Annotated in this window: 197 protein-coding genes, 4 tRNA genes and 3 rRNA genes (2 of these 204 cut by a window edge); 115 read left to right on the forward strand and 89 right to left on the reverse strand. The window is 63.3% G+C overall.

Going from position 1 to position 228350, the window contains the following annotated elements; all coding sequences use genetic code 11:
• From AC3RCJ_RS04330 to AC3RCJ_RS04360, 7 genes are all read left to right on the forward strand, one after another.
• Positions 1-69: the 3' end of a DUF3108 domain-containing protein gene (locus AC3RCJ_RS04330; protein ID WP_492964754.1), read on the forward strand. The gene continues 699 nt to the left of window position 1, outside the view; only the last 69 of its 768 coding nucleotides appear in the window; its start codon lies beyond the left edge, outside the window; it ends in the stop codon at positions 67-69.
• A gap of 224 nt (positions 70-293) precedes the next feature.
• Positions 294-1664, forward strand: a complete 1371-nt coding sequence (locus tag AC3RCJ_RS04335; RefSeq protein ID WP_492964755.1) for a hypothetical protein — start codon at positions 294-296, stop codon at positions 1662-1664.
• Complete coding sequence (locus AC3RCJ_RS04340; RefSeq protein WP_492964756.1) at positions 1657-2391, forward strand: hypothetical protein; 735 nt, start codon at positions 1657-1659, stop codon at positions 2389-2391. The genes AC3RCJ_RS04335 and AC3RCJ_RS04340 overlap by 8 nt, the downstream gene beginning before the upstream one ends.
• An 8-nt stretch (positions 2392-2399) precedes the next feature.
• Positions 2400-5231 (forward strand): ATP-binding protein, encoded by a 2832-nt coding sequence (locus AC3RCJ_RS04345; protein ID WP_492964757.1) that lies wholly within the window; start codon positions 2400-2402, stop codon positions 5229-5231.
• On the forward strand, positions 5231-6241 hold the full coding sequence (locus AC3RCJ_RS04350) for a DUF4424 family protein (protein WP_492964758.1): 1011 nt from the start codon (positions 5231-5233) through the stop codon (positions 6239-6241). Before AC3RCJ_RS04345 ends, AC3RCJ_RS04350 begins: the two co-directional genes overlap by 1 nt.
• Before the next feature lie 2 nt (positions 6242-6243).
• Complete coding sequence (locus tag AC3RCJ_RS04355; protein ID WP_492964759.1) at positions 6244-6837, forward strand: nucleotidyltransferase family protein; 594 nt, start codon at positions 6244-6246, stop codon at positions 6835-6837.
• A 72-nt stretch (positions 6838-6909) separates the two neighbouring features.
• A complete protein-coding gene (locus AC3RCJ_RS04360; RefSeq protein WP_492964760.1) occupies positions 6910-7719 on the forward strand; it encodes a hypothetical protein in 810 nt (269 codons plus the stop codon).
• A 10-nt stretch (positions 7720-7729) separates the two neighbouring features.
• On the opposite strand, the gene AC3RCJ_RS04365 is transcribed toward AC3RCJ_RS04360, so the two are convergent.
• Complete coding sequence (locus AC3RCJ_RS04365; protein ID WP_492964761.1) at positions 7730-8248, reverse strand: CcdC protein domain-containing protein; 519 nt, start codon at positions 8246-8248, stop codon at positions 7730-7732.
• A gap of 189 nt (positions 8249-8437) precedes the next feature.
• On the opposite strand from AC3RCJ_RS04365, the gene AC3RCJ_RS04370 reads away from it, so the two are divergent.
• Genes AC3RCJ_RS04370 through AC3RCJ_RS04380 form a run of 3 tightly spaced genes read left to right on the forward strand, consistent with a single transcriptional unit; the run spans position 8438 to position 11412 of the window.
• On the forward strand, positions 8438-10933 hold the full coding sequence (locus AC3RCJ_RS04370) for an alpha/beta hydrolase family protein (protein ID WP_492964762.1): 2496 nt from the start codon (positions 8438-8440) through the stop codon (positions 10931-10933).
• 56 nt (positions 10934-10989) lie between these two features.
• Positions 10990-11148, forward strand: coding sequence for a hypothetical protein (locus AC3RCJ_RS04375; RefSeq protein WP_492964764.1), 159 nt, complete (start codon positions 10990-10992; stop codon positions 11146-11148).
• A 24-nt stretch (positions 11149-11172) separates the two neighbouring features.
• Positions 11173-11412 (forward strand): hypothetical protein, encoded by a 240-nt coding sequence (locus AC3RCJ_RS04380; protein WP_099378551.1) that lies wholly within the window; start codon positions 11173-11175, stop codon positions 11410-11412.
• A gap of 173 nt (positions 11413-11585) precedes the next feature.
• Here the strand turns inward: AC3RCJ_RS04380 and AC3RCJ_RS04385 are convergent, their stop codons facing one another.
• Both AC3RCJ_RS04385 and AC3RCJ_RS04390 read right to left on the reverse strand, forming a co-directional pair.
• Positions 11586-16013: a translocation/assembly module TamB domain-containing protein gene (locus AC3RCJ_RS04385; protein ID WP_492964766.1), complete on the reverse strand. Its 4428-nt coding sequence runs from the start codon at positions 16011-16013 to the stop codon at positions 11586-11588.
• The gene (locus tag AC3RCJ_RS04390) at positions 16013-17920 is read right to left on the reverse strand and encodes an autotransporter assembly complex protein TamA (RefSeq protein ID WP_492964768.1); all 1908 of its coding nucleotides are present in this window, start codon (positions 17918-17920) and stop codon (positions 16013-16015) included. Before AC3RCJ_RS04390 ends, AC3RCJ_RS04385 begins: the two co-directional genes overlap by 1 nt.
• 223 nt (positions 17921-18143) lie before the next feature.
• Between AC3RCJ_RS04390 and queC the strand changes: the two genes are divergently transcribed.
• Both queC and AC3RCJ_RS04400 read left to right on the forward strand, forming a co-directional pair.
• Complete coding sequence (queC, locus tag AC3RCJ_RS04395; protein ID WP_492964770.1) at positions 18144-18857, forward strand: 7-cyano-7-deazaguanine synthase QueC; 714 nt, start codon at positions 18144-18146, stop codon at positions 18855-18857.
• Positions 18858-18936: 79 nt separating this feature from the next.
• Positions 18937-19833, forward strand: coding sequence for a sterol desaturase family protein (locus tag AC3RCJ_RS04400; protein WP_492964772.1), 897 nt, complete (start codon positions 18937-18939; stop codon positions 19831-19833).
• Between the two features lie 4 nt (positions 19834-19837).
• Here AC3RCJ_RS04400 and AC3RCJ_RS04405 read toward each other — a convergent pair whose 3' ends face one another.
• The 5 genes from AC3RCJ_RS04405 to AC3RCJ_RS04425 all read right to left on the reverse strand — a co-directional run bounded on the left by AC3RCJ_RS04405 (position 19838) and on the right by AC3RCJ_RS04425 (position 25286).
• Complete coding sequence (locus tag AC3RCJ_RS04405) at positions 19838-20521, reverse strand: helix-turn-helix domain-containing protein (protein ID WP_492964774.1); 684 nt, start codon at positions 20519-20521, stop codon at positions 19838-19840.
• Positions 20522-20567: 46 nt separating this feature from the next.
• Entirely contained in the window at positions 20568-21788 is a 1221-nt protein-coding gene (locus tag AC3RCJ_RS04410) for a RhtX/FptX family siderophore transporter (protein WP_492964776.1), read from the reverse strand.
• Entirely contained in the window at positions 21785-22183 is a 399-nt protein-coding gene (locus AC3RCJ_RS04415) for a cupin domain-containing protein (protein ID WP_492964778.1), read from the reverse strand. Before AC3RCJ_RS04415 ends, AC3RCJ_RS04410 begins: the two co-directional genes overlap by 4 nt.
• A gap of 8 nt (positions 22184-22191) precedes the next feature.
• Complete coding sequence (locus AC3RCJ_RS04420) at positions 22192-24252, reverse strand: TonB-dependent siderophore receptor (RefSeq protein WP_492964780.1); 2061 nt, start codon at positions 24250-24252, stop codon at positions 22192-22194.
• Between the two features lie 167 nt (positions 24253-24419).
• Positions 24420-25286 (reverse strand): helix-turn-helix transcriptional regulator, encoded by an 867-nt coding sequence (locus AC3RCJ_RS04425; protein WP_492964782.1) that lies wholly within the window; start codon positions 25284-25286, stop codon positions 24420-24422.
• A gap of 260 nt (positions 25287-25546) precedes the next feature.
• Between AC3RCJ_RS04425 and AC3RCJ_RS04430 the strand changes: the two genes are divergently transcribed.
• Complete coding sequence (locus AC3RCJ_RS04430; RefSeq protein ID WP_492965273.1) at positions 25547-28597, forward strand: sensor domain-containing diguanylate cyclase; 3051 nt, start codon at positions 25547-25549, stop codon at positions 28595-28597.
• Here AC3RCJ_RS04430 and AC3RCJ_RS04435 read toward each other — a convergent pair whose 3' ends face one another.
• Positions 28598-29062 (reverse strand): hypothetical protein, encoded by a 465-nt coding sequence (locus AC3RCJ_RS04435; protein WP_492965274.1) that lies wholly within the window; start codon positions 29060-29062, stop codon positions 28598-28600.
• 522 nt (positions 29063-29584) lie between these two features.
• On the opposite strand from AC3RCJ_RS04435, the gene AC3RCJ_RS04440 reads away from it, so the two are divergent.
• Positions 29585-30094 (forward strand): hypothetical protein, encoded by a 510-nt coding sequence (locus tag AC3RCJ_RS04440; protein ID WP_492961860.1) that lies wholly within the window; start codon positions 29585-29587, stop codon positions 30092-30094.
• A gap of 200 nt (positions 30095-30294) precedes the next feature.
• On the opposite strand, the gene AC3RCJ_RS04445 is transcribed toward AC3RCJ_RS04440, so the two are convergent.
• From AC3RCJ_RS04445 to AC3RCJ_RS04465, 5 genes are all read right to left on the reverse strand, one after another.
• Complete coding sequence (locus AC3RCJ_RS04445; RefSeq protein WP_492961862.1) at positions 30295-33435, reverse strand: efflux RND transporter permease subunit; 3141 nt, start codon at positions 33433-33435, stop codon at positions 30295-30297.
• A gap of 25 nt (positions 33436-33460) precedes the next feature.
• Positions 33461-34666: an efflux RND transporter periplasmic adaptor subunit gene (locus AC3RCJ_RS04450; RefSeq protein ID WP_492961864.1), complete on the reverse strand. Its 1206-nt coding sequence runs from the start codon at positions 34664-34666 to the stop codon at positions 33461-33463.
• 13 nt (positions 34667-34679) lie between these two features.
• Positions 34680-35912: a TolC family protein gene (locus AC3RCJ_RS04455; RefSeq protein ID WP_492961866.1), complete on the reverse strand. Its 1233-nt coding sequence runs from the start codon at positions 35910-35912 to the stop codon at positions 34680-34682.
• Between the two features lie 105 nt (positions 35913-36017).
• Positions 36018-36380, reverse strand: coding sequence for a cation efflux protein, CzcI family (czcI, locus tag AC3RCJ_RS04460; RefSeq protein WP_492961868.1), 363 nt, complete (start codon positions 36378-36380; stop codon positions 36018-36020).
• Between the two features lie 42 nt (positions 36381-36422).
• Positions 36423-37973 (reverse strand): C13 family peptidase, encoded by a 1551-nt coding sequence (locus AC3RCJ_RS04465; RefSeq protein ID WP_492961870.1) that lies wholly within the window; start codon positions 37971-37973, stop codon positions 36423-36425.
• 186 nt (positions 37974-38159) lie between these two features.
• Between AC3RCJ_RS04465 and AC3RCJ_RS04470 the strand changes: the two genes are divergently transcribed.
• Positions 38160-40106 carry a GAF domain-containing sensor histidine kinase gene (locus AC3RCJ_RS04470; RefSeq protein WP_492961872.1) on the forward strand — a complete coding sequence of 649 codons (1947 nt, stop codon included), beginning with the start codon at positions 38160-38162 and terminating at the stop codon, positions 40104-40106.
• Between the two features lie 462 nt (positions 40107-40568).
• Here the strand turns inward: AC3RCJ_RS04470 and AC3RCJ_RS04475 are convergent, their stop codons facing one another.
• Positions 40569-42080, reverse strand: a complete 1512-nt coding sequence (locus AC3RCJ_RS04475; protein ID WP_492961874.1) for a DUF3369 domain-containing protein — start codon at positions 42078-42080, stop codon at positions 40569-40571.
• A 436-nt stretch (positions 42081-42516) separates the two neighbouring features.
• Here AC3RCJ_RS04475 and AC3RCJ_RS04480 point away from each other — a divergent pair, with 436 nt between their 5' ends.
• Both AC3RCJ_RS04480 and AC3RCJ_RS04485 read left to right on the forward strand, forming a co-directional pair.
• Positions 42517-43020: a DUF3016 domain-containing protein gene (locus tag AC3RCJ_RS04480; RefSeq protein WP_492961875.1), complete on the forward strand. Its 504-nt coding sequence runs from the start codon at positions 42517-42519 to the stop codon at positions 43018-43020.
• Positions 43021-43165: 145 nt separating this feature from the next.
• Complete coding sequence (locus AC3RCJ_RS04485; protein ID WP_492961877.1) at positions 43166-43705, forward strand: DUF3016 domain-containing protein; 540 nt, start codon at positions 43166-43168, stop codon at positions 43703-43705.
• Positions 43706-43738: 33 nt separating this feature from the next.
• On the opposite strand, the gene AC3RCJ_RS04490 is transcribed toward AC3RCJ_RS04485, so the two are convergent.
• The 3 genes from AC3RCJ_RS04490 to AC3RCJ_RS04500 all read right to left on the reverse strand — a co-directional run bounded on the left by AC3RCJ_RS04490 (position 43739) and on the right by AC3RCJ_RS04500 (position 46600).
• Positions 43739-44551, reverse strand: a complete 813-nt coding sequence (locus tag AC3RCJ_RS04490) for a substrate-binding periplasmic protein (RefSeq protein WP_492961879.1) — start codon at positions 44549-44551, stop codon at positions 43739-43741.
• A 41-nt stretch (positions 44552-44592) separates the two neighbouring features.
• Positions 44593-45036 (reverse strand): thioesterase family protein, encoded by a 444-nt coding sequence (locus AC3RCJ_RS04495; RefSeq protein WP_492961881.1) that lies wholly within the window; start codon positions 45034-45036, stop codon positions 44593-44595.
• A 112-nt stretch (positions 45037-45148) separates the two neighbouring features.
• Positions 45149-46600, reverse strand: a complete 1452-nt coding sequence (locus AC3RCJ_RS04500) for a PQQ-dependent sugar dehydrogenase (RefSeq protein ID WP_492961883.1) — start codon at positions 46598-46600, stop codon at positions 45149-45151.
• A gap of 17 nt (positions 46601-46617) precedes the next feature.
• On the opposite strand from AC3RCJ_RS04500, the gene AC3RCJ_RS04505 reads away from it, so the two are divergent.
• The 3 genes from AC3RCJ_RS04505 to AC3RCJ_RS04515 all read left to right on the forward strand — a co-directional run bounded on the left by AC3RCJ_RS04505 (position 46618) and on the right by AC3RCJ_RS04515 (position 48325).
• On the forward strand, positions 46618-46881 hold the full coding sequence (locus AC3RCJ_RS04505) for a hypothetical protein (protein WP_492961885.1): 264 nt from the start codon (positions 46618-46620) through the stop codon (positions 46879-46881).
• On the forward strand, positions 46878-47984 hold the full coding sequence (locus tag AC3RCJ_RS04510) for an S-(hydroxymethyl)glutathione dehydrogenase/class III alcohol dehydrogenase (RefSeq protein WP_492961887.1): 1107 nt from the start codon (positions 46878-46880) through the stop codon (positions 47982-47984). The genes AC3RCJ_RS04505 and AC3RCJ_RS04510 overlap by 4 nt, the downstream gene beginning before the upstream one ends.
• Before the next feature lie 107 nt (positions 47985-48091).
• Positions 48092-48325, forward strand: a complete 234-nt coding sequence (locus AC3RCJ_RS04515) for a hypothetical protein (RefSeq protein WP_492961889.1) — start codon at positions 48092-48094, stop codon at positions 48323-48325.
• Between the two features lie 10 nt (positions 48326-48335).
• Here AC3RCJ_RS04515 and AC3RCJ_RS04520 read toward each other — a convergent pair whose 3' ends face one another.
• Complete coding sequence (locus AC3RCJ_RS04520) at positions 48336-49340, reverse strand: GlxA family transcriptional regulator (protein WP_492961891.1); 1005 nt, start codon at positions 49338-49340, stop codon at positions 48336-48338.
• Positions 49341-49455: 115 nt separating this feature from the next.
• Here AC3RCJ_RS04520 and AC3RCJ_RS04525 point away from each other — a divergent pair, with 115 nt between their 5' ends.
• The 3 genes from AC3RCJ_RS04525 (at position 49456) to AC3RCJ_RS04535 (ending at position 53973) form a co-directional block, all read left to right on the forward strand.
• Complete coding sequence (locus AC3RCJ_RS04525; RefSeq protein WP_492961893.1) at positions 49456-52611, forward strand: DUF6701 domain-containing protein; 3156 nt, start codon at positions 49456-49458, stop codon at positions 52609-52611.
• Positions 52612-52717: 106 nt separating this feature from the next.
• The gene (locus AC3RCJ_RS04530; RefSeq protein ID WP_492961895.1) at positions 52718-53416 is read left to right on the forward strand and encodes a dienelactone hydrolase family protein; all 699 of its coding nucleotides are present in this window, start codon (positions 52718-52720) and stop codon (positions 53414-53416) included.
• Positions 53417-53556: 140 nt separating this feature from the next.
• Entirely contained in the window at positions 53557-53973 is a 417-nt protein-coding gene (locus AC3RCJ_RS04535; RefSeq protein ID WP_492961897.1) for an SRPBCC family protein, read from the forward strand.
• Positions 53974-54091: 118 nt separating this feature from the next.
• Here the strand turns inward: AC3RCJ_RS04535 and AC3RCJ_RS04540 are convergent, their stop codons facing one another.
• Positions 54092-55708 carry a M28 family peptidase gene (locus AC3RCJ_RS04540; protein ID WP_492961899.1) on the reverse strand — a complete coding sequence of 539 codons (1617 nt, stop codon included), beginning with the start codon at positions 55706-55708 and terminating at the stop codon, positions 54092-54094.
• A 134-nt stretch (positions 55709-55842) separates the two neighbouring features.
• Between AC3RCJ_RS04540 and AC3RCJ_RS04545 the strand changes: the two genes are divergently transcribed.
• The 3 genes from AC3RCJ_RS04545 to AC3RCJ_RS04555 all read left to right on the forward strand — a co-directional run bounded on the left by AC3RCJ_RS04545 (position 55843) and on the right by AC3RCJ_RS04555 (position 61176).
• Positions 55843-56724: an alpha/beta fold hydrolase gene (locus AC3RCJ_RS04545; RefSeq protein ID WP_492961901.1), complete on the forward strand. Its 882-nt coding sequence runs from the start codon at positions 55843-55845 to the stop codon at positions 56722-56724.
• A gap of 200 nt (positions 56725-56924) precedes the next feature.
• The gene (locus AC3RCJ_RS04550) at positions 56925-59078 is read left to right on the forward strand and encodes a DEAD/DEAH box helicase (RefSeq protein ID WP_492961903.1); all 2154 of its coding nucleotides are present in this window, start codon (positions 56925-56927) and stop codon (positions 59076-59078) included.
• A 442-nt stretch (positions 59079-59520) separates the two neighbouring features.
• Complete coding sequence (locus tag AC3RCJ_RS04555; RefSeq protein ID WP_492961905.1) at positions 59521-61176, forward strand: methyl-accepting chemotaxis protein; 1656 nt, start codon at positions 59521-59523, stop codon at positions 61174-61176.
• A 34-nt stretch (positions 61177-61210) separates the two neighbouring features.
• On the opposite strand, the gene bamE is transcribed toward AC3RCJ_RS04555, so the two are convergent.
• The 5 genes from bamE to AC3RCJ_RS04580 form a co-directional block, all read right to left on the reverse strand.
• A complete protein-coding gene (gene bamE / locus AC3RCJ_RS04560) occupies positions 61211-61519 on the reverse strand; it encodes an outer membrane protein assembly factor BamE domain-containing protein (protein ID WP_492961907.1) in 309 nt (102 codons plus the stop codon).
• A complete protein-coding gene (locus AC3RCJ_RS04565) occupies positions 61516-62232 on the reverse strand; it encodes a hypothetical protein (protein WP_492961909.1) in 717 nt (238 codons plus the stop codon). The genes bamE and AC3RCJ_RS04565 overlap by 4 nt, the downstream gene beginning before the upstream one ends.
• A 143-nt stretch (positions 62233-62375) precedes the next feature.
• Positions 62376-62735, reverse strand: coding sequence for a nucleotide pyrophosphohydrolase (locus AC3RCJ_RS04570; RefSeq protein ID WP_492961911.1), 360 nt, complete (start codon positions 62733-62735; stop codon positions 62376-62378).
• Positions 62732-63226 (reverse strand): GNAT family N-acetyltransferase, encoded by a 495-nt coding sequence (locus AC3RCJ_RS04575; protein ID WP_492961913.1) that lies wholly within the window; start codon positions 63224-63226, stop codon positions 62732-62734. The genes AC3RCJ_RS04570 and AC3RCJ_RS04575 overlap by 4 nt, the downstream gene beginning before the upstream one ends.
• A 4-nt stretch (positions 63227-63230) precedes the next feature.
• Positions 63231-64673 carry a cytochrome P450 gene (locus tag AC3RCJ_RS04580; RefSeq protein ID WP_492961915.1) on the reverse strand — a complete coding sequence of 481 codons (1443 nt, stop codon included), beginning with the start codon at positions 64671-64673 and terminating at the stop codon, positions 63231-63233.
• Positions 64674-64801: 128 nt separating this feature from the next.
• Between AC3RCJ_RS04580 and AC3RCJ_RS04585 the strand changes: the two genes are divergently transcribed.
• On the forward strand, positions 64802-65644 hold the full coding sequence (locus AC3RCJ_RS04585; RefSeq protein WP_492961917.1) for a helix-turn-helix domain-containing protein: 843 nt from the start codon (positions 64802-64804) through the stop codon (positions 65642-65644).
• 86 nt (positions 65645-65730) lie between these two features.
• On the opposite strand, the gene ilvB is transcribed toward AC3RCJ_RS04585, so the two are convergent.
• A complete protein-coding gene (gene ilvB, locus AC3RCJ_RS04590; protein WP_492961919.1) occupies positions 65731-67491 on the reverse strand; it encodes a biosynthetic-type acetolactate synthase large subunit in 1761 nt (586 codons plus the stop codon).
• Between the two features lie 99 nt (positions 67492-67590).
• Between ilvB and AC3RCJ_RS04595 the strand changes: the two genes are divergently transcribed.
• Together AC3RCJ_RS04595 and AC3RCJ_RS04600 are read left to right on the forward strand one after the other, a co-directional pair.
• Positions 67591-68052 (forward strand): Lrp/AsnC family transcriptional regulator, encoded by a 462-nt coding sequence (locus AC3RCJ_RS04595; protein WP_070217690.1) that lies wholly within the window; start codon positions 67591-67593, stop codon positions 68050-68052.
• Positions 68053-68139: 87 nt separating this feature from the next.
• Complete coding sequence (locus tag AC3RCJ_RS04600) at positions 68140-70629, forward strand: TonB-dependent receptor (RefSeq protein ID WP_492961922.1); 2490 nt, start codon at positions 68140-68142, stop codon at positions 70627-70629.
• A gap of 4 nt (positions 70630-70633) precedes the next feature.
• Here AC3RCJ_RS04600 and AC3RCJ_RS04605 read toward each other — a convergent pair whose 3' ends face one another.
• Together AC3RCJ_RS04605 and AC3RCJ_RS04610 are read right to left on the reverse strand one after the other, a co-directional pair.
• The gene (locus AC3RCJ_RS04605; protein ID WP_492961924.1) at positions 70634-71293 is read right to left on the reverse strand and encodes a response regulator; all 660 of its coding nucleotides are present in this window, start codon (positions 71291-71293) and stop codon (positions 70634-70636) included.
• The gene (locus AC3RCJ_RS04610; RefSeq protein WP_492961926.1) at positions 71290-72213 is read right to left on the reverse strand and encodes a histidine kinase; all 924 of its coding nucleotides are present in this window, start codon (positions 72211-72213) and stop codon (positions 71290-71292) included. Before AC3RCJ_RS04610 ends, AC3RCJ_RS04605 begins: the two co-directional genes overlap by 4 nt.
• Positions 72214-72654: 441 nt before the next feature.
• On the opposite strand from AC3RCJ_RS04610, the gene AC3RCJ_RS04615 reads away from it, so the two are divergent.
• The 5 genes from AC3RCJ_RS04615 to AC3RCJ_RS04635 all read left to right on the forward strand — a co-directional run bounded on the left by AC3RCJ_RS04615 (position 72655) and on the right by AC3RCJ_RS04635 (position 78809).
• On the forward strand, positions 72655-73467 hold the full coding sequence (locus AC3RCJ_RS04615) for an NF038120 family PEP-CTERM protein (RefSeq protein ID WP_492961928.1): 813 nt from the start codon (positions 72655-72657) through the stop codon (positions 73465-73467).
• Position 73468: 1 nt separating this feature from the next.
• Positions 73469-76633 (forward strand): S8 family peptidase, encoded by a 3165-nt coding sequence (locus AC3RCJ_RS04620; protein WP_492961930.1) that lies wholly within the window; start codon positions 73469-73471, stop codon positions 76631-76633.
• Between the two features lie 158 nt (positions 76634-76791).
• Positions 76792-77409: an AIM24 family protein gene (locus AC3RCJ_RS04625; protein ID WP_212592260.1), complete on the forward strand. Its 618-nt coding sequence runs from the start codon at positions 76792-76794 to the stop codon at positions 77407-77409.
• A gap of 17 nt (positions 77410-77426) precedes the next feature.
• Entirely contained in the window at positions 77427-78068 is a 642-nt protein-coding gene (locus AC3RCJ_RS04630; protein ID WP_492961932.1) for an AIM24 family protein, read from the forward strand.
• A gap of 3 nt (positions 78069-78071) precedes the next feature.
• Positions 78072-78809 (forward strand): AIM24 family protein, encoded by a 738-nt coding sequence (locus AC3RCJ_RS04635; protein WP_492961934.1) that lies wholly within the window; start codon positions 78072-78074, stop codon positions 78807-78809.
• 135 nt (positions 78810-78944) lie between these two features.
• Here AC3RCJ_RS04635 and AC3RCJ_RS04640 read toward each other — a convergent pair whose 3' ends face one another.
• Both AC3RCJ_RS04640 and AC3RCJ_RS04645 read right to left on the reverse strand, forming a co-directional pair.
• Positions 78945-79742 carry an enoyl-CoA hydratase gene (locus tag AC3RCJ_RS04640; protein ID WP_492961936.1) on the reverse strand — a complete coding sequence of 266 codons (798 nt, stop codon included), beginning with the start codon at positions 79740-79742 and terminating at the stop codon, positions 78945-78947.
• Positions 79743-79783: 41 nt separating this feature from the next.
• Entirely contained in the window at positions 79784-80404 is a 621-nt protein-coding gene (locus tag AC3RCJ_RS04645) for a GIN domain-containing protein (RefSeq protein WP_492961938.1), read from the reverse strand.
• A 178-nt stretch (positions 80405-80582) separates the two neighbouring features.
• Here AC3RCJ_RS04645 and AC3RCJ_RS04650 point away from each other — a divergent pair, with 178 nt between their 5' ends.
• On the forward strand, positions 80583-81140 hold the full coding sequence (locus AC3RCJ_RS04650; RefSeq protein ID WP_492961940.1) for a flavin reductase family protein: 558 nt from the start codon (positions 80583-80585) through the stop codon (positions 81138-81140).
• A gap of 60 nt (positions 81141-81200) precedes the next feature.
• Here AC3RCJ_RS04650 and gdhA read toward each other — a convergent pair whose 3' ends face one another.
• Positions 81201-82544 (reverse strand): NADP-specific glutamate dehydrogenase, encoded by a 1344-nt coding sequence (gdhA, locus tag AC3RCJ_RS04655; protein WP_492961942.1) that lies wholly within the window; start codon positions 82542-82544, stop codon positions 81201-81203.
• Positions 82545-83099: 555 nt separating this feature from the next.
• On the opposite strand from gdhA, the gene AC3RCJ_RS04660 reads away from it, so the two are divergent.
• Entirely contained in the window at positions 83100-83546 is a 447-nt protein-coding gene (locus AC3RCJ_RS04660) for a hypothetical protein (RefSeq protein ID WP_492961944.1), read from the forward strand.
• 82 nt (positions 83547-83628) lie between these two features.
• Here AC3RCJ_RS04660 and AC3RCJ_RS04665 read toward each other — a convergent pair whose 3' ends face one another.
• The 3 genes from AC3RCJ_RS04665 to AC3RCJ_RS04675 all read right to left on the reverse strand — a co-directional run bounded on the left by AC3RCJ_RS04665 (position 83629) and on the right by AC3RCJ_RS04675 (position 87149).
• Entirely contained in the window at positions 83629-84876 is a 1248-nt protein-coding gene (locus AC3RCJ_RS04665; protein ID WP_492961946.1) for a DUF819 family protein, read from the reverse strand.
• 183 nt (positions 84877-85059) lie between these two features.
• Positions 85060-86421, reverse strand: a complete 1362-nt coding sequence (gene trhP, locus AC3RCJ_RS04670; protein ID WP_492961948.1) for a prephenate-dependent tRNA uridine(34) hydroxylase TrhP — start codon at positions 86419-86421, stop codon at positions 85060-85062.
• 89 nt (positions 86422-86510) lie between these two features.
• Complete coding sequence (locus AC3RCJ_RS04675; RefSeq protein ID WP_492961950.1) at positions 86511-87149, reverse strand: TetR/AcrR family transcriptional regulator; 639 nt, start codon at positions 87147-87149, stop codon at positions 86511-86513.
• A 105-nt stretch (positions 87150-87254) separates the two neighbouring features.
• On the opposite strand from AC3RCJ_RS04675, the gene AC3RCJ_RS04680 reads away from it, so the two are divergent.
• The gene (locus AC3RCJ_RS04680) at positions 87255-88463 is read left to right on the forward strand and encodes a TCR/Tet family MFS transporter (RefSeq protein ID WP_492961952.1); all 1209 of its coding nucleotides are present in this window, start codon (positions 87255-87257) and stop codon (positions 88461-88463) included.
• A gap of 107 nt (positions 88464-88570) precedes the next feature.
• On the opposite strand, the gene AC3RCJ_RS04685 is transcribed toward AC3RCJ_RS04680, so the two are convergent.
• From AC3RCJ_RS04685 to AC3RCJ_RS04695, 3 genes are all read right to left on the reverse strand, one after another.
• Positions 88571-89293 carry a choice-of-anchor J domain-containing protein gene (locus AC3RCJ_RS04685; RefSeq protein ID WP_492961954.1) on the reverse strand — a complete coding sequence of 241 codons (723 nt, stop codon included), beginning with the start codon at positions 89291-89293 and terminating at the stop codon, positions 88571-88573.
• A gap of 280 nt (positions 89294-89573) precedes the next feature.
• Positions 89574-91943 (reverse strand): acyl-CoA dehydrogenase, encoded by a 2370-nt coding sequence (locus tag AC3RCJ_RS04690; RefSeq protein WP_492961956.1) that lies wholly within the window; start codon positions 91941-91943, stop codon positions 89574-89576.
• Between the two features lie 123 nt (positions 91944-92066).
• Positions 92067-92408, reverse strand: a complete 342-nt coding sequence (locus AC3RCJ_RS04695) for a collagen-like protein (protein ID WP_492961958.1) — start codon at positions 92406-92408, stop codon at positions 92067-92069.
• Between the two features lie 533 nt (positions 92409-92941).
• Here AC3RCJ_RS04695 and AC3RCJ_RS04700 point away from each other — a divergent pair.
• The gene (locus AC3RCJ_RS04700; protein ID WP_492961960.1) at positions 92942-94132 is read left to right on the forward strand and encodes an SEL1-like repeat protein; all 1191 of its coding nucleotides are present in this window, start codon (positions 92942-92944) and stop codon (positions 94130-94132) included.
• Between the two features lie 188 nt (positions 94133-94320).
• Here the strand turns inward: AC3RCJ_RS04700 and AC3RCJ_RS04705 are convergent.
• Positions 94321-94396 (reverse strand) — tRNA-Phe (locus AC3RCJ_RS04705).
• Between the two features lie 119 nt (positions 94397-94515).
• Here AC3RCJ_RS04705 and AC3RCJ_RS04710 point away from each other — a divergent pair.
• Entirely contained in the window at positions 94516-95286 is a 771-nt protein-coding gene (locus tag AC3RCJ_RS04710) for a hypothetical protein (protein WP_492961962.1), read from the forward strand.
• A 42-nt stretch (positions 95287-95328) separates the two neighbouring features.
• Here the strand turns inward: AC3RCJ_RS04710 and AC3RCJ_RS04715 are convergent, their stop codons facing one another.
• Positions 95329-95766 (reverse strand): hypothetical protein, encoded by a 438-nt coding sequence (locus AC3RCJ_RS04715; RefSeq protein ID WP_492961964.1) that lies wholly within the window; start codon positions 95764-95766, stop codon positions 95329-95331.
• Between the two features lie 208 nt (positions 95767-95974).
• Between AC3RCJ_RS04715 and AC3RCJ_RS04720 the strand changes: the two genes are divergently transcribed.
• On the forward strand, positions 95975-96970 hold the full coding sequence (locus AC3RCJ_RS04720) for a cytochrome-c peroxidase (protein WP_492961966.1): 996 nt from the start codon (positions 95975-95977) through the stop codon (positions 96968-96970).
• 136 nt (positions 96971-97106) lie between these two features.
• Here AC3RCJ_RS04720 and AC3RCJ_RS04725 read toward each other — a convergent pair whose 3' ends face one another.
• The 3 genes from AC3RCJ_RS04725 to AC3RCJ_RS04735 all read right to left on the reverse strand — a co-directional run bounded on the left by AC3RCJ_RS04725 (position 97107) and on the right by AC3RCJ_RS04735 (position 102556).
• Positions 97107-99509 carry a S9 family peptidase gene (locus AC3RCJ_RS04725; RefSeq protein WP_492961968.1) on the reverse strand — a complete coding sequence of 801 codons (2403 nt, stop codon included), beginning with the start codon at positions 99507-99509 and terminating at the stop codon, positions 97107-97109.
• A 100-nt stretch (positions 99510-99609) separates the two neighbouring features.
• Positions 99610-101898 carry a putative bifunctional diguanylate cyclase/phosphodiesterase gene (locus AC3RCJ_RS04730; RefSeq protein ID WP_492961970.1) on the reverse strand — a complete coding sequence of 763 codons (2289 nt, stop codon included), beginning with the start codon at positions 101896-101898 and terminating at the stop codon, positions 99610-99612.
• 352 nt (positions 101899-102250) lie between these two features.
• On the reverse strand, positions 102251-102556 hold the full coding sequence (locus tag AC3RCJ_RS04735; RefSeq protein WP_492961972.1) for a PsiF family protein: 306 nt from the start codon (positions 102554-102556) through the stop codon (positions 102251-102253).
• Positions 102557-102820: 264 nt separating this feature from the next.
• On the opposite strand from AC3RCJ_RS04735, the gene AC3RCJ_RS04740 reads away from it, so the two are divergent.
• Complete coding sequence (locus tag AC3RCJ_RS04740; protein ID WP_492961974.1) at positions 102821-103360, forward strand: DUF2058 domain-containing protein; 540 nt, start codon at positions 102821-102823, stop codon at positions 103358-103360.
• A 29-nt stretch (positions 103361-103389) separates the two neighbouring features.
• On the opposite strand, the gene AC3RCJ_RS04745 is transcribed toward AC3RCJ_RS04740, so the two are convergent.
• Positions 103390-103860 carry a hypothetical protein gene (locus AC3RCJ_RS04745; RefSeq protein WP_492961976.1) on the reverse strand — a complete coding sequence of 157 codons (471 nt, stop codon included), beginning with the start codon at positions 103858-103860 and terminating at the stop codon, positions 103390-103392.
• 290 nt (positions 103861-104150) lie between these two features.
• Here AC3RCJ_RS04745 and AC3RCJ_RS04750 point away from each other — a divergent pair, with 290 nt between their 5' ends.
• The gene (locus AC3RCJ_RS04750; RefSeq protein WP_492961978.1) at positions 104151-106850 is read left to right on the forward strand and encodes a protein kinase domain-containing protein; all 2700 of its coding nucleotides are present in this window, start codon (positions 104151-104153) and stop codon (positions 106848-106850) included.
• Positions 106851-106940: 90 nt separating this feature from the next.
• On the opposite strand, the gene AC3RCJ_RS04755 is transcribed toward AC3RCJ_RS04750, so the two are convergent.
• Positions 106941-107016, reverse strand: a tRNA-Phe gene (locus AC3RCJ_RS04755).
• Between the two features lie 275 nt (positions 107017-107291).
• Here AC3RCJ_RS04755 and AC3RCJ_RS04760 point away from each other — a divergent pair.
• The 7 genes from AC3RCJ_RS04760 to AC3RCJ_RS04790 all read left to right on the forward strand — a co-directional run bounded on the left by AC3RCJ_RS04760 (position 107292) and on the right by AC3RCJ_RS04790 (position 116199).
• A complete protein-coding gene (locus AC3RCJ_RS04760) occupies positions 107292-108524 on the forward strand; it encodes an FAD-dependent monooxygenase (RefSeq protein ID WP_492961979.1) in 1233 nt (410 codons plus the stop codon).
• A gap of 160 nt (positions 108525-108684) precedes the next feature.
• Positions 108685-109401: a DsbC family protein gene (locus AC3RCJ_RS04765; RefSeq protein ID WP_492961981.1), complete on the forward strand. Its 717-nt coding sequence runs from the start codon at positions 108685-108687 to the stop codon at positions 109399-109401.
• Between the two features lie 132 nt (positions 109402-109533).
• The gene (locus AC3RCJ_RS04770) at positions 109534-109992 is read left to right on the forward strand and encodes a (2Fe-2S)-binding protein (protein ID WP_492961983.1); all 459 of its coding nucleotides are present in this window, start codon (positions 109534-109536) and stop codon (positions 109990-109992) included.
• 10 nt (positions 109993-110002) lie between these two features.
• Positions 110003-112267, forward strand: coding sequence for a xanthine dehydrogenase family protein molybdopterin-binding subunit (locus AC3RCJ_RS04775; protein WP_492961985.1), 2265 nt, complete (start codon positions 110003-110005; stop codon positions 112265-112267).
• A 13-nt stretch (positions 112268-112280) separates the two neighbouring features.
• A complete protein-coding gene (locus AC3RCJ_RS04780; RefSeq protein ID WP_492961987.1) occupies positions 112281-112889 on the forward strand; it encodes a nucleotidyltransferase family protein in 609 nt (202 codons plus the stop codon).
• 117 nt (positions 112890-113006) lie between these two features.
• A complete protein-coding gene (locus AC3RCJ_RS04785) occupies positions 113007-114809 on the forward strand; it encodes a M61 family metallopeptidase (RefSeq protein ID WP_492961989.1) in 1803 nt (600 codons plus the stop codon).
• A gap of 214 nt (positions 114810-115023) precedes the next feature.
• On the forward strand, positions 115024-116199 hold the full coding sequence (locus tag AC3RCJ_RS04790) for a GGDEF domain-containing protein (protein WP_492961991.1): 1176 nt from the start codon (positions 115024-115026) through the stop codon (positions 116197-116199).
• On the opposite strand, the gene AC3RCJ_RS04795 is transcribed toward AC3RCJ_RS04790, so the two are convergent.
• The 7 genes from AC3RCJ_RS04795 to rpe all read right to left on the reverse strand — a co-directional run bounded on the left by AC3RCJ_RS04795 (position 116150) and on the right by rpe (position 122262).
• Positions 116150-116602 (reverse strand): hypothetical protein, encoded by a 453-nt coding sequence (locus AC3RCJ_RS04795; protein ID WP_492961992.1) that lies wholly within the window; start codon positions 116600-116602, stop codon positions 116150-116152. The genes AC3RCJ_RS04790 and AC3RCJ_RS04795 overlap by 50 nt on opposite strands.
• Positions 116603-116622: 20 nt before the next feature.
• Positions 116623-117423, reverse strand: a complete 801-nt coding sequence (gene trpC / locus AC3RCJ_RS04800) for an indole-3-glycerol phosphate synthase TrpC (protein ID WP_492961994.1) — start codon at positions 117421-117423, stop codon at positions 116623-116625.
• Between the two features lie 34 nt (positions 117424-117457).
• Positions 117458-118501 carry an anthranilate phosphoribosyltransferase gene (trpD, locus tag AC3RCJ_RS04805; RefSeq protein WP_492961996.1) on the reverse strand — a complete coding sequence of 348 codons (1044 nt, stop codon included), beginning with the start codon at positions 118499-118501 and terminating at the stop codon, positions 117458-117460.
• A 65-nt stretch (positions 118502-118566) separates the two neighbouring features.
• On the reverse strand, positions 118567-119130 hold the full coding sequence (locus AC3RCJ_RS04810; RefSeq protein WP_492961998.1) for an aminodeoxychorismate/anthranilate synthase component II: 564 nt from the start codon (positions 119128-119130) through the stop codon (positions 118567-118569).
• Between the two features lies 1 nt (position 119131).
• Positions 119132-120628, reverse strand: a complete 1497-nt coding sequence (gene trpE, locus AC3RCJ_RS04815) for an anthranilate synthase component I (protein WP_492962000.1) — start codon at positions 120626-120628, stop codon at positions 119132-119134.
• 243 nt (positions 120629-120871) lie between these two features.
• A complete protein-coding gene (locus AC3RCJ_RS04820) occupies positions 120872-121588 on the reverse strand; it encodes a phosphoglycolate phosphatase (protein WP_492962002.1) in 717 nt (238 codons plus the stop codon).
• The gene (gene rpe / locus AC3RCJ_RS04825) at positions 121588-122262 is read right to left on the reverse strand and encodes a ribulose-phosphate 3-epimerase (RefSeq protein ID WP_034753544.1); all 675 of its coding nucleotides are present in this window, start codon (positions 122260-122262) and stop codon (positions 121588-121590) included. Before rpe ends, AC3RCJ_RS04820 begins: the two co-directional genes overlap by 1 nt.
• A 157-nt stretch (positions 122263-122419) precedes the next feature.
• Between rpe and apaG the strand changes: the two genes are divergently transcribed.
• Positions 122420-122794, forward strand: coding sequence for a Co2+/Mg2+ efflux protein ApaG (gene apaG / locus AC3RCJ_RS04830; protein WP_492962004.1), 375 nt, complete (start codon positions 122420-122422; stop codon positions 122792-122794).
• 45 nt (positions 122795-122839) lie between these two features.
• Here apaG and AC3RCJ_RS04835 read toward each other — a convergent pair whose 3' ends face one another.
• Positions 122840-123115 carry a hypothetical protein gene (locus AC3RCJ_RS04835; protein ID WP_492962013.1) on the reverse strand — a complete coding sequence of 92 codons (276 nt, stop codon included), beginning with the start codon at positions 123113-123115 and terminating at the stop codon, positions 122840-122842.
• Here AC3RCJ_RS04835 and mltA point away from each other — a divergent pair.
• On the forward strand, positions 122997-124253 hold the full coding sequence (gene mltA / locus AC3RCJ_RS04840; protein WP_492962006.1) for a murein transglycosylase A: 1257 nt from the start codon (positions 122997-122999) through the stop codon (positions 124251-124253). The genes AC3RCJ_RS04835 and mltA overlap by 119 nt on opposite strands.
• Before the next feature lie 48 nt (positions 124254-124301).
• Here the strand turns inward: mltA and AC3RCJ_RS04845 are convergent, their stop codons facing one another.
• Both AC3RCJ_RS04845 and AC3RCJ_RS04850 read right to left on the reverse strand, forming a co-directional pair.
• The gene (locus tag AC3RCJ_RS04845) at positions 124302-124739 is read right to left on the reverse strand and encodes a universal stress protein (RefSeq protein ID WP_492962008.1); all 438 of its coding nucleotides are present in this window, start codon (positions 124737-124739) and stop codon (positions 124302-124304) included.
• Between the two features lie 137 nt (positions 124740-124876).
• Positions 124877-126178 (reverse strand): MFS transporter, encoded by a 1302-nt coding sequence (locus AC3RCJ_RS04850; RefSeq protein ID WP_492962010.1) that lies wholly within the window; start codon positions 126176-126178, stop codon positions 124877-124879.
• A 79-nt stretch (positions 126179-126257) separates the two neighbouring features.
• Between AC3RCJ_RS04850 and AC3RCJ_RS04855 the strand changes: the two genes are divergently transcribed.
• The 6 genes from AC3RCJ_RS04855 (at position 126258) to rrf (ending at position 132621) form a co-directional block, all read left to right on the forward strand.
• Entirely contained in the window at positions 126258-127034 is a 777-nt protein-coding gene (locus AC3RCJ_RS04855) for an enoyl-CoA hydratase (RefSeq protein WP_492962011.1), read from the forward strand.
• A 406-nt stretch (positions 127035-127440) separates the two neighbouring features.
• Positions 127441-128971, forward strand: a 16S ribosomal RNA gene (locus AC3RCJ_RS04860).
• A gap of 100 nt (positions 128972-129071) precedes the next feature.
• Positions 129072-129148: transfer RNA gene (locus tag AC3RCJ_RS04865), tRNA-Ile, on the forward strand.
• A 19-nt stretch (positions 129149-129167) separates the two neighbouring features.
• A tRNA-Ala gene (locus AC3RCJ_RS04870) sits at positions 129168-129243 on the forward strand.
• Between the two features lie 249 nt (positions 129244-129492).
• A 23S ribosomal RNA gene (locus AC3RCJ_RS04875) occupies positions 129493-132368 on the forward strand.
• Between the two features lie 140 nt (positions 132369-132508).
• Positions 132509-132621 (forward strand): 5S ribosomal RNA (gene rrf, locus AC3RCJ_RS04880).
• The 16S, 23S and 5S rRNA genes sit together here with 2 tRNA genes alongside, the layout of an rRNA operon.
• A 62-nt stretch (positions 132622-132683) precedes the next feature.
• Here the strand turns inward: rrf and AC3RCJ_RS04885 are convergent.
• From AC3RCJ_RS04885 to AC3RCJ_RS04900, 4 genes are all read right to left on the reverse strand, one after another.
• Positions 132684-133028 (reverse strand): DUF1840 domain-containing protein, encoded by a 345-nt coding sequence (locus AC3RCJ_RS04885; protein WP_492959962.1) that lies wholly within the window; start codon positions 133026-133028, stop codon positions 132684-132686.
• 179 nt (positions 133029-133207) lie between these two features.
• Positions 133208-133753: a hypothetical protein gene (locus AC3RCJ_RS04890; RefSeq protein ID WP_492959960.1), complete on the reverse strand. Its 546-nt coding sequence runs from the start codon at positions 133751-133753 to the stop codon at positions 133208-133210.
• A 61-nt stretch (positions 133754-133814) separates the two neighbouring features.
• Positions 133815-135335, reverse strand: coding sequence for a YifB family Mg chelatase-like AAA ATPase (locus tag AC3RCJ_RS04895; protein ID WP_492959958.1), 1521 nt, complete (start codon positions 135333-135335; stop codon positions 133815-133817).
• Between the two features lie 166 nt (positions 135336-135501).
• Positions 135502-135750, reverse strand: coding sequence for an accessory factor UbiK family protein (locus AC3RCJ_RS04900; RefSeq protein WP_492959956.1), 249 nt, complete (start codon positions 135748-135750; stop codon positions 135502-135504).
• A 270-nt stretch (positions 135751-136020) separates the two neighbouring features.
• Here AC3RCJ_RS04900 and AC3RCJ_RS04905 point away from each other — a divergent pair, with 270 nt between their 5' ends.
• From AC3RCJ_RS04905 to AC3RCJ_RS04965, 13 genes are all read left to right on the forward strand, one after another.
• Positions 136021-136791: a TorF family putative porin gene (locus AC3RCJ_RS04905; RefSeq protein WP_492959954.1), complete on the forward strand. Its 771-nt coding sequence runs from the start codon at positions 136021-136023 to the stop codon at positions 136789-136791.
• An 11-nt stretch (positions 136792-136802) separates the two neighbouring features.
• Positions 136803-137141, forward strand: coding sequence for a P-II family nitrogen regulator (locus AC3RCJ_RS04910; protein WP_010393464.1), 339 nt, complete (start codon positions 136803-136805; stop codon positions 137139-137141).
• Positions 137142-137152: 11 nt separating this feature from the next.
• Entirely contained in the window at positions 137153-138691 is a 1539-nt protein-coding gene (locus AC3RCJ_RS04915; protein WP_492959952.1) for an ammonium transporter, read from the forward strand.
• A gap of 213 nt (positions 138692-138904) precedes the next feature.
• A complete protein-coding gene (gene gshA, locus AC3RCJ_RS04920) occupies positions 138905-140203 on the forward strand; it encodes a glutamate--cysteine ligase (protein ID WP_492959950.1) in 1299 nt (432 codons plus the stop codon).
• 97 nt (positions 140204-140300) lie between these two features.
• Positions 140301-141257: a glutathione synthase gene (gshB, locus tag AC3RCJ_RS04925; protein WP_492959948.1), complete on the forward strand. Its 957-nt coding sequence runs from the start codon at positions 140301-140303 to the stop codon at positions 141255-141257.
• 14 nt (positions 141258-141271) lie between these two features.
• Complete coding sequence (locus AC3RCJ_RS04930; protein WP_029496035.1) at positions 141272-141676, forward strand: PTS sugar transporter subunit IIA; 405 nt, start codon at positions 141272-141274, stop codon at positions 141674-141676.
• A 94-nt stretch (positions 141677-141770) separates the two neighbouring features.
• Entirely contained in the window at positions 141771-142040 is a 270-nt protein-coding gene (locus tag AC3RCJ_RS04935) for an HPr family phosphocarrier protein (protein WP_010393142.1), read from the forward strand.
• Between the two features lie 44 nt (positions 142041-142084).
• Entirely contained in the window at positions 142085-143827 is a 1743-nt protein-coding gene (gene ptsP / locus AC3RCJ_RS04940; protein ID WP_492959978.1) for a phosphoenolpyruvate--protein phosphotransferase, read from the forward strand.
• 132 nt (positions 143828-143959) lie between these two features.
• A complete protein-coding gene (gene metX, locus AC3RCJ_RS04945; RefSeq protein ID WP_492959945.1) occupies positions 143960-145159 on the forward strand; it encodes a homoserine O-succinyltransferase MetX in 1200 nt (399 codons plus the stop codon).
• Entirely contained in the window at positions 145156-145767 is a 612-nt protein-coding gene (gene metW / locus AC3RCJ_RS04950; protein ID WP_492959943.1) for a methionine biosynthesis protein MetW, read from the forward strand. The genes metX and metW overlap by 4 nt, the downstream gene beginning before the upstream one ends.
• A complete protein-coding gene (locus AC3RCJ_RS04955; protein WP_492959941.1) occupies positions 145767-147026 on the forward strand; it encodes an AmpG family muropeptide MFS transporter in 1260 nt (419 codons plus the stop codon). Before metW ends, AC3RCJ_RS04955 begins: the two co-directional genes overlap by 1 nt.
• Positions 147007-147909, forward strand: coding sequence for a M48 family metallopeptidase (locus AC3RCJ_RS04960; protein WP_492959939.1), 903 nt, complete (start codon positions 147007-147009; stop codon positions 147907-147909). The genes AC3RCJ_RS04955 and AC3RCJ_RS04960 overlap by 20 nt, the downstream gene beginning before the upstream one ends.
• 1 nt (position 147910) lies before the next feature.
• Complete coding sequence (locus AC3RCJ_RS04965; RefSeq protein ID WP_492959937.1) at positions 147911-148813, forward strand: RluA family pseudouridine synthase; 903 nt, start codon at positions 147911-147913, stop codon at positions 148811-148813.
• Positions 148814-148841: 28 nt separating this feature from the next.
• On the opposite strand, the gene AC3RCJ_RS04970 is transcribed toward AC3RCJ_RS04965, so the two are convergent.
• Positions 148842-149618 (reverse strand): exodeoxyribonuclease III, encoded by a 777-nt coding sequence (locus tag AC3RCJ_RS04970; protein WP_141171662.1) that lies wholly within the window; start codon positions 149616-149618, stop codon positions 148842-148844.
• 132 nt (positions 149619-149750) lie between these two features.
• On the opposite strand from AC3RCJ_RS04970, the gene pyrE reads away from it, so the two are divergent.
• Positions 149751-150413, forward strand: a complete 663-nt coding sequence (pyrE, locus tag AC3RCJ_RS04975) for an orotate phosphoribosyltransferase (protein WP_492959934.1) — start codon at positions 149751-149753, stop codon at positions 150411-150413.
• Here the strand turns inward: pyrE and AC3RCJ_RS04980 are convergent.
• Both AC3RCJ_RS04980 and AC3RCJ_RS04985 read right to left on the reverse strand, forming a co-directional pair.
• Positions 150410-150664 carry a GNAT family N-acetyltransferase gene (locus tag AC3RCJ_RS04980; RefSeq protein WP_492959932.1) on the reverse strand — a complete coding sequence of 85 codons (255 nt, stop codon included), beginning with the start codon at positions 150662-150664 and terminating at the stop codon, positions 150410-150412. The two genes, pyrE and AC3RCJ_RS04980, sit on opposite strands and share 4 nt — an antisense overlap.
• Positions 150652-151395, reverse strand: a complete 744-nt coding sequence (locus AC3RCJ_RS04985) for a sulfite exporter TauE/SafE family protein (RefSeq protein ID WP_492959930.1) — start codon at positions 151393-151395, stop codon at positions 150652-150654. Before AC3RCJ_RS04985 ends, AC3RCJ_RS04980 begins: the two co-directional genes overlap by 13 nt.
• 125 nt (positions 151396-151520) lie before the next feature.
• On the opposite strand from AC3RCJ_RS04985, the gene AC3RCJ_RS04990 reads away from it, so the two are divergent.
• The 5 genes from AC3RCJ_RS04990 to AC3RCJ_RS05010 all read left to right on the forward strand — a co-directional run bounded on the left by AC3RCJ_RS04990 (position 151521) and on the right by AC3RCJ_RS05010 (position 154437).
• Positions 151521-152414, forward strand: a complete 894-nt coding sequence (locus AC3RCJ_RS04990) for a LysR family transcriptional regulator (protein WP_492959928.1) — start codon at positions 151521-151523, stop codon at positions 152412-152414.
• A 21-nt stretch (positions 152415-152435) separates the two neighbouring features.
• Positions 152436-153302, forward strand: a complete 867-nt coding sequence (locus AC3RCJ_RS04995; RefSeq protein ID WP_492959926.1) for an alpha/beta fold hydrolase — start codon at positions 152436-152438, stop codon at positions 153300-153302.
• A gap of 102 nt (positions 153303-153404) precedes the next feature.
• Complete coding sequence (locus tag AC3RCJ_RS05000; RefSeq protein WP_492959924.1) at positions 153405-153596, forward strand: YqaE/Pmp3 family membrane protein; 192 nt, start codon at positions 153405-153407, stop codon at positions 153594-153596.
• A 59-nt stretch (positions 153597-153655) separates the two neighbouring features.
• Complete coding sequence (locus AC3RCJ_RS05005) at positions 153656-154123, forward strand: carboxypeptidase regulatory-like domain-containing protein (RefSeq protein ID WP_492959922.1); 468 nt, start codon at positions 153656-153658, stop codon at positions 154121-154123.
• Positions 154123-154437: a hypothetical protein gene (locus AC3RCJ_RS05010; protein ID WP_492959920.1), complete on the forward strand. Its 315-nt coding sequence runs from the start codon at positions 154123-154125 to the stop codon at positions 154435-154437. Before AC3RCJ_RS05005 ends, AC3RCJ_RS05010 begins: the two co-directional genes overlap by 1 nt.
• Here the strand turns inward: AC3RCJ_RS05010 and AC3RCJ_RS05015 are convergent.
• The 4 genes from AC3RCJ_RS05015 to gatC form a co-directional block, all read right to left on the reverse strand.
• Complete coding sequence (locus AC3RCJ_RS05015) at positions 154430-155467, reverse strand: oxidoreductase (protein ID WP_492959918.1); 1038 nt, start codon at positions 155465-155467, stop codon at positions 154430-154432. The two genes, AC3RCJ_RS05010 and AC3RCJ_RS05015, sit on opposite strands and share 8 nt — an antisense overlap.
• Positions 155468-155584: 117 nt before the next feature.
• Positions 155585-157060, reverse strand: a complete 1476-nt coding sequence (gene gatB, locus AC3RCJ_RS05020; protein WP_492959976.1) for an Asp-tRNA(Asn)/Glu-tRNA(Gln) amidotransferase subunit GatB — start codon at positions 157058-157060, stop codon at positions 155585-155587.
• A 37-nt stretch (positions 157061-157097) separates the two neighbouring features.
• On the reverse strand, positions 157098-158594 hold the full coding sequence (gene gatA, locus AC3RCJ_RS05025; RefSeq protein ID WP_492959916.1) for an Asp-tRNA(Asn)/Glu-tRNA(Gln) amidotransferase subunit GatA: 1497 nt from the start codon (positions 158592-158594) through the stop codon (positions 157098-157100).
• A 53-nt stretch (positions 158595-158647) separates the two neighbouring features.
• The gene (gene gatC / locus AC3RCJ_RS05030) at positions 158648-158950 is read right to left on the reverse strand and encodes an Asp-tRNA(Asn)/Glu-tRNA(Gln) amidotransferase subunit GatC (RefSeq protein WP_492959915.1); all 303 of its coding nucleotides are present in this window, start codon (positions 158948-158950) and stop codon (positions 158648-158650) included.
• Between the two features lie 352 nt (positions 158951-159302).
• Here gatC and AC3RCJ_RS05035 point away from each other — a divergent pair, with 352 nt between their 5' ends.
• The 6 genes from AC3RCJ_RS05035 (at position 159303) to AC3RCJ_RS05060 (ending at position 166151) form a co-directional block, all read left to right on the forward strand.
• Positions 159303-160346, forward strand: a complete 1044-nt coding sequence (locus tag AC3RCJ_RS05035) for a rod shape-determining protein (protein ID WP_010393186.1) — start codon at positions 159303-159305, stop codon at positions 160344-160346.
• A gap of 105 nt (positions 160347-160451) precedes the next feature.
• The gene (gene mreC / locus AC3RCJ_RS05040; RefSeq protein ID WP_492959912.1) at positions 160452-161486 is read left to right on the forward strand and encodes a rod shape-determining protein MreC; all 1035 of its coding nucleotides are present in this window, start codon (positions 160452-160454) and stop codon (positions 161484-161486) included.
• On the forward strand, positions 161483-161995 hold the full coding sequence (gene mreD / locus AC3RCJ_RS05045) for a rod shape-determining protein MreD (RefSeq protein WP_492959910.1): 513 nt from the start codon (positions 161483-161485) through the stop codon (positions 161993-161995). The genes mreC and mreD overlap by 4 nt, the downstream gene beginning before the upstream one ends.
• 12 nt (positions 161996-162007) lie before the next feature.
• The gene (gene mrdA / locus AC3RCJ_RS05050; RefSeq protein WP_492959908.1) at positions 162008-163975 is read left to right on the forward strand and encodes a penicillin-binding protein 2; all 1968 of its coding nucleotides are present in this window, start codon (positions 162008-162010) and stop codon (positions 163973-163975) included.
• Positions 163976-163983: 8 nt separating this feature from the next.
• Complete coding sequence (gene rodA / locus AC3RCJ_RS05055) at positions 163984-165099, forward strand: rod shape-determining protein RodA (RefSeq protein WP_492959906.1); 1116 nt, start codon at positions 163984-163986, stop codon at positions 165097-165099.
• Entirely contained in the window at positions 165099-166151 is a 1053-nt protein-coding gene (locus tag AC3RCJ_RS05060; RefSeq protein WP_492959904.1) for a septal ring lytic transglycosylase RlpA family protein, read from the forward strand. Before rodA ends, AC3RCJ_RS05060 begins: the two co-directional genes overlap by 1 nt.
• A 99-nt stretch (positions 166152-166250) precedes the next feature.
• On the opposite strand, the gene AC3RCJ_RS05065 is transcribed toward AC3RCJ_RS05060, so the two are convergent.
• Genes AC3RCJ_RS05065 through argS form a run of 7 tightly spaced genes read right to left on the reverse strand, consistent with a single transcriptional unit; the run spans position 166251 to position 172443 of the window.
• Complete coding sequence (locus AC3RCJ_RS05065) at positions 166251-166940, reverse strand: SPOR domain-containing protein (protein WP_492959902.1); 690 nt, start codon at positions 166938-166940, stop codon at positions 166251-166253.
• The gene (locus tag AC3RCJ_RS05070; protein ID WP_492959900.1) at positions 166934-167701 is read right to left on the reverse strand and encodes a type III pantothenate kinase; all 768 of its coding nucleotides are present in this window, start codon (positions 167699-167701) and stop codon (positions 166934-166936) included. Before AC3RCJ_RS05070 ends, AC3RCJ_RS05065 begins: the two co-directional genes overlap by 7 nt.
• A gap of 4 nt (positions 167702-167705) precedes the next feature.
• The gene (locus AC3RCJ_RS05075) at positions 167706-168497 is read right to left on the reverse strand and encodes a biotin--[acetyl-CoA-carboxylase] ligase (RefSeq protein ID WP_492959898.1); all 792 of its coding nucleotides are present in this window, start codon (positions 168495-168497) and stop codon (positions 167706-167708) included.
• A 10-nt stretch (positions 168498-168507) separates the two neighbouring features.
• Positions 168508-169287 carry an SDR family oxidoreductase gene (locus AC3RCJ_RS05080; RefSeq protein ID WP_492959896.1) on the reverse strand — a complete coding sequence of 260 codons (780 nt, stop codon included), beginning with the start codon at positions 169285-169287 and terminating at the stop codon, positions 168508-168510.
• A gap of 46 nt (positions 169288-169333) precedes the next feature.
• Positions 169334-170005 (reverse strand): thiol:disulfide interchange protein DsbA/DsbL, encoded by a 672-nt coding sequence (locus tag AC3RCJ_RS05085; RefSeq protein ID WP_492959894.1) that lies wholly within the window; start codon positions 170003-170005, stop codon positions 169334-169336.
• A 9-nt stretch (positions 170006-170014) separates the two neighbouring features.
• Positions 170015-170713, reverse strand: a complete 699-nt coding sequence (locus AC3RCJ_RS05090) for an SPOR domain-containing protein (RefSeq protein ID WP_492959892.1) — start codon at positions 170711-170713, stop codon at positions 170015-170017.
• A 20-nt stretch (positions 170714-170733) separates the two neighbouring features.
• Positions 170734-172443: an arginine--tRNA ligase gene (gene argS / locus AC3RCJ_RS05095; RefSeq protein ID WP_492959890.1), complete on the reverse strand. Its 1710-nt coding sequence runs from the start codon at positions 172441-172443 to the stop codon at positions 170734-170736.
• 389 nt (positions 172444-172832) lie between these two features.
• Here argS and rsmB point away from each other — a divergent pair, with 389 nt between their 5' ends.
• The 8 genes from rsmB (at position 172833) to AC3RCJ_RS05135 (ending at position 181024) form a co-directional block, all read left to right on the forward strand.
• Positions 172833-174251, forward strand: coding sequence for a 16S rRNA (cytosine(967)-C(5))-methyltransferase RsmB (rsmB, locus tag AC3RCJ_RS05100; RefSeq protein ID WP_492959888.1), 1419 nt, complete (start codon positions 172833-172835; stop codon positions 174249-174251).
• Positions 174252-174294: 43 nt separating this feature from the next.
• Positions 174295-174855 carry a DUF4390 domain-containing protein gene (locus AC3RCJ_RS05105; protein ID WP_492959886.1) on the forward strand — a complete coding sequence of 187 codons (561 nt, stop codon included), beginning with the start codon at positions 174295-174297 and terminating at the stop codon, positions 174853-174855.
• Positions 174855-177131 (forward strand): sensor histidine kinase, encoded by a 2277-nt coding sequence (locus tag AC3RCJ_RS05110; RefSeq protein WP_492959884.1) that lies wholly within the window; start codon positions 174855-174857, stop codon positions 177129-177131. Before AC3RCJ_RS05105 ends, AC3RCJ_RS05110 begins: the two co-directional genes overlap by 1 nt.
• 113 nt (positions 177132-177244) lie before the next feature.
• On the forward strand, positions 177245-177964 hold the full coding sequence (locus AC3RCJ_RS05115; RefSeq protein ID WP_492959882.1) for a response regulator: 720 nt from the start codon (positions 177245-177247) through the stop codon (positions 177962-177964).
• Positions 177961-178362 (forward strand): GTPase, encoded by a 402-nt coding sequence (locus AC3RCJ_RS05120; RefSeq protein ID WP_492959880.1) that lies wholly within the window; start codon positions 177961-177963, stop codon positions 178360-178362. Before AC3RCJ_RS05115 ends, AC3RCJ_RS05120 begins: the two co-directional genes overlap by 4 nt.
• Positions 178363-178491: 129 nt before the next feature.
• Complete coding sequence (locus AC3RCJ_RS05125; RefSeq protein WP_492959878.1) at positions 178492-178749, forward strand: BTH_I0359 family protein; 258 nt, start codon at positions 178492-178494, stop codon at positions 178747-178749.
• Positions 178750-178826: 77 nt separating this feature from the next.
• A complete protein-coding gene (locus AC3RCJ_RS05130; protein WP_492959876.1) occupies positions 178827-179606 on the forward strand; it encodes a class II glutamine amidotransferase in 780 nt (259 codons plus the stop codon).
• Between the two features lie 137 nt (positions 179607-179743).
• A complete protein-coding gene (locus AC3RCJ_RS05135; RefSeq protein ID WP_492959875.1) occupies positions 179744-181024 on the forward strand; it encodes an EAL and HDOD domain-containing protein in 1281 nt (426 codons plus the stop codon).
• A 104-nt stretch (positions 181025-181128) separates the two neighbouring features.
• Here the strand turns inward: AC3RCJ_RS05135 and AC3RCJ_RS05140 are convergent, their stop codons facing one another.
• Entirely contained in the window at positions 181129-181500 is a 372-nt protein-coding gene (locus AC3RCJ_RS05140) for an SPW repeat protein (RefSeq protein WP_492959874.1), read from the reverse strand.
• 112 nt (positions 181501-181612) lie between these two features.
• Positions 181613-185383 carry a methionine synthase gene (metH, locus tag AC3RCJ_RS05145; RefSeq protein WP_492959974.1) on the reverse strand — a complete coding sequence of 1257 codons (3771 nt, stop codon included), beginning with the start codon at positions 185381-185383 and terminating at the stop codon, positions 181613-181615.
• Positions 185384-185672: 289 nt separating this feature from the next.
• Here metH and AC3RCJ_RS05150 point away from each other — a divergent pair, with 289 nt between their 5' ends.
• Together AC3RCJ_RS05150 and AC3RCJ_RS05155 are read left to right on the forward strand one after the other, a co-directional pair.
• Entirely contained in the window at positions 185673-185798 is a 126-nt protein-coding gene (locus AC3RCJ_RS05150; protein ID WP_492959873.1) for a hypothetical protein, read from the forward strand.
• 210 nt (positions 185799-186008) lie between these two features.
• Entirely contained in the window at positions 186009-188474 is a 2466-nt protein-coding gene (locus AC3RCJ_RS05155) for a hypothetical protein (RefSeq protein WP_492959872.1), read from the forward strand.
• A gap of 74 nt (positions 188475-188548) precedes the next feature.
• Here AC3RCJ_RS05155 and fmt read toward each other — a convergent pair whose 3' ends face one another.
• Positions 188549-189505 carry a methionyl-tRNA formyltransferase gene (fmt, locus tag AC3RCJ_RS05160; protein WP_492959871.1) on the reverse strand — a complete coding sequence of 319 codons (957 nt, stop codon included), beginning with the start codon at positions 189503-189505 and terminating at the stop codon, positions 188549-188551.
• Between the two features lie 93 nt (positions 189506-189598).
• Positions 189599-190141 (reverse strand): peptide deformylase, encoded by a 543-nt coding sequence (gene def, locus AC3RCJ_RS05165; protein ID WP_492959870.1) that lies wholly within the window; start codon positions 190139-190141, stop codon positions 189599-189601.
• Positions 190142-190451: 310 nt separating this feature from the next.
• Between def and dprA the strand changes: the two genes are divergently transcribed.
• The 3 genes from dprA (at position 190452) to AC3RCJ_RS05180 (ending at position 195081) form a co-directional block, all read left to right on the forward strand.
• On the forward strand, positions 190452-191561 hold the full coding sequence (gene dprA / locus AC3RCJ_RS05170) for a DNA-processing protein DprA (RefSeq protein WP_492959869.1): 1110 nt from the start codon (positions 190452-190454) through the stop codon (positions 191559-191561).
• 94 nt (positions 191562-191655) lie between these two features.
• A complete protein-coding gene (locus tag AC3RCJ_RS05175) occupies positions 191656-192120 on the forward strand; it encodes a Smg family protein (RefSeq protein WP_492959868.1) in 465 nt (154 codons plus the stop codon).
• Positions 192121-192414: 294 nt separating this feature from the next.
• Complete coding sequence (locus AC3RCJ_RS05180) at positions 192415-195081, forward strand: DNA topoisomerase III (RefSeq protein ID WP_492959867.1); 2667 nt, start codon at positions 192415-192417, stop codon at positions 195079-195081.
• 57 nt (positions 195082-195138) lie between these two features.
• Here the strand turns inward: AC3RCJ_RS05180 and AC3RCJ_RS05185 are convergent, their stop codons facing one another.
• The 6 genes from AC3RCJ_RS05185 to AC3RCJ_RS05210 all read right to left on the reverse strand — a co-directional run bounded on the left by AC3RCJ_RS05185 (position 195139) and on the right by AC3RCJ_RS05210 (position 202190).
• Positions 195139-196098, reverse strand: a complete 960-nt coding sequence (locus tag AC3RCJ_RS05185; protein ID WP_492959866.1) for a porin — start codon at positions 196096-196098, stop codon at positions 195139-195141.
• Positions 196095-197747, reverse strand: a complete 1653-nt coding sequence (locus tag AC3RCJ_RS05190; protein ID WP_492959865.1) for an HAL/PAL/TAL family ammonia-lyase — start codon at positions 197745-197747, stop codon at positions 196095-196097. Before AC3RCJ_RS05190 ends, AC3RCJ_RS05185 begins: the two co-directional genes overlap by 4 nt.
• A 305-nt stretch (positions 197748-198052) precedes the next feature.
• Complete coding sequence (pcaC, locus tag AC3RCJ_RS05195; protein ID WP_492959864.1) at positions 198053-198451, reverse strand: 4-carboxymuconolactone decarboxylase; 399 nt, start codon at positions 198449-198451, stop codon at positions 198053-198055.
• A gap of 84 nt (positions 198452-198535) precedes the next feature.
• Positions 198536-199264 (reverse strand): hypothetical protein, encoded by a 729-nt coding sequence (locus tag AC3RCJ_RS05200; RefSeq protein ID WP_492959863.1) that lies wholly within the window; start codon positions 199262-199264, stop codon positions 198536-198538.
• 77 nt (positions 199265-199341) lie between these two features.
• Entirely contained in the window at positions 199342-200760 is a 1419-nt protein-coding gene (locus AC3RCJ_RS05205; protein WP_492959862.1) for an alkaline phosphatase, read from the reverse strand.
• Between the two features lie 29 nt (positions 200761-200789).
• Positions 200790-202190 (reverse strand): alkaline phosphatase, encoded by a 1401-nt coding sequence (locus AC3RCJ_RS05210; RefSeq protein ID WP_492959972.1) that lies wholly within the window; start codon positions 202188-202190, stop codon positions 200790-200792.
• Positions 202191-202542: 352 nt separating this feature from the next.
• Here AC3RCJ_RS05210 and AC3RCJ_RS05215 point away from each other — a divergent pair, with 352 nt between their 5' ends.
• The 4 genes from AC3RCJ_RS05215 to AC3RCJ_RS05230 all read left to right on the forward strand — a co-directional run bounded on the left by AC3RCJ_RS05215 (position 202543) and on the right by AC3RCJ_RS05230 (position 206198).
• Positions 202543-203406 (forward strand): MBL fold metallo-hydrolase, encoded by an 864-nt coding sequence (locus tag AC3RCJ_RS05215; RefSeq protein ID WP_492959861.1) that lies wholly within the window; start codon positions 202543-202545, stop codon positions 203404-203406.
• A 20-nt stretch (positions 203407-203426) separates the two neighbouring features.
• On the forward strand, positions 203427-204083 hold the full coding sequence (locus tag AC3RCJ_RS05220) for a DsbA family protein (protein ID WP_492959860.1): 657 nt from the start codon (positions 203427-203429) through the stop codon (positions 204081-204083).
• A gap of 94 nt (positions 204084-204177) precedes the next feature.
• A complete protein-coding gene (locus AC3RCJ_RS05225) occupies positions 204178-205641 on the forward strand; it encodes a catalase (protein WP_492959858.1) in 1464 nt (487 codons plus the stop codon).
• 176 nt (positions 205642-205817) lie between these two features.
• A complete protein-coding gene (locus AC3RCJ_RS05230) occupies positions 205818-206198 on the forward strand; it encodes a hypothetical protein (RefSeq protein ID WP_492959856.1) in 381 nt (126 codons plus the stop codon).
• Between the two features lie 67 nt (positions 206199-206265).
• Here AC3RCJ_RS05230 and AC3RCJ_RS05235 read toward each other — a convergent pair whose 3' ends face one another.
• From AC3RCJ_RS05235 to AC3RCJ_RS05250, 4 genes are all read right to left on the reverse strand, one after another.
• Positions 206266-209844, reverse strand: a complete 3579-nt coding sequence (locus AC3RCJ_RS05235) for an ABC transporter permease/M1 family aminopeptidase (RefSeq protein WP_492959854.1) — start codon at positions 209842-209844, stop codon at positions 206266-206268.
• Between the two features lie 10 nt (positions 209845-209854).
• Entirely contained in the window at positions 209855-210748 is an 894-nt protein-coding gene (locus AC3RCJ_RS05240; RefSeq protein WP_492959852.1) for an ABC transporter ATP-binding protein, read from the reverse strand.
• Between the two features lie 193 nt (positions 210749-210941).
• Positions 210942-212138 (reverse strand): ABC transporter permease, encoded by a 1197-nt coding sequence (locus AC3RCJ_RS05245; protein ID WP_492959850.1) that lies wholly within the window; start codon positions 212136-212138, stop codon positions 210942-210944.
• Positions 212139-212141: 3 nt separating this feature from the next.
• Entirely contained in the window at positions 212142-212921 is a 780-nt protein-coding gene (locus AC3RCJ_RS05250) for an ATP-binding cassette domain-containing protein (protein ID WP_492959848.1), read from the reverse strand.
• A gap of 173 nt (positions 212922-213094) precedes the next feature.
• Here AC3RCJ_RS05250 and AC3RCJ_RS05255 point away from each other — a divergent pair, with 173 nt between their 5' ends.
• Positions 213095-213529, forward strand: a complete 435-nt coding sequence (locus AC3RCJ_RS05255; protein WP_492959846.1) for a hypothetical protein — start codon at positions 213095-213097, stop codon at positions 213527-213529.
• A gap of 87 nt (positions 213530-213616) precedes the next feature.
• The gene (coq7, locus tag AC3RCJ_RS05260) at positions 213617-214261 is read left to right on the forward strand and encodes a 2-polyprenyl-3-methyl-6-methoxy-1,4-benzoquinone monooxygenase (protein WP_492959844.1); all 645 of its coding nucleotides are present in this window, start codon (positions 213617-213619) and stop codon (positions 214259-214261) included.
• 95 nt (positions 214262-214356) lie between these two features.
• On the opposite strand, the gene AC3RCJ_RS05265 is transcribed toward coq7, so the two are convergent.
• A complete protein-coding gene (locus tag AC3RCJ_RS05265; RefSeq protein ID WP_071079492.1) occupies positions 214357-214779 on the reverse strand; it encodes an OsmC family protein in 423 nt (140 codons plus the stop codon).
• Between the two features lie 225 nt (positions 214780-215004).
• Between AC3RCJ_RS05265 and rplM the strand changes: the two genes are divergently transcribed.
• The 5 genes from rplM to erpA all read left to right on the forward strand — a co-directional run bounded on the left by rplM (position 215005) and on the right by erpA (position 217987).
• Positions 215005-215433, forward strand: a complete 429-nt coding sequence (rplM, locus tag AC3RCJ_RS05270) for a 50S ribosomal protein L13 (protein ID WP_010393282.1) — start codon at positions 215005-215007, stop codon at positions 215431-215433.
• A 9-nt stretch (positions 215434-215442) separates the two neighbouring features.
• Entirely contained in the window at positions 215443-215835 is a 393-nt protein-coding gene (rpsI, locus tag AC3RCJ_RS05275) for a 30S ribosomal protein S9 (RefSeq protein ID WP_010393285.1), read from the forward strand.
• Positions 215836-216012: 177 nt separating this feature from the next.
• Positions 216013-217050: an N-acetyl-gamma-glutamyl-phosphate reductase gene (gene argC, locus AC3RCJ_RS05280; protein ID WP_492959841.1), complete on the forward strand. Its 1038-nt coding sequence runs from the start codon at positions 216013-216015 to the stop codon at positions 217048-217050.
• Between the two features lie 90 nt (positions 217051-217140).
• Positions 217141-217530, forward strand: coding sequence for a bactofilin family protein (locus AC3RCJ_RS05285; RefSeq protein WP_492959839.1), 390 nt, complete (start codon positions 217141-217143; stop codon positions 217528-217530).
• Between the two features lie 94 nt (positions 217531-217624).
• Positions 217625-217987, forward strand: coding sequence for an iron-sulfur cluster insertion protein ErpA (gene erpA / locus AC3RCJ_RS05290; protein ID WP_029496047.1), 363 nt, complete (start codon positions 217625-217627; stop codon positions 217985-217987).
• A gap of 169 nt (positions 217988-218156) precedes the next feature.
• On the opposite strand, the gene AC3RCJ_RS05295 is transcribed toward erpA, so the two are convergent.
• Positions 218157-219251 carry an anhydro-N-acetylmuramic acid kinase gene (locus tag AC3RCJ_RS05295; protein WP_492959970.1) on the reverse strand — a complete coding sequence of 365 codons (1095 nt, stop codon included), beginning with the start codon at positions 219249-219251 and terminating at the stop codon, positions 218157-218159.
• 131 nt (positions 219252-219382) lie between these two features.
• Complete coding sequence (locus tag AC3RCJ_RS05300) at positions 219383-220750, reverse strand: M23 family metallopeptidase (protein WP_492959837.1); 1368 nt, start codon at positions 220748-220750, stop codon at positions 219383-219385.
• Positions 220751-220902: 152 nt separating this feature from the next.
• Between AC3RCJ_RS05300 and tyrS the strand changes: the two genes are divergently transcribed.
• The 9 genes from tyrS to ruvA form a co-directional block, all read left to right on the forward strand.
• Positions 220903-222168 (forward strand): tyrosine--tRNA ligase, encoded by a 1266-nt coding sequence (tyrS, locus tag AC3RCJ_RS05305; RefSeq protein WP_092803795.1) that lies wholly within the window; start codon positions 220903-220905, stop codon positions 222166-222168.
• On the forward strand, positions 222165-222614 hold the full coding sequence (gene dtd, locus AC3RCJ_RS05310) for a D-aminoacyl-tRNA deacylase (RefSeq protein WP_492959834.1): 450 nt from the start codon (positions 222165-222167) through the stop codon (positions 222612-222614). The genes tyrS and dtd overlap by 4 nt, the downstream gene beginning before the upstream one ends.
• A gap of 26 nt (positions 222615-222640) precedes the next feature.
• Positions 222641-223285 carry a YbhB/YbcL family Raf kinase inhibitor-like protein gene (locus AC3RCJ_RS05315; protein WP_492959832.1) on the forward strand — a complete coding sequence of 215 codons (645 nt, stop codon included), beginning with the start codon at positions 222641-222643 and terminating at the stop codon, positions 223283-223285.
• Positions 223286-223288: 3 nt separating this feature from the next.
• Positions 223289-223933 (forward strand): histidine phosphatase family protein, encoded by a 645-nt coding sequence (locus AC3RCJ_RS05320; protein WP_492959830.1) that lies wholly within the window; start codon positions 223289-223291, stop codon positions 223931-223933.
• A 108-nt stretch (positions 223934-224041) separates the two neighbouring features.
• Positions 224042-225094: a tRNA dihydrouridine synthase DusB gene (dusB, locus tag AC3RCJ_RS05325; RefSeq protein WP_492959828.1), complete on the forward strand. Its 1053-nt coding sequence runs from the start codon at positions 224042-224044 to the stop codon at positions 225092-225094.
• A gap of 167 nt (positions 225095-225261) precedes the next feature.
• Positions 225262-225495 carry a helix-turn-helix domain-containing protein gene (locus AC3RCJ_RS05330; protein WP_008445162.1) on the forward strand — a complete coding sequence of 78 codons (234 nt, stop codon included), beginning with the start codon at positions 225262-225264 and terminating at the stop codon, positions 225493-225495.
• Positions 225496-225601: 106 nt separating this feature from the next.
• Entirely contained in the window at positions 225602-227188 is a 1587-nt protein-coding gene (purH, locus tag AC3RCJ_RS05335; protein ID WP_492959826.1) for a bifunctional phosphoribosylaminoimidazolecarboxamide formyltransferase/IMP cyclohydrolase, read from the forward strand.
• Positions 227189-227371: 183 nt separating this feature from the next.
• The gene (gene ruvC / locus AC3RCJ_RS05340; RefSeq protein ID WP_492959824.1) at positions 227372-227911 is read left to right on the forward strand and encodes a crossover junction endodeoxyribonuclease RuvC; all 540 of its coding nucleotides are present in this window, start codon (positions 227372-227374) and stop codon (positions 227909-227911) included.
• Between the two features lie 42 nt (positions 227912-227953).
• On the forward strand, positions 227954-228350 hold the 5' portion of the coding sequence (gene ruvA, locus AC3RCJ_RS05345) for a Holliday junction branch migration protein RuvA (protein ID WP_034784779.1). 182 nt of this gene lie beyond the right edge of the window; the window shows 397 of its 579 coding nt (coding positions 1-397); it begins with the start codon at positions 227954-227956; its stop codon lies beyond the right edge, outside the window.

The raw sequence follows: 228350 nt of genomic DNA on the forward strand, positions 1-228350 counted from the left end.
GTGACGTTCGCCGATGCGGATGGTGGCGATTACGTCGAGCAAACCTTGCAGAAGATCGTCAAGAAGTAAGTGTTCACTAATGGTCCGGGGCCAGGCATGCCATGTTTGGCCCCCCATTTCATCATCCTGGTCCGGTACCGCGCGCCGCTCGTGTTGCGCCGTGTCCGCACCGCCCCCTCCCACGCGCTAAATTGCATGTCAGAACTGATATACTGACGCCCCCGCCCCGCAGCGCCGCTTCAGCCCGCTGCGCCGCCCGCTGAACACTCATCCGGAAAAGAATGATTGATATAATGGCAAGTGCAGCCGTGGCTACGGATGCACATCAGACAGAGCAAGAACATCAGGATTCCTTGCAGGCGCATTTCCAGCCGAATATTTCGGCTGACGAAATCGAGCAGGTTTTCCACTTGAAGCGGGCGCAGCCCTTGCTGCAAGTGTTTACGGCCCTGTTCCACGGCGGTTTCGATGGCGTGCTGGTGCGTCTGCTGGTGTTGCGCGAGCTGGCGGCCGATGCCGCCACGTCCGCCTATACGCGTGCCGACATCAATACCAAGCTCGCGTATCTGTTGCCGGAAAGCCTGGAAACGGTCTTGCTGCGCCTGCGCTCGAACCAGCTGCTGGCCTGGGATGCGCAGCAGGGCGTGTACCGCGTCACGCCCATGGCGCGCAATGTGCTGTCGGCCATCGACAGCCTGCTGGGCCTGGGCCAGACGGAAGACGAGGCGGAAATGGGCTTTTTGCTGTCGCAGGTGGCGGGTGCGCAAGCCGTCGGCGGCGTGTCTGTCGAACAACTCCAGCATTTGCTGGGCCGGCTGGTGGACTTGACGGAGGAATTCTCCGACGCCATCGCTTCCGGTTCCGAGTTCCGGCTGCGCACGGCGCAGGCGAAGTGGAACATGGCCTGCGACTGGGTCGAGAAGGGTTCCGAGATCCTCGTGGCGATCACCTCCGATGAAAACGCGGACAGCGCCACGCACAAGGCGGCGCAGGCGATCGGCCGCGCGCAAAGTAAATTGCTGAACATGCAAGGCATGTTTTCGCGCGCCCTGAACCAGATCGAGCGCCAGCGCGTGCACCTGGGCCAGTCGGGCCTGTCGACGACCGACATCAAGCGCTGGCTCTTGCTGCACGACGACCTGGCCAGCCTGGCCGAGGGCGCCATCGACCAGCCCGTCGTGCCGCTGTTCTCCACGCCGGCCGAAATGATCGACGTGGCCGAAACGGAACTGCTGTCCGAGCGGGCGGCGGGTGTCATCAACACGGGCCTGCCCAGCGGAGAGGACGCGCCCACCACCATCAGCGACGGTCCCGCCATGCAGCTTGAACTCGATGATTTGCTCGAACGCCTGTCGAATTTTGCCAGCCTGGGCAATTTCCCCAGCATCGGCGAAGAGGGACCGAAGTCCGTACCGGTGCAGGATTCGCTGCTGCCGGCCAGCTTTGCCGTGGCGTCGTATCGCGCCTCCATGCTGCCGCTGCTGGGCGACGTGTCCGAAGCGAGCTTGCAAGGCTCGACGGCCGAACTGGCCCGCTTGCCGATTACCTTTACACCGACCGACGAGATGGTCCAACTGACCGACCCCCACGTGGCGGCCATGTCGATCGCCTCGCTTTCACTGAATGTTTCACTTGATTTAGATAGCGGCACTGCCGATGAATGACGATTCCCAAATCCTGATTGCGCGCCTGCTCACGCATCAAACCCTGCGCCGCGACGACAAGCTCGTCAAGCGCGTGCTGTCCGACGAGCTGTTCCGCGCCGAAATCGATGCGCGCCTGCTGGCCTGCGGCTTGAAACTGCTCGACAACGTGTATGCCGACCACGTGACGTTGGCCCTGACGCGCACCATCGAACCGAAGATCTTCGGCGCGCGCGACGTGTGGCAAAACAATAATTTCGGCCTGGCGCGCGATGGCGTCGCCTTGCTGGTGGTGCTGTGGGCGCAGATCATCCTGCCCAAGCGTGAACGCCAGGAAACGCACCAGCACGCCGATGATGATCAAAATGATATGTTTGGCACGGAAAAGCCGCTGCCGCGCGCGGAAGACGCGTCGATCGGCATCGCCTACAAGGCGCTGCTGTCGGACTTCGGCGACAAGCTGGGCAAGAAGACGCGCATGGACATGAATCTGGGCACCCTGGCCAAGCTGGGCTTTATCGAACGGCGCGGCGACTTCATCCTGGAAGGCCCGCTGCTGGACCTGATGATGGACACGGACGTGCTCAAGGAACGCATCATCAACGGCGCCCTGGCCGACGTGTTCAAGCGGGCGCCGGCGCGCCTGGTGGCCGTCGATCCGGATGCCGACCTGGCAGACGACCTGTCCGCCGACATCGGCGACCTGCCTGACGCGGGCGACGAGCCCGCGTCCGACCTCCCTCACTGAAAGCGCCCATGTTTCATATCAAATCACTTGAACTGGTGCACTGGGATTACTGGCAGCGCATCAAGAATATTCCGCTCGACGCGAAGATCATCACCATCGCGGGGCAGAACGGCTCGGGCAAGACCACCTTGCTCGATGCCTTGCGCACGCTGTTCGGCCTCGATTGCTCGATGGGCCGCACCTATAAACACTATGCGCGCCATTCGGGCCAGCAGACGGCCTGGCTGCGCGCCGTGGTCGACAACAAGAACGTGGGCAAGCAGCTGTCGAACCGGCCGTTTCGCAGCTCGGGCTTCTTCAGCGACGATGAAGTGACCCTGTTTTGCCAGATCCAGAAGAATGGCGGCGACTGGAAGCGCCAGTATCTGATGCGTCCGGGCAATGTGCAGATCGAGGACATCACGGACGCCAACGACTGGCTCGGCGTGGAAAACTACCGCAAGCGCCTGGCCAATGCGGGCCTGTCGCCGGCCATGTCGAAAGTGCTGGCGCTGGAGCAGGGCGAGACGGACAAACTGTGCGAATACGCGCCGCGCCAGCTGCTCGACCTGGTGTTCCAGGTCTTCGGCGACAAGGAAGTGCTCGATGCCTACGACGAAGCCAAGCGCCACCAGCGCGATACGGAAGTGGAGCTGAAACGCTTCGAAACGGAACTCGAAGCGTCGAAGACCAATCTGGAAGGCTTGCGCCTGCGCGTGGCCAATTACCACCAGTGGGAAGGTTTACATAAGGAACGCCGCAACCTGCTCGAAGAAGTGCTGCCCAGCCTGCAATACCACGAGGCGCGCGAAAAGGCTGCCATTGCAAGCCGGCAATTGCGCGATGCGCGCAAACCGATGGCGCAGGCGGACCAGCAGCTGACCGATAAACGCAATGCGCTGGCCGCGCAAGCGAAGGCCCTGTCCGACGCGCAGATGAACGAAACCCTGCTGGAACAGGAATCGATCGGCTTGCAGAGCCGTTTGTCCTTGATCAATGCCAAGCTGAAACCGCTGGACAGCCTGCTGGAACAGAAGGACCGTTTGCACAAGCTGGCGGCCGATTCCGGCAGCGACATCGCCGAAGTGGCGGCCCAGCTGGAACAGAAGGAAGCGCAATTGCTGCAGCAGCGCCAGCAGCGCGACGCCTTGTCGGCGCGCATCGCTGGCGAACAGGCAACGATTGCCGCGCTGCAAGGCAAGACGGCCATGCCGGAGCCGGACAATGTGCGCGGCATGCGCCGCGCGCTGCGCGACGCGGGCATTGCGCACGCCATGCTGTCGGACATCGTCGAAGTGACGGACAGCCGCTGGCAGGGCGCCGTCGAAGGCGTACTGGGCGGCTACGCTTCGGTGGTGCTGCTGGACAAGGCCAAGGATGCGGCTGCCGCCTATCGCCTGGCCGAGAAGGAGCGCTACCGCCACTTCATCGTGCCAGAGCTGGTCACGGCGCCCGTCGCCAAGGACGAGAGCCTGCTGGCCGTGGTGAAATTTTCCGCGCCCGTGCCCAGCTGGCTGATCGAGCAGCTGTCGCGCATTGCCCGCGTCGATTCCGTCGAAGCGGGTTTTAAACTGGGCAACCACGAGGAATGGATCACGCCCGAGGCCTACCACCGCGAACGCCGGGGCGGGCGCTCGCTGTTCGTGGAAGCGTCGCGCTACCGCTTCGGCCAGGCTGGCCGCAGCGGCCGCCTGGAAGCGCTGCTGCGCTCGCTGCCGGGCCTGGAAGGCCAGGAAGACACCTTGACCCTGGCGATTTCGAAGCTGGCGGCGGAAGTGGGTGCGTTAAAAGCGCGCATCGCCGGCGTCGACGCGGCCAAGGAACTCAGTGCGCGCCAAGAGGAATTCGCCGAAGCGCTGCGCAACTCGAAGCCGCTGAAGGAAGAGCGCCTGGAAGTGGGCGGCCGCCTGGGCGAGTTGCAGAATCTCACCAAGAACGCCACCGTGGCGCGCACGCGCGCCGATACCGTGTGGCAAAACGCGCGCCTGGCCCTGTCCGAGGCGGAAGCCGGTTCGCGCCTCGGCTACAAGAAACAGATTGAACAGCGCGCCGAGCATGCGCGCGCCTTGCTGGCCCTGCGCCATGCGTGGCGCCATTTGCCGAAAAGCTGGCGCCGTCCCGCACGCCGCGCGGCCCTGGTGGCCGAACACCAGAATGCGCACCAGGTCGATTTGCGCGTGGCCAGCCTGCAAAACAGCCTGGCGCGCGACGACTGGGAACTCGACGCCACCGTCATCGACCAGCACCACCGCCTGTCGGAGCAGCTGCATGGCCGCCAGTCGGAAACGGACGAGCGCCGCTACCAGAACAACCGCGCCATCGAAGCGACGGGCAATGCGCGTGGCGCCTACATGGAACGCTTGCGCTACACCATCAAGACCTACAGCAAGAATATCAAGGAACTGGGCGAACTGGCCGGCATCGAAGTGCACGCCGACCCCGTGCGCCTGGAAAACGACGATGTGCAGCTGTCGCAGGCGGGCTTGCACGTGCGCTTCAAGTTCGACGGCAAGGGCGTGATCGGCATGAACGATGGCGAGGCGTCGGGCGGCCAGCAGGTCATGAAGTCGCTGGTGCTCTTGATCGGCTTGCTGAAATCGGAAGACGGTTCCGGCGGCTTCGTCTTCATCGACGAACCGTTTGCCCACCTCGACATCCGCAACATTCAGCTGGTCGGCGAATTCCTGAAAAATACGGAAGCGCAATACCTGATGACGACGCCGTTGACGCACAACACGGATGTCTACGATCCCTCGGAACTCACTTTGATCACCAGCAAGAAAAAGAAGGATACGCAATGGGCGCAACCGATTTTCGTGCTGCAGCGCAGGGTCGATCCCGTATCGGGCAAGGTGGCGTGATGCTTGTACGCACCTTGCTGGCCTCTGCCGCTACTGTACTTGCGCTGGCGTGTTCGGTGCCGGCCGTGGCCAACGACGGCATCGGTTCCGTCAGCGCGGGCGGCATTTTGTTCGGCAAGACGGATGCCGTGGCCATGAAAAAGGAAGTGCTCAGCGTGAGCACGGACTTGATCAAGGTCGAGTACGAATTCCTCAATGAATCGGCGAAGGACGTGGAAGAGACGATCTTCTTCCCGCTGCCCGAATACGCGGCCGGCTACCACGGCTCGCCCACGTATTACGGCCAGCCGCAGCAGTTTACCGTCGACGTGGACGGCAAGCGCAAGGAGTATAAAACCACGTTTGTCGCCAAGCTCGCCAGCGCCGACGTGACGGCCCGCTTGCGCCAGCTGGGCTTGTCCGACGCGCAGATTGCGTATTTCCCGTCGCACACGCCGTTCGACAAGAAGGTGGCGCCGCTGACGGCCGCGCAGAGCAAGATCATGATCCACGAAGGCTTGCTGGCCCAGCTGTACGACGAGGAATGGGTGCCGGCCTGGACCGTCAAGGTCATCTACCTGTGGCAGCAGAAGTTCCCGGCTGGCAAAGTCGTGCGCGTGCGCCATCAATATGCGCCCTTCGTCGCTGCCGGCCCCGGCGCTTCCTACCTGGGCGATGGCAACGAGTTCGAAAAGAAATACTGCGGCGACAAGGCCTTCTACAAGACGTGGAACCGCCTGGCGGCGAAACAGGGCGAAAGCGGCTTCGTTAACGCCGTCTGGGTCTCGTACATTTTGACGACGGGCAACACCTGGAAGAATGGCATCGAGGATTTCACCTTGAACTTGATCAAGGGTAAACCGGATGAGTTGATCAGCCTGTGCTTCCCCGGCACGTTCACCAAGATCAACCCCACCACCTTGCAAGTCAAGCTGCGCAACTTCCATCCGAAGCAGGATTTGGACGTGTATTTCGGCAATGTCGAAGGCACGGTCAGCCACGACGGCGTGGCGCCGCAGATACGGCCATAGGAATGCGCACGCAGGAAGCGCTGGCCGCGCGCCTGCGCGCCATCGCCCGCGCCACGCCGTGGTGCATGCAGGCCCTGCAGGCCGTGGCGCAGCTGGGCTTGCCCCACTGCTGCATCGGCGCCGGCGCCGTGCGCAAGCTCGTGTGGGACGCCTTGCACGGCTACGCGCAGCCGTCGGCGCTGGGCGATATCGACGTGGCGTATTTCGATGCGCACGATGTGCGTGCGGAAACCGAGGTGCGGCTGCGCCAGCGCCTGGAAACCGTGCTGCCCGGCGTGCCGTGGGACGTATGCAACCAGGCCAGGGTGCACCTGTGGTTCGAAGACCATTTCGGCTATGCCGTGCCGCCCTTGCTGTCGCTCGATGACGCCATCGCTTCCTGGCCCGAGTTTGCCACCGCCGTCGGCATCTGGCTGCAGCCCGATGGCGAGATCGGCATCGTCGCGCCGCACGGCCTCGATGACTTGTTCAATATGGTGATCCGGCGCAACCCTGCGCGCATCAGCGAAGACGGCTATGCGCAGCGCCTGGCCAGCAAGGACTATGCGGCGCGCTGGCCGCGCGTCACCATCATCGCCTGGGAAAATGTGGTGTAAAACGCAATTAAATGCACTGTGGATACAAATTGCCTATAATTGCCAATTTTCCAATAGTGTTTTCCTGATCCTATGTCCTTCTTGATTTCCATGCCGCTGCGCCGCCTCGGCCGTTTGTTCTGCCTTTCCTCCGCCCTCGTGGCGCCCGCCGCCTGGGCCGACGGCTATACCGATTTCCAACAAGCCAGCGGCCAGCTGGAAGCGCTGATGGCCAAGGCGACGCCGCAGGGCGGCTTGCCGCGCCTGGGCGATCCTGGCGTGGCAGCGTTGTTTGAGCGGATTACCGATGCGCCGCGCCTGTTCCAGGCGCCCGTCGCCGCGCTGCAGGATCTGAACCAGAGCGTGGCCCTGTGCGAGCGGGCAACCAACATCGGCAAGGCGTATTACACGTTTGGCAGCGAGCGGCCGTTGCCGCTGTCCGGAGCCGAATTGCAGCAGGCGCGCACGGACCAGGTAACGCAGAATCTGGCCAATTATGGCGATGAAATGAGTACCTTCTTTGCCTTTGGCATGCATTGCCATGCGCACTTGATCGGCTTGATGGAGCAGGAATTCAGTGCCCAGCCGGCGGATGCGGTGAGCGGACCCGAGCGCCTGCGCGCGCGCGCCTTCAGCAAGGGGTCGACCACCATGTATGTTGGCGTGGTGCAGTTCGTACAAGTGCCGTTCTGGAGCGTGGCGCAAAAGCAGCGGATGCTGGACGCGGCGGCGCAGCACGCCACAGCGAATGTGGCGCTGATGGCGCCGCCCTTGCGCGAGCGTTTGCTGGGCAGTCTTGCCGAGGCGGACAAGGATCTCGATCCGGCCCTGGCACCGGCGCTGGCGACGATACGCCAGGCGCTGTCGGTGACGACGTGTACCGGCCTGTGCCAGTATTACTGATGCCCCCGTCTTACTCGGCGGCTTGCAGGGGCTTGTTGCGCTGGCGCCAGCGCACGAGGCCCCACGCATACACGGCGTAGTAGCCGATGACGAGGCCGTAGGCGGCCATCGTCAGCGCGCTCTGGCCGAACGGCGGCGGCGGCACGGGCACGTCCAGGCGCGTGTTCAGGTAGATTTCCATGCCGCGGTACAGCAGGCGGGCGATGAACAGCATCGTGATGGCCAGGCCCAGGTAGCGGTGCTGGGTAAAGAAGAAATCCTTGCCGACCTGCTCGAAGCGCGTCAGCTTCAAGCCCAGCACGCCCAGCCAGCCGCCGGCCAGCGCGCCTGCGCCCAGGCTGGACAGGGGCAGCATCTCGAATTTCGTCGTCGTCGCCAGGAACAGCAGCAGCGCGGGAAAGCCGATGGCCACGCTCCAGTGCCGCCACAGCTGCGACTTTTGGCGCGCCACCAGCTTCTTCAGGCGCGAATAGATGCGCCAGACGAGCAGCGGGACCAGGAACAGCAGGGCGAGGGTGGTGGTTTCCATGTATGCATTCGGGTACGGGTAAAACAGCGATTGTAAGCCAGATGGCGGCGGGCGGCGATGCTTGTCAAACGGGAAAAGTTGCTTATTGACATTTACATGGCGTGAAAGCACTATGCCCTGTCTCACCATGCCGCCATGGGCGGCGCGGTGCCATCGGTCACTGTTTTTCATTCACCTCTCTGGAGTGCCATGTCTGCTCGTTTTCCCCTGCTGCCCATTACTGTCGGCCTGATGGCCTCGTCTTCGCTGGCCATGGCGCAAGACGTCGGCTATCAGCTGCCACCGGCGCCGCTGCAAGCCATCGTCGATGCGCCGCGCGCGCCGACCCTGAGCCTGAGCCCGAAGCGCAACCTGGCCGCCGTGCTGCCCACGCCATCCTTGCCCGGCATCGGCGAAGTGGCGCAACCGGAGCTGAAGCTGGCGGGCCTGCGCATCAATCCGCGCACGTATTCGGCCAGCCGCTTCAGCTTCCATACGGGCCTGGGCTTGCTCGACATCGACACGCAAAAGGAGATCAAGGTCAGCGGCTTGCCGGCCGCGCCCCGCATCGCCGACCTGGCCTGGTCGCCCGACCAGCGCTACCTGGCGTTTACGCATGTCGCTTATGCCGATCCCGCCAGGGGCGTGAAGGAGTCGGGCGTGGAACTGTGGCTGCTCGACGTGCAGGCGAAGGCGGCGCGCAAGCTGGCCAGCACGCCTTTATCGACCGTCTACGGCCGTGGCTTTTCCTGGATGCCAGACAGCAAGACCTTGCTGGTGCAGCTGAAACCGGCCAAGCTGGGCGCGGCGCCTGTGGCGACGGGCATCCCGACAGGGCCGTCCATCCAGGACAGCCTGCCGGGCGGCGCCGTCAAGCAATTGCGCACCTATCCCGACCTGCTGAAAAACGAACAGGATGCGCAGCTGTTCGAACACTATACGACCGTGCAGCTGGCCTTGCTGGATGTGGCGGGCAAGCAGCGCCTGCTGGGCCAGCCGGGCCAGTTTTCGCGCGCCTCCGCCGCACCGGGCGGCAAATACGTGCTGACGACCAGCATCGTGCGTCCGTATTCCTACATCGTGCCGGCGCATGACTTCGGCCACACGATCGAGGTGCGCGACCTCAATGGCAAGGTGGTGCACACGCTGGCGACCCTGCCGCTGGAAGAGGGCTTGCCGCCGGGTAATGATGCCGTGTCCGCCGGCGTGCGCTCCGTCAGCTGGCGCGTCGATGCGCCAGCCACCCTGGTGTGGGCCGAAGCGCAGGACGGCGGCGACCCGGCCAGGGCGGCCGAGATCCGCGACATCGTCTACATGCAGGCGGCGCCGTTTACCAACAAGCCGGCCGTGCTGGCCAGGCTCGCTTCGCGCTACGCGGGCGTGGCCTGGGGCCGCGGCGACCTGGCCCTGCTCGGCGAGGCCTGGTACAAGACGCGCGCCGTCAAGCAGTGGCGCATTGCGCCAGATCAACCCGCCGCCCCGGCCGACCTCGTGTACGCGGGATCGTTCGAGGACCGCTACAACGATCCGGGCACGCCCGTCATGCGCGCGGACGCGGCCGGCTTGCCGCGCCTGCTCATCGCTGCCGATGGGTCCATCCTGCTCGACGGCCAGGGCGCATCGAAGGATGGCGACCGCCCCTTCATCGACCGCCTGAACCTGGCGACGAAACAGAAGGAGCGCCTGTTCCAGAGCGCCGCGCCCTACTATGAAAACGTGGTGGCCGTGCTGGATGAGGAAGGCAGCCGCTTGCTGTCCACGCGCGAATCGCCGACCGAACAGCCGAATTATTATGTGCGCAACCTGAAACAGCCGGGCGCGGCGCAATTGACGGCCCTCACGCATTTCCCCCATCCGCTACCGCAACTGAAGGACGTGCAGAAAGAGCTGATACGCTACAAGCGCGCCGACGGCGTGGACTTGACGGCGACATTGATGCTGCCGCCAAACTATGACGTGAAACGCGACGGTCCGCTGCCGACCCTGATGTGGGCGTATCCGCAGGAATTCAAGACGGCCAGCGCCGCCAGCCAGACCAAGGGCTCGCCCTACAAATTCAATGCCGTCAGCTACTGGGGCCCGGCCGCCTTCCTGTCCATGGGTTACGCCGTGCTCGACAATCCATCGTTCCCCATCGTCGGCAAGGGCGAGCAGGAGCCGAACGACACCTATCTGCCGCAGCTGGTGGCCGATGCCGAGGCGGCCGTCGAGGAAGTGGTGCGCCGTGGCGTGTCCGACCGCAACCGCATCGCCATCGGCGGCCACTCGTATGGCGCCTTCATGACGGGCAATTTGCTGGCGCACACGCGGCTGTTCCGTGCCGGCATCGCCCGCAGCGGCGCCTACAACCGCACCTTGACGCCGTTCGGCTTCCAGGCGGAAGAGCGCTCGTTCTGGCAGGCGCCCGCCGTCTACCAGGCCATGTCGCCGTTCAATTACGCGGACAAGATCAAGGATGCGCTCTTGATGATCCATGGCGAGCAGGACAACAACTCGGGCACCTTCCCCATCCAGAGCGAGCGCATGTTCCAGGCCGTCAAGGGACTGGGCGGCACGGCCCGGCTGGTGATGCTGCCGAACGAGAGCCACGGCTACCGCGCGCGCGAATCGATCATGCAGATGCTGTATGAAAGCAACAACTGGCTGGAGAAATATGTGAAGAATGCGGCGCCGCCGGCCGCCGATGGCAAGCCGGCAGGCAAATAAGGGCAGCGGTGCGCATCTCGTGGTATGGTCTTCCTTTGTCGTCAAGGAGGCCAGTCATGTCAACGTTTGTCATTGATGCCCACCGCGCGCCCGATCCGGCGCCTGTCGATGAGCCGGCGCCGGTGCCGGGCCCCGAGCAGTCCCCGGGCCACCACCCGGGGCCCGTGCACCCGGTGCCGCAGGAAGATCCCGTACCCGATCCGCACCCCAGTTAATCTCCTCAAGAAAGGCTGTTTTAGATGGCAATTGTCAAGGAAGTCTACACACGCAAAGTCAGCGGCGAATCGTTCGACTATGAACTCGATTACACCCAGGGCACGGACGTGGCCTGGATTGCGCGCGTGTACCACGACGGCGTGCTGAAAGGCTCGCCGCACGGCGCGCTGACGGCCAACGTGCTGTCCGGCCCCGCGCTGGAGCAGTATCTGCGCGCGTATGTCGAAGGCATGATCGAGCGGGGGCTCGACGTGGCCGAGTAAGATCGCCTTTGCGGCAGATCAAGAAAAAGGGCGCCGAGGCGCCCTTTGTTGTTTCGGTGGTGTCGGATACCGCGGCTGCGCCGCTCATCCGACCTACGTGGAGGCACATGGGCCGTAGGTCGGATTAGCGGGGCCACGCCCCGCGTAATCCGACAACATTGTTGGCCGTCATTCTAGTCAAACGCCCACGTATATAACACGTCCAGCGCATTGTTCGTGCCGGTCTGGAACTGCAAAGTGATGCGGCGGTTCAGTTTATAGCGCAGCTTGACCAGGCTCGTCGCCGTGCTCGTGCCTTGCTCGAACGTCAGGTAGGCGCGCGACGACAGCCGCTTGCCGACGGTGACGACCGTGCTTTCCAGCCCCTGCGCCTGCGACAGGCCCACTTCATCGAGGCCCAGCGAATTGGCCAGCTTGCCCTGCAAGCCGCCGCCGGAGCCGCCGAAGAGGGCGCCTGCGGCCGTCGTCAAGAGGGCCATTTCATCGCCGGCCGCCGTTTCCGCGCCGTGGCCGAGGATCAGCCAGGCCAGCTTGTCGCTGTCCGACACGCTCGGCGTGGACACCAGCTTGGCTGTCGGCGCCTGGGCCGTGCCGCGCACTTCCACGCCCGCTTCCACGTTCGTTTCCGACAGCGCTTCGCCTTCGGGACGCTTGCGCACGGCCAGGATGTTCAGCGACGGGTTGTCGTAGGCGCCCGTGAAGGCGATCAGGCCCCGTTCGATCGACAGCTTCTGTCCATACGCGGCATACTGGCCGTTGGTGACTTTGATGCTGCCCGTCACGCGCGGCGCGGCGCGGTTGATGACCCTGGCGCGCACATTGCCGGCCAAATCCGCGTCGAGCCCCATGCCGCGCAGGTGGAAGGCATTGCCCAGGTCAAACTCGAGGTCGATATTCAGGGGCAGCGAGGGCGCTTCCTTGCCACCCTTGGCCTCCTTGCCCAGCACCACCACGTCATTGCTTTGCGTCGGGGTATCCTGCGGCGCCAGTTCGATCAGCGCGCGGTTGGCCTTGAACTTGCCTTCGAAGCTGAAGCGCTTGTCGTTGCGCACCAGGGTGCTGTTGCCGGACAGCACCAGGGTGCGGTCGGGACGCGACAGCGCCTGCAGGCGGTCGGCCAGCAGTTTCAGTTCCAGGCTCGCCTCGCCATTCGCAAAACGTACCCAGCCATCGGCCTGCACCTTGCCGTCGCCGCCGTCAAAGCTCAGGCGCTGCAATTGCAATTGATCGCCGGCCAGTTTCGCCTGCAACACGCCATTGCGCAATTTCAAGCCCTGGTCAGCCCAGTTCACCAGCAGCTTGCTGCCGTTGATGTCGCCATTCAATTGCGGCGCGCCGATGCTGCCGCTGCCGGACAGGGCCACTTTGAGGGCGCCGCCCAGTTCCAGGCCCGGCTGGCCCGTCAGCGGCGCCAGCCACGCCAACGAATCGATATTCGTGGTGCCCGTCAGCGAGAGGGCGCTGTCGTTGCTGATGCGTCCGCCCAACATTTGCACGGTGGCATGGATATCGCTCTGGCCCGCGCGCGCGCCATCGAGTTTCACGGCCAGGCGCAGTTGCTGGTTGGCGACATCCACGCGGGCATCGAAGGTGCGCAAGCCCAGCGCCAGCGGCTGTTCCACGCCCACCGTCACGTCGCCTTTTTCGCGGTAGACGTGCAGCATGCCGGCCAGCGCGGGATCTTTCTGTTTCGCCGTCGGCAGCTGCATGTCGAGCGACCATTGCGCGCCCAGGGTCAGGTCGCTGCGCGCATTCGCCTGCAGCGAAGGAATGACCTGCGCCAGATAGGTCAGGGCCACGCCGGCCGCCTGGCCGGAACTGGTCCAGCGGGGGCCGTTCTTGACCAGGCTTTGCATGGTGATGCTGCCTGCCGGTAATTTGATGACGGTGTTGCCCACGCTGATCTGTTCCGGCTGGCCCAGGCCCGCCACGCCGCTGCCGGCCGGTCCCGCCACTTTCACGGGCACGGGTGCCTGCAGCACCAGCGCATAGCGGCCCTTGTTTTGCAGGCTGTCGATCGTGCCCGTCCAGGCGGCGCCGCTCTGGCTGCCCTTGACTTGCACTGTGGCATCGAAATCGTCATTGCGCGCCGTCAAACTGAGCGTATGGCTGCCGCGCGTGCCCGTCGTGCCCAGGCGGGCGCTGGCCAGCTTGAAGGTGGGCGTGCTGTAGCCCGTGATCTCCAGGCTGCTGACCATGGGGTCGAGCGCGCCCTGGCCGGCGCCCACGCTGGCGCTGCCTTTCACGGCTTTCAATTGCTGGTCGCCAAAGAAGGTCAGATCCTTGCCATCGAGCGTCAGCTGCGCGGCGGGCGCGTCCATCTTGCCCGAGACGGAACCGGCCGCATGCAGCACGCCGGCAAAGCGCGGACCCAGGGTCGACAGTTGCGGCGCGTCAAGCTTCCATGTGAGCTTGTCGGTGGCGCCGCCCAGCGCACCCTTGGCCAGCAGGCTGTTCGGCCCCAGGCGCAGTTCCGTATCCACGCTGTCGATGCGTTTCGCGTTGGCGGACAATTTGGCGTAGCCGGCCAGCGGCGCGTTTTGCAGGGTCGATTCGCGCAGAGCCAGGTTCAGGGCCATTTGCCAGTCGCTGGTGAGGCGGCCGCTGCCGTTGAAATCCGCATTCACGTTGCCGTTGGGCAGGGATGCGCCAAACGCGGCCGGGTTGATCTTTTGCAAGGAACCCGTCATTTTCAATTCCGCCTGCTGCTTCGGCCCCGTCAAGCCCGCTTCGCCGCTGGCGTGGATGGCGCTGTCCGCTGCCGGGCGCTTGCCGCTCGTTAAACCCAGTCCTTTCGCGTCGGCCACAAAGCTCGTGCGCGGCTGCTGCAGCGTGCCTTGCACCACGCCGCTGGCCTGCACGGCGCCCAGCAAGTCGCTTTTCAGGGCCGAGAGCTGGCGCGCATCGACGTTCCAGTTGAGTTTTTCGCCGGCGCCGCCAAAGTTGCCCTTGGCCGTGACATTATTCTTGCCCAGCGCCAACTGCACGTCGATGCCGCTGAAATGGGCCGCATCGGCCGTCAGCTTGCCCTTGCCGGACAAAGGCTGGTCGAGCAGCTTGCTGGGGCGCACGGTGAAGTCCGCATTCGCCAGCCATTGCGGCGCCACGTGGCCGTTGGCGCGCACGTCGAGGTTCAGGTCGGCCACGGGGAAGGCGCCGAAGTCGGCGGGATTCAAGCGGCTGGTGCTGGCCACGGCCTTGAACGGCTGCTCATCCTTCAGGCTGATCTGGCCCGTCGCATTGACGCTGCTTTTGCCTGCTTGCAAGGTGGCCTTGCGCAGTTGCACCAGCGAATCGGCCAGGGTGGCTTCCATGTCCAGGCGCAGCTTGGCTTCGCCGAGCTTGGCGCGCAGGGTTTGCGTCTTGCCGTCGCTGTCGAGCACGATGTCGCCGACGATCTTCGTGCTGTTGATGCTGCTGTAGATGTGCTGCAAGTCGATCTTGTCCGTGTGCAAGGTCAATTGCGCATTGCCGATGGGACCATCGACGGCGTCGCGGTTGAGCTTGCCGCCGCCCGTGAACTTGCCCGCGTTGCCGAAATCGATGATGGCCGATTCCAGGGTCGTGGCCGTCAGGGTGCCGCCCAGGCGCGCCTCGAACTGGCGCAGCGGCAGCTTTTGCTGGTCGATGGGCCCGGGCGTGGCGTGGTTGAGGATGGCCAGCTTGCCCGATACCGTTTGCTTGGCCGGCCGGGTGTCGATGGCGGCGTCGAGTTCCAGGCTCAGGTCCGCCTGCGGCAAGGTGGGATCGAACTTGCCCGGATTGATGTTGCGGCCCTGAATGCTGGCCGAGCGCAGGATGATGACGGGGTCGAACGGCGCCAGCGCCAGCCGGGCGTCGGCCGTGGCCGCGCCCGCGCTGCCCTTGGCCGTGACGTTGAGCACATTCAGGTCGCCGCCCAGCTGCAGCGCCAGGGCGGCCGGTTTTTCACCGGCGGCAGGGTTGAGCTGCGTCAAGCCCGCCTTGCCTGACAGTTTGAACGGCTGCGTGGCGGCGATCGTCGCGCTGGCCGTGGCCTGGCCGAACGGCGTGACGGCCGAGGCGTCTTCCAGCTGCCATTGCGACTTGTCGCCCGACAAGGTGAAATGGATTTTTTCAAATACCGTGTTGCCGCCCGCGCTGACGAGGGTCACCTTGTCCAGGCGCGCGTCGGCAATGCCGATTTTAAAGGGCGCGGCCAGGCTGGCGGGCATGGTCGACGGCTCCTCGGACGGCGCCGTGCTTTCCACGGACAGGCTGGCCACGTGCAGTTCGCTGATGGCGATGCCTTCCGAGAAGAACTGGAATGGCGACCAGTTGATGTCGATGTTGTCGGCCGTGATGTGCTGCGTCTTGCTGCGGTAGCTGACGTGGCCCAGGTGCATGCGGTTGTACAGCGAGCCGGACACGCCCGACACCGCGATGTCGCCGCCGCTGGCGCTGGCCACTTTTTGCACCAGCATCTGCAGGGTCGATTCGCGGCCCAGGAACCAGAAGGCGCCGCCCAGCAGCACGGCCAGGCTGGCGACGGCGATCAGCACATAGCGCACCCAGCGGCGCGGTTTTTTCGCCGGCGGTGGCGGCGCGGCGCCGTTGGGGGACTCGGTAGAAATATCGGACATCAGAAAGTGAATCCCAGAGAAAAGTGCAAACGGTAGGCGTGGACGGCGTGGCCATATGCCACGTCGACATTGATGGGGCCGACGGGACTCTTGTAGCGCCCGCCCAGGCCGTAGCCCGATTTCGGCGTCATGGCCGCTTTGACCGTGTCGGCCGCGTTGCCGGCGTCATAGAAGGCGGCAATCGCCCATTTCGGCTTGAACCAGTACTGGTATTCGGCGCTGCCGGTGAGCATGTAGCGCCCGCCGATGGTGGCGTCGCCTTCCTTCACGCCCAGTTCCTGGTAGCCATAGCCGCGCACTGACTGGTCGCCGCCCGCGCGGAACAGGTAGACGGCCGGCACGCCGCGTTTTTCCTTCGAACCCAGCGCGCCCATTTCGCCGCGCACGATCAGCTCGCCCTTTTCACCGAGCGGACGGTAATACACGGCCTTGCCGGCCACGCGCACGAAGCGCTCGTCCGTCAGCACGGGCAGCAGGGCGCCGCCCACCTGGGCGTTGATGACATAACCCTTGGTGGGAAACAGCAGGCTGTCGAGGCTGCGCTTGGTGATGGCATAGGTCAGCGGCAAGCTCTTGCTGCGCGTCTGTTCCAGGCCGACGACGGTCTTGTCTTCGCTGAGGAACTCGAACGTCAGGCTGCGCTCGAGGTTGGTGCCGCCCCAGTTGCGCTTGGCCGAAATGGTGGTGACGGCCGTGATTTCGTTGGAAATGTCGCTGCGCTCGAACGAGGCGCCCGCGCTGTCGTTGTAGCCGCGCTCGGTCGTCGGAAAGTAGAAATTGGCGTGCGCCGCCTGTTTCTTCGTTTCCATGGTGAGCGCGCTCTTGAAGCGCGTGCCCCACACGTTCAGGTTGTCATAGTTGAGCTGGGCACGGTTCCCCGTATTCGTACTGAAACCGAGACCGGCGCTGACGTTCTGCTGCTTGTTTTCCGTCACGCGCACGACCAGCGGCAGCAGCGGCGCGGGGCCGCGGTTGGCGGGCCTGGTTTCGGTGGCGGCCCCGGCGCTGGCACCTTCGGCCTCGGTCGCCTGGCTTTCCTGGCCCGCCTCGATCTGTTCATTGAGGATGCTGCTCATGTCGGCGCTCACTTCCACGCTGGCAAAGTAGCCCGTGTCCTGCAGGCGCGCCTGGAACGATTGCAGCGCCGATTCGCTGTAATAGTCGCCCGGGCGTATCTTGTCGAGGTTGCGGATGATGCTGGCATCGTAGCGTTTCAAGCCTTCGATGCGCAGCTCGCCGAAGCGCAGCTCGGGGCCGCTGTCGAGCACCACCAGCAAGGAAACCTTGTGCGTTTCCGGATCGACCACGGCTTGCGTATCGACCAGCTGGGCGCGCGGGTAGCGCGTCTGCACCACTTCGCGCAGCAGCGCGCGCTTGGCCGATTCCCATTCCGCCTGGCGGAACACGCTGCCCGTCTTCAGGGCCCAGCTGCGCTTCAGCGCTTCCGTGTCGTAGGGTTCGGAAGCGGCCAGCGGCGGCGTGGGGTCGAAGCCGCGCAATTCCAGCTCGACCTTGTCGACGGTCACGGGCTGGCCCGGCTCGACGTCGACGATGACGACGGGTTTGGCGCCCGTCGTATCGACGCGCACCGTGACGACGGGCGTATAGTAGCCGGCCGTGGCGATGAGGTTCCTGGCTTGCTCGGGCGTATCGCGCACGAGGCGCTGCAATTGCTCGCGGTCCATGCGCGGGTTGCCGCGGAAGCGTTCCAGGTCCAGGTTTTTTTCCAGCAACTCATCGAGGTCGCCGGGCGCGTTGACCTTGACCTCGTACTGCAGCGGGGCGGGCGCCGTGTCCGTGGCGGGGCTGTCCGCAACGGCATCTTGCGTACCCTCCTGCGCGCCGGCATGGGCGATGGGAAACAGCGAGATGACACTGCCGGCGGCCGCCAGTGTCAGTTGACCCATTGCTTTTGTCACTACTTGTGCCAAAATTCGTGGTCGTATCGCCTTGCCGGCAGCCGTATGCCGTATGGGTCGTGCAGAAAACATGGTGCTCCAGATGAGTAAATGCTGACTGCATGTTACCGGAATAGGTAAATTGATGGCGGACGAATAAGTATTTTTTGCACTGGGAATCATGTTTCCCCGCGCACAATTGGAACAGCATCACACTGAAAAGAAAGAAATTATGCTAGCAACCGACTCCGCACTGGTGCTCTTTAGCGGTGGACAAGATTCCACCACCTGCCTGGCCTGGGCCCTCAAGCACTATAGCCGCGTGGAAACCATCGGCTTTGACTATGGGCAGCGCCATGCGATCGAGCTGACCGTGCGTCCCGGCGTGCTCGAGCAGATGCGCCAGCAGTCGCCCGAATGGGACAGCCGCCTGGGCCAGGATCACATGATCGATCTGTCGCTGATTTCCGCCATTTCCGATACGGCCATGACGCAGAACGTCGAGATCGTCATGCAGGAAAACGGCTTGCCGAACACCTTTGTGCCCGGACGCAACTTGCTGTTCATGACGGTGGCCGCCACCGTGGCCTACCGCCGCGGCTTGACGGTGCTCGTCGGCGGCATGTGCGAGACGGATTTTTCCGGCTACCCGGATTGCCGCGACGATACGATGAAGGCGCTGCAAGTGGCCCTGAACCTGGGCATGAACACGCGTTTGAAGCTGGAAACGCCGCTGATGTGGCTGGACAAGGCGCAAAGCTGGGACCTGGCGGAAGACCTGGGCGGCCAGCCGCTGGTCGACCTGATCCGCAGCGGCACGCACACGTGCTACCTGGGCGAGCGCGGGCAATTGCACGACTGGGGCTATGGTTGCGGCACTTGCCCCGCCTGCGCGCTGCGCGCGAATGGCTACCGGCAGTACGCGGCGAGGAAGGCCGCAAAGTAAGGACGTTTGCGCCGTTTCTTCAAGCGGCGCGGCAGGGGGACAAGCCATGCTGTGGTTTTTGCCACAGGAGCAGTTTACCATGACATCCCTCTTTGCCGCGCTGTACGGCCCCGTGTTCTGGGCCGGCTTCATCGGCGCCGCCACCGTGCTGGTGGCGCTTCGTCAACATTCCCTCTGGGTTTTGCCGCCCTTGCTGCTGCTGGCCCTGCTCACGTCCTTTCTTGCCGAACGTTATCTGCCGTATGACGCTGCCTGGAACCACGCGCAAGGCGACGGCTGGCGCGATGTCGTGCACGCGTTCGTCAACGAAGCGTTGTACCTGCTGGGCCTGGCTGCCTTTCCCCTGCTGGCGGGGCATTTGGCGCTGGGGCCGTTCTGGCCCGGCGACTGGCCGTTCTGGGTGCAGCTGCTGCTGGCGATTGTCATTGCCGACTGCGGTATCACGCTCGTGCATTACCTGAGCCACCATTATTATTTTCTGTGGAAACTGCATGCCGTGCACCACAGCGTGCAGCGCCTGTATGGCTTCAATGGCTGGATGAAACACCCGCTGCATCTGCTGCTGGAAGCGGCGGGCGGCATGCTGCCCTTGCTGCTGCTGGGCATACCGGAGCCCGTCATGGGCGTGCTGGCGTTTGCCGTGGCGATCCAGCTATTGCTGCAGCACGCGAATGTCGACATGCGCATGGGGCCGCTACGCCATGTGTTCGCCTGGGCGCCGCTGCACCGTTTTCACCACATGAAATACGGCACGGCCGGCGACGTGAATTTCGGCCTGTTCTTTACCTGCTGGGATCGCCTGCTGGGCACCCGTTTCGACGCACCCGGTTACCGCATGCGGGGCGAGGACCTGGGCATCGGCAGCCGGCCCGACTATCCGGTCGCCTATCTGCCGCAACTGCTGGAACCGCTGCGCGCGGAAGAGGGCGTGCGCGCGCCCGAGCTGCCGGCCGGCTTGAAGCAGGCGCTGAAGTGAACCCTTAATCGAGCAGCGTGACCTTGAGCTGGCGCAAGCTGCGGTCGGCGCGCACGCCGAACAGGCTGCGCATGGTGCGCGAAAAATGCGCGGCATCGGCAAAACCGGCGCCGTGGGCCGCCTCTGTCAGCGTGCTGCCGAGCAAGATGAAACGGATGGCCAGGCGCAAGCGGCGCCATAGCACCAGCCGCCGCACGGGCAAGCCCAGCTGCGCGCTGAACAGGCGTTCCAGCTGGCTCAGCGACAGATGCGCGGCCCCGGCCACGGCCGCCGCGCTGACCTTGCCCGACAGCAGCACATCGACCTGGTCCAGCGCCCGCTGCACGCGCGCGTCGGCCAGGATCTCGCGCGGCTGTGCCAGCAGCGCGGCGGCGATGGCGTCCACGCCGGGAGCGCCTGCGCCGCCAGTTGCCGCCAGCAGGGCCGCAGCGCTCAGGCGTTGCGGTTCCGCATAGATGGTCAGCATGGGCGCCGGCGCGGCCACGATGGCGTGCGGGCGCAGGCTGTCGATCAGCAAGTGCCGCGCCGTGTGGACGATGCCGTCGAGCCGGACCGTGAAGGCTGCGCCCGTGCTCAGCATCAACTGGTGCGCGTAATGGGCGTGGCTGTCCGTGGCGCCGGCCGCGCCATACAAAATGGCAAAGTCCGGCGCCAGCCATAAGCTTCCCTGCCAGCGGTCGTCGTACAAGCGATGCTCCTGTGTCTGCAATCGCCAATACTGTACAGCAGCGTGCTCAGGCCCGCTGGCCTTGCTGCGCCAACGGGCGCGCCAGCCACATGGCCAGCAGCGCGCAGGCGATGCCTAGCATGAAACTGCCGCCATAGCCGGCGGTGGCCGTCACGCCCGTCAAGGTGGACGAAGTGAGGACTTCGCCGCCGTCGCGCATGCTTTGCACGGCCGTCATGTCCGTGCCCGCCTGGCCGTTCCGGCGCGCAAACTGCATGGCCATGGTCAGCATGGAGACCGAAGCGCAGCCGGCGCCAAAGCAGCCGAGCGCCGTCGCCAGCCAGACCAGGCCGGACGGCAGGGGCGCGGACATGGCTGCGAGCCACAGCCACAGGCCGGCAGCGCCAGCCGAGGCGCCTAGGCCGAGCAGGAAGATGCGCTGCGGGCCATGGCGGCCGATCAGCCAGGCGCCGCCGCCGCAGCCCAGCAGCACGGTGATCATGCCGCCGGCCATGCCCACCTTGCCGACCTCGTCCAGCGGCCAGCCGGCGTCGACCAGCAGCAGCTTCGACAGGCCATAGCCGGCCACGGCCGTCATCGACGACAAAAAGGCGATGCCCAGCAGCGCAGGCGCACCAGGGCGGCCGATAAAACCGCGCAAGCTGGCGCGGCGCGGCGCCGATGCGGTGGGCGTGGCCGCGAGCGGGCTCTCCTGCCACAGCACGACGAGCGCCAGGCTGCCGGCGCTGATGGCTGCCAGCGCCAGCAGCGCCACGCCTTGGCCGAACATACCCGACAGCATCAACACCCCGGAACCGCCCGTAAAGAATCCCACCATGGTGCCGCCCACCTGCAAGGCGTTGGCGCGGCCCAGCGCGGCGCCCTCGAAGCGTTCGGCCAGCAGGCCGTCGGTGGCGATATCCTGCGTGGCGCTGGCCAGCGAACCCAGCGCCGCCAGGGCGACGATCAGCGGCGCGCTGGCTGCCGACAGCCCCAGCAGGGCAGCGCCCAGCAGGCAGGCGGTGGCCAGCGCCTGCATCGGCAGCAGCCAGCTGCGGCGCCGGCCCAGGCGAGCATGCCAGCGGTTGTCGACCTGTGCCGCCCAGAGAAATTTCAGTACCCAGGGCAAGCCCACCAGCGGCAAGAAGGCCAGGACGTCGAGCGGCGCGCCGTCGCGGCGCAGCATGGCCGGCAGCGCTTCCATGGCCAGCCCCAGCGGCACGCCCTGCGTGAAGTACAGGGCCGCCACCATCAACCACAGGTGTGCCCGCCGCAGCGCCGGCCTCATGCGGCACCGCCCACTTTGCGGTGTTCGCTGCCGATGCTGGGCGTGATGAACAGCAGGCGTCCTGGAACATGCACGTGCAGCCGGTGCCAGGTGCCGCGCGCCACGATGCAGGCCTGCCCCGCCTGCAGGGCGACGCGGCGTTCCGCGCCGTCGTCGGCCTGCAGCACCAGCTCGATGCTGCCTTCGAGCAGGCTCAGTGTTTCATCGCCGCGCGGATGGCGCTCCCAATGGTCGCCATGCACGGACTGGGCGTCGCTGACGTGCCTGACGCCGATGATCCAGTCGGCGCGGCTCTTGCCGCGCGCGTGGTAGGGCATGGCCAGGGCCTGCGCACCGGCGTGCAGGGCCAGCAGGTGGCCGTCGAGCGGGAACAGGGTGAAGGTATCGTCGGTCATGGCAAGCCTCAATATTGGGCGCGCACGGACAGCATCACGCTGCGCGGCTCGCCATAGCGGTTGTTCCAGGCCGTGCCGGACAGGCTCTGGTAATAGTGTTTGTCGAACAGGTTGTTCAGGTTGAGCGCGGCCGTGAAGTGGCGGTCGATGCGCCAGGCCAGGCGGGCATTGGCCAGCGCATAGCCGCCCTGGCGCAGGGTCACGCCGCCCGATGTCACGCTGTAGTGGCTTTGCGCCTGCAGGCCGAGTCCGGCGCTCAGGCGGCGTCCGGCCCACGGCAGGGTGGCGTTGGCCCACGCGCGCAGGATGTGGGCGGGCGCGAAGCTGGCAAACGGCTGGCCCTGCGCTTCGGCGTCCTTCAGGTAGCGCGTCGTGTTGTAGCTGTAGCTGGCGGACAGGTTCAGGCCGGGCGTGAGCTGGCCGTTCGCTTCCGCTTCCAGGCCCCGGCTTTGCACCTCGCCGCCGGCGATGTAGTAGCAGACGTTGCCCGCGCAGGGGAAATTCGGGTCTTCCTGGGCCCGCTTGTTCTGGCGGATCTGGTACACGGCCAGGGAAACGTCGAGCTTGCCATTTGCCAGTGCGCCCTTGATCCCCGCCTCCAGATTGTTGCCCGTGACGGGATCGAGCGTCTTGCCGTCGAAGGTGGTCTGGCTTTGCGGCTGGAACACTTGCGTGTAGCTGCCATAGCCCGACCATTGCGGCGACAGGGCGTAGACCAGGCCGCCGTACGGCGTCAACTGGGTGTCCGGCTCCACGCGCGCCGTGCGCGTTTCCTGTTTCCAGCGGCTCAGGCGCGCGCCCGCGATGGCCGTCAGCGCGTCGCTCACCTGGAAGCGCCCCATGGCATAGGCGCCCCACTGGCTGACCTTGGCCGGGCCGCGCGAGGCATAGGCACTGGTGGCCGGCTGCGCCAGCGCGTAGGGGTTCCAGTGGAAGATGTCGACCGTCCCCGTCGGCGGCGGCAGGAAGCTGGCCGAGAACTGCTCGCTGGACGTGTGCTGGACATTGGCGCCCATTAACAATTCATGCTGGCGTCCGCCCAGGCGGAAGGGGCCGCTGGCGTAGGCGTCCACGCTGTTCTGGCCATTGTCGAAGCGGTAGGCGGCGCCCATCACGCTGGACGACGGGCGCCGGTCGCGGCGCGCGGCGCCATACGCGCCCGCGTATTTCAGGAAAGAGTCGCCGGACAGGTGATTGGCCTGCACCCTGGCTTGCCAGCCGTTGGCAAAATGCTGTTCCAGGCTGGCGAAGACGCGCTGGGTATCCCAGTCGAACTGGTCCCAGGCCGCATCGAGATAGGTGGAACGGGGCAGGCCGATATCGCCGCCATCCGCATAGCGGGGCACGCCCGCCATATTGGTGATGGAACGGATGCGCTGTTTCTGCGCACCCAGGCTGAGCGTGCTGCCCGGCGCCAGGTCCAGCTCGGCCACGGCATACAGGTTGCTGCTGTTCTGCTGCGCCACGTCATAGAAAAAGCCCCGTTCCTCGTGCGTGGCGACAACGCGCGCGCGCAGCGTGGCGGCGGCGTTCAGGGGGCCGCCGATGTCGGCTTCGCCCCGGTGCCGGTGCCAGCTGCCGGCCGACAGCGCGCCCTGCGCGGCATAGGCCTTTTGCGGCCGCTTGGCCACCAGGTTGATGGTGGCGGCCGGGTTACCGCTGCCGTGCAGCAAGCCATTCGCGCCGCGCAGGATTTCCACGCGCTCCAGCATCGCCATGTCCTGTTGCGGACTGGCCATGCTGCCCATCAGTACGGGCACGCCATCCTGTTCGAAGGAATCGATCTTGAAGCCGCGCGCATAGTAGGCCGTGGTCAGCAGCTGGAACGGCTGTACCGTGGTGCCTGGCGCTTGCTGCAGCACCTCGTCCAGCGTGCGCAGGTGTTGCTCCTGCATGCGTTCCTGGCTGATGATGCTCAGCGACTGCGGCGTTTCCTTCAGCGCCGCGCCCGTCTTGCCCATGCTGGCGCCCGCTTCGCGCGTGGCCGTGACGGCGATGACGGGCAGGCTGGCCTCGGGTGGCGGCGCATCGGCCGCCTGCGCCAGATGGCTGCAGCCGAGGGCGGCCATGAGATGCAGGGTATGCCGGGGCCAGCGGACGCCGCGTGGGGGGAGTGAAGACATTGCCATGAAAAACCGGACCTTTCGTATTGAGAATCAATCTCAATATGGTAAGGAAGGCGGGCGCCAGGGCGTTAAGGATTGCCGCTGTTTTTCTGGCGATTGCGGGTATTGCGTCAGGCGCAGCGCAGGCCGCTGGGGGAAACGCCGTAGCGCTGCCGGAACACCTTGCTGAAATGCGAATCCGTATAGCCGCAGGCGTGCGCCGCGTCGGCCACGCTGATGTTGCCGGACGCGAGCATGCGGTAGGCCAGTTCCAGCCGCTGCTGGCGCACGTAGGCGAAGACGCTGGTGCCGAACAGCTGGCGAAAGCCCAGGCTCAGGGTGCTGGCGTTGGTGCCGGCCAGGCGCGCCAGTTCCGGCAAGGTAGGCGGTGCGTGCAGCCGCTGCAGCAGGATGTCGCGCGCCTGCTGCAGGCAGCGCAGCTGGCGCGTGCCTGGCGCCGCCTCGGCCGGCGCGCACGTGCCGGCCAGGCCGTCCATCACAGCGGCCGTCAGTTCCAGCGCCTTGCCCGACAAATACAGCTGGCGCAGCGGACCGGACAACGGGCACAGCATGATTTGCCTGCCCAGCGCCTGCAGCGTCTTGCCGGCGCGCCCGTTCGCCGTCGCCATGGCGTGCCGCGTGGCCGGCGCGATGCGCCGTGCCAGCGCGTCCAGTTCGGCGCCGAAGGTGTCGTGCAGGGCCGCCATCGGCATGCGCACGCTCAGGTACTGCAGCGGTTGCCGCGCGGCATAGCGGTGGCTGACGACGAATGGCGTTTCGCTCAGGCTGATGTGGAAGGCCGGGCCTTCGACATGCACGGCGCCGCCGCTTTGCAGTTGATAGTCAAGTTGCCCGCCCAGGACCAGCACCAGTTTCAGCCCTGCCTCATTGTGCTCGACGCCGTGCGCCGGCTCGGGGAAAGACAGGGTGCCCGCACTGAGCGCCAGTCTGGGCGTGGTCAGCGGTAGGTGCCAGGAAGTGTCACGGGAGGAAGGCATGGGCGGGCGCGGAAGAGAGCTGGGGAGACAATTATAAATGAGAATCATTATCAGTTACGTACGCGTCGACTTTATGCCGGGAAAACTCCGTTGCAGCTCCGTAATGTGTGGTCTTTTTAACACAAAATACAGCATTGCAAGCCCGCCTGCTGTAACGTACTATCATTCATATCTGCTACTGATGGTAGATGCTTTAGCCCGCTGCCAGCCTGGTGCGTGACTTGCGGTGGTCAGATGCCCGATCAGCTTTTCAGCCAGCCATGAACAAACGCGCAGCTCCGTTGTTTCTTGCCAAGCCAGTGTCGGACTGGGTGGGGCCGCGCCTGTTTGCCGCGCTGGTGCTGGCGCTGTGCCTGGGGCTGACATATGGCGCCTGGCGCAATGCCAACGATGTGAGCGAGCAGCAGGTCCAGGCCGATTTTGATTTCCGCGTGCGCGAACTGGTGGGCAGCATCGTCGGCCGCATGCAGACGTATATCCAGGTGTTGCACGGCGTGCAGGGCCTGTATGCGAGTTCGCAGGATGTCACGCGCGCCGAGTTCCATGCCTACCTGGCGCAGCAGCAGGTGGACCGTCATTTTCCCGGCATCCATGGCGTCGGTTATCTGCCGCTGGTGTCGGGCGCGGCGCGCGCGCGGCACGAGGCACAGGTACGCATGGAGGGCTATCCCGGCTATGCCATCCGCCCGCCCGGCCAGCGCGCCTGGCACGCCCCCATCACTTACCTGGAACCCTTGAGCGACAGCAACCTGCTGGCCTTCGGCTACGATATCCTGTCCGAGCCGGTGCGCCGCGCGGCGCTGGAGCAGGCGCGCGACACGGGGCTCGCTGTCATGACGGGCAAGATCCACCTGGTGCAGGATCGCGGCAATGGCGATGCGCATGGCTTCCTGATCGTCCTGCCCGTGTATGACAATGGCCTGGTGCATGCCAGCGTGGAACAGCGCCGCGCCGCGCTGCGCGCCTGGGTCTTCGCGCCGTTCCGCATGGGCGACCTGATGGCTGGCGTGGGGGGCGAGGCGTCGCGCCAGCTGGACCTGGAAATCTACGATGGCGCGCAGCTGAACGAGGCCGCGCTGATGTACGACAGCATGCCGGGGACGCGCTCGGCCTTGGCCTCGGCCACGCTGGCGTCGCGGCAGGCGTTGACGATCGCCGGCCATGCCTGGACCTTGCGCGTGCGCGCCATGCCCGGTTTCGACGGCGACACGCTGGAACGGCCGCGGGCCGTGGCCTGGACGGGCGTCCTGGTCAGCCTGGCGCTGGCGCTGGCCGCCTGGCTGCTGGCCGCCAGCCGCGCGCGCGCGCAGGGGGCGCTGGCGCGCGCCAGCGAACTGGCGGGCCAGCTGGAACAGGGGCAGGCCAGCGTGCTGGCCATGGCCGAGGCGGCGCAGCGCAGCCAGGCCATGCTGCGCAACATACTCGACTCGACCATCGACGGCATCCTGGTCGACAATGTGGATGGCCGCATCTTCACGTCGAACCGGCGTTTCCGCGACTTGTGGCAGGTGCCCGATGCGCTCGACTGGCAAGCCGATGGCGACGCGCTGGTACGCCATGTGGAGAGCCAGCTGGAGCAGGCCGTGCCCTTCCTGCAGGCCCGCGCGCGCGCGCCGCAAGGCCACCGCGAGCGGCGCGATGTGCTGCACCTGCGCGACGGGCGGGTGATCGAGCAATACATCCGCAGCATGCAGCTGGGCAATGAGCAGGCGCGGCTGTGGACTTTCCGCGATATCAGCGAGCGCAGCCAGGTGGAGCGGCGCGAACATACGCGGCGGCAAGTGCTGGAAATGCTGGCCACGGGCGCGCCGCTGGAGCGGGTGCTGGAAAGCGTGGTGCTGGCCGTGCAGGCCGACCATCCGGCCATGTTATGCAGCATCCTGCTGCTCGACGAGAGCCGCAACCGGCTGGTGCTGGGGGCGGCGCCCAGCCTGCCCGCGTTCTTCAACCTGTCCAGCCATGGCCACGACCTCAGTACCTTGCAGGGCGTGCACGGCATCGCCGCGCAAGCCGTGCGGAGCGGCCAGCGCGTGATCGTGGCGGACTTGCATGCCGATGCCGGGACGCAGGGCACGATGGAACTGGCATGGCGGGCCCAGCTGCAATCGTGCTGGGCAGAGCCCGTGCGTGGCGGCTCGGGCAAGCTGCTCGGCGTGCTGATGGCCTATCACCGCGAACCGATGCTGCCCGGCGCGGGACACCTGGCGCGGCTGGGCGAGGCGGCCCACCTGGCGGGCATGGCCATCGAGCAGGCGCAGGTGGCGCTGGCGCTGCGTGCGGGCGAAGCGCGCTTCCGCAGCCTGTACGACCATGCCCCCGTGGCCCTGTGGGAACAGGACTGGTCGGCCGTGCGCGCCGCGCTCGATGCGCTCGCCGCATCGGGCACGGGCGAGCTTGACACCTATCTGCAGGAGCATCCTGGCGAGCTCAAGCGCCTGGCGGGACTGGTGCGTATCATCGACGCGAATGGCGCGGCGCTGGCGCAGGTACGCGCCAACGAAGAGGACCAGCGGCGCGGCGCGCTGGGACTGGCGCAGAATTTCGACGACAGCGCCTTGCCCCGCTTTGGCGATGCCTTGCTGGCGCTGGCCGGCGGCGCCCACCTGTACGAGTGCGAAAGCAGCTTCGTGCGGCTTGACGGCGCGGCGCGGCAGAACGAACTGAGCTTGCTGGTGATGCCGGGCCATGCGGACAGCCTGGACTTTGTCATGGTGTCATCGCTCGACATTACCGAGCGCAAGCGCATGAATGCGGAACTGCTGCAGCTGGCCACCACGGACTTCCTGACGGGCTTGCCGAACCGGCGCCAGTTCATGGCGGCGCTGGAAAATGAGCATGCGCGCCTGCAGCGCGAACTGGCCAGCTGCGCCACCGTGCTGATGCTCGATATCGATCACTTCAAGCGCGTCAACGACGAGCATGGCCACGCCGTGGGCGATGCCGTGCTGCGCCACCTGGGGGCGCTGATGTGCCAGGAACTGCGCAAGGTCGACGTGCCGGGCCGCGTGGGCGGGGAAGAGTTTGCCATCCTGCTGCCCGGTACCGACCTGGCGGCGGCCGCCGTGTTTGCCGAGCGGCTGCGCAGGCGCGTGGCGGAAAGTGCGCTGACGGTCGAGGGCGGCATCCTGGTCACGATCACGATTACGGTCAGCATCGGCATGGCGGCCATGGCCGGCACGGATGCCGATTGCGACGCCGTGCTGGCGCGCGCCGACGAGGCGCTGTACCGCGCCAAGCGGGGCGGGCGCAACCGTATCGAGCAGAATGACGGCGGCGGCGATGGCGTGCTCAGCAAGTTCATGGCACAGTGATTACAGGCTGTGCTGGCGCGCCTGCTGCTTGCGGCTGCGGCTGACCAGCAGCCAGACGATGGCGACGGGAATGAGCAGCGGCAGCAGCACGGGCGCCGTCAAGGCCAGGGCCAGCACCATGCAGGCCGCCACGGCCGCCACCAGGAACAGGCCCACGCCAGCGAGCACCACGCCCGCGACGACGGCGGCGCAGACGAGCGCCACGGCAGCCAGCAGCAGGCCGCCACTGGCAAACACCAGCGCGAACAGGGCACCGAGCGGGCCGTCGATGTCATCGCCATCGATGTGCATCACCATGTCGCTGGAACCGACCTTGTCGAGGAACAGGCAGGCCAGGACGACGATAAGGGCGAACGCGAGTATTTTTTTCATGATGGGCCTCTGTGTGGTGGTGACGGGGTGGAACATGTTCACACTGTAGGGGACGGCCAGCGCCGTGGCCAGCGGCGTGCGACAGGCGGTCATATTGGCGGCATGGACGGCGCGCGGCGGGCGAAAAGGCTGGTTTTTAACAAGATTTCTTTTCTTGTAATGCGCGCAAGCCGACCTATACTGAATACCTCAGTCGCGCAAGGAGGGCAACATGCTTTTGTTTGCAGATACCGGGGATCAATCGCTATCCCCCCCTGACCATCGCATCACGCGCCAGCGTAGCGCCACGCAGTCTTGCGCCGAACCCGTCGGTGCGCCATCGGCGATCCCGCCGATCATCATCAACCCGTTCAACTACCACGCTCCGTTGCCTGCGATCGACCCGCGCTGGGTACCGCCCGGCCCGCCATTGACCTGGCCCGGCCGGCCCACCATGTCCATGTGCTGACGGGCAGGCGGGCGCAGTTGTGCAAGCGCGCGGCGCTGGCTTGGCTGCGCCTGCCTGCTGCGTACGTGGCAGGCAGGCGGTGGACGTGCCGCCGGCCCCGTCCGGGCGGCACGGGCGGTCGATTTCGACTATCATGCTAGCCCCGACCTTCCATCACGAGCACCGCCATGAGTACCGATTTCCCCGATTTTTCCGACGAATCCACCGAGCAGGACAACGACGCCCCGATCCAGGAACCGCGCCTGTGGGTAGGCAACGGCTGGACGGCGCGCGTGATCAAGAACGAGGAAGATGAAGGCTGGGCCGTGGCCATGATCAAGGATGGCGAGCCGGAGCCGGCCCTGGTGGGCCCGTGGACCATGGGCCGCGACAAGAAAAACCCGAAGCCGCTCGACGTCAACGCGTTTAACACGCTGGTGAAGACGGCGTCCGAGGTGCTGCGCCGCCACGAGCAGCAGCTGCATGCGCAATTGCACAAGAATGTGTTCGTCGCCACCGACGAGGGGCAGATCAAGGTCATGTTCGACATCGTGCCCGACGAAGACCATCCATACGCGGAACTGAGCGCCTACGACGCCGACGGCGAACAGATCGCCAAGGTACGCACCTCGGCCGCCTTCAAGTTCAACGCCACGTCGGCGGCGAACTGGATCGAAGGCGGCTACCGCCGGCCGTAAGCTGCACAACGTGTCGGATTACGCGTGTCCTTCGGCCACGCTAATCCGACCTACATCCTCCTCTACCTTTTCTTGCCTGCGGTACGCCAGCCGGTACAGCAGCCAGGTAGGTCGGATCAGGCCTGAAAGGCCGTCATCCGACGTTGCCACCAGCGTCGACAATGCGTCGGATTACGCGCTTGCGACCTCGGCGGCCCCCGCTAATCCGGCCTGCCTCTTACGGCATACGCCAGCCGGTACAGCAATGGCAGCACCAGCAGCGTCAGGGCCGTCGACGACAAAATGCCGCCGATCACCACGGTGGCCAGCGGGCGCTGCACTTCGGCGCCCGTACCCGTGGCAATGGCCATCGGCACGAAGCCCAGCGAGGCCACCAGCGCCGTCATCAAGACGGGCCGCAAACGCGTGATCGCTCCCTCGCGTATCGCATCCTGCAAGGGCATGCCCTGTTCGCGCAGCTGGCGGATGTAGGCGATCATCACCAGGCCGTTGAGCACGGCCACGCCGGACAGGGCGATGAAGCCCACGGCCGCCGAGATCGACATGGGGATGTCGCGCAGCCACAGGGCGACGATGCCGCCCGTCAAGGCGAACGGGATGCCGCTGAAGACCAACAGCCCATCCTTCACGTTGCCGAACATGGCGAACAGCAACACAAACACGAGGGCCAGGGCCACGGGCACCACCAGTTCCAGGCGTTTCGTGGCCGACTGCAATTGCTCGAACTGGCCGCCCCAGCTGGTCCAGTAGCCGGCCGGAATGGCCACCTGCGCTTGCAGCTGCCGCGTGGCGTCGGCCACGAACGAGCCGATATCGCGCCCGCGCACGTTGGCGCTGATGACGATGCGGCGCTTGCCGTCTTCGCGGCTGATCTGGTTCGGCCCCGGCGCCACTTGCAGGCTGGCCACTTCGCCGAGCGGGATGAAGCGGGCGCGGCCTTCCGCCGCCGCGCCCAGGGGCAGGGCGATGGGCAGGCGTTTGAGTTGCTCCAGGTCGCTGCGCAGGCTGTCGGGCAGGCGCACGACGATGTCGAAGCGGCGGTCGCCCTGGAACAGCGTGCCCGCCTCTTGCCCGCCGATGGCCGTGGCGATCGCCGCTTGCACGTCGGCAATATTCAAGCCATAGCGGGCCGTCTGCTCGCGGTCGATCTGCACCGTCAGCATCGGCAACCCCGTCGTCTGTTCGACTTTCACCTCTGTTGCGCCCGGTATCTTGCCCAGCACGCCCGCGATCTTCGCTGCCGTGCTGTCGAGGACGGCCATGTCGTCGCCGAACAGTTTCACGGCCACGTCGCTGCGCACACCGGAAATCAGTTCATTGAAGCGCAGCTGGATCGGTTGCGAAAACTCGTAGTTGTTGCCCGGCAAACTGGTGGCCGTCGCTTCGATTTCCGCCAGCAATTGCTCGCGCGACTTTGTCGGTTCCGGCCACTCGCTGCGGGGTTTCAACATGATGTAGCCGTCGGAAATATTCGGCGGCATCGGGTCAGAGGCGATCTCGGCCGTTCCCGTGCGGGCGAACACGCGCGCGATTTCCTTGTGGTTTGCCATCAGCTTGCTTTCCAGCTGCTGCTGCATGGCCAGCGATTGCGTCAAGCTGGTGCCGGGGATGCGCAAGGACTGGATGGCGATGTCGCCCTCGTTCAGGCTGGGCACGAATTCGCTGCCCATGCGCGTGGCCAGCAAGCCCGACAGCACGACGGCCACCGCCGCGCCCGTCAGCACGACGGGCGTGTTGCGCATCACCTGGTCCAGCAGCGGCGCATACCAGCGCTTGGCGGCGCGCATGATGGCGTTTTCCTTTTCCGCCACCTTGTCGCCGATAAACAGCGCCACGGCGGCCGGAATGAAGGTGATCGACAGCAGCATGGCGCCCAGCAAGGCAATCACCACCGTCAGGGCCATCGGCGTAAACATGCGCCCTTCCACGCCCGTCAGCGCGAAGATGGGCAGGTAGACGACCATGATGATCAGCTGACCATACAGCAAGGGCCGGCGCGCTTCTTGCGATGCCGCAAACACTTCATGAAAACGTTCCTGCAAGGTCAGCGGCCGCCCGAGCTTTTGCTGCGCATGGGCCAGGCGGCGCACGCAGTTTTCCACGATCACCACGGCGCCATCGATGATGATGCCGAAATCGAGCGCCCCCAGACTCATCAGGTTGGCGCTCACATGGTATTGCACCATGCCCGTAAACGTGAACAGCATGGCCAGCGGTATCACCATGGCCGTGATGACGGCCGCGCGGATATTGCCGAGGAACAGGAACAGGATGGCGATCACCAATACCGCGCCTTCGAGCAGGTTTTTCTTCACCGTATTGATCGCCTTGTCGACGAGGACCGTGCGGTCATACACGGTGACGGCGTGCACGCCTTTCGGCAGGCTGCGGTTGATTTCCACCATTTTTTTATCGACGGCTTGCGACACGGCGCGGCTGTTCTGCCCGATCAGCATGAAGACGGTGCCGAGCACCACTTCGCGGCCGTTTTCCGTGGCCGCGCCCGTGCGCAGCTCGCGCCCCAGCACCACGTCGGCCACGTCGCGGATGCGGATCGCCACGCCCTGCACGTTGGCGACGACGATGTTGCCGATGTCATCCTTGGACGCCACCTGGCCCGGCGCGCGTATCAGCAACTGCTCGCCTTGCCGTTCGATGTAGCCGGCGCCCACGTTGCTGTTGTTGCGCTCGAGCGCCGTCACCACGTCTTGCAGGCTGATGCCGTAGGCGGCCAGTTTTTCCGGATACGGCGCCACCTGGTATTGCTTGGCGTAACCGCCGATGGCGTTGATTTCCGTCACACCCGTGACATTGCGCAATTGCGGCTTGATGATCCAGTCCTGGATTTCGCGCAAGTCCGTCGGCGTGTAGGGCGTGCCGTCCGGCTTTTTCGCGCCGCTTTCCGTTTCCACCGTCCACAAATAGATTTCGCCGAGGCCCGTGGAGACAGGCCCCATCTTCGGCGTGATGCCGGCCGGTAAACTTTCCTTGGCTTCCTGCAAGCGCTCGTTGATCATCTGGCGGGCAAAATAGATGTCCGTGCCATCCTTGAAGATCACGGTCACTTGCGACAGGCCATAGCGCGACAGCGAGCGCGTCTGTTCCAGGTTGGGCAAGCCGGCCATGGCCGTCTCGATGGGGAACGTCACGCGCTGCTCGGTTTCCAGCGGCGAGTAGCCGGCCGACTGGGTATTGATTTGCACCTGCACGTTGGTGATGTCGGGCACGGCGTCGATGGGCAGCTTTTGATAGCTGTAGATGCCCAGGCCGGCCATCGCGGCCACGGCCAGCATCACCAGCCAGCGCTGGTCGATGGCGAAGCGGATCAAGCGTTCAAACATGATGGTTTCCTTAGCTTTGACGTGATCAATGTTCGTGGCCGGCGGAGTCCTTGCCCAGCTCGGACTTCAGGACAAAACTGCCTTGCGCCGCGTACGGCGTGCCGGCGGCCAGGCCCTGCTTGATGTGCGTCAAGCTGCCATCGCTGCGCCCCGGCACCACGGGCGTGGCCTGGTAGCCATCCTTCACCTGCACGAAGACGACGGGCTTGTCTTCCACTGTCTGGATGGCCGTGCTCTGCACGGTGACGGGCGCGTCCGCTTCGCCGGACACCACTTCCACCGTGACGAACAGGCCCGGGCGCCAGGCCATGTCGGGATTGGCCAGGCTGATGCGGGCCTTGGCCGTGCGCGTCTGTTCACCGAGCAGCGCGCCCACATAGGTGATCGTGCCTTGCGCGCTGGCGTCGAAAGCGCTGGCTTTCACCTCCGCCTTGCCTCCCATGCGCACGGTGGCCAGGTCTTTCGCCGGCACGGCGATTTCCGCCCATACCGTCGACAGGTCGGAAATGACGAAGATGTTCGCGTCTTCCTTGACGGCTTCGCCCAGGGTGATGTGTTTTTCCAGCACCATGCCGTCGAACGGCGCGCGGATGTCGTAGCGGTTCAGCGGCCCCTTGGCTGCGCCGCTGGCGCCCAGCGCGCCGAGCTTTTGCTGCGCGTTCTGCACGGCGATTTCCGCCTCACGCCACGCTTGCTGGGCCTGCAGGTAATCTTGCTCGGCCGAAATTTTTTCGCGCCACAGCTTTTCTTCGCGCTCATACGTGGAGCGGGCCAGCGACAGCCGCCGCTGCGCCGACAGCAGCGCGCTGCGCTGTTCCGACAGTTCCGTGCTGGCGATGACGGCCAGTACCTGCCCCTTTTTCACCAGCTGGCCCAGGTCGGCGTGCACGGCTTCCACCACGCCGGCCAGGCGCGGCACGACGTGGGCCGTGCGGTCTTCGTTGAAACGGATTTCGCCGGGCAGGGCGACCGTCGTCTTGATGCGCCCGGACGCGGCCGTGGCGATGACGACGCCGGCTGCCTTGCTTTGCGCGGTGCTCAGCTCCAGCTTACCTTCCACTTCTGCGTGGCCGTGTTCGTCTTTCTTTTCAGCATGGGCTTCCACCTTGGCGGCGGTGGGCGGCGCGGTGCTGGAATTGCCCGTGCCGAGGATGAGGGTAGCGAGCACGATGCCGGCGGCCGCGATGGAGACTATGGCGATCGCCTGCTTTTTGTTGAGTGTGATGTTCATTGTCATGGATTCCTTACAGGGGGGCGGGGGCGCCCAGCAGGCGCTCGATCTCGGCAGCGGCGTGTTGCGCTTCGGTCAGCGCGCGCAGGTATTGGTTTTTGGCTTGCAGCAAGGTGCGCTGGGCATCGAGCACGTCGAGGAAGGCGAACTTGCCGAACTCAAAGCCCTTGCTGGCCGCGTCATAGGCGCTCTGGGCGCCTGGCAAGATGTCCTGGCGCAAGCTTTCCACGTCGAGCCGGGCCGTGGCCAGGCGTTCGCTGGCGGCAGCCACGGCCGTCTGCACGGCGATGCGGGCGGCGGCCAGCTCGTCGCTGGCCTTGTCGCTGCGGCGCAAGGCGTCCAGTTTGTTGCCCGCATTGCGGTCGAACAGGGGCAGCGGCAGGGCCAGGCCGATGATGGCCTGGTTGCGGCCCAGTTCTTCCGAGCGTTTCATGCCGATGCTCACCGTGACGTCGGGCGTGGCGCGCCGCTGTTCCACGTCCAGCATGGCTTGCCGCTGCGCCAGCGCGCTGCGGGCCTGGCGCACGGCCGGCGCCTGCTCCAGCCGTGCCGCCAGTTCGCTGCCTGGCGGCAGCTCGGGCAGGGTTTCCAGGCGGCCCTCGGCCACGCTAAAGCGGGGCGCGGCATTGCCCCACAAGGCGGCCAGGCGCTTGCGGGCGCCAGCCAGGGCGCTGCGGGCCAGGTTCAGTTCCAGCTTGACGCTTGCTTCGGCGACCCTGGCGCGGGTTTCCTCGACCGGGGACGCCTTGCCGGCCGTGACCCGGCGCGCCGTGATGTCGCTGGCGCGCGCGGCCAGCGCCTGCGCGCTGTCGGCCAGGCGCAAGCCTTCCTGCGCCGCCAGCACATCGACAAAGGCGGACGTGACTTGCGCGCGCGTGTCGGCTTGCTGCAGTGCAAGGCCGGCCTGCGCCACGTCTTCGCCGCGCTGGGCGACGGCGGTGCGCGCGCCCCGCTTGCCGCCCAGTTCGATCAACTGGTTGAGTTGCACGGTGGTGCTGCGCGTGGCGCGCCGCGTGTCTTCCAGCACCGTTTGCAGTTCCGGGTTGGGCAGGGCGCGCGCCTGCTGCAGGGCGCCGCCCTGGGCCGCCAGTTCATGGCGGGCGGCCGACAGGGTGGCGTTGCCGCCTTCGGCCAGCAGCAGCGCGGCGGGCAGGCTCAGCGGGCCGGCGGGTTCTTCAGGTGTTTGCGCATACGCAAAGTTGCCGGCCAGCAGGCCAGCGGAAAATACCAAGATGATTCGGTACATCGAATTCTCCAAAAGCATGGAAAAGAATTCGACGGGACGCGCAGGCTGGCGCCTGCTTTAGTCAGGCCCGCATATTGCGATCAGTGAAAGAAACGTCCCGTCGGCCTAGATGGCCGACGACCAGTCGGGGCGCTTGGGAGCGTCCGGGATGTGGGAAGCGTAAAAGAAGGGAGAGGTGTCCGCGTTGACGGACGCCATGTCGCCGACGGGCAGGCTGGAGCCGGCCGGCAGCCATGCGTGGCCGATGCCATGGCAGACGTTGCAGTCGCTGTGTGGCTGGCCTTTGGCTTGCTTGTCGGCTTTGTCGCCGGCGGGTTTTTTGTCCGCATCGGCCTTGTGCTGGTGGCTGTGGTGGCCCAGGTGCTGCGCCGCCTTGCCTTCCTCGTGCAGGCAATACGCGCTCGCCGCGGCCCAGGACATCTGGAGCGGAAGCACGAACAGCAGCAAAATGAGGAAGAATCGTCGCATGGTGACGGCTATTGTACAGAAAGGCGGGCGGGCGTGCCCGGCTTAGCGTGGCTGGGCGCGCCACGCCTTCAGCTGCGCGGCGATGGCCTTGCCCTGGAATAGCTGCGGCTCGGAATGCTCTTCCGCCTCCATGCCGCCTTCGCGGAAATCGGCCGCCTCGCGCGCCTGCACCAGCACTTTTGCCTTGTCGAACGCTTCGGCAAAGCCTGCGCTCTTGGGCAAGGCTTCCTTGAAATACGCTTCGCTGAAATAGGTAAAATCGTTCTGGTCGTCGCAGCCGAACGAGGTGCGGTCGCTGCGCGCGGCCGTGATGATGAGGGTGTTGTCATCTTTTAAGGGCGCAATGAAGCCGCCCGCATAGCAGGCCGAGATCACGATGACCTTCCAGCGGATGCCGCTGTGCTTGAGCATGGACGCCAGCTCTTGCGCGGGCAGGCTGTGCAGGTCCATGCCGTTTTGCGCCAGCGCCAGTTCGTGTTCGGGCGAGCCGTGGCTGGTGAGAAATAAAAACAGGATGTCGTTGGCCTTGTCCATCTTCGCGCCCAGGGCGTCGAGGCTGGCGGCGATGCTGGTGCGCGTGGCCATCGGCTGCTGCGCCACCGTGTTGCGGCTGTTGACGAGCATCAAGGAGCGGCCCACGGTGCCGTAATCGCGGTCGAACTGGCGCTGCACGAAGGCCGTTTCGCGGTGAAACACTTCCTGCGCGCCGTCGCCGGCCACGCCCAGCAGGTACAGATTGATCTTTTTCGTCGGGTCGCGCGGCGCGATGCGGGCCAGGGCGCCGTCGAGCAGGCTGCGCTGCTGGTACAGGGCCAGCTCGATATTGTCGCGCGTGAGCTTGTCTGCGGCCGGGTCGTCCAGCTGGCCTTCCGTCCAGTGGCCGCTGTCTTCGCGCCGGCCGTCCGCCTGCGCCACGGCGTAGCGCAGCACGCCCTTGCCGTCGAACTGGCCATTCTTGAAGCCGCCCCGGTATTCATCGCCGTCGGCCGTGCGCAGCACGCCCTCGCCGTCGAATTTCCAGTCTTTCAGCGTGCCTTCGTAATGGATGCCGTCGCTGGTGGTGACCTTCGCCTGGCCCAGCACCTGGCCCTGGACGAATTCGCCCTCGAAGACGGTGCCGTCCGTGTCGGTCAGCTTGCCGGCGCCGTGCGGGCGCCAGTGCTGGAAATGGCCTTCGAAGGTGGCGCCGTCGGCGCCCTGGAAGCGGCCTTGCCCATCGAAGCTGCCCTTGACGAAGCTGCCCGCATAGATTTCGCCCTTGGGCGAGGTGTAGCGGCCGAGGCCATCGAAGGCGCCCTGGCGGAACTCGCCCGTGTATTCGACGCCCGAGGCCTGGCGCAGCTTGCCCTGGCCGGAAAACACGCCGCGCGCGAAGCCCCCTTCATAAAACGCGCCGCTCGCGTACTCGAGCCGGCCCTGGCCGTGCATCTTGCCGTCGACGAGGGGGCCGAAATAGCGCCCGCCATCGGCCGTCTCGGCCGCCGGCACGGCGGCGGGTGGCGCGGCGCACAGCGGCGGCATGCCCAGCGCGGCAAACAGCAGCAGGCCGGCAAGCGTGTAGGGGCGTAGGGTGGCGCGTAGCGGTGCGGTCATGGGGGCGATCTGGTCTGTGGAGGGGGTCTAGTCTGCCACCGTATCGCCAGCCTGGCAAATGCCGGCACGACGCGTGTTGTGCTGCCTCACAGCAAGTTGCCCGGTATTTTGCCGTGCCAAGGGAGGGCCGAACTGATAATATTAATTTTCAAAAACATATATTTACAAAAGGCACTAAGTAAACACATGGAAAGTCGTCTCAGCCGCCTGGAAGCCGTGCAAACCGTGTTGCTGGAAATCGGGCAGCGCTCGAGCACCTGCAGCGATATCAGCGAATTCCTGCGGGCCGTGCATGCGGCGCTGGGGCGCATCATGTACGCGGCGAACTTTTACGTGGCCCTGAGCGACCGTGACGACGGCCTCGTGCGCTTTCCGTATTTTGTCGATGAATTCGACGCGGCGCCCGACCCGGACGCTGGCGTGCGCCTGGCCAGCGCGGCGCAGTCGCCCACGGCCTGGGTCATCGTCAACCGCAAGCAGCTGGTGATGACGGCCGACGACGACGCCATGCGCGCCATCGGCGGCGGTGCCTGGGGCGGCGGCACGGCGGCCGAGCACTGGATAGGCTGCCCGCTGCTGGACCAGCAGCACCAGGTGCTCGGTGCCATCGTCATCCAGAGCTATGACGCCGAGCACCGCTTCAGCCTGGAAGACCAGGCCCTGTTCGCGCTGATCGCCACGCATGTGTCGAGCGCCCTGCAGGGCATGCAAAGCATGGACCGGCTGGAAAAGGCGGTGCAGGAGCGCACGGCTCTGCTGGCGCACGAGGTGGCCGAGCGCCGGCGCGCGGAAAGCCTGCAGCACGCGCTGTATGAAATCGCCAGCCTGTCGGCGCAGGCGGCCGACGCCACCACCCTGTATGCGCGCCTGCACGCCATCATCAGCGAACTGGTGACGGCGAAGAATTTCCTCATCGCCCTGTACCACCCGGACAACAAGGACATCACGATTCCGTATTTCGTCGATGAAAAGGATGCGCAGGCGCCCGTGAAACGCTTCCACTATGGCATCGGCATGAGCTCGTATGTGCTGGCGCGCCGCCAGGCCTGTCTGCTCGATGCCGGCAGCTATGCGGCGCTGGTGGCCAGCGGCGAGATAGACGAGCCGCTGGGCAATGTCGGCATCGCCAGCTGGATGGGCGCGCCCATGCTGCTGGGCGAGAGAAAATATGGCGTGATCATCGTGCAAAGCTACGACAGCTCCGTCGTGTATGGCCAGGCTGAACTGGACGTGCTGGCCTTCATGGCCAGCCACGTGGCCGTGGCGATGGCCCGCATCCAGGCCGACAGCGCCATGCGCCGCGCCAAGGAAGCGCTGGAAGAGCAGAATGCGGCCCTGAACAGCGCCTTGAGCGCCTTGCAGGAAGCGCAATCGGAACTGGTGCGCCAGGAAAAGCTGGCCTCCCTGGGACGCCTGGTGGCGGGCGTGGCGCATGAAATCAATACGCCGCTAGGCATCTGCGTGACGGCCACCAGCCACCTGGTGCAGGAATTGAAGCTCACGCGCGAAGACCTGGACGGCGGCCAGCTCGATGAAGACGGCTTGCGGCAATTCTTCGACATCATCGACCAGACCCTGCGCATCATGACGACGAATACGCAGCGCGCCGCGGCGCTGGTGCGCAGCTTCAAGCAGGTGGCCGTGGACCAGTCCTCGGACGAATTGCGCAGCTTTAACTTGCGCAAATACCTCGATGAAATCCTGCTGTCCTTGCAACCCAAGCTCAAGGGCAAGCCCGTCAGGGTGGAAATCGATTGCGCGCCCGAAGTGCAGCTGCGCAGCTATCCGGGCGCCGTCTCGCAGATTGTCACGAACATGGTGGTCAATTCACTGGTGCACGGCTTTGCCGAAGGCGAGCCGGGCAAGATCAAGATTTCAGCCAGGACGGCCGGCGAGATGCTGGAACTCGACTACAGCGACGACGGCATGGGCATGGACAGCGCCACCCTGGGCCAGCTGTTCGACCCCTTCTTCACGACCAAGCGGGGCTCGGGCGGCAGCGGCCTCGGGGCGCACATCCTGTACAACCTCGTGACGGGGCCGCTGGGCGGGACGGTGAAGGTGGTCAGTGCGCCGGGGATGGGATTGCACTACAAGATCCGCTTCCCGCTGGAGCCACGTAGGTCGGATTAGCGGCAAGGCCGCGTAATCCGACGCCGGCGGCCAGGTTAAAAACGGCGGGCTGGAGATGCGGGCCTGAGAAAATGCCGATGGCGGCGTTGCAGCTCCTTGCCGTACGTGCGTACTGTCTGCGTCGCTGCGCCTTGCCCTCGACATTTTTCAGGCCCGCTTGGCCCGGAGAGCCTAAGTTGGGGTCTTGGGCCGACGCGTGGTTTGTTGGTGTGCGTATCGGGTAATCCGACCTCCGCCGGATTTTAATCAGGGAAACGTTGATTTAACGCATGTCCCGTAGGTCGGATTAGCGCTTGCGCGTAATCCGACAACATCGTTGGCGTGGCTGGCGGTGGTGTCGGATTACGGCCTGCGGCCTAATCCGACCTACGCCGGCTTTTAATCAGGGAAGCGTTGGTTCAAGGCATGCCAGGTAGGTCGGATTAGCGGCAAGGCCGCGTAATCCGACACCACCGCCAGCTTTTAATCAGGGAAACGTTGATTCAGCGCAAGCGCTGCATCGAGGTTTGCGATCAGCAACTCCACGTACTGCGGGTCGAGGTGGCTGCCGCTCACTTCGCGCAGGTAGCTGACCACGCGCTCCAGGGGCCAGGCGTCCTTGTAGCAGCGCTTGTGCATGAGGGCGTCGAAGACGTCGGCCACGGCGGCGATGCGCGCGTATTTGTGGATGTTGTCGCCCACCAGGCCCTGCGGGTAGCCGCTGCCGTCGTATTTTTCATGGTGCTGGTGGGCGATCACGGCCGCTGCCTTCAAGAGCGGGCGCTGCGAGCCGTCGAGGATGGACATGCCCACCGTCGGATGCTGCTTCATGATTTCCCACTCGGCAGCGTCGAGCTTGCCGGGTTTCAGCAGCACGGCGTCGGGCGTGGAAATCTTGCCGATGTCGTGCATGGGCGCCGCGTGGCGCAGCACCATGGTTTCCTCTTCCGACATGCCCGACGCCTGCGCCAGCAGCTGGCACACTTCGGCCATGCGGCGCACGTGATTGCCCCCTTCGTGCGAGCGCGATTCGACCACGTCGCCCAGGCGCAGTATCAGCTCGGCCTGGGTATCGGTGATTTCCTGCGTCAGCAGGATGTTGTCGAAGGCAATCGCCACGCCCGAGCAGAATACTTCCAGCAATTGCGCATCGAGGTCGGAAATTTCTTCCACGCCCTTTAATACCAGCAAGGAGGCCTTGCCGCTGCTGTTCGGAAAGTAGCCGACATAGGTGTCGCCGTGCAGGCGCGAGATTTTATTGCTCTTGGCATCGTCCAGCTGCGACAGCAGGGAGGGATTGAGCATGCCGCCATCGGCTTCATGGTCGCCGATCTGCGCGAGGATTTCATAGTCCTGCTCGCCCGTGATGGCGCTGGCGCCGCGCAGGCGCAGCAGCATGCTCGTTTCCAGGCGCAGCAGGGCCACGACTTGCTGCAGCAGGCCGCTGGCGAAGTCGCGCAGGTTGCGCTGCTTGAAGATGTGCGCGGAGGCGGCGATGACGCGTTCGAGGCCTTCGCGGTAGTGCAGCTGGGCCTGGCGCGCCTCTTCCACCTTCATGATGTCGCGGTAGGCGCGCAGGGCGGCAAAGGTGGTGGTGAACAGCTTGGTGCGGTCGAGCTCGGTTTTTTCCTTGTAGTCGTTGATGTCGTAGTTGACGATCACGCGTTCTTCCGGCGCCTGGCCCGGCTGCCCCGTGCGCAGCACGATGCGCGTAAACTGGTTGCCCAGGTCTTCGCGCATCCAGCGCGCCACTTCCAGGCCGCTGTCTTCGCGTTCCATCACCACGTCCAGGAACACGAGCGCGATACCGTCCTCGCGCGCCAGCACCTGCTTGGCCTCGGCGCCGCTATACGCATGCACGAAGCTCAGCGCGCGGCCCTCGAGGCGGAAACGGCTCAATGTCAGTTTGGTGATGTCGTGGATGTCGGGTTCATCGTCGACGAGCAGGACTTTCCAGGGAGGTAACTTGGGCGACGCTGAAGACAAAAATGACATAAGGGCAAGTTCCGCTAAAAGGCATAACTGACGCAATGCTGAGACGCCTGCGCCAGGCTATCCTGTGCGCCATTACCGGCGTTGCGCGTTTTTCGGGCGCATTCTGTCGATTGTAGACTGACCGCTAAGTATTAACAACAAGCAAGAATAATTGACGCAATTCATGCAACATGCATGTCAAAAAGATACTTGAAAACAGCGCTGCCGCCGCTATCTATACTTTATCGCTTAGGCAACTATATTTTCAAGACAATACTTTGTTTTAATTAATATTGCCAATGAATCTGCAAAAAAAATGCCACCGAGCACTGTCGTGGAGCCGCGAGAAAGAAAGTAACAAGGTATGACTTGGGCTTCAAAAAGCAGCCATTGCAGGTATATTGAAGACAGATAAGAAGTGGCCGCAGCGCCACCAATACGCTTGAAAGGGCACATCATGCAAACGAAAATCCCGCGCCTCTTGATCGCCGGACTAGCCTTGCTGGCCAGTAGCGCCGCCTGGGCAGGCACCGAGGTGCATTTCAACAAACCCGAGCAATTCACGGACCTGCCTTTCGACCAGCGCCAGCGTGAGGACGTCCTGAAGGAATTGACTGCGCATTTCGACAAGCTGGGCCGTGCATTGCCGGCTGGACAGACCTTGAAGATCGAGGTGAGCGATATCGACCTGGCGGGACGCGAACAGCCGCGCATGCATGGCATGAATGACTTGCGCATTCTGAATGGCGGCGTCGACTGGCCGCGCATGCGCCTGCACTACGCGCTGGAGCAGGATGGCAAGGTCATCAGCAGTGGCGATGCGGCCCTGTCCGACATGTCGTATATGAACCGCATCAATCGTTATGCCAGCAATGAAAAATTGCGCTATGAAAAACTGATGATCGATGACTGGTTTGCCCAGACCTTTGGCGTGCAGGCGAAGCGGCAGGCAAAGAGGTAGGCGGCGAGGGCGGCGCGGCTGGCCGCCCGAGGCCGACGTGTATTGCGCTCCAGAAATTTTTACTTCAGGCTATATTGAGGCCAGGCGCCGCGATGACTGGCATGGCGGCGGTGGCCTGCTGATAGGATTTTCTGAAAGGAATATTATGCGTATTTCCAAGGCGACGAGAACGTGGCTGGCGGCGCTGGCGCTGCTGGCCAGCAGCAGCGCCTGGGCAGGTGTCCAGGTCAGCTTCGAAAAACCCGATGATTTTTCCGACCTGCCATTCAGTACGCGCGAGCGCGAACAGGTGCTGGCCGGCCTGGCCGAGCATTTCCAGTGGCTGGGCAAGGGCTTGCGTCCAGGCCTGGATTTGAAGATCGAGATTACCGATGTCGACCTGGCGGGGCGCGAGGATCTGGCGCGCCGTGGCGCCTTTGACGTGCGCGTGATGACTGGCCGCACCGATTGGCCGCGCCTGCGCCTGCGCTATGAACTCGCGCAAAATGGCAAGGTCATCGCCAGCGGCAATGCGGCGCTGTCCGATATGTCCTATTTGCAGCGCATCAACCGCTATTCCAGCAACGACTCGCTGCGCTATGAAAAGCAGATGATCGACGACTGGTTCAAGGATACCTTTGGCGTCAAGCCCAGGGGCCGCAGCAATCCCGTGATGACCATGCAGCCGCAGGTGCAGCGCAGATAAGGTGGCGCCAGCAGGCACGCCGGCGCAGACACGTCAGCGCAAATAAGCCTGTTCGATGCGTGCCAGCTCGCCGTTCTGCCGCAAGGTTTGCAGGGCGGCATTCATTTTTTCGACGAAATCGGCCTTGTAGGGCGGGCTGGCCTGGGCGCTGTAGGCGATATACGTGGGTTCGGACGACAATTCCAGCACTTCGTGCAGCACAAAGCCCTGGCGTGCCAGTTCGCCGTTCAGCAGCCTGGCCGTATGGCGCGCCGCGCCGCGGTCGCTGGCATAGCAATCGATGCGCCGCAGCGCCAGCTTTTTCAGGTTGGCTTCATTGCCCTTGGCCGCCTCCAGTCGCAGCAGCCCTTGCCGGGCCGGCTGCATCAATTTTTCCGACAGCAGGAAACCGGCATTGACGCCTATCGTCAAGCCCGCAAAATCGGCGGGGAATTGCCTGCGCGGCGTGCGCATCACGCCGTCATGGCAGAACAGCACCACCGATTCCCGGTACAGCATGGCTGAATACGGCTGCACGTACGGACGCTCCGTCTTGCGTCCGGGGGGAAACAGGCCGAATACCTGGCCCTTTTCCAGCGCATCGAGTCCCCGTTTCCAGGGCCTGGCCTGCAGCTCGAGGCGATAGCCGGGCAGCTGGCGGGCCGCCGCGCGCAGGATATCGACATACATGCCTTTGAATACGCCATGTTCCACATAGCTGTACGGGGCATAATCGTCATCGCCATACAGGATGACCGTTTGCGGCGGGGCCGCCATGCTGGCGCCCGGCGCCAGCATGGCCCATGCGGCCAGCAGCAATAGCCAGGCGCCGCCACGGCGGCCGTCTGCATCGATTTCACATATCATACTGACAAGCATACAGCATGATGGCGGCGGTGTGCCTTACGCTAATCGATCCAATTGACTTGTGGAAATTTACTGCCGAAATCTTCCGGCATGGGCACGACCTGGCTGCGCTTGTAGTTGAAGAAGACAAAACCGGACTTGGCCATCGCGATCAGGGTGGTGTCGCGCGGGCGCGTGATGCGGAAGGTGATGTCGCCGCCGTATTTATTGAAATCCATGACGCCTACTTCGAACAGCAGCTGGTCGCGCGCATGCGCCTCGGCGCGGTAGGTGGTGGCCAGGTCGGTGACGATGATGCCGGTGCCGTCCGCTTCGATGTCGCGCACGCCGAATTCAAACAGGAAGCGGGCGCGCGCCTCGGAAATCATGGAGATCATGGAATCGTTGCCGAGATGATTGCCGGCATTGATGTCCGTGGTGCGTACCGTCAGTTGCGAGGAATAGCAGTACTGGTCTTCGGGAAATTCAAGTTTCAAACGGGCCATGGTGTTCTCTTGGGCTGGTGCGCGGAGCGCGGCGAAAATATCAATTCTAGCCGCTTCCCCGCGCGCCGTCGAAAAACGCCGTCGCGCACGCCAATGACGGCCTGGGCGCGCGCTATTTACGTACGATGCGGTACACCTTGCCCGTGCCGCTCAACAGGTACAGCTCATTTTGCGCATCTTGTCCGAACGACAGGATGTTGCCCACGTTTGTGATGCCCCAGTCCGTCACGGCGGAGGCCGCACCGTTGCTGTAGCTGAAACTTTTCAGCCAGCCGCTGCAATAGTCGGAGTACAGGTATTGTCCCGCCAGTTCCGGCAAGGCCGTGCCGCGGTACACATAGCCGCCCGTGATCGAGCAGCCGCCGGCCGTATCGTGGCCATACTCGATGACGGGCAGGACCAGGCCCGCCTGGTTGCAGCTGGCGCTGTTGTAGCAGTGCAATCCTTCCATGAGGTTCCAGCCATAGTTGTTGCCCGCCTGGCCTGCTGGGCGCACATCGACCTCTTCCCAATTGGCCTGGCCCACGTCGGCGATGTACAGCAGCTGGGCTGGCACGTCGAAGGCATAGCGCCAGGGATTGCGCAGGCCGTAGGCCCAGATTTCCCCGCGTCCGCCGGCCGTGCCGGCAAAGGGATTGCCTGGAGGAATGGCGTAAGGCTGGGCCACCGTGCTGGCGTTGACGTCCAGGCGCAGCAGCTTGCCTAGCAGCACGTTTGTATTCTGTGCATTGCCGGGCGGATCGCCCCCGCTGCCGCCGTCGCCCGTGCCCGCATACAGGTAGCCATCGGGGCCAAAGCTGAGCAGGCCGCCATAGTGGTTGTTGAACGTGGGATGGGCAATGGTGATGATGGTCAGCGCGGACAGGGCATCGGCCACGTTGGCATTGCCGGCCGACACTTGCCGTCGCTCGATGACGATATCGCCCGCCAGGTTGGTGTAATAGATGAAGAAATAGCCGTTGCTTGCATATTGCGGATGGAAGGCCATCGAGAGCAGGCCCCGCTCGCCGCTGGTGGTGGTGAGGGGGCTGATGTCGAGGAAGGGCGTGGCCAGCAGCTGGCCGTTCTCGAGCACGCGGATGCGTCCCGCCCGTTCGACGATGAAGAGACGGCTGTCGCCGGGCGGCGCCGTCAGGAAGATGGGCATGTCCAGGCCGCTGGCCACTTCCTGCAGCGAGAGGGCCAGCGGCGCGGCTGCGGCATATGTGACGGTGGCGCTGGCCGTGGCCCCGGCACTCACCTGGACTTGCTGCGTGGCGGGCGTGGGCGCCAGGCTGCCCGTGCCGTAGGCCACGCTGGCGGCGCCGACGGCGTAGGCGCCGGGCGCCAGGTCCGTCAGTGTGGTGCTGGCCGTCAACTGCCGGCTGTAGGATGCCGGGCCGGTGACCGTCACGGCGCCCGCCACGCCGGCCGGCAAGCCGCCGAGGGTGACCGTCAGGCTGCCCGTGGCGGCGCCGGGCGGATGGTCGTGGTGGCCGCCGCCGCAGGCGGCAAGCAGGGCCAGGCAGCATGCCAGCAGCAGGGCCGGCCAGGGGCGGGAAAAGCGGGAAAACACATGGCGCATGTCAGTCTCCTGCGGGAATGACGCAACGGCTGCTCTATCGGTGTCGGGCTTGTGCCAAGAATGCGCGTGTCTATGTTGGCAAGATTGATCTGGCGCAAACGGACAGCGTACTGGCGCCAGCATACGCGCGCGCCTGCCGCTTTTCCGTGCGCTGCTGCACCGTGCCGCGCCAGCGGACAAATGCGCCGCGTTTTCAGACAATCGCGGTGCCGCTTGCGCCGCCGCCGCTGCCGGCGCCGCATAATGGCGCATCTGAAACCGAGCAGGAAGAAAACCCATGAAAACCAAAGCCGCCATCGCATGGAAGGCCGGCGCTCCCTTGAGCGTCGAAGAAGTCGACCTGGCCGGCCCGCGTGCCGGCGAAGTGCTGGTCGAGCTGAAAGCCACCGGCATTTGCCACACCGATTACTACACCCTGTCGGGCGCCGACCCGGAAGGCATCTTTCCCGCCATCCTCGGCCATGAGGGGGCCGGCATCGTGGTCGACGTGGGACCGGGCGTGACGACGCTGAAGAAGGATGACCACGTCATCCCCCTGTACACGCCGGAATGCCGCCAGTGCAAGTTCTGCCTGTCGCAAAAGACCAATCTGTGCCAGTCCATCCGCGCCACGCAGGGCCGCGGCCTGATGCCGGACGCCACCAGCCGCTTTTCGCTGAACGGCCAGCCGCTGTTCCACTACATGGGCACCTCCACCTTTTCCAACTACATCGTGGTGCCGGAAATCGCCCTGGCGAAGATCCGTGAAGACGCACCGTTCGACAAGGTCTGCTACATCGGCTGCGGCGTCACCACCGGCGTGGGCGCCGTGCTGTTCTCGGCCAAGGTCGAGGCGGGCGCCAACGTGGCCGTGTTCGGCCTGGGCGGCATCGGCCTGAACGTGATCCAGGCGGCGAAGATGGTCGGCGCCGATAAAATCATCGGCATCGACATCAATCCGGCGCGCCAGGCCATCGCGCGCAAGTTCGGCATGACGCATTTTATTAACCCGAACGAGGTGGAGAACGTGGTCGACGCCATCGTGCAGCTGACGGACGGCGGCGCCGACTACAGTTTCGAATGCGTCGGCAACACGACGCTGATGCGCCAGGCGCTTGAGTGCACGCACAAGGGCTGGGGCAAGTCGTTCATCATCGGCGTGGCGGCGGCCGGCCAGGAGATTGCCACGCGCCCGTTCCAGCTGGTGACGGGCCGCGAATGGCGCGGCTCGGCCTTCGGCGGCGCGCGCGGACGCACGGACGTGCCGAAGATCGTCGACTGGTATATGGAAGGCAAGCTCAATATCGATGACCTGATCACGCATCGCTTGCAGCTCGAGGAGATCAATCAGGGTTTCGACTTGATGAAGAGCGGGGAATCGATCCGTTCCGTGGTCCTGTACTGAAGCGACTGTACTCATTGCGCAACACCGGGCGCGGCGCGGGCTGTACTTCGGCCGCCGCCCCTGCTAGTGTGAAGACATCGCCGCATATCCTCGAGATGGGAGCCTTCATGTTCGCCTCTGCCTATTTGCTGACCTTGCGGCGCATGCTGCCCATCTTTCTCGGGGCGGCCCTGTCGTCCCTGCTGGCCTTGTGGTGGAGTAAGGCTGCCATCCTGGCCACGCCTGCCATCTGGCTGGCGCTGCTGGCCACGTATCTGCTGTGCGCGCTGGTATTTACGCCCCTGGCCTGGCATCGCCGGCAACTGGCCACGCGCCACGTGCGCACCGGCAAGTCACGCTGAGTGCCGGGCGCTAGCGCGAGGTGCTGGAAAAGCGCTCGCGGTAGTCGCGCGGGGTAATGCCCAGCTTCTTGTGAAACAGGCGGCGCAGCCTTTCCTCGCCGTGCAGGCCTGCCTGCGCGGCCACCTGCTTGAGCGACGACACATTCTCTTCCAATAAGCGGCGCGCCACTTCGAAGCGGGCCGTTTCGATGAAATCCGTGGGGCTGCTGCCCGTTTCGCGCTGGAACACGCGCGTGAAATTGCGCTCGCTCATGGCCAGCCGGGCCGCCAGCAGCGGCACGCTGAGTGCGTCGGCCAGGTGTTCCATGATCCAGCCCTGCAGCTGGCGTATCGTCGGGTGCGTGGTCATCTGGCTCGACAGGTGCACGGAAAACTGCGACTGGCCGCCGGGCCGCTTCAGGTACACGACCAGGTCGCGCGCCACTTCCAGCGCGATGTCGCGGCTGAAGTCCTCCTCCACCAGGGCCAGTGCCAGGTCGATGCCGGCCGTCACGCCGGCCGACGTCCAGACGTTGCCTTCCCGCACGAAAATCGCATCGGCCTCGACCTTGACCAGCGGATAGCGCCGGCGCAGGCTGTCGACGGCGCTCCAGTGCGTGGCCGCGCGCTTGCCATCGAGAACCCCAGCCTCGGCCAGGAAGAAGCCGCCCGTGCACAGGGCCGCCAGCGTATCGATGCGCGGCGCCGCCGCGGCCACCCAGGCGGCGATGGACGGCAGGTCGTGCAATACCTGTTCGACGTGGTGGCAGCCGACGATGACGGCCAGGTCGGGCAGGCGGTCCGCATCGAGCGCCTTGCTGGCCTGCAATGACATCAGGGTATCCGATGCCACCGGGCCGATGGCGGTCGAGGCGATGCGCACCTCATAGCCGCCCTGCAGGTTGCGCAAGCGCAAATGGGTATTCGCGTAATCGAAGACCTTCATGGCGCCGATCGCTTCGAGTGCCTTGAAGCCCGGGTAGACGATGATGTCGACGGTGCGCAGGGGGAATTCTTTGGAGCTTTGCTTGATCATGCGATGTGCGCGAGGGGGATAAATACTGCCATAATGCAATAACAGCGATGGCGTAGATTAGCATGGAATAGTCCGCGCACCCGCTGGCCTCCCACCCACCGGATTCCTCGATATCGTGCGCTTACTCCACATTTTTGCCGCCCTGACATTGCTGCTGGGCTCATCGCCTGCCCACGCGGCCACGCTCAACTTCAACGGCGGCGCCGTCAGCGGCTGCAGCCTGCCGGCCTCAGGCACCCAATATACGTGCGCCAGCCTGAGCATGGGCAGCACCGACAACGTCGTCATCGCCAGCGGCTATGGCGTGACGGTCAACAGCGATGTGAGCATCGGCTACAACCAGGGATTGAGCATGAGCGGCACGGCCGCCCTGACGGCCAACCGGAATATAGACATCAGCAATGTCAATCCGCCCAACCTGAAGATCACTGGCGGCAGCCTGACGGCCAAAGGGGGCAATTTCAGTGTAGGGTCGCAGGGCGGCACCGTGCTCGTGGCCGACATTGCCGCAGCCACCGTGTCCCTGGGCGGCACGCCCGTGAAGGTGACGGGCAATATCACGGCCACGGGCAATATTGACATTTCCTCCGGCTCGACGCTGAACGGCGCCATCAGCGGCGGCTCGGTCAGCAGCAATTCGAATGTCACCATCAGCGGCAGCGTCAAGGCCACGGGCAGCGTGAGCATTGGTTCCAGTTCGACCATCACCGGTCCCATCAGCGGCAGCACCGTCAGTACCAGTTCCAGCGTGTCCATTACCGGCAACGTCACCGCCAGCAATTCCTTCAGCCTCGGGTCGGGCAGCAACCTGAAGGGCACGACGACGGCGCCCGTCGTCAGCATCGACGCGTCCAACAGCCAGGTGCAGGGCGATATCACGGCCAGCACCTCGCTGTCCGTCGGTTCGGGCAGCCAGGTCAAGGGCAACCTGACCTCGCCCACCATCGACCTGAAGGCCTCCGGCCTGCTCGTCACGGGCGACGTGAAGGCCCTCAATTCCTTGTCGATTGCCTCCGGCAACGGCGTCAAGGGCAATGTGGAGGGCGGCAACGTCACCCTCGATTCCTCGAATGCCTACATCACCGGCAACGCCCTGGTCGACCACATCACGCTGGGCTGGCAGGGCCGGGTGCAGCAGACCATCACCTGCAAGTCCTATACGCCATCGAATCCGTGCAGCTGCGTGACGAATAACAGCGGCTGGCCCTACACCGATCCGCTGGGACCGAAATGCGGCCCCGGCACCCAGGCCGGGCCGCATCACTTCCAGATCACGCATCCGCCCTCGGCACTCAGCTGCGCGCCCGCGCCCGTGACCGTGACGGCCTGCGCCGACGCGGCCTGCAGCACCGTCTACACGGGCGCGGCCCAGGTCACGCTGACGCCGGGCGGCGCCGTGGCGCAAATCAACGCCACCCAGCCGGCGACGGGCACGGCCGCGTCCAGCGTGGCGCAGACCACGCCGGCCAGCAACGTCCCCCTGGGCCTGAACGGCACGCCGGCGACGACGGGGGCGCTGGTCTGCAAGAGCAGCGTCGACGGCAGCGTGACCAATTGTCAGATGGCATTTGTCAGCAGCGCGCTGCAGGTCAGCGGCGTCCCCCGTTATGCCGAGGCCGAGGGGCCCATCGCCATCAGCGCGCTGCAGGCGTCGTCGTCGAACCCGCGCGCCTGCGTGCCCCTGTTTGCCAACCAGAACAAGACCTTGCAGCTGCGCTGCACCTATGCCAATCCCGGCACCGGCACCTTGCCCGCGCGCATACAGGACAAGAATGGCAGCTACATTCCCCTGGCCGCCAACACGGGCAGCGCCTGCAGCGCGGCCGGTGCCGCCGTGCAACTGGCCTTCGACACCAACGGCCTGGCCACGCCGAACATGCAGTATGCGGATGCGGGCGCGCTGGGCCTGACGGCCACGTATGCCTCGACCAGCGGCAGCGACAGCGGCCTGACGATGACGGGCAGCGGCACTGTCATCGTGGGGCCCCAGCGCTTCGTGTTCAGCGCCATCGCCACGCCGCAGCGGGCGGGCCTGGCCGCGTTGCCCGTGGCGCCGGCCACCCGCATCAGCGTCTCGGCCGTGAACGTGGCCGGCGCCGTGACGGCCAATTTTGGCAGGGAAACGACGGCGCAGACGGTGTTGCTGGATCGTATAGTTGTCGCGCCCACCTTTTCCGGCGCCGCCAACCCCGCAGTCGGGGGCAGCCTGGCTTTTAACAATGGCAACGGCATCGGCACCGCCAGCAACCTGAGCTGGGCGGAAGCGGGCACCATCCAGTTTACGGCGACGATGGCCACCTACCTGGGGGCCGCGCCGCCAGCCATCAACGGCGTCATCCCGCCCTTTACCACGGGTAACAGCATCAATGTGCAATTCATCCCGCACCACTTCCTCACGGAAATCGTCAGTGGTACTGGCCCCATGCCTTGCAAGGCGCCATTGTCCTGCGCGGCGGGCAGTTTCATCTATGCGCGCCAGCCATTCACGCTGCGCGTCACGGCGCAGAATGCGGCAAACGGGACGACGCTCAACTTCGACGGGCGCGACACGGCCTTGACGGCCCAGGTGGCCTTGCGCGCCTACGATGCCGCCACCGGACTGACGGCCTTTCCGCCGGCGACGCCGTCCGGCAGCCGGCTGAGCGATGGGACGGCGGCGCAAACGACCGTGACGGGCATCGCGCCGGCCAGCTTCACGGAGGGCGTGGCCAGCAGCCAGATCGCCTACCGCTTTCCCGGCGCGTATGCGCTGCCGGCCGGTACGGTCGCGCTGGCGCCGCCGACCGACGTGCTGTTCCGCGCCACCACCCCCTATGCGGGCGCCACCGTGACGTCGGCGCCGTCCGACGCCGGCACGGAAGCGCGGCTGACCGTGCTCACGGGCCGCATCATGGTGCCCAACAGCTATGGTTCCGAGCGCCTGCCGATCCGCCTGCCCGTGCAGGTGCAATACTGGAATGGCAGCTGGCTGGGCAATGTCTCGGACAGCGCCAGCAAGTTGACACAGGCCGACGTGACCCTGGCCAATTGCCGCCAGGGACTCGGTGCGGGCACATGCAATGGCGCGACGAAAGTGCAGAACGGCAGCTACACCTTTGCCAGCGGGGTATTGCCTTCGCCTAACGGCCAATTGCTGCTGCTGGCGCCCGGCGTGGCGGGCAGCGTCGATGTCTCCGTCAGCGGCTTGCCTTACCTGCCCAGCACCGTGGGACGCGCCGTGTTCGGCGTGTTCAAGTCCGGTCCCGTGATTTACCAGCGCGAACTGTATTAGATATTTGTCAATGTGCCGTGCCGGCGCGGGCGTGCCGGCGCAGACGGGGGAAAAAACCAGTAACATGCCTTGCTGTTTCATCCCCCAACATCAGACTGGAGTTTCTATGAGCACAACTTCGCAGTGGATCGATATCGCCGGCCCGGACGGCAGCTTCCAGGCCTACCTGGCCGTGCCGCACGTGGGCAAGGGCCCCGCCATCATCCTGTTGCAGGAAATTTTCGGCGTCAACGAGCACATCCGCGCGGTGGCCGACCAGTACGCGGCCGACGGCTACGTGGTGCTGGTGCCGGACCTGTTCTGGCGCGCCGGCGCGCATATCGAACTGGGCTATGACGCAGCGGGCTGGAAGCGCGCCGTTGAACTGATGCAGGCCACCGACAATGCGCACGCCGATGCCGATATCGCCGCCACCGTGGCCGCCTTGCGCGCGCGCCCGGAAGTCGATGGCAAGCTCGCTTCCATCGGCTACTGCTTTGGCGGGCGCCTGTCGTTTCAAACGGCCGCGGCCGGCCTGGTCGACGTGGCCATCGCCTATTACGGCGGCGGCATCCAGAACAAGCTGGACCTGGCCGACAAGATCCAGGTGCCGCTGCTCATGCATTTCGGCGGCAAGGACAGCCATATCCCGCCGGAAGCCGTGCAAAAGATCGCCGAGCGCTTCGAAGACCGCCAGGACGTGGAAATCCACATTTACCCGGGCGCCGAGCATGGCTTCAACTGCACCCACCGCGACAGCTACCAGCAGCGCGCCGCCGCCCAGGCGCATGGCAATTCCTTGATTTTCCTCTCGGAAAACATGTAAGGCGCTGGCCGACAACAGGCCGGCCGGCGCTGGCAATGCTGCAGCAAGGCCGCATGGGCGCTAAAATAGCGGCTGTGCCGGGCAACTCCGGCCGGCCGGGCGCGGCGCCCGGCAAACCTGGATGAGGAACCGAATTAAAGATGGCCCAAGTAATTGTTTCTGTAACATTGGCGGCAAGCGCCGAACGCGTGTGGGATTTTATCGGCGGCTTCCAGTCGCTGGCTGAATGGTCGAGTTCGATCAAGACCAGTTTGTCCGAACACGGCGGCCGGGTGCGCCGGCTGAAAACCACGGACGGCGCCGTCATCGCGGAACGCCTGCAAAGCTACAGCGAAGCGGACAGGAGCTACAGCTACACCATCGTCTCGGGGCCTATCCCCGTCAAGAACTACCGCTCCACCTTGCGCGTCACGGGCGAACCGGGCGCGGCCTCCTGCGTGGCCGAATGGTCGAGCGAGTTCGACGCGGCCGAAGGCGTGGAAGAGCTCATGGTGGGCGCGTTCCAGCATTTGTACGAAACGGCGTTCGTCGACCTGAAACGCATCATGGCCATTTGAATCAAGGAGCGTAGGTCGGATTAGCGGCTACGCCGCGTAATCCGACACCACCAACTCCGTTGACAATGTTGTCGGATTACGCGGGGCGATGCCCCGCTAATCCGACCTACGCTTGACGTTAGCGCTTCACTTTCCCAAACGCCTCCCCCTTGTTCCAAGTAGGCAAGTTCTTGTCGTTCGCCACTTCGTAGCCGAGGTTCAGGGTGAACTGCGCCTGCTGCACCATGCCCGACAAGTCCCACGACGGGTGGTATTCATCGCTGACCTGGTGGTAATCCTTTTTAAACGCCACCAGGCGCTCGCCGGACGCCTTCGGCTCCTTGACGAAGTCAAACGAGCCGTCGCCCGAGAACACGGCGGAACCGACGTTGAAGGCGGGCACGCCCGCCTTGGCAAACGCGAAATGGTCGGCGCGGTAAAAGGCGCCGGACAGGTCGGGAATGGACGGCGCCAGGCGCAGGCCCATGCGCTTGGCCACCTTGGCGGCGCTCGCGTACAGGCTGCTGCGCTCGGCGCCGGCCACGCCGATGTCGTGCGTCTTGCCGACGAAATTCATGCTGTCGAGGTTCAGGTCGGCGGCCGTCTTGGCCAGCGGCCACAGGGGCGCGCGCGTGTAGGCCGTGCTGCCCAGCATGCCCGTTTCCTCGCCGGCCGGCCACAGGAAGATCTGCGTGCGGCGCGCCGGCTGTTTCACGGCCACTTGCGCCATGGCCAGCAGGGCCGCCGCGCCCGAGGCATTGTCGATGGCGCCGTTGTAGATGTGGTCGCTTTGCCCTGCGCGCGCGCTGCCTTCGTCATCCTTGCCCAGGTGGTCCCAGTGGGCCGAGTAAATGACGGCTTCGCCCTTGAGCTGCGGGTCCGTGCCCGGCACGATGCCGGCCACGTTGAATTGCTCGATGCTGCGCACCTGGCTGTTCAGCACGACCTTGACCGTCGCGTCCAGGGCCACGGGGCGGAAGTCACGCGTTTCGGCCCGCGCGCGCAGGGCGTCCAGGTCTTGTCCCGCTTGCTGGAACAGGGCGCGCGCCGCATCTTCCTGCAGCCAGCCTTCCATCGCATTGCCCGCGCCGGCCAGGCTGAAGCGCTCATGGCCGAAGCCGTTGGCCGGTACCGACCATGGGTATGAGGCGGATTCGGTCGTGTGGATCAGCAAGACGCCGGCCGCGCCCTGGCGCAGCGCTTCCTCGTACTTGTAGACCCAGCGGCCGTAATACGTGAGGGACTTGCCGGCAAAGCGCTGCGGTTCGGCGCTTGTCGGCTGCGGGTCGTTGACCATCATGATGACGAGCTTGCCCTTCAGGTCGACGCCCTTGAAATCGTCCCAGTTTTCTTCCGGGGCGCGGATGCCGTAGCCGGCAAACACCACGGGCGCATCGAACGCCACTGTCTGCTGGCCATTCGCCGCGCCAAAGACGATGTCCTTGCCGAAGGCGGGAGACAAGGTCTTGCCGCCCGCGCTGAACGTTACCGTGCTCGATGGCAAGGCCTTGCTGCCGACGATGGTCAGCGCCTGGCGGTACGTGCCATCCTGCAATGGCTGCAGGCCGGCCACGGCCGCCTGGGTTTCCAGGTAGCGCACGGCCAGGTCGCCGCCGCGCTGGCCCGTGCCGCGGCCTTCGAGCAAGTCGTCGGCCAGGAAGGACAGGTGCGCGCGCAGCGGCGCTTCGGCGACGACGGGTTGGGCGAGGGCGGCAGTGCTGAGCAGGCTGGCCGCGAGGACGACGGTAGTTCGCATGAAGACTCCAAAAGTGAATACAAGAAAGCAATGCAGCGGCAATCTTACTCTACCGCAATGCTCTGGCGTAGCGCGCGGCGTGCGCGCGCCATTGCGGCCACAATGGCCGCTGGCCCACCGACGAGGAGCGTTCCATGACTGCCACCGACTTGCAATCGAGTAATACCCTGCGTACCGCCGACGGTACCTTGATCTACTACAAGGACTGGGGCAGCGGCCCGCCCGTCGTCTTCAGCCACGGCTGGCCCCTGTCGTCCGACGCCTGGGAAGACCAGATGTTTTACCTGGCCTCGCGCGGCTACCGCGTCATCGCGCACGACCGGCGCGGCCACGGCCGCTCCAGCCAGCCCTTCGAAGGCAACGACATGGATACCTATGCCGACGACCTGGCCGCCCTGATCGACGCGCTCGACCTGACGGGCGCCACCCTCGTCGGTCACTCGACGGGGGGGGGCGAGGTGGCGCGCTACATCGGCCGCCATGGCACGCAGCGCCTGGCCGGCGCCGTGCTGGTGGGCGCCGTGCCGCCGCTGATGCTGCAGACGGCCGAGAACCCGCTGGGCTTGCCCCTGTCCGCATTCGACGCCATCCGCGCCGGCGTGCGGGCCGACCGCAGCGCCTTCTTCCGCGACTTGAGCGCAGCCTTCTATGGCTACAACCGCCCCGGCGCCACACCGTCGCAGGGCGTGCGCGAGCATTTCTGGCTGCAGGGCATGCAGGCGGGCATGCCGGCATCCTGGCTGTGCATCAAGCAATTTTCCGAGACGGATTTCACCGGCGACCTGGGCAAATTCGACGTGCCGACCCTGGTGATCCACGGCGACGACGACCAGATCGTGCCGATCGCCGCCTCGGCGCGGCGCACCGCCGAGCTCATCATCGGCAGCAAGCTGCTCGTGTATGCGGGCGCGCCGCACGGCCTGGCGACGACGCACAAGGACAGGCTGAACGAAGACTTGCTGGAGTTCTTGCGCCACTCGGTCGATGCGGCAAGCAATATCGAGGCGCACTTGTAAAACGAGCATATCTATTGTAAAACACATAATATTGTTTGCTTTTTGCACCAATTGCGTGCAGATCGCCGATTTTTCTGCGTTGTAGAATGCAAAAAATGGCGTTCTGCCGTGCCGTTCCACCCGGTAAGGTCCAGTAAAGAGTAAACTAGCGGATACACTCTTTCGCATTGGGCGATTCGAGCGAACTTGTGAGTGATTTCATGTCTGATACACCAATTTCCTTATTTTCCGACCTTAACCTGAGCGAGCCGCTGATTCGCGCGCTCAAGGATGTCGGTTACGAAACACCGTCGCCTATCCAGGCGGCCACGATTCCATTATTGCTGGCGAACCGCGACGTGCTGGGCCAGGCGCAAACGGGCACGGGTAAGACCGCCGCCTTCGCCTTGCCTATCCTGTCGCGCATCGATCTGAAACAAAGCTCACCCCAAGCCCTGGTCCTGGCACCGACGCGCGAACTGGCCATCCAGGTCGCCGAAGCGTTCCAGGTGTACGCCGCCCACATTCCCGGCTTCCACGTGCTGCCGATCTACGGCGGCCAAAGCTACGGCCCGCAGCTGTCGGCCCTGCGCCGCGGCGTGCACGTCATCGTCGGCACCCCAGGCCGCGTCATCGATCACCTGGACAAGGGTTCGCTCGACCTGTCCAAGCTGAAGACGCTGGTGCTGGACGAAGCCGATGAAATGCTGCGCATGGGTTTTATCGACGACGTCGAACGTATCTTGAAAGAAACCCCGGAAGGCCATCAAACGGCCCTGTTCTCGGCCACCATGCCTTCCGTCATCAAGCGCATCGCCACCACTTACCTGAACAAGCCAGCCGAAGTGACGGTCGCCGCCAAGACGGGCACGGCCGACAACATCCGCCAGCGCTACTGGCTGGTGTCGGGCATGCACAAGCTCGACGCGCTGACCCGCATCCTGGAAGCGGAAGCGTTTGACGGCATGATCATCTTCGCCCGCACCAAGCTGGGCACGGAAGAGCTGGCCGGCAAGCTGCAGGCGCGCGGTTTCTCGGCTGCCGCCATCAATGGCGACATCCAGCAGGCGCAGCGCGAGCGCACCATCCAGCAGTTGAAAGACGGCAAGATCGATATCCTCGTGGCCACCGACGTGGCCGCCCGCGGCCTGGACGTCGAGCGCATCAGCCACGTCGTCAACTACGACGTGCCGCACGATCCGGAAAGCTACACCCACCGCATCGGCCGCACGGGCCGCGCCGGCCGCAGCGGCGAAGCGATCCTGTTCATCACCCCGCGTGAAAAGAACTTGCTCAAAGCCATCGAACGCTCGACCCGCCAGCCGATCGGCATGCTGGAACTGCCGACGATCCAGGCCGTCAACGACGTGCGCATCGCCAAGTTCAAGGAACAGATCAGCGAAACCCTGGCCTTGGGCGAACTGGAGCAGTTCCAGTCGCTGATCGAGGATTTCGAGCGCGAACAGAACATTCCCGCGATTGAAATCGCCGCCGCCCTGGCGAAAATGGCGCGTGGCAATACGCCGCTGCTGCTGGACAAGAACAAGGCGCGCGAGCAAGCCACGTGGCAGGATGACCGTCCTGTGCGCCAGGATCGCTTCGACCGTCCTGAGCGCAACGAGCGTTTCGAGCGCGGCGACCGCTTCGAGCGCAGCGAACGCCCGGCCTTCCCGAAAAAGGAACGCGTTCAGCGTCCGGCCGACGCCGGCATGCAGACCTTCCGCATTGAGGTAGGTCATCAGCACGGCGTGAAACCGGGCAATATCGTGGGCGCCATCGCCAACGAAGCGGGCATCGATTCGAAAAACATCGGCCGCATCGAAATCTATGACGATTACAGCGTCCTGGACTTGCCAGACAGCATGCCGAAAGAATTGCTGGACCAGCTGAAAACCGTGTGGGTAGCGGGCCAGCAGCTGCGCATCAGCCGTGACGGCGACGCGCCGGACCTGGCGCCGCCAGCCGCGCCGCGCAAGCCGTTCGCCGCCAAGTCCGCGCCAGCGTTCAAGGATGCGCCAGCCGATGCGGGCGAGGCAGCACCCGCGCCGCGCGCGCCGAAGAAGGAACGTCCACGCCCGGGCGTGACGGCTTACCGCATTGAAGTGGGCCGCGAGCACGCCGTGACGCCAAGCAACATCGTCGGCGCCATCGCCAACGAGGCGAACCTGGAAGCCAAGCATATCGGCCGCATCGATATCTTTGACAACTACAGCGTGCTGGACCTGCCGGAAGGCATGCCGCCGGAAATCCTCGACCACCTGAAATCGGTCGTGGTCTCGGGCCAGAAGCTGCGCATCAGCCTCGACGACGGCACGACGGAGCGCAAGCCTGCGCCACCGCGTCCGAAGTCGCCGCCGCGTAAATCATTCAAGTAAGCCATCCCTGCACAGGCGCCTCCCCGGCGCCTGTGTCGCGGATTGGAGACATATATCCCACTGGCGCGTTCGCGCCAGTTTTTATTTTCCCTCAAGAAATGAAGATTGCTGCAGCGTTATCGTTGCCGGCAGGCCTGGCCATGCGCCGGGCTTAATCGCGCCCGCTCGCTGTCTTTTTATCGGCACAAGCACCGTATTTATTGCGCGCCGCATCAATGCATAATTTTTTATTAATTATTGTGTATGCGCGCAATTTGAATTTTACATTTCAATAAAATCAATCAAGTTGAGTCAAAGTAAATCATAAAACATAAATGAATTGGTTTTTTCTAAATTGTTTGACCAGTGTCACTGTCGCCGGGGCGATATATCATGGGTGCTTGATGTGGTATATTGTTTTTATGTTTTTGTTATGCTAGTTGAAAAAAATAGAGGAGCGACGATGCGGGTCAACACGCCTATCACGCAAAATGAATACGTATTAAATGACGGCATGACGATTGTTTCCACCACGGATTTACAGGGAAACATTAATTATGCCAATCAGTATTTCATTGAAGTCAGCGGCTTTTCAGAAATGGAACTGCTGGGTGCACCACAGAATATCTTGCGCCATCCCGATATGCCGGCCGAAGCGTTTGCCGACCTGTGGGCGACGATCAAGACCGGCATGCCGTGGACGGGCATGGTCAAGAACCGCTGCAAGAACGGCGACTATTATTGGGTCTTCGCCAATATCACGCCCGTCATCGAAAATGGCCATCCGATCGGCTATATGTCCGTGCGCACCAAGCCCACGCGCGAACAGGTCAAGGAGGCGGCGGCCCTGTATAAGAGTTTCAAGGACGGCAATAGCGCGAACCTGGCGATCCGCAACGGCCGCGTCGTGCGCCAGGGCTGGAGCGCCAGGCTGGCCGAATGGCGCAAGCTGAGCCTGTCGCAGGATCTCGCCCTGCATTCGATCGTCTTTGGCGTGGTGCTGGCCATCCTCGGCTGCGCCGTGTGGAATATCGATGGCGACACGAGCACGGCCACGCGCAGCTGGCTCAGCGGCGCTGCCGCCGCGGCCGTGGCGCTGATGCTGTATTTCTGGGCGCACCTGCACAATTCCCTCGTCGTGCCCTTGGGCGACGCCATCACGATGGCGCGCAAGATGGCGGGCGGCGACTTGACGGGCGTCATCGACAAGGTGCGCGATGATGACATGGGTCAATTGATGGCCGCCTTGCGCCAGACGAATATCAACCTGCACAGCATCATCGGCGACGTGCGCGCCAATTTCGAGGATATCCGCATCACCACGGCGGAAATCGCCACGGGCAATATGGACCTGTCCAGCCGCACGGAATCGCAGGCGTCCAGCCTGGAGCAGACGGCGGCCAGCATGGAAGAACTGACGTCGACCGTGCAGAACAGCGCCGACCACGTGTCCACGGCCAACGACCTGGCGGTGCAGGCGTCCACCATCGCCGCCAAGGGCGGCACCATCGTCAGCGAAGTGGTGACCACGATGGACGAGATCAGCACCTCGTCGCGCAAGATTCTCGATATTATCGGCCTGATCGACGGCATCGCCTTCCAGACGAATATCCTGGCCTTGAACGCGGCCGTGGAAGCGGCCCGCGCGGGTGAGCACGGCCGCGGCTTTGCCGTCGTGGCGGGCGAAGTGCGCAGCCTCGCGCAGCGCTCGGCGACGGCGGCCAAGGAAGTCAAGCACCTGATCGACCATTCGATCGCCACCGTGAACGCGGGTAGCGTGCTGACCAGCAATGCGGGCGCCACCATGACGGAAGTCATCGCCTCGGTGGCCCGCGTGACGGAAATGATGGACGAGATTTCCTCGACCACGCGCGAGCAGAACCAGGGCATCGGCCAGGTCAACCAGGCCGTCATCCACATGGATGGCATCACGCAGCAGAATGCGGCCCTGGTGGAGCAGGCCGCCGCGGCCGCCACCAACCTGGCGCAGCGCACCGACAGCGTGGCCCAGTCGATCAGCATCTTCAAGCTGAAGGCCTCGCCCAAGCGCAAGTCTGCCGGCGTGGGCCGCAGCGTGGGCGCGGGCGTGGCGGCACGCGCCTTGCTGAAGGCACGCTAAGACGATCATCCCGCCAGCGCACCGTTGGCGGGATTTACTTGCGTACCTGGTACACCTCGCCGCTGCGCACCTTCTTCACCACCCCATCTGCGCCAAACAGAATCACATATTCGCCCTGCGCGCCCGAGGCGGCCGGGTAGTTGTACATCCACACTTCATCGCCGCTGTCGAAGCGGATGGCCGTGCTCTCGCCCAGCGCGGCGCGCACCTGTTCGCGCGTGCTGCTGCCGACCTGCACCGTTTGTTCCAGCGTAGCGTAAGGTACATTCTTGCTTGCCTGCAAGGCGCGCGTGCCCGAGCACCCGGCGAGCAGCGTCAGCATGGCGAAGACCAGCCATTTCATGGCGCCACCTCGTCCATATAGTCAAATTCCAGCAGGGTATCGTCGGGCCAGCTGGCATCCCACAGGGGCGCGTAATACGTGCGGTCAAGCAAGACCTGGCAATCGCAATAGGGCAGCGAGGCGGGCGTCTGCTCGCCGCCCGCGTACAGCATGGTGAAGGGCAGGGCCAGACGGCGCTCCCCATGCACGAGGGTGACGCCGAACAGGGGGCGGTCCGTGAAGAACAGGTAGTTGCCGTCCGGCTCGGAACACACCTTGTCCGTGCTGTAGAGCATGCTGGACAGCCAGGCGATGATTTGCGGGTCGTTCGAGATCAGGCCCGAATCCATGCCGGCGCGGCATTCCAGGCGCAGGTCGCCAAGGCGCCGCGTGCCGGGCGGCAAGCCGGGCGTGATCACCTGCGCGCGCCAGCTCATGGTGGTGGCCTTGCGGTTGGCGATCAGCACGGCGTCCTCGCGCAGCGCCTGCGCGTTGCGCACGGGGGCAAAGCTGTTGTCCTCTGCCAATGGTAACGGGATGCTGACGGTGTCGCCGGCGATGCGCAGCTGCACGCCCGTCATGTCCACGCCGGGCTGGCGCGGCAGCAGGCGGAAGCGCAGGCTCGCCTGCGGCGCCAGCGCATGGTCGCGCTCGAAGCGCTCCACGCCCTGCAGCATCTTGCGGTAGGATTTATCGACGGGGTCGCGCGTGGCGCCCACTTTCACCTGCGGCACGGGCGCGGTTTGCGCTAGCGCAATAGGGCCGTGGAGCAGCAGAGTCAGCACAATAGGAGGAAAGATACGCATGCGATAGGAGGAAAGATACGCATGCGATCATGCTACGCCGATTCGCCGGCGCGGCACGCACGCATCGGTTGTCAGTATTCGCTGTATTTGCGCGCGTCGCCGCGCACCTGCTGCGCCGGATACTTCTGCGCGTTCAGTTCCATCTTTTCCAGCACGGCCGCGTGCAGGTCGACGCCGCTCTTGTCGGCCAGCCGCACCAAATACATCAGCACGTCGGCCAGTTCGTGGCGGATGCCCGTGCGCTTGGCCTCGTCCAGCTCGGCATCCGCGCCCGTGGGCAGCCACTGGTAGTGCTCGGCCAGTTCCGCCACTTCCACGGACAGGGCCATGGCCAGGTTCTTCGGCGTGTGGAACTGCTCCCAGTCGCGTTCGTCGGCAAAGGCGCGCAGGCGCGCGCGGATGTCGAGCAAGCTGTCGGATGGGGCGCTCATGCGGCCGCCAGCAGCGGTTTTTCCATGAAGACGCTGAACGGATCGTCGGGGTAACCGCCATACGGCCCACGCCGCTGGTAGCCGTGGCGCGCGTACAGGGCGATGGCTGCGGGCTGGTGGATGCCCGTCTCCAGGGTCAGCAGGCGGCAGCCGCGCGCCAGCGCCTGTTCTTCCAGCACGGCCAGCAGGCGCCTGGCCAGGCCCAGGCCGCGGCTGTCCGGGTGCACGTACATGCGCTTGACCTCGCCGAAAGCGGGCGTGACGACGATGGCGCCGCAGGCGCGCGCCGTGCCTGCCGCATCGCGGGCGACGGCGAACAGCAGGGTGTCGGGCGGCAAGGAGGCCAGGTCCAGCGCGTAGACGCACTCGGCCGGATACAGGGTTTGTTGATATGCATCAAGCTCGGCGATCAGGGTTTGCACGTCGGCTTGCTGCGGCGATTCCAGGTGAATTTGCATGGGGGAAAGCACGTTGACTGAGATTGCCCCCATGGTATCACTGCGGCCGCGCCAGGCGCATGGCGAGGCCGATGGGCGACATCACAAAGCCCATCAGTTCCTGCGCCTCGCCGCCATCGGGTGTGTCGACGCCGGCGATCTCGAAACTGCCCAGCAGCATGGCCATGGCGATCTTGATTTCCAACAAGGCCAGATAGCGGCCCGGGCACGTGCGCAAGCCGGCGCCAAACGGCATCGAAGCGCGCTTGTTGTTCGCCTCGCCGCTGTCGGCCAGCCAGCGCTCGGGCTTGAACGCCTGCGCGTCGGGAAAGTGCGCCTCGGATACGGTGTCATTGCGCATCACGCACCAGACCAGGGTGCCGGCCGGCACGGCGATGTCGCCGATGACCGTATCGCGCAACGCCTCGACGGGCAGGAAGGGCGCCACGGGTTTCAAGCGCATGGCTTCGCTGGCGCAGGCGCCCAGGTAATCGAGGCTATCCATCTGCTCGATGGTGAAGTGGGCCGTGTCGGGCGCCAGGCGCCGCACTTCCTCGCGCGCCCGCGCCAGGCATGCCGGATGGCGTTGCAGCAAATATATCATCCACGACAGCGTGTTGGCCGTCGTGTCTTCGCCCGCCAGCAGCATGGTCAGCACATTGCCGGCCACGGCGCGGTCGTTCACGCCGCTGCCGGCTTCGTCGGCGGCGACAATCATGGCTTCGAGCAGGTTGGGCGGCCGCACGCGCCGGGCGGGATCGCGCTCCAGGCGCGTGCGCGCCTGCCGCACCAGGTCGGCCACGGCCACGTCCAGCGCCGCCACGTCGCGGTCCAGGCGCCTGTCGACGGGCAGCTTGACGTAGCGCCAGTACGGCACCATCGACAGGCTGCGCCGCGCCACGGCCGGCAGGATCGCATCGAGGTGGCGCTGGATCACGTCTTCGCCCGATTCGAGCGTGTTGACTTCGGTGCCGAAGGCCAGGCCGGCGATGATGTCGACCGTGTAGCGTTTCAGGTCGCCGTCCAGGCCGATCGCCTGGCCTTGCGTGGCGGCAAGATGCCAGCGCCGCTGCAGGCGCTGCGCCACCGTCACCAGCGCGGGGAAGTAGGCCTTGATGGCGCCCGGCGCCATGCCGGCCATCACCATGCGGCGCTGGTTGCGCCACTCCGTGCCCTCGGCCAGGAACAGGCCGGGGATGCCGCCCATTTCCTCGGACACGACGGAGCTGCTCAGGGGGCGGCGAAAACCGTCGGGCCGGTCGCGCAGCACGGCGCCGACGGCCTCGCTGTCGGCCACCACCAGCACCAGGGTGCGGCCGAACCAGGCGCGCAGGTAGGGGCCGTAGCGCTGTACCCACTGTTCCACGTCGCGGTGGATGCGCGTGAGCTTGAGCTGCAGGCTGTTGCCGACGATGGGCAGCGCGAACGGCCCCGGCAACTGGCGGATCTGGCGCAAGGGCGTGGCGACGGCGGGCGCGGCGGCATGGTCGAGCGGGGGCATGGCGGACTCCTGGTGGATGGCGACAATGACATCACTGTAGCGCGCTTGCCGACGAGCGTCTTGAACGAATACGACATCGCGCGGCGCCCGGCTTTGCCGGTACAATCGTCGCCATGCCTGCCGCCCCTATGCCCCTGACCCGTCTGATCGCGCCGCGCACCGCGCTCGCTTCCTGCGTGCGCGCTATCCTCGTGCGCGACACCACGGACTGCGCGCTCCTGCCGCCCGCGCAGCGCCTGAACCGCTTTCCCGCCGCGCCCATGTGCAGCATCGTCTGGACCGTCGCCGGCGACGTGGAAGCGGCCGCGCCGGGCCTGTCGCTGGCGGACGTGCGCATGCCGCCCGCGCTGTTCGGCGGCCCCCGTTCGTATCCGCTGGTCAGCTACAACCCCGGCCCCGTGCATTCGTTCGTCGTGATGTTTTATCCGGCCGCCCTGCATGCGTTGACGGGCATATCGATGGATGCCTTGCTGGACCAGTTTCGCCCCCTGGGCGCGCTGTTCGATGCCGACTGGCTGGCCCTGTCCGATGCCGTGCTGGCCGCGCCCGACGATGCCGCCCGCGTCAGGCTGGTGGAGGATTTTCTCGCGCCGCGCTGGCAGCAGGCGCGCAAGGGCGGCGACCAACCGGCCGGCGCCGTGCAAGACTGGGTACGCCGTCTGGGCGTGCAGGCCGCATCGACGGGCCTGGCCAGCAGCGCGCGCAACATCGAGCGCCGCATCAAGGCCTGGGCCGGCCAGCCCATGCGCACCCTGCGCCGCATGCGCCGCGCGGAACAGCTGTTTCTCGACGAGCGCGGCGCCATCCTGCAGGGCACGGCGTCCTGGTCCGACGTCGCCGCCAGCGGCGGTTACGCCGACCAGGCGCATTTCTGCCGCGAGACGCGCGAAATCACGGGCTTGAGCCCCACGGAGCTGGCGCGCGCCATGAAAGAAGATGAAAGCTACTGGATCTACCGGATATGGGCGTAGGTCGGATTAGCGGCGGGACGCCGCGTAATCCGACACCAGCGTCTTGCAACGATGTTGTCGGATTACGCTCTACGAGCTAATCCGACCTACCATTCCTTGTACACCTTTCCCTTGGATAAGGTCACTTCATGGTGCCCCGCGCCGGGCGCCAGCATGGGGAAGCAGTTTTCCGCGCCGTGCACGCGCACGTCGAGGAAGTACGGACCGTTTGACGCCAGGCAGGTCGTCAAAGCCGCGTCGAGCTCGTCGCGCCGGCTCACCGTGTGCGCCTGCCAGCCGAAGGCGCGCGCCAGGGCGACGAAGTCGGGCAACGCTTCCGTGTAGCTGTGGCTGTAGCGCCCGCCATGGATGAGTTCCTGCCACTGGCGCACCATGCCCATGTAGCCATTGTTCGACAGCACCACTTTCACGGGCAGGCGGTGCTGCACGGCGGTAGCCAGTTCCTGGATATTCATCAGGATAGACGCGTCGCCGCTGACGCACACCACGCAGGCATCCGGGTGGGCGATCTGCGCGCCGATGGCGGCCGGCAAGCCATAACCCATGGTGCCGGCGCCGCCCGAGGTCAGCCAGCGCCGGGGCTGCTCGAAGCGCAAATGCTGCGCCGCCCACATCTGGTGCTGGCCCACGTCGGTCGAGACGATGGCGTTGCCACTGTCCATTCTGTCGAGCGCCGCCTGCAGCCGTTGCATCAGCGCCTGCGGCGCGATCACGCCGGGCGTGTCGTCGAACGCCAGGCTGTCTTGTGCACGCCAGCCATCGATGCGCTGCCACCACGGCTGGCGGTCCGCCAGCAATCGCCCGCGCAGCTGCGCCAGCAGGGCGGTGAGCACGGGCGCGCAGTCGCCGCGCAGGGCCACGTCGGCGCGCACCACCTTGCCGATCGATGCCGGGTCGATATCGATGTGGATGACCTTTGCGCCAGGACAAAAGGCGTCCAGCCGTCCCGTGACCCGGTCGTCGAAGCGGGCGCCCACGCAAATGACCAGGTCCGCATGGTGCATGGCCAGGTTCGCCTCCAGCGTGCCGTGCATGCCCAGCATGCCGAGGAAGGCCGGGTGCGAGGCGGGAAAGGCGCCCAGGCCCAATAAGGTCAAGGTGCACGGCGCGGCCGCCTGTTTCACTAATTGTTGAAAGGCGGCGCAGGCATCCGGGCCGGAATTGACGAGGCCGCCACCGCCATAGAACACGGGCTGGCGCGCGGCGGCGATCAGGCTGGCGGCCCGTTCGAGATCGGCGGCGGCCGGCAGCGGCGCCGGGGCCGGCGTGGCAGGGGCAAGCACCGTCGTTGCCTGCACCGGCGCCAGCTGCAGATCCTTGGGAAAGTCGACCAGCACGGGGCCGGGCCGGCCCTGCGTGGCTTGCGCGTATGCCTCGCGCACGACGGCCGCCGTTTCATCGGCCGCGCGGATTTGCCGGTTCCACTTGGTGACGGGACGCGAAATGCCCAGCGCGTCGCATTCCTGGAAGGCATTGGTGCCGATGCTGGTGCTGGCCACCTGGCCGCTGATGCAGATGACGGGGATGGAATCGCACAGGGCGTCGAGCAAGCCCGTGGTGGTATTGCTCATGCCGGGGCCGGAGGTGACGAAGACCACGCCGGGCCGGCCCGTGCTGCGCGCATAGCCCTCTGCCGCGTGCACGGCCGCCTGTTCATGGCGCACCAGCACGTGGCGCAAGCGGGGCTGGTCGTGCAGCGCATCGTACAGGGGCAGCACGGCGCCGCCGGGATAGCCGAAGACGGTGTCGACGCCCAGCGCCAGCAGGGTGTCAATCAGGGTGCTGGCGCCGTTGCGCGGTGCGGTATCGGTGGCGGGAGCGAGGAGGGGAGCGGGGTCGGGTTTCATGGCCCTATTTTCTGCCTGATGCGGCAGAAAAGGCTGCTGGTTTTCTCGTATAGAATGATAACTTCAGCAAAATTTGCTGCAAAATAGTGAAAGAACAGAATGAAGCTGGATAAATTCGACCTCGCCATCCTGACGGCGCTGCAGCAGGATGCCCGTATCAGCCTGCACGACTTGAGCGCCAAGGTGGGCCTGACCTCGTCGCCGTGCTGGGCGCGCATCAAGCGCATGGAAGACGATGGCGTCATCGAGGGCTATACGGTGAACGTCAACGCGGCCAAGGTGGGGCTGGCCGATACCGTCATCGTGCAAGTGACCCTGGACGACCATTCCGACCAGGCCTTGTTCGAATTCGGCCACGCGCTGGCCATGATCCCGGAAGTGCTGGAAGCGTTTCTTGTTTCCGGCGATTACGATTACTACCTGCGCATTGCGGTGAGCGACACGCGCGACTACGAACGCCTGCTGCGCGAGCGCCTGTATAAAATTCCCGGCATCCGCCACAGCAAATCGAGCTTTGTCTTGCGCCAGCTCAAGCAGAGTTATTTGCCGCTGCAACGTTAATTCCCCGCACGGCGGGAGTTTTTCCCTGGCTCCTGGACGGTGGCTGCCCGATACTGGGCGGTAATAACGATAATACCGGGGACCACCATGAAATTGACCTTGTTTGCCGCCGCCGCCATGGCGCTGTGCCAGGCGCACGCCGCCGATCTTGCCGACCCTGCCAGCCCTGAGCCGGCATACGACTTGCCTACTGTCATCATCACGGGCAGCATGCCGCTGCCCACCGTGGAGCAGCCGCGCGACGCCATCGCCGCGCCCGTGCAGACGGCCGGCGCGCAGCAGATCGCGCGCAGCGGCGCGCTCGATATTTCCGCCTTCCTGCGCCGTAACCTGGGCAGCGTTGTCGTGAACGAGGTGCAGAACAACCCCTTTCAGCCCGACGTCAGCTACCGCGGCTACACGGCCTCGCCCCTGCTGGGCACGCCGCAAGGCCTGTCCGTGTACCTCGATGGCATGCGGCTGAACCAGCCGTTTGGCGACGTCGTCAGCTGGGACCTGATCCCGCGCATGGCGATCGCCTCGCTGACCCTGATGCCGGGCTCGAACCCGCTGTTTGGCCTGAACACCCTGGGCGGCGCGCTGGCCCTGCAGACCAAGGATGGCAAGAGCCATCCCGGCACGGCCGTCGAAGCGCGCCTGGGGTCCGATCAACGGCGCGGCGTCGAATTCGAGCATGGCGGCAGCAATGCGCAGGGCTGGCACTGGTATGTGACGGGCAACCGCTACAAGGAAGACGGCTGGCGCGACGATTCGCCGTCCGACGTGCGCCAGGTCTTCGGCAAGCTGGGCTGGAGCGATGCGCGCAGCGATATCGCCGTCACCGTGGCCCACGCGGACAATGCGCTGACGGGCAACGGCTTGCAGGAACAGCGAATGCTGGCGCGCGACTACCGCAGCGTCTACACCAAGCCCGATTTGACGCAGAACAAGTCTACGTTGTTGAATCTGGCGGGCAAGCACCAGGCCGGCGAGGCCGTCTTGTTGTCCGGCAATGTGTACTACCGCAAGATCGACACGCACACGTTTAACGGCGACCTGAACGACGAGTCGCTCGACCAATCCGTCTACCAGCCCGGCGCGGCCGAACGGGCGGCCCTGGCGGCGGCCGGCTACACGGGCTTTCCCGCCAGCGGGGCGAATGCGTCGAATACGCCATTTCCGAAATGGCGCTGCATCGCCAACGTGCTGCTGAACGACGAGCCGGCCGAAAAATGCAATGGCATGCTCAACCGCAGCCATACCGAGCAGGAAAACTATGGTTTCACTGGCCAGTTGACCGTGCTGGCCGACCTGGCGGGCGCGCGCCATGCCGTCACGGCCGGCGCCGCCTTCGATGCCAGCCATGCCACGTTCCGCCAGACCAGCCAGTTCGGCTACCTGAACCCGGATCGCAGCATCACGCCCGTCGCATTCTTCGCCGACGGCACGGAAATCGACGACGATGGCACGCCCGTCGACAACCGGGTGGACTTGAGCGGGCGCATGCGCACCTGGAGCGTGTATGCGAGCGACAGCATTGCGTTGAATCAAGCATTGACGGTTACCGTTTCCGGCCGCTACAACCGCAGCACGGTGCGCAACCGCGACGCCATCACGCCGGGCGGCGGCAGCGGCTCGCTCGACGGCGACCACCGCTTCAGCCGCTTCAATCCCGCCATCGGCCTGGCCTATGCGCCGGCCGCGGGCGTGAGCGCCTATCTCGGCTACAACGAAGGCAGCCGCACGCCGACGGCCATCGAACTCGGCTGCGCCGACCCGGAAAACCCGTGCCGCCTGCCCAACGCCATGGCCGGCGACCCGCCCCTGAAACAGGTGGTGACGAAGACGTGGGAAGCGGGCCTGCGCGGTAAGCTCGCCGACGTGGCCCGCTGGAGCGCAGGCGTGTTCCGCGCGGAAAACCACGACGATATCCTGTTCGTGGCCGACAAGCAGGCAGGTTTCGGCTATTTTAAAAATTTCGGCAAGACGCGCCACCAGGGCGTGGAGCTGGCGGCCGACGGCAAGGCCGGCGCGCTGGACTTCGGCGTCAACTACACGTGGCTGCAGGCCACGTATCAAAGCCGCGAAGTGGTCAACGGCAGCGCCAACAGCAGCAGCGACGCGCAAGCACCTGGCCTGGAAGGCAACATCGTCATCACGCCGGGCAACCGTATACCGCTGACGCCCAGCCACATCTTCAAGGCGCATGTGGATTACCAGGGCGGGCGCGACTGGACAGTGGGGCTGGCCATGACGGCCGTGTCGAGTTCCTATGCGCGCGGCAACGAAAACAACCAGCACCAGCCGGGCGGGCCAGCGTACCTGGGGTCCGGCAAGAGCGGCGGCTACGCCGTGGTCGAGCTGAACGGCAAGGTCCAGCTGACGCCCCGCCTGAGCGTATTTGCCCAGGTAAACAATCTGTTCGACCGTCAATATGCGACGGCGGCCCAGCTGGGCGCCACGGGCTTCGACGCCAACGGCAACTTCGCCGCCCGGCCGCTGCCCGCCGTGAATGGCGACTATCCGATGGTCAATGCGACCTTCTATGCGGCCGGCGCGCCGCGCAGCGTGAACGTGGGCGTGCGCTACGCGTTTTAAGTCATCACAGCTGGCGCTGTTCGATGATACCGTTGCGCAACGCCAGGTGCACGAGGGCGGCGGGGCCGGCCACGTCGAGCTTTTCCTTGATGCAAGTCTGGTGGTTGGCCACCGTCTTGCTGCTCAGGTGCAGCAGGCGGGCGCAGTCGGCGGCGCTGTGGCCGGCCGCCAGCAGGCGGAAGATTTCGAATTCGCGCTGGCTCAGGCTGCTCAAGCGGTCGGCTTCCGCGCCCGCGGCGCCCTGCAGCACGGCCGGCGCGCTGTGCGGGTCCAGGTAGCGCCGTCCCGCGTGGGCGGCGCGCACGGCATCGACCAGGTGTTCCGGGTCGGCCTGCTTGCTGACGAAGCCGCAGGCGCCGCCATCGAAGGCGCGCGCGATCAGCTGCGGCGTGTCGTGCATGGTAAACACCAGCACGCGCGCGTGGGCATCGCGGGTGATCAGCTTGCGCAGCAATTCCAGGCCGCCGATGCCGGGCATGGACAAATCCGTCACGCAGACGTCGAGCGCGTGCTCCTGGTGCAAGCCGTACGCGGTTTCGCCATTGCCCGCCTCGGCCACGACGGCGATGTCGCCCCCTTGCTCGAGCAGGCGGCGGTAGCCGGTGCGCACCACCGGGTGGTCATCGACGAGCATCACGCGGATGGCGCGCATGCCAAGGCTCACGACGGGCACCGTGCCGCCATGGCGGGAAACGGCATCGCCACTTCGATGCGCAAGCCCCGTCCCAGCGCGCTGACCCAGTGTATGCGTCCGCGCAAGCCCGCCACCCGCTCGCGCATGCCCAGCATGCCGAAACCGCCATGCTGCGCCGCGCCCTGGCGCAAGCCTTGTCCATTGTCCTCGATGGCCAGGTGCAGGGTGCCGTGCGCGTCGGCGCGCAGTTCCACCGTGGCCGCGTCCGCGTCCGCGTGGCGCGCCACGTTCGTCAAGCCTTCCTGCACCAGGCGGTAGAGGGCGATGGCCGTGCTGTCGTCGAGATCAGGGGGCAGGGCTTGCGCCGAGAAATGGCAGGCGATGCCGTGTTGCTGCGCCCAGCTGTCGCACAGCGCCTGCAGGGCCGGTGCCAGGCCCAGGCTGTCGAGCACGGGCGGGCGCAGCCGGCGCAGCATGGTGCGCACCATCGCATGCAGCGCTTCGGACGAGGTGGCGATGCTGCGCGCACAGGCTTGCACGTTGGCCTGGTCGCCCTCGCGCGCGCGCAGGATATAGCTGGCGGCGGCACGGATGGCGGTGCAATTTTGTCCCACTTCATCGTGCAGTTCGCGCGCCAGCGCGCAGCGCTCGTCTTCCTGCGCGCGCATCAGGCGCTGCGTCAGTGCGCGGTTCTGCGCCAGCAGCGCCGCCACCTGGCGCCCGCGCTGCAGGGCAAAGCCGGCCAGCGCCAGCGCCAGCAACAGCAGGCTCAGGGCCAGTTCGTCGAGTTGCCAGTGCTCCTTGCCCATCAGTAAGCGGCCCAGGCGCTCGGCCAGGTCCAGCCTGGCGGCCAGCAGGAAGAAGGCCAGCGCCAGCACGCAGGACAGGAGCGGGCCGCGGCCCGGGCGGATGCGTGGCTGGGGCTCGCTGCCAAGCCGGTAGTGTTCCATGATGCACGCTCCTTGAGCACAGTTGATGTGTACATTGTGCAATCTTCGTGCCACCGCGGCAGGCCGCAGGACAGGCATCGCCCGCGCAGCCGGGCGGCGGCGAGTGTTCCAGGATGGAACAGGTGTACCGCGATGTAGCGGTGCACAATGCCAGGGGCGACAGGCACGGTTTTCGAGCTTAGCCGAAGCGGCCTGCCTGTGCTGCCGCGCACGTTTGCGCTCAAGGAATTCGTTGTGTGGATGTAACGTTGTTATTTATCAGATCCTCATAGATAAAACAAAACAAAGTTTCGGCAAGCTAGACAAAAAATAAATATATGCCATTAAAAATATGATATTTATTTTATGCAATTTGCTATATTTATTGACACTTTTGTGAAAAAGCTGAAAGCGGGCGCCAGACCTGCCGACCTTTCCATCCACAACACTCAAGGGACAAGAATGAATCGCTCATCGCACGCAGCGCGGCCATCCCCCGCTGCCACCACCGCCCCCGCTACCCGCGGCCGTCCATGCCTGCTTGCCGCAGCCGCCACGCTTGCCATGCTGGGCTGCACGCCCGCCCTGGCGGATGTCATCAACTTCGACAGTTTCGCGCCCGATATCTACAGCAGCGGCGACACCCTGCATGCTTCCGGCTACAAGCTGCTGTTCCTGGCCGATCCGACATCGGCGGCGAATGGCTGGAGCGGCGGCGTGGGCGCCATCCTCAATGGCGGCGCGGCTTCCTCGTGCGACATCCTCGCCTGTCCCAGCGGCGCCAGCGGCAACTACCTGGCGACCCTGAACGACGGCGGCGTGAATTTTTCGCGCGGCGATGCGCAGGGTTTCAGGCTGTCCGGCTTTGACTATGCGTTCATCGCCCCCGTCAGCGGCATGCCGGAGATGAACTGGGGCCAGCTGCAGCTGAGCGGTACCTTGCGTGATGGCAGTGTCATCAATACCTCGCTGAATTTCCCGGGCCAGGACGCCAGCGGCAATTACCGTTTCCAGGCCGCCAGCCTGCTCAACGGTTTCAGCAACTATATCTTCACGGGCCTGACCATCAATGCGTGCATCTACAATGACAGCAACGATTGCGTCAATTCGCTGGACGCGCCCGCGTTCAACCAGGCCCAGTTCGCGCTCGACAACATCAATATCAGCGCCGTGCCCGAGCCGTCCACTTACCTGATGCTGCTGGCCGGCCTCGGCGCCATCGGCATGCTGTCGCGCCGCCGCGCCGCCGGCAAAGCCGCCGTGCAAGGAGCGTGAGATGAAACTGCGTCCCGTCTCCCTCGCCATCCTCGCCCTTGCCGCCAGCCTTGCCCAGTCGGCGCAGGCGCAGGAACGCCGCTCCTACATCGTGCAGCTGATCGACAAGCCCGCCGCCAGCTACACGGGCCAGGTTGCCGGCCTGGCCGCCACCAAGCCCGCGCCGGGCGCCCGCATCAACGTGGGCGCGGCCGACGTGCAGGCTTATCTCAGCTATCTCGACACCAAACAGGCGGCCGTGGCTGACACCGTCGGCGCCGCCGACATCACGCACCAGTACAACGTCGTCTTCAACGGCTTTTCCGCGCTGCTGACGGACGAGGAAGTGCGGGCCCTGAAAAAGCACAGCGGCGTGGCCAGCATCAGCGCCGACGCCATCCTGCAGCTCGACACCAGCTACACGCCCGGCTTCCTGGGCCTGGACAAGCCGGGCGGCCTGTGGGAGCAGCTGGGCGGCAAGACGCATGCGGGTGAAGATATCGTCATCGGCATCGTCGACAGCGGCATCTGGCCGGAGAACGCGGCCTTTGCCGACCGGCTCGACGAGAACGGCGTGCCCAGCCATAGCGGCGCCAACGTCGCGTACGGCGCGCCGCCGGCCAGCTGGCAGGGCAGCTGCCAGGCGGGCGAAGGTTTCAGCGCCGACAATTGCAACAACAAGCTGATCGGCGCGCGCTACTACCGCGCGTCGAGCGCGGCCCTGCACTGGACGGAATTCCGTTCGCCGCGCGATTCCGTGGCCGGCCTGACGGGCCATGGCGGGCACGGCACGCATACGGCATCCACCGCCGCGGGCAACCATGGCACCGTGGCCAGTTCCGGCGGCGCGGCGCTGGGCAAGGTGTCGGGCATGGCGCCGCGCGCGCGCATCGCCGCCTATAAAGTATGCTGGACGGCCGCGTCGACGGGACGCAACGGCTGCGCCACGGCCGACAGCGTGGCGGCCATCGACCAGGCCGTCAAGGATGGCGTCAACGTCATCAACTTCTCCATCGGCCCGAACGCGGGCGGCGGGGCGTTCGACGAGCCGACGGAACAGGCATTCCTGGGCGCCGCCAACGCGGGCGTGTTCGTGGCCACTTCGGGCGGCAATTCCGGCCCGTCCACGCCGGCGCCCGACGTGCCGGCGCCCGTCTCGCACATCAGCCCATGGCTGGCGACGGTGGCCAATTCCACCCACAACCGCCTGTACGCGGCCAATGCCATCCTCAGCAACGGCAGCAGGCTGGAAGGCGCGTCGAGCAATGCGAACACGCCGGCGCTGCCGCTGATCCATGCGCGCGACGCGGGCCTGGCGGGCATCCTGCCCACGGACCCGAACCTGCTGCGCTGCTTTGGCGCGGCCGACGCGATGGCTGCCTACCTGGACCCGGCGAAAGTGGCGGGCAAGGTGCTGGTGTGCGACCGCGGCGGCAACGTACTGGTCAACAAAAGCGGCAACGCGAAGATGGCCGGCGCGGGCGGCGTGATCATCGCCAACGTGGCCGGTGGCGCCAACACCATCGTCAACCAGGCGCATACGCTGTCGACCGTGCACCTGGCACAGGCGCAGGGCGACGCGCTGAAAGCGTTCATGGCGGCCACGCCGGCGGGCACGGCGGCGCTGGGCGAGGTGCATGCGATCGCCGACACCAGCGTGCTGGCGCCCATCGTCAGCGACCGTTCCTCGCGCGGGCCGAACGTGGCCAATGCGAACATCCTGAAGCCCGACCTGTCGGCGCCCGGCACGAATGTGCTGGCCGGCGTGACGGCCGACCTGACGCCGGCCGAGCGCGATGCGGTCGCCGCCGGCGGCGTGGCGCCGGTGGCCGACTGGGCCTTCTATTCGGGCACCTCGATGGCCAGCCCGCACGTGGCCGGCGTGGCGGCGCTGCTCAAGCAGCAGCATCCGGACTGGTCGCCGGCCGCCATCAAGTCGGCGCTGATGACTACGGCGTTCAGCACCTATCCCGACGGCTTGAACGGGTCCGTATCGTGGGACGCCACGGCGAAGAACTCGGGCCAGCTGCCCTGGGGGCAGGGCGCCGGGCATATCGCGCCGAACAGCGCGGCCGATCCCGGCCTCGTGTACGATTTGTCGGAAATCGACTATGCGCGCTTCCTGTGCGGCCTGAATATCCGCACGCAGTATTCCGCCAATTGCGCCAGCACGGGCAGCATCGCCGCCTACAACCTGAACCTGGCATCGCTGACGGCGGCCAATGTGCTGGGCGCGCAAGTGCTGACGCGCACGGTGACGAACGTGGGCAGCAGCAGCGCCGTCTACACGGCATCGGCCAGCCTGCCCGGCTACACGGTGCTGGTGACGCCTGCCAGCCTGAACCTGGCGCCGGGCGCCAGGGGCCAGTTCCAGGTCAAGCTGACGCGCACCACGGCGCCGCTCGATACCTGGGTGTATGGCGCCCTTTCCTGGAGCGATGGCAGGCATGTCGTGCGCAGCCCGCTGACGGCGCGCGGCAGCGTGCTGGCCGTCTCGCCGCTGATCAGCAGCGAAGCGGCGACGGGCAGCAAGGCGCTGACCCTGGGCACGGGCTTCACGGGCCAGCTGGTCGGCGTGAAGTCGGGCTTGCTCGAAGCGGCGCGCGAGACGCGCACCATCGGCCAGGCACCGACGGGCGCCGCCGCCTCGGCCGCCTGCAAGGCCGGTGGCGGTCCGGGCGTCAATGCGCATAATGTGGTGATACCGGCCGGCACCCTGGCGGCCCGCTTCGCCACCTACGATGCGGAAACCACGGGCGGCGCGAATACCGACCTGGACATGGAGGTGTACAACGCCGCCGGCGTGCTGGTCGGCAGTAGCGGCAATCAAAGTTCCAACGAGCAAGTGGAACTGCGCCTGCCCCCCGCCGGCAGCTACAAGGTGTGCCTGATCGGCTATGCGCCGCACAATGGCCAGGCCGATTACACGCTGTCGTCGTGGGTGCTGGCGCCGGGCTTGAGCAACGGCAACTTCAAGGCGCTGATGCCGGCCAATGCCTTCATGGGCGGCACCGCTTCCGTCTCGCTAAGCTGGTCCGGCCTGGCCGCCGGCAAGCGCCACCTGGGCGCCGTCGGCTACCAGGTGGCCGGCGTGGTGCAGGGCGTGACGGTGGTCGAGGTCAATACCAACGATCCCGTGCCGCTGTTCCAGGATGCGCGCGCCGACAAGCCGGTGCTGGCGTATTGACGATGCGTTTGTTCTAGCGCAAGGCGTGCCTTCGGGCACGCCTTTTTTATGGCCGCCAGCCTCCGTTCTAAAGGAATAGCGCTTGCATGGTGGCAATGCCCCCGGTATCTTGTCGAACAGCCACGGCTTTGTGCCCTGGCATTCTTGGGGAGTCGCGAGTGACCAGTTTCCGCACCAATACCGACCGCCTGCTGGAAGTGCGCCTGCAGGATGAAAAAGTGCTGGCGATCGCCGGCGCCATGGTCGCCTACACGGGCAGCATCAAATTTGAAAAATCCTTGCTGGGCGGCGAGGGCATCTTCGGCGCGCTCAAGCGCAAGGTGACGAACGAAGGCATGCAGCTGATGCAGGCTTCCGGCAGCGGCACCGTGTTCTTCGCGCAGAATGCGGCCGAGATCACCGTCATGGCGCTGGCCGGCGAAAAGCTGACCATCGAAAGCAGCAGCCTGCTGGCCTACGACACGGGCCTCAAGACAGGCACCAGCTTTGCCGGCCTGCGCGGCGCCAGCTCGGGCCAGGGCCTGTTTTCCACCACCGTCGAAGGCCATGGCAACCTGGCCGTCATTTCACGCGGCAACCTGATCATGCTGGAAGTGACGCCTTCCCACCCGCTGCGCGTGGACCCGGACGCCTTCGTCGGCTTCAAGGGCGATATCCGCCAGGAATTCGTTTTTGACGTCAACTGGCGCACCATGATCGGCCAGAGCTCGGGCGAATCGTACCAGCATAAATTCACCGGCCAGGGCGTGGTGTTCATCCAGCCCGCCGAACGTTAAGTCAGCGAGGACCCGCGATGCCCGTCTATCAGCAAATCAATGAAAAGATGCTTGAGGTCAAACTCGGCAATGAAGAAGTGTTCGCCCGCAAGGGTGCCTTGGTGTCTTACCAGGGCGACGTGGCGTTCAGCCGCTCCTTCCTGGCCGGCCAGGGCGTGCAAAGCCTGGCCATGCGCGCCGTCACGAACGAGGGTTATGCCCTGATGTCGGCGCGTGGCACGGGCAGCGTGTTTTACGCGCAGGGCGGCCTGTTCGTCACCATCGTCCCAGTGCGCGGCGAAACGTTTTATGTGGAAAGCGACTCCCTGCTGGCCTTCGATGCGCGCCTGACGGCCGGCACCATGTTCCTCGGCAACCAGGGCGGCGTGCAGGGCGTGGTGCGCGGCATGGCCTCGGGACAGGGCTTGTTTACCACCACCTTGCAAGGCACGGGCGAGGTGGCGATTTTGTCGGATGGCAACGCCATCGGCTTGCCCGTCACGCCGGACGTGCCCGTGTTTGTCGACCCGCAAGCGTATATCGGCCACACGGGCCAGCTGAGCTCGACCATCGTCACGGACTTGAACTGGAAAACCTTCGTCGGCCAGGCCTCCGGCGAGTCCTACCAGGTGAAATTTACGGGCCAGGGCACGGTCTACATCCAAGCGAGCGAAAGGTAAGCCATGACGATTTACAACCCCGATACCTTGCCGAAGAACGATAACCTGAACCGTTTTTCGTATGTCATCGACGTCAAGGAACAGATCTTCATTCGCAAGGGCAAGATGATCGCCTTCTATGGCGAATTGCGCTTCGAAGCCATGGGCAGCAGCGTGCTCGACCTGATCGTGCGCAATGCCTTCAATGCGCCCAAGTATGTGCACCACTTTGTCGTGGCGCAAGGACAAGGCCAGTTGATCCTGGGCGACAACGGCAACGACCTGGCGTGCTACGACCTGGACAACGCCAACATGACCATCCGCGCGAAAAACCTGCTGGGGTTTACCAAGGACGTGATTTGCCAGGAATCGACCCTGCCCGGCTTTTTGACCATGATCGGCACGGGCAAGGTGATCGCCTCGTCGAACGGCCCCGTGCATTTCCTCGAGCTGCCATGCCGCGTGGACGAGCAGGCCGTGCTGGGCTGGGCCGATTGCCCGAGCCCCTCGTATCACTACGATTACGCCCACGTGCAGGGCTGGGCCTCGGCCGCCGGCGCGCTCACGGGTTTTACTCTGTCGGGCGAGGAAAAGCAGATCGACTTCACGGGCGCCGGCACGGTGCTGGTGCAGTCGTCCGAGCTGGACGTGACGGGCAGTTCCACCCTGATGCAGTTGCTGGCGCAATTGCCGCTGCTGGGCAAGGAAGACCTGGGCAAGTTGAGTCTTTCGGTGCAGCAGCAGATGAAGGACAGTCGTTAAGACCAGGAAGTCCAAGAGTACCTGACAGAACCGTAGCGGGCGGAAGGGAGAGGTAGCCGAGAAGCGCAACCGTACTGAAGTACGGTGAGCATCGCAGGCTGACTATACCGACGCGCAGTAGGTTCGCTCAGGTACTCAAGGCCGCGCCCAGCCGGGCGGCCGCTTCTCCAGGAAGGCGCTCACACCTTCCTCCGCATCCTCTTCCATCATATTGCGTGCCATCACGTCGCCTGCGTACGCATATGCCTCGTCCAGCGGCAGCTGGCGCTGGCGGTAGAACATGGCCTTGCCGTGGCGGATGGCTGCCGGGCTTTTCGCCAAGATCTGCTGCGCCAGGCGCGCCACGGCCTCGTCGAGCGCCGCGTCGGCCACCGTTTCATTGACCAGGCCCCAGTCGGCGGCCGTGTCGGCGTCGATGAAGCGGCCCGTCACCAGCATGTCGAAGGCCCGCTTGGTCGCCACATTGCGCGACAGGGCCACCGATGGCGTGGCGCAGAACAGGCCCACGTTGATGCCGGAGACGGCAAAGCGGGCGGAGGCGCCCGCCACGGCCAGGTCGCAGCTGGCGACCAGCTGGCAGCCGGCCGCCGTGGCGATGCCGTGCACGCGTGCAATCACGGGCACGGGCAGCGCCTGGATGGCTTGCATCACGCGCGAGCATTGCGCGAACAGGGTTTGATAATAATCAAGCCGGCGCGTGGCTTGCATCTGGCGCAGGTCGTGGCCCGCGCAAAAGGCCTTGCCTTCGGCGGCCAGCACCACGCAGCGCACGTGCGGCTGCTGCGCGATGGCATCGAAGGCCTCTTGCAGCGCGGCTAGCATGGCTTCCGACAGGGCATTGAATTGCAGGGGGCGGTTCAAACGCAGGGTGACCAGGCCACCCTCGTCCTCGCGCAGCAGCAGCGGCGCATCGTTATCTTGTGAAGCGGTCATGCGGTCTCCAGTGGCCTGATGGCCTGTTTTTATGGAAAAGCTTACTTGGCGGCGTTGACGCTGCCGATGCCGGCCACCGACTTGTGCACGATCTTCGGCTTGCCATAGTAGATCAGCTCGCCCATGCCGCGCACCACGGCATTGAGCTCGCCCGAGGAATACACCTTGACGGAGCCGATGCCGTCGAAATTGACGTCGACGTTTTTCGCCAGCAAGGCTTTCGTATCGACTTCGCCCACGCCTTGCGCCTTCAGGCGCAGCCAGTCGACCCGGCCATCGGCGGCCAGGCGGCCCGCGCCCTTGTAGCTGATGTCGACCCGTGGGCCATTGAGCTTGCTCAAGATCTTCTCGCCCGCGCCTTCCGCGATCAGCTTGCGCAAGGTGGGCAGGGTGATGATGATGCGCGGGTCGCCCTCGGTCTTCTTGATATCTTTATCCTTCATCGAGATTTTCAGCTCGCCATCGACCACTTCCGTGATCACGCCGCTGAGGAATTTCTGGTCGCCGCGCAGCAGCAGGCTTTGCTCCTTGCCCGATTCGACTTCGATGCTGATGGGGCCACGGATATCGATGGCGTTGAAGGCGTCCACCGTGCGCGTCTGCTCGTCGGCGTGGGCAAGCGGTGCAAGGGACAGGGCGGCAAGCAGGAGCAGGTGACGCATGGCGGTTTCCTCGAGTAGTGGATCAGTGTATTCTATGTTGCAACCCCTCCAACTGGGAGAAATTTGCGATGAACGGCACAAATCGCGGCGTGGAAGCTACACGGCCGCCGCCGTCCAGCCGCGCGCCCGGCAAGGCGCCGTTGGTCTATGCTATGGCGTACCGCGTCCTGGAGAACAGATGAAAAATTACCACAAAGAAGATTACCCTGTCGCCGACATCCGGCGCTTCCTCGAACCGGGGCCGGTGGTGCTGGTCAGTTCGACCTGGAAGGGCGAGAGCGACATCATGACGATGGGCTGGCACATGCTGATGGAGTTCACGCCATCGTTGCTGGGTTGCTTCATTTCCGACGCGAATCACAGCTATGAAATGATCAAGCGCAGCATGGAGTGCGTGATCAACCTGCCCACGGCCGACATGGTCGACCAGGTGGTCGCCATCGGCAATTGCAGCGGCGAAGACACGGACAAATTCACGGCCTTCGGCTTGACGCCGCAGCCCGCCGAGCAGGTGGGCGCACCGCTGATCGCCGAGTGCTACGCCAACTTCGAATGCAAGCTGGCGCAGGTGGCGGGCAACCCGAAAGGCGGCTTCTTCATCCTCGAATGCGTGAAGGCCCACGTGGCCACCTCGCCCAAGCTGCCCGAAACCCTGCACTACCGGGGCAACGGCGAGTTCATGGTGTCGGGCCGCACGATCAGCCGCAAGAGCCTGATGAAGCCCGAGATGTCGTAGGTCGGCGTAGGTCGGATTAGGCGCAAGGCGCCGTAATCCGACAACACCGTTGGCCGATGATTAAATCACCCCTTGCGCCAGCATGGCATCGGCTACCTTGACGAAGCCGGCGATATTGGCGCCATCGACGTAGCTGACGGTGCCGTCAGGGCGCGTGCCGTACTGCTTGCATGCGGCATGGATGCCTTGCATGATCTGCAGCAAACGCGCATCAACTTCCTCGCGCGGCCAGGAAATGCGGGCTGCGTTCTGGCTCATTTCCAGGCCGGACGTGGCCACGCCGCCCGCATTGCTGGCCTTGCCCGGCGCATACAGCACGCCGGCCGCCTCGAACGCTTTTGCCGCCTCGATGGTGGTGGGCATGTTGGCGCCTTCGGCCACGCATTGCACGCCGTTGGCGATGAGCAGGCGCGCAGCGTCGATGTTCAGTTCGTTTTGCGTGGCGCAGGGCAGGGCGATGTCGACCGGCACATGCCATGGCGACACGCCCGCCTCGAAGCGCACGCCCGTGCGTTCGGCGTAGTCGCTGACGCGGCCGTACAGATGGTTCTTGACCTCCATCAGGATGGCCAGCTTTTCCGGCGTAAAGCCGTCCTCGTCGATGACGGTGCCGCTGGAATCGGAGACGGTGATGACTTTCGCGCCCATGGCCATGGCCTTTTCCACTGCGTACTGCGCCACGTTGCCCGAGCCGGAAACGGACACGCGCATGCCTTCGAACGAGCGGCCCCGCGTTTTCAGCATTTCTTCGGCGAAATACACGGTGCCGTAGCCCGTCGCTTCCGGACGCATCAGCGAGCCGCCGAAGCTGGCGCCCTTGCCCGTGAATACGCAGTCGGCGCGGTTGCTGAGTTTTTTCATCATGCCGGCCATATAGCCCACTTCGCGCCCGCCCACGCCGATGTCGCCGGCCGGCACGTCCGTATCCGAACCCACATGGCGGAACAGTTCGCTGACAAACGCTTGGCAGAAGCGCATCACTTCGCCCGGGCTCTTGCCCTTCGGATCGAAATCGGCGCCGCCCTTGCCGCCGCCCATCGGTAATGTCGTCAGCGCATTCTTGAACGTCTGTTCGAAGGCGAGGAATTTCAGCACGGACAGGGTGACGGAAGGGTGGAAGCGGATGCCGCCCTTGTACGGCCCGATGGCCATGCTGTGCTGGATGCGGTAGCCGCGGTTCACTTGTACTTGCCCATGGTCATCGACCCACGACACGCGGAACATCACCACGCGCTCCGGCTCGATCAAGCGTTCCAGCAAGCCTTGTTCCGCGTATTTCGGGTGCTGCTCCAGGAACGGCCACAAGCTCTCCATGACTTCGGTGACGGCTTGCAGAAACTCGGGTTGACCTGGATTGCGTGCGGCGACATGCTGGACATACTCGTGAGCAGATGCGTATTTCATCAGAATTCCATGGAGGTGATCGGTTATTTGGGCAACTATCATCGCAGATTTCGCACAAAAATGGTGCGGAAATTTGGTTTTGAGGGGTTTCTGCTACATTGTAGGGCGCATTTTTTAATTGGCTGGCATAGCAAAGCAGGTAGTGGACTGTTGCAAATATCGATTGAAAAGTGGGTACTGCGTAGTGACAATACAGTCATGAGCCGAGCGTTTTTGCGGCAAGGCCTTTTTGCTCAGCGCCGACTGGAATACAAATGCTTACTCGCGACTTTGGTCATCTGCTTTCCAGAATGTATGCTTTTAAGAATTGTTTATTGTTTGAAAGATTGATAGACCCCAATCACCTCTATGGGAAGTCAGGCAAGAATGACTTGCCGTTTGTCAACTTCGAATGGGGGAATCCTTATGCTCAAGTGTCTTGCCACTGAAAGCGCGCCAGTCGTTATCTCCTTGCTCTGCGTGCACATGCTCTCCGGATGTGTAACAAATACAGTGCCAGTGGTAGCCTCGGCCTCAAGCTATGAATGCAGGCCGACGCCAGTGGACGGCTTGCCCATGACAGGGGAGGGAGCATATGGCTGCCATTTTCAACTGCTCGATACGGAGACGAAAGCAATTCTCGTCAATACACCGTATTCGCTCGACATCTACGCGCCGGCGAAATCGGCAGCCGCAGAAGCAGTATTTTTCGCCACACTGAAAGGTGTGACAGATGCGCATGGGCGATCCGGATTCATACGGGCGCCATTCCCCATCACTCCCGAGCGCATGCGATTTGTGCGAGTGGTGGGAAGCGGGCCATATGGCCGCAGCCCTCGTTTGTTGCGCCCGACGGACGGTCTGGGCGTGGCCGGTATGCATTATCACGTGACAGGTTGCGGATACGATCAAACAGGCATCACCGATGAGCAAGGTCTTGCCCCTCTGTTTCTCAGTGCATCCGAGTGCAAACTGAAAGCGGCTTTTTATATGTGCCGTAGTGACAAGTGCCTGACCAGGTAACGCTTGCCCGCCGCCCAGCTTGCGCAGCCCATAAACGACAACGCCAGCCCGCAGGCTGGCGTTGTCGTCATTGCCGGGTGGATCACCCCGCCATGCTGCGCAGAATCAAGCCCGTGATGTAGGCGCCATAGGTGCCCAGCGCGTAGCCGAGCACGGCCAGCAGCACGCCGACGGGCGCCAGGGACGGGTGGAAGGCGCTGGCGATGACGGGGGCCGAGGCGGCGCCGCCGATGTTCGCTTGCGAGCCGACGGCCATGAAGAACAGGGGCGCGCGGATCAGCTTGGCGACGAGCAGCATCAGGCCGCCATGCACGGCGATCCAGATCAGGCCCAGCAGGAACAGGAAAGGCTTGTCGAACAGGGCTTTCAAGTCCATGTGCATGCCGATGGTGGCCACCAGCACGTACAGCATGGCCGAGCCGATGGTCGAGGCGCCCGCGCCTTCGAGGCTGCGCGCCCGGGTAAAGCTCAGCAGCAGGCCGAAGGTGGTGGCCAGCACGACGATCCAGAAGAAGTTCGACGTCAGGCTGTAATCCTGCAGGCGCCATTCTGCCGGCAGGGTGGTGATCCAGCTGATGATGGGGCCGGCCAGGAAGTGCGACAGGCCCGTCACGCCCAGGCCCACGCCGAGGATGATCATGATGTCGGTCAGGCTGGCCACGCGCGCATGCTGGGCACGGTAGCTTTCGATGCTGTCCTTGAGCGCATTGATGGCCGTCAAATCGGCGCCGGTCCAGCGGTCGAAGGCGCCCGCGCGACCGGCCAGGAACAGCAGCACGGCCGTCCAGACGTTGGCCACCAGCACGTCGACGGCGACGAACTGGCCGAACAGGGTGGCGTCCACTTCAAACACTTCCTTCATGGCCGCCTGGTTGGCGCCGCCGCCTATCCACGAGCCGGCCACCGTCGTCATGCCGCGCCAGGTGTCGCCCGCCACCGTTTCCGGGTGGATCAAACGCAGCGCCTCGAACGAGACGAGGGCGCCCAGCATGACGCCGAGTGTTCCTGTGAGAAACATGATGATGGCCTTGGGGCCCAGGCGGATGATGCCGCCGAAATCGATGGCCACGCACAGCAGCACCAGCGCGCTGGGCAGCAGATAGTCGCGCGCCACGGCATACAGGCCGGAGGCATTGCCGTCGATGATGCCAAACGTGTTGAGCAGCGCCGGGATCAGGTAGCACATCAGCAGCGACGGGATATACGTATAAAACTTTTTCCAGAAGCCGTTGGCGCGGGCGGCGGTCCAGAAGACGCCTCCCAGGGTCATGGCGAGCAGGCCGAGGACGACGGCGTCGTTGGTGATGAGGGCAGCAGTGGCAGGTGGCATCGGGGATTCCGGTGAACGTGTCAGGGACGCACCGGGTGCCGATCAGGCCCCCGGGCGCAGGGTGGCCGTATCGTATAGCAATGTTGAAGCCTAAACAAATTATTTAGGCAGTGCCGTTTGGAAATTTTCTTGTCAAATCAAACACTTGAAAACTGCTCGCCACCGCGCGCGGCAGACTGGCGGTTACAAATAACGGGCCAGCAAGGCTTTGTCCAGCGCCCCGTCGAGGGCTATGCGCACGAAGTGGCCGCTGCCGGGCGCGACCTGGATCTCGCTGCCGTCGTCGGCCAGCATGCGGGTAATGGTGAAGTCGCGGTTGCCGCCCGGATGCAGGGCTTCGATGCGGTCGCCCACGGCAAAGCGGTTTTTCACTTCTACCCTGGCCCAGCCGTCTGCCACGCCCAGCACGTCGCCCACATACTGGCTGCGGTCCGCCTCGGATGCGCCGCGCATGTAGTTCTGGTGCGTCTGCGTGTGGTGGCGTTGATAGAAACCGTCCGTGTAGCCGCGGTTGGCCAGGCCTTGCAGCTGGCCCAGCAGGCTGATGTCGAAGGGCCGGCCCGCCACGGCGTCGTCGATGGCCTGGCGGTAGACTTGCGCCGTGCGCGCCGCGTAGTACAGCGACTTGGTGCGGCCTTCCACCTTCAGCGAATCGACGCCGATCTTGACCAGGCGCTCGATATGCTCGACGGCGCGCAAGTCCTTCGAATTCATGATGTAGGTGCCGTGCTCGTCTTCGAGGATGGGCATCAGCTGGCCCGGGCGCTGGGCTTCTTCGATAAAGTAGGGCTGGTCGGCCAGCGGATGGCGCGGCTGCTGGTGCAGCGCGGAAAACGCGTTATTGTCGGCCTCGGCCAGCGCCTGGTGAAATTGCAGCGGCACCACCTGCATGGCGCCCAGGTCGCCGCTGGCGTCTTCCTCGGCATTCTTGACCTTGTAATCCCAGCGGCAGGAATTCGTGCAGGTGCCCTGGTTCGGGTCGCGGTGGTTGAAATAGCCGGACAGCAAACAGCGGCCCGAATAGGCGATGCACAGGGCGCCGTGGACGAACACTTCGAGTTCCATTTCCGGGCAGCGCTGGCGGATTTCTTCGATCTCGTCGAGCGACAGTTCGCGCGACAGGATCACGCGCGTCAATCCCATGCGGTGCCAGAACTTCACGTCGGCCCAGTTGACAGCATTCGCCTGTACCGATAAGTGCACGGGAATTTCCGGCCACTTGTCGCGCACCATCATGATCAGGCCGGGATCGGCCATGATCAGCGCGTCGGGGCGCATGGCGATCACCGGTTCCATGTCGCGCAAATACGTTTTCAGCTTGGCGTTGTGGGCGAAGATATTGCTGGCGACAAAGAACTGCTTGCCGCGCGCATGCGCGCCATCTATGCCTTCTTGCAAGGCTTGCAAGGTCGAAAAATCGTTATTGCGCACGCGCAAACTGTAGCGCGGCTGGCCCGCGTAGACGGCGTCGGCGCCATAGTCGAAGGCGGCATGCATCTTGGCCAGGGAGCCGGCAGGCAGGAGGAGTTCGGGAGCGTGGCGCATGGGCGAGGGGCAAAGCCGGCGATTGTAGGCGGGCTGGCGCCAGATTGCCTTGCCTTGGGTCAAGGGATTGGCATCCGGTGCCAAGGTGTTCAGGCGTAAGGCGTGCCCGCCATGGCGGCGTTCAAGCCAGTGTGCCCCTGGTCCACGAGGGCGAGAAAAGCGGCCTTGGCCAGCTGCGCGTCGCCATGCCGGCGGAAGGCGCGGTGCGCTTCGATGAGGGCCGTGCTCCAGGTGGCCAACAGCAGGCTGGCCGCCAGCCGGGCCAGGGGATCGTGCGCGTCGCGCCCCGTGCTGTCGATGAGCGCCGTTGCCACCACTTGCGCCAACTCGTCGCGGATCGCCCGCGCCCGCGCTTTCAGGGTGTCGCTGGCTTCGATGGTGGCAATGAAACCCTGGCCGGCGGCGGAAAACGTGACGTAGGGACTGTCTTCCCGTACCAGGCGGTGCGCCAGCAGGCGCAGCGCGTCGATGGGAGGAACGGCCGGGTCGCGCTGGCGCAGCGCTTCGCGCAGCAGTTCGCGGCCTTCTTCCTCGCGGTCGAAGAACATGTCTTCCTTGCGCGGGAAGTGGTTGAACACCGTCATGCGACCGACATTGGCGGCGGCCGCGATCTCGTCCACCGTCACCTGCTCGAAGCCGCGCACGAAAAACAGGCGCGTGGCCGCGTTCGAGATGGCTTGACGCGTGGCAAGGCGCTTGCGGGAGCGGAGGTCGGAAGGAATCGTCATGTTGCCGCGATCATACACCAAGTGTACTGAGTACAGATAAAGCTTGATGGCGCAGCAAGCTGGGGAATATTATTTATGTACTGAGTATATATTTAGATTGAGTATATGAAATTATCCGTTCCGACGACTGCGCTGCCCGTCATCTTCACCACTGTCCTGCTTGACGCCGTCGGCATCGGCCTGATCTTCCCCATCCTGCCGGCGCTGCTGCAGGACGTCACGCAGGCGGCCAACGTGGCGCCGTATATCGGCATCCTGACGGCCCTGTATGCGTTGATGCAGTTCATCTTCGCGCCCGTGCTGGGGGCGCTGAGCGACCGCCTGGGCCGGCGCCCGGTGCTGCTGCTCTCCTTGGCCGGCGCCGCCGTCAATTACCTGTTCCTGGCGTTTGCACCGAAGCTGTGGATGCTGCTGCTGGGGCGCGCCATTGCGGGGCTGACGAGCGCCAATGTTGCCGTCGCCACGGCCTATATCACCGATATTTCTCCCGAGTCGACGCGGGCGCGCCGCTTCGGCGTGCTCAACGCCATGTTCGGCGCCGGTTTCATCATCGGCCCCGTGCTCGGTGGCGTGCTCGGCGATTACGGACTGCGCCTGCCGTTCATGGCGGCGGCCATCTTGAATGCAGGCAACCTGCTGCTGGCCTTGTTTGCACTGCCCGAATCACGCATGCCCACGCGTGAAACAATCGACCTGGCGGCATTGAATCCATTGCGTCCGCTGCGCTGGGTTTTTGCTCAGAAAAGCTTGCTGCCGATCACCGTCATTTTCTTTGCCTTCAGCGCGGCCGGCGAAGTGTATGGCGTGTGCTGGGCGCTGTGGGGCCACGATGCGTTCGAGTGGAATGGCTTGTGGATCGGCCTGTCGCTGGGCGCCTTCGGCGTGTGCCAGGCGCTGGCCCAGGCTTTTCTACCTGGCCCGGCCGTGAAACTGCTGGGCGAGCGCGCCACCATCCTGGCAGGTGTCGCCTGCGCCTGTGTGGCGCTGCTTGTCATGGCCTTTGCCAGCCGCAGCTGGATGATCTTCGCCATCATGCCCGTGTTCGCCTTGGGCGGCATCGGCGCGCCGGCCCTGCAGTCGCTGGCCACGCGGCAGGTGGCCGACGACCGGCAAGGCCAGTTCCAGGGCGTGCTGGCCTCGGCCGTGAGCTTGGCTTCCGTGTTGTGCCCGCTGGTGTTTTCCAGCATTTATTTTGCTGTCAGGGCGCACTGGCCCGGCGCCGTCTGGCTGTCGGCGATCATCGTGTATGCCGCGCTGGTGCCGCTCGTGCTCGGCTTGCGCCTGGCCAGGCCGGCAGCGCCGCAGGGACTCTAGCATGCGGTTGCATAAAAACCGCCAGCCCCGGGCACCATCCCCTTCGGGCATGGGTTCCAGTGCTGGCGCTGCAAGGACTTGCCGTTGGCAAATCCTTGCTTGGTGACTCAGGCCTGGTGCTTGCGTTTGCGCATGCGCAGGAAGCCCAGCATGCCCAGGCCCATGCCCAGCATCATGTACGTACCGGGTTCCGGCACGGCCGAGGTGATGTTCACGGTGTCGATGCCGATGAAGTTCGAGTTATTGCCACTCGGACCGCCGTCGCCCACCAGGTAGCGGAAGGCCAGGGCGCCGGTGGTCGCGTTCGACAAGCCGCTCAGGGTGATGCTGTATTGCGTCCACGTTTCCGGATAGCCGAACAGGGCCTGGCTCGGGTTGACGCTCAGCAGCAGGGTCGAGAAGGTGCCCACGCTGCCGGCGCTGTTGCCGACATCGGTACCGCCAACATTGCTGAAGCGTACTTCCAGGTTATCCGCCCAGAGCGACAGTTCCGCCGTGCGGGTAAAGAAGGACAGCGTGTCGCCATTGCGGTAGGTCGAGGTGGGCAAGATCAGCCAGGTGCTGATGTCGGACACGCTACTGCCATTATTGAAGTTGGCTGCCAGATAGGAGTTGGCTGCGCCTTGATGCGCGTCGAACACCGTTGGGCTGCCCTGGAACCAGCTGGTCGAACCGGCAGGCGAACTCAGATTGTTCACGGTCCAGCCGGTGGGAAGGCCGTTATCGAAATTTTCAGTCAGGGCATCGGCTGAGGCAGTGCTGCTCAGGCTTAAGGCCAGGGTCAGGGCAAGCGTGGAAACCAACGTGGATTTGAACGTGACAGACATCATGAACCTCCATCAAGGAATAGTGGAAAAGCGTAGTAACGCGTGTGGGCGTTGCAACCAAGATAACACTATTATTGATAAAATTGCTAACAATAAATACAACTATCACTATCTGTTTTTATGCGCGCCTGCATCGGCCTGCGTGAGGCAGGCGCGGGCAAGGAAAAGCATGTTGTTAAAATGATAGTGCCAACCCGAGGGCTGGCACTGTTGAAGGTCAGGCACGGCCTGGCGGTCTTGGGCGGTATCGTCCAGGAACCTAGCCCGGTCGGGAGCGTCCCGCCTATGCCGCGAGATTGCCGCCCGCAGGGCTGTCGCCGCCGGCGCTGTATGCAAAGGCGCGGCCCGGCAGCGACGCGGCCGGTGGAAAATCGTTGACCTGGATCAGGCCATCGACCAGGCGCGCGAATTCCTGCAAGGTATTGTGTTCCTGGCAGTTGACCGAACCCGCCGCCTTCGCCGCCGCCAGCCACTGCTGCATGGCGGACAGGCTTTGCGGCAGGTGCCGCAGGGCGGCGCCCTCGGGCGTGTCTTTCAGGCGCTTGTCGATGGACAGCACTTCCGGCAGCAGGGCCAGTGCCCGCTCGGCAGCGGCCACGGGATCGGCCGCATCGTGCGCCACGAAGCCGTCGGCCAGCAGGCGTTCGCGGTCGGCGCCCGGCGTTTGCATGGCCTGCGCCACCTCGCTGCCGAGTGCGTCGGCAGGCGGGCGGTGGGGCAGGCCAAACGGGAACAGCACGGTGCGCAGCAGCGCCGCCAGCACGCGCGCGGGGAAGTTGTCGAGCACGCCCGTCAAGCCCTGCTGCGCCTTGAGCAGTGCATCCTGCAGCGACCAGTGCACATAGGGCAGGTCGGCCTCGGGCCGGCCATCGTCCTCGTAGCGCTTCAGCACGGCTGAGCACAAATACAGCTGCGCCAGCACGTCGCCGAGGCGCGCGGACAGCCGCTCGCGGCGCTTGAGTTCGCCGCCGAGCACGAACATCGACATATCGGTCATGACGGCAAACGCCGTCGACAGCCGCGTCAGGGCGCGGTAATAGATTGCCAGCGCGGGCGTGCCGGCATCGGGCACGGCGGCCAGGCGCGCGCCACCGAGGCCGTACCACAGGCCACGCGCCAGGTTGCCCAGCACAAAGCCGACGTGGCCAAAGAAGGCCGCATCGAAATCGCGCAAGGCCTTGCGGCCATCGTTTTCCTGGACGGCGGCCATTTCCCTGAGTACATACGGATGCGCGCGGATGGCGCCCTGGCCAAAGATGATCAGGCTGCGCGTGAGGATGTTGGCGCCCTCGACGGTGATGGCGATGGGGATTTGCTGGTAGGCGCTGGCGAGGAAATTGTCGGGCCCCACGCAGATGCCCTTGCCGCCGAGAATATCCATGCCGTCGTTGACGAGCGCACGGCCCCGTTCCGTGACGTGGTATTTGACGATGGCGGAAATGACGGCCGGCTTTTCGCCCAGGTCGACGGCGTGCGCGGCCAGCGTGCGCGCCGCATCCATCAGGTACAGATTGGCGCCCATGCGCGCCAGCGCTTCCTGCACCCCTTCGAACTTGCCGATCGGCATGTTGAACTGGCGCCGCACGGCCGCATACGCGCCGGTGCCGCGCACGGCCATCTTGGCCATGCCCACGCTGGACGAGGGCAGCGAGATGGCGCGTCCGGCCGCCAGGCATTCCATCAGCATGCGCCATCCTTTGCCCACCTGCGCCTGGCCGCCGATGACCCAGTCGATGGGGATGAAGACATCGTTGCCGGATGTGGGGCCGTTCTGGAACGCGGCGTTCAAGGGGTGATGGCGCCGGCCGATCACCACGCCGTCGTGGCTGGCGGGAATCAGGGCGCAGCTGATGCCCGGTGCGTCGTTGTCGGAGAGTAAATGTTCGGGGTCGCTGGTCTGGAACGCCAGCCCCAGTAACGTCGCCACGGGCGCCAGGGTGATGTAGCGCTTGTTCCAGCTGAGGCGGATGCCCAGCGTGGCGCGTCCTTCATGCGTGCCCATGCAGACCACGCCCAGGTCGGGAATGGCGGCCGCGTCGGAACCCGCATACGGGCTGGTCAGCGCGAAACACGGGATCTCGGCGCCGGCGGCCAGGCGCGGCAGGTAGTAATCCTTCTGCGCTTCGGTGCCGTAGTGCAGCAGCAACTCGGCCGGTCCCAGCGAATTGGGCACCATCACGGTGACGGCCAGCGCCGAGCAGCGGCTCGACAGTTTCATCACCACTTGCGAATGCATGTAGGCGGAGAATTGCTTGCCGCCATATTGCTTGGGAATGATCATGCCGAGGAAGCCGCGTTCCTTCATGTAGGCCCAGGCTTGCGGTGGCAAGTCGAGTTGCTGCTGCGTTTCCCAGTCGTTGACCAGTTCGCACAAATGTTCGACGTCGTGCTCGAGAAAGTGGCGCTCCTCGGCAGTGAGCGTGGCGCGGCCATACGCCAGCAATTTTGTCCAGTCGGGCCGGCCGGAAAACAGGTCCGCATCCCACCACGTGGTGCCCGCCTCGAGGGCATCGCGCTCCGTCGCGGACATGCTTGGCAGGATGCGCTTGAACAGGGCCAGCAGGTGGGGGCTGATCAGGGCGCGGCGCACGGGGCCGGGCGCGAACAGTAAAGCCAAGCCCAGCAGGGCCACCATCAGTATGAGCGTCAGCATGCGATATCTCCCTGTGTAATAAGAGCAGGGTAGGCCGATGCGGCCGATGTTACTGTGCGGTACTGCGCATACGCACAACGCCAACCGGATCGGTTGGCGTTGTGGTGTCTGGCGCGAGGCGTATTAGCGTTGCGGAACGACAATCACCGTGTCGCCTGTCTTGCCTTTTGCGCCGTCGTCGCCCTTGGCGCCATCGTTGCCTTGTGCACCGGTAGCGCCCTTGGCGCCGTCGTATCCGGCGGCACCGCTGTCGCCGGTCTGTCCTGTCTGTCCGGTCGCACCGGTGGCACCGGTCGCGCCGGCAGGGGCTTCAGCGCCCGTGGCACCGGTGGCGCCGGCAGGACCCGGCGCGCCGGCGGGGCCGGGAACGACTTGCACGACGGTGGGCGCGGGCGGCGCTTCGCGCTGGCAAGCGCTCAGGGCGAGGGTAGAGGCGAGCGCGAGCAATATCAGGGTAGGTTTCATGATGCATCCTTTGGCAGTGAGCCGTAATGTACGGAACGGCTCGACGGCGTCGGGCGCGAGTTTCGCATGGCGGTGTGGCGGGAGAGCTGACCAGCCGACCCAACAGCCGTGTCGCGCAGGGCGCTGGCGGCGGGAGGGGGGTGTGGTCTGCCTGCAGCATGGGCTCTTGGGTGGCTGCAGTCCGTTCGTTTGCGTACATAGCGGCGGGATGGAAGGTTTTTGCCATGTGCCGCTGAATTCCTGGTGCCTGGGGCGGAATCGAGCCACCGACCAAGGTTTTTCAATTCCGATGCTGGTCGATGTCAAATAAATCACACTTTTATTTATCTTCGAGATAATTCCTGAAAATCAACATGGTGCAATCAATCTGGCATCCCGGAGTGCCGTGTGCGCACAGCAAACCATAGTTGATCAAGGGCAACGATCTCTCATTCTGCTCATCGGCTGCCGCATAAAAGGGAGACACTATCCGCTGACCAGTCCGAGTGCCTGTTCGAAACGAACGTCGGCCGAACGGTTCGGCCCGCATTCCAATGCACGACTTTCCGTCTAAATGGTTTGGAAGAAATTTTTCTGATAAAGGTCATTCAACCATGAAATTCTATTTTTTGACATGTCTGTTGACACTCGCACTTGCTGCCGAAGCCGCTATGTCGTCCCCGACATTAGACGAAGTCAACACAGCGTATGAGGCGAAAGATTACCCTGCGTCTTTAACGGGCTACGCGAAACTCGCTGCGGATGGTAATGCAGTGGCGCAGAACAAGTTGGGCGAGATGTATGCCAACGGCGTGGGTACTTCAAAAGATGAGCAACGGGCGGTTTCATGGTATCGAAAAGCTGCGGAGCAGGGCTTGGCCGATGCGCAGCAGAACCTGGCCGTAATGTACGGCAAAGGCAAGGGAGTCCCTCAGGATTGGCAACAGGCTCTGGCTTGGCATCGCAAGGCGGCAGAGCAGGGCGACGCTCTCGCACAGTTTTTCATGGGAGGGATGTACGAATTCGGACATGGGGTTTCCAAGGATCCAGTGCAAGCTATCAGTTGGTATCGCAGAGCCGCCGATGATGGGTTTGCTCGTGCGCAATATCGTATGGGAACGGCAGCGGCAGACGGGTGGGGCATGCCTGAGGACGGACAGCAGGCGGTGACCTGGTATCGCAAGGCTGCTGAACAAGGGCATGCCAACGCACAGCTTGAATTGGGCTTAGCGTTCGCCAATGGGGAAGGTGTCTCGAAAGACGAGCAGCAAGCGGTGAGCTGGTATCGAAAAGCGGCGGCGCAGGGGAGTTCGCGTGGACAGTTCAGTTTGGCATTGGCTTATGTCAACGGTACAGGCGTCCCGCGTGACGAAGAGGAAGCTTCGACCTGGTATCGGAAGGCTGCGGAGCAAGGCTACGTCGACGCACAATACAATCTGGGTGTGCTGTATGCCAGTAGTCGCGGGCCTATCAAGGATGAGAAGCAAGCGGTTAAATGGTATCGCCGAGCGGCGGATCAAGGCGATGCTGGTGCGCAGTACAATTTGAGCTTGATGTACCTTTACGGCAGAGGCGTCCCGCAGGATATTCAGCAAGCTTATTTCTGGTGCCTGTTATCTAGCTTCAGAGGCCATAAAGCCGCAACCCTATCCAGGATACTTGCTTCCTTTGACAGCAATGAGACAGCCGCGGCGCATGAAAAAATGTTTGCAAAGGTTAAGGCATGGGTGCCAAGAACTGAATAGGCCTAGGCCCTGATCTCAGGCGGTCGTGCTCGGCATGGTGGAGTGTATTAACGCTGAGCAATAAGCGGAGCCGCCCGACGTACGGTGGCCTACCGGACACCATGGATGGGCCGGGGCACAGATTTTTTGAGCTTGTAAACAAAAAGCCAACCCGAAGGTTGGCTTTTTGCTATGCACTGCTGAATTCTTGGTGGCCCGGGGCGGAATCGAACCACCGACACAAGGATTTTCAATCCTCTGCTCTACCGACTGAGCTACCAGGCCAAGGCGGCGAATTATAGCAGAAAGACTTTCCACCTGACCAGAGCTAGCTGTGTTCAAATGCAACAGATGGCCAAAACATGGTGTTTTGGCATCCTTGTATGAGCTGAAGGGATGTGGCGATGCAGCGACGTATTGGAGTGCAGGGCCTGATGGTGGCGGGTTTGTTCAGTTTGTTGTGCGGTACGGCGCGGGCCGATGGCCTGGCCGACCTGAATGCGGCGCTGGCGCGCTTGCAGGGCCAGATGCCGATCAAGGCGCAGGTCGAATCGAAAACCTGGCGCCGCGAGGGCGAGGGCAAGGCGGCGGAAGACGATAGCGGCCAGGCCACGGTGGCCGTCGAGGGCGGACCGGCGGGCTTGCAGGTGCTCTACGGCAAGGACTTGCTGGCGAAAGTGGAAGCCGAGCAGCGCGCCAGGGTAAAAGATCCGAAGGTCAAGACGCCGATCGGCTTTGCGCTGGGAGAAATGAAGGCGGCGGAGTTGCGCTCCATGGTGTCGGCGGCCGATGCCCTGTCGCGCGAGATCGAGGAAGCCGTGTTCAGCGGCGAGAAGATCGATAGCTACAAGGGCAAGCCGGCGCGCCTGCTGAGTTTTACCTTGTCGCTCGACAAGGTACCTGAGAAAGACCGCAAGTATGTGAAGAAGTTCGAGGGCGGCATCGAGGTGTGGATCGCCGCCGACGGCACGCCGCTGGCCAGCCATTTTCACTTCGATGTGAGCGGGCGCGCCTTTGTCGTCGTCAGTTTTACGCAAAAGACGGACGAGACGCGCCAGTATGGCGTCAGCGGCGACCACTTATTGTTGCTGCGCAAGGAAAGCAAGAATGCCACTTCGGGCGCGGGCGAGAAGGTGGAAAGCAAAATCATCAAGACCTTGCAGCTGCAGTCCTGAGTTGTTGCCGCATCACGCAAGCCGCTGATCCAGCGGCTTTTTTTACATCGCCGAGTTGCCGCCCATGGCGCTCTTTTGCAGCACGCAGCGTCCCGCCTCGCAGGTCGCGCCGGGGTCCGTGACGATGGAGCAGGTCGACATCATGCCATCGGCCTGCTGCTGCTTGCGGCTGGCCTCGGCTTGCGCCTGGGCCAAGGCCTTGAGTTTCTTGCCGTCATTGTTTTTGTTGGACCAGGCCAGGTAGCGCTCGGGGCCGCCGCAGGCCTTGGCGCCGATGGCGATGGTTTGGCATTGCTGGGTGGAATCGCAGGCGGCGGCGCCCACTTCCGCCTGGATTTGCGCCAGCAAGCCGGCATTGCCGGGCGCGGGCGGCGCATCTTGTGCGGGGGCGCTGCCGCAGGCACTGGTGGCCAGCAGCAGGATGGCGGCGCAGGCGGCGCGCAACAGGGGCAACAGGGCGGAGTAGGTTGGCGTTTGCATGCCCTCATCATGTGCCACGCTTGCCCAAATGGCAAGCGCGATTCGCACTTGGCCAGAACCTTGATCCCCGTCATTTTCATTATCAAGCAGTCAAAGTTAATATAAATCAACATCCAATCAGCGATGGTCGGGTGGCGACCGGGCCGCCGCGCTGCATTCCCGCGCCGGCGTGCACCGCCGATTCGGGAATGCTTCCAGGAGTTAGACTATGCGCCGCACCCTCTCACCCTTCCTCTTCATCGCCAGCCTGGCTTTCGGCGGCGTCCTGCATGCCGCGGAGAAGGAGCCGATCCAGCCGATCAAGGCCGCCAAGGTGGCCAATCCTGCCATGGTCGAGCTGGGCAAGAAACTGTTTTTCGATCCGCGCCTGTCGCGCTCGGGCTTTATTTCCTGCAACAGCTGCCATAACCTGAGCATGGGCGGCACGGACAACATCAAGACTTCGATCGGCCACAACTGGCAGCGCGGGCCCATCAACTCACCCACGGTGCTCAATGCCGGCATGAACGTGGCGCAGATGTGGGATGGCCGCGCCAGGGATTTGCAGGAGCAGGCGGGCGGCCCCATCGCCAATCCGGGCGAGATGGCTTTTACGCACGAGCTGGCGATCGACGTGCTGGCCTCGATTCCCGCCTACCGCAAGGAATTCAAGCAGGTGTTTGGCCAGGATAAATTGACCATCGAGCAAGTCACGCGCGCCATCGCCGCCTTCGAGGAAGTGTTGGTGACGCCCGGTTCGCGCTTCGATCAATGGCTGATGGGCAAGAAAAGCGCGTTGACGAAAGACGAGCTGGCCGGCTACCAGTTATTTAAATCCAGCGGCTGCATCGCCTGCCATAACGGCCCCGCCGTGGGCGGCAATTCTTTCCAGAAAATGGGCATCGTCGCGCCTTACAAGACGGCCATGACGACCGAGGGACGCGCGGCCGTGACGGGCAAGGATGCGGACCGCTTCAACTTCAAGGTGCCGACCCTGCGCAACGTGGAATTGACCTACCCCTACTTCCACGATGGCGAGGCGGCGACCCTGACGCAAGCCGTCGACGTGATGGGCCGCTTGCAGCTGGGCCGCACCTTCACGCCCGATGAAAACGCGAAACTGGTCGCCTTCCTGAAAACCCTGACGGGCAAGCAGCCGCACCTGGTGCTGCCGATTTTGCCGCCATCGAGCGACACGACGCCGCGGCCGCTGCCGTTTGACTGAGTGATTGTGGTGGGTGTGATGTGTGATGTCGGATTACGCCCTTGCGGGCTAATCCGACCTACGCCTCGCGTAATCCGACAGGTTTTGCCAAATGCGCCGGGCATAAAAAATGCCCGCATACAGCGGGCATTGGCGTTTACTTCAGCGTACGATTGAACAGCTGATAGATGCGGCGGTACTCGTCATACCACGCTTCCGGCTGCACGAAGCCGTGGCGCTCCATCGGGTAGCTGGCCATTTCCCAGTTGTCCTTCTTGAGCTCGATCAAGCGCTGCGACAGGCGCACGGAATCCTGGTAAAACACGTTATCGTCGATCATGCCGTGGGCGATCAGGAGGTTGCCCGTCAGCTTGTCGGCGTATTCGATCGGCGACGAAATTTTATACGCCTGCGGATCGACGTCCGGCGTGTTCAGGATGTTGGCCGTGTACTCGTGGTTGTAGGTGGTCCAGTCCGTCACGGGACGCAGGGCGGCGCCGGACTTGAAGATTTCCGGCGCGCGCATCAGGGCCATCAGGCTCATGAAGCCGCCATAGCTGCCGCCATAGATGCCCACGTTCTTGATGTCGCCCTGGTGCTGCTGCGCCAGCCAGTTGGCGCCGTCGATGAAATCTTCCAGTTCCGGGTGGCCCATCTGGCGGTAGATGGCCGTGCGCCAGGCGCTGCCATAGCCCATCGAGGCGCGGTAATCGACGTCGAGCACGATGTAACCCTGCTCCACCAGCAGGTTGTGGAACATCTGTTCGCGGAAATACACGGGATAGCGCTCGGTCACGTTCTGCAGGTAGCCGGCGCCGTGCGCGAACATGACGATCGGATACTGTTTACCGGCTTCCAGTGTTGCAGGGCGGTACAGCTTGGCCCAGATGGGCGCCGCGCCATGCGTGGACGGCACTTGCACCAGTTCCGGCATGACCCAGTTGCGCGCCTTGAAGGCCTCGCTGCGCGTATCGGTCAGGATGCTCGCCTTGCCGCCGGCGACAGGAATGGTCGCCAGCTGGGCCGGCAGATAGCTGGCCGAATAGCGCAGCAGCAGCTTGCCGCCATCGGGCGACAGGCCGAAGTTTTCCACGCCTTTTAACTTTGTCACTTCGCGCGCGCCGCCATCCTTGGCCGAGCTGGCGCACACTTCATACGTGCCCGGCGCCTGCCGGTTGCACATAAAATAGGCAGTCTTGCCGTCGCGGCTCCATTCGACGGCGCTCACTTCCCACTGGCCGCTCGTCAAGGCGCGCGCGGGGGCCGCGCCGGTTTTCGCGTACAGGTGGGCGTAGCCGCTTTCCTCGGACAGGTACCACAGGGTGGCGTTGTCGGGCAGCCAGCCGAATTCGTCGGCGCGGCGGTTGACCCAGGCCGCGTCGCTGATGCGGTGCACGGGCACGAGCGCGCCATTGGCCAGGTCGACGGTGGCGATCCAGCGGTCCTTGTTGTCGATGGCGCGCACGCGCACGGCCACCTTGGCACCGTCATCGCTCCAGGCGATGCCGTCGCGCTGGGCGTCGATGCGCACGGCGCGGTTGCCTTTCAGCGGCGGCAGCTTCTGTTCGGCGCGCAGCTGCGCCAGCGGGTCGGCGGCGATGCCGGGCAGGCTGTCAAACGGTATTTCGCGCACCTGGCCCGTGCGCAGATCGGCCAGCTTCAGGCTTTGCGCAATCGGCATGTTGCGGCCTACGCGCGTGCGCTCGTCGTCCGCTTCCGGATAGCCCGTTTCCGTGACATAGCGGGCCAGTTTGCCCAGCTTGCCCTTTTCGGCGGCCTTGTCCTGCGTGACGAACAGCAGCCAGCGGCCGTCCGGCGACAGGGCGCTGCCGGAAATCGTCACTTTATCGCCCAGGTAGATCGGTTCCGGCGCGCGCGTGGCGTCCAGGCGGCGCTCTTCGTGGCGGCGCTCGCGGCTCGCGTCGCGGTCCTCCTTCTGGCGCGCCAGGTTGACGATCAGGCGCAGCTGCAGCTCGCGCTGCGCGTCCGCTTCCGGTTTGGCGTCCGGGTCCTTGGCCGCGCGCAGCAGGGCGACGGGCGCGCTCAGGCGGTCAGCGCGGCTCCAGCTGAACCAGTCGGTGCCGCTGCGGTATTGCACGGCGCCGCCATCGGCGCAATATTGCGGGTCGCTGATGGCCGGGACGCCTCGCGTGATTTGCGTCAAGCTGCCGTTTTTCAGGTCGCGTTCGAACAGGTCTCCGTTGCGCAGCAGGATGGCGCGCGTGCCGGCCCGGTTGACGACCATGTGCTGGCCATCGAGGTTCGCCAATTGCGCATCGTCAACCTTCTTGCCGCTATTCAGTTTGGCGTTCGCGCCTGCCACTTGAAAAGTGTCGCGCAAGGGCGAACCGAGGCGCTTCTGCTTGTAATACAGCTGGCCGTTCCAGCCCCACCATGCCGCCTCGACGGGTGTGCCGATCCAGTCGGGATCGGCCATGGCCTGGTCCAGGGTGATCGGCGTGGGCGCGGTGGTGGAAGGGGCCGCATGCGCGGCGGGCAGGGCGGCGGCCAGCAGCGACAGCAGCAGAGGACGGGCCAACAGGGGAAGAACCAGACGCATCGGAGATCACTTTAACAAGAAGGAAAAGAGGAGGCTGAGGCAGCAGGGCCAGCAGGCCCGTATTCTAGCGGAGTAGTTTCAAGGGGGAAATGCCGTAAAGCTAATGCCGTTCGGCCAGCCAGAGCATAAAGTCGGGCAAGGGCATGGGCCGCGCATACAGATAGCCCTGCAAGCCGTCGCAATCGTGGGCGATCAGGAAGTCGGCCTGCTCCTGCGTTTCCACGCCTTCGGCCACCACGCGCAAGCCCAGGTGGCCCGCCATGGCCAGGATCGCTTGCACGATGGCCGTATCGCTGGCGTCGCGCGGCGTGTCGTCGATGAAGCGCTTGTCGATTTTCAGTTCGTACAGCGGCATCGAGGTCAGGTAGGCGAGGCTGGAATAGCCGGTGCCGAAATCGTCGATGGAAAAGCGGATGCCCAGGCTGGCCAGTTCGCGCATGCGCTTGAGCGAGGCGTCGCGCTGGTCGATCAGCAGGCCTTCCGTCAATTCCAGGATCAGCGTGCCGGCGGGCGCGCCGCTGCCGGCCAGCGCCGCCTGCACGCGGTCGGCAAAATCGGGCTGGCGGAACTGGGCCGGGCTGACATTCACGGACAGCGCGAAATGCCAGCCGGCCCGTGCCAGTTGCGCGGCGGCCCGGCACGCCTCGCGCAGGGCCCAGTTGCCCAGCTTGACGATGAGTCCCGAATCCTCGGCGATGGGAATGAAGACGGCCGGCCCGATGGCGCTGCCGTCGGCCTGTGGCCAGCGCATCAGCATTTCGGCGCCCGTCACCCGGCCGTGGCGGTCCAGCTGCGGCTGCACGTGCATGCGCAATTCGTCCATGTCGAGGGCGCGCGCCAGCGCCCGTTCCAGGGTCAGGCGGCGCTCCACGCCGGCCTGCATGGCCGCTTCAAAAAAGGCGATGCCGTTGCGTCCCTCGGCCTTGGCGCGGTACATGGCGATGTCGGCTTCGCGCAGCAGGTCGTGCGCCTGCCGCCCCGTTTTCGGCAGCAGGGTCACGCCGATGCTGGCGCTGCAGTGGTAGGACTGGCCGGCGATGTCGAAGTCGCGCGCGATGGCGCTGCGGATTTTCTCGGCCACCAGCATCGCCGTGTGGCCGGCGGTGTCCAGGTCGCCCGCCAGGTGCGCCAGCAGCACGACGAATTCATCGCCGCCGATGCGCGCCACGGTATCGGCCTTGCGCATCAGCCGTGCCAGGCGTTCGCCGGCCATGCGCAGCAGCGCGTCGCCCGTGGCGTGGCCGCGCGCGTCGTTGATGTGCTTGAAGTGGTCGAGGTCGATGAACATCAGCGCGCTGATTGTATTGTCGCGCGGCGCCGCGGCCAGCAGGTGGCCGATGCGGTCCATCAGCAGGCGCCGGTTGGGCAGGCCCGTGAGCACATCGTAGAAGGCCAGGCGGTGGATGGATGCTTCCGATTTCTTGCGCTCGTCGATCCCGCGCTCGACGGCCACCCAGTGCGTCTGCCGGCCGCCCGCGTCGGCGAACGGCACCAGCTCCGCCTCGACCCAGTAAGCCGTGCCGGCCTTGCTGTAGTTGAGCAGCTCTTCCCGCGCCGCCTGGCCAGCGCGCATGGCGCGGGCGATGCGCGCCAGTGCCTCCGTATCGGTGGCCGGCCCCTGCTGGAACAGCAGGCTGCGTCCCAGCACCTCGGCGCGCGCATAGCCGCTGCTGCGCTCGAAGGCATCGTTGACGAAGATGATGCGCGTGGCTGGCGCCATGTGCGCCGCCGTGGCCTCATCGGCCACCGCGGCGATCATCACCATGTCGTTCAGGCGGGCCAGCGCGCTGGCTGTCAGGCGCAGTTCCGCGTTCAGCTGCGACAAGGCCTGGCTGCTGCGTTCGAGGTGACGCAGCAGGAAGGCGCAGGACAGGGTCAGCACGGCGGCGATGAACAGGAAGTTCAGGGCGATGATCAGCGCGCGCAGCAGGGGCGTATCGGGCACGCCCTGCATGTGCAGCGCGGCGCCCGGATGCAGGCCGAGGAAAAAGATGCTCAGCGAGGTCAGCGCCAGCGTCGACAGGGCCGGCCGCATCCCCAGCAGCAAGGCCGCCAGCACGGGCATGAGCATCATGTAGATCTGGCTGACGGGGCCGATTTTCAGCAGCAGGCCCACGCCGACCAGGTAGGCGACGATGAGGAATTGCCACACGCGCCAATGGTAGGGCATGGCGCGCAGATGCCAGATGGCGCCGATCCAGCCGATGGCCAGCAAGTCGAGGGCGACTATGGACCAGATAGCTTCGCGCGCGGCCAGCAGCGCGCTGGGAATGGCCGTCACGATGCCAAGCAGCAGCACTACCTGCAGCAGGCGCTTGAAGACCTGGCCGCGCCAGTGCGCAAGATCGTTCGACACCGCCACGCTGTCGTCCTTTTCCCGGTTTGCCATGCTGCCGTACTGAGCAGTACGCGGAATAAATACTACGCGTTATCAATCACCATGTCATCTTGATAATTGATCATGATTGGCCGCGTTCCGCGTCGGCGGTTCATTCCTTGCTCCATTGCTAGGGCAGGATCACCAGCCCGCCAGCATGGCGGCTGGCATGCGCACGGCCGGCGTCGGCACCGGCGTGGCGCTGTTGCAGGCTTGCGGCAAGAGGGCGAGGCAGGCGCTGGCCGGCAGGCTGCCGGCGGAGCAAGGGGACAGGTGATGGGGAACGCCGTACGGCAGGAAAAAAAAAGCCAGCCTGACGGCTGGCGCGGTGGGGCAAGCGCAGACGGGCGCTTCGACGCGGCGCTTATTTCTTTGGTGCGCTCAGGCATTCTTTCATGAAAGCCTTGCGCGCGTCGCCCTTCATGTCCTTGGCGTCGGCATTGCACGCTTTCATCTTGTTTTGCTGCGTCATGGCCGGCGCCGGCTTGGCGCTCAGGCACTCCTTCATGAAGGCCTTGCGCTCATCGCCTTTCTTGCCGGCGGCGTCGGCATTGCAGGTCGTCATTTTCGATTGCTGCGCCGTCTTGGCGGCGGGCGCCGCGTCCGGTGCGGCGGCAAAGGCGGTGCTGGAAAACGCGGCGGCGATGCAGAGGGCGATTAATTGTTTCATGGCAAATCCTTGTAGACGCTGGCGATGGAAGGGACAAGCAAACGGCTGTCACGGCCGATATGCAGAACGTAACTAACTATATGACATTTATCAACAAAATTTCCACTCGAGTGTGTCTTTTTGTTACTGGCCGGTGCCAAGCGCCTGCCCGCTGGCCAGGGCAGCCATTCTGCGGCGGCAGCGGCGCCATTTTTTGCTATGCTAGCGTCTTTCCACCGGCCGATGCGGCTGCCTTGGCCGGCGCACCCTCAATACGGAGTAGTTATGGTCTCGTTGCAAGAGCAGTTTTTAAAGGCCGGCCTGGTCGACAAGAAGAAGGTCAAATTGGCCAACCAGGACAAGAGCAAGCAAAAAAAGGACGAGCGCAAGAGCGGCACGCAAAGTGTCGACGAGGTGCGCCTGGCCGCGCTCGAGACCCAGCGCAAGAACGCGGAGCGCGCGCGCGAACTGAACGCCCAGCGCGACGCGGCCGCCAACCAGAAGGCCATCGTGGCGCAGATCGCGCAAATGGTGCAAAAGAACCGCCAGAGCAAGGGCAACAATGGCGAGGTGCCATACAATTTCACTTTTAATAACAAGATCGAGCGCATCTACGTCACGGCCGCCGTGCAGGCCCACCTGGTGGCGGGGCGCCTGGTGATCATCTGCCTCGGTGGCGCCGTGGAACTGGTGCCGCGCATTATCGCCGACAAGATCGCCGAGCGCGATCCCGCCATCGTCGTGCGCGTGAAACAGGCCAGCACGGAAGTGGACGAGGACGATCCCTACGCGGCGTTCCAGATTCCCGACGATCTGATGTGGTAGTGGTGGCGCCCCCTTTTGGGGCGCCGCGGCTATTTCAGGTCTTGATCGACCCGGATAGCACCCTGGAGCGAGTTCAGGTGGTCATATAGTGCATAGGTGGACGCTAATTTCTTTTTCGTGCTCCACCATATCGCCAAGAGAACGAAGCCCGCACCTATAGGGAGCGTCAGCAGCGAGAGAACCAGTATTGCGGACATCCAGGCCTTGATCGTGCGTGTGCCGGCGGGTGGATTCAACGCATATACCACGCCATTGGCGCGCTCCAGCGCCAGCAAGGCGCCGCTCCTGGTTTCCTGGGTCATGATGGTCATGTGCAACTTGACCTTCTCGCCCGACTGCAGCACCTCCTGCAGGATATCGTCCATTTCCTCCGTGACAAGGAAGCGCCTTCTCACCCGGACGCCGCCGACCATGTTCAAGTTGGCGTATTCGAGGTAGCAGCCTTTGTTCCACTTTTCCCCCAGGGACTCGATGACACCCTCGTAGATCTTGATACTCATGCGCTTCCTCCTTGCGATAACGTGCTTCCAGCATGCCAGCGCTGCCGCCCGCCGCGCCACGGTTTTGACATAACCGAATCATGACAGCCATGTAGGCTGTTGATTTGAAAGCATATTGATATGCGCATGTAGAGGCGGGCGTCGCCGTGTGGAAGGCCCGGCGCGGCGTCGGCGGGCTTGCCATGAATATTTTCCGATAGGAAACTTGTTGAATTTGTTATCATTTCATTTAACTTGTGGTGCGCCAGGGCGCCACGCATGTTGGTACATCGATAACAACAAGGAAAGCAATGGGCAATGTATATCGCTACCGTTTTGGGCCGGTCGAGTTTGACGAGGCCAGCGGCGAGCTGTCGGTGAATGGCTTGCGGGCGGAAATTCATCCGCAGGGGCGCGCCTTGTTGTCGGCCTTGTTGGCGCGACGCCATGAGATTGTCTCGCGCAGCGAACTCGAGGCCATCGTCTGGAAGGGCGGTTCGGCCAGCAAGGAGGCCCTGGCGACGGCCGTCAACCGCTTGCGCAATGCCCTCGGCGAATCGCATGCCAGTCTCATCGAGACCGTGCCGCGCCAGGGTTACCGCATCACGGGCGACGGCGACCGGGTGGTGGTCGGCAAGACCTTTGAAAGCCAGATCGCCCTGGCGCCCGGACAAGCCGTGCCGGGGCGGGATCATTTCCGCCTGGAACGCATCCTCGGGCAGTCCACTTCGGGCGAAGTCTGGCTGGCCCGCGAAGCGGCCGGCGGCGAGCGCCGCGTGTTCAAGTTTGCCACCGATGCGCAGTATCTGGTATCGCTGAAGCGGGAAACGACGATTTCGCGCTTCCTGCGCGATGAACTGGGGCCGCGTCCCGACATCGCCATGGTGCTGGACTGGAATTTCGAGCAGCCGCCGTTTTTCATGGAAAGCGAGTTTGGCGGCGACAATCTGCTGGAGTGGAGCCGGCAGGATGGACGCCTGGCACAACTCGATGGTGCGGCGCGTCTGTCGCTGTTCCTGCAAATTGTCGATGCCGTGGCCGCCGCGCATGGCGTGAGCGTGCTGCACAAGGACTTGAAGCCGCAAAATATCCTGATCGCGCCAGTGGCGGCAGGCTGGCAGGCGCGCCTGACCGACTTTGGCAGCGCGCGCCTGCTCGAACCGGGCCGGCTGGAGCAGCTTGCCATTACGCAGCTGGGCATGACGGGCACGCACGGCGTCGGCAGCGATGTGTCGCAGGGCACGCCCATGTATATTGCACCCGAATTGTTTGCCGGCGGCGCAACGACGCAGCGCAGCGATGTGTTTGCCTTGGGCGTCATTCTGTACCAGCTGCTGGTGGGCGACATGCAGCGGCCATTGATGCCGGGCTGGCAGCGCGACATTGCCGACAGCCTGCTGGCCGACGATATCGCCCAGGCCACCGATGGCGACCCCCTGCGCCGCCTGGCCAGCGTGGCCTTGCTGGCCGAGCGGCTGCGCAGCCTGGACGCGCGCCGGGCGCAGGCGCAGGCCGAGCACGCGGCGCAGGAGGCGGCGCAACTGGAGCACGCGCGCGTGCGCCGTTTCAAGGCGCAGCGGCCATGGATGCTGGTATCGCTGGCCGTGCTCGCCGTCGGCCTCGCGGCCAGCCTGGTGTTTTATCAGCAGGCGCGGCGCGACCAGCAGGCCCTGCTGCGGCAAGTGGCCGTGGGGCAGGCGATGAACCGCTTCCTCAGCGAAGACTTGATCGCCCAGGCCAATCCCTCCATCAGCGGCCGTGCCGGCGTGACCATGCTGGAGGCCGCCAGGAAGGCGGCGCTGGCCATCGATGGGCGCTTCAAGGACAGCGCGCCGGAAGTGCAGGTGGCGCTGCACGAGGCGATGCAAAAGACCTTTTCGGGCTTGACCGAGCATCAGGCCGCCATAGCCGAAGGCCGTCTGGCCCTGCGCGCAGGCCAGGCGCTGCCTGCCGATAGCGAGCAACTGGCGCAGATCCGCGTCAACCTGGCCAGCGACCTGATGGAAGTGACGCAGACCCGTGAGGCGCAGGCGGAGCTTGATATTGTCGAGCGCTGGCTGGCCAGCCGCCAGGGCCGGTATCCGGTCATCGAGGCCGGTTATTGGCTGGCTCGTGCCGGGCTGGCCACGAACGCATTCGACGAAAAGCTCGGCGTCGAGCAAACGCGCCGCGCCTTGCAGATACTGGCCACCATGCCGCAGCCGCCGCATGCCATCGAGGAGCACGCGATGACGGTATATGCCGATGCCAGTCGCATGGCGAAAGACTACGGGGAAGCGGAAAAATATTTTCGCAAACTGATTGCCCTGCAGGAAACGCGCTATGGGGCGCAAGGGGCGCGCACCTGTTTTACGCGTCTTGGCCTGGCGTCGACGTACAGCTATCTGAACCGGGTGGACGAAGCCATTGCCATGTTGAACGCCAGCGCGCACTGCCTGAAGGCGGCGCTGGGCATGGAGAATACGCGCACGGCGCTGGCATACGACATTTTGGGCGCCGCGTATTACAAGGCGCAGCGCTACCAGGAGTCAGTCGATGCCTATATGACGGCCAGCCCGGTTTATGGCCGGCTCAAGGGACCGCAGTCCTTCCATTCCATCGGTGCGCGTTCTTCCGCCGCGCTCGCGTATGTCGGCATGGGCCGCTATGGAGAGGCGGAGCAGCTGTTCATCGATACCTTGCGCGACGTGCGCGTCGACAATGCGGAAGACAGCGCGACGGTGCAATGGAATCGCTACCAGCTTGCCCACTGCCGCCTGCAGCAGCGCCGTACCGATGGCGTGGCGGCCTTGCTGCAAGGCTTGCAGCCAGACACGCTGGGACATGCTCAAGTACTGTTGGACTGGGACGGCCGGCTGGCCTACCAGCGCGGCCGCCTGGCGCTCTACACGGGGCAGCGGGCGCAGGCGCTGGCGCTGCTGGAAACGGCGGCCACCATTATTGCCGCCAAGAATCCCGATGGCCCCATCTCGGAAGCGGCGATCCGCGCGCTGATGGCAAGCGCAAAATAGTAGCGGGAGCAGCGCGGCGGCAGGCCAAAGCTTGCCGCCAACGCAAAAACGCCACCCGAAGGTGGCGTTTTTGAAGATATTGCGAATTCTTGGTGGCCCGGGGCGGAATCGAACCACCGACACAAGGATTTTCAATCCTCTGCTCTACCGACTGAGCTACCAGGCCAAGGTGGCGAATTATAGCAGACCAAAACGGGAATGCAAGAGCCGGCTGCGACTTTTCCCGTATTTCCTGCGTCAGCATCGCTTTATTTGTCTGTGAGTCAAGAATTATTTGATGTGAGCACTGTTTTTCTCAACAACGCATGGGCGCATAGTCTGGACATCGTTACTGACTTGAGAGGACTGCCGCATGAACGCGATGGCACGGCTTGACCTGGGGCAGGCGTCCTGTACTTCCGGACTATCTGAAAAGCATGGGGCAAACGCTATAATGGCCGCATGAACAGTCCCACTTCCCCCACCATGCGGCGCTTCATGCACAGCCACAGCGACGTTTGCATCGTCGGCAATGGCGCCATCGCGAAAACCACGGCGCTGGCGTTTGCCCAGGCAGGACAAAGCGTCACCCTGTTATCCCCGGTGAACCCTCCTGCACCCACCGTCAAGCCGGTCGAAGCGAGTTGGGACGTGCGCGTGTACGCGCTCAATCACACGGCGCACCAGCTGCTGTCGTCGCTGAAGGTGTGGGGTGCTTTGGCGGCCGACAGGGTGGCACCCGTTGACGCCATGCTGGTCAACGGCGACGGCGCGCAGGCGGGCGGGCTTGGTTTCGACGCCTACGGCGCCCATGTAGGTACCCTGGCGTGGATCATCGAAGACCGCAACCTGGGCCAGGCGCTGGACGCCGCCCTGAAATTCGCGCCGAACGTCAACGTTGTACAGGCACGCGCCAGCCGCCTGGAATGGACGAATGACTCGGCCATCGTGCACCTCGACGGCGGCGACACCATCACCTGCGCGCTGGTGGTGGGCGCGGATGGCGCCCAATCGTGGGTGCGCGGCCAGTGCGATATCGGCCTCGATTACCGCTCCTACGGCCAGCGCGGCGTGGTCAGCAACTTCGCCTGCGAAAAGCCGCACCATGGCGCCGCCCACCAGTGGTTTACGGGCAGCGAAGGCATTGTCGCGCTGCTGCCGTTGCCGGGCGAGCGCGTCTCGCTGGTCTGGTCGGCGCCCGATGCGCTGGCCGATACCTTGATGTCGGAATCGGCCGAGGCCCTGGCCGCGCGCCTGGCCGCCTACTGTCACGACAAGCTGGGCAAGCTCACGCCCTTGCAGCCGGAGCTGGTGCGCGCGTTCCCGCTCACCCTGATGCGCCCGCACGCCATGGTGGCGCCGCGCGTGGCCCTCGTCGGCGACGCCGCCCACGTGGTGCACCCGATGGCCGGCCACGGCATGAACCTGGGTTTTGCCGACGTGGCGCAACTGGTCAAGACGATCGGCGAACGCGAAGCGCACCGCGGCATCGGCGACGAGCGCGTGCTGGCCCGCTATGCGCGCGCGCGCAAGGAAGACGTGCTGCTGATGCAACTGGCCACCGATGGCCTGGCGCGGCTGTTTGGCGCCGATCTGGAACCGTTGCGCGTGGTTCGCAATTTGGGATTAAACTTGCTGGATAAATTACCGGCCCTGAAGCGAAAAATGATTGCGCACGCATTGGGACATCAGTAAGTCTTAAGATAGCGCCGGATAATGGCAGGTGTGAAAATTCAAGGTCGCCGCAGCTGGTCTGCGGCGATCGTTTTGTCAAAGAGATAATGACGTCGGGCCAGGTGCCAGTTCGCCAGGCGTTTCAAGTGGAGAAGTGATAGTGATAACAATGAACAGAAGCATGAGCAAAATCGCCTTGCTGATGGCCTCGGGCCTGATGATGTCGTGCGCCGGCGCGGAAACGCCGACGGAAGCGAGCATCAAGAAGCTGATCGAGCCGCGCCTGGGCGAAGGCGCCAAGGTCGACTCGGTCAAGGAAACCCCGTACGGCGGCCTGTACGAAGTGCGCACGGGCGGCGACATCCTGTACACGGACAAGAGTGCGCAGTATCTGTTCGTCGGCCACGTCTTCGACGCCAAGACTTCGCAGGACCTGACCAAGGTGCGCCTGGACGAAGTGAACCGCATCAAGTTCTCCGACCTGCCGCTCGATTCTGCCATGAAAACCGTCAAGGGCAACGGCAAGCGCGTGATCGCCGTGTTCGAAGATCCGAACTGCGGCTATTGCAAGCGCTTCCGCCAGAACGCGCTGAAGGAAATCGACAACGTCACCGTCTACACCTTCATGTACAACATCCTGTCGCCGGACTCCATCGTCAAGTCGCGCAATGTCTGGTGCGCCCCGGACCGCAACAAGGCCTGGGATGACTGGATGCTGAACGGCAAGGCGCCAGCCACGGCGGCCGCCACTTGCGCCAATCCGCATGAAAAAATCCTCGCCCTGGGCCAGCAGTTGCGCGTCTCGGGCACGCCCGCCATCTTCTTTACGGACGGCAGCCGCATTCCGGGCGCAGTCGACGCGAAAACGCTGGAACAGAAATTCTCGACCATTAAGTAATCCGGGCTGTCGCCAGGAAGGCTGGACGGCGCGCCCTCGCAAGGCGCGCTTTTTTTTGCACTTTTTTCCGCTGTCGTATCATCAAGTGTTGTTCGTAGACGCCATAACAATCCAAAAAAGGGGAAGCAGCAGATGATTACCTTGAATATCAACGGACGCGACATGCAGGTCGATGCCGATCCATCCACGCCCATCCTGTGGGCGCTGCGCGACAACCTGAACCTGACGGGCACCAAGTTCGGCTGCGGCGCGGCCCTGTGCGGCGCCTGCACGGTGCACCTCGACGGCCAGCCGATCCGCTCGTGCATCACGCCGATTTCCTCGGTGGCGGGGCAAAAGATCACCACCATCGAAGCGATGGAAAACGACCAGGTGGGCAAGGCCGTGCAGGCGGCATGGGTGCGCCACGACGTGCCGCAATGCGGCTACTGTCAAAGCGGCCAGGTGATGAGCGCCACGGCGCTGCTGCGCAGCAACAAGGCGCCCAGCGACGCCGACATCGACGGCGCCATGAGCGGCAATATCTGCCGCTGCGGCACCTATCAACGGATCCGCGCGGCCATCAAGGACGCGGCCAAGACCCTGGCCTGAGGAGAGCGACATGCGTATCGAATGGTTGAATCAGCAAGCATTGCAGCATGGCGGCGTGACCCTGGGCGCGGCGCTGGCATCTTCGGCGGGGCCGGATGCGGGTGGCGTATCGCGGCGTGGTTTCATGAAGGCCGGCGCGGCGGCCGGCGGCGGCTTGATGCTGGGCTTTTTCCTGCCGGGCGCGGGCAAGCTGGCGCAGGCGGCCGAAGGTGCCCCGGCCAAGCCCGTATATGCGCCGAACGCCTTCTTGCATATCGCGCCCGATAACACGGTGACGGTGCAGGTGAACCGGCTGGAATTCGGCCAGGGCGTGCAAACGAGCTTGCCCATGCTGATCGCCGAGGAACTCGACGCCGACTGGAGCCTGGTGCACGGCGCGCTGGCGCCGGCCGGCGAGCAGTACAAGGATGCCGCCTATGGCATGCAGATGACGGGCGGCTCGGGCAGCATCGCCCATTCGTTTACGCAGTACCGCGAAATCGGCGCCAAGGCGCGCGCCATGCTGGTGGGCGCCGCCGCCGCGCAGTGGAAGGTCAGTCCCGACCAGGTGCGCGCCGCCAAGGGCGTGCTGTATGGCCCCGGCGGACAAAAGGCGACGTATGGCGAACTTGCCGACGCGGCCATGCGCCAGAGCGTGCCTGCCAGCGTCAAGCTGAAGGACCCGCGCGATTTTTCCATCATCGGCCAGCCCGTGAAACGCCTGGACGCGGCCGCCAAGTCCACGGGAAAACAGCAGTTCGGCATCGACTTCAAGCCGCCCGGCGCGAAGGTGGCCATGGTGGCGCGCCCGCCCGTGTTTGGCGCGAAAGTGGCGAAATTCGACGCCAGCAAGGCGAAAGCCATCCAGGGCGTGCAGGAGGTATTGGAAGTGAAGACCGACCGTGGCGGCAGCGGCGTGGCCGTCATCGCCGACGGCTACTGGCCGGCCAAGCAGGGGCGCGACGCGCTGGTGATCGAGTGGGACAGCAGCGCCGTGGAAAAGGTCAGCAGCGACCAGCAGCTGGCTGCCTTCAAGGCGCTGGCGAAAACGCCGGGCACCGTTGCCAAGCCAGCCGACATGGCTAAGCTGGCCAAGGCGCCGAAGAAGATCGAAGCCATCTATGAATTTCCCTACCTGGCGCACGCGCCGATGGAGCCGCTCAACTGCGTCATCGACCTGCAGGCCGACAAATGCACGATGTGGGTCGGTTCGCAATTCCAGACGGGCGACCAGGCGGCGATTGCCGCCACCTCGGGCCTGAAGCCGGAGCAGGTGACCCTGCACACGATGATGGCGGGCGGCGGCTTCGGCCGGCGCGCCGTGCCCTCGTCCGACTACGTGGTCGAAGCCGTCAACGTCGCCAAGGCGTATCGCGCGGCAGGCAAGAGCGGTCCATTGAAGCTGATGTGGAGCCGCGAGGATGACATCAAGGGCGGCTACTACCGGCCGTCGCATGTGCACCGCGCGCAGATCGGCCTCGACGCCAAGGGCAAGATCCTCGCCTGGGACCATACCATCGTGGGCCAGTCCATCATGGCCGGCACGCCCTTTGAGGCCTTCATGGTGAAAAATGGCGTCGACGGCACCATGGTCGAAGGCATGGGCGAGCCGTACACCCTGCCGATGAAGCTGTCCGTGCACGCGGCCAAGGCGAACGTGCCCGTGCTGTGGTGGCGCTCCGTCGGCTCGACGCATACGGCCTTCGTCATGGAAACCCTGATCGACGAAGCGGCGCACGTGGCGAAGATGGACCCCGTCGCCTACCGCAAGCAGCTGATCGACGCCAGGCATACGCGCCACCTCGCCGCGCTGGACCTGGCCGTGGCCAAGTCCGGCTACGGCAAGAAGAAGCTGCCGAAAGGGCAGGCCTGGGGCGTGGCCATGCATGAATCGTTCAATTCCGTCGTCGCCTACGTGGTGACGGCCTCCGTGGTCGAGGGCGCGCCCAAGCTGCACCAGGTATGGGCGGGCGTGCATTGCAACCTGGCCGTCAATCCCTTGACGATCGAAGCGCAAGTGCAGGGCGCCGCGCTGATGGCGCTGGGCATGACGATACCCGGCGCGGCCATCACGCTCAAGGATGGCGTGGTACAGCAGCAGAACTTCGGCGACTACCCCGTGCCGCGCATGCCCGACATGCCTGTGATCGAGGTGCACCTGGTGCCGTCGGGCGATGCGCCGACGGGCATGGGCGAACCGGGCGTGCCGCCGCTGGCGCCCGCCTTCGCCAACGCGCTGTTCGCCCTGACGGGCAAGCGCCTGCGCAAGTTGCCGTTCGACCTGGCGGCCGCATGACGGCAGCGGTTTTTTGAGTACGGTCGGCATCTTGCTGGCCGCCGGAAGGGGACGCAGGTTCGACCCTTCCGGCGTGCAGAACAAATTATTGCAGCCGCTGGCCGAAGGTCCGCATGCGGGCTTGCCGGTAGTGGCGGCAGCCGCAAAATCCATGCTGGCGGCCCTGCCGCGCGTGCTGGCCGTGGTGCGCGCCGACGACATGCAGGTGGCGCGCCTGCTCGGGCTACTCGGCTGCGAGGTACGCGTCTGCCACGACGCGGACACGGGCATGGCCGCCTCGCTCACCTGCGCCATCGATTATGTGCGCGGCGCGCCGGGTTGGCTGATCGCCCTGGGTGACATGCCTTTCGTGGAAGCGGCTACAATCGCCGCCTTGTCGCAAGCCATCGACGATGGTGCGCGCATCGCCGTGCCCGTGTTCCAGGGCCGGCGCGGCAATCCTGTCGCATTCGGCGCCTTTCACTTGCCGCTGCTGCTGGCGCTCGATGGCGACCAGGGCGCGCGCAGCATCGTCAACAGCCATGCCGTGTGCGAAGTGACAGTGGACGACGGCGGCATCTTGCGCGATATTGATACACCTGACGATTTGTCGCCGGTGCCTGGCGCGCCCGGGCGATTGTAGAACATCCATGCCAGACACGAGGAAAACATGAAGAAAGTACCGATTCAAAAAATCACCGCCAAGGCGGGAGCCAAGGCAAGCGGCAAAGCCACAAGCAAAGCCGCAGCGAAAACCGCAGTGAAAACCGCACCGGCCGCCGGCATCCTCTACAGCATCGCCGCCCTTGATCTGGCGGGCCACATGTTCAAGGTGACCTTGACGGTCAAGTCGCCAGCCGCCATCGGCCAGATGTTTGCCTTGCCGGCCTGGATCCCGGGCAGCTACATGATCCGCGAATTTTCGCGCAACATCGTCAGCATCCGTGCCGAGTCCGAAGGCAAGGCCGTGGCGCTGGCCAAATTGGACAAGCATTCGTGGCAGGCCGCTCCGTGCCACGGCCCGTTGACGGTCGAATACGATGTCTACGCCTGGGACCTGTCCGTGCGCGCCGCGCACCTGGACCAGAATCACGGCTTCTTCAACGGCACCAGCGTGTTTTTGCGCGTGCTGGGCCAGGAGGCCGAACCGCATGAAGTACACATCGTGCAGCCCAAGGATGCGGCCTGCAAGAGCTGGCGAGTCGCCACCACCCTGCCGGAACTGAAGGCCAAGCGCTATGGCTTCGGCAGCTACCAGGCAGCCAACTACGATGAGCTGATCGACCACCCGGTGGAAATGGGCGACTTCGCGCTGGCTACCTTCACCGCGCACGGCGTGCCGCACGATATCGTCGTCACGGGCAAGGTGCCGAACCTGGACTTGCCGCGTCTGTGCCGCGACCTGAAAGCCATCTGCGAAACGCAGATCGCCTTCTTCGAGCCGAAAACGAAAAAAGCGCCGATGGACCGCTATGTGTTCATGACCATGGCCGTCGGCGACGGTTACGGCGGCCTCGAACACCGCGCCTCGACGGCGTTGATCTGCGCCCGTGCCGACCTGCCGACGACGGCCTCAAACAGCACGGAGATCGGCGACGGCTACCTGAAATTCCTGGGACTGTGCAGCCATGAGTACTTCCATACCTGGAACGTCAAGCGCATCAAGCCGGCCGCCTTTGCGCCGTACAACCTGCAGGCGGAGAGCTACTCGCCGCTGCTGTGGCTGTTCGAGGGCTTCACCAGCTATTACGACGACCTGATGCTGGTGCGCGCGGGCCTGATCGACGAGGCAAGCTATTTCAAGCTGCTGGGAAAAACCGTCAACAGCGTCTTGCGTGGCAGCGGCCGCAGCAAGCAAAGCGTGGCCGATTCCAGCTTCGACGCCTGGGGCAAGTACTACCGCCAGGATGAAAACGCGCCGAACGCCATCGTCAGCTACTACACCAAGGGTTCGCTGATCGCGCTGGCCTTCGATTTGACTTTGCGCAGCAAGACGAATGGCGCAAAGTCGCTGGACGACGTGATGCAGGCGCTGTGGCAGCGCTATGGCCGCGATTTCTACAAGGGTAAAGCGCGCGGCGTGACGCCGGCCGAAGTCGAAGCCCTGTTCGATGAGATTGCCGGCACGCGCATGAAACCGTTCTTCGAGCGCTACATTCGCGGCACGGACGACGTGCCGCTGGCGCGCCTGCTGGCGCCGTTCGGCGTGAAATACAGCGACGTGCGCAAGGCGGAAAAAGCCAGCCTGGACGTCAACCTGGGCCGCGACGGCAATGACGCCAAGCTGGCGCAGGTGCACCAGGGTGGCGCCGCCCACCTGGCCGGCCTGTCGGCGGGCGACGTGCTGGTAGCCGTCGATGGCTTGCGCGTGACAGGCACCAACCTCGAGACCTTGCTGGGGCGCTATGGCGTCGGCGCCAGGGTGGCCATCCACGCCTTCCGCCGCGACGAGCTGATGACATTCACCGCCGTGCTGCAGGGCGACCGCGTGCCCGGTGTCAGCTTGAGCCTGCTGCCGGCGCCCAAGAAAGCCACGGGGCCGAAGCGTCCTAGCGCGGCATGATGCTGTTTGTCATGCAGTAAGACAGAAAACCGGCCTCACTGGCCGGTTTTTCATTGCAGGATGAAATTTCTCAAATGCAACTAAAACGCTGATATTGGTGCATTAGCGTCATATTTACTGCAAATGAACTAATTTTTCTTTAACTAAACTAAAATTGCCGAACTGTCTCTTTTAGATCGCGCCCAACGTGCAAAACCTCGATCCCCGAACGATCATGCTGATGACGACCCTGATGTGCGGGGCGATGAGCATTGTCATGTTCTCGGTGTATCGCAGCTTCCGGCGCGAGGTGCATGGCCTGGGACATTGGGCGGCCGGTTTGTTGTTGCTGGTGTGCGCGTCGCTGCTGTTTGGCACCCGCGAAGTGCTGCCGCCGGCATTGTCGCTGATCGCGGCCAATGCGGCGCTGGTGGCCGGCATTGGCCTGTCGATGCTGGGCACGGAGAAATTCTATGGCCTGGCGCCCAGCCGCCGCGCCTATCTGCTGATACTCGGCCTGTCCATCGCCGGCAGTAGCTGGTGGCTGCTGGTGCACCCCGATTTTTCGGCCCGCGTGGCCGTCTTCTCCCTGCTGGTCTTCCTGTTTTACGCACGCCAGGTACAACTGGTGTGGCGCCATGGCGAGCGCCATTTCTCGAGTTTGTTCTTTGGCGCGCTGATGCTGATGCAAGCTGTCGTGGTACTGGCGCGTGGCATGTCTGCCTTGCTGCATGGCGGTGCCAGCGTGAGCCTGACAGTGACCGGCACGCCGGCCGGCATTTACCTGGCGGTCGCCAATTTCATGGCTTTGCTGCTGACGGTGGGCTTCATGACGGTGGCGACGCGTCGCCTGCAGCAGATACTGGAGCGCCGCTCGACCCATGATCCGCTGACGCAGGTGCTGAACCGGCGCGGCTTTGGCGATGCGTATGCGCGCGAGATAGGCAATGTGCGCCGTCGCCGCCTGCCGCTGACATTGCTCAGCATCGATCTCGATTATTTCAAATCGATCAACGACCGCTATGGCCACGCGGTGGGCGACCAGGTGCTGGCGCACGTGGCCACCGTCATCGACGGCGCGCTGCGCGAATCGGATTGCGTGGCGCGTTTCGGCGGCGAGGAGTTCGTCGTGCTGATGCCGGACATGCCTCCACATAATGCGCTGGGCGTGGCCGAGCGCATCCGCACCTTGCTGCGGGAGTCCAGTCACGCGGGACTGCCTTCGTGTACGGTCAGCATCGGCGTGGCTTGCCAGGAATCGGTGGTGGAGGGGCTGGAAGAATTACTGTCGCGCGCCGATGCGGCCCTGTACCTGGCCAAGGAGCGGGGACGCGACCGCATCGAACTCGATGCTTGCGCGTTTACTGGGGACCGGACAAGGTCCGCAGCTGGAACCGGTACTGCTCGTTGAACAGGAAGGTCTCGGAAAAATCGAAGGTCTTGGCGTGGCGGCGCATCAGGTGTCCAGCCGGTGGAAACGCGGTTTGCACGCGCCGTACGGCGGCCAGCGCCGCCGCCGACGCCGTGCTGTCGCGTGAACGGTGGATATGCGCGCTTTTCAGCTCGCCGTCCGGACCCACGCTCAGGTCGAGCACGACGATGGCCGGCAGCATGGGCGGCAGGCGCCCGCTGAACGTATATTCTGCGTTGGCCGCCATGATCTGCTGCGCCACCAGCGACTTGTAGACGTCGATGCTGGCGGCAAGCTGTAGCGCGGCCGGCGTGGGGGCGGGAGTGTGCACCGCTGGCGCGGGCGCAGTCTGGCAAGCCGACAGCAGGACGGCGGCCGCAAGGACGGTGATCGCGTGTCTCATGGCTGCCAGCCTAGCATGGTTTAGCTGAACAGGCGTTCCAGCTCCACGCCGGGGTCGGGCGCGCGCATGAACGCTTCGCCCACGAGGAAGCTGTGGATGTGCGCGTCGCGCATGCGTTGCACGTCTGCCGTGCTGTGGATGCCCGATTCCGTGATGATCAATTTGTCTTGCGGGATGCGCGGCAAGAGATTGATGGTCGTGTCGAGCGACGTTTCGAAGGTGCGCAGGTTGCGGTTGTTGATGCCGATCAGCGCGCTCTTGAGTTTCAGTGCCGCCGTCAGTTCTTCGCCGTCGTGGCTTTCGATCAGCACGCCCATGCCCAGTTCGTGGGCGCACGCTTCCATCTCCGCCATCAGGCCATGGTCGAGCGCCGCGACGATCAGCAGGATGCAGTCGGCGCCCATGGCGCGCGCTTCATAGATCTGGTACATGTCGACCATGAAGTCCTTGCGCAACACGGGGATGGCGCAGGCGGCGCGCGCCTGCTGCAGATAATCCACGCAGCCCTGGAAGAACTGTTCATCCGTCAGCACGGACAGGCAGGCCGCGCCGTGTTGGGCATAGCTGGCGGCGATATCAGCCGGGCGGAAGTCGGCGCGGATCACGCCTTTCGACGGCGACGCTTTTTTGATTTCGGCGATGATGCCGGGCTTGCCGGCGGCGATGTGCTGGCGCAGGCTCGCCTCGAAGCCGCGCAGGCCGGCGCGCAGGGCGCCGTCGCTCTCCACGTCGCCGCGCAGGCTGGCCAGGCTGCGGCGGGCTTTGGCCTTGGCCACTTCGTCGGCCTTCACGGCCAGGATTTTATCGAGTATGTCGGACATGATGGTCGCTATTCTATCAAGGAGGGCGGAGGGCTTACGCTTGCTTTGGTGTGCCCAGCTGCTGCGTCACCTGCACGAATTGGTCGAGTTTCGCCAGCGCGGCGCCCGAACTGACGGCGGTGCGCGCGCGCGCCAGGCCGTCTTCGATCGAGCTGGCCACGCCGGCCGCGTACAGCGCCGTGCCCGCGTTCAGGGCCACGATGTCGGCGGCGGCACCGGGTTCGCCGCGCAGCGCTTCCATCATCTTGGCCTTCGATTCGGCGGAATCGGCCACCTTCAGGTTGCGGCTGGCGATCATCGACATGCCGAAGTCTTCTGGATGGATTTCATATTCGCGGATTTCGCCGTTGATCAATTCACCGACCATGGTGGCCGCGCCCAGCGACACTTCATCCATATTATCGCGGCCATACACGACGATGGCATGCTGCGCGCCCAGGCGTTGCAGCACGCGCACCTGGATGCCGACCAGGTCGGCGTGGAACACGCCCATCAAAATGTTCGGCGCGCCGGCGGGATTGGTCAGCGGCCCGAGGATATTGAAGATCGTGCGCACGCCGAGCTCCTTGCGCACGGGCGCCGCATGTTTCATGGCCGCGTGGTGGTTGGGTGCGTACATGAAGCCGATGCCCGTTTGCGCGATCGACTGGGCGATCTGCTCGGGCTGCAGGTTGATGTTGACGCCCAGCGAGTCGAGCACGTCGGCGCTGCCGGACGAGGACGACACGCTGCGCCCGCCATGCTTGGCCACGCGCGCGCCCGCCGCCGCCGCCACGAACATCGAGGCGGTGGAAATATTGAACGTGTGCGCGCCGTCGCCGCCCGTGCCGACGATGTCGAGCAGCTTGGTGGTGTCGGCCATGGGCACCTTGGTGGAAAACTCGCGCATCACTTGCGCGGCGGCGGCGATTTCGCCGATGGTTTCCTTTTTCACGCGTAAACCCATGGTGAGGGCCGCGATCATGGTGGGGGACATTTCGCCGGACATGATCTGGCGGAACAGGTACAGCATTTCGTCGTGAAAGATTTCGCGGTGTTCGATGCAGCGCAGCAGGGCTTCTTGTGGGGTGATCGGCATGATGCTTCCTTCTTCAATGATGGCGCAGGAGGACACTGATGGCACGCCGTGGCGTGCGCAAGGAATCAGCGCTCGAGGAAATTCTTCAGCAGGGCGTGGCCGTGCTCCGAGAGGATCGATTCGGGGTGGAACTGCACGCCCTCGATATCGTATTCCCGGTGGCGCACGCCCATGATTTCGCCGTCGTCCGTCCACGCCGTCACTTCCAGGCAGGAAGGCAGCGAGGCGCGTTCGATCGCCAAAGAGTGGTAGCGGATCACTGTGAAGGGGCTGGGAATGTCCTTGAAGACGCCCACGCCCGTATGCGCGATGAGGGAAGTCTTGCCATGCATGACCTGCCTGGCGCGGATGACCTTGCCGCCAAACGCCTCGCCGATGGCCTGGTGGCCAAGGCAAACGCCCAGTATCGGCTTCTTGCCGGCGAAGTGCTTGAGCACTTCCACCGAAATGCCCGCCTGGGCCGGCGCTTTCGGGCCGGGCGAGATGCAGATGCGGTCCGGATTCAGCGCCTCGATCTGCTCGATCGTGATTTCATCGTTGCGGTAGACCCGCACGTCTTCGCCCAACTCGCCGAAATACTGCACGATGTTGTAGGTGAAGGAGTCGTAGTTGTCGATCATTAGCAGCATCTTAAAACTCCCCATCCAGGCCATCTTGCACTTGTTCGGCGGCGCGCAGCACGGCACGCGCCTTGTTTTCAGTTTCCTGCCATTCCATTTCGGGGACCGAGTCGGCCACGATGCCGGCCGCGGCCTGCACGTACAGCATGCCGTCCTTGATCACGCCCGTGCGAATCGCAATCGCCACGTCCATTTCGCCGCCAAACGACAGGTAGCCGCAGGCGCCGCCATAGATGCCGCGCTTGGTGATTTCCAGTTCGTCGATCACTTCCATGGCGCGCACTTTCGGCGCGCCCGTCAGGGTGCCGGCGGGGAAAGTGGCGCGCAGCACGTCCAGGTTCGACAAGCCCTCTTTCAGCTTGCCTTCCACGTTCGAGACGATGTGCTGCACATGCGAGTATTTTTCGATGACCATGCGGTCGGTGACGTGCACGCTGCCCGTTTCCGCGATGCGGCCGATGTCGTTGCGCGCCAGGTCGATCAGCATCACGTGCTCGGCGATTTCTTTCGGATCGGCCAGCAGTTCTGCCGACAGTTCCGCATCGCGCTCGGGCGTGGCGCCGCGCGGACGCGTGCCGGCGATCGGACGCAGGGTGACTTTCTTGCCGCCGTCGGCCGTCGTCTCGTTGCGCACCAAAATCTCGGGCGAGGCGCCGATGATCTGCATGTCGCCGAAATTATAGAAGTACATATACGGCGACGGATTGAGCGAGCGCAGGGCGCGGTACAGGGTCAGCGGCGAATCGACATAGGGCTTGCGGATGCGCTGGCCGATCTGCACCTGCATCAGGTCGCCCGCCATCACATATTCATGCGCCTTGGCGACGGCCTTCAGGTAGTCTTCCTTGGAAAAATCGCGGATGGTTTCCGTGCGCACGGAGGCGCTGGTGACGGGCGCATCGACGCCGCGGCGCAGCATCATGCGCAAATCCTTCAGGCGCTGGCGCGCCTTGCTGAAGGACTCGGGCTGCGCCGTGTCGGCGTAGACGATCAGGTAGAGTTTACCGGACAGGTTGTCGATGACGGCCAGTTCCTCCGTCACCATCAGCTGGATGTCGGGCAGGTTCAGGTCATCTTTCGGCGCGCCGCCGGCCAGCTTTTTTTCGATGTGGCGCACGGTGTCGTAGCCGAAGTAGCCGGCCAGGCCGCCGCAGAAACGCGGCATGCCGGGGCGCAGGGCCACCTTGAAGCGCGACTGGTACTGTTCGATGAAGTCGAGCGGATTGCCTTCGTGCTCTTCGATCACGACGCCGTTCTTGACGATTTCCGTGCGGCTGCCATGGCTGCGCAACACGGTCGTGGCGGGCAAGCCGATGAAGGAATAGCGGCCGAAGCGTTCGCCGCCGACGACGGATTCGAGCAAAAAGGTGTTTTTGCCGCCTTGCTGGGTCTGCGCCAGTTTCAGGTACAGCGTGAGCGGGGTTTCCAGGTCGGCGAAAGCTTCCGCGATCAGGGGGATGCGGTTGTAGCCTTGCTGGCCCAGCGATTTGAATTCGAGTTCGGTCATGTTTCTCTCCATGCCGTCAGGGTACGCGTGTGCACGGTGCACAAACCCTGCGGTGGGTTATCAAAAAACCTGCCGGTGCACACAAGATACGCAAAATGCGCGCGCGCAGCCGACAGCAATCTTACACGGCTCGGCCCTTAGGCCTGCCAGGATTGCCAGCGTCGCCAAAGCCAGGCCTCAATCGAGCCGGTTTGGGTGACATTGTGTTTTTTGATGAGAAACGTGTTCACGATGTGGTGTTGGTCAGTATGCTGGTCTGTTTTGCATGCTTATAAAATGGGCCGCTTCGAGCAGCGTATTTACTATACCATCGGAATCGGTGTCGTGTATAGAGTGTCCGTGGTTGTAACCATACGGTACCGTCAAGACGGGGCAAGCCGCAGCCCGTGCCGCTTGCGCGTCATTCGAGGAGTCGCCGATGGCCACCACTTTGGCGGGCGGCAAGTCGAAGTCCGCACACACTTGCAGCAGCGGCATGGGGTGCGGTTTTTTCTGCGGCAGCGAATCGCCGCCGTAGACGATCTCGAAATAGCCATCGAGTTTTTTCTGTTTCAGCAGGGGCAGGGCGAAGGCGACCGGCTTGTTGGTGACGCAGGCCAGGCGCAAGCCGGCCGCCTGCATCGCCTTCAGTCCGGCTTCCACGTCCGGGTACAGGGTGCTGAACTGGCCATTGATGGCCAGATAGTGGCGCTGGTAGCCCTCCATCGCCTGCTCGAAACGCTGTTCCACGCCGTCCGCATCGAAGTCGAGCGCCAGCACGGTGCGGATCAGGTTTTCCGAGCCCTTGCCCACCATCCGCTTGATGGCCTCGGCGCTGATGGGCGCCAGGCCCAGTTCTGCGCGCATGCCGTTGATGGCGACATGAAAATCGGGCACGGTGTCGAGCATCGTGCCATCGAGGTCGATGATGGCGGCGCGCACGCCGGCCAGTACGTGGTCTTTCACCGTGCCCGCTTGCATCAGGCGCCCTTGACGGCTGCGAGCTCGGCGCGCATGGCGTCGATGACGGCCTTGTAGTCGGGCTTGCCGAAGATGGCCGAGCCGGCGACAAAGGTGTCGGCGCCCGCTGCTGCTGCGGCGGCGATGTTGTCGATCTTGATGCCGCCATCGACTTCGAGCATGATGTCACGGCCCGATTCGTCGATCATGCGGCGCGCTTCGGCGATTTTCTTCAGCGCTTGCGGAATGAAGGACTGGCCGCCGAAGCCCGGGTTGACCGACATGATCAGGATGATGTCGATCTTGTCCATCACGTGTTCCAGGTAGTGCAATGGCGTGCCCGGGTTGAACACCAGGCCCGATTTGCAGCCATTGTCGCGGATCAGTTGCAAGGAACGGTCGACGTGATCCGACGCTTCCGGGTGGAAGGTGATGATGTTCGCGCCAGCCTTGGCGAAATCCGGGATAATGCGATCGACAGGCTTGACCATCAGATGCACGTCGATGGGCACTTGCACGTGCGGGCGGATTGCCTCGCACACCAGCGGGCCGATGGTCAGGTTCGGCACATAATGGTTATCCATCACGTCGAAGTGGATGATGTCGGCGCCGGCGGTAACGACGTTGCGCACTTCCTCGCCCAGGCGGGCAAAGTCGGCGGACAGGATGCTGGGAGCGATACGGAATGTTGTCATGGTGGGTAAGGGCTAAGTGTGGAAAATCCGATTTGCGCTATTTTACGCTTGACGCCGCCGTCATGCTTTTTTGAAACACAGAATCCAGGCCGCGCAGTGGCCGATAAGGCACACGTGACGCAATGTATGACTGGGAATGACTAATAAAGGAACGACGATGTCGACTTACGAATTTACGGTAACGGTCAAGACGCAGTACTTGCCAGAGCAATCGGCACCCGAGCAGGGCCGGCATGTGTTCAGCTACACCATTCGCGTGCTCAATAGTGGCACCATTGGCGCGCAACTGATTTCGCGCCATTGGGTCATCACGGACGCCAATGACAAGGTGGAAGAAGTGCGGGGCCTGGGTGCCGTTGGCCACCAGCCACTGCTGCAACCGGGCGAGCAGTTCGAATACACGAGCGGCACCGCGCTGGCGACGCCGCAAGGTTCGATGCGCGGCGAATATTTTTGCGTAGCGGAAGATGGCCACCAGTTCGAAGCGCCGATTCCGGAATTCGTCCTGTCGCTGCCGCGCACGCTGCACTGAAGCCTGTGCAGGCAGCGATCAGGCGGGCTGGCAAGCCCGCGTTGATTATTTCAGTTTTTCCGTGGCATCTTTTTCTTCGTTGAGCTGTTTTTGTACTGGTGGCATGGGCTTCTTGCCCGAATACATGGTCCACCAGACGATAAATGCCAGCAAGAAGAACGCCACCAGCGCCTCAATCATCAAGATCCACATACGCTTCCTTATGTTATTTACACGCAGCTTATTAAAACGCACCAGTCTACTCGTTTCAGCCGGCGCCGTCGCGCTTGGCTTGTCCGCCTGTACCACGCCCCCCGTGGCAACGCCTGCAGCCAGCGGCAAGGCGCCGCCTATCGCGCCCACGGTCGTCAAGCCCGTACCCGCCAAGCCGGCCCCATCCGATGCGGCCGAGGCCAAGGATGTACAGGCGCCCACCTTTGCGCCCGCCAGTTTTTCTGCCTTGCCCGGCTGGGCGCGCGACGATTTGCGCGCCGCCTGGCCCGCCTTCATGGCATCGTGCGGCGTGCTGGCCAAGCGGGCTGACTGGAAGGAATCGTGCACCATTGCGCGCCAGGTGAATGCCGATAGCGACAAGGCCATCCGCCTGTTCTTCGAAACCTTCTTCGTGCCGAACCAGGTAGTGGCCGCCGACGGTGTTGGCACGGGCCTCGTCACCGGCTACTACGAGCCGCTGCTGCACGGCGCGCGCAAGCGTGGTGGTCCATACCAGACGCCGCTGTACAAGGTGCCCGATGACCTGGTGACGGTGGACCTGGCCGGGGTGTACCCGGAATTGAAGAATATGCGCTTGCGCGGCAAGCTGGTTGGCAAGAAGATCGTGCCGTATTCGACCCGCGCCGATATCGAGCGCGCCACTGCCGTCACGGGCAAGGAATTGTTGTGGGTCGATGACGAGGTGGAAGCGTTCTTCCTGCAGGTGCAGGGTTCCGGCCGCGTGCAGTTGACCGATACCCAGGAAACCGTGCGCGTCGCCTATGCGGACCAGAATGGCCATCCGTATAAATCGATAGGCCGCTACCTGGTGGACAAGGGCGAGCTGACCATGAGCCAGGCATCCGCGCAAGGCATCAAGGCATGGATCGCAGGCCATCCCACGCGCAAGGATGAATTGTTCAATGCCAATCCCAGCTATGTCTTCTTCAAGGAAGAGCGCTTGCCCGATCCGAAGGTGGGGCCGAAGGGCGCGCTGGGCGTGCCGCTGACGCCGCAGCGCTCGGTGGCCATCGATTCGCGCTTCGTGCCGCTCGGCGCACCGGTGTTCCTGTCGACCACGCAAGCCAACAGCGATATCCCCATGCAGCGGCTGGTGATGGCGCAGGACACGGGCGGCGCCATTCGCGGGCCTATCCGCGTCGATTATTTCTTTGGATTTGGTGCGGAGGCGGCGGAAAATGCGGGCCGCATGAAGCAGAGCGGAATGGTGTGGGTGCTGCTGCCGAAGCAGGCCCCGGTACGCTGAGGAAAATGCTGCGCCGGCCGCGAGGGCTGGCGCAGCGCATGGCTTGATTTAACGCAGGACCATGACCGGCAGGTGCGTATGCGCGAGTACCTTTTGCGTCTCGCTACCGACGAACAACTTGTTCAAGCCCTTGCGGCCATGCGAGGCCATCAGGATGATGTCGCAATGGTAGCTCTCCGCCGTATTCACGATTTCTTCGTGCGGGCTGGGCGACACGGATACCACGCCTTCGAAGGCGATATTTGCGGCGCGCGCGGCCACGCTGATCTTGTCGATGGCGCGCTGGGCCGATTCGTGCATCTGCTGCTCATACAGGCTGGCGTCGAGCACGATGCCGCCGTCGGCCATCGGCGAAAACGGGAAAGGCTGCACGACGCTGATGGCAACCAGCTTGGCCTTGTTCAGTTGGGCAAAGGCGATGGCTGTCTCGGCGGCCTTGTCGGACAAGGGCGAACCGTCGGTGGGAAATAAAATGGTGTTAAACATGGCGTGCTCCCTAGAGTGATGTAAGACAGCTTATGGATTTACCTCAAGCAAAACCTTGATGTAAATCAAACCTCACTGGCTTAGCTATAAATAGTGTCGTCAAGGCAATATTTAACAGTGTATGCCTGTTTTCCGCTTCACGTGCGCACGCTACGCAGCGGCGTTCCCCACACCATGGCGATCGTCAGGGCAATGCTGCCGGCCGCGATGCAGGCCAGGCCGCTGCGCACGCCAAAGTGTTCGGCCACCCAGCCGGCGGCCAGCGCCCCGAGCGGGGCGGTTGCCACCGTCAGGAAACGCATGGTGGATGTCATGCGTCCCAGCATGGGGTCGGGCGTAACTTTCTGTCGCAAGCCCAGGTAGGGAATAAAGAACAGCATCACGCCGCAATCGAAAAAGAACATCAGCACGGCATACGCGACGGCGCTGGCGGCCGCGCTGCCGAACAAGGCGGCGGGAATCGTTGGTGTCAGTGCAAAGCACAGCGAGGTCGATGCCAGGCCGATCAGGATGGTGCGGCCGGCGCCGTAGCGCTTCGTCAGCGGCTTGACGATGAAGGCGCTCAGCAGCACACCGGCGCCGCCCAGCATTTGCGTCATGCCCAGCACGCCCGGACTCATGCCCAGGTCGCGCGTGGCAAACAGCACCGTCAAGGCCATGCTGGCGTAAAACAGGAAGTGCCAGATGCCGGCGCCCCAGGCCAGCGCGCGCAGCAGCGGTTCGCGCCAGACAAACAGCAAGCCGTCGGCGATGTCGCGCAAGGCATGCTTGTCGGAGGGAGCAGGGCGTGGATCGCGCACGCTCATGGCACGCAGATTGAAGACGGAAATCAGATAGCCGCAGGCTGTGCACAGGATGGCGACGGGCGCCGACAGCACTTGCACGAGTACGCCGGCCAGGCCGGGGCCGATCAGGCGCGACGCCGATTCCGTGGCGGCAAATTTTGATTGCGCATCGATCAGGCCATCGCGCCCCACCAGGAAGGTCAGGAAGACCTGTTCGGCGCCGCCGCCGACGACGAAGCCCGTGCCGATGATGAACCCCACTATATACAGCCACGGCATCGACAGCACGCCGCACCAGTAGGCGACGGCCACGCTGGCCAGGGCCAGGCCGGACATGCTTTCACTGAACAGCATGATCGGGTGCTTGCTGCGCCTGTCCAGCAGCACGCCGACGGGCAGGCCGAAGAGGGCGAACGGCAGCGCCTGCAGGGCCACGAGCAAGCCCATCTGCTCAGGCGTCGCTTGCAGGAGCAGTACCGCGCACAGGGGCAGGGCCAGCGAGGTGATCTGGGCGCCGAAGCAATTGAGGCCGTTGCTGAACCACAGGCGGCGGAAATTGACGCTGGCGGCGCTGCCGTCGCCGCGCAGGTGGCGGGCGCAATACTGGAAAAGGGAGGAGAAAATACGCTGCTCGATAAAGGTGATCGGGCTCACAATAATAGCAGCGCACCTGCCGCGCCGCCGCCGTTAGCCGCTACAATCATCGTTACCGTGTTCACCCAGAGGAGACCCTATGCAATACGAAGACCTGATCATCGACATCCAGGACAAAGTGGCACTGATACGCCTGAACCGCCCCAAGGCCTTGAACGCCTTGAACGACAACATGATGAATGAGCTGGGCGACGCCTTGCTCAAATTCGATGCCGACGAGAATATCGGCTGCATCGTGCTGACGGGCAGCGAAAAAGCGTTTGCAGCCGGTGCCGATATCGCCGCCATGGCCGATTACACCTATCCGGACACCTTTACCCAGGGCTACATCAGCCGCAACTGGGAGCATATCTTGCGCGTGCGCAAACCCGTGGTGGGCGCCGTGGCCGGTTATGCACTCGGTGGCGGCTGCGAACTGGCCATGATGTGCGATTTCCTGATCGCCGCCGACAGCGCCAAATTCGGCCAGCCGGAAATCAAGGTCGGCGTCACGCCGGGCGCGGGCGGCACGCAGCGCTTGCCGCGTGCCATCGGCAAGGCCAAGGCCATGGACCTGCTGCTGACGGCCCGTACCATTGATGCCGTCGAGGCGGAACGCATCGGCCTGGTGTCGCGCGTGGTGCCGGCAGATAAATTAATGGAAGAAGCCCTGGCTGCCGCCAAGACCATCGCCGCCATGCCGACCTCGGTCGCGATGATGATCAAGGATTGCGTCAACCGCGCCTTTGAAACCACCTTGACCGATGGTGTCGCCTACGAGCGCCGCTTGTTCCAGGCCGCCTTCGGTACGCCTGCACAAAAAGAAGGCATGCACGCTTTCCTGGAAAAGCGCTTGCCAAACTTCGACGGTCTTTGATATGATTCGCCTCCCCGATGAGACGCACTGGTTTGCGGCACAAAAGGGACAGCCTTCCGGGGCTGGGTAGCAAAAAAGAAGGTTGACGAATTAGCCGAAACGCTTCATACTCTTCCTTCTTAGCAGCTGACAAACACAACGCTTTGTCGATAGCGCGAAAGTAGCACCGAATACAGTTCTTTAACAATTAACAGTCGATAAGTGTGGACATTTGATGCAAGTGCAGCAGCGATCTTCGGATTGCTGTAATACTTAAAATATCAAATGTTCACAAGAAATAATGAAATAGGATACTTCTTCGGAAGTAGCCTGTCAGTTTTTTGAGTGAGCAAATCTTTGGTAATGCCAAAGATTTGGATGGTAGTGATACTGTCCGACCTGTCAGAAATGACATTAAACAGAGATTAAACTGAAGAGTTTGATCCTGGCTCAGATTGAACGCTGGCGGCATGCCTTACACATGCAAGTCGAACGGCAGCACGGAGCTTGCTCTGGTGGCGAGTGGCGAACGGGTGAGTAATATATCGGAACGTACCCTGGAGTGGGGGATAACGTAGCGAAAGTTACGCTAATACCGCATACGATCTAAGGATGAAAGTGGGGGATCGCAAGACCTCATGCTCGTGGAACGGCCGATATCTGATTAGCTAGTTGGTAGGGTAAAAGCCTACCAAGGCATCGATCAGTAGCTGGTCTGAGAGGACGACCAGCCACACTGGAACTGAGACACGGTCCAGACTCCTACGGGAGGCAGCAGTGGGGAATTTTGGACAATGGGCGCAAGCCTGATCCAGCAATGCCGCGTGAGTGAAGAAGGCCTTCGGGTTGTAAAGCTCTTTTGTCAGGGAAGAAACGGTGGGAGCTAATATCTCCTGCTAATGACGGTACCTGAAGAATAAGCACCGGCTAACTACGTGCCAGCAGCCGCGGTAATACGTAGGGTGCAAGCGTTAATCGGAATTACTGGGCGTAAAGCGTGCGCAGGCGGTTTTGTAAGTCTGATGTGAAATCCCCGGGCTCAACCTGGGAATTGCATTGGAGACTGCAAGGCTAGAATCTGGCAGAGGGGGGTAGAATTCCACGTGTAGCAGTGAAATGCGTAGATATGTGGAGGAACACCGATGGCGAAGGCAGCCCCCTGGGTCAAGATTGACGCTCATGCACGAAAGCGTGGGGAGCAAACAGGATTAGATACCCTGGTAGTCCACGCCCTAAACGATGTCTACTAGTTGTCGGGTCTTAATTGACTTGGTAACGCAGCTAACGCGTGAAGTAGACCGCCTGGGGAGTACGGTCGCAAGATTAAAACTCAAAGGAATTGACGGGGACCCGCACAAGCGGTGGATGATGTGGATTAATTCGATGCAACGCGAAAAACCTTACCTACCCTTGACATGGCTGGAATCCCCGAGAGATTGGGGAGTGCTCGAAAGAGAACCAGTACACAGGTGCTGCATGGCTGTCGTCAGCTCGTGTCGTGAGATGTTGGGTTAAGTCCCGCAACGAGCGCAACCCTTGTCATTAGTTGCTACGAAAGGGCACTCTAATGAGACTGCCGGTGACAAACCGGAGGAAGGTGGGGATGACGTCAAGTCCTCATGGCCCTTATGGGTAGGGCTTCACACGTCATACAATGGTACATACAGAGCGCCGCCAACCCGCGAGGGGGAGCTAATCGCAGAAAGTGTATCGTAGTCCGGATTGTAGTCTGCAACTCGACTGCATGAAGTTGGAATCGCTAGTAATCGCGGATCAGCATGTCGCGGTGAATACGTTCCCGGGTCTTGTACACACCGCCCGTCACACCATGGGAGCGGGTTTTACCAGAAGTAGGTAGCTTAACCGCAAGGAGGGCGCTTACCACGGTAGGATTCGTGACTGGGGTGAAGTCGTAACAAGGTAGCCGTATCGGAAGGTGCGGCTGGATCACCTCCTTTCTAGAGTTTGCACGAGCCAGTTAAATGGTTCACGCCTCAAATGTTCACACTTATCGGCTGTTAGTAAGAGAAGAAACAGTAGTCGTAGTAGCACCGCGTTGGGGCTGTAGCTCAGCTGGTTAGAGCGCCGTGTTGATAACGCGGGGGTCGTTGGTTCGAGTCCAACCAGCCCTACCAGCTAATTAGTAAAATCTCAGGGGGATTAGCTCAGCTGGGAGAGCACCTGCTTTGCAAGCAGGGGGTCGTCGGTTCGATCCCGTCATCCTCCACCAAGTACTTTGAAAGTGCAAACGTAAGTTAATCACAGTGGTGATTGAATTTAGGTTTGATCTTTTAGCGATCAAAGCTGTTTCGTTCTTTAACAATCTGGAAGAAGTAAAGATTATTTATTGATCGGTTTGCCGTAAAAAGCGAATCGATGGGTAATGATTGTATGTATCAACAAACAAGCAACAACGTTGTACTTTCTTATCCCTGTAGCGCTCTTTCATTATGCAAATGATGAGAGGCTAACGTTATAGGGACAAGCGAATAAGTGCACATGGTGGATGCCTTGGCGATTACAGGCGATGAAGGACGTAGTAGCTTGCGATAAGCTGCGGGGAGTGAGCAAACACACTTTGATCCGCAGATTTCCGAATGGGGCAACCCACCCTTTTAGGGTATTGCATACTGAATACATAGGTATGCAAGGCGAACGCGGCGAACTGAAACATCTAAGTAGCTGCAGGAAAAGAAATCAACCGAGATTCCCAAAGTAGCGGCGAGCGAAATGGGAAGAGCCTGTACGTGATAGTCGGACCGATAACAGAATCCTCTGGAAATAGGAGCCATAGCGGGTGATAGCCCCGTATGTGAAATCGGACCGGTGGTACTAAGCGTACGACAAGTAGGGCGGGACACGTGACATCCTGTCTGAATATGGGGGGACCATCCTCCAAGGCTAAATACTCGTAATCGACCGATAGTGAACCAGTACCGTGAGGGAAAGGCGAAAAGAACCCCGGAAGGGGAGTGAAATAGATCCTGAAACCGTGTGCATACAAACAGTAGGAGCGGACTTGTTCCGTGACTGCGTACCTTTTGTATAATGGGTCAGCGACTTACATTCAGTGGCAAGGTTAACCGCATAGGGAAGCCGTAGAGAAATCGAGTCCGAATAGGGCGATCAGTCGCTGGGTGTAGACCCGAAACCAAGTGATCTACTCATGGCCAGGATGAAGGTGCGGTAACACGCCCTGGAGGTCCGAACCCACTAATGTTGAAAAATTAGGGGATGAGCTGTGGGTAGGGGTGAAAGGCTAAACAAACTTGGAAATAGCTGGTTCTCTCCGAAAACTATTTAGGTAGTGCCTCAAGTATCACCATCGGGGGTAGAGCACTGTTATGGCTAGGGGGTCATTGCGACTTACCAAACCATTGCAAACTCCGAATACCGATGAGTGCGAGCTTGGGAGACAGACGTCGGGTGCTAACGTCCGGCGTCAAGAGGGAAACAACCCAGACCGCCAGCTAAGGTCCCAAAGATTGGCTAAGTGGAAAACGAAGTGGGAAGGCTAAAACAGTCAGGATGTTGGCTTAGAAGCAGCCATCATTTAAAGAAAGCGTAATAGCTCACTGATCGAGTCGTCCTGCGCGGAAGATGTAACGGGGCTAAGCCAGTCACCGAAGCTGCGGATATATAGCAATATATATGGTAGGAGAGCGTTCTGTAAGCCTGCGAAGGTGTCTTGTAAAGGATGCTGGAGGTATCAGAAGTGCGAATGCTGACATGAGTAGCGATAATGGGGGTGAAAAGCCTCCACGCCGTAAGCCCAAGGTTTCCTGTTCAACGTTCATCGGAGCAGGGTGAGTCGGCCCCTAAGGCGAGGCAGAGATGCGTAGCTGATGGGAAGCAGGTTAATATTCCTGCACCGTCGTATGATGCGATGGGGGGACGGATCGCGGAAGGTTGTCTGACTGTTGGAATAGTCAGTTTCTGTCTCATAGAAGGCGCTTAGGCAAATCCGGGCGCGGAATTCAAGGGGATGGGACGAGTGAACTTGTTCACGAAGCAATCGGAAGTGGTTCCAAGAAAAGCCTCTAAGCTTCAGTCATACGAGACCGTACCGCAAACCGACACAGGTGGGCGAGATGAGTATTCTAAGGCGCTTGAGAGAACTCGGGAGAAGGAACTCGGCAAATTGGTACCGTAACTTCGGGAAAAGGTACGCCCCGGTAGCTTGATTGGTTTACTCCATGAGGGTGAAAGGGTTGCAATAAACTGGTGGCTGCGACTGTTTAATAAAAACACAGCACTCTGCAAACACGAAAGTGGACGTATAGGGTGTGACGCCTGCCCGGTGCTGGAAGATTAAATGATGGGGTGCAAGCTCTTGATTGAAGTCCCAGTAAACGGCGGCCGTAACTATAACGGTCCTAAGGTAGCGAAATTCCTTGTCGGGTAAGTTCCGACCTGCACGAATGGCGTAACGATGGCCACACTGTCTCCTCCCGAGACTCAGCGAAGTTGAAATGTTTGTGATGATGCAATCTACCCGCGGCTAGACGGAAAGACCCCATGAACCTTTACTGTAGCTTTGCATTGGACTTTGAACCAATCTGTGTAGGATAGGTGGGAGGCTTTGAAGCGGGGACGCTAGTTCTCGTGGAGCCAACCTTGAAATACCACCCTGGTTTGTTTGAGGTTCTAACCTTGGTCCGTTATCCGGATCGGGGACAGTGCATGGTAGGCAGTTTGACTGGGGCGGTCTCCTCCTAAAGTGTAACGGAGGAGTTCGAAGGTACGCTAGATACGGTCGGACATCGTGTTGATAGTGCAATGGCATAAGCGTGCTTAACTGCGAGACTGACAAGTCGAGCAGGTACGAAAGTAGGACATAGTGATCCGGTGGTTCTGTATGGAAGGGCCATCGCTCAACGGATAAAAGGTACTCTGGGGATAACAGGCTGATTCCTCCCAAGAGTTCATATCGACGGGGGAGTTTGGCACCTCGATGTCGGCTCATCACATCCTGGGGCTGTAGCCGGTCCCAAGGGTATGGCTGTTCGCCATTTAAAGTGGTACGTGAGCTGGGTTTAAAACGTCGTGAGACAGTTTGGTCCCTATCTGCCGTGGGCGTTGGAAATTTGAAGGGGGCTGCTCCTAGTACGAGAGGACCGGAGTGGACGAACCTCTGGTGTACCGGTTGTCACGCCAGTGGCATTGCCGGGTAGCTAAGTTCGGAAGAGATAACCGCTGAAAGCATCTAAGCGGGAAACTTGCCTTGAGATGAGATTTCCCAGAGCCTTGAGCTCTTTGAAGGGTCGTTCGAGACCAGGACGTTGATAGGCTGGGTGTGGAAGTGCAGTAATGCATTAAGCTAACCAGTACTAATTGCCCGTACGGCTTGTCCCTATAACCTTAGCAGGTACAGAGGATAAGACGGTACAACGTTGCGTGTGTGTTGATACTATCATTCATTACCCTTGATCTTTGCTTCTTCCAGATTCATGGCCTTGTCGTCCTACAGGAGACAAGCGTCAGTACAAGTTATGCCTGATGACCATAGCAAGTTGGTCCCACCCCTTCCCATCCCGAACAGGACCGTGAAACAACTTTGCGCCGATGATAGTGCTGCAACCAGTGTGAAAGTAGGTTATCGTCAGGCTTGTTATATAAAAAAAACCCCGCTAGGTGCGGGGTTTTTTTTCGTCTGCAGCCTTCATCTGGCTAGACTCCCCAGATGATGCTTTCGCCTTCGGCCTTGGCCGAGCGTAGCATTTCCATCAGCGGGTAGGCACGTTGTGAAAAATGGACTTTTTGTGCGCGCGCATGCTCGCCTGTTTCGCCATCTTCCAGCGTCTCCGGAGTATGCGCATCGTGTTCGATGTCATTTTCTGGATGCAATTTACTTTCCGCGACTTCCTTTTCCAGCAAGGCGAGGGCTTCACCCGCTTCCGCCGCCGTGATGACGCCGCGTGTCGGACTCTTGTGCAGGATGTCGAGGATGCGTTGCGCATGTTCCTGGTACATCAGCACTTCAGGGGAGGATTTGGATTTGAATGAGATCAACATAAGCGCTTTCTGAAACTTGTTTTAGTGTTGAAACAATATCACGACTTGAAATTCTGCACAGGCCGTTCGTTTGTCCAGCTTGCACATTGCTAAGCGGGATATTGCCATCTGTTGGACAACACACCTATTTACAAGAGCCCGAGCACCTCGCCGGCAACCGTTTAAGGCAATGTTAAGCGTCAGTCCAGTTTGACGGAGTCCATGAAGGTATCGATGGTTTCACGCGAGAGCTTGCTTTCCTCTCCAACGATGACGATCTGGAAGATGCGTTTGTCCTGTGCCACGAAACGGCCGATCAACAGCACGGGCTTGCCTTGCTGCATCCCTGTCGCTTCGACGCTCAGCGAACTGCGTTGATGGCTGCCGGCGGGTGTGCTGCTGGCTGCCGTCGCATGCTTTTCGCTGCGCACAGTGCCGTTGATATTTTTTAGCAAGGCGGTCTTCATGGCGGACAGGGCCACCTGTGCCTGCTCCGGGGTATCGAGCACGGCGCTGCCGATGGCGAAGGTATTGCCATCAGCTTCGCTGGCCGTCATGGTCAGGCTGACCTTTTTACCGTCGAGATCGATCTCGCGCGTCAATACAGACGGCTTGCCTGGAAACAGGGCCGTGAACTGGGCATCCGGGCTGCGATAGTCGCGCCAGTCGAATTTTGGACTGCAGGCGGACAGGACGCTGGCGGTGGCGAACGCGGCCAGGAGCGTGGCGAGTGATGTTTTTTTCATCAGCAGATGGTAGCAGCACCACCAGGCACGCGCAATCGTGCGCGTGCGATCCCCAGCCTGCCTATATTTCGCGCAGCACGCGCCGGTACTGGATGGCTTCGGCAACATGCGGGTGGCCGATGGCGGCGCTGTCCGCAAGGTCGGCGATGCTGCGCGCCACGCGCAATACCCGGTGATAGGTGCGGGCAGACCAGTGCAGGCGTGACATTGCATTGTGCAACAGATTTTCGCCGTGCGGCTCGAGCCGGCAATGCCGGGTGATTTCCGTATTGTTCAGGCGTTGGTTGCATTTGCCTTGACGTGCCAATTGCAGCATGAACGCGGCCTCGACGCGCATGGCAATGTCGTGCGTGCATTCGGCCGCCTGGGCTTGCCGGCCCAGCGAGGCGGGCGGCATGGCGGCAACCTCGATCTGCAAGTCGATGCGGTCGAGTAGCGGTCCGGACAAACGGTGGTGATAGCGCAGCACGGCATCTTGGGTACAGCGGCAGCGGCCCGAGGCGTGGCCCAGATAGCCGCAGGGACAGGGATTCATGGCGGCGATCAGTTGAAAGCGGGCTGGAAACTCGGCCTGCCGGGCCGCGCGCGAAATCGTGATCAGTCCCGACTCCATGGGTTGACGCAAGACGTCGAGCACCCGGCGGTTGAATTCGGCAATTTCATCAAGGAACAGCACGCCGCAGTGTGCGAGCGAGATTTCACCTGGCCGTGGCACATTGCCACCACCCACCAGGGCCACGCCGGACGCCGTCTGGTGCGGCGCGCGATAGGGGCGCCGCTTCCAGTGCTCGACCTTGAAATGACCGCCCAAGGAGTGCACGGCGGCCGCTTCGAGTGCCTCTTCATCGCTCATCGGAGGCAAAATGCCGGGAAAACGGCTGGCCAGCATGGTCTTGCCGGCGCCAGGCGGTCCGACCATCAGGAGATTATGCCCGCCCGCGGCTGCCACTTCCAGCGCGCGCCGCGCTTGTTGCTGGCCTTGTACATCGGCGAAGTCGGGATAGGAAAAGGTGCTGGACGGCAAGGCCGGCCGGTGGCGTTGCAAGGCTGTCTGGCTGTCGCTGGCGGCAAGGTGGGCGCATACTTCGAGCAGCGTATGCGCGGGATAGATGCTGGCGTCGCGGACCAGTGCCGCTTCGTCGGCATTGGCATGGGGCAGGATGAAGGCGCGCGGCACGCCGGTTTTGTCGCGCTGCATCGCAAACGTCATGGCCAACGCACCCCGGATCGGGCGCAACTGGCCTGACAGCGACAATTCGCCGGCAAATTCATAGTGCTGTAATTGCTCGCTGGATAACTGGCCCGAGGCGGCCAGGATGCCAAGCGCAATGGGCAGGTCGAAGCGTCCCGACTCCTTGGGCAAATCGGCCGGTGCCAGATTGGCGGTGATGCGCCGTGCCGGCATCTCAAACCCGCAGTTTTGCAGGGCGGCGCGCACGCGGTCGCGCGACTCTTTCACTTCCGTATCCGGCAGGCCGACGATGGTAAAAGCGGGCAAGCCGTTGGCGAGGTGGACTTCGACGTTCACCTCGGGCGCCTCCATGCCGGCCAGGGCACGGCTTTTCAGGACTGCCAGGCTCATCAGATTCCCCTGCACCGCGCACGCGGGCAGGATCAGTCTAGTCCCTGAAGCCGGCTGGCATTTGAGGTGAGCCAGCAAATGGAGCGAAAAAAAGCACCTGCCCGCATGGGCATCTGCTCAAGCCATGTCCGGCGCGCATGGCGCGATGCGTGCCGGAGGCATCGTTCTAGGCTTTCGGATCGTTCAGGCGTGCTTCCAGTTCGGCCATGCGCAATTCCAGTGCATCCAGTTTGGCGCGCGTCTTGGCCAGGACCTGGGCCTGGATATCGAATTCTTCGCGCGTGACGAGGTCCAGCCGGGCGAAGCCCTGGGTCATCATCGACTTCACGTTTTTCTCGATATCCTTGGCCGGCGAGTTTTCGATGGCTTGGTGGATCTTGCCTTGCAAGTCGTTAAAGAAGGTATTCATGTCCATGGTCAGTCCTTTATTGGTGCGGCATGTGCATCGCACCATTGCGGTGCACAGCAGTGTTAATGTGGTGCGAAAATGGGTAAATTCATCACTCTTCGGCAGGCTTTTTCCGCATGTCCAGCGGCTCGCAGGGTATGTATGGACGGAAATGCACCTGTCAAGGTGGCAATGAAGCTGGCACGTATTCTGCTAAAGAGGTAATGAACGCTTTGTGATCTTCAGCCAAGATTTTAAACCTCAACCGCTTTAAAAGTTCAATAAAAGGGAACCGCCATGAAGAATCTGTCCAAGAACATGACCTTAGCCGCAGCGTTGACACTGGCCATGACCGCCTTGAGTGGCGCCGCCATGGCCCAGGATGCGGTCGCGGCCCCCGCCGCCGCCGAAGCGGTACCCGACAATGTGCTCAGCTACAACGTGGCACTGAGCAGCGACTACCGCTACCGGGGCCTGTCGCAAAGCCGATTGAACCCGGCCGTCAGCGGCGGTGCCGACTATACGCACAATCCTACCGGACTGTATGTCGGCACCTGGCTGTCGAGCATCAAATGGATCAAGGATGGTGGCGGCGACACGAACCTGGAATGGGATATCTATGGCGGCAAGCGCGGTGAATTCGCGCCGGGCATCACCTACGACGTCGGTGGCCTGTATTACTTCTACCCCTCGAATGGCCTGAGCACGAATGCCAATACCTTCGAGCTGTATGGCCAGGTCGGTTTCGGTCCCGCCTACATCAAGTATTCGCACTCGACGACCAACCTGTTTGGCGTGGCCGACAGTAAAAACAGCGGGTATATCGATGCCGGCCTGAATGTGCCGCTGAACGATGACTACACGTTCAACCTGCACGTGGGCCATCAAAGCGTCAAGCACAACGACTCGCTCAGCTATTACGACTACAAGCTGGGCGTGACCAAGGATTTCCCCGGCATCGTCACCGTATCGGTAGCGGCCGTCCGTGCCGATATCACGTCGCTGGCACCGAATGGCAAGAATCTGGCGAAAACCGGCCTCGTAGTGACTGTTTCCAAAACCTTTTAAGCGAGATTGCCATGAAAATGATTACCGCGATCATTAAACCGTTCAAACTGGACGAAGTGCGCGAAGCCTTGTCGGCTATCAATGTGCAAGGCATTACCGTCACCGAGGTCAAGGGTTTCGGACGCCAGAAAGGCCATACGGAACTGTACCGCGGTGCCGAGTACGTGGTCGATTTCTTGCCAAAAACTAAAATTGAAGCGGCCGTGGACGACGCCATCGTCGACCAGGCGATCGAGGCGATCGAGGGGGCGGCGCGTACCGGCAAGATCGGCGATGGCAAGATTTTCGTCTACAACCTGGAACAGGTCATCCGCATCCGTACCGGTGAAACCGGCAACGAAGCGCTCTAAGGGGAATATTGATGCGTAAAAATATAACAACATTGCTAGCCGGGTTGGCCTGTCTGTGTGCCTTTGGCTTCGCCGCGCCGAGTTTTGCCGATGCGCCAGCCAAGGCCGAACCGGCAGCCGCCGCCACGACGGCCGTTGCCACGCCGGCCGTGACGCCGGTAGCCGATGCCGCCGCGCCTGCCGCGGCTGCCGCAGCGGCAACGGCCCCTGCCGCCGTACCCGTCGCCAACAAGGGCGATACCAGTTTCATGATGATTTCCACCTTGCTGGTGATCCTGATGACGATCCCCGGCCTGGCCCTGTTCTACGGCGGCCTGGTGCGCTCGAAGAACATGTTGTCGGTGCTGATGCAAGTGTTCATGGTGTTCGCGCTGGTCATCGTGCTGTGGTGCATCTATGGCTACTCGATCGCCTTCACGGAAAAAACCGCCTTCTTCGGTGGCTTCGACCGCCTGTTCCTGAACGGTATCTGGGACCCGGCCAAGGGCACGTTTGCCGCCGCCGCCACCTTCAGCAAGGGCGTCGTCATTCCCGAGTTCGTCTTTGTCGCCTTCCAGGGCACGTTTGCCGCCATCACCTGCGCGCTGATCGTCGGCGCGTTTGCCGAGCGCGCCAAGTTTTCCGCCGTGCTGGCCTTCGTCGTGCTGTGGTTCACGTTTGCCTACCTGCCGGCCGCCCACATGGTGTGGTTCTGGACCGGTCCTGACCTGATCACCAATGCCGCCACCTCGGCCAGCGAAGCCCTGAAGGCGGGCTGGATCTGGCAAAAAGGCGCGCTGGACTTCGCCGGCGGCACCGTGGTGCACATCAATGCCGCCGTCGCCGGCCTGGTGGGTGCCATCATGATCGGCAAGCGCGTCGGTTATGGCCGCGAATCGATGGCGCCGCACTCGCTGACGATGACCATGATCGGCGCATCGCTGCTGTGGGTGGGCTGGTTCGGCTTCAATGCTGGTTCCTCGCTGGAAGCGGGCGACGTGGCGGCATTGGCCTTCGTCAACACCTTGCTGGCCACGGCCGCCGCCACCCTGTCATGGGTATTTGGCGAGTGGATCAGCAAGGGCAAGCCATCGATGCTCGGTGGCGCCTCGGGCGCCGTCGCCGGCCTGGTGGCGATCACCCCGGCTGCCGGCTTTGTCGGCCCGATGGGCGGTCTGGTCATGGGCTTGCTGGCCGGTATCGTCTGCCTGTGGGGCGTGAATGGCTTGAAACGCCTGATCGGCGCCGACGATTCGCTCGACGTCTTCGGCGTGCATGGCGTGGGCGGCATCCTTGGCGCCTTGCTGACGGGCGTGTTTGCTGCACCACAATTGGGCGGCCAGGGCGTCTTCGACTACGTCACCAACAAGATGTCGGCGGATCCGTACTCGATCGGCCACCAGGTGTGGGTGCAGGCGCAAGCGGTCGGCACCACCATTCTCTGGTCGGCCGTGGTCTCCGTTATCGCCTATAAGCTGGTCGATATCGTTATCGGCTTGCGCGTACCGGAAGAAGAAGAGCGCGAAGGCCTCGATATCACCAGCCATGGCGAGCAGGCTTACCATGGCTAAGCGTTGATTTTCTGGCACGGTGGCGCATGAGCGCAACGTGCCAGTGTGGTTTTGCCGGAAAAGGCGCCTCATCGAGGTGCCTTTTTTTCGTTATGGGAATGGAAAAGGTCTTTAAAACAAGGCTTTTGCCCCGATTTGGGGTACTTACACGGTAATATAGTCGGCAGTTCTGTGTGCTTTTTTGAATACTGCACATAATTTAAGGATGTAACTATGGTTCCCCATCTCGTCACGGCCCTGACCGGACCGCTGCTCGACCTCGAAAAAAAGATTCTGGCCGCGACGCCGGCCATTGAGCGCTGGTTCCGCATGGAGTGGCAAGAGCACACGCCGCCTTTCTATTGCTCGGTAGACTTGCGCAACGCCGGCTACAAGCTGGCCCCTGTCGATACCAACCTGTTCCCCGGTGGCTTTCATAACCTGGCCACGGAAATGCTGCCCCTGTCGGTACAGGCAGCGATGGCCGCCATCGACAAGTATTGCCCGGATGCCCGCAACTTGCTGATGGTGCCGGAATTGCACAACACCACGCCGCAATACCTGCAAAACGTGGCGCGGCTGATGCAGATCTTCCGCCAGACGGGCTTGCACGTACGCCTGGGCTCCTGGTCGTCCGAGATCACCCAGCCGACGCCATTGGCGTTGCCAGATGGCAATATGCTCGTCATCGAGCCCCTCGTGCGCCTGAACAATGGTCGCCGCCTCGGCTTGAAGGATTTCGACCCCTGCACCATCCTGCTGAATAACGACTTGTCGGATGGCATCCCCGATATCTTGCAAAATATTCATGAGCAAAGCCTGTTGCCGCCCTTGCACGCGGGCTGGGCCTTGCGCCGCAAGAGCAACCACTATACGGCCTACGATGAAGTGGTGAAAAAATTCGGCAAGATGATCGACGTCGATCCGTGGATGCTCAATCCCTTCCATGCCAAGTGCAGCGACATCAACTTCCAGGACGGCGAGGGCGAGGATGCGCTGGCGGCCAGCGTCGACGTGCTGCTGGCGAAGATCCGCAAGAAATACAAGGAATACGGCATCAAGGAAAAGCCGTTTGTCATCGTCAAGCCCGATGCGGGCACGTATGGCACGGGCATCATGACGGTGCGCGATGCCAGCGAAGTGCGCGACCTGTCGCGCAAGCAGCGCGACAAGATGTCCATCGTCAAGGATGGCAAGGTCGTCACCGACGTCATCATCCAGGAAGGCGTGCCGACCTTTGAAAGCATCAAGGATGCCGTGGCCGAACCCGTTGTCTACATGATAGACCGCTACGTGGTGGGCGGCTTCTACCGCGTGCATGCGGAGAAGGGCGTGGACCAGAACCTGAACGCGCCCGGCTCGCAGTACGTGCCGCTGGCATTTGCCCAGCAGCATGCCGTGCCGGACCTGAAGGCCAAGCCGGGCACGGCCGCGCCGAACCGCTTCTATGTGTATGGCGTGGTGGCGCGCCTGGCCTTGCTGGCCGCGTCGCTGGAAATGGAGCGCACGGACCCGAATCCCGAGGTGTATTGATCTATCCCCGCAGCTTGCCGGGCGCGGCGACCACCGCGCCTGGCGATCTCGGCTAGAATCAAGCATTCCTTATCCAGGCTCCCCGATTGGACGCACCATGAAAATTGCATTCCTTGCCGACCCTCTGGCAGGCTTCAAGACCTACAAAGATTCCACCTTCGCCATGATGCGCGAGGCGGCCAAGCGCGGCCATGCCGTGTATGCCTTCGAGCAGAAGGACATGGCGCTGGAAGAAGGCATCGTCACGGCCCGTGTGCAGCACATCGCGCTGACGGGCGACGAACACGACTGGTATAAGGTCGTCTCGACCGAAGAAGTGCGCCTGTCGACCCTGGACGCCATCATCGAGCGCAAGGATCCGCCGTTCGACATGGAATACGTGTACGGCACGTATCTGCTGGAACTGGCGGAAAAGCAGGGCGCGCGCGTCTTCAACAAGCCGTCCGCCATCCGCGACAACAATGAAAAGCTGGCCATCGCGCAGTTTTCCGAATTCACCTCGCCGACCCTGGTCACGTCCAGCGAAGCGCGCCTGCGCGCCTTCCACGCCAAGCACCAGGACGTGATCTTCAAGCCGCTCGACGGCATGGGCGGCACGGGCATCTTCCGCGTCAAGGCCGATGGCCTGAACCTGGGCGCCATCATCGAGACCTTGAGCGAGAACGGCGCGCAGACCATCATGGCGCAGCGTTTCATTCCTGATATCGCCAAGGGCGACAAGCGCATCCTCGTCATCGGCGGCAAGCCGGTGCCGTTTTCACTGGCGCGCATCCCGCAAGCGGGCGAAGTACGGGGCAACCTGGCCGCCGGCGGCACGGGCGTGGCGCAGCCCTTGACGGCGCGCGACCTGGAAATCGCTGAAAAGCTGGGCCCCATCCTGGCCGCGCGTGGCCTGATGCTGGTAGGATTGGACGTGATCGGCGACTATCTGACGGAAGTCAACGTCACCAGTCCGACTTGCTTCCAGGAAATTATGCAGCAGACGGGTTTTGACGTGGCCGCCATGTTTGTCGACGCCGTCGAGCATGGCGTTGCGCAAGCGCAGCAGCGCTAGAAGGTGAAATGACTATGGTAGGGATCTTGCTCATGACACACGCACCGCTGGGACAGGCCTTCATCGCCGCCTGCGCGCATGTGTTTCGCGGGCCAACGGAGCGTTTTGAGGCCATCGACGTCGTCGCCGACCAGGACCTGGCGGAGGTGCAAAAGCTGGCCTCGGAAGCCATCTGCCGCCTCGATGACGGCTCCGGCGTGCTGGTGATTACCGATGTCAAGGGCGGCACGCCGTCGAACTGCTGCAACAAGCTGGCCGATGCGGGCAGGGTGGAAGTCATCGCCGGCATCAGCCTGCCGATGCTGCTGCGCGCGATCACGTATCGCCGCGACACGCTCGACGTGGTGGTGGAAATGGCGCTGGCCGGTGCGCAAAGCGGCGCCGTGCGCGTCGATAACCGCATTCGCGTGGGCGAATAAGGAAGTGCAATGGCCGCCGCCCTGAAGGCGGCGGAATTTATGAGCATGGCTGTATCATCAGCGTAGCGCAATCAGGGATAGAGACCATATAAAAATGATTCAAAAAGAACTCGAAATCATCAACAAGCTGGGACTGCACGCACGCGCTTCCGCCAAATTCACCCAGCTGGCCGCCAAGTTCAAGAGCGATGTCTGGCTGACCCGCAACGCGCGCCGCATCAATGCCAAGTCCATCATGGGCGTGATGATGCTGGCCGCGGGCAAGGGCGCAAAAGTGACCCTGGAAGCCGAGGGCGACGATGAACAGGCATGCGTCGATGCGCTCACCGCCTTGATTAACGACAGGTTTGGCGAAGGCGAGTAATGCCCGCCGAACGCAGCCGCAGCCGCAATCCGACAGGTCAACCCATGGCATCCTTCACGCTCCACGGCATCCCGGTCTCCCGCGGCATCGCCATTGGCCGCGCGCACCTGCTGGCGCCGGCCGCCCTTGACGTCAAACATTACCTGGTCGCCCAGGAACAGATCGAAGCCGAAGTACTGCGCTTGCAAAACGCCATCGCCGCCGTCCACAAGGAGCTGCAAACCCTGTGGAACGAGCTGCCCAAGGATGCGCCCACGGAGCTCGGTGCCTTCATCGACGTGCATGCGCTGATCCTGTCGGACCCGATGATTTCCGAAGCGCCGCTCGACATCATCCGTTCGCGCCACTACAACGCCGAATGGGCGCTGTTGACGCAGATCGATGAACTGTCGGCCCAGTTCGACGAAATCGAAGACCCGTATCTGCGCGAGCGCAAGGCCGACATCCAGCAAGTGGCGGAAAGGGTGCTGAAGGTCTTGCTCGGTACCGAACAGCTGCTGCCCAAGGCTGCCGCCGAAGATGAATTGATGGCGCAGATGATCGTCGTCGCGCACGATATCTCGCCAGCGGACATGCTGCAATTCCGCGACCGCTCCTTCATCGGCTTCATCACCGACGTGGGCGGACAGAACTCGCACACGGCCATCGTCGCGCGCAGCCTGGACATCCCGGCCGCCGTCGGCATGTCGCAGGCGTCGATGCTGATCGACCAGGACGACTGGCTGATCATCGACGGCGACGCCGGCGTGGTGATCGCCAATCCCAGCGCCCTGGTGCTGGAACAGTACCGCGAGCGCCAGGCGGCCATGCAGCGCGCGCGCAAAAAGCTGGGCAAGCTGAAAAAGACGCCGGCCGTGACCAAATGCGGCACGCCGATCACCCTGCTGGCAAATATCGAACTGCCAGAGGATTGTCCGTTCGCCCTGGAATCGGGGGCCAGCGGCGTGGGCCTGTTCCGCTCCGAATTCCTGTTCATGGGGCGGGCCCACAAGATCCCGTCCGAGGACGAGCAATTCGAGGCTTACCGCAATACGGTGCAGTCGATGAAGGGGCGCGTGGTGACCATCCGCACGCTCGACATCGGCGCCGACAAGCCGCTCGACCAGTCCGACCATACGGCCCTGAATCCCGCCCTGGGCTTGCGCGCCATCCGTTACTGCCTGGCCGAGCCGCAGCTGTTCCTGACGCAGCTGCGCGCGATTTTGCGCGCCTCGGCCTTCGGCAAGGTGCGCATCCTGATCCCGATGCTGGCGCATGCCTTCGAGATCGACCAGTCGCTGGCCATGATCGCGCAGGCCAAGGCCAGCCTGCGCGAGGAGGGCGTCAAGTTCGACGACGAAGTCGAGGTGGGCGCCATGATCGAGATTCCGGCCGCCGCGCTGGCCCTGCCCATGTTCGTCAAGCGCATGGATTTCCTGTCGATCGGCACGAATGACCTGATCCAGTACACCCTGGCCATCGACCGCGTCGACTACGAGGTGGCGCATTTGTACAATCCGCTGCATCCGGCCGTGCTGCAACTGATCTCGATGACGATCGCGGCCGGCCACAAGGCGGGCATCGACGTGGCCGTCTGCGGTGAAATGGCGGGCGACGTGAAGCTCACGCGCTTGCTGCTGGGCATGGGCTTGCGCGAGTTTTCCATGCACCCGGCACAGCTGTTGGCGGTCAAGCAAGAGATCCTCAACAGCGATCTGGGCCTGATTGCACCACAAATGCGCAAAATTATGCGTTCCATGGAACCAAATGTGATCGCGGAAGCTGTCCATCAACTTCAGCTCATGTAAACTGTCACCTTAAGCATCAGGACACATCGCGCGCGGCAAGAGGTGTCCTGGTGTTAAAGTTGCAGAACCTACCATCGCGGTGCTGCATCGACCATGGCCCGTGGGGCCACCCCCTTTTATAAACCGACACACATGTCATCCATTGGAATCGTTTCGCCGCAAACCATGTATTTTGCGCAACCCTTGCAGCTGCAAAGCGGAGCATCGCTGCGGGACTATATGTTGATGTATGAAACCTACGGCACCCTGAACGCCGATAAATCGAACGCGGTGCTGGTCTGCCACGCCCTGAACGCCTCGCACCACGTGGCCGGCGTCTACGCCGACGAGCCGAAGAGCACGGGCTGGTGGGACAATATGGTGGGACCGGGCAAGCCGCTCGATACCAATAAATTCTTCGTCATCGGCGTCAACAACCTGGGTTCCTGCTTCGGCTCGACGGGCCCCATGCACACCAATCCCGCCACCGGCAAGCCGTACGGCGCCGCCTTCCCCGTCGTGACGGTGGAAGACTGGGTCGCCGCGCAGGCGCGCCTGGCCGATGAACTGGGCATCACGCAGTTTGCCGCCGTGATGGGCGGCTCGCTGGGCGGCATGCAGGCGCTGGCGTGGAGCATCATGTTCCCCGAGCGCCTGCGCCATTGCGTGGTGATCGCCTCGACGGCCAAGCTGTCGGCGCAGAACATCGCCTTCAACGACGTCGCGCGCCAGGCCATCCTGTCCGACCCCGATTACCATGGCGGCGACTTCTATGCGCACGGCGTGGTGCCGAAGAACGGCTTGCGCGTGGCGCGCATGGTGGGCCACATCACGTATCTGTCGAACGATGACATGGCCGAGAAATTCGGCCGCAAGCTGCGCGACGCGGCGCAGACGGGCGACTACAAATTCGGCTTCGGCATCGATTTCGAGATCGAATCGTATTTGCGCTACCAGGGCGACAAGTTCTCCGAATACTTCGACGCGAACACGTATTTATTGATCACCAAGGCGCTCGACTATTTCGACCCGGCGCGCGCGCATGGCGGCGACCTGGCCAAGGCCCTGTCGGGCACCAAGGCCAAGTTCTTCCTCGCCTCGTTTTCCACCGACTGGCGCTTCTCGCCCGAGCGCAGCCGCGAAATCGTCGAAGCGCTGGTGTGCAACCGCCGCCAGGTCACCTATGCCGAAATCGACGCGCCGCACGGCCACGACGCCTTCCTGCTGGAAGATGCGCGCTACATGAACATGGTGCGCGCCTACTATGGCCAGGTATGGAACGATATCGGCGCGGGTGCGCACGCCGCAGTAAAAAACACCGCCGTCCGCCAGGGCGCCAAGGAGATCGCATGACTTTTGACGAATTGAGCGCGCTGCGCCCCGACCTGGCCTTCATCGCCCACTGGGTGCCGGACAACGCGCACGTGCTGGACGTGGGATGCGGCGAAGGCGTGATGCTGCAGTACCTGCAAAGCGACAAGGAGTGCAGCGGCTATGGCATCGAGATCGCCGACGACAAGGTGCTGGCCAGTACCCTGCGCGGCGTCAACGTGATCCAGCAGGACATGGAAAAGGGCCTGGCCATCTTTGGCGACAACAGCTTCGATACGGTGCTGTGCCTGTCGTCCTTGCAGATGATGAAGCAGGTCGAGCCGCTGCTGCGCGACATCGTGCGCGTGGGCGCCGAAGCCATCGTCTCGTTTCCCAACTTCGCCTACTGGCCGCACCGCGTGGCCTTGCTGAAAGGCCGCATGCCCGTGTCGAAGTCGCTGCCTTACCAGTGGTATGACACGCCCAACGTGCGCTGCGCCACCATCAACGACTTCCGCGAACTGGCCGAGGAATGCGGCCTGGAAGTGATCGACTGCGTGGCCCTGGCCGAAGGCAGGATGGTCTCCGTGCTGCCCAACCTGCGCGGCGACCTGGCCGTCTTCCGCCTGCGTAAAAAAGCGGTGCATTGATGAATGTCAGCCCGGCGCCAGGATGGCGTTCCTATGCCAATGGCCGCATGCTGGCCGTGCTGGTGCTGGGCTTCAGTTCCGGCCTGCCCCTGTTCATCCTGCTGTACCTGCTGCAGGCATGGCTGGCCAAGTCGGGCCTGAACGTCAAGGCGCTGGGACTGTTCGCCCTGGTGCAGTTCCCCTACATCTGGAAATTCCTGTGGGCGCCCCTGATGGACCGCTACCGCATCCTGGGACTGGGACGCCGGCGCGGCTGGATGGCATTGACCCAGGTGGCGCTGTTTTTTTCCATCGGCGGCATGGGCATGCTGGACCCGCTCACGCAGATCGGCCTGATCGCGGCCGCTGCGGGCGGCGTGGCTTTTCTGTCGGCCAGCCAGGACATCGTCATCGACGCCTACCGGCGCGAAATCCTGTCCGATAACGAGCAGGGCCTGGGCGCCGCTGTCATCGTCAATGCGTATAAAGTGGCGGGCATGGTGCCGGGCGCGCTGTCGCTGATCCTGGCCGACCGCATGCCATGGCAGCCCGTCTTCTGGATCACGGCCGCCTTCATGCTGCCGGGCCTCGCATGCACCTTGCTGATCAGGGAGCCGACCGTGTACGGCGCGCCGCCGAAGACCATGCGCGAGGCGATCATCTTGCCGTTCCAGGAATTCATCGCGCGCGATGGTTGGCGTAACGCAATGTGGATACTCGCCTTTGTATTACTCTATAAAATCGGCGATAGCATGGCCACGGCGCTGGCGACGAAGTTTTATCTCGACCTGGGTTTTTCCATGACGCAGATCGGCCTGGCCGCCAATACCACGGGTTTCTGGGCCAGCCTGGCCGGCGGCGTGGTCGGTGGCGTGTGGATGCTCAAGCTGGGCATTAACCGGGGCCTGTGGGTATTTGGCGCGCTGCAGGCGATCGCCATTCTCGGCTTTGCCTGGCTGGCGCAGGTGGGGCCGAATACCATGCTGCTCAGCGCCGTGATCGGTTTTGAAGCTTTTGCCAGCCTGGGCCTGGGCGCGGCCGCTTTTGTCGCGTTCCTGTCGCGCACCACGGACCCGCGCTACACGGCTACGCAATATGCCTTGTTTTCCAGCCTGAGCGCCGTGCCGCGCACCCTGATCAATGCCTCGGTGGGTTTTCTGGTCGCGGAATTGGGCTGGTTTTCGTTTTTCATCGTGTGCTTCTTCCTGGCCTTCCCGGCCATGATGATGCTGCCTAAAATCGCTCCATGGAGGTCTGCCAATGGCACCAATATCCCTTAAACGTTACACCGTCCTGGCCAGCCTGTGCGCTGCCACCGCGCTGGCACCGCTGCCCGCTTTCTCGCAGCAGCAGGTGGAACAGGATGGTATCAAGGTGCGTCCCCTGTCGGGTACGCGCGTCTTCGCCGGCGGCGAGAATTTCAATGAAAAATCCCGATTGCAGTATGCGGAACTGGTACGCGACGCGAAGGAAAAGAATGCGCTGGTGCCCGACAGCGATCCGCAGGTGAAGCGCCTGCGCGCCATCGCCCAGCGCATCATCCCGTATGCGGCCCGCTGGAACGATGCGGCTAGCAGCTGGCAGTGGCAGATCAACCTGCTCAATTCGGATGAAGTGAACGCCTTCTGCATGCCGGGCGGGCAGATCGCCTTTTACAGCGGCATCATCACCAAGCTCAATCTGACTGACGATGAAGTGGCCGTCGTGATGGGCCATGAGATATCGCATGCATTGCGCGAGCATGCGCAGGCGCAGGCAGGCAAGGGCAACCTGGCGGCCGTGGGCGCCAAGCTGGCCGGCGCCGGCCTGTCGGCCTGGCTGGGCGTTGACCCGAATTTGACCAGTACCGCCACGAACATGGCGGCCAAGGGCGTGATGCTGAAGTTCTCGCGCGACGACGAACGCGAAGCGGACCTGATCGGCATGGACCTGGCCGCGCGCGCCGGTTTCGACCCGCGCGCCGGCGTGGCGCTGTGGCAGAAAATGGCGGCAGTCAGCAAGGGCGCGCCGCCGGAATTCCTCTCCACCCACCCGTCGGGCAGCGACCGTATCTCGCAGATGAACGAGCACATGGCGCAAGTGCTGCCACTGTACGCGCGCAGCAAGGGCGTCAGCGTCAATGCCTTGCCGCCCTACCGCAGCACCGCCATCGCGCAGCGCTAGGATGTCGCCCCGTCACGCCGCCGCGCCCTTGCCCATGCGCGACGGCGTCGCGCCCAGCTATCTGTGGCTGCCGGAGGGGCAGTGGCCGGACATGCTGTCCTTCCTCGTCGAGCGCTATCCGCAGGTCAGCGCCGCGCAATGGCAGGACCGCATGGCGCGCGGCGAAGTGGTCAATGGCGACGGCGCCGTGCTGGCGCCGGACAGCGCATACAAGCGCGGCATGCGCATTTTTTATTACCGCGAGCTGGAGCGCGAGACGCCAATCCCGTTCCGCGAAGAGATTCTGTTCCAGGACGAGCATTTGATCGTGGTCGACAAGCCGCATTTCCTGCCGATGACGCCGGGCGGGCGCTTCGTGCAGGAGACCCTGCTGACGCGGCTGAAGAAGCAGCTCGATTGCGCCGATCTCACGCCCATCCACCGCCTCGACCGCGAAACGGCCGGCGTGGTGATCTTCTCGCGCCAGATCGCCAGCCGGGGCGCGTATCAAACGCTGTTCCAGCGCCGCGAAGTGCGCAAGACGTATGAAGCGCTGGCTCCCGTCCTGGCGGGCCGTGATTTTCCGTTTACCTACCGCAGCCGCATGGCGGACGGCGACAAATTTTTCCTCATGCGCGAGGAAGCGGGCGAGCCGAATTCGGAAACCGTCATCGACGTGATCGAGCGGCGCGGCGACATGAACTTGTACCGGCTGCAGCCGCACACGGGCCGCAAGCACCAGTTGCGCGTGCACCTGGCTTCGCTGGGCATTCCCATCGTCAACGACGCGTTTTATCCGGTGGCCCTGCCGTGCAAGGAAGACGACATGTCGCAACCCTTGCAGCTGCTGGCGCGCGCCATCGATTTCACGGACCCGCTGAGCGGCGCGCCGCGCCAATTTGAAAGCCGGCGCATGCTGGCGTAAGCCGACATCGCCCGCGACGTGTCAAAGATCAGCCCTTGACCGTGTAATCGATGATCAACGGTGCGTGATCGGAAAAGCGCTCGTCCTTGTAGACGCTGACCGTGTGGGCCTGGGCCGCGATGCCGGGCGTGGCGACGTGGTAATCGATGCGCCAGCCCACGTTCTTCGCGTAGGCCTGGCCCCGGTTGCTCCACCACGTGTACTGGTCTTCGCGCTTGTCCAGGCCGCGGTGCACGTCGACAAAACCCACTTCGTCGAAGACACGCGTCAGCCACGCGCGTTCCTCGGGCAGGAAGCCGGAATTTTTCTTGTTGCCCTTCCAGTTCTTCAGGTCGATCTCGTGGTGGGCGATATTCCAGTCGCCGCAGATGACCACTTCACGGCCCAGCGCCTTCAATGCCAGCAGGTGAGGCAGGAACAGTTCCATGAAGCGGAACTTGGCTTCCTGGCGCTCCGGGCCGGACGAACCGGACGGGCAGTACACGGAAATGACGGACAGGTTGCCGAAATCACAACGCACGTAGCGGCCTTCGGCGTCGAATTCGGGGCTGCCGAAGCCGATATGCACGGCGTCCGGTTCCACCTTGCTGTACACGCCCGTGCCGGAATAGCCCTTTTTCTCGGCATAGTGGAAATGGCCATGGTAGCCGTGCGGGTTGAGGAATTCCGGCGTCATGTCGGGCAGCTGCGCCTTCAATTCCTGCACGCAGATGAAATCGGCCGTTTGCGTGCCCATCCAGTTGAAAAAGCCTTTTTTGGCGGCGGAACGGATGCCGTTCAGGTTGGCGGAGATAATTTTTGGCATAGTCGAAAGGCAGTCTTCAGAGCGAATGTTGGGCAAAACCGGTGCTGGCCGGGGCCTGCCGGCGCGGCATGGCAATTGTCTCGCCGCTGCGCGCGGATTAAAATACAGGCACTTTTCAAAAATGAGGCTAATGTGAATAATTTACGCCAGCAGTTTATCGCGTTTTCAGTATCCAAGGGAGTCTTGCGGTTTGGCGAGTTCACCACCAAGGCCGGACGCCAGTCGCCGTACTTCTTCAATGCGGGCCTGTTCCATGACGGCGCCACCCTGGCCGAACTGGCCCAGTTCTACGCGCAGACCCTGCTCGACTCGGGCGTTCAATTCGACATGCTGTTCGGGCCCGCCTACAAGGGCATCACCCTGGCGTCGGCCACCGCCGTGGCGCTGGCCGGCAAGGGGCGCAACACCTCGTTCGCCTTCAACCGCAAGGAAGCCAAGGACCATGGCGAAGGCGGTACCATCGTCGGCGCCAAGTTGCATGGCAAAGTTGTCATCATTGACGATGTGATCTCGGCCGGCACTTCGGTGCGCGAATCGGTGGACATGATCCGCGCCGCCGGCGCCGAGCCATGCGCCGTGCTGATCGCCCTGGACCGCATGGAGCGTTCCGGCCCGGACGGCCAGCTGTCGCCAAGTTCGGCGGTGCAGGAAGTGTCGAAACAGTACGGCATCCCCGTCATCTCGATCGGCAACCTGGACGACTTGTTCGGCTACCTGAATGGTGCGGGCGCCGATCCGGAACTGTTGAAATATAAAGAAGCCGTTTCCGCCTACCGCACGCGCTACGGTATTTAAGTCGTCTTTTCCAGCAGCGCCCGCAGCCGCGGGTCGCTGCAGGCGGCACCAGCTTGCGGATGGCATTGCAACAGCCGCCGCAGCAGCGCGGCGCCGATGCCGCGCCGGCGGAACGGCGGTTTCACGAACAGCATGTTCACCGTCACGTCATCGGCGTCTCTGCTGATATCGAGCATGGCCACCTGCTGGCCGTCGATCCACGCGCACAGCGCGCTGTCCCCTTGCCAGTCTATCCGCATCACGCCAGCCATGGTTTGAGCGCCGCATGCAGGCCGAGGGCGAACAGGCCGATGAAAAAGCACCGTTTGAACACCTGCTGCGCGATGCGCCCGCGCAGCCATTGACCGGCCAGCATGCCGGCCAGCGCCGGCAGTAGCGCATACGCGGACGCGCCGGCTGCGTCCAGGCTGAATTCGCCGTGCAAGGCCAGGCTGGCCGCCAGCGCCATGGTCGACGCCGTAAACGCCAGGCCCAGCGCCTGTACCAGCGCATCGCGCGCCAGGCCCAGTCCCTGCAGATACGGCACGGCGGGGATGACGAACACGCCCGTGGCGGCCGTCACCAGTCCCGTCATCGCGCCCGCCACGGGGCCCAGCCACGCTTCGTGCCGCGCCGGCACGCGCAACTGCAGCGAGAACAGGCCCGCCAGCGCATACAGCATCAGTGCCAGGCCCAGCGCGACGACGGCCCAGGCGCCGCTGTCGGTCGGCAGCAGGGCGCCGCCCGCCATGGTGGCGGCCATGACGGCCAGCAGCATGGGCCACAAACGGCGCAGCAGGACGCACAGGCCGGGGCCGGTCGCCAGTTGCCACACATTCGTCACCATCGACGGTACGATCAAGAGCGCCGCCGCCTGCACTGGCGGCATGACGAGGCCGAGCGTGCCCATGGCCACCGTCGGCAAGCCCAGTCCGACTACGCCCTTGACGAAGCCAGCGACGAGGAAGCTGGCGCCGACAGCCAGCAGGAATGACGTCTCCATTTTTTCTATTCCGCAGTGATTTTGCGTGCATTCTGCGCGCGCTGGGCGGTTTCGCCAAGGCGGATTATTTTGAGTCAGCCTCAGTAAAATACGAAGGCTGGTAAGATGGGGAAAAGGAGGGCGCCATGCGCTTTGATCTGGTCGATTTGCAGCTGTTTGTCAACGTGGTGGAAGCGGGCAGCCTGACGGCGGGCGCCGCGCGCAGCCACCTGGCGCTGGCGTCGAGCAGCGCGCGCGTGCGCGGCATGGAGGAAATGCTGGGCATGCCGCTGCTGCTGCGCGGACGGCGCGGCGTGGAGCCAACGCCAGTGGGCCAGACCTTGCTGCATCACGCGCGCCTCGTATTGCTGCAAATGGAGAAAATGCGTGGCGAACTTGGCGAATTTGCGCGCGGCTTGAAAGGGCAGTTGCGGCTGCTGTGCAATACGGCCGCGCTCAGCGAATTTTTGCCCGAGGCGCTAGGCGCTTTTCTCGACCGCCATCCGAATCTGACCATCGACCTGGAAGAGCGCCTCAGTTACGATATCGTCAAGGCCGTTGCGGAAGGGCTGGCCGACATGGGCATCGTGTCCGACTCGGTCGACATGCGCGGCTTGCAGACGTTTTTGTTCCGCCCCGACCGCCTGGTGATGATCGCGGCGGCCGACGGCGTGCATCACCGTGCCCTGGGCCAGGATGGCGTCGTCGACTTTGCCAGCGTGCTCGATCACGATTTCATCGGCCTGGCCGACGACAGCGCGATGCAGCAGTACCTGGGCATGCATGCGGCGCGCCTGGGGCATCCGTTGAAGGTGCGCGTGCGCCTGCGCAGTTTCGATGCCGTGTGCCGCATGGTGGCCAGTGGCGTGGGCATCAGCGTGGTGCCGCTGGCGGCGGCGCGCCGCTGCCAGCAGACGATGGCGCTGCGCTGCCTGGAATTATCCGATCCCTGGTCGGTACGCAATCTGACGATCTGCGTGCGCCAGTTCAGTGAATTACCCCTGTACGCGCGCCAGTTGATCGATCATCTGAAGGCGTGACAGGGCATGACAGGAGCAGCGATGCGTTTTTCAGAAGACAAGATGGCCAGCCTGCTGTGCAGCGACCAGGTCGAGCGGCCCATCCACATCTGGCAGCCGGAGCGCCCTCGCGCCGTGATCCTGGCGATCCACGGCGGCATGGCGCATGCGGGCGACTATGTCACGCCGGCGCTGTATTTCCGCCAGCACGGCATCGCCACCGTCAGCTTCGACATGGTGGGCCACGACGGCAAGCGCAAGGTCGACATTCCCTCGTTCGAGGCCTTCCTCGACGATGAAGAACTGTTCCTGGCCTGGGTCAAGCAGGCGTATCCGGGCCTGCCCATTTTTATCATGGGCCATTCGATGGGCGGCCTGATCGCCACGCATCTGGGCTTGCACCGTTTTGCGGGCGATCCGGCCATCAAGGGTTTTATTATTTCATCGCCGTATTACGTGAATGCGATTCCCGTGCCAAAGGTGCTGCAGATGCTGTCCGGCTGGCTGGCGCGGCGCTTCCCCACCATGAAAGTGCCATTGGGCAACTTGACCATGCTGCTCACGCACGATCAAACCATCACCGCGCGCCATTTCGACGATGAACGCGACGGCATCCGCGCCAGTGCCGCGTCGGTGCGCTTCGCGCATGCCTTGACGTCAGCGCAAAAGGCGCTGGCGGGCGGCTTGTCGGACTGGCGCTTCCCCCTGTTCGCCGTGGTGGCGGGCGACGACAAGCTGGCCGACAGCCGCGCCACGGAAAGCCTGCTGCGCAGCGTGCCCGATGGCCTGCTCGACTACCATTTGTACCCGGCGAACTACCACGAGAATTTTAACGAAGTGAATCGCGACGAGATTTTCGCCGCCATCCTGGCCTGGATGAACAGCTTGCTGGCAAACCCCGCAAATTGAGCGGCCTGCCGCACGGTGTATCGTTATAATCGGCGTCACCAATTTCAATGCCGGCGCCTGCCGGCCCGCTCCCCCGCGGCACGGGTTGCACAAGGAAAGAATATGCGTTTACTGATTGCCCTGATACTCCCGTGGCTGACCTTTTTCACGATCGGCCGTCCCATCGCCGGCATCATCTGCCTGCTACTGCAAATTACCCTGATCGGCTGGCTGCCGGCGACGATTTGGGCCGTGTACTCGCTGAGCCAGTACAAGACGGACCAGAAGATCGCCGACGCGATGCGCCGGCGCTAAGCTAAGGCTGGCCTAAGCTGCGCTTTCTATCTTGATTCAACCGACATGAGGAGAGTGAGATGGCATTGAACAGACGCGGTACCCTGGGCCTGGCGGCGGCGATGCTGGTGGCTGCCGGGCTGTTGCCGGGAAGTGCGGCGCAGGCGCAAACCGAGAGCGCCCTGCCACCCGTGCAGAAGAGCGGGGCGGTGGAATACCTGAGCGGCGGCATCGGCCTCGATGAATCGACTGCCATCAAGAGCGCCGGCACGCACTGGCCATTGAGTTTGGTGTTTTCCGTGCAGGCGGCGGGCAAGGCGGAATTTGCCTCCGACGTCAAGCTGGAAATACGCGACGCCAAGGGCGCCGTGGTGCTCGAGACGACGGCCAGCGGACCGTTCCTGCTGGCGAAGCTGCCGCCAGGCAGCTACAGCCTGCGCGCCACCTTGGCCGGCAAAAGCCTGCAACGCAAGGTACAGGTCAAGGCGGGTGCGTCCGCGCGTGTGGAACTGGTCTGGCCGGCCGGGACGAACCAGGGCCAGCCCTGATGCCTGGCGACGGCAAGGCGCCCGAACGGGGCCTGTCGGCGCATATCCTGCCTACGTCGGCGACGATGGTCGGCGTGTGCATGACGGTGCTGTCGATCGGCCACCTGGCGCCGCGCGGCGAGGTGCGCGTGGCCATCGACAAGCTGCTCGCCGTCGATGCCATCGTCTTTCTCGTCAGCGCCGTGCTCTCGTTCATGTCGCTGCGCCCCGGCCAGCCGCGCCTGCGCTACGAATGGTGGGGCGAGCTGCTGTTCATCTGCGGCCTGGCCCTGCTGGCGCTGGGCGCCGTGGTGCTGGCCTTCGTCATCAACTGACCGCGAGCACGCGCCCTTCGGCGGCGCTTTGCAGCGCCAGTTCGATCAGGCGTATTGTCGCTGCCGCATCCTCGGCCGCCACGGGCGCCGGTGCGCCGTGGCCGATGGCGTCGGCCATGCCCTGGTAGAAATCCTGGTAGCGGCCCGCCTGCATCTCGAGGTGCTCAAAATGCCCATCCGGCCGCGTGCCCAGGTGCAGCGCGCCGCGCACGGGATCGACGCCCCAGCCTGGCTGTCCCGGCCTGCCGCCCGCCTTCAGCGCGTCTTCCTGCGGGTCGACGCCGAATTTCACGAAGCTGCCCTGGTCGCCATGCACGGCGAAGCGCGCCGTGGGCGCCTTCACCAGGCAACCGGCCTGCAGCACCACGCGCAGCCTGTCGTAGTACAGCACAAGGTGGAAATAATCTGCAGCCTGTGCGCCATCGCGCTGCAGGCTGATGTCTGCATACAGCTTTTCCGGCTTGCCGAACAGCTGCAAGGCCTGGTCCAGCATGTGCGGACCCAGGTCGTACAGCAGGCCGCCGCCCGGTGCGGCGGACTCGCGCCAGCGCTGGCGGATCTCGGGACGGAAGCGGTCGAAATGTGATTCGACGCTGGCGATGCGGCCCAGCGTGCCCGCTGCCAGCAGTGCTTTCAAGGTCAGGAAGTCGCCATCCCAGCGCCGGTTGTGGTACACGCTCAGTACCAGCTTGCGCTCCCTGGCCAGGGCGATCAGCGTTTGCGCTTCGGCGCTGGAAATGGTGAACGGCTTGTCTACCACCACATGCTTGCCCGCCAGCAGGGCCGCCTGCGCCAGGCTGAAATGCGCCTCGTTGGGCGCGGCGATGACCACCAGTTCGATGGCCGCATCGGCAAACAGCTGCGCCGGCTCGGCATATACGGTCGCCTGCGGCCAATCCTTGTGCACGAGTTCGGGCTTGCTGGAGGCGACGGCCGCCAGCTCCAGCGCATCGACGGCCGACAGGACGGGGGCATGGAAGGTGGAGCCGGCAAAGCCGTAGCCGACCAGACCGGTTTTAATTTTTTTCATGGCATGCTCATGGTGCGTGGGAGATTTCATGATCATACCCGCAAGCGGGCGGCGCCACCGTCGATGCGGCGCATAAAAAAAGGACGCCGCAGCGTCCCTTCCTGGCAGGCCGGAGGCTTATCCCGCCAGCTTGGCTTTCAGCAGTTCCGTCAGCTGGGCCGGGTTGGCCTTGCCCTTGGACGCCTTCATGGCCTGGCCGATCAGCGCATTGATGGCCGCTTCCTTGCCGGCGCGGTACTGCTCCACCGACTTGGCGTTCGCCGCCAGCACTTCATCGACGATGGCTTCCAATGCGCCCGTGTCCGAGATCTGCTTCAGGCCCTTGGCGTCGATGATGGCATCGACCAGGTGCTCGTCGTTTGACTTTGCTTCCCACATGCCGGCGAAGACTTCCTTGGCCGCCTTGTTCGAGATCGTGCCGTCGGCGATGCGCTTGAGCATGGCGGCCAGCTGCGCGGCCGAGACGGGCGCTTCATCGAGGTCGACGCCTTCGCGGTTCAGGGTCGACGACACGTCGCCCATCAGCCAGTTGGCGGCGGCCTTGGCGTTTTCCTTGCCGGCCTTGTCGACCACGGCGACGAAGTAGGTCGCCATCGCCTTCGACTGCGTCAGCACCAGCGCATCGTATTCAGGCAGCGCGTATTCGCTGACAAAGCGGGCGCGCATGGCGGCCGGCAGTTCCGGCATCGAGGCCTTGACCGCATCGATCCACGCTTGCGAGATGACCAGCGGCGGCAGGTCGGGGTCCGGGAAGTAGCGGTAGTCCTGGGCGTCTTCCTTGCTGCGCATTTCGCGCGTTTCCTTGCGGTCCGGGTCGTACAGGCGCGTCGCTTGCACGACCTTGCCGCCGTCTTCGATCAGCTCGATCTGGCGGCGCACTTCCACATGCACGGCTTCCTCGATGAAGCGGAACGAGTTCAGGTTCTTGATTTCGCAGCGGGTGCCGAATTCCTTCTGGCCCACCGGGCGCACGGAGACGTTGACGTCGCAGCGGAACGAGCCTTCCTGCATGTTGCCGTCGCAAACGCCCAGCCACATGACCAGCGAATGCAGCGCCTTGGCATAGGCCACGGCTTCGGCGGCGCTACGGATTTCCGGCTCCGAGACGATTTCCAGCAGCGGCGTGCCGGCGCGGTTCAAGTCGATGCCGCTCATGCCCGCGTAGTCTTCGTGCAGCGATTTGCCCGCGTCTTCTTCCAGGTGGGCGCGCGTCAGGTTGACCGTCTTGGTGACGAATTCGCCATCCTTTTCATAGCCGAAGGTCAGTGCGCCGCCGATGACGACAGGGTCTTCGAACTGGCTGATCTGGTAGCCCTTGGGCGAGTCCGGATAAAAATAGTTTTTGCGGGCGAAGACCGAATGCGGCGCGACGGTGGCGCCGACGGCCAGGCCGAAGCGGATCGCGCGGTCGACGGCCTGCTTGTTCATCACCGGCAGCACGCCTGGCAGTGCCAGGTCGACGGGACTGGCTTGCGTATTGGCTTCGGCGCCGTACTTGATCGGCGAACCGCTGAAAATTTTGGATTCGGTCGTGAGCTGCACGTGGTTCTCAAGACCGATGACGACTTCCCATTGCATAGTGTTCTCGCTTATTTTCTGGTGGCGCCGCCTGGGCGGCGCGAATTTTTTCTTAGATGCCGGCAGTTGCGTTGCCTGGAGCACGCGTATGCCAGTCCGTCACCAGCTGGTACTGGTGGGCGACGTTCAGCAGCTTGGCTTCGCCAAAATAATTGCCGATGATTTGCAGGCCGACCGGGCGCTTGCCATTCTTGTCTCCTGCGCCGAAGCCGCAAGGAATCGACATGCCGGGCAGGCCGGCCAGGCTGGTCGACAGGGTGTAGATGTCGGCCAGGTAGTTCGCCACCGGGTCGTCCGTCTTGTCGCCCAGGTCCCAGGCGACGGTCGGCGCGACCGGTCCCATGATGACGTCGCAGACGGCGTCGGGGCCATTCAGGACGGCTTCGAAGTCCTGCGCGATCAGGCGGCGGATCTTTTGCGCCTTCAGGTAGTAGGCGTCATAGTAGCCGTGGCACAGCACATAGGTGCCGACCATGATGCGGCGCTGCACTTCCGGGCCGAAGCCCTGCGCGCGCGACTTCTTGTACATGTCCTGCAAGTCCTTGTAGTCGGCGGCGCGGTGGCCATAGCGCACGCCGTCGTAGCGCGACAGGTTCGACGACGCTTCGGCCGGCGCGATCATGTAGTAGGCGGGAATCGACAGCGCAGTGTTCGGCAGCGAGATGTCGACCAGGGTGGCACCCAGCTTTTCATACTGCGCCAGCGCGCCGCGCACGGCCGCTTCCACGTCCTTGGCCAGGCCCTCGCCGAAGTATTCGCGCGGCACGCCGATGCGCAGGCCCGTCAACGGCTGGCCCAGTTCACGTGAAAAATCTTCCGCCACGCCGCCCTGTTCCGGCGACAGGCTGGTCGAGTCGCGTTCGTCGAAGCCGGCCATGGCACTCAAGAGCAGGGCGCAGTCTTCGGCCGAGCGGGCCATCGGGCCGCCCTGGTCCAGCGAGGAGGCAAAGGCGATCATGCCGAAGCGCGAGACGCGGCCATAGGTCGGCTTGATGCCGGTAATGCCGCAAAAGGCGGCCGGCTGGCGGATCGAGCCGCCCGTGTCGGTGCCGGTGGCCGCTGGCGTGAGGCCGGCGGCGACGGCGGCGGCCGAGCCGCCGGACGAGCCGCCTGGCACGGCGTTTTTGTCCCACGGGTTTTGCACGGCGCCGAAGGCCGAGTTCTCGTTGCCGGAACCCATGGCGAATTCGTCGCAATTGACCTTGCCCAGGGTGACCATGCCGGCGGCCTGGAATTTTTCCACCACGGTGGCGTCAAACGGGCTGGCATAGTTGGCCAGCATTTTCGAGCCGGCCGTCGTGCGCCAGCCGCGGGTGACGAACAAGTCCTTGTGGGCGATCGGCACGCCCGTCAACGGCGTGGCCGTGCCGGCGGCGATGCGCGCGTCGGCTTGCGCCGCTTGCGCCAGGGTCAGCGCGCGGTCGACGTGCAAAAAGGCGTTTGAGCCGTCCGCTTCGATGCGGTCGAGAAAATGCGTCGCCAGTGCAACGGCGGAAATTTCCTTGTTCTGCAAAAGCGTGGACAGCTGTTTGATGGATTTTGTATGCATGGCGTTTCTATTTTGATATTCGGCAAGAAGGCGGGAACGGCGCAACGGCGTGTTTATTCGATAACCTTGGGTACGAGGTACAAGCCATCCTGGACTTTTGGCGCCACGGCCTGGTAGTCGTCGCGGCGATTCGTTTCCGTGGCGGCATCTTCGCGCAGGCGCAAGGCGATATTGTCCATGTGGGCGGCGAGCGGATGGCTCAGCGGTGCGACGCCATCGGTATTGACGGCTTGCATTTGCTCCGCCAATGCAAAAATCTTGTTCAATTGATCGAGCGACGTGACTGCCTGCTCGTCGGCCATTTCAAGTTGTGCCAGGTGGGCGATGCGTTTTACGTCGGATAGTGTCAGGGACATGGCGAATGGCGCGGAGTGCCGCGCAAATAGTATTAAGTTGGCGTTTTGATAAAACGCGGGTATTTACTGCTCTTTTGCTCACAAAAGCCGAGGAATGCCGCGTAACTTGCGGCTGCAAGAGTCGCACTTTTCCATGGTTTTTGGGCAAATCGCATTCAAATTATAAGGTAGAATGGCGGGTTAATGCGTTGCCGGCGCTGATGGACCGCTGCCGCAGCATAGAAAAGATTGCGCAAGCGCCAAGCGAAACCCGGAAAAATCGCCTCCACGGATTTTTAGGGTGCCTGAAAGCGCCCGCTTTGAAACTCCCCATAAACAGCTTTTGCGCAGCTCGATGCGCTACAGGACACTCATGTTTGGTTTTTTACGCAGGTATATCTCCACCGATCTGGCCATTGACTTGGGCACGGCCAACACCCTTATCTATGTACGCGGCCTGGGTATCGTCCTGGACGAGCCATCCGTCGTCGCAATCCGCCAGGAAGGCGGTCCGAATGGCAAGAAGACCATTCAGGCAGTCGGCAAGGAAGCCAAGCAGATGCTGGGCAAGGTGCCGGGCAACATCGAAGCGATTCGTCCGATGAAAGATGGCGTGATCGCCGACTTTACCGTGACCGAGCAGATGCTCAAGCAATTCATCCGCATGGTGCACGATTCGAAATTCTTCCGTCCATCGCCACGCATCATCATTTGCGTGCCTTGCGGTTCGACCCAGGTCGAGCGCCGCGCGATCCGCGAATCGGCGCTTGGTGCCGGCGCCTCGCAGGTGTACCTGATCGAGGAACCGATGGCAGCGGCCATCGGCGCGGGCTTGCCCGTGTCCGAAGCGACCGGCTCGATGGTGGTCGATATTGGCGGCGGCACCACCGAAGTGGGCATCATCTCGCTCGGCGGCATGGTCTACAAGGGCTCCGTGCGCGTCGGCGGCGACAAGTTCGATGAAGCCATCGTCAACTACATCCGCCGCAACTACGGCATGCTGATCGGCGAACAGACGGCCGAAGCGATCAAGAAGGCCATCGGTTCGGCTTTCCCCGGTTCGGAAGTGAAGGAAATGGAAGTCAAGGGCCGCAACCTGTCCGAAGGCATTCCCCGTTCGTTCACCATTTCCAGCAACGAGATTCTCGAAGCGCTGACCGATCCGCTGAACAACATCGTCTCGGCCGTGAAGAACGCGCTGGAACAGACGCCGCCGGAACTGGGTGCGGACATCGCCGAAAAAGGCATGATGCTGACGGGTGGCGGCGCACTGCTGCGCGACCTGGACCGCCTGCTGATGGAGGAAACCGGCCTGCCGGTGCTGGTAGCCGAGGACCCGCTCACCTGCGTGGTGCGCGGTTCCGGGATGGCACTGGAACGTATGGACAAGCTCGGCTCGATCTTCTCCTACGAATAATCTGACAGAAGGGCCGGAATTTATTTTCCGGCCTTTTTTTGGTTTTGGCCCCGACGTTTGCTCGGGGCCTGTACGTTGGCGCACTGCGCCTGATTATTGGATGTCATGGAATACAGTCCTCCGCCACTTTTCAAACAAGGCGCCTCTGCCCGCGTCAAGATGATGGTGTTCGCCGGCATTTCTATCGCCCTGCTGCTGGTCGATTCGCGCATGCACGCGCTGACGGCCGTGCGCCAGGCGGTCGGCACCGTGCTGTATCCGGTGCAGATGGCGGCCCTGGTGCCACGCGACGTGGCGCTGGGCGTCGGCAATTACTTTTCTTCGCTGTCCGCCCTGGAAAAACAGGTGCGCGACTTGAAGCATGAACAGATCGCCGCCTCGCAGATCCTGCAGCAGGCGCAGCTCAATATCGTGGAAAACAACCATTTGCGCAAGCTGATGGAGGCGCGCGAACGCGTTCCCGTCAAGACCATGATGGCCGAGGTGCTGTACGACACGCGCGATTCGGCCACGCGCAAGATCGTGCTCGACCGTGGTATCCAGAACGGCGTCGAACTGGGCCGCCCCGTGATCGACAATCTGGGCGTGGTGGGGCAAGTCACGCGCGTGTTCCCGTTCACCTCCGAAGTGACCTTGCTGACCGATGAAGAACAGGCGATTCCCGTGCAGCTGCTGCGCAACGGCGTACGCAGCGTCGCTTATGGCCGTGGCAAGTCCGGTACCATGGAGTTGCGCTTCACGGAACCGACGGCCGATATCCAGATCGGCGATATCGTCATCACTTCCGGCCTTGACGGCCTGTATCCGGCCGGCCTGGCCGTGGCACGCGTGACGCTGGTTGAACGCAATGCGCACGGTCCGTTCGGCCGCGTCGTGTGCCAGCCGCTGGCCGGCATCGAGCGCAATACCCAGCTGCTGATCCTGATGACATCACCCGACATACCGCCGCGCCCTCCCGCCGAAGAAATCAAGACGGGCCGCAAGATCGCCGGCAAGATGGCGCCGATCAAGGACCCTGCAGCCGCTACCCCGGCGGCCAACGCCGCGGCCACGCCAGCGGTGAAGCCGCCTGCCACGCCGGCACCGAAACCGGCAGCGCCGGCACCGGCCGCCGCACCGGCGAAGGAGGCGACGCGATGAATCGCCCGCATTACATCCTGCTGCCGGTCAGCCCCCTGTTCATCGGCTTTTCCCTGCTGTGCGCGTTTTTATTGAACCTGCTGCCGTGGGGGCACTTCGTCGGCGTGCCCGACTTCGTCGCGCTGGTGCTGGTCTTCTGGGGCATCCACCAGCCGCGCAAGGTCGGCATCGGCGTGGCCTTCTTCATGGGCCTGATGATGGACGTGCACGACTCGACCCTGCTGGGCGAGAATGCGCTGGCCTACACCTTGCTGTCGTACTTCGCCATCATGATGCATCGCCGCGTGCTGTGGTTCCCCATCATGACGCAGGCGCTGCACGTGCTGCCGCTGCTGCTGCTGACGCAGGGGTTGCAAATGCTCACGCGCCTGATCGTCTCCGGCCGTTTTCCCGGCTGGCTCAATTTCATCGAGAGCTTCATCGCCGTGGGCCTGTGGCCCATCGTGACCTGGATCTTGCTGGCACCGCAGCGCCGCGCCGTTGACCGCGACCATAACCGGCCGATTTGACCTGACCGAGCAATGACTGAACTTAAGAACACCGAGCGCGAACTGCATCTCTTCCGGCTGCGCCTGACGATACTGGGCGCGCTCGTCTTCGTCTGTTTTTCCTTGCTGCTGGCGCGCTTTATCTGGCTGCAGGTGATCAAGCATGAGGATTATGCGACCAAGGCCGAGGACAATCGCATCGCGCTGGTGCCCATCGTGCCCACGCGCGGGCTGATCCTCGACCGCAATGGCGTGGTCCTGGCGCGCAACTATTCGGCATTCACGCTGGAGATCACGCCTTCCAAGCTCAGTGCCAGCCTGGACTCGGTCATCGACGAGCTGTCCACCCTGGTGCAGATCGACATCAAGGACCGCCGCCGCTTCAAGAAGCTGCTGGAAGAGTCAAAAAACTTCGTCAGCGTGCCGCTGCGCACGCGCCTGACGGACGAGGAAGTGGCGCGCTTCACGGCGCAGCGTTTCCGCTTTCCGGGCGTGGAAGTGCAGGCACGTTTGTTCCGCCAGTATCCGATGGGCGAAGTGGCCTCGCACGTGGTGGGCTTCATCGGCCGCATCAACCGCAGCGAAGCGAAGGCGCTGGAAGAGGGCGACGATGCTTCCAACTACAACGGCACCGACCATATCGGCAAGGAAGGCCTGGAAAAAAGCTACGAGAAGCAGCTGCACGGCACTGCCGGTTACGAAGAGGTGGAAGTGTCGGCGGGCGGGCGCGCCATGCGCACCCTGTCGCGCACTGCCGCCATCCCCGGCAACAACCTGGTCCTGTCGATCGACATCGAACTGCAGAAGGTGATGGAAGAGGCATTTGGCGAATGGCGCGGCGCGGCCGTGGCCATCGACCCGGCCACCGGCGACATCCTTGCGTATGTCTCCAAGCCCGGCTACGACCCGAACCTGTTCGTCGACGGTATCGACCAGCAAAGCTGGAACGAACTCAATACCTCGCTGGACCGCCCGATGGTCAACCGGCCATTGTCGGGCACCTACGCACCCGGTTCGACCTTCAAGCCATTCATGGCCCTGGCCGCGCTGGAACTGGGCAAGCGCACGCCGAGCCAGTCGATTTCCGATCCCGGCTTCTTCATCCTCGGCGGGCACACCTTCCGCGACGACAAGGTGGGCGGCCATGGCACGGTCGACATGCACAAGTCCATCGTCGTGTCGTGCAACACCTATTATTACCAGCTGGGCCGCGACATGGGCATCGATGCCATCCACGACTTCATGAAGCCGTTCGGCTTTGGCCAGCTGACCGGTATCGACCTGAATAACGAGAAGACGGGCGTGCTGCCGTCGACGGAATGGAAGCGCAACCGCTTCAAGACGCCACAGCAGAAAAAATGGGTGGGCGGCGACACGATTTCGGTCAGCAACGGCTCGGGCTACAATTCCTATACGCCGCTGCAGATCGCCCACGCCACGGCCACCCTGGCCAACAATGGCGTGGTGATGAAGCCGCACCTGGTGAAGATCATCGAAGACGCCAGCACGCGCGCGCGCACCTTGACGGTGCCGAAGGAAAGCTACCGCATTCCGCTCAAGCAGGAAAACATCGATACCATCAAGCGCGCCATGGTCGGCGTGACCAGCGAAGCGGGCGGCACGGCTGCGCGCATCTTTGCCGGCGTGCAGTACACGGTGGGCGGCAAGACGGGGACGGCGCAGGTGGTGGGCATCAAGAAAAACGAGAAGTACAACGCCAAGCTGCTGGCCGAGCGCCTGCGCGACAATGCCCTGTTTACCGCCTTCGCACCGGCCGAACAGCCGCGCATCGCGATGGCCATCGTGGTGGAAAACGCAGGTTTCGGCGCTGGCGTGGCCGCGCCGATCGCGCGCAAGGCGCTCGATTATTACTTGCTGGGCAAGCGCCCGAGCGACAAGGAAAAGGACACCACCAAGGTGCCCAAGGAAGACGTCGACGAGGTGCGCACCCTGGAAGAAATCACAGACGAGCAGGCTGCCCCGGCGCCTGCCAGGCAATAAGGAAACGCATGTCCATTAACGAAAGGCGCTCGCTGTGGCGGCGCGCCAAGCCCTACCTGGCGGTGTTCGATCTGCCGCTCATGCTCATCATCCTGATGCTGCTGTGTACCAGCCTGCTGACCCTGTATTCGGCCAGCATCGGCATACCGGGCAAGATCGAAGACCACCTGCGCAACATCATGCTGTGCTTTTTCGTGATGTGGGTGGCCGCCAATGTCACGCCGCAGATGATGATGCGCATCGCCGTGCCCGCGTACACGGTCTCGGTGCTGCTGCTGGTGGCCGTGGCCCTGTTCGGCACCATCAAGCTCGGTGCGCGGCGCTGGCTGCACATCGGCGTGATCGATATCCAGCCCTCGGAATTCCTGAAGATCGCCACGCCGCTGATGCTGGCCTGGTTCTTCCAGCATAATGCGGGCTCGCTGCGCTGGAAATCGTTCGCCGTGGCAGCCGTGCTGCTGCTGGTGCCGGTCTACCTGATCGCGCGCCAGCCCGACCTGGGCACGGCACTGCTGGTGGTGGCGGCCGGCTTTACCGTGATTTTCCTGGCCGGCCTGTCGTGGAAGGTGCTCGCTGGCCTGCTGCTGACCGTGCTCGCCTGCCTGCCGATCGTCTGGTCGCACCTGCACGACTACCAGCGCGACCGCGTGATGATGCTGATCGACCCCACCAAGGACCCGCTGGGCAAGGGCTTCCACATCATCCAGTCCATCATCGCCATCGGCTCCGGCGGCATGACGGGCAAGGGCTGGACGCATGGCACCCAGGCCCACCTGGAATTCGTACCGGAACGCACGACCGATTTTATTTTTGCCGTATATTCCGAGGAATTCGGGCTGGTCGGCAATCTGATCCTGATGCTGATGTATTTGCTGCTGGTGGGACGGGGGCTGATGATTGCCGCCAACGCCCCCAGTTTTTTCACTCGCCTGCTGGCAGGAGCGATAACAATGATTTTCTTTACTTACGCCTTTGTAAACATGGGCATGGTCAGCGGCATCGTGCCGGTGGTCGGCGTTCCCTTGCCCTTCCTTAGTTATGGCGGCACCGCGCTGCTGACCCTGGGCGTGGCCTCCGGCATCCTGATGAGCATTCAGCGCCACCGCAAGCTGGTGCAGACCTGATGCGCGCGCCATTCGACACCTTCGCCATGCGCGCACTGAGCGCGGCCACTTTGCTGACCCTGGCCGCCTGCGGCACGGCGCCGCAAAAGCCGGCATCGAATAATGTGCCGCTGCCTTCGGGCGGCAAGGTCAAGGTGCCCGTGCGCCAGGACCCTACCTTGCCGGCGCTGCCGGCGGCCGGTTCCGGGCGGGGCGGCTATTACAAGGATGATGGTCCGGGCGACAATCCGCCGCCCAATCTGCGCGACGTGCCCGATGCGGAAGTGCGCAACGAACCGTATTCCACGCGCTCGAACCGTCCCTACGTCGTCTTCGGCAAGACATACACGCCGATGACCGACAACGAGCCGTTTACGCAGAAGGGCACGGGCACCTGGTATGGCAAGAAATTCCATGGCCAGCGCACCTCGTCGGGCGAGATCTACGATATGTACAAGATGACGGCGGCCCATCCGACCCTGCCGATTCCGTCGTATGCGCGCGTGACGAGCATCGACAGCGGCGAGCAGGTGATCGTGCGCATCAATGACCGCGGGCCATTTCATGCCACGCGCGTGATCGACGTGTCGTACACGGCGGCGCTGAAGCTGGGCTTCCTGGGCAAGGGCAGCCACCAGGTGGTGGTCGAGCGCCTGCTGCCGGCCGATATCGATGCCATCCTGGCCGCGCGCGCGGCACCGAAACCGGCGCCGCTGACGCCTTCCGTGATGGCCATCTCCATCGACACGCCGGTGGAGACGGGCGCCGTGGTGCAGCCGGAAGTGACGACGCAGATGCTGCCCGTCGATGCGACGGTGGCCGCTCCCGCGCCAGCGGCGCTGGCCAGCGGCTTCTACCTGCAGCTGGGCGCCTATTCGCGCGCCGACAATGCGGAAACGGGGCGCACGCGCCTGGCGCCGTATGCGGCGGCATTGGGCAGCCTGGGCGTGGTGCAGGCCGGGAACCTGTTCCGCCTGTATGGCGGGCCGTTTTCCAGCCGCGCCGATGCGGCCCGGGCGGCGGCCAGCTTGCCTGAGTCGACGGGCATCAAGCCCATCGTGATCCAGCGATAGCGCACCGCATAACACCGTGGCGAGCGGAAGGGGGCGGCGCCCGCGGCGGTGAGCCTCAAGGCTTGCCCTGGCCGGCGCGCAGCAGGTTTGAGCGGGCGCTTATTTGCAGCTGCGTAGTTCCTGGTCGGGGAACTGCGCCTTGATCTTTTCCAGGCGCGCGCGCGTGGCGGCGTCGAGGTCGCGGAACTGGTAGGCCAGTTGCTTGCTGGAGCTGTAGCGCGGGCCGATGCGCGCGCTGTGCACGCCCTGTTTGTTGAGCGATGCCAGCTGGCTTTGCGCGCCGCTTTCGGACTTGAACACGCCCAGTGATATGCCCCAGCGCAGCGGGCTCGATTCATTCATGACGAAGTAGTTCGTCACGCCCAGCTGCTTCAATTCGCCGGCCTTGCGGTCGGCGCCTTCCTTGCTGCCCTGTGGCGGAATGTACACCATATAACTGGAGATTTCCTGCCCGGCCACGTTGCGGCGCGACTGGCGGTCGCCCAGGTCCAGCGCGCCGACCTGCGTTTCGAAACGGCGCGCGTCAGCCAGGACGAAATTGCCCACTTCCGTGCAGGCATAGTTTTGTGGTGCCGCTTCCGCCGGTGCGGGCGCTGGCGCTGCGGCCGGCGCCGGCGCCGGCGCGGTGGCCTGTTCCTGCGTCAGCAAGGTGAGCTTGTCGGCGTGCAGCTGGTTTTTCAGGCGTCCCGGTTCGCGCGTCTCGCTGCGAAAATTGCCCAGGTAGCCCTGGCCGATGGCCAGCACCAGCACGTTGACACCGGCCAGCAGCCAGAAGACGAATTTCAGCATGGCTGTTCTCCCCGGTCCTGTGCCGCCCGCGCGGCGGCCTGCAGGCCGATCATGACGATATTGTCCACCAGGTGCAGCGGCACCGGCAGCGCCAATGCCTGCGCGACCGGGTGCGCGGCGCCGCCCGAGAGCAGGCAGGCGCTGGCGCCATGCATGCGCACGGCCCGCTCGATGGCGCCCGCCTGCGCCGCCAGGCAGCCGCTGAGGATGGCGTCGTCCGTGTTGTCGGCAAAGCCGGCCGTCAGGAAGGCGTCGCTGGCGATCTGCGGCAATTGTGCCGTATGGCGTGCCAGCGAGCTGGCCATCAGGCCCAGCCCGGGCAATATCATCCCGCCCAGGAAGGCGCCGTCGGCCGTGACGGCGTCGATGGTGGTGGCGGTGCCGCAGTTGGCGACGATGACGGCCTGGCCCGGGGCCAGCACGTGCGCGCCGATGGCGGCGGCAAAGCGGTCGCAGCCCAGTTGCGCCGGATCGCGGTAGTGGTTTTCCACCCCGGCCAGGCACGGCAGCGAGGCGAAGGTGGCGATTGCCTGCGGCAGCACGCCGACGGGCAGCAGCGCCCGCAGGCGCGCGCCGACCACGGCGCCGGCCACATTCGACAGCAGCACGTCGGAAATGTCCAGGCCGGACCAGGCGGCCTGCAGCGTGTCGAGCTGCGCATGCGCCACGGCGCCGCTGGCCAGCCAGGCGCCCGCCGCGCCGTCGGGGGCGGCCAGCGCCCATTTGATGCGCGTATTGCCGGCGTCGATCAGCAGTCGCATGCGCTCACTCCCGGGCCAGGCGCAGCGAGACGTCGCCGGACATGATTTCCATCAGTCCGTCGTTCGTGCGCAGCAGCAGGCGGCCCATGCGGTCCACGCCGGCGGCCACGCCCTGCTGCTGCAACTGGCCGTTGTCGAGGATTTGCACGTGCTGCCCCTGCCAGGCGTGCAGCGCATTCCAGCGTTCCGTGAACGGCGCAAGGCCCGTGTCGTCGAATTCGGCCAGCACGCCGGCCAGGCGGCTGAGCAGGGCCGCCACCAGGGTGTTGCGCTCCATCTGCGCCAGCCATGGCACGGCCGCGACGCTGCGGCCGATCTGCCGTTCCAGCGCATCGGGCATCAGCAGGTTGATGCCGCAGCCGATCACGGCCCACACGCCGCCTGGCGCTTGCTGCGTCTCGACGAGGATGCCGGCCAGCTTATTGCCATCCTTGAGCAGGTCGTTCGGCCATTTCAGCTGCACCGGCGCGCCCAGCGACGACAGGGCTTCGGCCAGCGCCACGCCGACGGCCAGCGGCAGGCCGACCAGCTGCTGCAGCGGCCCCTTGAAGTGCCAGGCCAGCGAAAACATCAGGCTCGCGTCCGGCTGCGACAGCCACGGGCGCCCGGCGCGGCCGCGCCCCGCCGTCTGCTGGCCGGCGATGCGCAGGGTCGGTCCGGCCAGGGTGGCGCAGCGCGCCAGCAGGTCGGCGTTGGTGGAGCCGGTTTCATCGACCACTTCGATGGCCACGTGGGCGGCGCCGGTGGCGCAATGGGCGGCGATGGCCGCGCTGTTCAGGTCTGAGTGCTTCGTCATGGTGTTTGCTTTAGTGGCCGCCGGCGGGCGGCTTGCGGGCCTTGTGCGGCGCATGCGCGAAGGCCAGGTCGTACACGGCATTGGGCAGTGCGCGCAGCAGCTTGGCGACGACGCCCATCTGCCACGGGATCACGCGGTAGCTGTCGCCGTCGGCGATGGCGCGCGCGGCGCGCGCGGCGAATTTATCGGCTGGCATCAGGAAGGGCATGCGGTAGGCGTTATGGCGCGTCATCGGCGTGTCGATGTAGCCGGGCGTGATGGTGACGACCTTGATGCCAGCCGGTTTCAATTCCAGGCGCAGCGATTCGCAGTAGCTGATGACGGCCGCCTTCGAGGCGCTGTAGGCTTCGGCGCCGGGCAGGCCGCGTATGCCGGCCACGCTGGCGATGCCCACCAGGCGCCCGTCGCCCTGGGCTTGCATGGCGGCGATGAAAGGCGCGAAGGTGGCGACCGTGGCCGTGACGTTGATGGCGATGAGGCGCGCGAACGCGTCCAGGTCTTCCGCGTGCTCCGTCAGGGTGCCGAACGACACGCCGGCGCTGGCGATGACGACGTCGACGCGGCCCGCGTACCGCAGGAAGTCATCGGCCGCCTGTTTCAGCGCCGCGTGGTCGCAGACGTCGACGGCGTAGGCGCGGTGGCGTTCAGGGTGGGGCAGGGAAGCGATCAACTGCTGCAGCGTCTCGCCGCGGCGGGCCAGCAGGCCCAGGCGGGCGCCCTGGCGCGCGTACTGCAGCGCCAGGGCGGCGCCCAGTCCGCTTGACGCCCCCGTGATGAAAACGCTGTGCATCAGGCGATGCGCGCGTGCCGGGGCTGCGCCAGGGAGGTAGGCATGCTTATTTCTTTTCCGCTTTGGCTTTCGCGACCAGCACGTCCATCACGGTCAGGGCCTGGGCGTTCAGCTGTTCTTCGTTCTGCGCCGACTTGCTGCCCTGGTTCGCCTGCGATGGCGAGGTGATATAGCGGCCGTCGATGGCGATCATGGGCCAGAACGTGACGTTATAGCCCTGCATCATCGCGTCGGCCTTGCGCACGCGGCCGGAAATGCCAAACGAGCGGTAGGTATCGATGAACTTCTGGCGGTCGACGCCCTGCCTGGCGACGAAATCGAAGACGGCTTCATCGCTGCCCAGGCGGTTGCGCTCGACGTGCATGGCGTGGAAGACTTTGGTGTGCAATTGATCCGTCAGGCCCATCGCCTGCAAGGTAAAGAACAAGCGCTGCTGCGGCGCCACGCTGTCGTCGCGCGACACGTGCACGCGCTTGAAGACGATGTTGTCGCCCTGTTTCTTGACCCAGGCCGCCAATTGCGGCTCGAGCACGTTGCAATGGGGGCAATAGTAGGCAAAGAACTCCGTCACTTCGATCTTTTTTCCCGCTTCCGTGGCCTGCGGCGTGGGCAGGGTTTCATACTCGACGCCGTTCTTCGGATCGGCCGGCGAGGCACAGGCGCCTGCGGCGGCGCCGCACAGGACGGCGGCAAACAGGACTTTTTTCAGAAAACGCATGCTGCTTCCTTATTTCTGGTTGCGGACGACGGCGACATCGATGCCGTTCTCGGACAATTTTGTGCGCGCGCGGTTCATCGCGTCGACCTGGTTGAACGGCCCGATGCGCACGCGGTGCAGCACGCCGGCATCGGTGCTGCGGTCGCTGATGGCCGCCTCGAAACCGAGCAGCGCCAGTTTGCCGCGCGTGCTTTCGGCGTCCGCCATGTCATGGAAGGCGCCGGCCTGCAGATAATATATCCATTTGTCGCCGGCCGCATCGGCCTTGGCCTCGGCTTTTACTTCGGCCTTGGCCTGCGGCGCTGGCGCGGCGGCCGGCGTCTTGGGCGCCGGCTTGTCCTTCAGGGTGCCGATCAACTCCTGCAGCGCGTCCGGCGGCGGGGCCTTGGGCTGCTGCGCCGGCGCTGGCGCGGCCGGTTGCGCTGGCGTGGTGATTTCGCGCGGCTCCTTGGAGAAGTCGCGCGCCGCTTCCTTGGCCGCTTCCTTGTTGCCATACATCGGCTTGTTCGGGTCGGCGATCTGGCCGGCCGTCGGTTCTGCCGTCTTGCCGGCCTTGCCCGACTTGTCGGTGAAGGGCGACGAGCCCTTGGTGATCACCAGAGCGACGACCACGGCGATGCCCAGTCCGACGACCAGGCCGATGATGATGCCGACCAGGGTATTGCCTTGCTGGCGGCGGGCGGAAGTGAAGCGGGAAGCGTGATTCATGGGCGGTTCGACCTTTGCGATTACATTTTGCTCGGCGCGGACACGCCGATCAGTGCCAGGCCGTTGCGCAGCACCTGGCGCGCGGCGACCACCAATGCCAGGCGGGCCATCTTGACGGCCTCGTCTTCGACCAGCACTTTTTCCGCGAAGTAGAAGCTGTGCAGGTTGGCGGCCAGGTCGCGCAGGTAGAACGCCACTTGATGCGGTCCCAGTTCGCTTTGCGCGCGCGCCAGCGTTTCCGGGTAGGCTGCCAGGGTCGCCAGCAGGGTCGCTTCGGTCGGCGCCGTCAGCGGGGATAAATCCACGCCAGCGAGCGTGCTTTCATCGCCGCCCCAGTTTTCCAGGATGCGGCAGATGCGCGCATGCGCGTACTGTACGTAATACACGGGGTTTTCATCGGTGGTTTTCAGCGCCACGTCGACGTCGAAGACGAACTCCGTGTCGGCCTTGCGCGAAATCAGGAAGAAGCGCACGGCGTCGCGGCCCTTGGCGATGTCGCCGCCGCCCGACCATTCGATCAGGTCGCGCACGGTCACGTAGGAGCCGGCGCGCTTCGAGATCTTCACTTCTTCGCCATCCTTCATGACGGTAACCATCTTGTGCAGCACGTAGTCGGGATAGCCCTGCGGGATGCCCATGTCGAGCGCCTGCAGGCCGGCGCGCACGCGCGCGATGGTGCCGTGGTGGTCGCTGCCCTGGATATTGATGGCCTGGATATAGCCGCGCTGCCATTTGACCAGGTGATACGCGACGTCCGGCACGAAATACGTGTAGCCGCCGTCCGTCTTGCGCATCACGCGGTCCTTGTCGTCGCCGTAGTCGGTGGTGCGCAGCCACAGCGCCCCATCCTGTTCGTAGGTGTGGCCGGCCTTGATCAAGGTTTCGACGGCGCTATTGACCTTGCCGTCCGCGTACAGCGACGATTCCAGGTAATAATTGTCGAACTTCACGCCAAACGCCTGCAGGTCGATGTCCTGTTCGTTGCGCAGGTAGGTGACGGCGAACGGGCGGATCGAATCGATGTCGTCCACGTTGCCGTTGGCCGTGGCGGGCAAGCCGTCGCTGGCCGACACCGTCTTGCCGGCCTTGAAGTCGTTGGCGATATCGGCGATGTAGTCGCCGTTGTAGGCGGACTCCGGCCATTCGGCGTCGCCGGGCTTGAAGCCGCGCGCGCGCGCCTGCACGGAATTGGCCAGGGTCTGGATCTGCACGCCCGCGTCGTTATAGTAGAACTCGCGCGTCACTTGATAGCCTTGCGCGTCGAACAGCGACGACAGCGCGTCGCCCAGCGCGGCCTGGCGGCCATGGCCCACGTGCAGCGGCCCGGTCGGGTTGGCCGAGACAAATTCCAGGATGACCTGCTTGCCGGCGCCCGCCGTGCCGCGACCGAAGCGGTCGGCTTCGGCCAGGATGGTTTTCACGACAGCCTGTTTCGCAGCGTTCGACACGCGCACGTTGATGAAGCCGGGGCCGGCGATTTCCACCGCCTCGATCAATCCCTTGCCGGCCGGATCGGCCAGCACGGCCGTGACGATGGTTTGCGCCAGTTCGCGCGGATTCTGTTTCAGCTGCTTGGCCAGTTGCATGGCGATGTTGCAGGCGATGTCGCCATGCGCTGCATCGCGTGGTCGCTCCAGCACCACGATGGGGGCCAGCGAGGTGCCGGCCAGGACGGGAGCGAGGGCGGCCTGGAACAGGGCGATGATTTCTTGTTTCTGTTGGGCGAGCATGAGCAGGATGGCGGCGGAACCGCGTTAAGAATGAATAGAATGAATCAAAAAGCAAAACGGACGGCAAGTACTCAAGCCGCCCAGACAGCGTTAATTATACTGGTTTGCCGGCGGGAACAATACGCCTGCGCCCGCGCTTGCGGGCGAGCCCCGCAAGCGCGGGCATTTCAGGCTATTATCAGGATGGCATGTGCATGCTGGTGCATGAAAACATCAGCGACAGGCATTCTGCCTGTATATATGCAGTTTTTTGCCGCAAATTGCCCTTATCGCTGCAATCGCTTGTTTCAGAGGGCGCGACAAACGCTACAATCGACCCTTTATTGATGACGCGCGGCCGCGCATTGGCAACCCTGCCGCCAGCCGCGCGCAGCCACACCGGATAATTTATGAACAAGCGCCCAACGCTGAAATTGAAAACCAAGCCGGCGCCAGGCCCGGCCGCCGCGCCAAAACTGCGTCCCAGCTACCATCCCGACCTGAAACCGGTGTTGCAGCCAGGCTTCCAGCCCGATTTGCGCGCCGACTCGCTGGCGTTTTGCCTGCTGGGCGCGGCCAATGCCGTGGCGCAAGTGCGCACCGGCACGGCCCTGCCGCAGGCGCTGGCCAAGGTGTTTGCGCAATCGAATGCCAGCCCGCAGGCGCGCGGCGCCATTCAGGATATTTCCTACCGTACCATGCGCCAGCTGGGCCGCAGCGAAACCCTGGTCGGCCTGATGACGTCGAAGGCGCCGGAGCCGCCGATGCTGGCCGCGCTGTTGTGCTGCGCGCTGTCCTTGATGTCGGCCGAGCCGGGCGAGCAGCCGTACGAAGAATTCACTGTTGTGGACCAGGCTGTCACGGTGGCCACCTCGCACCCTGACCTGGCGCATGCCAAGGGCATGGTCAACGCCGTATTGCGCCGTTTCCTGCGCGAACGCAAGTCCTTGCTGGAAGCTGCCCTGCAACAACCGCTGGCGCAATGGAACTATCCGCAGTGGTGGATCGACTCGCTGCGCCTGGCCTATCCGCGCGACTGGCAAGCCATTTTGACGGCTGGCAATGCCGTGCCGCCGCTGACCCTGCGCGTGAATCGCCGCAAGAGCACGGTGGAAGCCTACCTGGCCGTGCTGGCGGAAGCGGGTATCGCCGCGCGCCAGGTGGGACCGTTTGCCGTGCGCCTGGACAAGCCGATCGGCGTGGCCCTGATCCCCGGCTTCGAGCACGGTGTCGTTTCCGTGCAAGATGCGGGCGCGCAACTGGCTGCGCCGCTGCTGGACTTGCAGGACGGCATGCGCGTGCTCGATGCGTGCGCGGCGCCCGGCGGCAAGACGTGCCATATCCTCGAACTGGCCGAGGTGCAGGTGACGGCCATCGATGCGGATGCCAAGCGCTTGCCGCGCATCGCGGAAAACCTCGAGCGCCTGGGCCTGCAGGCCACGCTGAAGGCGCAGGATGCCCAGTCCAGCGCCTGGTGGGACGGCCAGCAGTTCGACCGCATCCTGGCCGACGTGCCATGCACGGCATCGGGCATCGTGCGTCGCCACCCGGATATCCGCTGGCTGCGCCGCAAGGGCGATGCGTTCCAACTTGCAACACTTTCCGCCAAAATTCTGGACAACCTGTGGCAGATGCTGCGGCCCGATGGTAAATTGCTGTTCGTGACATGTTCATTGTGGCCGCAAGAATCCGAGGCTCAAGCGGCGGCATTTGCTGTGCGCAATAATGCGACCCGTTTGACGGCGCCTGGTCAATTGTTGCCGACTGGCAGCGCAGAGCAGGACCATGACGGTTTGTTCTATGCGCTATTCCAAAAAAATGCGGCTTGATCGATTCGTCGATACTTTTCCTACGGACTACATTGGCACACTTGTGACAACACGACTTTTCCGACTCCTGGCCCTGCTGCTGATGCTGGCATGTCTGACGTCACGCGCGCATGCCGCCGATGTGGTCGAAATCACGCGTGCGTATATCGAGTCGAGCGAGGAAGGCTACAAGCTGGCCGCCACCTATTCCTTTGACCTCAATCATGATCTTGATGATGCCGTACAGCATGGCGTGCCGCTGTATTTCACGACGGAAATCGAACTGACCCGGCCACGCTGGTATTGGTTCGATGAAAAAGCCATCGTGGCGCGCCAGACCAGCAAGCTGTCGTACAACGTGCTGACGCGCCAGTACCACGTGTCGGTGGGCGGCCTGCAGCAAAGCTTTGCCACCCTCGACGATGCGCTGTTCCTGATCCGGCGGCCCAGCCGCTGGCTGGTGGCGCCGCGCGGCGCGCTGAAAGTGGGGCAGACGTATAACGTGACCTTGCGCATGGGCATGGACCGCGACTACCTGCCCAAGCCGATACAGGTCAACGCCTTCAATAACAGCGACTGGCGCCTGGCTTCGAATAAAAAAACCTTCTTGTATACGGCGGAGTAGTGACCCAAGCATTGCGCTATTTGCTGGTGGTGGGCGGCGGCATTGTCAGTATCCTGCTGTTCCTGCTGGCGTCGGCTTCCGACAATTCCGGTTTTTTCGACCGCTACTATTCCTGGCTGCTGGGCCTGAACGCGGCCGTGGCCGTATCGTTGCTGGTGCTGGTCGGCATCTCGCTGGGCCGCCTGTATGCGCGCTACAAGAGTGGCAAGTTCGGCTCCAAGCTGATGGCGCGCCTGGTGATGCTGTTCGCCGCCGTCGGCATCCTGCCGGGCCTGGTGATCTTCTTCGTGTCGGTGCAGTTCGTCTCTCACTCGATCGAATCGTGGTTCAACGTGAAAATCGAGGCGGCGCTGTTTTCCGGCGTGGAGCTGGGCCGCGCGGCCCTCGATACGGCCCTGGTCGAACTCGACAAGCAGGGCCACAAGGCCGTCGAGGAGTTGCGCCTGGACCCCACGGCGGTGCCCGCAGTGCTCACCAGCCTGCTGCGCGAGGAACGCATGCAGAACGTGATGATCGTCAGCGGCGACGGCGTGCTGCTGGCCAGCGCCGGGCCGCACAGCGCGGCCGACCTGCCGACGGGCGCCATGCTGGCCAAGGCGGCCTTGCCGTCCGGCTATGCCTCGGCCGAAGGCGGCCTGGAGCTGCATGACGAAAGCATGGAGCCGGGCTCCTCGCGCCCGCCGCCCGCCTCTTCGATGGATACGGCGGCCAGCCTGCGCTTGCGCGTGCTGGTGGCGGTGCCGGGGCCATCCGTGTCGCCGCGCTACCTGCAATTGCTGCAATCGGTGCCGCCCAAGCTGGCGACGAATGGCGAGATGCTGCGCGCCGCCTACAGCGAGTACAAGGAGCGTTTCGTGGCGCGCGTGGGCTTGCGCAAGATGTATATCGAAATCCTGACCTTGACCTTGCTGCTGGCCATCTTCGGCGCCATCGGCAGCGCCTTCCTGATCGCCGGCAACCTGGCCCAGCCCCTGCTGCTGCTGGCCGAAGGCACGCGCGCCGTGGCCGAGGGCGACCTGTCGCCGCGTCCCATCGTCGCCACCAAGGATGAACTGGGAACCCTGACGCAATCGTTCAATATCATGACGCGCCAGCTGCTCGATGCGCGCACGGCCGTGGAAAGCAACCGCGCCGCCTTGCAAAACGCCAAGGCCCACCTGGAATCCGTGCTGGCCAATATGTCGGCCGGCGTGATGGTGCTTGACGGTGATTTCCGCCTCGTCACCTGCAACGAGTCGGTGGAGCGCATCCTCCAGCATGCGGGCATGAGCATGGTGGGCCAGCCGCTGGCAAGTATTGTTGGAATGGAAGAATTCGGTTCGGCCATCATCAGCGCGTTCACGGCGCAAAGCGCGCAGTCGGCGTCGGGCCGCAACCTGCAGCGCCTGCACTGGCAGCAGCAGATCGAAATTCCCCGCCGCCTGGGCAGCAGCGCCGACGAGCACGACATCACCCTGCTGGCGCGCGGCTCGCGCCTGCCGCTGGAGTCGGGCAGCGGCTATATCGTCGTCTTCGATGACATTTCCGACGTGATTTCCGCGCAGCGCTCGATCGCCTGGGGCGAAGTGGCGCGCCGCCTCGCGCATGAAATCAAGAATCCGCTGACGCCCATCCAGCTGTCGGCCGAACGCCTGCAGATGAAGCTGGAAGGCAAGCTGGAGCAGCCTGATGCCGACCTGCTCAGCCGCGCCACCACCACCATCGTCAAGCAGGTCGACGCGATGAAGCGCATGGTCGACGACTTCCGCGACTACGCGCGCACGCCGCCGGCCGTGCTGGTGCCGCTGCGCTTGAACGAGCTGATCGAAGAAATATTGAACCTGTACCTGCGCGGCGACGATGGCGACATCATCCACCCGCAGCTGGCGCCGAACCTGCCGATGGTGATGGGCGATCCGACCCAGTTGCGCCAGGTCATCCACAACCTGCTGCAGAACGCGCAGGACGCCATGGCGGACCTGCCGCCGGACTCGCCGCATCCGCGGATTGACGTAAGGACGGAAGCAATTCATTATCGCAGTGCGGACGGCGGCGTGAACATCGCCGTGCGGCTGGCCATCACCGACAATGGCCCTGGCTTTGCGCCGAAGATCCTGGCGCGGGCGTTCGAGCCCTACGTCACGTCGAAGGCGCGCGGCACGGGCCTGGGCCTGGCGATGGTGAAGAAAATCATCGATGAGCATGGTGGGCGCATCGATATCGAGAACCGCGTCGACAGCAATGGCGCTTCGGTGGTCATTTTGCTGTTAAAGTTAGCTCCCGACACCCTGGTTTAGCAATTCCTGGCCGGGGAGTCTGGTTTAGTATTTAAAACACTAATAAAATCATAGTTGTCCGCCGCGTGCCTCTTGTGCGCGGACGATGGCGAAATGAGGAAGGCAAGACACGAATGGCAAACATACTCGTAGTGGATGATGAAATGGGTATCCGTGAGTTGCTCTCGGAAATATTGGGCGACGAAGGACATGCTATCCAGCTGGCCGAAAATGCGCAGCAGGCGCGCGAAGCGCGTGCCGCCGGCGCGCCAGACCTGGTATTGCTGGACATCTGGATGCCCGATACCGATGGCGTCACCCTGCTCAAGGAGTGGCAGCGCGACGGCTTGCTGACCATGCCGGTCATCATGATGTCGGGCCATGCCACCATCGATACGGCCGTCGAGGCGACGCGTATCGGGGCGCTGAATTTCCTGGAAAAACCGATTGCCCTGCAAAAACTGCTGAAGGCAGTCCAGCAAGGCTTGACGCGGGCCCAGGAAACCGTGCGCGCGCCCAGCGTGGCACCGCGTCCCGCCGTGCCGGCGCCCGTCGAAGAAAGCAGCCATCCCGTGCCCAGCTTTGGCGGCAGCGCACCGCAGCAGTTGATGGTGCGCCCGGGCATCGCCGTACCCGCGGTGGCGGAAGGCCATGGCTACAACCTGTCGTTCGACTTGCCCCTGCGCGAGGCGCGCGATGCGTTCGAGCGCATGTATTTCGAGCACCACCTGGGCCGCGAAGGCGGCAGCATGACGCGCGTGGCGGAAAAAACAGGCCTGGAACGCACCCATTTGTACCGCAAGCTCAAGCAATTGGGCGTGGAACCGGGCAAGCTGGCCAAGAAAAGCCTGTGACGACAAGGCAGCGGCGTCTGACGCCGCTGACCCTGGTCAGCGGCGGACGCGCCAGCGCGCGCGAGGCCGCCATTGCGGCGGCCCTGCTGCCGGACCAGGCGACCGCCGTGATCCTCGAAGGCTTGGCCGATGGCAACTCCATCCTGGCCGACCTGGCCGAGCACACTTTCCCCTCCCCATCGTTTCCATTGCAACTGGTGCACATCGCGCCCGGCTGCCTGTGCTGCAGCGGCAATCTCGTATTGCGTGTAACATTGAATCGTCTCTTGCGCCAAGCTCCCGCGCGTTTGTTCATCAGCCTGGCCGACGCCTCGCATATCGAACAATTGCGCAACTGGCTCACCGCCAGTCCCTACGATGCCTGGCTGGCGCTTGAGCAAGATCTGCTTGTTTCCTGACCGGCTGTTTGCATCTCGTTACAAAACGTAGCCCGCGGGGAGGACGCGGCCGCTTGAAATGGCGCCGCATGAACCCCACCTCTGTTCTGAAACCGCAGGAGCTTCTCCTGCTTGAGCGAAGGATGCAAAATGAACCTGATCTATAACAGCGAACAATATAGCGTCGTGGAATTCGGCGTCGACCGCGACCTGGAAGCCTTGCGCTTTGGCGGCTATGAAATCGTCGACAAGGGCGGCAAGCGCGAAACCTTCATCGCGGGCGTGCTGGCCCAGCATTTTCGCCGCGATGTCACGGAACTGATCGCCAGTGAACCGAGCATGGAAGAGATCGATGAATTCCTCGGCAGCTACGATTCCCTCATGAGCCAGCCAGTCCTGCTGCACTAGTCTGATGGTCGTCGCCACCATACCAATTGGCAGGCCGGCATGGTATGGTGGCCACGTTATCCAGCTGCAAACAGACCATGTGCCAACTTCTCGGAATGAATTGCAATGTCCCCACGGACATTGTCTTTAGTTTTACCGGCTTCGCCATGCGCGGCGGCCATACCGATACCCACCATGACGGCTGGGGCATCGCCTTTTTCGAGGGCGCCGGCGTGCGCCATTTCGTCGACCACCAGGCGGCCATCGCCTCGCCCGTGGCCGAACTGATCAAGCGTTATCCGATCAAGTCGCGCAATGTCATTGCACATATCCGCAAGGCAACCCAAGGCCAGGTAGCGCTGGAAAACTGCCACCCCTTCGTGCGCGAACTGTGGGGCCGCTACTGGGTGTTTGCCCATAATGGCGATTTGAAGGAGTTCAACCCCGTGCTGACGGGCAGTTACCGTCCCGTCGGCTGCACGGACAGCGAACGGGCTTTCTGCTATCTGCTGCAGGAGCTGCATGCGCGCTTTGGCGATGCCCCGCCGGCCTTGCCGCAACTGCATGCGGCCCTGGCGGAGCTGTTGCCCGGCATCGCCGCCCACGGCACGTTCAATATGATGCTTTCCAGCGGGGCGGCCTTGTTTGCCCATTGCTCGACCAGCTTGCACTATCTGGTGCGACAACATCCGTTTCCAACTGCTAAACTCTCCGATGAAGACTTGAGCGTGGACTTTTCCCAGGTGACGACACCCCAGGACCGGGTTGCCGTGATCGTCACCCAGCCGCTGACAACCAACGAGCAATGGACGGCATTTTCCCCCGGAGAATTGAAGTTATTTGTCGATGGGGCGGTGCAAGAAGCTCCCGCGATTTAATTTGTTGACGACAATACCGTTTATTACTGCCAAAATATCCACAGCGCGGGCGAAATTCAGATAAAGTATTGTCAATAGTGAACCTTGACGCGGGCGCGGCGCTGCCAGTGTCACTCGACGTGATTGATGAAGATTTAATGATCGATATTTCCAGCAACGATATTTCCCCGAAACCCTTGCGTGTACGCGAGTTTTATCTGGGGCGACAACCTATCCTTGACCGCAACCAGGCCCTGTTCGGCTACGAGTTGCTATTTCGCAACGCGCCGGTCGGGCCCGCCAACATTACGAGTGACCTGTCCGCCACGGCGTCCGTGATCGCCCATGCCTCGCAACTGGGCATGGAAAAGGTCATCGGTGACGCGCTCGGCTTCGTGAATGTGGATGCCGACGTGATCATGAGCGACATCTTTGTCTTCCTGCCGCGTGAAAAGGTGGTGCTGGAGATCGTCGAATCGATGACAGTCACGCCGCAATTGCGCGCGCGCATAGGCGAACTGGTGGGTCATGGCTTTACGTTTGCGCTGGAAAACGTGGTGGCCGATACATCGCAAGTGCAGGAACTGTTGCCGCTGGTGCAATATGTGAAAATGGACATGAGCACGGTCGATCCCAAGGTGCTGGCTGCGCTGGCGCCGCGTTTCAAGCAGGAACAGAAGAAACTGGTGGCGGAAAAGGTCGAGACGCGCGAAGAATTCAAGTCCGGCCTGGACCTGGGCTTCGATTATTTCCAGGGCTATTATTTTGCCAAGCCGGCCATCATGACGGGCAAGAAGTTGTCCCCGTCGCAACTGGCCGTCATGGAACTGATGACATTGGTCACCTCGGACGCCGACAATATGGACATCGAGCGCGCCATCAAGCGCGATGTCTCGCTGGCCCTGAACCTGTTGCGCTTGGTCAATACACCGGCCGTGGGCGCGCGCCAGCGCATCGATTCGCTGAGCCAGGCCGTCACCGTGCTGGGCCGCCGCCAATTGCAGCGCTGGCTGCAGATCATGCTGTATGCGGAGCCAAGCAAGCGCGGCCATAGCATGACGCCGCTGCTGATGCTGGCCACCACGCGCGGCCGCCTGCTCGAATTGCTGGCGCACAAGCTGCGCCCCAACCACGCCCATTCGGCCGATATCGCCTTTACGGTTGGCATCATGTCCCTGATGGATACCCTGTTCGGCGTGCCGATGTCGGAAATCCTCAAGCAGATCGAAGTGATCGACGAAGTGGCCGAAGCGCTGTTGTCGCGCGAGGGCTTCTATGGCGACCTGCTGCGCCTGGCCGAATGCATCGAGCGCATCGAAGACATGGAAGGCGAGATCGTGCCAACCCTGCGCGACCTGGCCATGTCGCCGGACGACCTGGTGGAGCTGGAAATGGCCGCCTACGAATGGAGCGACAACGTTGTCAGGTATGCGCTGTAGGTCGGATTAGCGCGGCCGTCAGGCCACGCGTAAGCCGACAACATTGTTGGCGCGTTCTTCAAAAGCCCTGCACGGCGTCGCCGTGACAGGGCTTTTTTACGCCGCTACGCGGCCGCGCCGGGCCAGTGCTTGTGCAGCTCGGGGTCGGTGCGCAGTTCCCACAGGGCCAGGATGACGACGGCGATACCGACGATCAGCTCGTTCCACATGACGACGCGCTGGTCGGCCAGGCGCAGCACCCAGGGCGAGGCGGCCACCCACACGCCCACCAGCAGGTTGACGACGACGGCCCAGAAATAGGTCTTGTACAGGTCGAAGGCGGCCAGCACGGCGATCACCAGGCCCGAGACAAAGGCATTGACCATTTGCGGCGAGCCTTCAGGATAGGAAAAGGCCCAGGGCGAGACGATCAGCCACAGGCCCAGCAACAGGATCACCTGATCCTGCCAGCGTTTCAGTTTGAAGTTGGTTGCCATATTACCTCCTTGCCAGTTGGGGAACGGGCCGGAGCGGGCATGCAGCATGCCGGCCGGCATACTGCGTTAGTGCGCCGCGGCGCGCGAAAAGTTCCGCGCGCCTTGTCACCGCTTATGACAGGTTCGGCGCCAGCCAGCGTTCCACGTCCTCGATGCTGGCGCCACGGCGCTTGGCCATGTCTTCCACCTGGTCCATGCCGATCTTGCCGACGACGAAGTATTTCGACTCCGGATGGGCAAAATAGAAGCCGGACACGGCCGCGCCGGGGAACATGGCATACGATTCCGTCAGCTGCATGCCGATTTCCTCGGCCTGCATGACCTCGAACATCTGTTTCTTGACCGTGTGCTCGGGGCAGGCGGGATAGCCGGGCGCGGGACGGATGCCGACATATTTTTCGGCGATCATGTCGTCGTTGCTCAAGTGCTCATCGGGCACGTAGCCCCACAAATCCTTGCGCACGCGCTCGTGCAGGTATTCGGCAAACGCCTCGGCCAGGCGGTCCGCCAGCGATTTGAGCATGATGGACGAGTAATCGTCGTGCGCATCCTCGAAGCGCTTTTCGTACTTTTCGATGCCCAGGCCGGACGTGACGGCGAACATGCCGATGTAGTCCTTCACGCCCGTTGCCTTCGGCGCAATGAAATCGGCCAGGCACTGGTTCGGGCGCTGCACGCCGTCGACCACGGGTTTGACCCCCTGCTGGCGCATGCCGTAATACGTGAACGCCACCGTACTGCGCGTATCGTCCGTGTACACCTCGATATCGTCGTCATTGACGCTATTGGCCGGCAGCAAGGACACGACGCCATTGGCCGTCAGCCAGCGCCCGTCGATGAGTTTTTTCAGCAAGGCCTGGCCTTCCGCATACACCTTGGTGGCCGCGTCGCCCACCACGTCATCGGTCAAGATGGCGGGGAAGGGACCGGCCAGGTCCCAGGTCTGGAAGAACGGACCCCAGTCGATATAGTTGGCCAGGGTGGCCAGGTCGACATTTTTAAACACGCGGCGGCCGATGAACTTCGGTTTCACGGGCGTGCAGGCGCCATCGAAGGGCACGACCATCTTGTTGGCGCGCGCCTGCGCCAGCGGCAGGATGGGCAGGGCCTTCTTGTTGGCGTGCTGCTCGCGGATGCGCGCGTAGTCGAGTTCGATGTCTTCCACGTACTTGTCGCGCTGTTCCGGCGTCAGCAGCGATTGCGCCACGGATACGGAACGCGAGGCGTCCGGCACGTAGATCACGGGGCCTTCGTAGTTGTGGGCGATTTTCACGGCCGTGTGCGCGCGGCTGGTGGTGGCGCCGCCGATCAGCAGGGGAATCTTCAGCATGCGGAAGTGTTCGTCGCGCTGCATTTCCTTGGCGACATACGCCATTTCTTCCAGCGACGGCGTGATCAGGCCGGAAAGGCCGATGATGTCGGCGTTTTCCACCTTGGCGCGGGCGAGGATTTCCGAGCACGGCACCATCACGCCCATGTTGACCACTTCGAAGTTATTGCATTGCAAGACTACCGTGACGATATTCTTGCCGATGTCATGCACGTCGCCTTTCACGGTCGCCATGATGATCTTGCCCTTCGGCTTGGCGACGATGCCCGTGCGCTGTTCTTCCAGCAGCTTTTCTTCCTCGATGAATGGAATCAAGTGGGCCACGGCCTGCTTCATGACGCGCGCCGATTTCACCACTTGCGGCAGGAACATCTTGCCTTGGCCAAACAAATCACCGACCACGTCCATGCCGGCCATCAAGGGGCCTTCGATCACGTGGATCGGGCGCCCGCCATTGTGCAGCAGTTCCTGGCGCGCTTCTTCCGTGTCTTCCACGATGAATTGCGTGATGCCGTGCACCAGCGCGTGCGACAGGCGCTCCTGTACGGTCCCTTCGCGCCAGGCCAGGGTTTGCGCTTCGGCCTTGCCGCCCGCCTTCAGGGTACCGGCAAATTCGATCATGCGCTCGGTCGAGTCTTCGCGGCGGTTCAGCACCACGTCTTCCACGCGCTCGCGCAATTCCGGGTCCAGGTTGTCGTACACGCCCACCATGCCGGCGTTGACGATGCCCATGGTCATGCCGGCCTTGATGGCGTGGTACAGGAAGACGGTATGGATGGCTTCGCGGGCCGGATCGTTGCCGCGGAAACTGAACGACACGTTCGACACGCCGCCCGAAATCTTCGCGTACGGCAAGTTTTCCTTGATCCAGCGCGTGGCGTTGATGAAGTCGACGGCGTAATTATTGTGCTCTTCGATGCCGGTGGCCACGGCAAAGATGTTCGGATCAAAAATGATGTCTTCCGGCGGGAAGTCCAGGGCATCGATCAATAAATGGTATGCGCGGGCGCAAATCTCGATCTTGCGCTCGAAGGTATCGGCTTGCCCTTTTTCATCGAAGGCCATGACGATCACGGCCGCGCCATAGCGGCGGCACAGTTTTGCCTGGCGCAGGAATTCTTCCTCGCCTTCTTTCATGGAAATCGAGTTGACGATGGCCTTGCCCTGCACGCACTTCAGGCCCGCCTCGATGACCGACCATTTCGACGAGTCGACCATGATGGGCACGCGCGAAATATCGGGTTCCGAGGCGATCAGGTTCAAGAAGCGCGTCATGGCCGCCAGCGAGTCGAGCATCGCCTCGTCCATGTTGATGTCGATCACTTGCGCACCGTTTTCCACTTGCTGACGGGCAACGGACAGCGCCTCGTCGTATTGCTCGTTGAGAATCATGCGCGCGAACGCTTTCGAGCCCGTGACGTTGGTGCGCTCGCCCACGTTGACGAACAGCGATTCGTCATTGACGACGAACGGTTCCAGGCCGGCCAGGCGCAGGTCGTGCGACGGGGCCGGCACGGTGCGCGGCGTGTTTTTCGACAGCAACTCGCCGATGGCGGCGATGTGCTCGGGCGTGGTGCCGCAGCAGCCGCCCGCCATGTTCAAGAAACCCGCGTCGGCAAATTCGCGCAGCAGGGCGGAGGTGTCCGCCGGCAACTCGTCGAAGCCCGTGTCGCTCATGGGGTTGGGCAAGCCCGCGTTCGGGTAGATGCAAACAAAGGTGTCGGCGATCTTGGCCAGCTCTTCCGCGTACGGGCGCATCAGGGCGGCGCCCAGCGCGCAGTTCAGGCCGATGGTCAGCGGTTTCGCGTGGCGCACGGAGTTCCAGAAGGCGGGCACGGTCTGGCCCGACAGGATGCGGCCCGAGGCGTCCGTGACGGTGCCGGAAATCATCAAGGGCAGGCGCACGACGCCAGGGTTTTGCTCGTAGTACAGGTCGATGGCGAACAGGGCCGCCTTGCAGTTCAGGGTATCGAAGATGGTTTCCACCAGCAGCACGTCGGCGCCGCCTTCCACCAGGCCCTGCGTCTGCTGCAGGTAGGCGGCCACCAGCTGGTCGAAACTGACGTTGCGCGCGGCCGGGTCGTTCACGTCGGGCGAGATCGAGGCCGTCTTCGGCGTCGGGCCCAGGGCGCCGGCGACGAAGCGCGGCTTGTCCGGGGTGGAATACTTGTCGCAGGCGGCGCGCGCCAGCCTGGCCGCCTGCACGTTCATTTCATAGGCCAGGTGGGCCATGTGGTAATCGTCTTGCGCGATCGTCGTGGCGCCGAAGGTATTCGTTTCGATCAGGTCGGCGCCGGCCGCCAGGTAGCGCTCGTGGATTTCCTGGATGATGTGCGGCTGCGTCAGGGTCAGCAGCTCGTTATTGCCTTTGACGAACAGTTCGCGCGCGCCGCTGTCGGCCGGCGCGGCGAAATCGATGAAGCGGCCGGCAGGGCCGCCACGGTAGGCTACTTCGTCGAGCTTGTATTGCTGGATGATCGTGCCCATCGCGCCGTCGAGGATCATGATCCGGCGCGCGAGGATGGCGCGCAAGGTGGCTTCGGTCGGGGACATGGCGGGGATCACGGTATCGTTCATTTCATGCTTTCAATAGGCAAACGGGCGGCGGCGCGGCGACAAGACGGTACGAGGCGGTTGCGGGCCAGCAGGGTCGGCTGACGGAGAGAGCCGGCCGGGTAGGGCAGGCGGAAGGTGGCAATCGCCTGAATCACCGGGTCTAAAATTATACGGCATCAGGCTGCTTTGGTTTTGGGCAAAAGGCAATGTCAGCCAGTCCGTGCCCGCGCGCGCAACACATCGCCCATGGCCGCCACCGCCGCGGCCGCCGTGCACGAAAGGGATCATGGCGAAAATCTGGCCGGAAATGTTCATTCTGCCACCAAGAGCCTTGCCGGCAGCCGATGTTTTCATGAAGGGAATGGCAATTGCTGCTTCGGGAATAATCTTGATTTTAGACAATGCAAAATGAAACAAATGATGCTGTATATAAATATTATTAAATAGTCATTGTAATTATTGTCAAAACCAATTGAATTAAAAATATTAATAGTTGTCCATTGGAATCAAATTCATCGATAATGTTGCTTCCAAGAATTTAGATCCTCTCCAAAGTCGCCAATATGTCACATTTCCCCCGCGTATCTACCGGCAGCGCATTGCCAGAACATGGCTGCCAGCCATGAAAAAACATTTACTTATTGCATTGTTCATCACGCTGGGCCTGTCCGCGTGCGGCGGTGGCGGCGATGCGGGGGGAGCGGGCAGTTCGAATACGCCTGTGGTGACGCCGGTGGTGACCGCGGTATCGGCGACGAATGTCGCCGTCGGCGGCAGCGTGGTGGTCACGGGCACCAATTTGAGCCGCGCGACGGCGTTCCAGGTGGGTGGCGTGAGCGTCGCCGCCAGCGCCGCCAGCGATGCCAGCGTCACGCTGCTCATGCCGGGCGTGCCCGTGGCGGGCGCCTTGAGCCTCGTCAGTGCCAGCGGCACGACGGCGACCAGCTATAACGTGAATGTGTATGTGCCATTGACGGTAGGCAGCGTCGCGCCGGCAACGGGCGGCGCCGGTTCCAGCGTTACCGTCACCGGCAACGGCATGGGAGCGGTCACGGCGGTTCAGTTTGGCAATGGCGCGTCCGTCATGCCGCAAAGCCAGAATGCGAACAGCGTCAGCGTGGTGGTGCCTGCCGGCGCCGCGACGGGGCCGCTGACGCTGCGCGGCCCGTATAACGACGTCATCAGCAACGACAGCTACACGGTCCTGCCCAGCGTGGCGGTGACATCGATCAGCTCCCTCGTCAGCGGTTCGACGCTGTCGGTGACGGTGCTGGGCAGCAATCTCGACCAGGTCAGCGCCGCGTCCGTGGGCGGCACTCCGGCGAGCATCGTCAGCGCCAGCGCCAGCCGGCTGCTGCTGTCCGCGCCGGCCGCGGCGACGGGCAATGTGATGCTGTCGGCCGCGTCGCGCCTTGACGTCAACGCGGGCACGGTGTCGTCCTTTACCTTGGGCAGCATCGATTTTTCCCAGGTCATCAACCTCAATGCCAGCGACACGGCCTTGCGCCTCACGCGCGGCAAGCCGGCCGCCGTGCGCGTGCCCGTGCTGGCCACGCAAGCGGGCCAGGCCAGTCCCGCCGTGACCTTGAGCGCCACGGCCGCCAATGGCGCCAGCCTGGGCAGCATCACGATGAGCGGCCCCGCTGTGTTGCCGATTGAAAAAAACGATTACAGCTTCAATGGCAATTTCAGTGCCGTCCTGCCGGCTGCCTGGGTCTTGCCCGGCGTGCGCGTGCGCGTGACGGCCATAGGCGCCGACAGCCTGCAGGCGAGCCAGGAGGCGGCGCCTGTCGTGGCCAGCACGGCAAAGATCCGCCTGGTGCTGGTGCCGCTGAGCACCGAAGATGGCGTGGCGCAAGTGCCTGACCTGGAGGCGATCCGTGCCGCGCTGCTGCGCGTCTATCCGTATGCGGCGGAAAATATCAGCATCAGCACGCGTGCCGCCCTGTCCGTGTCCGGCAGCAGCACGGCCGACAACTGGTGGACCCCTGCCCTCGATGCGCTGGAAAGAAAACGCGTGCTGGAAGACAGCGGCGCCTATTATTATGGCCTGGTGCCGAAAATGTCCGCCGCCCGCGTCGCGGGCCTGGCCTACGTCAATCGGCGCACGGGCAACTTCGACTTCACGTCGGCCATCGGCGTGGACGCCAGCTTCGTCAACATCGCGGCGGTCGATCCTTTCGGCAATCGCTGGCCTGCATGGCTGACGACGCTCGTGCATGAACTGGGCCACAATCACTCGCTGGAGCACGTTGCCTGCGGCGGTCCGGCCAATGCGGTGCTTGATTATCCGTATGCGGACGGCGACCTGGGACCGCAACCCTTGTACGACAGCAACTATACGGGCAGCATCGGCCAGCTGAGCAAGGCCGCCAATGGCGGCACGCAGATGAAGGATGTGATGAGCTATTGCAGCGGCGCCTGGTTTTCCGACTACAGCTATGTGCGGGTACAGCAATTCCTGGAAAAACGCAGCTCGCAGGTAACGGGCAGCAATGTCCTGGCCGCCAGCATGGCGCTTGCCGAGCATGGCTACCTGACCATTTCAGGCCGCATCACGCCGGCCGGCGTGGCCCTGCATCCTGCCATCGCCTCGTCCGTGCGCGTGGGCGCCGCCGCCAGCGGCAGCGGCCACGCTTACACCCTGCGGGTGCTGACCGCGTCCGGCCTGACTATCGACTTGCCCTTCGATGCGGCCGCGCTGGCTGATCACGGCGGCAGCGCCATCAGCCATTTCCGCGTCAGCTTCGCCAATCCCGGCGAGGTCAGCGAGGTGAAAGTATTGTTAAATGGCAAGGCTTTGGCCCAGCTGGAACGCCCGGCGCGCCGCAGCAAGGCGGCCGCCAACGACGCCAGTTTTGACGTGAGGCAAGGCGGCGGCAAGCTGGCGCTGGCCTGGGGTGCGCAGGCGGAACCGTATGCGGCCGTGCTGCACGTGGCTGCCGATGGCCGCAGGACGCTGGTGGCCAGCGACTTGACGGGCGGCAACGCCAGCGTCGACGTGAGCGCCTTGCCGGCCGGCGGCCGTTTCGAGGTCAGCCTGTCGTCGTCCGTGGGCGCACGTTTGATGAAGGTGCCGCGCCGCTAAGGCTTTGGCTGGACGCAAAAAGGGCTTGCCGCGGCAAGCCCTTTTTTTATGGACGTCGGTGCGACGGGGGACGCTTACGCGAAGCGTTTGCCTTCGAGCGGGAAGCCCTTGATGAACTCGGCCGCGGGCAGGCGCTTGCCGCCCGGTTTTTGCAGTTCCGTCAGGCGCAGCGAGCCATTGCCGCAGGCCACGACGATGCCGTGCTGGGCGTCGGCCGCCAGCACCTGGCCAGGCGCTTCCTTGCTGTCCGCTTCCAGCACGTCGGCGGCCCAGATCTTGATGGTGGTGCCATCGACCTGGCCGCAGGCGCCGGGAAACGGGTTGAAGGCGCGGATTTTCAGGCCCAGTTCCAGCGCGGGCAGGCTGAAGTCCAGCGCCGCTTCTTCCTTGGCGATCTTTGCCGCATAGGTGACGCCCGCTTCCGGCTGCGGCACGGCTTCCAGCGGCTGCTGCTGCATCTTGCGCAGGGTCTCGACGATCATCTTGCCGCCCAGGGCGGCCAGCTTGTCGTGCAGGGTGGCGGTGGAATCGCCCGCTTCGATGGGCGTGCGCTCAATGGCCAGCATGGGGCCCGTATCGAGGCCTTCTTCCATCTGCATGATGGTCACGCCCGTTTCATCGTCGCCGGCCTCGATGGCGCGGTGGATCGGCGCCGCGCCGCGCCAGCGCGGCAGCAATGAACCGTGGATATTGATGCAGGGCTTGATGTCGAGCGTGCTGCGCGGCAAGATCAAGCCGTAGGCCGCCACCACCATCACGTCGTAGTCGGTGGCCAGCAGGCGTTCGTGGGCCGCTTTCGCCTCGGCGGCGCGCTGCGGGTCCTTGCTGTCCATGCGCAAGGACAGCGGTTGCAGCACCTCGATGCCGTGCTGCTGCGCGTACTGCTTGACGGCCGAGGCATGCAGCTGCATGCCGCGTCCGGCGGGGCGGTCGGGCTGGGTCAGCACCAGCGGAATCTCGAAACCCGCTTCGTGCAAGTCTTTCAGGGCCGTGGCGGCGAATTCAGGCGTGCCTGCGAAGATCACTTTCATCTTGTTCCTTGACGTGAGGTGCGCAGGCCCGGGCCGGAGGCGCCAGGCTGGCGTGGTGTTACGACTACTGTTGCCTAGTCTATCAGCAGCGGCTTAGAAACGGCGGTTCTGTGCGCGCAGGCTCGCTTCGCGCTCGAGACCGCGGATTTCCTTGATCATCTTGGTCTTGATGCGGTTGCGCTTGAGCGGCGACAGGTACTCGACGAATACCTTGCCCAACAGATGATCCATCTCATGCTGGATGCAGACGGCCAGCAAGCCATCGGCTTCCAGTTCGAACGGCTTGCCATGGCGGTCCAGGGCGCGCACCTTGATGCGGGCCGGACGCTCGACGCCATCGTACACGCCGGGCACGGACAGGCAGCCCTCGTCGTAGACCTGCTTTTCTTCGCTGGCCCAGGTGATTTCCGGGTTGATGAACACTTGCAGCTGGTTTTTTTCTTCGGTGATGTCGATCACCATCATCTGGATATGCTCGTCCACTTGCGACGCGGCCAGGCCGACGCCGGGGGCGTCGTACATGGTTTCGGCCATGTCGTCGATCAGGGTTTGCAGGCGCGCGTCAAATTCGGTGACGGGCTTGGCGACCGTGTGCAGGCGAGGATCGGGGTAACGCAGGATATTTAATATGGACATACGGATTCGACTGGTTAAGGTGGGCGCCGGTGCGCCTGATTATTCATGCCAGGGCCATGCGGACGATGGCAGGGCTATTCTATTTTAGTGTGCGTACGCCAAGCTTGGGCGCGTAGGGCGCAACGGCGCGGCAGATGCGTTTGCCAGTGCGCTATTCGTCTGCTGCAAAGGGAAATTTTATCACAGACGCCCATGGCCCTGTGGATGGGGAGGCGTTTTGCGCTGTCATTGCACGCATCCTTGCGCGCGTCGGTATCGCGCGCCTGCCATGGCGCTAGCATGGAATGGCCCGGTACACTGTGAGGTTGTCATGCATGCAATCGCAACGACGGCAGCTACGGCCACGGAACTGGCAAGCTGGCTGCGCCTGCAGCACCTGCCTGGCGTGGGGCCGGTGGCCGCGCGCGCCCTGCTGGCCCGCTTCGGCCTGCCGCCGCAGATTTTCGCCGCCTCGTTCGAGGCCTTGCGCGAGGTGGTGCCGGCCGGCGTGGCGCATGCCATCGTGCAGCCGCCGCGGCGCGTGGCCAACAGCCAGCTGGAATTGACCCTGCAATGGCTGCGGCGGCCGGGCAATGCCGTGCTGACCCTGGCCGATGCCGCGTATCCGCCGCTGCTGCTGGAAATTCCCGATCCGCCGCTGCTGCTGTACGTGCGCGGCCGCGCGGAACTGCTGTCGCGGCCCGGCGTGGCCGTCATCGGCAGCCGTAACGCCAGCACGCAAGGCATGCAGAATGCGGCCGCGTTTGCGCAGGCGCTCAGCGCGGCGGGCCTGACCGTCATCTCGGGGCTGGCGCTCGGTATCGACACGCATGCGCACGAGGGCGGCTTGCGCGGCGCGGGCGCCACGGTGGCCGTGATCGGCACGGGCGCGGATCTCGTGTATCCGCGGCGTAACCTTGATCTGGCGCAAAGAATCGCGGAACAAGGCTGCATCGTCAGCGAGTATGCGCTGGGCTTGCCCGCCATGCCGGGCAACTTTCCGCGCCGCAATCGCCTGATCAGCGGCCTGGCGCGCGGCGTGCTGGTGGTCGAGGCGGCCGCGCAATCGGGCTCGCTGATCACGGCGCGCCTGGCCGGCGAGCAGGGGCGCGACGTGTATGCCTTGCCCGGTTCCATCCACTCGGCGCTGGCCAAGGGCTGCCATGCGCTGATCAAGCAGGGTGCCAAGCTGGTCGAGTCGGTCGACGACGTGCTGCAGGAATTGCAGTGGCAGGGCATGCACGCCAGCGCGCCGGAGGCGCCGGGCGAGGCGGGCGCCCATCCGCTGCTGGCCGTGCTGGGCTACGATCCGCACGATGCCGACACCCTGGCCGCGCGCAGCGGCCTGGCCGTGGGCACGCTGATGGGGCAATTGCTGGCGCTGGAGCTGGCGGGCCTGGTGGAACGCTTGCCGGGAGGATTGTTTCAACGCTGCAAATGACAGCTTGTCACTTGTGTGGCGGCCTTGCTGCATCGCCGCGCTTTGTCGGGGCGTGCCCTTGTGCCCCAGCGAACTTAGCTGATAGAGTAGAGCCATGTTCGATATCCTGGTGTACCTCTACGAGACTTACTATCGCCCCGATGCCTGCCCCGAGCCGGCAGCCTTGGCGCGCAAACTGTCGGCCGTCGGTTTCGACGACGTGGAGATTTCCGAAGCGCTCGTCTGGCTGACCGACCTGACGGCCATGGCCGGTGCCGAGCAGGCGCTGACGTCGACGTCGACAGGCACGCGGTTCTATGTCAAGCAGGAAAGCGACGTGCTGGGCACGGCCGCCATCGGTTTCATCCAGTTCCTGGAAAGCGCCAAGGTGCTCTCGCCGCTGCAGCGCGAAATCGTCATCGAACGGGCGCTGGCGCTCGACGAAGCGCCCGTTTCGCTGGGCAAGCTGAAAGTCATCGTGCTGATGCTGCTGTGGAGCCAGGGCAAGGAACCGGATGCCCTGATGTTCGACGACCTGTTCGTCGACGATGAAGATCTTTCTCCCCGCTTGTTACACTAATATGTAGTGTCATCATCGACCGCGCTGCGGCGCTTGGCCTGACCCTGGCGCGGCTGCCGCGCCATCTCCTTGACGATGCACTGCACCGGCGCGCGCGCTGGCCCATTGTCTTTGCGCTGGCGCATTCTTGCTTGCAGATAACTTGCCGAATTATTCAATAGGCGCTTATCATTGGCCGCTTGACAAGACCACAAGTCACAAGGCTTCGCGCAGACAAAAGCGTCGGCGCCTGGCAATGCACTGTATGATGCGCATGCTGAAACTATCCTAGAGCATTTTTCGAGACTAAAAAATATGACAAAAACCCTCATCATCGCCGAGAAGCCTTCTGTCGCGAACGATATCGCGAAGACGCTTGGCGGCTTTACCAAGCACGATGAGTACTTTGAATCGGATGAATACGTCCTGTCGTCGGCGGTCGGCCACTTGCTGGAGATCGCCGTGCCGGAAGAATTCGACGTGAAGCGCGGCAAATGGAGTTTCGCGCACTTGCCGATGATTCCACCGTATTTCGCGCTGAACCCGATCGCCAAGACGGAAGCGCGCCTCAAAGTATTAAACAAGCTGATCAAACGCAAAGACGTTACCACCCTCATCAACGCATGCGATGCGGGGCGAGAAGGCGAGCTGATTTTCCGCCTGATCGCGCAAAACGCCAAGGCCAAGCAGCCGGTCAAGCGCCTGTGGCTGCAGTCGATGACGCCGGGCGCCATCCGCGACGGTTTCTCGCACCTGCGCAGCGACGAGGAAATGCTGCCGCTGGCCGACGCGGCCCGCTGCCGTTCGGAAGCCGACTGGTTGATCGGCATCAATGGCACGCGCGCCATGACGGCGTTTAATTCGAAAGAAGGCGGCTTCTATCTGACCACCGTGGGCCGCGTGCAAACGCCAACCTTGTCCATCGTGGTCGAACGCGAAGACAAAATTAAAAAATTCGTGCCGCGCGACTTCTGGGAAGTGCGCGCCGAATTCGTTTGTGCGGCCGGCATCTATGAAGGCCGCTGGCTCGACACGAAGTTCAAGAAGGACGAGAACGACCCGGAAAAGCGCGCCGAGCGCCTGTGGAGCAAGGCCGCTGCCGACTCGATCGCCACCGCCTGCCGCGGCCGCCAAGGCATCGTCACGGAAGAATCGAAACCGACCACCTCGATGGCGCCGGGCCTGTTCGACCTGACCAGCTTGCAGCGCGAAGCGAACTCGCGTTTCGGTTTCTCGGCCAAGAATACGCTGGGCCTGGCCCAGGCCCTGTACGAAAAGCACAAGGTCTTGACGTATCCGCGTACCGATTCGCGCCACCTGCCGGAAGACTACATGCCGACCGTGCTGCAGGCGCTGGAAACGGTCAAGGAAAACAGCAACTACCACCAGTTCGCCAAGCAGATCATCGACAAGGGCTGGGTCAAGCCGAACAAGCGCATCTTCGACAACACGAAGATCTCGGATCACTTCGCGATCATCCCGACGACGATCGCACCGAAGAACCTGTCCGAGCCGGAACAGAAATTGTACGACCTGGTCACGCGCCGCTTCATGGCCGTGTTCTTCCCGCCTGCGGAATTCCAGGTCACCACGCGCTACACGGAAGTGTCCGGCCATCAGTTCAAGACTGAAGGCAAGGTCATGACCAATCCGGGCTGGCTGGCCATCTACGGCAAGGAAGCATCGACGGACGCGGACAAGGAAAGCAATGGCAACGGCAACCTGGTGCCCGTCGCCAAGGGCGAGAAGGTGCAGACGGAAAGCGTCAGCGCCAACGGCCTGGTGACGAAGCCGCCCGCGCGCTTCACGGAAGCGACCTTGCTGTCGGCCATGGAAGGCGCCGGCAAGCTGATCGACGACGACGAGCTGCGCGATGCGATGGCCGGCAAGGGGCTAGGCACGCCAGCGACGCGCGCGGCCACCATCGAGGGCTTGCTGACGGAGCGCTATCTGATCCGCGAAGGCCGCGAACTGATTCCGACGGCCAAGGCGTCGCAGCTGATGACTTTGCTCAAAGGCCTGGGCGTCAATGAATTGACGGCACCGGAGCTGACGGGCGAGTGGGAATACAAGCTGTCGCAGATGGAAAAGGGCAAGATTTCGCGCGAAGAATTCATGCGCGAAATCGCGCAGATGACGCAAATCATCGTCAAGCGCGCCAAGGAATACGATAACGACACCATTCCCGGTGATTACGCGACCCTGGAAACGCCATGCCCGAATTGCGGCGGCGTGGTGAAGGAAAACTACCGCCGTTTCGCCTGCACCAAGTGCGAATTCTCGATGAGCAAGACGCCGGGTTCGCGCCAGTTTGAAATCGCCGAAGTGGAACAATTGCTGAAGGACCGCACCATCGGCCCGCTGCAAGGCTTCCGCTCGAAGATGGGTCGTCCGTTCGCCGCCATCCTGCGCATCGTGCGCGATGAAGAGATCAAGAATTTCAAGCTGGAATTCGACTTCGGCCAGAACGACGAGAGCGAAGATGGCGAAGGCGTCGATTTCACGGGCCAGACGCCAGTCGGACCTTGCCCCAAGTGCAATGCCGGCGTGTATGAAATGGGCCTGGCCTATGTGTGCGAACACAGCGTGGCCAAGCCGAAGACATGCGATTTCCGCAGCGGCCGCATCATCTTGCAGCAGGAAATCTTGCCGGAACAAATGGCCAAACTGCTCAACGATGGCAAGACGGACTTGCTGCCGGGCTTTGTATCGCAGCGCACGCGCCGTCCGTTCAAGGCTTTCCTCGTGCGCGGCAAGGATGGCAAGGTGAGCTTCGAGTTTGAAGAGCGCAAGGCCAAGCCGGGCGCCAAGACCAAGGCGGCTGCCGCCGAGGTCGAAGGCGAAGAAGGCGCGGCGCCAGCGAAGAAAACGGCCGTCAAGAAAGCGGCGGCCGTCAAAAAGGCGCCGGCGAAGAAGGCGACGGCCGTGAAAAAGCCGGCCGCCAGGAAGGCGCCAGCCAAGAAAGCGGCGGCAGCAGAGTAAACGCTGCCGGCGGGCCAGGCAAGCCAGGGATCGCTCCCTGGCTTTTTTTATGCCCGGTTAGAACGTGAATTGCATGCCCGCCTGCACGCCGCTGAGGCGCGCCGCCGCCTGCTTCGATGCCGTGTCCGCTTCCAGGTAGATCTTGCTGCGCTTGGACAGGCTGTAGCGGGCTGCCACCAGGTATTTGTTTTCCCGCGTGCCATCGCTGTCGGTGCGCCACCAGGCGCCCGTCAGTTCTAGCTCCGGCGTGGCCATGTAGATGGCGCCGAGGCCTTGCGTGGCGACCCGGCGCGCACCGCTGTACGGTTCGTTGCGGGTCAGGTAATGCGTGGCCTGCACGGTCAGCGGACCGGCCGTGTAATAGCCTCCCACGTTGAAAGTACGCAAGCCATTGCCGTCGGCGCCGCCATATGCCAGGGCCAGGCCGAACGGCTGGCCGTTGTACAGCACGCTGACGGCCTGCCGCGCGCCGCGCGTCGTGCCGGCCTTTTCTCCCGGCGCATACGTGGCGCGCACGATCACGTCGCTGAAATGGCCCGTGTAGGCGATGGCATTGTCCCAGGCGTAGTCGAGCTGGTGGACCACGCTGGGCGACCAGCTCGAGACATACGTGGGGTCGCTGTGCCAGGAGCCCGCATAGTACAGCGCGTTGTACTGGCGCCCCAGCGTCAGCTCGCCGTAGCCGTTGCGCAAGCCGACATAGGCCGTGCGGCCGAACAGGCGCCCGCCCTGGCGCGACTCCCCCGTATCGATGGCGTAGCCGTTTTCCAGGTTCATCACGGCGCTCAGGCCGCCGCCCAGGTCCTCGCTGCCGCTGATGCCCCAGCGGCTGCCGGCCCAGCCGTATTCGCTGCCGTCGACGACCGATGCCGTGCCGCCATCGGCGCCATGCTGGTAGCGCACGCTGGCATCGATGAAACCATAGAAATTGACGCTGCTGGCGGGCGCCTGGGCTTGCGCCGCACCGGCGGCGAGCAGCAGGGCGGCCAGGCCGCCGTTGACGAGGCGGCGCGTCATGGCAGGCTCCGCAGGACGTCGGCGGCGGCGCGGAAGTCGCCGCTCAGCGGGCGATCCTGGTCGAGGAAGGCCACGCGCTGGCGCAAGGCGTGGAACAGCTGGCGCGTCGGCGGCGACAGCGCGAAGGCCGGGTCCTGCGCGCGGCGCAGCTCGGCCGCCTGGGCGGCATGGATCAGTTCTATGCCCAGCAGCATGTAGCTGTTCTCGATCTGGCGCCGCACGCGCTGCACCACGGCCGGCGCATTCGTCGCCACGTCCTCGATATTGCCGGCCACGGGCAGGTAGTCGAGCGAGACCGGCTGGGCCAGCATCTTGCTGTCCATCGCCAGCGCGACGGCCGGTTTTTCCATGGCGCCAAAGGCATGCACGCTATTGGCCGTGCCGAGGAAGCGGGGCAAGCCCGTCAGGTGCGGATCATTGAGCTTGATGATGCGCTGCGCCGAGGCCAGCGCATTGTGCGCGAGCGCCAGTCCCGTTTCCTCGAAGGCCAGCACCCATGGCAGCGGTTCGAAGTTGGCGCTCGGCAGCACGGCGCCCTTGCCAGCCACGTAACCCTGCTGCTCCTGCCAGCGTGCCGACCTGGCTGTCACGCCCAGCGCCACGCCGGGATTGTCGTCCGAGGAATTGAGCTGGACCTGCAGCTGCGCCAAGGTTTGCCGGTAACTGCGGTCGAGCTCCCCCAGCAGATAGACGCCGCTGCGGTAACTGAGCGGGTCCTGCAGTGCCCGCGCCGCATCGCGCTGCCACAGGCTGGCGCCATCGAGCAAGCGCCGCAGCTCGGCGCCCGCGCGCTGGGTTTGCGGAAATGGCCGCAGCGCCAGTGTATCTTCCAGGAACGGTGAAACATTGCCGTTGAAGGCCTGCAGGCTCAGCGCGAATACCAGCTGCGAGGCACGGTTCAGGCGTTCCAGCTCGTCGAGCGCCAGCGCCGCCATGCCCGATGCGTAGGCGTTCGAACTGAGGATGGACAGGGCATCCTTGCCGAACGGTTCGATGACGGCGATGCCGGCCGCCTTCAGTGCCGCCGCGGCCGGCTGCCTGCGCTCCTGGTAAATGACGTCGCCTTCGCCCAGCATGGCCAGGCCGATATGGCTGAGCAGGGTGATGTCGGCCTCGCCCAGCGAGCCGAACGCGGGCATGACGGGCGTCACGCCCCGGTTCAGCAGGCGCGCATAGGCATCGACGATCTGTTCCTGCACGCCCGCGCCGCCGCTGAGCATGGCGTTCAGGCGCGCCGCCATGGCCGCGCGCACGTCGAGCACGGGCGCGTCGGGGCCGACGCCGCCGCCATGTGCGTGCAGCAGGCCGACGTTGAAGCGGCGCGAGGCGGCGACGATGTCGGCGCTCAGCTGGCCGTGCGCATCGACCATGTCGCGGTCCTTGTTCAGGCCCACGCCGACGGTCAGGCCATAGATTTTCTGTCCGCTGCGCGCCGCATCGAGCAAGACTTGATGCGACTGGCGCACGCGGGCCAGGGCGGCGGGGGCGATGCGCAGCGTTTCGCCGCGGGCGATGCGGGCGATGCTTTCCGGACTGGCGTGGCGGCCGTCGAGTTCGACCTCGGCGCGCGCTGGCAACAGCGCCAGCAGGGCGGCGGCGAAGACGCCGGCGCGCAGCGCCCGGCGTGACAATACAGGTGAGGCGGGCATGACTACTCCTGGTATGTGATGTTATTGTAAATGCGTGTTGTGACGATGGTGCATGCGGCTGGGCAGGCGCTGGCGGCTGCGGGCCGCGTGATGGCGGCGGGCGTGTCAGCGTGTCATTGTGTGACTGCTGGTAACGATAGTAGGCAGGAATTTACTATATGTCGCGTGCCGATTTGTTGGCTGCGCATAACACAATGTTAAGGATGCGGGGCGCGCGGCAGCGCGCCGGAAGGGGCTCAAGCACCGGGGCGGGGCAGGCCGGGGGTGACGAAGACGATGGCGATGGTTCGGGCAAGGGGCCGGGCTCAGGCGGCAGGCGGGGGCGGCTCCACCAGGCCCATTTCCTTGAGCACGTCGTGGGCCGAGCGGAAGGCGTCGATGGCCAGCGGCATGCCGCAATACACGGCCGCATGCAGCAAGACCTCCTGGATTTCCTTCATGGAAGCGCCATTGTTGACGGCGCCGCGCACGTGGCCGCGCAGTTCCTGCGCGCGGCCCATGGCCGTCAGCATGGCGAGCGTCGCCAGGCTGCGCGTCTTCGCATCGAGCCCGTCGCGGCACCACACTGTGCCCCAGGCATTGCGCGTGACGAAATCCTGCAGCGGGGCCGTGAAGGCATCGACCTGGGCGAAAGCGCGTTCGACAAAGGCATCGCCCATCACTTGTTTGCGCATGCGCAAACCATTTTCGAATTGTTCATCCATGCCGCGCTCCCGAGGTTGACCGTGCCCTAGCGATGTTAGCCAGCCGACCGGGCGTGGTCAAGCGCAAGCGGGCATGCGCGGGGCTCAGTCCAGGTAGTCCGAGTACTCGCGTTGCGCATAGTGTTGCAGGCCGCTCCAGGGCAGGGCCTTGCTGGTGGCTGGCTGCAGCTTGACGTCGACCCTGCGGTAGAAGGTGTTGGCGCGGTCGCCGCTCTCGATAATCAGCGGGATCTGTTTTTGCTCATCCCACAGGATGCGCTGGAATACGCCGTTCTTTTCCACTTCGCGCCAGCGCGCGCCGGCCACGTTCGATGCCTGTTTCGACAGCGGCATGGCGGCCACCAGTTTCGGGTCCAGCAGATAAAAGCTGTTTTCCCAGGAGCCGTCGAAATTGACGTTTTCGTATTCCGCCTTCGGGATGGAGACGACGATCTTGTCGTGCGCATCGATGTATTCCACCCGGACCGTGTTCTTTTCCAGCATCACATGCCGGGGAATGGCGACGGGATTGAAGTGCTTGTGCTCCTGCTGCGTGGCCGTGGTCGACGTTTTCAGCGCCACTTTCCTGTGCTCGCCGTGCGCGTGGCCGGCATGCGCATCGATGGCGGACGGCAGCACGCGTTCGACCCACACGTGGCCCGGACGGCGCAGCATTTTTTCTTCATAGCGGCTCTCGCGCGTCACGCCTTCCGGCGTCAGTACGCGGCTGTAGTAGGTGATGCCCAGGTCCAGGTCGGCAGGGGCGGCAGGCGCGGCTTGGGCGCTGGCGGCAAAGCCGGCGGCCAGGAGGACGGCGATCAGGGTCGATTTCATGGTGTTGCCTTTAAGTGTGCAAAGGGGGCGGAGGGCATACGCCATCCGCCCCGGTGGGGTTACCGTGTTGATGCGGATCAGAAGCCGAAAGCTGCCTTCAGCAAGTCAAATACCTTGGTGTTGTCCAGCGTGCCCTTGAAGGTCTTGGCGCCGGCGCCCGTGGCCAGCAGCTTGACGTCGCCGCCGCCGTGGGTTTCGCTGGCCAGGCGCACGCCTGTTTCCTGCAGGTAGTTGTCGGACAGGGCCGTGGCGCTGTCAACGTTGCTGCGCAGGTCAGGACGGTTCGGGCCGTTACCGAACACCAGGGTGGTGTAGGTATTGCCGTCTTCATCCTTGCTGGGCTGGTTATCCTTGTAGCCGCGGTTGATGTCGAGGATAGGATTGCCGCGTTTGCCGTAGCCGTTGAACGCCAGCGTGTGGTCATGGTCGGCCGTGACGACGATCAGGGTGTTTTCCAGCTTCGGATCGGTTTCCTTGACCTTGTCGATGGCGGCCTTGATGGCGTCGTCGAAGGCGATGGTGTCGACCAGCGCGCGCTTGGCATTGATGCCGTGCAATGCGTGGTCGATGCGGCCGCCCTCGACCATCAGGAAGTAGCCATTGCTGTTTTTCGACAGCAGGTCGATGGCTTTCAACGTCATTTCCGACAGGCTAGGCTGGTTGGCGCCGTCGGCCGATGGCTTGGACGAGGTACGGTCGAGTTCATAGTCGAGGTGGCTCTTCGCGCTGTACAGGCCGATGAACTTCTTGTTGCTTGGCGCGGCCGCCATTTCCGCCTTGTTGGCGGCCACGGTATAGCCCTTGGCCGCGAATTCGGCCAGCAGGTCGCGGCCGTCGGCACGGCCGCCCTTGTTGCTGGCCGACCATGGCGTGAAGTGGTTGCGTCCGCCACCCATCAGCACGTCCACGCCGTCGCCCAGGGCCGTGTTGTAGCCGACGCCGCCCGGCGCCGTTTGCGCGGCGATCGCGTACTGCGCATTGCGGTTGCAGATGTGCGAGAAGGTCGTTGCCGGCGTGGCGTGCGTCAGTTCCGTGGTGGTGATGGCGCCCACGGCCTTGCCCTTGGCTTTCGCCAGTTCCAGGATGGTCGGCACGGACTTGCCGTTGCCGCTGGCGGGGCAGTTGTCCACGCCCAGGTTGCCGTTGGCATCGCGGCCCGGTTCCTTGGCGATGGTGTCCGACGACATCGAGATGACTTCATTGTTCATCTTGACGCCGGTCATGTAGGCGGCCATCGATGGCGCGCTGTCCGTCGTTTGCGCATCGTGCGAGAAGGTCTTGATGCGCGCCGTGCGTTCCAGCTTGTCCATGTTCAAGCTGCCTTCTTCCTTGTACTTGAAGATGCGTGCAGCCGTCACGACGGAAGGGCCCATGCCGTCGCCGAGGAAGAAGATGACGTTCTTGGCGTCGGCGGCGTAGGCGCCGTTGGCAACGCTGGCGGCCACGAGCGTGGTCAGCAGCGACAGTTTCAGGGTGGATTTCAGTGCAAGTTTCATATGCGTGTCCAATTCTTGTGTCTTGGGGATTACAGACCGCCGGCGGTCTTGACCAGGCCGAATACTGTGGTGTTGTCGATGGTGCCCAGGAAGGTTTCCGAACCCTTGCCAATGGCGCCCAGGAAGACGTCGGTGCCGCCGTGCGTTTCATTGCCGGCCGCGGTGCGTATCACCGCTTCCTGGTGGTAGGTATTGGCGCTGGTGACGGTTTCGTCGAGGCTGGCCATGGCGGCGCGGCTCGATTGCGTGCGGTTCTCGCCATTGCCGAAGCCGATGATCGAGTACGGTGCGCCATCCAGGTCTTTCTCGACCGCGCCGGTGACGTAGTTCTTCACCACGCCCAGCACGCCAGGGTTGCCGGCGGCCGTCTTGCCGGTGCGCTTGGCGTAGCCGTTCAGCACCAGGGTGTGGTCATGGTCGGCCGTGACGACGATCAGGGTATTGGCCAGGGTCGGGTCGGTCAGCTTGGCTTTTTCGATGGCGGCCTTGATGGCGTTATCGAAAGCCACCGTGTCTTGCAGCGCTTTCTTGGCGGTGGTTTCATGCAGCGCGTGGTCGATGCGGCCGCCTTCGACCATCAGGAAGTAGCCCTTCTTGTTCTTGGCCAATACGTCCATGGCCTTGGTGGTCATTTCCGCCAGGCTAGGTTCCTTCGCCGCATCGCGGTCCAGGTCGTAGCTCATGTGGCTGGAAGTGAATACGCCGAACAGGCGGTCCGTCTTGGTGCCGTCGACGGCCTTGAAGTCGGTGGCGTTGTTGGCCACGGTGTAGCTCTTTGCTTTCAGCTCGGCAACCAGGTCGCGGTCGTCCGAACGCTTGCCGCCGTCCTTGAATGGCTTGAAGAATTGCGCGCCGCCGCCCAGCACCACTTCCAGGCCGGTGGTGCCCAGGGCGCTGTTATAGCCGGTGCCGCCCGGCACGAGGGCCGCGGCGATGTCGTTTTCCAGGTCGCGGTGGCAGATGTGCGCGTAGGTGGCCGCCGGCGTGGCGTGCGTCACGCGCGCCGTGCTGACCACGCCGGCCGCGTAGCCCTTGGCCTTGGCCAGTTCCAGCAAGGTGGTGGCGGGCGTGCCGTTGCCGGTGCCGCATTTGTTGACCAGCTTGTTGCCGTTGGCATCCTTGCCCGGATCGATGGCGACCGTGTTGGCCGACATCGAAATGACTTCATTGTTCATCTTGACGCCGGTCATGTAGGCAGCCATCGACGGCGCGCTGTCGGTCACTTGCGCATCGTTCGAGAACGTCTTGACGAAGGCCGTTTCCGGCAGGGTATCCATGGTCAGCGCACCGTCTTCGCCCACCGAATAGATGCGCGCGGCCGTCATGGTGGTCAGGCCCATGCCATCGCCGAGGAAGAAGATGACGTTTTTCGGTGGGGCTTCGACTACCACCTCATCTTTTTTGGCGTCGCTGCCGCAGGCGGCCAGCATCAAGGTGATTGCGACGCTGCATCCAGCGACGGAAATTTTTCTGCGTGTCATGTGGTTCATCCGGCTAGGTTTGAAAGCTAGCAAGATAGCAAGCGATTGTTACACCCTCATGACGATGTGACACGTTTGGACACGCCGCCGCGCATCCGCCTGCCATGTTGTTTTAGCGCACGCCCTCGGCGGAAAAATACACCGTGCCGTACCGCGCCGGTCCGGGCGACGCTCTGCCCGCCGTCGGGATGGCTATCGATTGCATCGAATTTCGCAACAAACTATTGCTTTTTATTGTGTTTTTCTGCCGAATAAAGCAACGTAAGATGCGTGCATCCCAATCATCTTGTGAAGGCGCATCATGTTATCCCGATCCATTACCAGCATTCTCGTTGCCACCGTCTTCGCCGCCGGCGCCGCCTCTGCCGCCGCTCCGCTCACACTCGAGGTGTTCAATCCGGGCGAGGCGGCCATCTTCCCCGTCGCTTCCGTGCTGGTCGCGGGCAAGCATGACGCCGTGCTGATCGACGCGCAGTTTTCGCGCGGCGAAGCGCAAAAGCTGGTGGAAAAGATCCGCGCCAGCGGCAAGAAACTGACCACCGTGTACATCAGCCACAGCGACCCGGATTTCTACTTTGGCCTGGACGTGATCAAGGCCGCATTTCCGCAGGCAAAAATCGTTGCCACGCCGGAAACCGTGGCCGAGATCCGCCGCAAGATGGACGCCAAGGTCGCCTACTGGGGGCCGATCCTGAAGGACAATGCGCCGCAGGCCATCGTCGTTCCCGAAGCGTTGAAAGGCAAGCGCATCAGCCTGGAAGGCCAGTGGCTCGATATCGCCGGCCCGACGCCAGCGCGCACCTATGTGTGGATCCCGTCGATCAAGGCCGTCGTCGGCGGCGTGGTGCTGTTTGGCAACCTGCACGTGTGGACGGCCGATACGCAAAGCGTGCAATCGCGCCAGGACTGGCTCAAGACACTGGACGGCATCGCCGCGCTGAAACCCGCCACCGTCGTGCCCGGCCACTTCAAGGTGGGCTCGCCCCTGACGCCCGACAGCATCGGCTTTACGCGCGACTATCTGGTGACGTTCGAAGCGGAAACGGCCAAGGCCGCCAATGCGGCCGCCCTGATCGCCGCCATGAAACAGCACTACCCGAGCCTGGGCCTCGATGGCGCGCTGGAAACGAGCGCCAAGGTCGCCAAAGGCGAAATGAAATGGTAAGCGGCAACAAGGAGGTCTCCATGCCCACACTGCACTACATTTTCGACCCCCTGTGCGGCTGGTGCTACGGCGCCGCGCCGCTGCTCGAGGCGGCGCGCGCCGTGCCCGGCCTGGCGGTGGCCTTCCATGGCGGCGGCATGATGACGGGCAGCAATCGCCGCCAGATCACGCCCGCCTGGCGCGGCTATGTGCTGCCGCATGACCGGCGCATCGAGCAACTGTCGGGCCAGCCCTTCGGCGATGCCTATGTCAACGGCTTGCTGAACGACACCACGGCCATGATGGATTCCGAGCCGCCGATCACGGCCATCCTGGCGGCCGAAGCGCTGGCCGGCAAGGGCCTGGACATGCTGCGGCGCGTGCAGCGCGGCCATTACGTGGACGGCTTGCGCATCGCCGACCTGCCCGTGCTGGTGGCGCTGGCGCAGGAACTGGGCCTGGACGGTGCCGCTTTCGAGGCCGAGTATGCGCGGCAGGCGGGCGCCGCCACGCAGCGGCACATCGACGCCAGCCGCGCCCTGCTGGCGCAGGTGGGCGGCCAGGGCTTTCCCACGTTCGTGCTCGACGATGGCAGCGGCAAGCTGTCCGTGATCGATATCGGCGGCTTCCTGGGCCAGCCGGCGAAGTGGCAGGCGCAACTGGGCGGCGCATGCGATGCCCATGGTTGTACATTGTAAATAGCTATCGGTTCGATAAAATCAATTTGCTTTTCCTTTGTTGTTGACCTCGTTACACTGGTTTGCATCAGTCAACAACGAAGGAACAGCAGCCATGAGTCAACAGCCACCATTGAGTACCGCCTCGGGCATCCCCGTCGCCGACAACCAGAATTCCATCAGCGCCGGCCCCCGCGGCCCGCTGCTGCTGCAAGACTTCCACCTGATCGAAAAACTCCAGCATTTCAACCGCGAGCGCATTCCCGAGCGCGTGGTGCACGCCAAAGGCTCGGGCGCCTACGGCACCTTTACCGTCACGCACGACATTTCCCGCTACACCAAGGCCAAATTGTTTGCTGAAGTGGGCAAGCAGACGCCCACCTTCGCGCGTTTTTCCACGGTAGGCGGCGAGCGCGGCAGTGCCGACACGGAACGCGACCCGCGCGGCTTCGCCGTGCGTTTCTATACGGAAGAGGGCAACTGGGACCTGGTCGGCAACAACACGCCGATGTTCTTCATCAAGGACCCGATCAAGTTCCCCGATTTTGTGCATACGCAAAAGCGCGATCCGCAAAGCAATTTGAAATCGGCCGAGATGATGTTCGACTTCTGGAGCCATGCGCCGGAAAGCCTGCACCAGGTCACCATGCTGTTCTCGGACCGCGGCACGCCCGATGGCTACCGCCACATGGATGGCTTCGGCAGCCACACGTATAGCCTGATCAATGCGGACGGCCAGCGCGTGTACGTGAAATGGCACTTCAAGACGCGCCAGGGCATCAAGAACCTGCCTGCGGCGGAAGCGGGCCGCCTGGCCGGTGCCGACCCCGACTACGCCCAGCGCGACCTGTTCGGCGCCATCGAACGCGGTGATTTCCCGCAGTGGGAAGTCAAGCTGCAGGTGGCCACGCAGGAGCAACTCGATGCCTGGGAACAGCGCACGGGCTGGAATCCGTTCGACCTGACCAAGGTGTGGCCGCATGGGGATTTCCCGCTGTTGCCCGTGGGTATTTTCGAGCTGAACCGCAACCCGGACAATTACCATGCGGAAGTCGAGCAGGCCGCGTTTTCGCCGGCCAACGCCGTGCCCGGCATGGGGTACTCGCCGGACAAGATGCTGCAAGGCCGCTTGTTCGCCTACCACGACGCCCAGCTGTACCGGGTCGGCACGAACCACCAGCATCTGCCCGTGAATGCGGCCCGCTGCCCCTTCCATAACCAGCAGCGCGACGGCGGCATGGCGATCCACAACGGCGGCGCGGCGCGGAACTACGCGAACGTGGCGGCGGCAGGCACGCAGCCGCAGGGGCTGGGCCATGGCGAGGGGGCGCTGGCGCTGGCTGGCGGCGCGGCCCGCTACGACGGGCGCGGCGTGGAAGACGACACCACGCAGGCCGGCAATCTGTTCCGCCTGATGTCGCCCCAAGCGCAGCAAAACCTGTTCGACAACCTGGCAGGACCGTTGAGCCAGGTGCGCGCGGAAACCCTGCAGCGCCAGCTGGGTCTCTTCGACCGGGCCGATGCGGCCTATGGCGCCGGCGTGCGCGCCGCCTTGCAGGCACGCGGCGTGACCGTGTAAGCGCATGTTGCAGGCGGAACCAGTTTGTTCCGCCTGTTGTTGATATAGCACAAATTATGAGTTGCTATTAAATATTGCCGTATGGACATATTTGCCTTCCATGCGTAGACTTGTCGCTCTGATGATTGCGCCGCCTTCCTGGCCGCGTCCTGACTAGAAAGTCTTGCAATATGAATATGGCAAAATTGTCGGTCCATGGGGATGACCCCACGCTCCGCACCATTCTCGAAGTCTTGCCTACCGATCCGGAGCGCCAGTGGCGCAAGGGCGAGGCGAAGGGCGCGACGGGGCGCGTGTATCTCGATTCCGGCTTCGAGGTGATGATCGCGCAGGCGGCCAAGTCGCAAGTCTTGCCATCGCGCATACGCAGCTACCTGGCCGAATGCAGTTCGCGCGGCCTGAGCTTTACCATGCCGCGCATCGTGGCCGAACTGCAGCTGGAACTCGGCGGCGAGGAGTCGCTCGACGTGCCGCTGGATTTCCCCCTGTCCGACATGCACATCCTGGCGGAAATGGGCGTCAGCCTGAGCATCGTCACGCGCGCCGCCGCGGCCTGAGACCGGCCTTGCCCTTGAAAAAAGGGCCGTTCCTGCGGGAAGCGGCCCTTTTCCTGCCGAGCCTCGCCTACCGCTCGTCGATCTCGACCGTCACCATATTGTCGTCGGGCTTGCGGTCGATCAGTTTGTTGTCGGGATCGATGCCGGCCTTGCCTGGCCGTCCCGTCACCAGCACCGTGTAGCTGCCCTGGCGCGAGCGCATGAGTTTGCGTTCGCGCAACAGCGGATTGCCATCCTTGTCATCGACGCCAATGTCGATCAGGTCGTGCAGCGGCACTTCCTGTTCCTCGCCCTGTTCACCCGCATTGAGCTTGCCAGCCTGTACGTTCACCGTGACCTCATACTTGCCGTCGTGGCGTTTCCTGGCCGTCGCCGACAGGGCGCGGTTATCGAACAGCACGATCTTCTCGAACAGGTCGTCGATCAGGTAGGCCTGCTCGGGCGGCGTCACCTTGCGCAAGCCCTGGACCAGCGCCGTCACGCTCGCATACGGCGGGCCTTGCTGGCCGTAGGTCTGCAGCAGGTTGCGCAATACGCCGTTGACCTTGTCCTCGCCCACTATGTCTTGCAGCAAGTACATGGCCAGGCTGCCTTTCTGGTAATGGATGTAGTCCTGGTTTTCATTCTCGGCCAGCGGCAACTCCTTCTTGCGCTCTTCGCCGCGGCCCATCAGGTACTGGTTCAGCTCATGCCGCAGGAAACGCCGCATCTTGCCCGGTCCCATGGTTTTCTTCATCACCATCAGCGCCGAATACTCGGCCAATGTTTCGCTGAGCACGGTGGCACCGCGCGTATTGCCGCCCACCAGCTGGTGCGCCCACCACTGGTGCGCCACTTCATGCGCGGTGATATAGAACGGGTAGTCCAGATCCTTGGGATTGCTGTCGTTGACCTTGGCGATGAAGCCCAGCCCTTCCGAGAACGGAATGGTGTTCGGGAACGATTGCGCATACATGGCATAGCGGGGGAACTCGACGATGCGCACGATCTTGTGCTGGTAGGGGCCGAAGTTCTTCGTGTAGTACTCGAGCGCTTCCTTGCTGCCGCGCACGAAGCGGTCCAGGTTGTATTCATGGCCAGGATGGTAATACACGTCGATGGCCACGTCTTGCCAGCGCTCGTGCCGGACGGCGTAGCGGGCCGACTGGAACGCGTAAAAATTCAGGATGGGCTGTTCCATCGTGTAGTGGAAATAGTGGCGGCCCTTGGCGATCCAGTCGTTGTCCAGCATGCCGGGGGCGATGGCCGTCTGGCCGTCGACCGTGCTGACGGTGGCGTCGAAGTTGATGCGGTCGGCGTCATTGCTGATGTAATTTTCGGCCAGGCCCCGCGCATCGTCGCGCGGCAAGGCGCGCTCCTGGGGCGGCAAGCCGTGCTTCTTGCGGTCGCGCGGGTCCAGCAGTTCCAGTTGCCGCTGGTAGCCGATATGCGGCAGCACGGCATTCGTGAAGAAGGTGCCGTTGGCCACCACGGGCGTGTCCTGGCCCAGGCCGAAGACGCCGCGCGGCGCGTAATCGATGTCGAAATCGAGGCCCAGCGTGGCGCCCGGCGCCAGCGGCGTGGCCAGGCGGTAGCTGTAGAAGCCCAGGCGCTTGTCGTCGAGGCCGGGATGCACGCGGCTGTCAAAACGCAGCCGCATGCTGGAGGTGGGATCTTGCTGCACCAGGATATGGCTGATGGGCAAGCTGGTCTTGTTTTGCAGCATGTAACGGCCCTTCACGGCCAGCGTGCGCTGGGCCGGGTAGATGGCCACGTCGAGCTTCACGTCCGTTACCTTCGGTTGCGGCGTGGCGGCAAACTTCCGGTACTGGCGTTCGAAGCTGGCCCGGTCCGCGTCGCGCGCGTAGTCGGACTTGTAGTCGTTGGCCACGTGGAAGACGTAGAACAGCACGGCGCCGCTACTGACGAAGATCAAGGCGCCGCCGGCAAAGCTGGCCAGCACGCCTTGCGTCAGGCCGTGGCGCGCCAGGCGCAGGCGGATGCGCCAGCTGTCCTGCGCGCCGCGCGGCCAGAACAGCAGCGACAGCACCGTCAGCATCACGGCCGCGCCGCTCCAGTACAGCAGGTACCAGCGTTCGCGCAGCAGGTAGTGGCCGGCGCCGTTCATGGCCGAATACACGAAGCCCGGCGTGGTGCCGTACAGCAGCAGCGGGTCGCCCAGGCCCAGCGAGGCAAAGCTGACGCTGGCCAGGTAGTACACGATCATGGCGAAGTAGGCCAGGTACTTCTGGTTGATCACGACTTGCAGGAAAATGGCCAGCACCGCCGTCAATGCATAGGCGGGCAGGTGCGTGAGGAACAGCGCTTCGAAGTACAGGCCGGGATCGAGGCGGTAATAGCCCTTGAAGACTTGGATCGACATGCCGCACAGCATGATGACCAGGCTCAGCAGCGCTTGCAGGCTGATCAGCGCAAACAGTTTCGACAGCAGGGGCAGCCAGTTCGGCACGGGCAGGGCGTCGAGCATCAGGGCGATGCTGCCTTCGCGTTCGCGCCACACCAGTTCGCCCGCATAGAAGGTGGTGATGACCAGCATGAACAGGGTGAACGAGGCGCTGACCATCTCCAGCACCTTTTCCGTCACGGGATAGGTATTCGTGCCGAACAGGGAACCCATGTCGAGCGCGCCCGCATACATGGTCAGCACGCCGGCCAGCACGATGACGACAAAATAGATGTTCTTGATGGTTTCGCGCAGGTTCAGCCAGCTCATCTTGACGAGCAGGCCGGCCAGGTTGCGCTGCGCGAAGTCGGGCGCCTGCTGCGTGTCCAGCGAGGCGCTCGACAGGCGCAGCGGCACCTCGCCCTCGCCATGGCGCTTGGCGGCGCCGCTGTCGGGGGCGGCATGGAAATGGAAGCGCCAGTAGCCGAGCAGCAGGGCGACGAGGGCGAAGCCGGACCAGATGGCGCGATTGAGCAGGTACACGCCTTCCAGCGTGACCAGGCGCGTGTTGCGCTCCGCATTCGGCCAGTATTCCGTCAGGCGTATCAGCGCCGTGGTGCCGAACGGGTCGATCAGCGCGGCCAGCGTCTTGAAATCGAGGTCGCGCGCCAGCGACGGCGCCACCAGGTAGCCGATCAGCATGACTACCGAGCTGATGTACACGGGCAGCATGCGCCGCGTCAGCGCGGCGATGACGAAGAAGATGGCGCCGAAGATGAACAGGTTGGGCAGCAGGGTAAACACATAGGGCAGCAGATAGGCCAGCGCGCGCTGCGGCCCCAGCCTTTCCGGGTCGATGCCGGGCAGCCAGGTGCCCAGCCAGGCGCCCAGCACGATGCTGGAAAACACCACGGCCAGGACCAGGTAGGCGCCGAGGAAGCGGCCGAACACGTACTGGTATTTTTTGATCGGCGCGCTGAAGAAGAAATGCTGCATGCCGTATTCGAAGTCCTGCTGCACCGAGCGGCCCATCATGGCCGCCACCACCACAGCGCCGAAGCAGCCCAGCAGGCTGCAGGTGAAGGCCAGCGAACGGGGGGCGTTGATCAGGAACTTGCCGCCGAAGCTGATGCTCGCTTCCTTGAAGACGCCGCCGGCGGCCGCCATCCACAGCATGGCCAGCGCCAGGAACATGGCGAAATATACCCAGGTGGACAGCAGCTTGAGCCGTTGTCGCGCTTCAAAGCTGGCGATGGCAAACATGGCCGCCCCCTCAGTCGCACAGCGGGGCGACGCGGTGGCGCCCGGCAATGGTGGCGAAATACAGGTCTTCCAGGTCGCCGATGGCTTCCTCGAAGCCGTCGCCCGGGTCGTCGTCGCTATACACGTGGATCAGGGTGCGGCCCGACAGCAGGCGCGTGGAAATGACGGCGTGGCGCTGCTGGAAGCTGGCCAGCTCCTTCTTGTCGACGAAGCGCGCCCAGATCTTGCAGCTGACGTCGTCGATCAATTCCTGGGTCTTGCCGCACAGCAATAAATGGCCGCGATTGATGATGGCCATGTTGGCGCACAGGTCGGCCACGTCGGAGACGATGTGGGTCGACAGGATCACCGTCTTGTCTTCGCCGATGTCCGACAGCAGGTTGTGGAAGCGCACGCGCTCCTGCGGGTCGAGGCCGGCCGTCGGTTCATCGACGATGATCAGTTTCGGATCGCCCAGCAGGGCTTGCGCGATGCCGAAGCGCTGGCGCATGCCGCCGGAAAAGCTGCCCAGGCGCTGGTGGCGCACGTCGAACAGATTGGTTTGCTGCAACAGGCCATCGACCACTTCGCGCCGGCGCGCCCGTTGCGACAGGCCTTTCAGGGTGGCGAAGTGGTCGAGCAGTTCGTAGGCCGTCACTTTCGGGTACAGGCCGAAGTCTTGCGGCAGGTAGCCCAGCATGCGGCGTACCTCGTCCTTGTCGTCGAGCACGTCGTAGTCGCCGAAGAAGACCGAGCCGGAATCGCATTCCTGCAGGGTGGCCAGGGTACGCATCAAGGTCGACTTGCCGGCGCCATTCGGGCCCAGCAAGCCAAACATCCCGGGCGGTATCGTCAGCGAAATATTGTCCAGCGCCACTACGCCATTCGCGTAAGTCTTCGACAATTTACGAATCTGCAATTCCATACAACTCCTTGCTCATGCTGTTGCAACCCGGTGCTCCAGGGCTTTCATATGGTGGCATTGTATTGAATTTAAGACGTACTGGGCAGTTGCATGCGATGCACGGCGTTTTCGCGTGCCCAGAGTGCAGTTGCGCGGGGTGGACGGCGCGCCGCATCCGGGGGCCAGGTTGCCCCGCCGGCGCGCCGTGTAAAGATCAGTTGCGGAACAATACCGATTCCCGGTTAAACCACCAGCGGCACAGCATCAGCAGGGCGCCCGCGATGACGGTGGTCGAGGCCAGGATCACGCCGAACATGCGGTAATCCATGGTGCCCTTGACCAGCTCCTTCATGGCCAGCGAGACATTCGTCAGCGGCACCATGGCCCACATCCAGTTCAGCTCGACACCGGGCAGCATGGCCGCCACGGTGGGCAGGATGACGAACAGCATCAGCGGCGTGATCAGGCCGGCCGCTTCCTTGTAGCTTTTCGCATAGATCGAGATCGACAGCAGCAGCGAGGCGAAGATGGCCGCCGTCGGCACCAGCATCAGGGTCACCATGGCCAGGTCGGGCAGGCCGATGCTGCGCACCATGACGGCCATGTTGCCCTCCAGCGAGCTGCCAAAGGCCAGCAGCAGGGCCGCCATGCTGCCCACCATCAGCACGGCCGAGGTCATGCCGACGGTAAACAGCACGAGGAACTTGGCCAGCACGATGGCGCTGCGCGGCACGGGGGCCAGCAGCAGCGTTTCCAGGGTGCCCCTTTCCTTTTCTCCCGCGCCCAGGTCGATGGCCGGATACATGGCGGCCGTCAGGCACACCATCAGCAGCAGATAGGGCAGCATGCCGCCGATGATGGCGCCCATCTGCTCGCGCTCGTCGGCCGTCGAATGCTTGTCGAGCACGATGGGATTGAGGGCAAAGGCCAGCTGGGCCGGGCTCAGTTTCAACGATGACAGCGCGTGTTCGCGCAGGCTGGCGTTATAGCCCTCGACGATGTCGCGCACCCTTTGCTGGGTTACGTCGACGGTGCTGGCGCTGTTGTAATGCAGGGCCACTTTTGCCTGTTGCTGTTCCTGCAAGCTATGTTCAAAGCGGGGCGGGATCACCACGGCGAACTTGATGGTGTCGTCGCCGATGGCGCGGCGTATCTCCGCCTCGCTGCCCAGCGCCACCTCGCGCAGGTTGTGCTGCTGCGCAAAGCGCGCGCTCAGGCCCGGCGAGTGCTCCTTGCCGAACAGCGCGTAGCGCATCTCGGCCGTCTTGGCATTCTTGAACATATTGCTCGAGACATAGGCGAAGCCGCCGAAGATCAGCGGCATGGCAAAGATGGGGATGAGGATGGTGAAGATCAGCGTCTTGCGGTCGCGCGTGAGTTCCAGCAGTTCTTTCAGGTAGATGGTCCACATGGCTCAGGCTCCCCGGTTGATGACGCTGACGAAGGCATCGTACAAGTCCAGGCTGCCGCCCAGGTGGCGCAGCTCGTCGACGCTGCCGTTGAAGGCGGTGGTGCCGCGGTTGATGATGCAGACCCGGTCGCACAGCTTGTCCACCTCGTGCAGATGGTGGGTGGAAAAGATCAGCGGCACGCGCAGCGCCTTGTAGCTGGCAATGAAATCGAGCAGGATCTTGGCCGACATCACGTCCAGGCCCGTGGTCGGTTCATCGAGGATGACCACTTGCGGCCCGTGCACGACGGTGCGGGCGATCGCACACTTCTGTTTCATGCCGGTCGACAACTGGTCGGCCCGCTTGCCGCCGTATTCTTCCATTTGCAGCAGGGAAAACAGCTCGTCGCAGCGGCGTTTCAGCTTGTCGGCGGGCATGCCATGCAGGCGCCCGAAATACTCCACGTTCTCGCGCGCCGTCAGGCGGCCGTACAAGCCCGTCGAGCCGGACAGGAAGCCGATGCTCTGGCGCGCCACCAACGGTTGCTGCAGGACATCGATGCCATTCACCAGGGCCTGGCCCGCATCGGCCTGCAGTGCGGTCGATAACAGGCGCAAGGTGGTAGTCTTGCCGGCGCCGTTAGGCCCGAGCAAGCCCAGTACTTCGCCTGGCGCGCAACTGAAACTGACGTCGCGCACGGCATGGAACCATCCGTCGTGTTCGCGCGGATCGCTGACGTGCACGGCCTTGCCCTTGTGGGGCGGCATGCGGAAACGTTTTGCCAGGTGCTTGACCTCAATCATACGGTTCTTCCATTCGACAGGGAGGACTAGAGTAGCATGCAAAAAATGTAACTTGCAAGATGGAAATATCGTTTAGTCTATTGAAAAAAGCAGCGTCTTGATGCAAGCTGGCCTGAGTGGCCGCCGGCGAAGGCGGCAAGCGGGCCCGCAAGTGGCGGGCGCAAGAGGAATCCATGCAGAGAACGATCGATCAGGCGACGCAGGACAAGGTACTGGCCGTGGCGCGCGCGGGCATGACCAGCGCGGAAGCCATCGGCTATTTCCGCGTCAGCCTGGGCCTGTATTACCTGGCCGGACTGATGACCAACGAGGAGCTCGACTTCAAGCAGATCGATGCCCGGTATAACCGTTTTATCTACCATACGCTAGGTGGCGGCCACAGCATTGCCAGCGTGCTGCAGTTCATGAGCGGCGAAAAGGTATTGCGTGTATTGCAATCGGAGCGCTTCCTGGCGGCGTTTGCCCAGCATTGCCCCGACATTCCCGTCGACAGCATCTTTTTCCTGATCTCGCTGAACCTGGGCGTGGCGAAAAGCCTGTCCGGCCTCGACGCCGTCGGTCCCGTGGTGGACTGGATCGAGCGGGAAAAAGCGCGCACAAGTCAATAAAGCCCTGTTCGCCCTGCGCGCGACGTGGGGACGGCTGGCCCTGATCGTCCTATAATTCATGTTTTCCTACTCATGAGCATAGCCACGATGACCGCGAACCGCCATTTTCACCCCCTGGATCGTTTGATTGTTGGCGCCGACAAGGCCTTGCGCGTCATGGCGGGCGTGGCCTCGGCCTCGCGCCCCACGCCGGCCGCGCATGCGCCGGACGCGGAACTGAGCGCGGCCGAGCAGCGCCACAGCGCCGGTTTGATGCGCGTCAACCATGTCGGTGAAGTGTGCGCGCAGGCCCTGTACAACTCGCAGGCGCGCTATGCGCACAGCCCGGCCATCCGCGCCCAGTTCGACGAAGCGGGACGCGAAGAGGAAGACCACCTGGCCTGGACGGCGCAGCGCCTGACGGAGCTGGGCTCGCGTCTGAGCCTGCTCAATCCCCTGTGGTATGCCGGTTCGTTTGCGCTGGGCACCATCGCCGCGCGCATGGGCGACGGCCGCAGCCTGGGCTTTGTGGTGGAAACGGAACGCCAGGTGGAAGCGCACCTGGCCAGCCATCTGGAAGAACTGCCGCCGCAGGACGCGAAGTCGCGCGCCATCGTCAGGCAGATGGCCATCGACGAAGTCGAGCATGGCGCCGCCGCCCAGCGATTGGGCGCCATCGACACCCCGGCGCCCGTGAAGGCGCTGATGGGCCTGATGGGCAAGGTCATGACCAAGACGGCGTATTACTTGTAGGTCGGATTAGCGCGGCAATGCCGCGCGTAATCCGACACATTGTTGGCGTTACGGGTGTCGTCGGATTACGCGCTCACGCGCTAATCCGACCTATCTCATTCCTCGATGATTTCGAAGGAATGGGTGATCTCGGCGGTTTTCGCCAGCATGATGGACGCCGAGCAATATTTGTCGTGTGACAAAGTCACGGCCCGTTCCACGGCCGTCGGTTTCAATGCCTTGCCCCGCACGGTGAAGTGGAAGTGGATCTTGGTAAACACTTTCGGATCGGTGTCGGCGCGCTCGGCCTTCAAGGTCACTTCGCAGCCGCTGACGGCTTCGCGGCCCCGTTTCAGGATCAGCACCACGTCATAGGCGGTGCAGCCGCCCGTGCCCAGCAAGACCATTTCCATCGGGCGTGGTGCCAGGTTGTGGCCGCCGCCGTCGGGCGCGCCATCCATGGTCACCAGGTGGCCGGAACCGGTTTCTGCCCGAAAACTCATGCCCGACGGGCCATTCCAGCTGACTTTGCATTCCATCGTACTCTCCGAAAATTGTAAGCGTTTTGTATTGTAATAGAGGAATGCCCATCCATGTGCCGGCCGCAGGGCGGCGCCATGGCCGCGTTTGACCTTGACGCGGCGGGGCAAAGCCGCTTATACTTGTCGGCTTTCCGTTCGCTCAGGAAAAGTAAATAAGGCAGAGTCCGCACAGCAGCATTGTCGGAACCACCATTTGAGCGTGTAATCTATTAGGAAGTCAACATGAAAACATTTTCCGCTAAAGGACATGAAGTCCAGCGCGATTGGTTCGTGGTTGACGCGACGGACAAAGTCCTCGGACGTGTTGCCAGCGAAGTGGCACTCCGACTGCGCGGCAAACACAAACCAGAATTTACTCCTCACGTCGATACCGGCGACTTCATCGTCGTCATCAACGCAGGCAAACTGCGTGTGACCGGTACCAAAGCTACTGAGAAAATTTACTACCGTCACTCTGGCTATCCAGGCGGCATCTACGAAACCAACTTCCAGAAAATGCAACAGCGTTTTCCAGGTCGTGCGCTTGAGAAAGCGGTCAAGGGCATGCTGCCTAAAGGCCCACTCGGCTACGCAATGATCAAGAAGCTGAAAGTGTACGCGGAAGGTTCCCATCCGCACGCTGCTCAGCAACCTAAAGCACTTGTTCTCTAAGGAACTGACATGATCGGTAATTACAATTATGGAACCGGCCGTCGCAAAAGTGCAGTGGCTCGGGTTTTTATCAAAGTTGGCACAGGCTTGATCGTTGTTAACGGCAAACCAGCAAACGAATACTTTTCGCGCGAAACGGGTCTGATGGTCATCCGTCAACCTCTGGAACTGACCGGCAATGTCGAGCGTTTCGACATCAAAGTCAACGTCCATGGCGGCGGTGAGTCGGGCCAGGCTGGTGCAGTTCGTCACGGCATCACCCGCGCTCTGATCGACTACGATGCAGCGCTGAAACCGGAACTGGCGAAAGCCGGCTTCGTGACCCGCGATGCACGTGAAGTCGAGCGTAAAAAAGTTGGTCTGCGCAAAGCACGTCGCGCAAAGCAATTCTCGAAGCGTTAATTCTTACGCTACAGCACCTTGCGAGGTGCTGGTCGAAAAGCCGCTGGACTTCGGTCCCGCGGCTTTTTTGCATTTCAGCGTGACTCGGCGTTGCGCTGTAAAATACGCGCATTGCCCTGCGGGGCAGGCTGTACACTTCCCCTTATTTCATCTGTACCCTACACACAAGGAAAGAACATGATCAAAGTTGGCATCGTCGGCGGCACTGGATACACGGGCGTGGAATTGCTGCGCTTGCTGGCTACCCATCCAGATGTCGAGTTGACGGCGATTACCTCGCGCAAGGAAGATGGCTTGCCCGTTGCCGACATGTATCCTTCCCTGCGCGGCCACGTCAAGCTGGCGTTTTCCTCGCCGGACAAGGCGAACCTGGAACAGTGCGACGTGGTCTTCTTTGCCACGCCACACGGTGTTGCCATGGCGCAAGCGCCAGCCTTGCTGGCCGCCGGCGTGAAAGTCATCGACCTGGCCGCCGATTTCCGCCTGAAAGACCAGGCCAAGTTCGAGCAGTGGTACAAGATTCCCCACACGGCGCCCGAGCTGATCGAACAGGCCGTGTACGGCTTGCCGGAACTGAACCGCGAAGATATCAAGCAGGCCAGCCTGATCGCCAACCCCGGTTGCTACCCGACCACCATGCAGCTGGGTTTTTATCCGCTGCTCAAGGCGGGCCTGGTGCATGCGGGCGGCTTGATCGCCGACTGCAAGTCGGGCGTATCCGGCGCCGGGCGAAAGGCCGAGATCGGCATCCTGTTCTCGGAAAGCAGCGACAGCTTCAAGGCCTACGGCGTGGCCGGCCACCGTCACCTGCCGGAAACGACGGCGCAATTGCAGCGTTTCACGGACGAAAAAGTGGCGCTGACCTTCACGCCGCACCTGGTGCCGATGATACGCGGCATGCATTCGACCCTGTACGCGCAGCTGAACAAGGATGTCAGCAATGAAGAACTGCAGGCCTTGTTCGAAGAGCAATACAAGGACGAGCCTTTCGTCGACGTGATGCCCTTCGGCGCGCACCCGGAAACACGCTCCACGCGCGGCTCGAACATGCTGCGCCTGGCCTTGCACCGTCCCGAAGGCGGCAACACCGTCATCGTGCTGGTGGTGCAGGATAACCTGGTCAAGGGCGCCTCCGGCCAGGCCGTGCAGTGCATGAACTTGATGTTTGGCTTGAAGGAAACGGCCGGTTTGCAACACATCGCCCTGCTGCCGTAACGATCGGCGACTGTGCTTGCGCGGGTCCGGCGCCTTTCTGCCGGACCTGTGATAAATTGGACTGCCACGTACACCAACAGGATGACGTTCATGTTCGAGCGCAACGCGAAAAACCCCATCGATACCCTGATCGGCGCTTCCACGCGGATCGAGGGCGACTTGCTGTTTTGCGGCGGCCTGCGCATCGATGGCCAGGTGCGCGGCAATGTCACGGGCGAACCGGGCCAGCCGACCTACGTGGTGCTGGGCGAGGCGGGCCGCATCGATGGCGAAGTGCGCTGCTCGAGCCTGGTCGTCAGCGGCGAGATCAACGGTCCCGTATATGTGTCCGAAATGCTTGAAATCCAGCCGAAAGCCCGCATTGTAGGAGAGGTCTATTACAAGGTGCTGGAAATGCACAGCGGCGCGCAAGTGCAGGGGCGGCTCAGCCGGCATGAGGGTGTCGATCCCGTGCTGCATCTGGCCGTGTCGGAAATGTGAGCAGGAACAACAGTGGTGCTCGAGGGCGAGGGCGCCCTGAGCGCGAGTTGTGCCAACAGTCTATAATGAGACCATGTTTTCTGAGGAGTCTGAAATGAATGCAGTCGCTGAAATGCAAGATGTGATCCCTTCGCCTATCATCTTTACCGATAGCGCCGCCGAAAAAGTCGCGCAGCTGATCGAAGAGGAAGGCAATCCCGACCTGAAATTGCGCGTGTTCGTGCAGGGTGGCGGCTGTTCCGGCTTCCAGTACGGTTTCACCTTCGACGAAATCGTCAACGAAGATGACACCACCATGGTCAAGAACGGCGTCCAGCTGTTGATCGATTCCATGAGCTACCAGTACCTGGTCGGCGCGGAAATCGACTACAAGGATGACCTGGAAGGCGCGCAGTTCGTAATTAAAAATCCTACCGCGACGTCGACCTGCGGTTGCGGTTCGTCCTTCTCCGTCTAAGCTGGCACAGCTGAGAAAACGTCCATGGCGGCGTTGTATTGCCTCGCCGTACTATTCGTACTGTCTTCGGCAATGCGCCTTGCCCTGAACGTTTTTCAGGCGCGCCGGTTTACAGGCGCAATATAAAAATAGCGGATCATCGATCCGCTATTTGTGTTTCTGCGCCCGCTTAGCGAGGATACAGCGCACCCAGTACGCGTAAACCGGCCGCTCCCGTCACGGCCGGCAAGTTGCCCGGCTTGCGCTGCGTAAAACGCCAGGCCAGCCAGGCGAATGCCAGCGCTTCGACCTGGCTGGGCGCCACGCCCAACGCTGCCGTCGATGCCACCGCCATGCCCGGCAATTCACGGGCCAGCGCCGCCATCAGGCTGGCGTTCTGCGCGCCGCCGCCGCACACATACACGGTTTCCGCCTGCGCGCCGTCGCGCGCGATGGCGTGCGCCAGGCTGGCGGCCGTCAGTTGCGTCAGGGTGGCCTGCACGTCGGCAGGTGCGGCCAGCGGATAGTTGCTCAGCTTATCCTGCAGCCAGTCGGCGTGAAACAGGTCGCGGCCCGTGCTTTTTGGCGCCGGCAAGTCAAAATACGGTTCGTTCAACAGTTCGGCCAGCAGGGCGGGCAAGACTTTGCCCGTGGCGGCCCAGGCGCCGTTGGCATCGTAGGGCTGGCCCAGGTGCTGCAGGGTCCAGCCATCCATCAGCGCATTGCCGGGGCCCGTGTCGTAGCCCGTCACCGTGCCATCCGCGTGCAGCACGCTGATATTGCTGATGCCGCCGATATTGGCCAGCACGCGCGCGTGGCCGGGCTCGTTGAAAATGGCCTGGTGAAAAGCGGGGACCAGCGGCGCACCCTGGCCGCCGGCCGCCACGTCGCGGCTGCGCAAGTCGGCGATGACGTCGATACCCGTCAGTTCCGCCAGCAGGGCCGGGTTGTTCAACTGGCGCGTAAAGCCCAGTTCGGGGCGGTGGCGGATGGTCTGGCCATGCGCGCCGATGGCAGCGATGGCGTCCGGGCCGATGCCGGCGTCGCTCAATAGCCGGGCGACGCAGTCGGCGTAATGGCGCACGAGCTGATTGGCCGCCAGCGCCTCGCGTTCGATTTCATTCTGGCCGGCACTTTGCAAGGCCATCAGGTCGTCGCGCAGGCTGGCGGGAAAGGCAATGTAGGCGTCGCCCAGGCTGCGCGTGCCCCCATCGTCGGAAAAGTCGACCAGCGCGCCGTCAACGCCATCGAGGCTGGTGCCAGACATCAAACCGATATACAGCATGGGGTTGTCCTTGAATGCGTAAGTGATGGGGGCATTGTGCCGCATTTGTGCCGTGCGCACGCGGGAAAAAACAAAGGCACCGGCCATCTGCATGGGCGGTGCCTGTGTGTGTTGCCCGAAGGCGGTGTTGCTTAGCGCGAAGCCAGTGCCGTGTCGTTCGGACGCAGCAGGGTGAAGCGGTGCATCATGTCGGCCGAGACCATGCGGAAGCGGCTCAGCTCGGCAGCCGTCAATGGCGCCTGGGCTTGTACGTTCAGCTTGCTTGGATCTTGTGCCACGCCGCCGACGCGGAATTCATAGTGCAAGTGGGCGCCCGTCGACCAGCCGGTGGTGCCGACGTAGCCGATCACATCGCCCTGGCTGACTTTCTGGCCTTTCTTCAGACCCGAAGCGAAGCGGCTCATGTGTGCGTAGGCGGTGGTGTAGTTGGCCCAGTGTTTCAGGACAACAACATTGCCGTAGCCGTTCTGGCTGCCGACGGAATCGACCACGCCGTCACCGGAAGCGCGGATAGGCGTGCCCGTCGCTGCGGCGAAATCGATGCCTTTATGCGCTTTCCAGTTGCCGGAAATCGGATGCACGCGCATGGAGAAGCCGGACGAGATGCGGGAGAATTCGAGGGGGGATTTCAGGAAGGCTTTTTTGAGGGACTTGCCGTCGAAACTGTAGTAACCGCCGCCTTGCTTGCTGGCTGGGTCTTCGAACCAAACGGACTGGTAAGTCGTGCCGCGGTTGGTGAATTCACCGGCCAGGATGCGGCCCGCTCGGACAAATTCGCCATCTTGCCAGAATGTTTCGTAGACAACATTAAACGAGTCGCCGCGTTTCAGGTCGGAACGGAAGTCGATATTGGTCGAGAACATTTCCACGATTTGCGCGGAAATCGAGTCTGGCAGGCGGGTGCCGTCCAGGCTGGAGTCAGTGGCGGCAAACAGGGTGGAGGTGATCTTGCGCGCGTGCATTTCGACGCGGCGCTCCAGCTGGGCTGCCACTTCCGTGGCCACGAACTTGTCGCCCTTGCGGGTGATCAGGATGTTCTTGACCGACTTGTCGGTGCCGTCGACAAGGGTGGCGCGCATCCAGTTCAGTTCCCCAGTTTCGGACGTTTGCGCTTGCACGCGCTTGCCCGACTTGAGCAACATCACGCCGCGCGCGACCTTGTCGGTCTTGATGAAATTGGCGGCCGCCGCATCATCCACGCCGAGACGGGTCAGCAGGGTGGCGAGGGTATCGCCGGCGCGGACTTTTTCTTCGTGGGTGAAATTCTGGTCTACCTGTTCCATCGCGGAAATTTGCGAAGCGAGGTCAGGCATTTCCAGGTTCTGGGCGATGGACTTGACCGGCAAGTCGGACGCGTCGGGCGCCATGGGCGATACCGCGACGGCGCCGAAGGCGGCCACGGCGAGCAACACCGCCGACACGCTGATAATGCGTGCCTTGCGCGTCGTCGCCAGCTGTGTGTACAAGCGTGAGCCTGTGATTTTATGTATAGGGTTCATGCAATCAGTTAAAATTTGCCCTTGAACGTGACCTGAACTAGTGCTCTTTGTTATTGTTATTTTGGTTCGCTCATACGGCAAGATTGATGGGATCGAGCATTATAACAAACTCCGCAAACCAACTACCATTTTGAGATATACAGTCAAATTTTATGGAAATCAACACCACCGCATCGCCTACAAAGGCTAACGCAGCTCAGACCGCGCTTGTGCTGTCGGACAGAGTACAAGAAGCCCTCGCGATTACCAAGCGTGGCGTCGACGAACTCTTGATCGAAAGCGAATTTGCGCAAAAATTGGCGCGCTCCGAGAAAACGGGCGTTCCGCTGCGCATCAAACTGGGCCTGGACCCTACCGCACCAGACTTGCATCTGGGTCATACCGTGGTACTGAACAAGATGCGCCAGCTGCAAAACCTCGGCCATCAAGTCATTTTCCTGATCGGTGACTTCACTTCCATGATCGGCGACCCTTCGGGCCGCAACGTCACGCGTCCGCCGCTGACGAAGGAACAGATCGAGATTAACGCGATGACGTATTTCGCGCAAGCATCTTTGGTGTTGGATGCCAGCAAGACCGAAATCCGCTATAACTCGGAGTGGTGCGATCCGCTGGGCGCGCGCGGCATCATCCAGCTCGCTTCCCACTACACGGTGGCGCGCATGATCGAGCGCGACGACTTCACCAAGCGCTTCCAGGGCGGCATTCCGATTTCCGTCCATGAATTCCTGTACCCGCTGATGCAGGGCTACGACTCGGTGGCCCTGAAATCGGACCTGGAACTGGGCGGCACGGACCAGAAGTTCAACCTGCTGGTGGGCCGCGAACTGCAAAAGCAGTACGGACAGGAGCAGCAGTGTATTTTGACCATGCCGCTGCTGGAAGGTTTGGACGGCGTGGAAAAAATGTCCAAGTCGAAGAACAACTACATCGGCATCACGGAGCCGGGCAACACCATGTTCGCCAAGCTGATGAGCATTTCCGACGTCATGATGTGGCGCTACTATGAGCTGCTGTCGTGGCGCTCGATCGCCGAACTGGCCCAGCTGAAGCGCGAAGTCGAGGAAGGCCGCAATCCGCGCGACGCAAAGGTTGCGCTGGCGCAAGAGATCGTCGCCCGTTTCCATTCGCAGCAGGCGGCCGAAGATGCGCTGGCCGACTTCGTCAACCGCTCGAAGGGCGGCATACCCGACGATATCCCGGCGGTGACCCTGGCCGGCGCCCCGCTGGGCATTCCGCAATTGCTGAAACAGGCGGGCCTGTGCCCATCGACGTCGGAAGCCATGCGCAAGATCGACCAGGGCGGCGTGCGCATCGACGGCACCGTCATCAGCGACAAGGCGCTGCAAGTGGCGGCGGGCGAATTCGTGTTGCAAGTTGGCAAGCGCAGTTTCGCGCGCGTCACCTTGACGGCATGATCGCGCTGCTGCAGCGCGTCAAGCAGGCCAAGGTCGACGTCGGCGGCGCCACCGTCGGCGCCATCGACGCCGGCCTGATGGTGCTCGTGTGCGCCGAGCGCGGCGATACGGAAAAGGAAGCGGACGCCCTGCTGGCCAAACTGCTCGGCTACCGCGTGTTTGCCGATGCGGCGGGCAAGATGAACCGCAGCGTGACGGACGTGGCCGGCGGCTTGCTGCTGGTGCCGCAGTTCACCCTGGCGGCCGACACCAAGTCCGGCACGCGCCCGTCGTTTACGCCGGCGGCCGCGCCGCAGGACGGCTTGCGCCTGTTCACGCATTTCGTGGAGCAGGCGCGCGGCCGCCATGCGACCGTGCAGACGGGGCAGTTCGGCGCCGACATGCAGGTGTCGCTGACGAACGATGGCCCCGTCACCTTCTGGCTACAAGTAAACGCAAAGCAATAACTAAAAAATATAAGGAGGAGCAAGCGATGAAATTGTGGAGCGAGACGTTTCGTGATGGCGGCCTGATGCCGGCCGACCATGCCTTTGCCGAGATCGATCCGGCCAGCCGCGTGCGCCTCGCCGGCAACCGCAATCCCCATCTGGCCTGGGACGAGGTGCCGAACGGCACCGAGTCGCTGGCCCTGTTCTGTATCGATCCCGATGCGCCGCAGGACGGCAGCCTGGTCAATGTTGAAGGCCAGGTCTTGCCGCTGGCGGCGCCGCGCGGCGATTTTTATCACTGGAGCTTGCTCGACGTGCCGCCCGCCCTGCGCTCCATTGCCTCCGGGGAATTTTCCAGCGCCGTCACGCCGCGCGGCAAGGCGGCCGGCACGGGCAATGCGCTGCAATTGCGCCAGGGCCTCAACGACTACACGGGCTGGTTTGCCGGCGATGCCGCCATGGCCGGCGATTATTACGGCTATGATGGCCCGTGCCCGCCGTGGAACGACGAGCGCATCCACCATTACATTTTCCGCCTGTATGCGCTCGACGTGCCGCGCCTGGAGCTTCCCGAGCGTTTCACGGGGCAGCAAGCCCATGCCGCGCTCTACGGCCACATCCTCGACGAAGCCCAGCTCGTCGTCGCCTACTCGCTCAATCCCGAGTTGGCACTTACTCTGAAGAAATAACGCATGCGCACCACGATCTTACTGATACGCCATGGCGAAACGGCCTGGAATGCGGGCCGCCGCCTGCAGGGCCATATCGACATCGCCCTGAACGAGGCAGGCCTGGCGCAAGCGGCCGCGCTGGGGCAGGCGCTGGCGGACGAACCGCTGGCCGCCATTATCGCCAGCGACTTGCAACGGGCGCAGCAGACGGCGCAAGCCGTTGCTCAATTGAAAGATTTACCCGTGCAGACGGACCCCTTGCTGCGCGAGCGCTGCTATGGCGCTTTCGAAGGCTTGCTGTATGCGGACATCGCCGCGCGCTATCCGCATGAGTATGCGCAATGGCAATCGCGCCAGATCGACGCCGTCATGCCGTCCGGCGAGCGCCAGGCGGAGAGCTTCCGCCAGTTCTATGCGCGCGCGAATGGCGCCATCGCCCGCTGGGCCGCGCAGTATGAGGGCCAGACGATCGCCATCGTGGCCCACGGCGGCGTGCTCGAGTGCGCCTACCGCGAGGCGGTCGGCATGACGCTCGACAGCCCACGCGACTTCCAGGTCAAGAATGCCAGCGTGAACCGTTTTTCTTATGCGGACGGCAAGCTGCATTTGGTGCACTGGGGCAATATCGAACATTTGAGCGCGCCCGCGATGGACGAGCTGGGCTAGGGGCTGGCCAGCGCCACTCTGGCGCACTGAGCCAAAAAAATAGTGCTTATTAAATAGGCAGGGAATCGGTTAAAATAGCAGGTTCCTCCGTCCATTCCAGGTTCTTCAGTGCAAATCGGCCCTCACATTCTGCGCAACAACGTTTTCGTCGCCCCCATGGCCGGTGTGACGGATCGGCCTTTCCGCCAGTTGTGCAAGCAGCTCGGTGCCGGTTATGCCGTGTCGGAGATGGCGGCGTCGAATCCGCGCCTGTGGGCGACGGAAAAAAGTTCGCGCCGCACGGACCATGCAGGCGAAATGGAGCCGAAAGCCGTGCAGATCGCCGGTGCCGATCCGCAAGACCTGGCCGACTGCGCCAAGTTCAACGTGGACCGGGGCGCGCAGATCATCGACATCAACATGGGTTGCCCCGTCAAAAAGGTGTGCAACAGCTGGTGCGGTTCGGCCCTGCTGCAAGATGAAAGCCTGGTCGAAAAGATCCTGCACGCCGTCGTCAAGGCCGTCGACGTGCCCGTCACCCTGAAATTTCGCACGGGCTGGAACCGTTCCAACAAGAACGCTCTCACCATCGCCCGCATCGCCGAGCAGGCCGGCATCCAGATGCTGACCCTGCACGGCCGCACGCGCGCCGATGGCTACAAGGGCGATGCCGAATATGAAACCATTGCCGCCGTGAAAGCATCGGTGGGCATCCCCGTGGTGGCCAATGGCGACATTACCAGCCCGGAAAAAGCCCGCTTTGTGCTCGATCAAACGGGCGCCGATGCCGTCATGATCGGCCGCGCGGCGCAGGGCCGGCCGTGGATTTGCCGCGAGATCGACCATTTCCTGCGTACCGGCACCTTGTTGCCGGCGCCGTACGTGGATGAAGTGCGCACCCTGATGGACGAGCATTTGCGCGCCCATTACGCGTTTTATGGCGAATTCCTCGGCGTGCGCACGGCGCGCAAGCACATCGGCTGGTACGTCAAGGATCTGGAGGGCGGCGAAGCGTTCCGCCAGGAAATGAACTTGCTGGAGTCGACGGAGGCGCAATTGCTGGCCGTCGATCAATTTTTTGAGTCGCAATGGAAATTTGGCGAACGGTTACAATACCGCCTCTCCGAATCCAGTGAAAGTGGCCTGATCGATGTGATCAACCCGATAGCCACGGCAGCATGAGCAGATAGCAACAAGCAGGTAAATCAGTTACCAGTAATACAAGGGCGAGCGCCTATACAGAGCGTCATGCAATATTAATTACAACACCGAGGCAAGAGGGCAGCACGCGGACCGCATGAGCGGCGCGGCACCGGATGGCCAGGTGTTCAGCCGGTTGAAGCATACAAATGAGCAAAGAAAGCATTCAGGAAGTCGTACAGAAAAGTCTAGAAGATTACTTCAATGACCTGGGCGAACAGCAAGCATCGAATATCTATGACATGGTCGTGCTGACCGTGGAAAAGCCCATCCTGGAAGTCGTGATGACACGCGCCGATGGCAACCAGTCGCACGCCGCGCAGATGCTGGGCATCAACCGCAATACCCTGCGCAAGAAATTGCAGGAGCACGGTTTGCTGTAATGCCGGCATGCAAGTGACGCCAAGATTTGAATCCGCCGCAGCGGGCCGGCCCGATAGCTGAGCGCTGCGCCATTCGCCAAGAACACTTAACCACCTAGCCACAGCCATGATCAAACAAGCTCTCCTCTCCGTTTCCGACAAGACCGGCGTTCTCGACTTCGCCCGCGCCCTGTCCGCGCTCGGCGTTAACCTCCTGTCCACCGGCGGCACCGCCAAATTGCTGGCAGACAACGGTGTTCCCGTCACGGAAGTCGCCGATTACACGGGTTTCCCGGAGATGCTCGATGGCCGCGTGAAGACCCTGCACCCGAAAGTGCACGGCGGTATCCTGGCGCGCCGCGATTTCCCTGAGCACATGTCGAAACTGGTCGAGCACGACATGCCGACCATCGACATGGTGGTCGTCAACCTGTACCCGTTCCAGGGCACGGTGGCCAAGGCCGATTGCACGCTGGAAGACGCGATCGAAAACATCGATATCGGTGGCCCGACCATGCTGCGCTCGGCAGCCAAGAATCACAAGGACGTGGTCGTCATCTGCGACCCGACCGACTACGACGCCGTGCTGGCGGAGTTGCGCTCGGCCGACGGCAAGGCTGGCGACGTCAGCTATGACACCAAGTTCATGCTGGCGAAAAAAGTCTTTGCGCACACGGCGCAATACGACGGCGCCATCACCAACTACCTGACCAGCCTGGGCCCGACGAAGGTGCACGCCGAGCGCGGCGCCTATCCGCAAATCTTGAACGTTGCATTTGAGAAAGTGCAAGACATGCGCTACGGCGAGAATCCGCACCAGAGCGCCGCCTTCTACCGCGACCTCGTCACCATCGATGGCGCGCTGGCCAACTACCGCCAGCTGCAAGGCAAGGAATTGTCGTACAACAACATCGCCGACGCCGATGCGGCCTGGGAATGCGTGAAGAGCATGGGCGGCTTCGAACAGAGCGCTGCCTGCGTCATCGTCAAGCATGCGAACCCATGCGGCGTAGCCCTGGGCAAGAATGCGGCCGAAGCGTATGCGCGCGCGCTGCAGACGGACCCGACTTCCGCATTCGGCGGCATCATCGCGTTTAATACCGAACTCGACGGCGCCACCGCCGGCGAAATCGCCAAGCTGTTCGTGGAAGTGCTGATCGCGCCATCGTTCTCCGCCGAAGCGAAACAGATTCTGTCGAGCAAGCAAAACGTGCGCATGCTGGAAATTCCGCTGGGCTCGGGCGTCAACGCCATGGACTTCAAGCGCGTCGGTGGCGGCTTGCTGGTGCAATCGCCGGACGCGAAAAACGTCGGCATCGGCGACTTGCGCGTGGTCAGCAAGCTGCAGCCGACGCCACAGCAATTGTCCGACCTGATGTTCGCCTGGAAAGTGGCGAAATTCGTCAAGTCGAACGCCATCGTCTTCTGCGGCAATAACATGACCCTGGGCGTGGGCGCCGGCCAGATGAGCCGCATCGATTCGGCCCGCATCGCCTCGATCAAGGCGCAGAACGCGGGCCTGTCGCTGACCGGTTCCGTGGTGGCGTCGGACGCCTTCTTCCCCTTCCGCGACGGCCTCGACGTCGTCGTCGATGCGGGCGCGACCTGCGTGATCCACCCGGGCGGCTCCATGCGCGACCAGGAAGTGATCGATGCGGCGGACGAGCGCGGCGTGGTCATGTTGTATACCGGAACGCGTCACTTCCGTCATTGATATAGTGAAGAGAGTAGGTCGGATTAGCGGTACGCGTAATCCGACATGCGTCGCCAGCTGCGCTTGTCGGATTACGCGCGGCCTTCGGCCCCGCTAATCCGACCTACGGCTTCTCGATAAAGTACTCAGCGGCAGGCACCGGTTATTCACCGGTGCCTGCCGTATTCATTATAGAATCTGGCGATGATTATTCTTGGCATCGATCCTGGCCTGCGCACGACCGGCTTTGGGGTCATTGAAAAACACGGCAACAAGCTGCGCTATATCGCGTCGGGGACCGTCAAGACTGCCTCCGAGGGTGAATTGCCGCCGCGCCTGAAGATCATCCTGCAGGGCGTGAGCGAAATCGTCGGCACCTACCGGCCCGACTGCGCGGCCATCGAAAAAGTGTTTGTCAACGTCAACCCCCAATCGACCCTGCTGCTGGGGCAGGCACGCGGCGCGGCCATTTGCGCACTCGTCAATTCTGACCTGTCGGTGGCCGAATACACGGCCCTGCAAGTGAAACAGGCCGTCACCGGCCACGGCAAGGCAGCCAAGGAGCAGGTGCAGGACATGGTGTCCCGGCTGCTGTCCTTGCCTGGTTTACCCGGCACGGATGCGGCCGATGCGCTGGGCGTGGCCATTTGCCACGCCAACAGCATCGATGCGCTGGCCATGCTCGGCGCGCTGGCGCCCCAGTTGCAGGGCTTGCGCATGAAGCGCGGCCGGTTGGTGGGATAGCTGCATGGCCCTCATATATACATACAACATTAGGAACACGCGATGATAGGCCGTCTCTCCGGTATTTTGCTTGAAAAAAATCCGCCACAATTGCTGGTCGATTGCCAGGGCGTCGGCTATGAAGTCGACGTGCCGATGAGCACCTTTTACAACTTGCCCCACGTGGGCGAAAAAGTCGTGCTGTTCACGCACCAGGCCATCCGCGAAGATGCGCACCTGCTGTTTGGCTTCGGCAATGCGGCCGAGCGCGCCGTGTTCCGCCAGTTGATCAAGATCACGGGCGTGGGCGCGCGCATGGCCCTGTCGATTCTGTCCGGCATGACGATCGCCGACCTGGCGCAAGCGATCACCTTGCAGGATTCCGGCCGCCTGGTGAAAGTGCCGGGCATCGGCAAGAAGACGGCGGAACGGCTGTTGCTGGAATTGAAGGGCAAGATCG

The organism is Janthinobacterium sp. GW822-FHT07H11 (genome assembly GCF_058798615.1).

Coding starts and splice junctions, on each gene's coding strand:
- gdhA (WP_492961942.1), bottom strand. CDS start 82,544: ATGAAATACGCATCTGCTCACGAGTATGTCCAGCATGTCGCCGCACGC.
- AC3RCJ_RS05065 (WP_492959902.1), bottom strand. CDS start 166,940: ATGCTGAAATTCGTCTTCTGGCTGCTGGCCGGTGTCAACGTGCTGGTG.
- trhP (WP_492961948.1), bottom strand. CDS start 86,421: ATGCGCCACGCTCCCGAACTCCTCCTGCCTGCCGGCTCCCTGGCCAAG.
- trpD (WP_492961996.1), bottom strand. CDS start 118,501: ATGCCGATCACCCCACAAGAAGCCCTGCTGCGCTGCATCGAACACCGC.
- AC3RCJ_RS05135 (WP_492959875.1), top strand. CDS start 179,744: ATGATCGATATTTCCAGCAACGATATTTCCCCGAAACCCTTGCGTGTA.
- AC3RCJ_RS05070 (WP_492959900.1), bottom strand. CDS start 167,701: ATGCGACTGCTGATCGACGCCGGCAATACGCGCATCAAATGGGCGCTG.
- AC3RCJ_RS04420 (WP_492964780.1), bottom strand. CDS start 24,252: ATGGCCGCCCTCGGCTGCAGCCATCTGGCGCAGGCGGCCGATGCGCCG.
- AC3RCJ_RS04375 (WP_492964764.1), top strand. CDS start 10,990: ATGTCAACGTTTGTCATTGATGCCCACCGCGCGCCCGATCCGGCGCCT.
- AC3RCJ_RS05000 (WP_492959924.1), top strand. CDS start 153,405: ATGCGTTTACTGATTGCCCTGATACTCCCGTGGCTGACCTTTTTCACG.
- AC3RCJ_RS05150 (WP_492959873.1), top strand. CDS start 185,673: ATGGCGAAAATCTGGCCGGAAATGTTCATTCTGCCACCAAGAGCCTTG.
- AC3RCJ_RS04965 (WP_492959937.1), top strand. CDS start 147,911: ATGTCGCCCCGTCACGCCGCCGCGCCCTTGCCCATGCGCGACGGCGTC.
- AC3RCJ_RS04450 (WP_492961864.1), bottom strand. CDS start 34,666: ATGAACATCACACTCAACAAAAAGCAGGCGATCGCCATAGTCTCCATC.
- coq7 (WP_492959844.1), top strand. CDS start 213,617: ATGACCGCGAACCGCCATTTTCACCCCCTGGATCGTTTGATTGTTGGC.
- gatC (WP_492959915.1), bottom strand. CDS start 158,950: ATGTCCCTGACACTATCCGACGTAAAACGCATCGCCCACCTGGCACAA.
- AC3RCJ_RS04745 (WP_492961976.1), bottom strand. CDS start 103,860: ATGAGTATCAAGATCTACGAGGGTGTCATCGAGTCCCTGGGGGAAAAG.
- argS (WP_492959890.1), bottom strand. CDS start 172,443: ATGCTCGCCCAACAGAAACAAGAAATCATCGCCCTGTTCCAGGCCGCC.
- AC3RCJ_RS05125 (WP_492959878.1), top strand. CDS start 178,492: ATGAACCTGATCTATAACAGCGAACAATATAGCGTCGTGGAATTCGGC.
- AC3RCJ_RS04490 (WP_492961879.1), bottom strand. CDS start 44,551: ATGATATGTGAAATCGATGCAGACGGCCGCCGTGGCGGCGCCTGGCTA.
- AC3RCJ_RS04990 (WP_492959928.1), top strand. CDS start 151,521: ATGCGCTTTGATCTGGTCGATTTGCAGCTGTTTGTCAACGTGGTGGAA.
- purH (WP_492959826.1), top strand. CDS start 225,602: ATGATCAAACAAGCTCTCCTCTCCGTTTCCGACAAGACCGGCGTTCTC.
- AC3RCJ_RS04615 (WP_492961928.1), top strand. CDS start 72,655: ATGAATCGCTCATCGCACGCAGCGCGGCCATCCCCCGCTGCCACCACC.
- AC3RCJ_RS04905 (WP_492959954.1), top strand. CDS start 136,021: ATGAAGAATCTGTCCAAGAACATGACCTTAGCCGCAGCGTTGACACTG.
- AC3RCJ_RS04385 (WP_492964766.1), bottom strand. CDS start 16,013: ATGTCCGATATTTCTACCGAGTCCCCCAACGGCGCCGCGCCGCCACCG.
- metW (WP_492959943.1), top strand. CDS start 145,156: ATGACTTTTGACGAATTGAGCGCGCTGCGCCCCGACCTGGCCTTCATC.
- tyrS (WP_092803795.1), top strand. CDS start 220,903: ATGGAAATCAACACCACCGCATCGCCTACAAAGGCTAACGCAGCTCAG.
- AC3RCJ_RS05315 (WP_492959832.1), top strand. CDS start 222,641: ATGAAATTGTGGAGCGAGACGTTTCGTGATGGCGGCCTGATGCCGGCC.
- AC3RCJ_RS04970 (WP_141171662.1), bottom strand. CDS start 149,618: ATGCCAAAAATTATCTCCGCCAACCTGAACGGCATCCGTTCCGCCGCC.
- rpsI (WP_010393285.1), top strand. CDS start 215,443: ATGATCGGTAATTACAATTATGGAACCGGCCGTCGCAAAAGTGCAGTG.
- AC3RCJ_RS04660 (WP_492961944.1), top strand. CDS start 83,100: ATGACAGGGGAGGGAGCATATGGCTGCCATTTTCAACTGCTCGATACG.
- AC3RCJ_RS04570 (WP_492961911.1), bottom strand. CDS start 62,735: ATGAGCGCCCCATCCGACAGCTTGCTCGACATCCGCGCGCGCCTGCGC.
- AC3RCJ_RS05220 (WP_492959860.1), top strand. CDS start 203,427: ATGCCCACACTGCACTACATTTTCGACCCCCTGTGCGGCTGGTGCTAC.
- AC3RCJ_RS05080 (WP_492959896.1), bottom strand. CDS start 169,287: ATGCACAGCGTTTTCATCACGGGGGCGTCAAGCGGACTGGGCGCCGCC.
- AC3RCJ_RS05185 (WP_492959866.1), bottom strand. CDS start 196,098: ATGACGCGCCGCCTCGTCAACGGCGGCCTGGCCGCCCTGCTGCTCGCC.
- rsmB (WP_492959888.1), top strand. CDS start 172,833: ATGAACAAGCGCCCAACGCTGAAATTGAAAACCAAGCCGGCGCCAGGC.
- AC3RCJ_RS05200 (WP_492959863.1), bottom strand. CDS start 199,264: ATGAAATCGACCCTGATCGCCGTCCTCCTGGCCGCCGGCTTTGCCGCC.
- def (WP_492959870.1), bottom strand. CDS start 190,141: ATGTCCATATTAAATATCCTGCGTTACCCCGATCCTCGCCTGCACACG.
- ptsP (WP_492959978.1), top strand. CDS start 142,085: ATGGCATCCTTCACGCTCCACGGCATCCCGGTCTCCCGCGGCATCGCC.
- pcaC (WP_492959864.1), bottom strand. CDS start 198,451: ATGGATGAACAATTCGAAAATGGTTTGCGCATGCGCAAACAAGTGATG.
- AC3RCJ_RS04410 (WP_492964776.1), bottom strand. CDS start 21,788: ATGAGGCCGGCGCTGCGGCGGGCACACCTGTGGTTGATGGTGGCGGCC.
- AC3RCJ_RS05015 (WP_492959918.1), bottom strand. CDS start 155,467: ATGAAAAAAATTAAAACCGGTCTGGTCGGCTACGGCTTTGCCGGCTCC.
- AC3RCJ_RS04555 (WP_492961905.1), top strand. CDS start 59,521: ATGCGGGTCAACACGCCTATCACGCAAAATGAATACGTATTAAATGAC.
- argC (WP_492959841.1), top strand. CDS start 216,013: ATGATCAAAGTTGGCATCGTCGGCGGCACTGGATACACGGGCGTGGAA.
- AC3RCJ_RS04510 (WP_492961887.1), top strand. CDS start 46,878: ATGAAAACCAAAGCCGCCATCGCATGGAAGGCCGGCGCTCCCTTGAGC.
- AC3RCJ_RS04520 (WP_492961891.1), bottom strand. CDS start 49,340: ATGATCAAGCAAAGCTCCAAAGAATTCCCCCTGCGCACCGTCGACATC.
- AC3RCJ_RS04820 (WP_492962002.1), bottom strand. CDS start 121,588: ATGCAAGCGGGCACGGTGAAAGACCACGTACTGGCCGGCGTGCGCGCC.
- AC3RCJ_RS04720 (WP_492961966.1), top strand. CDS start 95,975: ATGCGCCGCACCCTCTCACCCTTCCTCTTCATCGCCAGCCTGGCTTTC.
- AC3RCJ_RS04430 (WP_492965273.1), top strand. CDS start 25,547: ATGAACAAACGCGCAGCTCCGTTGTTTCTTGCCAAGCCAGTGTCGGAC.
- AC3RCJ_RS04500 (WP_492961883.1), bottom strand. CDS start 46,600: ATGCGCCATGTGTTTTCCCGCTTTTCCCGCCCCTGGCCGGCCCTGCTG.
- AC3RCJ_RS05210 (WP_492959972.1), bottom strand. CDS start 202,190: ATGCTGGCCGCCTGCGGCAGCGACGCCAAAAAAGATGAGGTGGTAGTC.
- AC3RCJ_RS04470 (WP_492961872.1), top strand. CDS start 38,160: ATGGAAAGTCGTCTCAGCCGCCTGGAAGCCGTGCAAACCGTGTTGCTG.
- gshB (WP_492959948.1), top strand. CDS start 140,301: ATGAAAATTGCATTCCTTGCCGACCCTCTGGCAGGCTTCAAGACCTAC.
- AC3RCJ_RS04715 (WP_492961964.1), bottom strand. CDS start 95,766: ATGCAAACGCCAACCTACTCCGCCCTGTTGCCCCTGTTGCGCGCCGCC.
- AC3RCJ_RS04345 (WP_492964757.1), top strand. CDS start 2,400: ATGTTTCATATCAAATCACTTGAACTGGTGCACTGGGATTACTGGCAG.
- AC3RCJ_RS04495 (WP_492961881.1), bottom strand. CDS start 45,036: ATGGCCCGTTTGAAACTTGAATTTCCCGAAGACCAGTACTGCTATTCC.
- AC3RCJ_RS04995 (WP_492959926.1), top strand. CDS start 152,436: ATGCGTTTTTCAGAAGACAAGATGGCCAGCCTGCTGTGCAGCGACCAG.
- AC3RCJ_RS04810 (WP_492961998.1), bottom strand. CDS start 119,130: ATGCTGCTAATGATCGACAACTACGACTCCTTCACCTACAACATCGTG.
- AC3RCJ_RS04955 (WP_492959941.1), top strand. CDS start 145,767: ATGAATGTCAGCCCGGCGCCAGGATGGCGTTCCTATGCCAATGGCCGC.
- AC3RCJ_RS04985 (WP_492959930.1), bottom strand. CDS start 151,395: ATGGAGACGTCATTCCTGCTGGCTGTCGGCGCCAGCTTCCTCGTCGCT.
- AC3RCJ_RS04735 (WP_492961972.1), bottom strand. CDS start 102,556: ATGAAACAATTAATCGCCCTCTGCATCGCCGCCGCGTTTTCCAGCACC.
- AC3RCJ_RS04610 (WP_492961926.1), bottom strand. CDS start 72,213: ATGGAACACTACCGGCTTGGCAGCGAGCCCCAGCCACGCATCCGCCCG.
- AC3RCJ_RS04480 (WP_492961875.1), top strand. CDS start 42,517: ATGCAAACGAAAATCCCGCGCCTCTTGATCGCCGGACTAGCCTTGCTG.
- AC3RCJ_RS04465 (WP_492961870.1), bottom strand. CDS start 37,973: ATGACCGCACCGCTACGCGCCACCCTACGCCCCTACACGCTTGCCGGC.
- AC3RCJ_RS04580 (WP_492961915.1), bottom strand. CDS start 64,673: ATGCCCCCGCTCGACCATGCCGCCGCGCCCGCCGTCGCCACGCCCTTG.
- AC3RCJ_RS05300 (WP_492959837.1), bottom strand. CDS start 220,750: ATGAACCCTATACATAAAATCACAGGCTCACGCTTGTACACACAGCTG.
- apaG (WP_492962004.1), top strand. CDS start 122,420: ATGTCGACTTACGAATTTACGGTAACGGTCAAGACGCAGTACTTGCCA.
- AC3RCJ_RS05205 (WP_492959862.1), bottom strand. CDS start 200,760: ATGAAACTTGCACTGAAATCCACCCTGAAACTGTCGCTGCTGACCACG.
- AC3RCJ_RS04675 (WP_492961950.1), bottom strand. CDS start 87,149: ATGACGATTCCTTCCGACCTCCGCTCCCGCAAGCGCCTTGCCACGCGT.
- fmt (WP_492959871.1), bottom strand. CDS start 189,505: ATGAAAGTGATCTTCGCAGGCACGCCTGAATTCGCCGCCACGGCCCTG.
- AC3RCJ_RS04370 (WP_492964762.1), top strand. CDS start 8,438: ATGTCTGCTCGTTTTCCCCTGCTGCCCATTACTGTCGGCCTGATGGCC.
- AC3RCJ_RS04845 (WP_492962008.1), bottom strand. CDS start 124,739: ATGTTTAACACCATTTTATTTCCCACCGACGGTTCGCCCTTGTCCGAC.
- AC3RCJ_RS04770 (WP_492961983.1), top strand. CDS start 109,534: ATGATTACCTTGAATATCAACGGACGCGACATGCAGGTCGATGCCGAT.
- AC3RCJ_RS05060 (WP_492959904.1), top strand. CDS start 165,099: ATGCGCGCGCCATTCGACACCTTCGCCATGCGCGCACTGAGCGCGGCC.
- metX (WP_492959945.1), top strand. CDS start 143,960: ATGTCATCCATTGGAATCGTTTCGCCGCAAACCATGTATTTTGCGCAA.
- mreD (WP_492959910.1), top strand. CDS start 161,483: ATGAATCGCCCGCATTACATCCTGCTGCCGGTCAGCCCCCTGTTCATC.
- AC3RCJ_RS05240 (WP_492959852.1), bottom strand. CDS start 210,748: ATGGAATTGCAGATTCGTAAATTGTCGAAGACTTACGCGAATGGCGTA.
- rodA (WP_492959906.1), top strand. CDS start 163,984: ATGTCCATTAACGAAAGGCGCTCGCTGTGGCGGCGCGCCAAGCCCTAC.
- AC3RCJ_RS04435 (WP_492965274.1), bottom strand. CDS start 29,062: ATGACCGCCTGTCGCACGCCGCTGGCCACGGCGCTGGCCGTCCCCTAC.
- AC3RCJ_RS05225 (WP_492959858.1), top strand. CDS start 204,178: ATGAGTCAACAGCCACCATTGAGTACCGCCTCGGGCATCCCCGTCGCC.
- mrdA (WP_492959908.1), top strand. CDS start 162,008: ATGACTGAACTTAAGAACACCGAGCGCGAACTGCATCTCTTCCGGCTG.
- AC3RCJ_RS04485 (WP_492961877.1), top strand. CDS start 43,166: ATGCGTATTTCCAAGGCGACGAGAACGTGGCTGGCGGCGCTGGCGCTG.
- AC3RCJ_RS04665 (WP_492961946.1), bottom strand. CDS start 84,876: ATGCCACCTGCCACTGCTGCCCTCATCACCAACGACGCCGTCGTCCTC.
- AC3RCJ_RS04895 (WP_492959958.1), bottom strand. CDS start 135,335: ATGAGCCTGGCAGTCCTGAAAAGCCGTGCCCTGGCCGGCATGGAGGCG.
- erpA (WP_029496047.1), top strand. CDS start 217,625: ATGAATGCAGTCGCTGAAATGCAAGATGTGATCCCTTCGCCTATCATC.
- AC3RCJ_RS04640 (WP_492961936.1), bottom strand. CDS start 79,742: ATGACCGCTTCACAAGATAACGATGCGCCGCTGCTGCTGCGCGAGGAC.
- AC3RCJ_RS04505 (WP_492961885.1), top strand. CDS start 46,618: ATGACGCAACGGCTGCTCTATCGGTGTCGGGCTTGTGCCAAGAATGCG.
- AC3RCJ_RS04545 (WP_492961901.1), top strand. CDS start 55,843: ATGACTGCCACCGACTTGCAATCGAGTAATACCCTGCGTACCGCCGAC.
- AC3RCJ_RS04685 (WP_492961954.1), bottom strand. CDS start 89,293: ATGATGTCTGTCACGTTCAAATCCACGTTGGTTTCCACGCTTGCCCTG.
- AC3RCJ_RS04890 (WP_492959960.1), bottom strand. CDS start 133,753: ATGAAAAAAACATCACTCGCCACGCTCCTGGCCGCGTTCGCCACCGCC.
- AC3RCJ_RS04600 (WP_492961922.1), top strand. CDS start 68,140: ATGAAATTGACCTTGTTTGCCGCCGCCGCCATGGCGCTGTGCCAGGCG.
- AC3RCJ_RS04515 (WP_492961889.1), top strand. CDS start 48,092: ATGTTCGCCTCTGCCTATTTGCTGACCTTGCGGCGCATGCTGCCCATC.
- AC3RCJ_RS05010 (WP_492959920.1), top strand. CDS start 154,123: ATGCCTGGCGACGGCAAGGCGCCCGAACGGGGCCTGTCGGCGCATATC.
- AC3RCJ_RS05140 (WP_492959874.1), bottom strand. CDS start 181,500: ATGGCAACCAACTTCAAACTGAAACGCTGGCAGGATCAGGTGATCCTG.
- AC3RCJ_RS05175 (WP_492959868.1), top strand. CDS start 191,656: ATGTTCGATATCCTGGTGTACCTCTACGAGACTTACTATCGCCCCGAT.
- AC3RCJ_RS04540 (WP_492961899.1), bottom strand. CDS start 55,708: ATGCGAACTACCGTCGTCCTCGCGGCCAGCCTGCTCAGCACTGCCGCC.
- AC3RCJ_RS04535 (WP_492961897.1), top strand. CDS start 53,557: ATGGCCCAAGTAATTGTTTCTGTAACATTGGCGGCAAGCGCCGAACGC.
- AC3RCJ_RS04335 (WP_492964755.1), top strand. CDS start 294: ATGGCAAGTGCAGCCGTGGCTACGGATGCACATCAGACAGAGCAAGAA.
- AC3RCJ_RS05085 (WP_492959894.1), bottom strand. CDS start 170,005: ATGCGTTTTCTGAAAAAAGTCCTGTTTGCCGCCGTCCTGTGCGGCGCC.
- AC3RCJ_RS05115 (WP_492959882.1), top strand. CDS start 177,245: ATGGCAAACATACTCGTAGTGGATGATGAAATGGGTATCCGTGAGTTG.
- AC3RCJ_RS04980 (WP_492959932.1), bottom strand. CDS start 150,664: ATGGCTGGCGTGATGCGGATAGACTGGCAAGGGGACAGCGCGCTGTGC.
- AC3RCJ_RS05330 (WP_008445162.1), top strand. CDS start 225,262: ATGAGCAAAGAAAGCATTCAGGAAGTCGTACAGAAAAGTCTAGAAGAT.
- rpe (WP_034753544.1), bottom strand. CDS start 122,262: ATGACAACATTCCGTATCGCTCCCAGCATCCTGTCCGCCGACTTTGCC.
- bamE (WP_492961907.1), bottom strand. CDS start 61,519: ATGAAATGGCTGGTCTTCGCCATGCTGACGCTGCTCGCCGGGTGCTCG.
- dprA (WP_492959869.1), top strand. CDS start 190,452: ATGCATGCAATCGCAACGACGGCAGCTACGGCCACGGAACTGGCAAGC.
- AC3RCJ_RS04915 (WP_492959952.1), top strand. CDS start 137,153: ATGCGTAAAAATATAACAACATTGCTAGCCGGGTTGGCCTGTCTGTGT.
- AC3RCJ_RS04340 (WP_492964756.1), top strand. CDS start 1,657: ATGAATGACGATTCCCAAATCCTGATTGCGCGCCTGCTCACGCATCAA.
- AC3RCJ_RS05035 (WP_010393186.1), top strand. CDS start 159,303: ATGTTTGGTTTTTTACGCAGGTATATCTCCACCGATCTGGCCATTGAC.
- AC3RCJ_RS05265 (WP_071079492.1), bottom strand. CDS start 214,779: ATGGAATGCAAAGTCAGCTGGAATGGCCCGTCGGGCATGAGTTTTCGG.
- trpC (WP_492961994.1), bottom strand. CDS start 117,423: ATGTCCGACATACTCGATAAAATCCTGGCCGTGAAGGCCGACGAAGTG.
- AC3RCJ_RS04775 (WP_492961985.1), top strand. CDS start 110,003: ATGCGTATCGAATGGTTGAATCAGCAAGCATTGCAGCATGGCGGCGTG.
- AC3RCJ_RS04795 (WP_492961992.1), bottom strand. CDS start 116,602: ATGAGACACGCGATCACCGTCCTTGCGGCCGCCGTCCTGCTGTCGGCT.
- AC3RCJ_RS04760 (WP_492961979.1), top strand. CDS start 107,292: ATGAACAGTCCCACTTCCCCCACCATGCGGCGCTTCATGCACAGCCAC.
- AC3RCJ_RS04790 (WP_492961991.1), top strand. CDS start 115,024: ATGCTGATGACGACCCTGATGTGCGGGGCGATGAGCATTGTCATGTTC.
- mreC (WP_492959912.1), top strand. CDS start 160,452: ATGGAATACAGTCCTCCGCCACTTTTCAAACAAGGCGCCTCTGCCCGC.
- AC3RCJ_RS04530 (WP_492961895.1), top strand. CDS start 52,718: ATGAGCACAACTTCGCAGTGGATCGATATCGCCGGCCCGGACGGCAGC.
- AC3RCJ_RS04365 (WP_492964761.1), bottom strand. CDS start 8,248: ATGGAAACCACCACCCTCGCCCTGCTGTTCCTGGTCCCGCTGCTCGTC.
- trpE (WP_492962000.1), bottom strand. CDS start 120,628: ATGACCGAACTCGAATTCAAATCGCTGGGCCAGCAAGGCTACAACCGC.
- AC3RCJ_RS04380 (WP_099378551.1), top strand. CDS start 11,173: ATGGCAATTGTCAAGGAAGTCTACACACGCAAAGTCAGCGGCGAATCG.
- AC3RCJ_RS05215 (WP_492959861.1), top strand. CDS start 202,543: ATGTTATCCCGATCCATTACCAGCATTCTCGTTGCCACCGTCTTCGCC.
- AC3RCJ_RS04855 (WP_492962011.1), top strand. CDS start 126,258: ATGCAATACGAAGACCTGATCATCGACATCCAGGACAAAGTGGCACTG.
- AC3RCJ_RS04695 (WP_492961958.1), bottom strand. CDS start 92,408: ATGAAACCTACCCTGATATTGCTCGCGCTCGCCTCTACCCTCGCCCTG.
- ruvC (WP_492959824.1), top strand. CDS start 227,372: ATGATTATTCTTGGCATCGATCCTGGCCTGCGCACGACCGGCTTTGGG.
- AC3RCJ_RS05295 (WP_492959970.1), bottom strand. CDS start 219,251: ATGCTGTATATCGGTTTGATGTCTGGCACCAGCCTCGATGGCGTTGAC.
- ilvB (WP_492961919.1), bottom strand. CDS start 67,491: ATGAAACCCGACCCCGCTCCCCTCCTCGCTCCCGCCACCGATACCGCA.
- AC3RCJ_RS05255 (WP_492959846.1), top strand. CDS start 213,095: ATGCAGAGAACGATCGATCAGGCGACGCAGGACAAGGTACTGGCCGTG.
- AC3RCJ_RS05230 (WP_492959856.1), top strand. CDS start 205,818: ATGGCAAAATTGTCGGTCCATGGGGATGACCCCACGCTCCGCACCATT.
- AC3RCJ_RS04575 (WP_492961913.1), bottom strand. CDS start 63,226: ATGGGGGCAATCTCAGTCAACGTGCTTTCCCCCATGCAAATTCACCTG.
- AC3RCJ_RS04550 (WP_492961903.1), top strand. CDS start 56,925: ATGTCTGATACACCAATTTCCTTATTTTCCGACCTTAACCTGAGCGAG.
- AC3RCJ_RS04725 (WP_492961968.1), bottom strand. CDS start 99,509: ATGCGTCTGGTTCTTCCCCTGTTGGCCCGTCCTCTGCTGCTGTCGCTG.
- AC3RCJ_RS04740 (WP_492961974.1), top strand. CDS start 102,821: ATGGTCTCGTTGCAAGAGCAGTTTTTAAAGGCCGGCCTGGTCGACAAG.
- AC3RCJ_RS04700 (WP_492961960.1), top strand. CDS start 92,942: ATGCACGACTTTCCGTCTAAATGGTTTGGAAGAAATTTTTCTGATAAA.
- AC3RCJ_RS04620 (WP_492961930.1), top strand. CDS start 73,469: ATGAAACTGCGTCCCGTCTCCCTCGCCATCCTCGCCCTTGCCGCCAGC.
- AC3RCJ_RS04935 (WP_010393142.1), top strand. CDS start 141,771: ATGATTCAAAAAGAACTCGAAATCATCAACAAGCTGGGACTGCACGCA.
- AC3RCJ_RS04645 (WP_492961938.1), bottom strand. CDS start 80,404: ATGCGTCACCTGCTCCTGCTTGCCGCCCTGTCCCTTGCACCGCTTGCC.
- rplM (WP_010393282.1), top strand. CDS start 215,005: ATGAAAACATTTTCCGCTAAAGGACATGAAGTCCAGCGCGATTGGTTC.
- queC (WP_492964770.1), top strand. CDS start 18,144: ATGCTAGCAACCGACTCCGCACTGGTGCTCTTTAGCGGTGGACAAGAT.
- AC3RCJ_RS04730 (WP_492961970.1), bottom strand. CDS start 101,898: ATGGCAAACCGGGAAAAGGACGACAGCGTGGCGGTGTCGAACGATCTT.
- AC3RCJ_RS04900 (WP_492959956.1), bottom strand. CDS start 135,750: ATGGACATGAATACCTTCTTTAACGACTTGCAAGGCAAGATCCACCAA.
- AC3RCJ_RS05190 (WP_492959865.1), bottom strand. CDS start 197,747: ATGCCCGCCTCACCTGTATTGTCACGCCGGGCGCTGCGCGCCGGCGTC.
- AC3RCJ_RS04445 (WP_492961862.1), bottom strand. CDS start 33,435: ATGTTTGAACGCTTGATCCGCTTCGCCATCGACCAGCGCTGGCTGGTG.
- AC3RCJ_RS04765 (WP_492961981.1), top strand. CDS start 108,685: ATGAGCAAAATCGCCTTGCTGATGGCCTCGGGCCTGATGATGTCGTGC.
- AC3RCJ_RS05155 (WP_492959872.1), top strand. CDS start 186,009: ATGAAAAAACATTTACTTATTGCATTGTTCATCACGCTGGGCCTGTCC.
- AC3RCJ_RS05180 (WP_492959867.1), top strand. CDS start 192,415: ATGACAAAAACCCTCATCATCGCCGAGAAGCCTTCTGTCGCGAACGAT.
- AC3RCJ_RS04440 (WP_492961860.1), top strand. CDS start 29,585: ATGAGTACCGATTTCCCCGATTTTTCCGACGAATCCACCGAGCAGGAC.
- AC3RCJ_RS04630 (WP_492961932.1), top strand. CDS start 77,427: ATGCCCGTCTATCAGCAAATCAATGAAAAGATGCTTGAGGTCAAACTC.
- AC3RCJ_RS04585 (WP_492961917.1), top strand. CDS start 64,802: ATGCCCCTGACCCGTCTGATCGCGCCGCGCACCGCGCTCGCTTCCTGC.
- AC3RCJ_RS04355 (WP_492964759.1), top strand. CDS start 6,244: ATGCGCACGCAGGAAGCGCTGGCCGCGCGCCTGCGCGCCATCGCCCGC.
- AC3RCJ_RS04650 (WP_492961940.1), top strand. CDS start 80,583: ATGAAAAATTACCACAAAGAAGATTACCCTGTCGCCGACATCCGGCGC.
- AC3RCJ_RS05130 (WP_492959876.1), top strand. CDS start 178,827: ATGTGCCAACTTCTCGGAATGAATTGCAATGTCCCCACGGACATTGTC.
- gatA (WP_492959916.1), bottom strand. CDS start 158,594: ATGCATACAAAATCCATCAAACAGCTGTCCACGCTTTTGCAGAACAAG.
- gshA (WP_492959950.1), top strand. CDS start 138,905: ATGGTTCCCCATCTCGTCACGGCCCTGACCGGACCGCTGCTCGACCTC.
- AC3RCJ_RS04390 (WP_492964768.1), bottom strand. CDS start 17,920: ATGGGTCAACTGACACTGGCGGCCGCCGGCAGTGTCATCTCGCTGTTT.
- AC3RCJ_RS05005 (WP_492959922.1), top strand. CDS start 153,656: ATGGCATTGAACAGACGCGGTACCCTGGGCCTGGCGGCGGCGATGCTG.
- AC3RCJ_RS05235 (WP_492959854.1), bottom strand. CDS start 209,844: ATGTTTGCCATCGCCAGCTTTGAAGCGCGACAACGGCTCAAGCTGCTG.
- AC3RCJ_RS05075 (WP_492959898.1), bottom strand. CDS start 168,497: ATGACGAAGCACTCAGACCTGAACAGCGCGGCCATCGCCGCCCATTGC.
- AC3RCJ_RS04910 (WP_010393464.1), top strand. CDS start 136,803: ATGAAAATGATTACCGCGATCATTAAACCGTTCAAACTGGACGAAGTG.
- AC3RCJ_RS04475 (WP_492961874.1), bottom strand. CDS start 42,080: ATGTCATTTTTGTCTTCAGCGTCGCCCAAGTTACCTCCCTGGAAAGTC.
- AC3RCJ_RS04750 (WP_492961978.1), top strand. CDS start 104,151: ATGGGCAATGTATATCGCTACCGTTTTGGGCCGGTCGAGTTTGACGAG.
- AC3RCJ_RS04635 (WP_492961934.1), top strand. CDS start 78,072: ATGACGATTTACAACCCCGATACCTTGCCGAAGAACGATAACCTGAAC.
- AC3RCJ_RS04680 (WP_492961952.1), top strand. CDS start 87,255: ATGAAATTATCCGTTCCGACGACTGCGCTGCCCGTCATCTTCACCACT.
- mltA (WP_492962006.1), top strand. CDS start 122,997: ATGTTATTTACACGCAGCTTATTAAAACGCACCAGTCTACTCGTTTCA.
- metH (WP_492959974.1), bottom strand. CDS start 185,383: ATGTCCCCGACCGAAGCCACCTTGCGCGCCATCCTCGCGCGCCGGATC.
- AC3RCJ_RS04425 (WP_492964782.1), bottom strand. CDS start 25,286: ATGCCTTCCTCCCGTGACACTTCCTGGCACCTACCGCTGACCACGCCC.
- AC3RCJ_RS04455 (WP_492961866.1), bottom strand. CDS start 35,912: ATGTACCGAATCATCTTGGTATTTTCCGCTGGCCTGCTGGCCGGCAAC.
- AC3RCJ_RS04595 (WP_070217690.1), top strand. CDS start 67,591: ATGAAGCTGGATAAATTCGACCTCGCCATCCTGACGGCGCTGCAGCAG.
- AC3RCJ_RS04400 (WP_492964772.1), top strand. CDS start 18,937: ATGACATCCCTCTTTGCCGCGCTGTACGGCCCCGTGTTCTGGGCCGGC.
- AC3RCJ_RS04885 (WP_492959962.1), bottom strand. CDS start 133,028: ATGTTGATCTCATTCAAATCCAAATCCTCCCCTGAAGTGCTGATGTAC.
- AC3RCJ_RS04360 (WP_492964760.1), top strand. CDS start 6,910: ATGTCCTTCTTGATTTCCATGCCGCTGCGCCGCCTCGGCCGTTTGTTC.
- AC3RCJ_RS05090 (WP_492959892.1), bottom strand. CDS start 170,713: ATGAATCACGCTTCCCGCTTCACTTCCGCCCGCCGCCAGCAAGGCAAT.
- AC3RCJ_RS04415 (WP_492964778.1), bottom strand. CDS start 22,183: ATGACCGACGATACCTTCACCCTGTTCCCGCTCGACGGCCACCTGCTG.
- AC3RCJ_RS04350 (WP_492964758.1), top strand. CDS start 5,231: ATGCTTGTACGCACCTTGCTGGCCTCTGCCGCTACTGTACTTGCGCTG.
- AC3RCJ_RS05320 (WP_492959830.1), top strand. CDS start 223,289: ATGCGCACCACGATCTTACTGATACGCCATGGCGAAACGGCCTGGAAT.
- AC3RCJ_RS05285 (WP_492959839.1), top strand. CDS start 217,141: ATGTTCGAGCGCAACGCGAAAAACCCCATCGATACCCTGATCGGCGCT.
- dtd (WP_492959834.1), top strand. CDS start 222,165: ATGATCGCGCTGCTGCAGCGCGTCAAGCAGGCCAAGGTCGACGTCGGC.
- AC3RCJ_RS04960 (WP_492959939.1), top strand. CDS start 147,007: ATGGCACCAATATCCCTTAAACGTTACACCGTCCTGGCCAGCCTGTGC.
- AC3RCJ_RS04930 (WP_029496035.1), top strand. CDS start 141,272: ATGGTAGGGATCTTGCTCATGACACACGCACCGCTGGGACAGGCCTTC.
- czcI (WP_492961868.1), bottom strand. CDS start 36,380: ATGCGACGATTCTTCCTCATTTTGCTGCTGTTCGTGCTTCCGCTCCAG.
- AC3RCJ_RS04710 (WP_492961962.1), top strand. CDS start 94,516: ATGCAGCGACGTATTGGAGTGCAGGGCCTGATGGTGGCGGGTTTGTTC.
- AC3RCJ_RS05245 (WP_492959850.1), bottom strand. CDS start 212,138: ATGTGGACCATCTACCTGAAAGAACTGCTGGAACTCACGCGCGACCGC.
- AC3RCJ_RS05250 (WP_492959848.1), bottom strand. CDS start 212,921: ATGATTGAGGTCAAGCACCTGGCAAAACGTTTCCGCATGCCGCCCCAC.
- AC3RCJ_RS04690 (WP_492961956.1), bottom strand. CDS start 91,943: ATGCTGACGCTCATACTGATGGTGGCCCTGCTGGGCTTGGCTTTACTG.